Origin of the sequence: Rodentibacter myodis (assembly GCF_001999305.1) — a bacterium.
Classification (GTDB): domain Bacteria; phylum Pseudomonadota; class Gammaproteobacteria; order Enterobacterales; family Pasteurellaceae; genus Rodentibacter; species Rodentibacter myodis.
In genome coordinates this window covers 1-162,032 of the sequence record NZ_MLHQ01000008.1, presented here as the reverse complement: position 1 = coordinate 162,032, position 162,032 = coordinate 1, and the positions used below count along the sequence as shown (strand labels likewise).

Sequence of the window (162,032 nt, the reverse complement as noted above, 5' to 3'; positions counted from 1 at the left end):
CCGGGTTATTATTTTAATCTCCTTGAGCTAAGAGACAAGCTTGAGGGGATTTTTGTATCTGAAGTTTACAAGCAGTATTTTTTGCTAAAGTTCTAAAATATTTACTGTCAAACTCTAACAAAAGATAGCTTTTTAAATCATCTAAAACTATATTAAAAGAAGGGGTCATCTTTTTAATTATTTGTAGGAGTATATTCTTTCTCTATTGAGATTAAACCACAAATGGGAATTATGGTATATTTATTCCCTAAGATGACTTTTGGGTGTGTCTAAACCGTGAAAGTAAAGAGCTTATTAAAGGTATTTTTTTCTATGCTTTTGAATTAGATCCTGAAAAGGATTATGAATGTTAAAAATTTAGTATTTATATCCCAAGTAGATTAAAAAGTGCGCTCACTTTTGATCGCACTTTTTATTAATAAAAAATTAATTATTTCCCATTAAATTAGTGGTTTATTTAGCAAGTTCAAAAACTTCTATGATGGTTTTACGGCTGTAAATATCACTCATTTTCCAGTCGATAGCATTTTGAGTTGCTGTGTCAATGATTTTTTCGAGGGCATCCCCTTCAATATTTAATTGACCTAATTTAGTTGGTGTGCCTATTTTATTAAACCACGCTTTTAAAGCGGCGATGCCCTCTTTTCGGTGCTTAAACCAAAAATTTCTTTAGCAAAGCGTTTGAATTGGTTAAGATTACACTCCTTCCATCACGTCATCCACGCCGGCATTACTACCAATAGTCCTGCACCGTGTGGTACATCACATACAGCACTCATTGCATGTTCGATCATATGATTTGGGTAGCTATAATCTTTTGTTCCCACATAAGCTAAACCATTTAATGCCGTTGTTGCCCAAGTAAATCCACCACGCGCATCATAGTCATTTGGATTTTCCAAAAGAGTTTCTGTAGTGCAAATAACGGTTTTAATATTTGCTTCAATTTGCATATTAGTCAATGTTGGTTACGCGCTTGCCGTGAAATAGCCTTCAATGTAATGGGCAATGATGTCTGCAGCGGAATAAACCAAATAATCACGACTTACCGTTGCTTGTAATTTTGGGTTAATCACCGACTCTTTTGGAAAGAGTGGATAATTGTGAATTGAATATTTTTGTAAGGTTTATTTCTTCGTTACAACACCGCCAGAGTTCATTTCCGATCCTGTCGCTGCTAAGATAATAATGTCAAAAATGGCTAACGCAATCCCTTCGTTTACCTTTGCTAAGAATAGGGTTACTTTTCACCCTGCCCAACGTCGCAAATTCAATACCATTGGCGGTTAAACTCTTGACCACGGTATCAAATACCCCCCCCCCCCGATTGTTTAATACGTTCACTGCCATAAACAATCAGTATTTTTTGCACACCAAATTCAGCTATATATTCGCCAATTTTTTGTTCTTTATCTTCACCAAACTCAATACGGGTTGGATTTACAAAGCTAAATTGATACATAAGATTTACTCCTAATTTGTTAAGCATCGATGATTATTTTAGGGGAAATATTATCCTCTCTTCCCTAAAATGTACTAATCAAGAAAAAATACCCTAAGGTAATTTTGCTACGATAGCATACCCTTCCGTTAATCCTTCCACTTCGTAAGAAGCGCCTGCTGTGATAAATGCTGATTCCCCTTGATTAAGAGAAAGTGCGGTCGTTTCCGAACGTAAATTTAATTGCCCTTTCATCACCATTAAAATCGCCACACTATGGTTTTTTAATTGGTGATGTTCACCACATTCATATTGGATATTTTGCAAAGCAAAATCTTTTGCCGGCGTGGTATAGGTGAATACGCGCGCGTCATTAGGTGCCGGCGGGATAATTTTCGGTTCGATTTCCCGACAATCCACTACGTTGAGCAATTCGGGAATATCCACATATTTTGGCGTTAAGCCCCCACGAATCACATTGTCGGAACACGCCATCAATTCGATATTTTGTCCTCGTAAATAGGCGTGTGGAATACCGGCATCTTGATAAATGCCTTCACCTTTTTTCAAATGCACAATATTAAATAAATAGAAACACACCAGCCCTGGATCTAATTTATCCAAAGAAATCGCCATTGCTTCCAAAGCATATAATAGCCAATAATCAGGGTTATCTAGGGTTAGTTCATTATTCGCATAAACAGCTCGGTTTTGTTCAATAATGGGAACTAACCATTGATGTAGCTGAGACTGCTCCGCTTGCATAATATCGGCATAAAATGCGTGCAGATCTTGCGTGTGTAATTTTTCGGCTAAAGGTGCAAGTGATGGCTTGCTTTTCAATGTTGCCAAAATTTTTTCTTTTGTTTTAAAACCGTGTAATAACCCAAAATCGGATAAGGCGATCATCATTTCCGGTTTATGGTTATTGTCTTTATAAGTACGTTTTGGATCTTTTAAATCAATACCTTTAGCGTTTTCTTCCGCAAAACCAATTTCCGCCTGTTGTTTGGTCGGATGAAGCTGAATCGAAAGAGGTTTGGCGACATCAAGAATTTTCAGCAAATAAGGTAATTCATCACCAAAAGTTTCTCGGCTTTTTTCACCAAGTGCGGTCGGATTTTGTTGTAAAAATTCAGTAAGCGGTAAGATTTTTCCATTATTATCAACCATTGAGGGAGCGGAAGTATGCGCGCCAAGCCACCATTCGGCATAGTACTGATTTTCTTCGGCAGGAATATTTAATAATTGTGGAATATAGTGATGACCACCCCAAACATAATGTTGAAGTGCGCCCGTAAGTTTATAAATCATTCTTTTTCCTCTTTAAGTTGGATAATAAAAAATCCGCTCAGTTGGCGGATTTTTTAGCATCATTATAAAATTATTTTTTAAGAGTGAGTACCACAGATTCACCGGCAACCACTTCACCTGCTTTTTTATCAATGCTTGAAATTTCATCCATATTAGAAATCACAACCGGTGTTAAAACCGATTTGGCTTTTGATTCAAGCAATTCAAGATCAAGTTCAATAACGGTGTCACCACGTTTTACTGCCTGACCTTCTTGTGCCACACGGGTAAAACCTTCACCTTTTAATTCAACGGTATCAATACCAAAGTGAACGAATAATTCAACCCCTTCTTTTGATTCCATTGAAAATGCGTGGTTGGTTTCAAAAATTTTACCAATCACCCCATCAACCGGTGCAACAATTTTATGACCGGTAGGACGGATAGCGATACCATCGCCAACGATTTTTTCAGAAAATACCACATCAGGTACGTCTTCAATGTTTACAATTTCACCGGAAAGCGGTGCATAAACTTCGACTTCTACTGATTTTTTCTCTTTAGAACCGAATAGTTTGTCAAATAAACCCATTTTTAATCTCCTATTCATTAATAATGGTGACATTTTAGCCTAAAACATTGATGTTGTATCTAGTTTAGTGCCTTTTCTGCCAAAAATTCTTCAATTAACTGCTCAATTTCTTTGGCAGTCGGTTTCTGTAATGCGTTATCGGCAAGTGCTTTTGCATCTTGGAAATTCACATTGCGGATCAATTTTTTAATACGAGGGACAGAAATGGCACTCATACTAAATTCATCTAATCCCATTCCCAATAATAATAAGGTAGCACGTTCATCGCCGGCTAATTCACCGCACATTCCTGTCCATTTACCTTCTGCGTGAGAGGCATCAATAACTTGTTTGATTAACCCTAAAACAGAAGGTTGCATTGGATTGTAAAGGTGAGATATTAACTCATTACCACGGTCAACCGCCAAGGTATATTGGGTTAAGTCGTTTGTGCCGATACTAAAGAAGTCAACTTCTTTTGCTAAGAATTTCGCATTGACCGCAGCAGACGGCGTTTCCACCATTACACCGATTTGAATATTTTCATCAAATGCTTTACCTTCCGTACGCAATTCCGCTTTTAAGGTTTCAATAACGGATTTTAATTCGCGAATTTCTTCTACGGAAATAATCATTGGGAACATCACGGCAAGTTTACCAAAAGCCGAAGCACGCAATACGGCACGCAACTGTGCGTGAAGAATTTCGCGGCGATCAAGGGCAATACGAATTGCACGCCAGCCCAAGAACGGGTTCATTTCTTTTGGTAAATCAAGATATGGTAAATCTTTATCACCACCAATATCCATCGTACGAAGTACAACCAGATGACCGTCCATTGCTTCTACAACCTCTTTATAAGCAATAAACTGTTCTTCTTCTGTTGGAAGTTGGTCACGATCCATAAAGAGGAATTCTGTACGATACAATCCTACACCTTCCGCACCATTGCGGTTTGCCCCCTCACAGTCACGAATCGTCCCGATATTTGCTACCACATCAACTTTATGACCATCAAGCGTAATTGCCGGAAGATCTTTTAATTTCGCCAATTCCGCTTTTTCTTCCGCTAATTTAGCTTCTAAGGCTTTTAATTCATCAATTTGTGTTTGAGTCGGATTAACATAAACCTTGTTATTAACCGCATCGAGAATGAGGAAATCACCGGAATTCACCAATTCTGTTACATTGTTCGTCCCCACAATTGCCGGTAGCTCCAATGAGCGCGCCATAATTGAAGTGTGGGAAGTACGCCCGCCAATATCGGTAATAAAACCCAGCACTTTATCAAGATTTAATTGGGCGGTTTCGGACGGCGTTAAATCATATGCAACAAGAATGGATTCTTCATTAATATCGCCAAGATCGACAATATTCATTCCTAAAATATTTTTGATTAAGCGGTTACCAATATCGCGAATATCACCGGCACGCTCTTTCAAATATTCGTCATCAATTTCTGATAACATTGCGACCTGTTGGTCAATAATTTTACTTGCCGCCGCACCTGCATTCACTTTGTGCGAACGTAAATAATCAAGAATTTCTTCTTCTAATTCTTCATCTTCAAGGATCATTAAATGACCTTCAAAAATCGCCGCTTTTTCTTCACCTAATGAGGATAACGCACGATCTCTGATGGAATTAAGCTGTTCAACGGCTGCGTTACGTCCTTCATAAAAACGTGCCACTTCCGCTTCAATTTGTTCGTCTTCAATTTTGGTTGTATCGAGAACAATTTTTTCTTCTTTAAGAACTAATGCCTTACCAAAAACAATTCCCGGAGACGCTGCAATACCTGAAATCATATTCACCTTCCAAATTAATCAATAGGGGTTAAATAAAACAATAGCCATAAAATACCGCCGCATCTACCGAAGTAAATTTAAAACGGATTTTATGGCTATGATCAAAATTATTCTAAAGTTGGAATTAATGCGACTAAATGTTCAACCGCTTGTTGTTCGTCCTCACCTTCAGCTGAAATGGTGATAACCGTTCCTTGTGTTAAACCCAAAGTTTGTAATTTAAACAAACTTTTTGCACTTGCACTTTTACCTGCTGAAGTCACCGTAATATCGGAAGCAAAGGCTTTTGCTTCTTTCACAAATTGTGCTGCCGGGCGGGTATGCAAGCCGTTAGGCGCTGTAATTTCTACATCTTTTGAGAACATAATGTTACCTCTATTATAGTCATTGCTTAATTAAAAAAACGGTTAGATTAAAAATTTGGCATAGTATCCTTGCTAAAGGCAAAATAATCAAGGCGAAAGGTTAAAAAAGTTGAGCTAGGTCACAAAAAAACAAGAATTTTTCTTACTATTGATGAAATCTTCCCTGCTTGTTTTTACCTTTTTAAAAGGTTGAAAAATGGCGATGTGACTTGCCTTCCGACAAACCGGCAATGAGTTTATGATAGTTATCGAAACGTATTGCTGAGATTCGACCACTTTCTACCGCCTCACGCAAAGCACAACCGGGATCGGTTAAATGCTTGCAATCACGGAATTTGCACGTTCCCAACACATATTGAAATTCACGGTAACCTTGGGTAATTTGTTCTGCCTCTAAATGCCACAAGCCAAACTCCCGAATCCCCGGTGAATCAATAAGATTCCCCCCTTGGGGCAAATGATAAAGCTTTGAAGAAGTGGTGGTATGTTGCCCCAAGCCTGAATTTTCGCTAATTTCGCCCACTTGAGCATTTACGCTTGGTAAAATATGGTTAATTAAACTGGATTTGCCGACCCCGGATTGCCCCACAAAAATGGATGTTCCCGAACTTAAAAGTGCGGTCAATTTTTCCATATTTTTACCGTTTTGGGCGGAAATAATCAGCGTTTGATAACCAATATTTCGATAAATTTGCAACTGATCTTCCACTTCTTTTTCTTGTTCTTTTGAAAGTAGATCCCCTTTATTAACCACAATTATCGGCTCAATGCCTGCAATTTCACACACCACAAGATAACGATCAATAATATTCAACGAAAGCACCGGCAACACTGCCGAGACAATGATAATACGATCAATATTTGCCGCAATCGGCTTCAAACCGTCATAATAATCGGGGCGGGCAATTTCATTCATTCGTGGGTGAATCGCCTCAATCACGCCGCTTACACCTTGTAATTGTTCATTCCCCTTACGCCAAACCACTTTATCCCCCACTACTAAACTTGAAAGTGTGCGGCGTAAGTTACAACGATAAATTTCCCCATCTTCACTTTCAACATCGGCATGAACGGAATAACGCGTCACCACAATCCCCTCTTGCGATTCGCCCGACATTTCATCCGCCCACTCAATATCTTTTCTTTTGTGGCGGTGAAGCGTGCGGGTATTGTTCGATTCAATTCGGCGGGTTTGGTTTTGAGTAAGTTTACGTTTAGCCATAAAAGTGCGGTCGTTTTTATCGTAATTTTGATAGAATGGAAAAAATTTCACATAGGATACCTTATATTATGCCATTAGATAAACAAAATCTGATTTGGATCGATTTAGAAATGACGGGCTTAGATCCCGAAAAAGAACGGATTATTGAAATCGCCACCATCGTTACCGATAAAAATCTCAACATTCTTGCCGAAGGGCCGGTGCTTGCGGTACATCAAAGTGATGAATTATTAGGAAAAATGTCTGATTGGTGCGTCAAAACCCATACCGCAAATGGCTTGGTTGATCATGTCAAAGCCAGTAAATTAACGGAACGTGCGGCAGAATTACAAACCTTAGATTTTCTAAAACGCTGGGTGCCTAAAGGGGCTTCGCCGATTTGCGGCAACAGCATCGCTCAAGATAAGCGTTTTCTTTATAAATATATGCCCGAGCTGGCCGATTATTTCCACTATCGCCATCTGGATGTCAGCACCCTAAAAGAATTAGCCGCCCGCTGGAAACCCGAGATTTTGGAGGGCTTCAAAAAAGGCAATACGCATTTGGCACTGGATGATATTCGTGAGTCCATAAAAGAATTGGCTTATTACCGCGATCATTTTATCCAATTAGATTGATGAAAACTTCGGCAAGTAACCTTTTTCATTGAATTTGCCCTTGCAACCACTAAAAATATTCGTATAATACCGCCGCATTCACTGATGTGAACTGCGGGAATAGCTCAGTTGGTAGAGCACGACCTTGCCAAGGTCGGGGTCGCGAGTTCGAGCCTCGTTTCCCGCTCCATTCTTTCACATCTTCTGCGGGAATAGCTCAGTTGGTAGAGCACAACCTTGCCAAGGTTGGGGTCGCGAGTTCGAGCCTCGTTTCCCGCTCCAAATTTATCATCCGTTGCTGAAAAGCAGCGGATTTTTTATATCTTTCAAATAGGAAATAATTTCTGCCGAATACACTTGAACCGGCAAAATCCCCTTAATGAAAAGGAAAAAGTGCGGTAGAATTTCGCATTATTTTGACATCCATAAATCATAATGAATACAACCGAATTAACCCAATATATTCCTGATGAATCCACAATGCTTCGCTTTGGTAAAAAATTGGCGGAAACCATTGTGCAATGCCAAGCCGAACGAGCAGTGGTTTTATACTTCAATGGCGATTTAGGGGCGGGAAAAACAACCCTTACCCGCGGTATGGTGCAAGGATTAGGGCATAAAGGCAATGTGAAAAGCCCGACTTACACCTTGGTAGAGGAATACAATATTGCCGGAAAAATGATTTATCATTTTGATTTGTATCGTCTTGCCGATCCTGAAGAATTAGAATTTATGGGAATTCGCGATTACTTCGCCAAAGATTCGATTTGCCTCATTGAATGGGCGGAAAAAGGCGAAGGCATTTTGCCACCTGCCGATTTATTGGTGAATATTGACTATTATGATGATGCACGAAATATAACGTTAATCGCCCAAAATCCGCTGGGTGAACAAATTATTCAACAATTATTAGTTTAAATATGAAAGCAACATTTTCATTTCTTTTTGGAATATTATCTCTTTTTTCTTCAGCGGTTTTTGCCGCACCGTGGACAATTGCTATCGATCCCGGTCACGGTGGTAAAGACCCCGGCGCAATCGGACGCAATCTCGGCATTTACGAAAAAAATGTTACCCTATCGATTGCCCGCGAACTCAAAGCCTTACTTGATAAAGATCCTAATTTTCGTGGCGTTCTCACCCGCAATGGGGATTACTATATTTCTGTGCCGGAACGTTCGGAAATCGCACGCAAATTCAAGGCAAATTATTTGGTTTCTATCCACGCCGATTCTTCATTAAACCCAAATCAACGGGGAGCTTCCGTATGGGTATTATCCAATCGCCGAGCCAATGATGAAATGGGGCAATGGTTGGAAGACGATGAAAAACGCTCCGAATTATTAGGCGGTGCGGGCAAAGTGCTTTCTCACAATAACGATAAATATTTAGATCAAACCGTGTTGGATCTGCAATTTGGTCATAGCCAACGCACCGGTTATGAAATCGGCAGAAGTATCTTACGCCGTTTCGCCAAAGTCACCCCGCTCAGCCGTAGTACACCACAGCACGCCAGTCTTGGTGTGTTACGTTCACCGGATATTCCTTCCGTTTTAGTGGAAACCGGTTTTCTTTCCAATGCGGAAGAAGAACAAAAACTGAATTCTCCGGCTTATCGCCGCCGTATTGCTTATATGATTTACGAAGGATTGGTGGCATACCGTAATGGCAATTTAAAATCCATTGTTGCCTTTGACGGCGAAGAAAAAGAAAACACCAATAAAACCAACCGCACTTTGGCAAAGGAAAGCACGATTCTGCACAAAGTAAAAAATGGTGAAAGCCTTGGTAGCCTTGCCAATAAATATGATGTAAAAGTTGCCGATATTGTTGCTTTAAATAATCTCAAACGCAAAGCATTATGGGTGGGCGAAACCATTAAAATTCCGGATAACGGTAAAAATAAAAAGGTGGAAAATACGCCAAAAGAACCTCAAAAATCAACGGATAAAAACACCACAAAAAATGACCGCACTTTGGAAATTAAAGACAGCGGTATTCGACATAAAGTCAAAAATGGCGAAAGTCTTGGTCGCCTCGCCAACAAATATGATGTGAAAGTCGCTGACATTGTTGCTTTGAATAATCTCAAACGCAAAGAATTGTGGGTAGGAGAAACCATTAAAATTCCGGATAACGGTAAAAATCAGAAAGTGGTTGAACCAAAGAAAACGGAAAAAACCGTTTCTGAAAAAGCAAAATCAACGGATAACAAAAAAGGAAAAGACGGGGAAAAAACCGATAAAACCGAAAGCAAAAAAACCGACATTCCGCTTTATCATACGATCAAAAAAGATCAAACCCTTTATGCGGTTTCCCGAGAATATAACATTCCGGTAAATCAAATTTTAAAACTGAACCCGAAATTAAAAGACGGAAAAGTTGTAACAGGACAAAAAATTAAATTAAGAGAGAAATAATGGCGATTAAAATTCTTTCACCTCAACTTGCCAATCAAATTGCCGCCGGCGAGGTGGTGGAACGCCCCTCATCTGTGGTGAAAGAACTGGTGGAAAACAGCCTTGATGCCGGGGCAAACAAAATCCAAGTGGATATTGAAAACGGCGGTGCTTCCCTTATTCGTATTCGTGATAACGGCAGCGGTATTCCCAAAGAGGAACTCAGCCTTGCCCTTGCCCGCCACGCCACCAGCAAAATTGCCGATTTAGATGATCTTGAAGCCATTTTGAGCCTTGGCTTTCGTGGTGAAGCATTGGCGAGTATTAGCTCCGTTTCACGTTTGACGCTTACTTCACGCACGGCAGAACAAACAGAAGCGTGGCAAGTCTATGCACAAGGGCGGGATATGGAAACGACCATTAAACCTGCCTCTCATCCTGTCGGCACAACGGTGGAAGTGGCTAATTTATTTTTTAACACCCCCGCACGGCGTAAATTTTTACGCACAGACAAAACCGAATTTACACATATTGATGAAGTCATTCGCCGCATTGCCTTAGCAAAATTCAATATTGCTTTCACCCTCACGCACAATGGAAAAATCATCCGTCAATATCGCCCGGCGACTGATTTAGCCCAACAACTTAAACGGGTTGCGGCAATTTGTGGCGAGGATTTTGTAAAAAATGCCCTACGCATTGATTGGAAACATAATGATTTACACCTTTCCGGCTGGGTGGCAACACCGAATTTTAGCCGTTCACAAAATGATCTGAGTTATTGCTATATCAATGGGCGAATGGTTCGCGATAAAGTGATTACCCACGCTATCCGTCAGGCTTATGCGGAACATTTAACAAATGAAAGTTACCCTGCTTTTGTATTATTTATCGATCTCAATCCGCACGAAGTGGATGTAAACGTTCATCCAACAAAACACGAAGTACGCTTTCATCAACAACGCCTGATTCACGATTTTATTTACGAAGGTATCAGCCACGCTTTAAACAGCCAATTTTTGCTGCAAGAAAGTGCGGTCAACAATACGCACGAAAATGAAATTCGCGAACCTATGCCTACTTATCACGTTCCTTTGGCAAGTAAACCTAATCGGGCGGCAGCAGGGCAAAATACGTTTTCCTCAACCTATTCCGGCAAAAAACCTTCTCAAAATCAACCGCACTTTTCGACCGATTATGGCGTTTCTTCCCGTCCGTCCTATCAGGGCTATCGTGATTATCGGGAAACTTACCGTGCGGAACAACCGAGCAAAACCGAGCAAAAACTGTATGGCGAATTATTGCAAACGGCACAACATCACAACAGGATTGATTTAACGCAGACACAAAGGATCACGTCAACCGAAATTAATCAAAATCCCACATATTTGCGTGCCTTAGCATTAATTGAAAACCGTGCGTTGTTATTGCAACAAAACCAAGATTACTTTTTGCTTTCTTTGGAAAAATTGCAACATTTGCAATGGAAATTGGCATTACAACAAGCACAGATTGAACAGCAACCTTTGCTCATTCCGCTTGTTTTTCGTTTAACGGAAAAACAATTTCAGCAATGGGAAAAACTGGCGGAGGATTTTGCCAAAATCGGCTTTGAATTTGTCGCCAACCAAGCTCAATATCGCTTAACTTTAAATCGTGTACCCGCCCTGCTACGCACACAAAACCTGCAAAAATGCGTGCTAGCAATGTTGGATACAGAAGAAAATCCCCTCCCATTTTTGACCGCACTTTGCGCCCAATTAGAAACGAAAAAACTCAATGTATTTGCAGATGCCGTCAAACTATTAAGCGAGACGGAATTACTTTTTAACAACACAAACCGTGCCGAATTTGAGCAATTACTCAAACCGATTAACTGGCAACCTTTATTGGATGAACTATAGATGAAACCCACTGCAATTTTTTTAATGGGGCCAACGGCTTCCGGCAAAACCGATTTGGCAATTCAACTTCGCCAACAGTTGCCGGTGGAAGTTATTAGCGTAGATTCTGCATTGATTTATAAAGGAATGGATATTGGTACGGCGAAACCTTCAAAAGCGGAACTGGCTTTAGCCCCACACCGATTGATTGATATTTTAGATCCCGCTGAAAGCTATTCGGCAATGAATTTCCGTGATGATGCCTTGCGTGAAATGGCTGAGATTACCGCGCAAGGTAAAATTCCCTTATTGGTGGGGGGAACAATGCTCTACTATAAAGCTTTGATTGAAGGGCTTTCTCCCTTGCCTTCTGCCGATGAAACAATTCGTGCCGAGATTGAACAAAAAGCCGAACAACAAGGTTGGACGGCATTACATCAAGATCTTGCTAAAATTGATCCGACTTCGGCACAACGTATTAACCCGAATGATTCCCAGCGTATAAATCGTGCCTTAGAGGTATTTTACATTACAGGCAAAACTTTAACCGAACTGACAGAACAAAAAGGCGAGGCATTGCCCTATAAGGTGTTGCAATTTGCTATCGCACCGGAAGATCGCCAAGTATTACATCATCGCATTGAGCAACGCTTCCATAAAATGATTGAACAGGGCTTCCAACAAGAAGTGGAAAAACTTTACGCACGTGGCGATCTGAACATTAATTTACCTTCCATTCGCTGTGTGGGCTACCGCCAAATGTGGGAATATTTACAAGGACATTATGATCACGATGAAATGGTTTTTCGGGGAATTTGCGCCACACGCCAACTTGCCAAACGCCAAATAACTTGGCTACGCGGTTGGAAAACGCCCGTTCAATGGTTAGACAGTTTACAACCGGAACAAGCGAAGGAAACCGTATTACGTTTACTTGAGCAACAAAAAAGAGAGAAAAAATGACCGCACTTTCTGCCCTTATTGAACAAAAACTTAACGCTCTCGGCACAACTTTATGCCAATCCTTTCCTGAAATTGATTCCGCCCATCTTTCCCACAACATTCAACAATCTTACCCTGATCGAAACCATCCCATAGGGCAATTAGGCTATGCGGTGGCAATGTCTGATTTTGTGGAAAAAGTGTTGCAAAAACAACCGCACTTACTGGCACAATGGTGGGAAAAAAGCCCGACTTTTTCCGAGTGTGATCAATATTCCACACGCCTAGCCCATCAATTAAGCAAAATTTCTGATGAGGCAGAATTTTATAAAACCTTACGGATATTCCGTCATATTGAAATGGCAAAATTAAGTTTCTGCCAAAGCCTTAATCTCGCCACTGTGGAACAGATTTTTATTCGACTTTCTCAACTGGCGGAAAGCCTTATTATTGGCGCACGTGATTGGCTTTATCGGCAAGCCTGTCAGGAAATGGGTACACCCCGAGATGAGCAGGGAAAGCCCCAACAACTGTATATTCTTGGAATGGGAAAATTGGGCGGATTTGAGCTGAATTTTTCTTCCGATATTGATCTCATTTTTACTTACCCTGCACAAGGAGAAACCGATATTACGGGAACAAATGCCCGAAGATCGGTCGATAATGCAAAATTTTTTACCCGACTGGGACAACGGTTAATCAGTGCATTAGATGATTTTACCGGCGATGGTTTTGTATATCGTACCGATATGCGATTAAGACCTTTCGGCGAAAGTGGCGCATTGGTTCTCAGTTTTTCGGCAATGGAACAATATTATCAAGATCAGGGGCGGGACTGGGAACGTTATGCAATGATTAAGGGGCGTATTTTAGGCGTGCAAGATAAGGATCCGCACCGTCAATATTTACAAAAAATGCTCCGCCCTTTTGTGTATCGCCGTTATATTGATTTCAGCGTCATTCAATCATTACGTGAAATGAAAAGCAAAATTGAACGTGAAGTACGCCGCCGTGGGCTGCGGGATAATATCAAACTGGGCGCAGGTGGTATTCGTGAAGTTGAATTTATTGTTCAAGTTTTTCAACTGATCCGTGGTGGGCGGGAAATTGCTTTGCAACAATATTGTTTACTAAATGTATTACCGGAAATCACAAAACTGGGGTTAATAACCCAATCGCAATCCCAATCCTTACGCGAAAGCTATCTTTTTCTACGAAGAGTTGAAAACATATTACAGGCAATTAACGATCAACAAACCCAAACCTTACCGAGTGATGAAATTGACCGCTTCCGTTTAATTGAAGCCTGTCGCCATTTCACCTGTCAAAATGAACAAGGTGAAGTGATTCATATAACTTATCCAATCAAAAACTGGCAGGATTTTTACCGCACTTTGCAACAACATCAAGAAAATGTGCGTTCGGTGTTTAATCAATTGATTGGCGAAGAAAAAGATGAAAAGTTAGAAAAAGACAATCAGTGGCTGGATTTTCTTGAGGCGGATTTTGATGACATTGAGCGAATGTTGCAAGAAACAAAGGTTCAATCGGAACATATCGATGATCTCTTAAATCAATTAGAACAATTTAAAGAAAGTTTAAACCGCCGCATTATTGGCAATCGCGGGAGAGAAGTATTCGGACAACTTTTACCGATTGTGCTTACCTTAATTTTTAAACAAGAAAACTACCGCACGTTATTACCACGGATTTTGCATCTAATGGAAAAAATTTCCGGTCGAACCACTTATTTAGAATTATTACTGGAAAATCCACAAGCCTTACAACAGGTTATTGAACTCTGTGCAAAATCTCAATTGATTGCCGATCAACTGGCGCAACATCCGATTTTACTTGATGAATTACTCAATACGGAAAGTTTACGCCATCCCCTTTCTTTCACCCAATATTCCACCGAACTTCAGCAATACTTGTTACGTTTACCACAAGATGATGAAGAACAAATTATTGATGCCTTACGGCAATTTAAGCAGTCAACCTTATTACGCATTGCCGCCGCCGATATTTTAGGTGCATTACCGGTGATGAAAGTCAGTGATCACTTAACTTATTTGGCAGAAGCAATCATTGAAGCCGTTGTCAATCTTGCGTGGAAACAAATGGTAACCCGCTTTGGTACACCGCAACATCTACAACCTAATGAAAAAGGTTTTTTAGTGATTGCTTATGGGAAATTAGGGGGAATTGAATTAGGGTATAAATCTGATCTTGATTTGGTTTTTCTTTACGATGCTGTGGAAGGAGAAACTGCCGGGGGCAAGAAAACCATTGATAATAACCAATTCTATCTTCGACTTGCTCAAAAAATTGTGAGCATTTTTAATCTTAATACCAGTGCCGGTATCCTTTATGAAATCGATATGCGCTTACGCCCTTCAGGCGATGCCGGTTTGTTAGGCTGCTCCCTTTCTGCCTTTGAAAACTATCAACGTAATGAAGCTTGGACGTGGGAAAAACAAGCGCTTGTAAGAAGCCGCCCTGTTTTTGGAGAAGAAAAACTACGCCAAAAATTTGAACATATTCGTCAATCTGTCCTTTCATCACCACGAGATCTGGCTACGCTCAAAAAAGAAGTAGTGGAAATGCGGGAAAAAATGTTTGCCAACCTTTCACATTCTCAAGAAAACGAATTTAATCTAAAAACAGATTATGGCGGCATAACGGATATTGAATTTATTGCTCAATATCTTGTTCTTGCCAATGCATCACAAAACATTGCGCTCACTCAATGGTCGGATAACATCAGAATTTTTGATTCAATGGCAGAAGCCCATATTATCAGTATTGCTGATTGTGAAAATTTAAAGCAATGTTATGTTGAGTTAAGGAATAAAATACATCATTTAAATTTGCTGGGAAGACCCTCTATCGTTTCAAATGATGAATTTATAAAGGAGAGGGAATTTATCAAAATATTTTGGGAAAAATTATTTAGTTGATAAAAAGTGCGGTAGAATTAACCGCATTTTTTAATGTCAATCAAGGAGTATATTAATGAAATTATATGGTTTGCCGGGTGCTTGTTCTTTCGTTCCACATGTTGCATTGGAATGGTTAAAAACACGTGAGAACCAGGCTTATGAATTTGAAGCCGCAACCCGTGAGTTGATTAAATCACCCGAATTTTTAGCCTTAAACCCAAGAGGTGCAGTGCCGGTTTTAATTGATGGTGATTTAGTACTTTCACAAAATCAGGCAATTTTGCATTATTTGGATGAGCTTTATCCGAACGCCAAATTATTTGGTAGTAAAACCGTACGTGATAAAGCCAAAGCAGTGCGTTGGTTAGCATTTTTCAATGCCGATATACATAAATCTTTTGTGCCACTATTCCGTTTGCCTGACTATGCAAAAGATAATGACTCATTGGCACAAACTATTCGCCAACAAGCCGTTGAACAAATTTTGGCTCAATTAGCCGTAGCAAATGAACATTTAGAAAGCCATATTTATTTTGGTGAAAATATTTCCGTTGCTGATATTTACCTCTACATTATGCTAAATTGGTGTCGAGCAGTAGGACTTGATTTTAGCCACCTAACTCAGCTTTCACCTTTTATGCAACGTGTGGAAGCCGATCAGGCAGTGGAAAATGTAAGAAACATTGAAGGGTTAAAAAGATAAAAAATGGTCCTGTTGTTTTACAGGATCTTGTTTTGATTAACAATTTTGTCTACTTTACCAATATAAAAGTGCGGTCAATTTTAACCGCACTTTTTTAGTTTTATTAAGAATGAATTAGCTTTATAGCCAACCTAATCCCATCAATAATTCCCACCAAGCAATGCCGATGGTTAAGTGAATAAGTAAGCTGCCAAAGCCGATAATCGCACCGGCGATCCACCAAGATTTGATATCGTTATAACCTGCACCAAATGCGATTGGGCCCGGGCCACCACCATAGTGCGTTACAGAGCCACCGTATGCATTGGCAAATACGATACCAAGGGCTAATAATTCGGTTGGTGCGCCGGCAACGTGACCTACGGTCGCGAATACCGGTACCATCGCGGCAACGTAAGCACCACCGGAGGCGAATAGGTAACGTACAGCAACACTCAACGTGAGAATCACGACTAATGCCATAATGCCGTGGCCTTCAAATTGCAACATGTTACTCAATGTGGTGGCTAACCATTTGAAGAAACCGGCTTTTTCGAGTAAGCCTGACATACCGATGATACCACCGTACCAAACTAAGGTATTCCACGCCCCTTTACTTTTCAAAATATCGTCCCAAGAAACGATGTTTAAAATAATACAAAGAACCATCACGATTATCGCAACAATAGTCGCATTCACGTGAAGTGCATCGGCGAAGATCCAACCAAATAAAGCAATGACGAATAATAGGGTTAATGCTTTTTCACGGAAAGACATCGGGCCTAATTCTTCTAAGCCTTTGCGGGCGATTTCTTTGTTGTCAACGTGTTTCAATTCCGGTTTTGATACGAAGTAACATACTGCAGGAATGAGGAATAAGCAGATTAATCCCGGTACGGAAGCAGCTAAAAACCATTTGATCCACGTGGTTTCAAACCCAAGGATTGGCGCCATTAAGGAAAGGGCGAGTGCATTGGGTGCCATTGCAGTTAAGAAGATATAGGAGGTCGTTTTTACCACCATATAGAGATTCATCATCAAATAACGCCCTGCTTTTTTCGGGCTGTTTTCAGGATCAGAACCTAATGCTACGGCGACACTATTAATGATTGGGAAAATAATCCCTCCGGCACGTGCCGTGTTGGAAGGGGTTGCCGGAGAGAGCAAAAGATCCAAAAACATCGTGACGTAGCCTAAGCGCAAGGTTGTACTACCCATTGCACCAATCATATGGTAAGCGATACGTTTACCAAGCCCCGTAATCACGAAAGCAGAACTTAATGTGAATGCTGTGAAAATGAGCCAAGTTGTGCCGGATTTGTAACCGTCCAACATATTGCCGACTTTCACTAATTCTTTCGCCCCTTCGGTGTTACCAATGATCGCACCGGAAACCGCAATGGCTGCCAATAAAATGACAGGTTCACCGTAAGGTTTGATGACAAGCCCTACGATTGTTGCGATATATACACCGAGTAAACGCCAAGCAATGAGAGAAAGCCCCTCAGGTGCAGGCAAGATAAACGTGATCAACGGGATTGCCGCCAGAATCACTAACTTTGCATTTTTGGATAATGCCATTTTTAGTCACCTCTAAACAATAAAAAGAAAATCGACAGCGCCAAGAGATCGGCACTTCCGCCTGCACTTAAATTTTTCTCAATGCAGTCGGAATCAAACTTTAACAAGGCTTGTGTGAGTCCTGCTTTATCTAACACAAGTGATTGATTTTCAAGTAAATCAATCGCACTTTGCTGCACAAACTGCAAGCCTTCCAATCCGCCCCGATGAACCACATTGGTATCCGGATTTTTAGCCATTAAATGTAACAAAGCGATTAACAAACGGTGTTCCCACGCGAGCTGATGATACTCATCAAGCAGTGGTAACAAGGTTTGAATTTGGTGAAAACCACTTTCCGCTTCACCGCGTGCACCGGTTAAACCGTATTCTCGGAATAAACGCACGCCGGCGGTAATAGGAAGGTGGGTTGGATAATGCTCAAGCTCTTTTGTGAGTCCTGCTGCAAATTGTGCCACAAGACGACAAATTAACGTCACATCAAGATTTACTGCATAAGATTTGAATTGTGCCTGCGCGCTCAATCGTCCGATTGCGGCACAAACCAATCCAAAAGAAAAAATTGCCCCTTTGTGCGTGTTGATATTTTTCGTAGCCAGTAACATCGCTTTTTCCGCCAGAATACCAATGGGGCGAAGTTGTGCCAGTATTTGGTTTTCGGGTAGGTTTGCCGTTTCCATTCCTTTCAGCACAAAGTCTGTAAAAAATGGCTTCAAAACGACCGCACTTTGTTCAAAAGTTTGTAAATTCATATCAGTGTGCGCACCGTTGGTGAGGGCATCTACCAGTCCCGGTTTGGGCGATAAGCGTGCTTCTTGCAATAATGCCTGATAAACCAATCCGCCAATTTGTTCGGCGAAATAATGCCCCTGCGCACGGTGTTGCATTTCCGCCATAATTTCTTCTGTTTGGTGTTGACGATGGCGGGCGCAATATTTGGCATTATCACCACAGACTAGGCACGCCCTCGGTGAAAATCCAAATTCCGCACGGCTTAATAGATTGCCATTTTCATCAAACACATCCAAATCCCAAAGTCTGGCAAGCGGCGTGCTATCTTCTAATTCAATCATCGCCTGTTTTAATTCATCGGCGTTGATCGGGAGAACAAAAAAAGCCTCGTGTCCGGTATCGAGAGGGCGAACAATTTTTTCGGTGATAAGCCGGTTGCGTTGTGCAAAAAGTGCGGTCAATTTTTCTAATGCTTTTTCAAACACATAATCCAACAATGGGTTTTTCTTCACACTCCCCACGGCGGTTAATGTGACGGAAACTAAAGGCTGACGATATTTCGCCAAAAGCCGTTGCTGCAACAACGCCCGCGCTTCACGGGCATTTAGCAAGTCTTCAAGCGAAATTCCTTTACCTTGAGTCGAAAATGTCTGAAAAAAACGCTGCAAAATTTGACCGCTCTTTTAACGTATTAACTTTGTTAATCCCCTCTTAGCCTTCGGCAGCGTCCCCGTAAAAAAAGGGAACGAAGTGCAGGATTGGCAAGGGGCCCCATCTAATTTGCCTGAACGAATAAGGATTTTTAGAAAAATTTGTATTGTTTGAGCAACAAAGTTGCGAGTTTACAAATTTTTCGTTAAGAAAATCCGCAATGAGATCAGCGTTGCAAATTAGCTGGGGTGTGCTTTCTTTTGCCTACTTTGCTTTGCACAAGCAAAGAAAAGTAGGTCGCCCATAAGGCGAAACCTTTATTCTTTAATTTGATACACCGTATCAATCGCCGACCCATCACGATACCGCACCACCGCAACCGGTTTATCGGTAAACTCAATTTCTTTTGGTTTACCGGTGAGGCTGTAAGCCCGTTCGCAAAGCTGTTCAATGGTGAACAACGGAATGCCTGCTTGAGTGAGGGATTCGATTAAATCGGTACGTTTCGGGTTTACCGCTACGCCGTGATCGGTCACTAAAATATCGATATTTTCACCCGGTGTGACACAGGTGATCACATTTTCAACCACTGTTGGAATACGACCACGAACTAAAGGTGCAACGATAATCGCGACTTGAGCGGAAGCGGCAGTATCACAATGTCCGCCGGACGCACCACGGATCACACCGTCAGAACCGGTTAATACATTTACATTGAATTTGGTGTCAATTTCCAAGGCGGAAAGAATGACCACATCCAAACGTTCAACCGATGCGCCTTTAGAGCTGTAATTGGCGTATTGATTGGCGGAAACTTCAATATGGTTTGGATTGCGAGCAAGAGATTCTGCGGCAACGGCATCAAAACTTTGCACGTCTAATAATTTTTTAATGAGGCCGGCTTCGTGCAATGCCACCATACTTGCCGTAATGCCGCCAAGGGCGAAATCTGCGGTGATATTTTCACGGCGCATTTTTTCTTCCAAGAAACGGGTTACGGCTAATGCCGCACCGCCTGAACCGGTTTGGAGTGAGAATCCGTCCTTAAAATAACTTGAGGCGAAAATCACTTCGGCACATTTGCGGGCGATTAATAATTCGCGTGGGTTGGTGGTCATTCGGGTTGCACCGCCGCCGATTTTTTTCGGATCGCCTACGGCATCGACTTTTACAATGAAATCCACTTGATCTTGCCCAATACTAATTGGGTGATGAGGATAGTCGGCAAATTCTTCCGTTAATAACACCACTTTATTGGCATATTCCGCATCTACACGGGCATAGCCTAATGAACCGCATTTGCTTTTGCCGGTAAAACCATTGGCATTACCAAATTTATCGCAACAAGGTACGCCCAAGAAAGCGACATCAATTTTAAGTTCGCCCGATTTCACTAAATGCACACGCCCACCGTGAGAGTGAATATTCACCGGTTCGTCTAATAAACCGCGTGAAATTTGTTCTGCCAATTCACCCCGTAAACCGGAGGAATAGATTTTGCTGACCACGCCATTTTTAATGTGTTCAATAAGGGGAGAATGGCTGTCGATAAGTGAACTGGAGGCGAGTGTTAAGTTTTTAAAGCCCATCTCGGCGATTTTATCCATCACCATATTCACCACAAAATCACCGCCACGGAAAGCGTGGTGGAAAGAAACCGTCATACCGTCTTGTAGCCCCGAACGTTTAATGGCTTCTTCAAGATTTTCACACAATTTGCGATCTTTCGCTGTGCGGGCAAGGGATTCTGCTTTTGGGACGGCTTGATAAAGCGCACGACCGGCATTGAATTTTTCAACACGTTGTTCTCTGGTTGTCATTTTTTTCTCCCTTACTCTTCACGAATGCATGATTTGGCACGTTCTAATACCAATTTTGCCCGATCAATAATCGGTGCATCGATCATCTTACCGTTTAATGACACTACACCGCTGCCTTGACGTTGTGCTTCTTCTGCGGCTTCAATAATACGTTTTGCCTGTTCTACATCTTTTTGTGTCGGTGCAAATAAATTGTGTAGCAATTCAATTTGGCGGGGATTAATTAAGGATTTGCCGTCAAAACCAAGTTGCTTAATCAGTGCGGCTTCTTGCAAGAAACCTTCTTCGTTATTGGCATTGGAATAAACGGTATCAAAGGCTTGAATACCGGCTGCGCGTGCCGCTTGAAGAATAGAACAACGGGCGAATAATAATTCAATACCATCCGCCGAACGCTCGGTTTTTAAATTGCGAACGTAATCTTCCGCGCCTAATGCAATCCCGATTAAGCGTTGGGAAGCGGTCGCAATTTGATTGGCTTGAGTAATACCGAGTGGCGATTCAATCGCAGCCAACATTTTGGTTGAACCCACTTCACGCCCACAGGCTTTTTCAATTTCGGTGATGGCTCGATCCATATCGATCACATCTTGTGCCGTTTCGGTTTTTGGCATACGAACCACATCCACACCGGCACGCACCACCGCATTTAAATCCAATAAACCAAACTCAGAATCTAACGGATTCACACGCACCACGGTTTCAATTTCCTGATACAACGGATGTTGCAAGGCGTGTGCCACAAGAAGGCGTGCCGTATCTTTTTCTTTTAATGCCACCGCGTCTTCCAAATCAAACATAATGGAATCCGGTTTATAGATGAAACTGTTACTCAGCATTGCCGCATTAGATCCCGGCACAAACAGCATACTTCTTCTTAATTTCATAGCACTGCCTCCCAATTAATTGCTTCGTCCGTTGCACGCATTACCGCGGCTTTCACACGAGCCTGCAAGACGCAATCCAACGCACCTTTGTCTTCCACGGCAACAAAGGCTTTCGTTACGCCTAATTTTGCCAAAGTGGCGCGAATGGTTTGCTCAATCGCTTCACCAAATTGCTTGCCGACAGAACTGTTAATTTCAATCGTCAAGCAGTTTGCCGGTTCAATGCGAACCAAAGCATCACTGGATTCCAGTGTGCCGGCAAGGGCTGATTTAGTAATCTTCATCATTGTGGTTTCCTTCATCTATTCGCATAAAAAATCGTCGCTCATTCTACTGGCTTTCACGCCAACTCGCTAACATTAAAGAGGTATTTTTTGTGACATAGATCAACAAATTGGCGGGAAAGAAAAAAAGTGCGGTCAGTTTTTAAGGTGAATTTAAACACCCTCAAAACTGACCGCACTTTTGCGGAACATTCATTTTTTTTAAAGATTAAGCAACGATACCAAACTGGGCTTTCATCAATGCTTCAAAATCGGTGCAACCGCCGATTGGTTTCTCATCAATAAAAATTTGTGGCACGGTTTCAACCGGTTTGCCGACTGATTTTGATAAATCTTCTTTAGTAATGCCTTCGGCGTGGATATCTACATAGCGGTAATCAAAATTAGCCACTTCACCTTTTAATTTTTCTGCAAGATTTTTTGCACGTACACAATAAGGGCAACCTGGGCGACCAAAAATAACGACAAACATAAATTTTCCTCTTGTTAATGTAAAAAACGCGGCGATTCTACCGTTTTTTGGTTTATCCATAAACAGTTTTTCAGGATTATTGTGATTGGTATAATGTATTGCTATTTTTACCTTGGAATATCAAATGAAATTATTAATGCTTTGCCGTGAACCGCGCCTATATAGTTGCCGCCGTTTAAAACAAGCGTCAGAACAATGCGGTCACGAAATGGATATTCTTGATCCAAATCGTTGTATTTTAAAACTTACTCAAAATCCACCGCACTTTGCGATTTTCTATCAACCTTTGGAAGGCGAAGCTTACCTTTTACCGCATTATGATGCGGTTTTGCCACGCTTTGGCACGACAAGTACCCAAATGGGGTGTGCTGTGTTGCGTCACTTTCAGGCAAAAGGGACTTATTGTTTAAATAATGCGCGAGCCTTTCTTGCCGCCCGTGATAAATGGCAAGGTTTGCAAATTTTAATGGAGCAGGGCATTCCCACACCACCAAGTAGTCTTTCGGGGATTGAGGTTGAACCTAAATTATCAGTTCAACAAATGGCTTCACCGTTGATTATTAAAACATTAAACGGTTCGCAAGGTATTGGTGTAATGCTGGCAGAAAAGCCTCAAAGTGCGGTCAGTATTTTGGAAACTTTAAAGCAAGCGAATATACCGGTGTTACTGCAGGATTTTATTGAAGAAGCCGAGGGAGCGGACATTCGTTGTTTTGTGATTGGCGATAAGGTGGTGGCAAGTATGCAACGAATCGGGCAACAAGGGGAATTTCGTGCCAATTTTCATCGTGGCGGTACGGCACAAAAGATTAATCTAACGGCGGAAGAAAAGCTAATTGCCGTGAAAGCGACAAAAGCCTTGGGATTAGAGGTCGCCGGGGTTGATTTAATCCGTTCAAAAACGGGCTTGTTAGTGTTAGAAGTCAATGCAAGTCCGGGTTTGGAAATGATTGAGAAGACCGGTGGCATTGACATTGCACAGCAGATGATTTTGTATTTAGAAAAGAACATTTGATCGAAAAGGCGAACATTAATGTTCGCCTTATTTATTTGAAATGTTATCCGTTCAAATCTTTTTTCAGTTCATAGTTAGGCGGCAGTTCCGGCATTGAATTTTCTTCATCAAACGGTTCGCTTGTGGGTTGGTACTGAAATTTTTGGTCATTTTGACCGCTCTTTTCTTTGCCAAGCAGTTGTGGTTGTAATTTCACAAAGCTACTTTTCGGCGAAAGCCAAATATTCACAAATGCTTGGGTAAATTTGGCGTCAAATTCGTGATTTAGCACGGTGTCGTTGGCGATAAAGTAGCCTTTATTATCTAATGCCACAAAATTTAAAATATCGTTTGGTGAAAAATCGGGGAAGATTTCTTGCATTTTTTTCAACCAAGCGGTGGTGTCGTCTGCACTTAATTGTTGGGCATCCATTTCTTTGATTAGGGTAATGGCAAAACTTTTCCCTTCAATGGGTTTTTCATATTTGATGGAAAACATCAATGGACGTTGATTTTCTTGGTATGAACCGGTTTCGGATGAAAGTGCCACACTATAAACGAGGAAAGGGCCCCAAGTGTATTCTGCATTGCCAACCGGCAGCCAATGGGCGGAAAGTGCGGTTGAAAAAAAGGCGAAAATGACCGCCAAAAGAGAGTTAATTTTCATATTGTTATTTCACGGTTCAATATTGGGTCGCGTTGAATGAAATTGGGCGAATTATAGCAAAACCGCCTAAAAATCCACAAATAAAAAGGCGGGTTGCCCGCCTTTGACCGTTATTTTTAAAGGAAGTTTATTTTAAACTGCCCACCATATCTTCAGGGCGAACCCATTTGTCGAAATCTTCTGCCGACACTAAACCTAGATTAATGGCTTCTTCACGTAATGTTGTGCCGTTTTTATGTGCCGTTTTCGCAATTTTCGCCGCATTTTCATAGCCGATGTGGGTATTAAGTGCGGTTACCAACATCAATGAATTTTCAAGTTGTTGTTTAATGCGAGGATAATTCGGCTCAATACCTACGGCACAGTGTTCATCAAAAGAAACACAGGCATCGCCCAACAATTGTGCGGATTGTAAGAAGTTTGCAATCATTACCGGATTAAACACGTTTAATTGGAAGTGACCTTGTGAGCCGACAAATGCAATGGTGGTATCGTTGCCAAATACTTGTGCGCAGACCATTGTCATCGCTTCACATTGGGTTGGATTCACTTTGCCCGGCATAATGGATGAACCCGGTTCATTTTCAGGAATTAAAATTTCACCAATGCCGGAACGAGGGCCGGAAGCCAATAGTCGAATGTCATTGGCAATTTTAAAGAGGCTCATTGCTAATTGACGAAGTGCGCCGTGGGTTTCCACAATGGCATCGTGTGCCGCCAGTGCCTCAAATTTGTTATCGGCGGTGACAAATGGCAGTCCGGTGAATTTCGCAATATAATCCGCTACTTTTACATCATAGCCTTTCGGGGTGTTTAACCCTGTTCCTACTGCCGTGCCGCCTAATGCCAACTGGCTTAAATGCGGGAGGGTGTTTTTTAATGCACGCAAACCAAAATCTAATTGTGCCGCATAGGCAGAGAATTCTTGACCAAGCGTTAATGGGGTGGCATCCATTAAGTGAGTACGACCGATTTTCACCACATCTTTAAAGGCTTCGGATTTCGCTGCAAAGGTTTTTTGTAAACGTTCTACGCAAGGAATGGTGTGTTCTACCACTTTTTTATATGCCGCAATGTGCATTGCGGTTGGGAAAGTATCGTTTGAAGATTGGGATTTATTGACATCATCATTCGGGTGAATAATGGATTTTTCACCAAGTTTACCGCCATTTAAAACGTGCGCACGATTTGCCACCACTTCATTCACGTTCATATTGGATTGCGTACCGGAGCCGGTTTGCCAAATCACAAGCGGGAATTGATCATCTAATTTATTCGCCAAAATTTCATCACAGGCTTGGGCGATTAAATCGCGTTTTTCAGCCGGCAACACGCCTAAATCGTGATTCGCAAATGCGGCGGCTTTTTTCAAATAACCAAAGGCTTCAATAACCTCGTGCGGCATAGAGGCAGCCGGCCCGATTTTGAAGTTATTGCGTGAGCGTTCTGTTTGCGCCGCCCAATACTTATCCACAGGAACTTGAACTTCACCCATAGTGTCTTTTTCAATACGAAATGCCATTGTGATACTCCTAATTTGTAGAATAAAAAACGGCACGATTTTAACACTTCAGGGGGATGAATGGAACGTAACAAAAATACCAAAAATCAGTTTTGTGATGTAGATCATAAAAAGTGCGGTTGATTTTATGTTGATTTTTGCTTGTTCAATAAGCGATTAAACCGTTTATTTTCTTCCTATTTTTCGGTAAAATTCCACACCTTGTAGCTTGGCAAAATTGAGACAAAAATGGCAAAAAACGCGCAGTTTTATATTCTGACAGAACAAACCACGTTCACGGTTGAACAACTCGCGTGCAATTTAGCGGCTTCCGCGTGGCGTTTAGGAAAACGGATTTTAATTGCCTGTGAAACGGAGCAACAAGCCCTCGATATTGATGAAATGCTTTGGCAGCGAGATCCGAATGAATTTGTGCCACATAATTTATCGGGTGAGGCAACACAATATCCCGCGCCGATTGAAATTGCGTGGCGGGGAAAACGCAATGTCCAACGCCGGGATTTATTGATCAATTTGCAACAAGACACCCCTGAATTTAGCCACAGCTTCACCCAATTGATTGATTTTGTTCCCGCTGAAGAAACGCAAAAAGCACAAGCACGAGAACGCTATAAACAGTTACGTATGCAGGGGTGGCAACTTTCCACTGAAAATGCGTAACCCCTTTAATTAATGGAGTCTATTATGAAATCACCAATGAAATTTGCTTTATCTCTCTTGCTTGGCGCAAGCGTTTTCACTTTAACGGCGTGCGATAATCAAGAAACCAACACACAAGAAATAAAAACAACGGAAAAATCGACCGCACTTTCCGAAAATACACAGGGCGTGGCGGAAAACACGAAACTCACCGAATCGGAAAAGTCTGACGATGTATCTAAAGCGGAAAACGAAAGTGCCATCAGCGTGAAAAATGATGAAGCAATTTCTGCTGAAGCGAAAACCGAATCAGAAAAAGCTAAAATGGCGTCTGAGACAGATAAAGCCAACATCGTTAAAACCGAAAATGCGACCGTTACGGCTGAACCAAAGCAAAAACGAAAAAAAGCAACAAAAGCAAGCCACGAAAGCACTTATATAAAAGAACAAAAAGCTTTACTTAAAGAACTTGAATCACAATATGCTCAAGTGCGTTGCACTCCTGAGGCAGCAAAATTAGGCGAAAACAGCTTCTGCCGCCAAGAAGAACGCCGTTTGTTTTTAGAGATTGAGCGTGTGAAAGGCGAGATTCGGTTGAATCAGTAATAAAAACTCCCTGAAATTTAACTGCACTTTTAAAGGATAAATGCCAGTAAACGATATTACTTCCTACCAACGGTTTGAAGCCGATATTCTCGCAGGGCGTAAAACCATCACCATTCGGGATAAGTCTGAAAGTCATTTTAAAATGGGCGATGTTCCGTGTATTGGTCGATTCAAGGATAATTAGTATTTCTGTACCATCAAGGTAGTGTTTTGCCTATTAGGTTAGAGGAATTAATATAGGGTAACATGTTAAGCAAGAGAATATGACGTTGACGGAGTTGAAAGAAGTGATTCGGGGGATTTATCTGAATGAACAGATGTTTTATATAATAAAATTTAACAAAATAACAAAAGAGTTATCATGACTAAAATTAAATCAACTATAAAACAAGTCCTTAGTAATGGCGATCTTATTATTAATAAAGTAGATAAAAACCAGACAAGAGATTTTCTATGTAAGCAGACCTCTTACAAGGGAAGATTAAATGATAAAGACATAAAATTTTTAGTTGAAGGAGCATTAGTTAAATTTACATCTAATATTACAGAAAAAGGTACTTTTGCTAATGATGTGGAGCTTGCAGATCAACGCTTAGAGTCAAGCATAAAGAAAATACTCGACAATGGAGATCTTATTATCAATAAACTTGATAGTAATCAAAAAAAGGATTTCTTATGCAAAAAATCTTCTTATAAAGATTTATTGTCAAAAGATGAAATTGAAAGCTTAAAAGAAGAAGATATTGTTAGTTTTATTCCTAATTTTGTTGATGATAATAGATGCTTCGCTAATGAACTAAAATTAATAAGAAACTCTAAAATAGAACGTATTTCTTCGAAAATACAAATAGATACAAAAGAATTAACTGATATATTTTTAGATAAATTGAAATTAAACCTCGAAAAAATTCATAGAGGACATGAGTTTGAGGATTTTACTTTCTTTATTTTAAAGTCTCTTGGGATCCCTGAAATTTATGCTGTACCTAAAGATATGGCGTCTGGAAGAGCTGATGGTATTTTTAAGGTTTCTAGCGTATCTACAAATGGACATAGATTGGAAGTTATTTATGACTGTACTTTGAAGTCCACTTCTACATGGGAAAAAGAGAAAATAACCCAAATTAGTAATTATGAATCCCAAATAATAAAAAATTCTATAAATATCAATTATAGTTTCGGTTCTACATATAGTGGCAAAATAGTCAAACAGACCATTTCATTTAGTGAAAATGCAGATAAGCAAATTTGGATTATAACTAAAGGCGAAACTAGATTAATAGAAGATAAACAATCTCCAGATATCCTAATTAAAGAAATTAGTATTTATGATTTAATAGAAATTATGAAAGAACGATATTTAGATTCAGCTTTTGTTAAAGTAGACGAAATAGCGGATACACTAAAGAATTTAGGATCTAAATTAACTAAATAGAGAAAAAACAATGACCTCAAAATTCCAAATGGCAGACCGTTTCAACCCGTCTGCAGTAGAACAAGCCCTTTATCAACACTGGGAACAACAAGGCTATTTTAAGCCCACTGAAAATCCTGACGTAGCAAGTTACTGTATCGCCATTCCGCCACCGAATGTAACCGGTAGTTTGCATATGGGACACGCCTTCCAACAAACTTTAATGGATACCTTAATCCGTTTTCACCGTATGGAAGGGCATAATACCCTTTGGCAAGCAGGGACAGACCACGCAGGGATCGCCACCCAAATGGTGGTGGAGCGTAAAATCGCGGCAGAAGAAGGCAAAACTCGCCACGATTATGGGCGTGAAGCCTTTATTAATAAAATCTGGGATTGGAAAGCCTATTCAGGCGGGACGATCAGCCAACAAATGCGCCGTTTGGGCAACTCCATTGACTGGGAACGTGAGCGTTTCACAATGGACGAAGGTTTGTCCAATGCAGTAAAAGAAGTGTTTGTTCGCTTACACGAAGAAGGACTGATTTATCGTGGTAAACGTTTAGTAAACTGGGATCCAAAATTACTTACCGCAATTTCCGATCTGGAAGTGGAAAACCGTGATGAAAAAGGCTTTATGTATCACGTTCGCTATCCGTTTGTGGATAAATCCGAAACCTTTGGTGGCGGTGCAATGCATATTGCCACCACGCGTCCAGAAACCATTTTGGCAGACGGCTGTTTGGCAGTTCACCCTGATGACGAACGTTATAAGGATGTAATTGGTAAAATGGTACACGTGCCAATGACGGATCGGATTATCCCCGTGGTTGCTGACCCTTACCCTGATCCTGAATTTGGGACAGGCTGTGTGAAAATCACACCGGCACACGATTTTAATGACTACGAAGTAGGTAAACGGCACGATATTGAAATTATCAATTTAATGAATCCGGATGCAACCCTCAACGACAATGCTCCGGAACGTTATCGTGGCTTGGATCGTTTTGAAGCGCGTAAAAAAATCGTGGCGGATTTAGAAGCAGAAGGCTACTTAGAAAAAATTGAGCCGCACGAATTAAAACGCCCATACGGCGACCGCTCTGGTGTGGTGATTGAGCCGTATTTGACCGATCAATGGTATGTGAGCGTTAAACCGCTTGCGGAAGTGGCTACCAAAGCGGTAGAAGACGGCGAAATTCAATTTGTGCCGAAACAATATGAAAACCTCTATTTCTCTTGGATGCGTGATATTCAAGATTGGTGCATTTCTCGTCAGTTATGGTGGGGACACCGTATTCCGGCGTGGTATGACGAAGCAGGGAATATTTATGTGGCTCGCAACGAAGAAGAAGTGCGGTCAAAATACAATCTTTCTGCCGATTTACCGTTAAAACAAGATGAAGATGTGTTGGATACTTGGTTCTCATCGGGCTTGTGGACGTTCTCCACTTTAGGCTGGCCGGAGCAAACCAAAGAACTGAAAATGTTCCACCCAACCGATGTGTTGATCACGGGCTTTGACATTATCTTTTTCTGGGTTGCCCGAATGATTATGTTCACAATGCACTTTATCAAGGATGAAAACGGCAAACCGCAAGTGCCGTTTAAAACCGTTTATGTAACAGGGTTGATTCGTGATGAGCAAGGGCAAAAAATGTCCAAATCTAAAGGAAATGTACTCGATCCGATTGATATGATTGACGGTATTAGCCTTGAAGATTTATTGGAAAAACGCACCGGCAATATGATGCAACCGCAATTAGCGGAAAAAATCGCTAAAGCGACCCGCAAAGAATTTGCGAACGGTATTGCCGCACACGGTACGGATGCATTGCGTTTTACTCTTGCCGCCCTTGCCAGTAACGGACGGGACATTAATTGGGATATGAAGCGTCTTGAAGGTTATCGCAACTTCTGCAACAAATTGTGGAATGCCAGCCGTTTTGTTCTCACCAATGAAAAATTAGATTTAAGCGAAGGTGATGTTGAATTTTCAGTGGCTGATCGCTGGATTGAATCTGAGTTTAATCGCACGGTAGAAACGTTCCGTAATGCGCTAAATCAATACCGTTTTGACTTATGTGCAAATGCAATTTATGAATTTACTTGGAATCAGTTCTGCGATTGGTACTTAGAATTAACCAAACCGGTATTTGCTAACGGCAGCACGGCACAAATCCGTGCGGCAAGTCAAACACTGGTGCGTGTGTTGGAGCAACTATTGCGTTTAGCCCATCCGCTTATTCCGTTTATCACCGAAGAAATTTGGCAAAAAGTGAAAGGTTTTGTCGGTATTGAAGCGGATAGCATTATGTTGCAGCCATTCCCAAGAGTGAATGAAGCGGCATTTGATCCAGAGGCAGAACGTGAAATCAATTGGTTAAAAGAAGTGATTGTTGCCGTGCGTAATGTTCGTGCGGAATGTAATATTGCACCAAGTAAAGGGTTGGATTTATTGTTCCGTAACATCAGTTGCGATGAACAAAAAATTCTTGAAAAACAGACCGCACTTTTATGTGCAATGGCAAAACTCGATGGTGCAAAAGTGCTAAGTGAAGGTGAAAATGCGCCGCTTGCTGTAGCGAAATTAGTGGGAAACACTGAAATTCTTGTACCAATGGCAGGGTTCATTAATAAAGAAACCGAGCTTGCCCGTTTAACCAAAGAGATTGAAAAATATCAAAATGAAGTGAAACGCATTGAAGGCAAACTTAGCAACGAAGCCTTTGTGGCAAAAGCACCGAAAGCCGTGATTGCCAAAGAGCGTGAAAAAATGGCGGAGTACCAATCCGGATTGGAAAAAATCCGTGAGCAGTATAAGGCGATTGAGGCGCTTTAAATTTAAATCATCAAAAACGCCGACTCTTTTTAGGTCGGTGTTTTTTGTTTGTTCTAAATCGTTTATTTTTGCGTGTAATCTCTCGCTCCAAAAATCGCCGTGCCAATGCGAACCATTGTTGAGCCACATTTTATGGCACTTGGCATATCGTCTGTCATTCCCATAGAAAGGGTATCGATTTGTTGATTTGGCAAGGCTTGTTGGAGTTGGTTGAATAACGCTGCCATTTTTTTAAAGGCACATTCTTGCTCGTCAAGATTTTCTGTTGGAGCAGGGATTGCCATTAAACCACGCAGGCGTAAGTGCGGTAGATTTTCGAGATGTTTTGCTAAATCAAGCATTTCTTCAGGAGAAATACCGGATTTGCTTTCTTCTTCACTAATATTAATTTGAATTAATACATTTAATGGTGTTTTGTCGGGCGGGCGTTGTTCGTTTAGGCGGTCAGCAATTTTTGCACGATCAAGAGTTTGCATCCAGTCAAAATTTTCAGCCACCAAACGGCTTTTATTTGATTGCAAAGGGCCGATAAAATGCCACTCAAGTTTGATCCCTTGCGCTTCAAAATACTGAATTTTTTCTACGCCTTCCTGTACATAATTTTCGCCAAATGCAGTTTGACCGGCTTGATAGGCTGCCAAAATATCGCTGGTCGGTTTTGTTTTTGATACGGCAAGCAGTTTTACTGTGTTGGTTTTGCGTTGGACTTGTTCGCAGGCAGTATGAATCTGTTGATGAATTTGTTGTAAATTGTGCTGAATATCCACTGAATGCTCCTTGTTAAAAGTGCGGTTAGTTTACACGAAATTTAATGCCTTGAGAAAAATTCCATTAAATTCCGATTTTCCGTTTGACAAGCTAAGTAAATTTGGGTATTTCTTAGCGCATTCGTTTTGAAAGACAAAAACACAATGAAAAATCACCGCACTTTTGCCACGACCATTATTATGCTCACCATTACGATGCAAAATGGCGCGGGTTAGTGCATAAAATACAGGACACCGAAAACCCGCCATTCCAGCCGAATGCGGGTTTTTTTATAAATTTAAAAATACAACATCTAGGAGAATCAATATGCGCGTACTTAAATTTGGTGGCACTTCGCTTGCGAATCCGGAACGTTTTTCTCAAGCAGCCAAACTTATCGAACAGGCTCATTTAGAAGAACAGGCAGCAGGTGTGTTATCCGCCCCCGCCAAAATCACCAATCATCTTGTCGCCCTTTCTGAAAAAGCAGCATTAAATCAACCTACCGATACCCATTTCAACGAAGCACTTGAGATTTTTTACAATATTATTAATGGGTTACACGCCGAAAATCATCAATTTGACTTAAATGGCACAAAAGCCCTCATTGATTCGGAATTTTCTCAAATTAAAAGTTTGTTAGAGGAAATTCGGCAAGCCGGAAAAGTAGAAGATGCCGTCAAAGCGACTATTGATTGTCGTGGTGAAAAACTTTCTATCGCAATGATGAAGGCTTGGTTTGAGGCACGTGGTTATACGGTGCATATTGTGGATCCGGTTAAACAATTATTGGCAAAAGGCGGTTATTTAGAATCTTCCGTAGAGATTGCCGAATCAACCAAGCGTGTGGATGCGGCAAGCATTGCAAAAGACAATGTTGTGTTAATGGCAGGCTTTACTGCCGGAAATGAAAAAGGCGAATTAGTGCTTTTAGGCCGTAACGGTTCAGATTATTCCGCGGCTTGTTTGGCAGCTTGTTTAGGGGCGAGTGTGTGTGAAATCTGGACGGATGTGGATGGTGTTTATACTTGTGATCCCCGTTTAGTACCGGATGCCCGTTTATTGCCAACTCTTTCTTATCGTGAGGCAATGGAGCTTTCTTATTTTGGGGCGAAAGTGATTCATCCGCGTACCATTGGGCCATTGTTGCCAAAAAACATTCCTTGTGTAATTAAGAATACCGGTAATCCCTCCGCGCCGGGGTCGATCATTGATGGCAATGTAAAATCCGAAGGTTTACAGGTGAAGGGGATTACAAATTTAGATAATTTAGCGATGTTTAATGTGTCCGGCCCCGGTATGCAAGGTATGGTGGGAATGGCATCTCGTGTGTTCTCTGTGATGTCAAAAGCAGGTATTTCTGTGATTTTGATCACCCAATCTTCTTCCGAATATAGCATTAGTTTCTGCGTACCGGTGAAATCAGCGGAAGCGGCAAAAGCAGAACTTGAAGCCGAATTTGCAAATGAATTAAAGGCGCACCAGTTAGAACCAATTGATGTTATTAAAGATATGTCGATCATTTCTGTAGTGGGCGATGGTATGAAAGAAGCGAAAGGCATTGCGGCACGTTTCTTCTCTGCCTTGGCACAAGCCAATATCAGCATTGTGGCAATTGCTCAAGGGTCAAGTGAGCGTTCTATTTCTGCTGTTGTGCCGCAAAATAAAGCCATTGAAGCGGTGAAAGCAACGCACCAAGCACTCTTTAATAACAAAAAAGTCGTGGATATGTTCCTTGTGGGCGTAGGTGGCGTCGGTGGCGAGCTGATTGAACAGGTAAAGCAACAAAAGGCGTATTTGGCAAAGAAAGATATTGAGATTCGAGTGTGTGCTATTGCGAATTCTAACCGTATGTTGCTTGATCAAAACGGTTTAAATTTGGATGATTGGAAAACCGATCTTGAAAATGCGACCCAACCTTCCGATTTTGATGTGTTGCTTTCCTTCATCAAATTACATCACGTTGTCAATCCGGTATTTGTGGATTGTACTTCGGCAGAATCCGTTGCGGGGCTTTACGCACGAGCCTTGAAAGAAGGTTTCCACGTAGTTACTCCAAATAAAAAAGCGAATACACGTGAATTGGCGTACTATCACGAATTACGTAAAAATGCACAGGCAAGCCAACATAAGTTTTTATATGAAACCAATGTAGGAGCAGGCTTACCGGTGATTGAAAATTTACAAAATCTTCTTGCCGCCGGTGATGAATTAGAGCGTTTTGAAGGGATTTTATCAGGATCTCTTTCCTTTATTTTCGGCAAATTGGAAGAGGGATTTTCGCTTTCAGAAGTGACCGCACTTGCACGTGAAAAAGGCTTTACTGAGCCTGATCCGCGTGATGATTTATCCGGTCAAGATGTGGCACGTAAACTTTTGATTCTCGCCCGTGAAGCCGGTCTTGAATTGGAATTATCCGATGTTGAAGTAGAAGGTGTATTGCCAAAAGGATTTTCAGAAGGCAAATCTGCCGATGAATTTATGGCAATGCTGCCACAGTTAGATGCGGATTTCAAAGCCCGTGTTGAAGCGGCTAAAGCAGAAGATAAAGTATTGCGTTATGTCGGACAAATCAGCGAGGGAAAATGTAAGGTTTCTATTGTTGCGGTAGGGCAAAACAATCCGCTTTACAAAGTGAAAGACGGTGAAAATGCGTTGGCATTTTACACCCGTTATTATCAGCCAATTCCATTATTATTGCGTGGTTATGGTGCGGGTAACGCAGTAACGGCAGCGGGAATTTTTGCCGATATTTTAAGAACTTTACAACATTAAGAAGGATTTCCAATGTTACGAATTTATGCACCGGCCTCCAGTGCAAATATTAGTGTGGGTTTTGATACGTTAGGGGCGGCAATTTCTCCGATTGATGGCTCATTATTAGGCGATGTGGTTCAAATTGAAGCTATCGCAAGTGGTTTTGAATTGGAAAGTGCGGGTTATTTTGTCCGTAAATTGCCTAAAGAGCCTCAAAAAAATATCGTTTATCAAGCCTATGTGCTATTTAGTGAACGCTTAAAACTACGTGGTAGCAATGTAAAACCGTTGCGCTTAACCCTTGAAAAAAATATGCCGATTGGTTCGGGACTTGGTTCAAGTGCTTGCTCTATTGTGGCTGCACTGGTTGCGCTTAATCAATTCCACAATGAACCCTTTTCCAAAATGGAATTGTTAGAAATGATGGGAGAATTGGAAGGGCGTATTTCAGGCTCCATTCATTATGATAATGTTGCCCCTTGTTACCTTGGTGGTGTGCAATTTATGGTGCAATCATTGGGCAATATTTGCCAAAAACTGCCATTTTTTGATAACTGGTATTGGGTGTTGGCATACCCGGGTATCGAAGTTTCTACTGCAGAAGCCCGTGCCATTTTGCCAAAAAGTTATACCCGACAAGATGTGATTGCACACGGTCGTCATTTAGGCGGTTTTGTTCACGCTTGTCACACACAGCAAGAAAATTTGGCGGCGATTATGATGAAAGATGTGATTGCCGAGCCATACCGCGAATCTTTACTGCCAAATTTTGCAGAAGTAAAACAGGCAACACGGGATTTGGGGGCATTGGCAACCGGTATTTCAGGTTCAGGTCCAACAATTTTCTCTATTGCACCGGATTTACAAACTGCGACAAAACTTGCCACCTACTTAGAAAATCATTATTTGCAGAATAATGAAGGGTTTGTGCATATCTGCAAGGTGGATAATGCTGGGGCACGGGAAATTAAGTAGCCGTTATTCGTCAATAAACAATAATTTCAAATTGTACAATTTTAAACTAACCAAACTGGATTGATTATGAATTTATACAATATCAAATACCCGGAACAACAAGTTAATTTTGCCCAAGCGGTTCGCCAAGGGCTTGGCAAAGATCAAGGTTTATTTTTTCCTGAAACCATTCCACAGCTTTCCAATATCAATGAATTATTGGATCTTCCACTTGTTGAACGCAGTCAAAAAATTCTCTCTGCTATTATTGGTGATGAAATTCCAACAGAAACCTTAAATACGATGGTTAAAAATGCGTTCACCTTTCCAGCACCTTTAAAGAAAGTGGAAGACAACATTTATGCTCTTGAGCTTTTCCATGGTCCAACATTAGCTTTCAAGGATTTTGGTGGTCGCTTTATGGCGCAAGCACTGGCTGCAGTGCGTGGTGATGGCAAAATTACTATTTTAACTGCCACTTCCGGTGATACTGGGGCGGCGGTGGCACACGCATTTTATGGTTTAGAAAATATTAATGTGGTGATTTTATACCCGAAAGGAAAAATCAGCCCATTACAAGAAAAATTATTCTGCACCCTCGGTGGAAATATTCGCACCGTAGCCATTAACGGTGATTTTGATGCTTGCCAAGCATTGGTTAAACAAGCCTTTGATGATGCCGAATTGCGTGAGGCTATTGGATTAAATTCGGCAAATTCCATTAATATCAGCCGTTTATTCGCCCAAATTTGTTATTACTTTGAAGCAGTGGCACAGTTGCCAAAAGAAAAACGTGATAATGTGGTGGTTTCCGTACCAAGCGGTAACTTTGGCAACTTAACGGCAGGATTAATTGCGAAAACTTTAGGCTTACCTATTAAACGTTTTATTGCCTCAACAAACGCCAACGATACTGTACCTCGTTATTTACAATCCGGTAATTGGGCGCCGAAAGCGACTGTTGCAACCCTTTCTAATGCAATGGATGTGAGTCGTCCAAACAACTGGCCTCGGGTAGAAGAGTTATTCAAACGTAATGGCTGGCGTTTAGCGGAGTTAGGGGCGGGAATGCTGACCGATGCACAAACGGAAACAACGTTAAAAGCAATGCAAGCCAAAGGTTATATTTGTGAGCCACACGGTGCGATTGCATATCAAGTGTTGAAAGATCAACTTAAAGCAGATGAAACCGGTATCTTCCTTTGCACGGCACATCCGGCAAAATTTAAAGAATCTGTTGAACGTATTTTGGATCTTGAGTTGCCACTTCCGGAAGCGTTGGATAAACATAATAAACTGCCATTGCTTTCTGATGAAATGGATAATGATTTTGCCCAATTACGTGCTTATTTGTTGAAATAATCGGTGTTATGTAGCCAACGTACAAAAATAACCTGCTCCGCATAAATACAAATATTTTACCTCCGTATTAGTTTATTTCATTAAGCGTTATTTATTGTGCAATGGCGGTATAATGCTGGAAATGATAAAAAGTGCGGTTGATTTTGCCGCACTTTTCCTTTTCTAGAGATTATTGCTTTTCGATGTGTTTTTATGCCAACTTTTATTGCTTACGCCAACATTTGGCAACCTTTTGCGTTCAATGAGATTCCTTTGGAATTCGTTCCTGAAAACCTCTCTGCGGCACCTTCTGAAAATTTCCGCGTGAAACAACGTCATCAATGTCGCAGATTGGCTCACTTTTTGTTATGGGAATTGTTAAAAATGGCAAGAAAATCAACCGCACTTTTAGGGCAAATTCAGCATACAGAAAGTGGGCGACCTTATTTTCGCAACGAAACGATTGATTTTAACATCAGCCATTCCGGTGACTGGGTGGCAGTGTTGTTGAATGTTCAAGAGGATAACCAAAGTGCGGTCGGTATTGACATTGAATTGCCTAAAAAACGGAATTTTCTTGCATTAATGGAATATTTCGCACCTGATGATGAAGTGAATTGGTTTACACGACAACCTGCCGAAAATGCTTTTTATCGTTGTTGGTGTTTGCGTGAAGCTGTATTGAAATCGCAGGGGGTAGGCATTGTGAAATTGTCGGAAGTACGTCATCTACCCAATGAATACAAAATTTTTTCGGATTATTGTCCACAAGGGGAATTAATTTTTACCGATGAATTGCCTTTTTATTTTGCTGCATTTGTCAATTCGGTTCAAAATCGACCGCACTTTTTTCAATGGAATGGGGACAGGTTGGAACAAAAAACACTTAGGCATCTGATTCGTTATCAAGTGAATTAAACACAAAAATCCTTGAAATTGCGCAAGGATTTTTATTGCCTTGCATTTTAATGGACGAATCCCCATTATTTCGCTAAACTCGTCACAATTTTTTTACAAACGGAGAACGATATGTCACAGAATGGTTCAGGACAGGATCCTTGGGGTAAGCCGGGACAGAACAATGAACAAAAACCTGACGCATCAAATAACGGATGGGGTTCAAATCAACATCGCGGTAATCAAGAACAATCGCCACCGGATATTGAAGAAATCTTCAATAATTTGCTGAAAAAACTCGGTGGGAACGGTAAAAAGAAGGGTCAAAATCAGGGCAGTTCAAACAATACGCCGACAACACCAATTAATTTTGGCAAAGCCTTACCTATTGCGATTGCCTTAGGCGCAATTATTTGGGGAGCAAGCGGTTTTTACACCATAAAAGAAGCGGAACGTGGTGTGGTTTTGCGTTTTGGTGAATTACATTCCATTGTTCAACCGGGCTTAAACTGGAAGCCTACTTTTGTAGATAAAGTTTTACCGGTGAATGTGGAACGAGTGAAAGAGCTGAAAACCCAAGGGGCGATGTTAACCCAAGATGAAAATATGGTGAAGGTTGAAATGACCGTGCAATATCGTGTGCAAGATCCGGCGAAATATCGCTTTAGTGTTACAAATGCCGATGATAGTTTGAATCAAGCTACGGACAGTGCATTGCGCTATGTGATTGGTCATATGACAATGAATGATATTTTAACAACCGGTCGTGCGGTGGTGCGTGAAAATACGTGGAAAGCATTGAATGAAATTATCAAGCCTTATGATATGGGGATTGAAGTCATTGATGTGAATTTCCAATCTGCCCGTCCGCCGGAAGAAGTGAAAGACGCCTTTGACGATGCCATTAAAGCGCAAGAAGACGAGCAACGTTTTATTCGTGAGGCAGAAGCCTATGCCCGTGAGAAAGAGCCGATTGCACGGGGGGATGCACAACGCATTATTGAGGAAGCGACTGCTTATAAAGAACGAATTGTGTTGGATGCACAAGGGGAAGTAGAGCGTTTACAACGTCTATTGCCGGAATTTAAAGCCGCGCCGGATTTATTGCGTGAACGTTTATACATTCAAACGATGGAAAAAGTGATGGCAAATACACCAAAAGTTATGTTGGATGGCAATAATGGTAATAACTTAACGGTGTTACCGCTCGAGCAGATTATGGGGAAAAAAGCAGCAGCTAAAGCACAAAGTGCGGTCAATTCCGCCCCTGTTTTATCCCCACAGGAAGCACAATCCCACACTCAACCAACAACAGTAGAACCGGTTCGCCAAGGGAGATTTAACTAATGCGTAAATTTTTATTACCAATTATTTTTGTTCTCGTGGCAGTGATTTATTCCAGTGTCGTGGTCGTAACGGAAGGAACGCGTGGCATTATGTTGCGTTTTAACAAAGTGCAACGTGACGCCGATAACAAAGTGGTGGTTTATGAGCCGGGGTTGCATTTCAAAATGCCGATGATTGATACAATGAAAGTATTGGACGCGCGTATTCGTACTTTAGACGGCTCGGCTACACGCTTTGTTACCGTAGAGAAAAAAGACCTTCTGGTGGATTCTTATGTGAAATGGAAAATCAGTGATTTTGGTCGTTTTTATACTTCAACCGGCGGTGGCGATTATAACCAAGCTGCAAGCCTGCTCAGCCGTAAAGTGAATGACCGTTTGCGTTCCGAAATTGGTACACGCACGATCAAAGATATTGTGTCGGGAACGCGTGGTGAATTAATGGAAGGGGCGAAGAAAGCATTAAATTCAGGACAAGACAGCACGGCGGAATTAGGTATTGAAGTGATTGATGTTCGTGTGAAACAAATTAATTTACCCGATGAGGTTTCTTCTTCCATTTACCAACGTATGCGGGCAGAACGTGATGCAGTCGCACGTGAACACCGTTCGCAAGGTAAAGAAAAAGCTGCATTTATTCAGGCAGATGTTGATCGTAAAGTAACATTAATTCTTGCCAATGCGAATAAAACGGCACAAGAATTACGGGGTTCGGGCGATGCAACTGCGGCAAAACTTTATTCCGATGCGTTTTCTCAAAACCCTCAATTTTTTAGTTTTGTGCGCAGTTTAAAAGCCTATGAAGCGAGCTTTGCAAATTCGGACAATATGATGATTTTAAAACCGGATAGTGATTTCTTCCGTTTTATGCAAGCACCAAAATAATTTTAAATCATATAAAAGTGCGGTCAGTTTTGATCGCATTTTTTATTTTTGGGTTATTTTTAAGCAATCAAATAAATTTTTATGATTTTTGTTTGACAGCATTTTATAAATCAGTAGAATACGTCGCGTTGTTTCGCAACAGCAAGCGCGGGAATAGCTCAGTTGGTAGAGCACGACCTTGCCAAGGTCGGGGTCGCGAGTTCGAGCCTCGTTTCCCGCTCCAATTTGCCCGAGTGGTGGAATCGGTAGACACAAGGGATTTAAAATCCCTCGCCTTTCGAGGCGTGCCAGTTCAAGTCTGGCTTCGGGCACCATTTTACAAAGTCTCAATTTGTAAAAAAACTCCTTTAAAATCCTATACTTGGGTCGTTAGCTCAGTCGGTAGAGCAGCGGACTTTTAATCCGTTGGTCGAAGGTTCGAATCCTTCACGACCCACCATTTATTATCCTAAATTACCTATCCTAGACTTTTCATTAGTTTGCTCTTAACTAGAGAGTTTAACTATGGAAAATTTATCTCCAAATTCAGCGTTTATTGTCACTGTAATGTCCACTAAAGGTGGAGTAACTAAATCAACAAATGTCGCCAATATCGGGGCATTTTGTGCGGATTGTGGTTTGCGTACACTGATGATTGACACAGATGTTCAACCGACTTTATCTACTTACTATACCTTAGATTATATAGCTCCACAGGGACTCTTTGAGTTTCTTATTCAAAGTAATACAAACCCCGATCAAGTTATTTCAAAAACAGAGTATTCTAATCTCGATATTATCCAATCAAACGATCCAACCGATGCGATAACAACCCATTTACGTAATTCCCCAGATGGGATGTTGCGTTTTAACGACCTTGTCCGCTCCTTAGAAAATTATGATTTAATTTTGGTTGATACGAGAGGAACGAAGGGCATTACGGTTGATATGTCCGTATTAGCAAGTGACTTAGTGATTTCTCCGCTCAAACCTGAGTTACTTTCCGCTCGAGAATTTGTTCGTGGCACAATCGGTCTGTATCAGCAACTTCAAGTCTTCACCAAACATGGTTTCAAACTCCCCCAATTAAAAGCGGTTATTAACTGTTTAGATAAAACCAACGATGCCAAATCTGTTGTAGAAAGCCTACGTAAGCTCTTTGCTGAAAGTAATGATGCTTATATGGAATTACTTGAATTGGCGATTCCGGCGCGTGTCGCTTATCGTGAAGCGGCTAGTCTTGCCCTTCCCGTTCATCGTCATAACAAGGATGAAAAAGAGAATATTCGCCAACTCTGCATTTCTCTTTTTCCTCAATGGATTGATAAATTCCAAGCACTTTAATGGAGGGGAAAGATGAATAACCAACCTTCCATTATTTGTAATATTGAAGCAGAACAATCCGTTATAGGCGGATTGCTCTTGGATAACAACAAATGGGATGAATTAAGCTCTATTGTGACGGCAGATAATTTCTATCTTGGTCATCATCGCTTAATGTTTACAGTCATAGGTCAGTTGCTTATGAATAATGAACCGGCGGATATGGTGACGGTAGAGCATGCATTAAAACAACAAAATTGGCTTGAGGAGTGTGGCGGTCTTGCTTATTTGGCTGAAATCACACAAAAAACGCCGAGTGCAATTAATGTTGAAGCTTATGCCAAGATTGTACGAACAGACAGCCAAACCCGTCAGCTCTATGCATTAGGGGATTTACTCAAAAAAGAAGCCGGAAAAGTTAATTCACAAACATCACTTGATGAATTGATCTCAAATACGGAGAAGCGACTCACTGAATTAACACTCAACCGTTCAGATAAAGAGACGAATGTTGATTTATCTGAGGTATTAGCCCGCGTAGTAAACAGAATGGAAGAGAGTAAAAATAAACTCTCTCCTGTTACCGGTACCTCATTTGGTATTGATCGTCTTGATATTAATACTACCGGTTCCCAATCCGGTGATTTAATTTTACTTGCTGCACGTCCTTCTATGGGAAAGACCGCACTTTCTCTCACTTTTTTGAAAGCCGCACTTGAACAGAATGAAGAAAATACAGTTCAGTATTACAGTCTTGAAATGCCGGCAGAACAAATTATGCAACGTTTATTGGCAGCACTTGCCCGAGTCCCATTACAGCGAATACGTCAAGCAATTCAAATTGATGAAACGGAATGGACAAGGATTGGCAATGCATTTGGACTGATTGCACATCAATGGAAAAATCGTTTGTTATTAGACGATAACAGCTATCTCACTCCTCAGCTTCTGCGCACGAAAGTCCGTCGTAATGTACGGAAATATGGCGTACCGTCAGTGATCATTATTGATTATTTACAGCTGATGTCTGATCCGACCTATAAAGATGGGAAGAACCGGAACTTAGAAATCAGCAGTATTTCCACGCAGTTAAAACAGTTAGCAAAAGAAATTGGCTGCCCGATTATTGCCCTGTCCCAGTTAAATCGAAATTTAGAACAACGTGCAGATAAGCGTCCTATTTCATCAGACTTACGAGATTCAGGCTCTCTGGAGCAGGATGCCGATATGATTTTATTCATCTATCGGGATGAAGTGTACAACGATAATACGGAAAGACCGGGAATTGCAGAAATTATCATCGCGAAACAGCGTAATGGGCCGGTTGGTACCGTATTAAGCCAATTTAAGGGGGAGTTCTCACTTTTTGAGAATATCCCGGACGAAGAATATGAAAGATTAGCGAGATGATGAAATGAGTATGAAAAATCCCTTTGCGCCTTCTAAAAATAAAGAAGAGCGGGCCAAACAAATGATGGCAGCATTATCTACACCGGCGATAATGAACAATTCACCGGAATATGAAAAGATGGTGCAAAGCCAATCTTTAAATCCCTATCAATCTATTTCAACGGAGATGAACACACAGGGCGGTAATCGTTTAATTACGATAACATTGGATCAACTTCGACCTTATGAGGGTAATCCGCGTCGTACAAAAAATCCGGCTTACGAGGATATTAAAGCGTCCATAAAATCACGTGGACTTGATCACGCACCGAATGTCACACAACGTCCGGGCGATAATTTTTACACCATTTTAGATGGCGGAAACACCCGTTTACAAGCGTTGAACGAATTATTTAGAGAAACTAAAGAAAGTCGTTTTTGGTCGATTGAATGTATTTTCAAGCCTTGGCAGGGGGAAGCGGACGATATTAATTCACAACTGAATATCTTGATCGGTCATTTGGCTGAAAATGATGTTCGTGGTGATCTTTCTTTTATTGAGAAAGCTCTCGGTATTCGTGATGTGAAGAATTTATATGAGAAAAAATACGGTGAGTATTTTTCCCATCGTAAGCTTTCTGAAAAATTGGGCGAGAATGGCTATCCAATTTCATATTCCATAATAGCTAGAATGGAACAATGTTTGACGTATTTATATCCGCATATTCCCAATATTCTCCTAAATGGGATGGGAAAACCTCAGATTGAGAAACTGCTAACCATTCGTCGTAACGCACAGCTTTCCTGGGAAAAACATTCCGAAGACCATCCTACGAATAAAGACTTTGATGTGGTTTGGATGCATTCGCTTACCGGGTTTGATGAAGAACCGGATGAATTCGTGCTGAATGATTTTCAAGATCAACTGATCGGCAATATTACCGAAGCCTTTAATTATCAAGTCCCTTATGAAACTTTTAAATTTGAGATCGATCTTGCCGAGCAAAAACGCCAAAAACTGATAGAAAAACAACCGGAGATTTTACAGCGAACACAAGATAGTGAAAGTCGGGCTGAAGAAGCTCGAGGACAACAATCTAAATCGGAAGGACGAACTGTAACGACATCTGAACCTAAAAAATTGGCACAAAAATCACCACGTGACATTGTTGAGAATGATGATGAAGATACGCCACCTCCTTCAACATCATTTCAAATTAACACCGATGATGCTTCTTCTGTGCCGGCGGGTCAGCTTCCATCATTACCGGATTTGGGACTGGCTAATGATGACTTTTCTTCATCGGTTATGCAGCACTTTAGTGATTTAGGATTAACACCGGGAGTAAATCCAGAAAAACAACGTCAAGAAGAAGCAGCATTGAATGGATTGGAATTTGCAAACTGCGGTAAACAACCCATTACCAATATTTGGAAAGTTTACCCGAACCGCAAACATAAAATGGAAGCCTATTCACTTGCTTTAGATATTGCAGAGAGTGTAGGACTTGGCGCGTTTGTTGAACATGTTCAGCATGATCCGATTGATTACAGTTATCGTATGCTTCCCCTTGATGAACAAGAATATCCTGAATTTACTTTATTTATTTACCACTTATTAACTGCATTGGCAACGGAATCACAAGCCGTCCAACAGATTAATCTATTAAATTCGGATTATCTCATTGGGAGTGCGATGTCTGATTTAATGTTGGTTCGCTTATTCCGTTTAATTCGTTTACATCGCTATATCAATATGCAGCACACCGGAGGTCAAGATGCTTAATGCGAATTTAAATCAAGCCGTGATTTCAGAAATTATTGCCCATATTCGTCGCGGTGAGCTGAATTATTGCTATCAGTTAGGATTTGATGAATCTGAGCTTGCTTCCATTATGAACCTCACGACAGAAGAAATTTGTGAGCTTTGTGATAGCAGTAGCTCATTTGCTTCTATTCAGATTAACCATTCTGTCTTTTGGAATTTAATTGAGTCGGTACGCGTTAATTCACAAGAACGCAATACTATCGATCGGGCTTTAAATTTGGGGATTTCAGGCGAAATGCTACGCAATCGATTTGGTTGGAGTTCCTCTGAAGTGTCTGCCCGTCGAAAACTATTAGGTATCAAAGAACATATCGGTCGTAAGAGAAATGCGGATGAACAAGATGAATTAAAAGTGTGGCAGCTTTGGCAAGAAAATAGACACACGATTGAAGCCAATGAAATTGAACGTTCAACAGAAGGGCTTGATTTATTGATGCATATCGCAGAAGAAACCGAGCTTAGTTTAACGGAAGTTTGGCGTCTTGTTTCTGCTTGGGTGAAAGAGGGCAAGTAATTTTGAGAATAAAAAAGCGAGCCTGACAAACTCGCTTTTTGAATTAGTTGAATGAGTTGTATCTCAATATTGGAAGTATAAACAGACCAACAACAATGGTCTATTGGCTCACAGTCTGCAAGTTTAAGCGGTAAGCGACGCTAAACAATAGTCGTACAAAGTTGTGACGATGAAGACTATAAAGACTGTAGAGCCTGTAAAGCGATAGTAAGTATATAAAAATGCTCCAATATCGCAATAAAAAAGTCTCACAAAAAATGGAGTAAAAAAATGTCACCGGAAAATAAAGACTTTCAAGGATTGCTGTTTGTTGGCAACCGCCATGAAACCGTCCCGGTTCGATTATTAATGGATAAGTATTTAACCTCAAGAGCAAAGATGGCTTGGCAACTTATTAAGTTGCATTCAATGCAGTTTAAAGGGGCAATATTTCCTTCTTACGATACTTTGGCATTATGGCTTTCGGATCGAAGTTATCAACAAAAACCGATATCGCGTAAGGTTGTCAGCCAAACGATAATGCTCTTACGTTTAACGCGATGGTTAACATTATGTGAAACAGTCAGAAATAGTCACGGACAAATATTGGGTAATGTGTATGTTATGAATGATGAACCCTTTAGTATTGCCGATAGTTTAGTGATTAATGATGATTACCTTCGTTTTGTTGAAAAAATGACAAAGCATCGCGATCCGATATTGCGTGATGTTGCCTTTTCTATTGTTGATGAGGTCGTGCAAAGTCCGGATAGCTTATGGCATTTAGTCTCGCATATTGAAATTATCCGTGAACGTTATTTAGCCTTTAGTCAACAACAAAGTGCAACTCCAGTGGCTGCAACATTGCCGACGAATTTGGCTCAAGCTATCGAAAAAACACAACAAAAATTACTGAGTTCCACTCGGGAACTTAGTAAAACCGAAGCGGAACTTAGTCAAAAAACGAACAATTTACCAAGTTCCAAAATGGAACTCAGTAAAAATAACCCAAGTTCCAATAGGGAACTCAGTCCTGAAAATGATGATAAGTCATTGATTTTAGGCTCAGTTCCATTAAGGAACTCGGTAGGGACACAGTACAGTACTAGTACTATAAATACTCAGTACAGTACTAGTACTAAAACGAAACATACAGAATTTATTTATTCAGAATTGGCACAATTCAAATTAAGCGCATTGGAAAAACAGTCTATTGCGAATGAGATGATGAAGTTAGATCAAGACACATTACAAGCTGTCATTTTTGAAGCAAAACAACGTATTCAGGATGGCAAAGTGGCAAAACCTGCCGGTTATTTATTTAACTTAGTAAAACGCGCTAACAGTGGAGAATTTAAACCGTATTGGCTGAATAAGAATCGTCACACAGCAACCATTCAAGCCGGAGAAACCGGCAGTGCTAAACGGGTATTACCCGGTTTAATTGAACGCCCTCAGTTGAAGGATGGCGTTGATTTTGATGCTATTCGCAAACTTGCCGGACTGATGCGTGTGTAGACTGGGACAGGTTAAATATTGCCTAAGTGTCACCGATGATGACAGTTAGTATAAAAAATAGACAAAGTGTTTCCAGTGGAAACAGTTAGTACAAAAAATAGACAAAGTGTTGCCAGTGGAAACAGTTAGTACAAAAAATAGACAAAGTGTTGCCAGTGGCAACAGTTAGTACAAAAAATAGACAAAGTGCCACCAGTGGCGGCAGTTAGTACAAAAAATAGACAAAGTGCCACCAGTGGCGGCAGTTAGTTTAAAAAATAATCACAACGTGACATTTACATAAAGAAGAGGTAACACATGACTTCAGAAAATACAGCTTATGAACCACAATCTACGCCATCTCAAATAGGAGCACTTCGTAGTGAAATTACATTAACGTTGCATTCTCAATATGCGACAAGAATGTGGCAGGGGCGTCCGGTTGTTCGCGAGGGAAAAAAGATCGTTCGTCCCGGTATTTTAAGTATCCCCGGGTGTTTATCACTACTCTCTCAGCTACAAAAAGATGCGGCAAATGACGATCCTTATGCCGATTATTATCTCATTGAGTTTGAGAATATGGTACTCAATAATACTGAGCAAATGAAAAAACTCATTGCCAATTTAGTCGCGATACATGCCGAACAGCTTCCTGACGGCATTGATATTCAACGTTGTACTAATATTGAACCGGCTATTTATCAAATTTACGCAGATTCACCGTTAGCATACAAATTGATTTATTTACTCTGTGAGTTTGATACGTTGGCAAAAACTACGATGACCGCTGCTTATATTGCATTATTGACCAAATCTGAAGCTAGAGAATGGCTTGAAGCCGGCTCAATTTTATTGCGTCGTTGTTTTGGTGTGATTGACACATATCGGCATAGTGGAATTACCCGTCAAGATGTACGTAATAATTCTCCTCGTTATCAAGAAGCTCGACAACGCTTTAAACTTGAACTGCCGCAGGATATTTTAGAGGGAACACGTCGTGCACGTTTTGCACCAAATATTCACTCAAGTGCGGTTAATAACGATGAAATTTTAGATTAGGAGCAATGTATCATAATGAAAATTCATACATTAATTCCTGAAGCAATGTATCGTGATTTTGCCGCTAAGCATAATATTAATGGGCTTATGCGAAATTTTTTCGGTGAATTATCTTCTGCTGAAGAAATTAAGTTATTACTGGCACAAATTCGTACAGCTCGCGATGGAATGACAGCTAACTACCCTACGCTTGTTCGAAATATCACGGATACCCTGGTTGGGACGCTTCCACTTCTTCTTTATCGTGATGCGTCAGGAAGTAGTGCCGGGGCAGCTTATTTACGTTGGCGCAATTTAAGAAATAATAAAAGCGGACAGAGTGCGTGGGAAAATATTGTTGGAGATACGCATTATTCCTACGAGGTAAGGAAGTCTATGGTGCAGATAGAAAAGGAGCGTCTTGTTCTCAACATGCAAGTTGCCATACTGACTTCGATTATGCGCCAGTTGTCAGATTGTGCTGAAAAAATAGAAAAAATTGATGTGTTATTTCAAGGCGGAGAGTGAAAATCTTAATGCCTATGATTTTTCCGTTGCTTGTAGAGCCTTTTTATTATTGCTTGTAAACCTTTGAAATCCATTGCTTGTAAAGGTTTAAATAAAAGGCCCTTAAAGGTAAGGGAACGAGTCCCTTACCTTTGACGAGGAAAAGGCAATGATAATTTAAGTGAAGTGTGATATTTTCAAGTGCGAATACATAGCAGTGCATCACTTTTAAGGAGTAATTATGTCTGAGCCTGATAAAATGAATCTCACATTTCTGATTGTGTTTGATCTAATTGGTTTTGCGATAATCTGGGGATTTTATAAATATCACCAACAAGCCCGTATGACGGAGTTGAAGAAAATCATTAGGAATGCATTGCTAAGAGATTTTTTTAACGATGACTCATTGGATATTTATATTGCTAAAACTAAGCTTAAATATGATGAAGTTTGTACCACATTATTTGGGTTACTTGTTGAATTAGAGGGTGATAGTGATTTTAATGATGAAGCTAAGTTAGCTTATTTACGGAAAATTTCTCTACGTTATCAAAATATGGGATTTCTATCTGACTTACCTATCACTTTGCGAAATAAGATGAGAGCGCTTGTAAAAATGAATGAGTCTTCTTCAGAACTGGTATTTCAAATCGCCCAAGAAATTCAAACTTTAAATACTAAAAATCAGTTTAAGTTATGTTGTACAGTGATTATCGGCATCATTACAACATCAATCACTATATTTCAAAGCATTCCTGAATTACTTATTTTTATTAATAAAATAGGAAATATTTTTTAATTTTATAAAGTATTTGATTAATGGTTGTTTTTTATTTTTTTGATAAGTAACATCTCTATCAAGTTTATTTGTAGAGGTAATCATGAAATTGCCATATTATCAACGTTTACGTTACCTATATCTCCGCTGGAGATTAAAAAAATTTCTATTAAAAGAGCAAGAAAGCCAATTAGAAGCATTTTTGGAACGTACTTTTTCTAATCGATGCTATATAAACACTAACCCTTTGGAATCCTTCCGTTCTGAACATAAATTAACACTTGGTGAAATGGGTATCTTATTGAGAGAAATTCTTTGGAATCCCTATAAATTTTTTACTTTTGAATCTGATCTTGTATTAGATTGGCTATATCCTTCACTGGACTATTATTCAGATAATGAAATTTTAAAGGTAGTTTTTAGTCCTACTCTTCTCAGCCTAATTGACATTTTTCTAAAGAATAAAAAGCAGGATGAATTGGAGATCATCCAAGATTTTTATCGTAGTCTTGTGGAGTATATTATTAGAAAACGTTTGTATCTTTATTCAAATATTGAAAAGAGAGATATTGTTTATGAAGTAGGAACTGATCATGATAAACCGTAAATACTATCTATTACAGGTTTCATAAATAGGTTCTGCTAACCCGTTTAATTTCATAGCAATAAAATCTTCCTGTTTATATTCGCGTAGGATCTACGTGAATATAAACAGCTCATAATTCTCCCACCTATCAAGTGAATTTTCTCTTAATTATTTTTGATTATCTGTGCAAAATCACTTCCAGTTAATTCAAGTTATGAAGATTTAACCTGGATAGTAATTCATAAAATAACGCACTAGGAGCAATATTATGGGAAACGTGAACATTCATTTCAGTATTAGTATCGATGGAAAGCCTGTGGTTGACTCTTCAGTAGAGTACGAGAAAGTTAAATCGCCTTTCAACGAGAATGATGAAAAAAGATTAGCGATTGATGTGATTAACCAGTTAAATCAGTTGAAAACTAAAAATCACATCTATGCAGAAAATTGGGATGAATAATTTTTTTAATAAGGAGTTTTTATGGCTGGCGTAAACAAAGTAATTATTGTGGGATTTCTTGGTAACGATCCCGAAATTCGCACTATGCCAAACGGAGATGCCGTAGCAAATATTAGTGTCGCAACCAGTGAAAGTTGGACGGATAAAAATACCGGTGAACGTCGAGAAATCACAGAATGGCATCGTATTGTGTTCTACCGTCGTCAAGCGGAAATCTGTGGGGAATACTTGAAAAAAGGTTCTCAAGTGTATGTGGAAGGTCGTTTGCGTACCCGTAAATGGCAAGACCAGAATGGTCAAGATCGTTATACCACTGAAATTCAGGGAGATATGATGCAAATGTTAGGTTCTCGCCCACAAAACCAAACGGCTACAATGACACAATCGACAGCGGATGACTTTGATGATGACATTTTACTATAAAATAGAAACAACCGTTCTGAGTTACATAAAATTGAATTCTCATTGAATAACGGGGCATAATTTATGAAAAGAGTATTTTTAATTTCCTTGGCTGCATTAAGTTTAAGTGGATGTGCAGAGTTGACGGCAATTAATAATAAGATTGGTGAGTTTGCCGGTGAGTTAAATAAAACGCTTGGTGTGAGTGCTACTCAATCTATTGAAGATGAAGCTGTCTCTAAACGAGATATTGATACGCTTTATGTACGATTAAAACGTGAATTTAATTTTCCTACTAAAGATGAATATTTAGGGCGAGCGTACGGTGATGTACGTAAATGGAAAATACAGCAAATGGAACAAGATGGTATCGTCCATGAAACTAATCCGGGTGTTTATTATCGCATGGCTCGTGCATTCGGTAATAAAAGTCAGTATTACCTCGATATTAGTCTTGAAAAGGATGGTAAAAATAGTAAAGTATACTGGAAAGTTCGCGGTACACCGGATGTGGCTGCCGAAGTTAAGAAAGATATTTTAAAAGCAATAAAATAATAGATGGTAAATTCTCCTTATTTGCTCCAACAAATGTTGGAGCTTTTTTTTGAAAAATTATTTTTTTGTTTTTTCCCTTTTTGTTTGAATGACCGGTTTCTATAATGTGCAGTACTCTATAATAATAACTTTCCTTGAGATCCCGTCGGTCAATCCTTTGACCCTTCATCTCATTCTATGATTCTCGCCCCACGATGAAAGGGGCTTTTTTTATCCAAAGGAATTTGTTTTTAGTGTAATTTTCATTCCCTTTATTTCAGTAAAGCATTCATTTAGTTTTTCCATCTGAGTTTTGCTTAGCTTTAAGTACTGATGAAGTTGTTCCAGTAAACTTGTAATAAATCTATGCCCCGGTTTCTTTTCTAGAAATACCCTTAACCAAAAATCAGTAGCATAAAGTGATTGTAATGATTTATAAGTAAACTCCGGATGTTTATCACCATACATGACCATATTAAGGTATTTTTCATCGTCTGGTGATATTTTGTTATCAGCCACATATTTTTGATAAATGCCACTTAATTTTTCTGACCTAAAATCTGAAATTTTTTGAACGTGAGCAAGTTTTTCAAATCTTAACAACAAATAAGCTTTAGCCGCATTTTCGTCAAAATAGTTATCGTCATCTAATGACGTAGGCAAGTCCTCATCCTGCACAGGATTGATTGCTATTTGTGCTTTATTTTTAGTGGAGGTATGTTCTTCTACACACCCTTTCGTTACATCTATAATTTTTTCTTTAGGGTTATCCACTTTATTTGGATCTTTTGCACAGCTTGGTCCGGCATAACTTAGTATCCCATTATCGTGTTGGACAATCACAGCCTTACCTGATGTAATATGTCGAGGACAAAATTGACATTTTACTGTTGTGGCAAAATCAATTCTAATTTTCTTCCATCCCATAAATACTCTCCTTCTTGTAATTGAATTATCGATTGTTTAGGTTTCATTGATTCGATTTAATTATAGGAAATACAATTAAAAAAGGGTTTTTATGTCATCATCTATCTTTCCTCGAACGATTGAACAAGTTATGTCGGACTATCAAGAAGAATTAGAGAACTGGGTTATGTCTGCGCCAATAGATGATATTCGGGATTTTTTCATCACCATTCATGGTGGTGTATATCCTGACGATTGGGAAGACTTTGTTAGTCGCCATCAAAGTAATCCTAGCTTAGAATTAGAGAGCATTTCTTCTTGTGAGGCATGTCGACCGCTACTTCTTGCTATTCAAACAACAGATATTTATCGAAAAGAATTAAAATCGTTCTTCATAAAAAATGACAATAAAAAAATTCTCTAAACATTTATAACAATTAGCCATTACTTCTATACTAAAACTTATCTAAATTCAACTTAATTACTTAGAAATTTTGAATGGGATCTTCTGCAATATACCCTTCAGAAAAAAAGAAGATGAAATAGTATTGAGTTGAAGTAATAATGAAATTATTTTTGTGTGAAAAACCTTCTCAAGGCAATGATATTGCCAAGGTATTAGGGGCAACAAAACGTGGTGATGGGTGTTTATCGACTCCCGATGGGCAAATTTTTGTGACATGGTGTGTCGGACATTTGGTTGAGCAACTTAATCCGGAAGACTACGACCCGGCATTTAAGAAATGGGCATTTGAAACCTTGCCTATTATTCCGTCACAATGGAAACTTTTACCTAAAAAAGAGACGAAAAAACAGTACAATATTGTGATGAAATTCATCAAGCAAACGCAATTAGTAGTGATTGCGACAGATATTGATCGGGAAGGTGAGACGATTGCCCGAGAGCTGCTTGATTTAGCTAAATTTCGGGGGCAAATAAAACGCCTTTGGTTATCTGGTTTAGATGATGTCAGTATTCGCAAAGCATTAGGGGCATTAAAGAATAATGAAGACACCCTCCCCCTTTATTATGCGGGATTGGCTCGTAGTCGTGCCGACTGGCTGATTGGAATGAATTTCTCCCGCCTTTTTACTTTGCTTGCTCAGCAAAAAGGTTATCAGGGCAAACCATTAAGCGTAGGACGTGTACAAAGCCCTACATTGAGTTTAGTCGTGAATCGTGACCGCGAAATTAAAAATTTTGTCCCAAAGCAGCACTTCACCTTGCAGGTCGTCCTTTCTAATGGCACACAACCTTTCTCTACACAATACATCATTCCTGAACAATATTGTGATGCGAATGGACTTTGTTTATCAACGCAAGTCATACAGGCTGCCAATCAGCAGATACGCCAAATCGGTCAAGCAAATGTCGAGTCTGTTGAAACCAAACGAGAAAAACAAAGTGCGCCACTTTGTTTTGCGTTAAGTGACCTACAATCTGAGGCGAACCGCCTGTATGGATTAGGGGCGCAAAAAGTATTAGATATCGCACAATCCCTTTATGAAACCCATAAGGCCACGACCTATCCACGAACCGATTGCGGTTATTTGCCGGAATCACAACTTGCCGAAGCGCCTAAGGTTATTCAATACTTGATGCAGTCTGACAATCGATTGCAACCCTTAAGTGCCGCATTAAATCTTCATCAAAAATCCCGTATTTGGAATGATAAGAAAATTACGGCGCACCACGGTATTATTCCAACAATGGTAAAAGTGGATATCAGTAAAATGTCGGAGGATGAATTTAAGCTCTACGATTTGATTCGCCGTCGTTATCTCGCTCAGTTTTTACCGGTCTGTGAAATGGATAAAACCCAAATAGTGTTAAAGTGCGGTCAACATCTATTAGCTGCACGAGGCAATGTGTTAATTGCACCGGGTTGGAAAATCTTGTTTGGCAAAACGTTAGAGGAAGAAGATGAATCCAAACAACCTTTACCAACCTTAAAACAAGGACAAACTTGTCGGGTCATCGATACGGAAATGAAAACATTGCAAACCTCCCCGCCTAATCATTTTACGGAGGGAACGCTATTAACGGCAATGAAAAATGCGGCAAGGTTTGTGACGGATGAGAGATTAAAACAACGTTTGCGGGAAACGGAAGGACTTGGTACGGAGGCAACGCGAGCCGGTACGATTCAGGGGTTGATTGATAAAGGATTTTTGAAGAAAAAAGGAAAATCCTTGTTGGCAACAGAAGAAGCGGTAGCCTTAATTGATAATTTGCCTCAGATGTTAAAAGACCCGGGGTTAACCGCACTTTGGGAACAAGCGCTCAATCAGATTGCAGAAAGAAGTCTTTCACTTGATGTCTTTATGCAACGACAAGAGCAATTTGTTCGCCAATTGATGAAAGAATGTCTGACGAGAGGTATTTCACTAGGGAATATTGAAATAAAAAAATGCCCGAAATGTGGTTCTACGATGATCAAACGGGAAGGAAAGAATGGTGCATTTTGGGGATGTTCTCAGTATCCTAAGTGTGATGGATTAGAAAATATTGGTGGTAAGCGCAAAGCAAGAAAAAGAACAACAACGGAACGTACACGTATACTGGTTTGATGTTAGTGATGATATTTGCTAGAATTTTCTCATTAAATATCCGTGTTGTATTGTCGGTTATCAATACGCCTAAATGTGCCTCAGCGTTCTGAAAAGGTCTCTGTCGTTGGCAGGAATGCAGTCTAAACTATGACGATGCGTGTCATCATGACTTTACTGATTAAATTGTTGTGAGGACAAAAGTGTATTTGAGGTATGCTTTTGTCCTTGCAGCAATGCTCATTTATCCAAACCGGAGCTCACCGGTGAAACATTGAGTGCCCTTTGCATTGTAATAATGCGCGTTGTATCGGTAAAAGGCTACTTTGTTACCGAATAATAGAAGAATATTGTTGTATTATGTTTTGACGAGGATAATGCAATGATTGCTTGTGTTATATAGCCCACTTTATCAAGTTTGTTCTCATCCATATAGCCCCTAGGCATTTGTCTAGGGGTTATTTTATTATCTAAACACAATATTTAATTAAACATATTTATTTGGTTTTGGAATAGCTACATTAACACTATCTTCTAATCCTAAGCCGCTATCGTTGATAGCACTTAAATGTTGCCCTCCCTTGAAAGAGCAACTTCTCATCGTTGATGAGCCGGGAAATAAATGTCTCTTAGCGTTCTGAAAAGAGCTCCAATTGTTATATTGGGAACGCTTCATTTTACTTATCATTACTTCTTAACCCTTGGCGGGAAACATTTTTCCCGTGTTGGGTAAGGATGTTTCTCCGCTTTTTTTACTGATGGAGAAACATTATGTCTACTCAAACTGAATCTAAAACTTATTTTAACTTACACACGACCGGCGTTGGCTATTTAAGTGATATTCGCACAGTTAATCCTAAAAAAGGTTCTCCTTTTTTAGCGTGCCGTATCGCCGCTTTAGTGGGTGCCTCCGATGACTTGGCGTATCATTATTTTGATACCAATGTTACCGGAAAAGAAGCCGTTGGTTTAATTGAACGTTGTCAAAAAGCCGTGAATGAAAAGAAAAAAGTACTTATTTCATTCAACATCTCTGATATATGGACGGAGACCTTTACTTACTCAAAGGATACTCAATACCATAAAAAAGGTGATGTCGGTGTAACCTTAAAAGGGCGTTTAATTCGCATCGATATGGTTAAAATCGATGGTGAAGTTAAATATAAACGAGAAGCTAAATCTGCTGAGAAAGGTGAAAACCAATAATCAGTATTTAACGATAAAGACCGACAATTTTGTTGGTCTTTTCTTTACCCAAATAATGGATACTTTTCATTACCCGCAGGGGGAAATTTTCCCTTCATGGGTCATTTCTCCTTGTGTTATGATTAACCAATCCTTTAACTTTACGAGATATTTATGGATCGTACACTTATCGTTTTTGATATGGATACGCATTGTTTAGAACAACGCTATCATAATTCAAGTTGGCGCAATGCCTATGCTGATATTCAACGTGTTTTGAAACAATATGGATTTACCAATATTCAAGGCACGGTTTATCTTAGTGAAATCGGTATAAAGCAGGCTCATGGAACCTTAGCATTACAAGATGTGGCAGCTCGATTTGAGTGGTTTGCCTCTTGTGCATCTAATATTCAATTTTATGAATTGAAAGATGATTTTAATGCTCAATTTATTGTTGAAGGTGTTCAACGTGCCAGACAACGATTTAATCAAGCTATTGAGGATTTACGAATTGAACTATTAGATGCGGGTTTGCCTGAAACTAAAGTCGAAGAGATTATTAGTAAACGCAAATTTTCTTTGCAATATGCTCAGGAAAATAAAATGTTACCGGAGTAATTTTTTATTAAGCATCGTTCGTATTCTATGCCACACTAACAGAAAAGTGCGGTCAAATTTTACCGCACTTTGACCATTTACCTTTCATTTACCCATCGGGGAAATTTCCCTGGTGGAGTTTCCCCTTTCATTTTTCTGTTTGAATAGGAGAAACAAAATGATGACAACACATTTACCTTTACCTACTTTATCCCGTAAAACGACTTATGAAGACGTGATGGAGAGTATTTATCTATTATGTGTCTATGCAGATGATTTGATGGACTTGCGGGATTATCTTAATCAACGTATTCAATCTTCGCCGGGCTGGGTGGATATCTTATCTCGGTTAAATACCGATATCGCAGTGGCATTAAAAAAAGCCACGCAGGATATCGATTATCTGCATATGGTTGATGCATTCAATATAGTAAAAAAATACGATGTGTATGATTCACCCATACCTTGGTATTTTTTTGGTATACCTGCTATCTGTCGTAGTGTATTAAATCGGACACATCCACTGGTAAAACTTTACGATAAATATCAATATTTATTTGTTGATATTGAGAAAGTCGGAGGGTGTACCGGATATTCACGAAGAAAGCTGTTTTAAGCTTTAAACTTTAATTTAATTTCACAATCCCAAAGGGAAATACCTTCCCTTTGGGAGATGTATTTCCCTTCTTTTACATCGAGGAGAAATACAATGAATACCTATGCAAAATTTGCCCCAAACGTCTTTGTCGCAAAATGTCCGGAAGCCCATAATAAGGGCGATATTATCGTGCTGACCAGTCGATATGGTAAAGAAGTGGAAGTAGAAATCCATAATTTGGTTAAACAAAATGAGGAATACTATTTTTACTCTTTTGTGCGTTGTGACGGCATTGATAGCCAAAAACGTGCAGAGAAAAAAGCACAGCATTATCAAGATACCGCGCATAATGCGATGAAACGTAGCCATCAATTCTTTGAGGCAGCCCAGGAAGGACGTGAATTTTTGTGTTTGGGTGAACCGATTAAAGTCGGTCACCATAGTGAAAAGCGCCATCGTGCGTTGCTTGAACGTAATCATCGACGGATGGAAAAATCGGTTGAAGAAAGACAAAAAGCAGAAAGTTACGATGGAAAAATTGCTTATTGGGAAAGTCGGGCAGATAAAATTGATTTATCTATGCCGGAAAGCCTTGAATTCTTTCAATTTGAATTGGCAAAAGCCAAAGAGAAACACCAAGAATTGAAAGCCAATCCCGAAAAACGAGAACATTCCTTTTCACTGACTTATGCAAAAAAAGCGGTTAATGAACTTGAGAAGAAAGTGAAATTAGCGGAAATCCTTTGGGCGTAAATATTTACCTGGCAATAAAAGGGGCAATCTATGAAATATGAAATTATCTTAGAAGATAAAGGACAAGATTTACATCGAATCATAACTGAAGCGGATGGGAAAGTAATTGATGTCGGTGTATCTAATTATCCGATTGAAAATGCTTATATCCCTGTATCGCAACTCCGGATTGGAGAGTTATGCAAAATGCATAACCCTCCCTCTATTCATCACGGATATTTAAACTATAAAGTCGTGGAAGTAAACACGATTGGTTCAAAATAGTGACTTAAAAGTGCGGTCAATTTTGACTGCGTTTTAGCCGTCAGTGTTATTTTGATTAAAACGTTACCCATAGGGGAATATTTTCCCTATGGGAGATATTCTCCTAATAAATATGAGGAGAATATCAATGAACTTAAACGTGGTTGATTATTTAATTCGCCATAAAAATGAGCGATATATCATCAGTGCAGCGGTAAAAAAAGTGAGCCGTAACCGTCTGGTTCGTCATATTGCGTTCTACATCAATATTGATGAAAGATTGATTAACATCAGTAAAGATATTGCCAATGTGATAGACGAGAAAATCCAGAACAATGGCAGTAGTAATGTGATTGTGATTAAAGGTTGTGGCAGTGATATGGTATTTGAAATTCTTTATCGTTTTTTTAACCGATTAAGTGTGACAGTACCAAGTAACGGCATTTACACTTATCAACTTATCTGAGGTAATGTCTTCATATCACTCAACTCACTTGAGGAAGTCAACGCGTCATTACTTTAACAATATCACGCTCATTATGAAGAGCTAACGAAAACTTACCCTTGGGGGAAATCTTCCCTCAAGGTGGAAGCTTCCCTTTACTTTTAAACCAATTAAAATTTTAGGAGAAACTTCTATGTGTAAAGAAAATCGTTTTTTTGAAATTGGGCAGGTTTTACTTTCCCGTAAAGTCTGTGAAATGTTGAGCGATTCAACCATTGACTTGATGGTCAACTATCAAGAGCAGGGACAATCTTTCCCGGAACTAATGGGATTTAACGGCTACACCGTTGCCCCTCATCCGGATGCAGAAGCGATAGTTTCATTCTATCGGGTACCGGTTGGTGAAGTGACCGTATTTACCGACCGCACTTCTGAGAAAAATGTCACGACACTTTATTTTTCAGCGGAAGCCGAAGATGAAGGTCGTGGGTATTTTACCTGGAGACCGGAAAATGTGTTTAAACAACCGTTTCCATTAGGTAAGGTGGTTCAAACGATCGCTGTATCTGAGATACTGAGCGATAATGATATCCATCAGCTCATCCGTAAACAATCAAATTATGATTGGGGAAATGTTTGCCAATCAGACTGGCTGTTAAACGATCTTGGTGCGAATGGTCAGGGTCGGGTCGTGAGTTCTCATACGGTTAATGGTGAAACCGTGTTTGTGATCACAGAGGCTGATCGCAGTTCAACAACCATTATGTTTTCTTATGAATATTAATCATAAGAAACCATACTAACAATGAAAGGTATTAAAACAACTTTTCATTTATGATTTACACTTCAAAAAGCATACTGAGTCGAGAGATTGAGTATGCTTTTTTATTTTAAGTTCAAGTTGATTTCTTTGTTAAAAGTGCAGGCTAATTCGTAGATGATGTGATAACAGGCGTATTTTCATATCAGACGAAAATGAAAAAAGTATTATTTGGTAGCGAAGAATTAACACAATATTATAGAACGATGAGAGCGAAAATCTTTGAATATAAGCTCTATCGCGCTTATCAATTCGAAGAAGATAGCCGGTTCATTACATTAACCTTCTTTAATTTCTATCGGTATAAGAAAAATGTAAAAACCGGAAAAATTTCCGCTTATTATTTCAATTTCAAAGCAAATAAATGGTGTACCGCAAAAATAATAGACCAGCATCGTGGTATATGTAATGGTGCTATTCCTCAAAAACTTATCGATGTGGGGAAAAAGTTTTGTCAGCAGTTAAATTTGTTATCACGGTCTCATCATTAAATTATGCCTTACTTAACATCATCTCAAACTGAATGGTTGAAATGGCTCGCCCTGATTACAATGGTGCTTGATCATATTGGTGCCGCTTTCAGTGCGAACTATCCCGCTTTAGGGTTATTTCGGGTTATTGGGCGATTTTCCTATTTAACATTCGGCTTTATTATTGCGTTAAATTTATCACGAGATCATATTGATTTTTCGAAGTATTTCTGTTGGATGTTGATTACAGCATTACTCTCTGAAAGTGTTTTTAAGGCTTTTAATCCGGAATATGGGCGTTTGAATACCTTGTTTCAGTTCTTTTCCGTTATTGGGGTTGTCTGGGTATATCAAGTGCGCCATATTTTCCATTATGGACTTCAAGGAATATTTTATGCCATTTTCTTCTTTATTTCATATCACGCTGATTATTCATTATTTGGACTGCTTTACTGTCTAGCCTGTTATCTCTTTTTCCAAGTAAAAACTCGCCAAGATCGGCTTGTTGCAATGAGCTGTTGTATATTGCTAGGCAGTTTGATGAATTATCAATTTCTCAATAGCAGATTAGGATACCTTGTTGTTTTAAGCCTGATTGTGACTTTTTATTATCTTTTTTCTCCAAGCGGTATCCGTCGTAGCACACCTGGCGTAGAGCGAATGAAGAAAGTTGTTTTTTACGCGTTTTACCCAATTCACTTGTTGATGATTGTTACCATAAAATTTATTTTCATTGGGTGATTTTTCTATCTTCACTTGAAGAACAATAAATTATTCAAATTCTATTAAGAGTTATCCATAGTTAGGGTTGATATTTTAGGAAAAAAGTTTTGTCAGCAGTTAAATTTGTTATCACGGCCTCATCCTTGAAAATTGTTTAAATCTTTTTTCTGTTTTTTTATTAAAAAGAAAGTTTGTTTTTTGCATAGTAACACCGTCTTTTTATTTCTCTAAAACTTGAGGTGACTATGAAAAAAACGGTTCTTGTATTGACGATTGCCGGGCTGTTGATGGTATCCGGATGTGCAAAAAATAAAACGGTAGCCACAGATGAAAATATGCTTTCTCCCGGTGAACCTATGCCGACACCACCCAGTATCACGGTAACGCAACCAACCACTATTCCGAATACAACCATCCGTACAACGGTAAAAACTGTCTCTCCGGGGAAAGAGAATATTCAAGAAATGAGTCCTTATCGCAAAGTGAGAAATGATATTTATACAAATACCACCTATGAAGAATACCCGGAAGTTATTCGTTATGGTCGCTATACGCTTGTAACCAGTGCACCAATTGGCGGACAAAAATATCTTTTGGAGCAGTTGGTCGATGTGAATGTGCCGGTAAAGAAAAAACAATATACGGCAACCGTACGTCAAGGATTACAGACAACCTTAAATAATACTGGCTATAATTTATGTGCCTTTCCGGCAGATGATGATGCCCGCCAACTATTTGGGCGTCCTTTACCAAAAGTACATTATAAATTTGGGGCAATGCGATTACGTGATGCGCTACAAATGCTTGTTGGTGAGGCATTTGAATTGGTTGTTGATGATACACGTCGTCAAGTCTGTTTTGAAAAACGATCCTCGATTCCATTGCCGTCTCCGCCCAAAGAACGGGTAGATGCGGATGTTGGTATGAAGTAAATTATTTCTAATCACGATAGAATTTCTCGTTACGATTTTTTTCCCTTTTTGGCATAGTCGCACCAATGATTTTATTTATTGGAGCGACTATGAAACCCGTAAAATCCCTCCTTCTTTTTTCTTTTGTTTCGCTTTCGTTGAGTTCTCCGGTGTTAGCGGATTTAGCCCCTCAAAATACCCCTTTAACAAAGCAAATCACTTCTCAACCCCAAATATCAACTCAGCAACAAACACAAATGACGTCTTCAATGGAGGATAAATGGACAGAGTGGGGATTGACCGAGCAGGATTGGCGGCAATATGAAACGCTGATGAAGCAAGGCGCACGAGGTATTTGGACGCCTAATATCGATCCCTTAACCGCACTTGGTGTTGAGGCGAATACCGAGGAAGAACGTATGCACTATGCTCGATTACTTGCCAAAAAAGAATTTGAGCGGGCAGAAAAAGAGATCGCTTTCCAGATTGCTTACACAAAGATTTTTAACGAGTTATACCCGGACACTTTACCATTTAAAGTGGGCGATAGTCAGATCCAATCAGGTAATATTCGGCGAATTATTTATTTCACCCGTATTGATTGCAAAGCGTGTGTGATCGATATGATGAAATTACTGAATTATGCCGGCGATACACAAGTTGATATCTATGTTGTAGATAGCAAAAAAGATGATAGCAAGATTCGGGATTGGGCGTTAGCAAATCATATCAATGTTGAAAAAGTCAAAAAACGTCAAATTACGTTAAATCACGACACGAATTTGAGTTGGGCGAAATATGCGAAGGGAAAAATGCCGGCGGCGTTCGGCATTGATGGAGAAGGGCAATGGATAAGTCTCGCTTATTAATAACGTTTAGTGTTCTTCTTTTTTTACCGTTGGTTGCACAAGCCCGATTTGAAGGATTTGGACGTGAAATTGATGGTTACATCAAAGAATCGGCAAATCGCTATCAGGTGAGTGAAACGATGTTACGGGGACTGGTTAAAATTGAAAATGGTTGGACAGGAAATATCTCGCCTACCGGTGCCACCGGGGTTGGACAATTTACGGTAGGAACCTGGAATTTTCTCGCTAATACCGTTGAGGGATACCGTATTGGAATGCGTCCGATCACGGCTAAAAATCGAAATACCCGGTTCGATCCACGTCATAATCGCTATATCAATACCTTGGCAACCGCACTTTATGCTCGCTGGCATTTAGAAAAATTTGCAGAACGAGGTATTAAGCCCACAGATGAAAATCTCTATTTAGCGCATAACATTGGTTTAGACGGTTTACATCGTGCCATTTTAGGGCGTTCAACTGCTGAAGATATCCGAAATATGCGACGTAATGGGATGAAACGTGGAATGTCCGTGAAGCAATTTATTGCTTATCAAAAAGGACGGTATAACAGCCATAAATCGATTGCCAATTTTATACCGGTTACCCAAAAGGAAACTGAAATGGTATGGGTTAAGCCACGATATGAGCAAAAACCAAAAATAGGATCAATGTCATCATTACATCAAAGTACGGTCAATAACCCGTCTATTATTTGGATTGAACCATCAGATGCTCAAATGACTTGGGTTAATCCAACAAAAATGTAGTAGGAATGAAGATGTTTAAAATACCATTATTTTTTCATTTGAGAGATCATATTTTTCCGTTTATACGTCAAGTTGTCATCATGACAATAAATGCTTTTGTTGTCTCACTCGCCTTCTATGGCTTCTTTTGGTTATATCGTTTTTTACCGGTGAATTTTGAAACAACCTTATCAGAGCTCGCTGTAATAAAACCTAATACGGTTGAGTATCGCCGGTATTTTATGGATTTGTATCGCTTTTGTTTATCCGTTGGAGTGTTTTTTGTTCTCACTGAAAAGATTGTGCGTTTCGTTTGTTCTATTTTCTTTCAAAAAGAATATGAACAAGGTAGAAGCTATGGAGGAGGCGTCGTTATCCATAGAAAAATGACCCCTCAGGATATTCAATATGTTGGCGCACACGAAGCCGGTCATCTTTTGGTTTATGCCGCATTAGGTCAACTGCCGCGGTCTATGAAAGTAGAAGTGAAAGAACATACTGATAGCACAGCAAGTCTAGGGTATGTTTCCGCTTTTACTGCTAAACGTGTAACACAAAGTCGGTTATTTATTGAATGGGAAATGCTCACCTTACTTGCCGGTCGTGAGGGCGAAAGTATTTTATTGCAGGATAATTCGTTAGGCTCTATTTCTGATCATGGTGAATGGTTCAATCGCGCTAGCGTTTATTTAAAAAACTATTTTGAAGGCATCTTTTATATTGCGCCATCGTCCCGGTTTGAGTTTGAGGCAAACGAAGAAAAATTGAGTACCTTAAAAGCGAAACAAACGCAGCTATTACAAGCATATTTTCATTTAAATTTACCTGTCTATAAGCAACTCACATCGATGCTAATTGATAAAAAGATTTTATATGGCCACGAAATTATTCAATTTTTTCAGCAAGCGCATATTACCTTTCCGGAAGATTTTCCTTTTCCATTTGGTCGTTTTGAAAAATTTAGTGATGAATGGCATCAGAGCGAAGAGTATCGCGAAGTAAATGATAAAGTGGAGAGATGATGAGGACAAAAACAATGAAGAAATTAAATCATTTTTTATGGGGCGGATTACTCCTTTCTATGTCTTCATTTGCAGAATTAGCGGTGATTGCCGATTTAGGTGGGGAAAGTGCGGTCAGATTTTATGAGGCTATTCAGCCGGTACATACGCAAAATGCGCCGGTTCATCCTCATGCTATTCCGGGAGAAATTTCTGAAAATATGCTACTTCCGGTGGTATCGCATAAGTGGACGGTTGGTCAAGTTGAGTCAAAACAAGTTAATTTACCCGGTGCAATGCCTCTTTTCTTAATTGGTGCTGATGAGGTATCAAAACAGTGGTTAAAAACACATTATCAAGAGTTGGTTACACTTTCAGCGACCGGCTTGGTTATTAATGTCAATACGCCTGAGGAACTGGCTCAATTGCGTGATTTAGCACCAAAGTTACCTCTAATGCCGGTTTCAGCGGACTCGCTTGCCGATCGTATAGGTATTAATCATTATCCCTTATTAATGACGGATTCTCAGATAAGTCAGTAGGTCGAGGGCAAAATATGAGTAATAAATACCTGGTTGAAGCATTATTACGTCCGCCTGTTGAATTCTATACCACGGCCGTTTGTGCGATGTCTGCCGGACTTTGTGCTTATGCCCCTTGGGCGGTCGCACTACAACCTCACGTCGGTTATGGTTTGGCGACAGGATTTGGTTTAATTGGTGCTAAACGTGCACACGAAGGATGGCAAATTGTACGTTATCACCGAAATTTAAAACGTTTACCCCATTATGCATTATCCAGTAAACAAATACCGGTGTTAAAACGAGATCTCTTTCTCGGTAAGGGATTTCGTTGGCAACAAAAACATACGCAACGATTACATGATTGTTTTCAGCAATCGGCTGAAAAATATATGCTTCCTTCAAAGACGTTTACTTGTGTACGTGAATTCGAAAAAAAGCATCGTGATAGCTTGATTGCCAAACTGACTTCAAAAGACAGTCGATTTAATCCATTTAGACCGTTACCACCGGTTGAAGGGATTCCGGCAATTCACGGGATTGAATTAAATGAGACGGATGTAACGGTTCCTCTCAGTAGCCGTGTTGGTCATATGTTAGTATTGGGGACGACACGGGTTGGAAAAACACGACTTGCCGAAACATTTGTGATACAAGATATTCATCGCGGTAAGACTTTTGATGAGCGGGAAGTGGTGATATTTATTGATCCGAAAGGGGATGCGGATATTCTTAAACGGATGTACGCCGAAGCGAAACGTGCAGGACGTGAGAACGAATTTTATGTTTTTCATTTGGGATGGCCCGATATTTCTGCTCGCTATAATGCGGTAGGACGCTTTAATAAAATCACCGAAGTCGCCTCACGGATTTCCGGACAACTCAGCGGTTCAGGGAATTCAGCCGCCTTTAAAGAATTTGCTTGGCGATTTACAAATATCATTGCACGTGCCTTGGTTGAACTGGGTCGCCGTCCGAACTATGAACAAATTGCCCGCTATGTGAGAAGTATTGATTCACTTTTCCTTGATTACGCAAAATTTTATTTTGACCGACAAGATAAAAAAATTTGGTTAACTATTCTTGAAGCCGCCGCTAAAGTTGATCCGAATAAATCATCACTCCCGATGCGGGGACGTAGTCCGGAAGTTATTGCGGTCGATCAATATATTCGAGACCAACAAATTTTTGATCCCGTCCTTGATGGGCTATGTAGCGCGGTACGCTACGATAAAACCTATTTTGATAAGATTGTGGCAAGCCTATTACCGCTATTAGAAAAACTAACATCAGGTAAAGTTGCCGAGTTACTTTCCCCTGATTATTCGGATATTACCGATACGCGCCCGATCTTTGACTGGGAAGAAGTCATTCGTAAACGTGGTATTGTCTATATCGGGTTGGATGCATTATCGGATTTAACCGTGGCTTCTGCCGTCGGTAATTCGATGTTTGCTGATTTGGTTTCGATGGCCGGCCATATTTACAAATTTGGGGTGAATGACGGGTTGCCTCAGCAAGCCAATGCGAAACAAAGTAAAATTGCGATAAATGTGCATTGTGATGAATTTAATGAGTTAATCGGTGATGAGTTTATTCCCCTCATTAACAAAGGCGGTGGTGCGGGTATTCAAGTAACGGCTTATACGCAAACTATCTCTGATATCCAAGCCCGCACCCAAGATAGAGCCAAAGCAGGACAAATTATTGGTAACTTTAATACTCTTGTGATGTTGCGGGTTAAAGAACAAGCCACAGCGGAAGTTTTAACGAAAAATCTCCATGAAGTGAGCGTGCTGGAAGTGATGGCGCTTTCCGGCTCAAACGATAACACCAATCCGGGATCATATGAAGATTTTGGTTCAAATACGAGCGATCGGGTGACGGTGAAATCAAAGCCGATGCTTTCTACCGCGGATATTACTAATCTACCAAAAGGACAGGCTTTTGCCTTAATTGAAGGCTCACAGCTGTGGAAGATTAGGATGCCACTGCCGGTTGAAGATAAAGATGATATGATGCCTTCATCTTTACAGCAACTTGCCGATTATATGCGCAGTAATTATCAATCGACGGATTCTTGGTGGGAAGGTGTACATGATTATCAGCCGAATAAAGAAGCGATAGAAGCGTTTGAACAGCTTTCCAAAATGCAATTACATTAAGAGAAAAGTATGATGACAACAGAAAAAACAAAAATTGAAATGCGAATTACAGATATACCGGATTGTTATGTGAACTTAGATATTGATATGGGCGCGCCTCTCGGCGCATCTTCATCAGGTCAATTTGACAATGAGCGTCTTATCTTTTTTGCAGAAACGATTTTTCCGGCGTGGCAAACACATCAATGGTCTTTGCATCAACTTGATCGCTACCTCGCTCAATATGGTATTGAAATATGGAGCCATGATGAAAACATTCCGTCAGAGAACGAATTACCGGAGGGATATTTTAGTTTTTGGTTGCGTTTCACCCAAAAATATCCCGGTAATGTACTGGTTCAGTGTCAGCGACTTTCCCAACAAAGGGTAAATTAATGGCGGAAAAAGAACAAGAAAATCGCTCCCCAAAGAAAAAGGAATTTCTTCCCTGTAAAATAATTGGCACATTAATTTTTTCACTCATCTTGAGTATTCTCATTGAGTGGGTTGGTATTGCCTTTCAGTACTGGGAACCACCCGGTTATTTACACAGCAAATTGGTGATGCAAAATGAGTTTAAGTGGTTTTCAACCGATTTCCAACAAAGTTTGCTATATAGCTCGCCGGTTCAATTTGTCGAGTATATTATTGAACTTGTTCACTCTTGGTTATTTGTGAAAACCGGTATTCAAGGCTGGTTAAATAATCCGTCAAATTCGGACTGGGGAGCCTGGGCGTACCATTATCTACGTGACTATGTTGAGTCAGGACTTTATGTCATTATTACTTTCATTATTCGCTTAATGATTATTGGACTCACCAGTCCGTTATTTTTGCTTGCTGCTTTAGTGGGGGTTGTTGATGGATTGGTTCAGCGGGATTTACGGCGTTTTGGTGTCGGTCGGGAATCGGCATTTAAATATCATCATGCGAAAAGAGCGGTTTTCCCTGTGATGTTATTGGCCTGGATACTTTATCTTTCCATTCCCTTTTCAATTCATCCGAACTGGATTTTAATTCCCTCCGCTATTTTTTTTGGATTACTGATTTCTTTTACTGCCGCCAATTTCAAGAAATATTTGTAATCAACCAAAGCCCACTATATCGGGCTTTTTTAAGATAAACTCTCCAATTCCTCAATAGGATTTTTCATTACAATCCCTTCCTAAATTTTGCATTATTTCTTCGCAATAAAATTAACTTTTGGAGCAAGAAATTTATGCGTAATTATGCCTTCATTTTCCTTTTTTCATTAGCGTGTTCTACGGTGAGCTATGCCGATGAAACTGGGGAATTAGAACAAGCAATGAGACAATTGGAATCGGCTAAACAAGCCTTAGTACGTGCCCAAAAAAGTGCGAATGCCGGGCTAAAAAGTCGCCTCTATTTTGACTATCAAAAAGCGCATCAAGATATTAATACCGTTAAGCAAGGGATTAATCTCTATATTAACGGTGATCGCGCCCAACCACGCGATCCTCGCAAACTTAAAAGCCTTTCCGGTTATTACGATAAAGTCCGGAAAAACTAACTATGTCGGACAAGTCATCTGTAGTTCAAAATGCTTTTAAAGCCGGTTCAGGTGCGACACCTTACGAACTTCATACCCTAATCATAGGCGTGATTTTTGTTAGTATTTTCCTGGTCTTGGCGTATATCTGGGGAAATGCATTTAAAGATTTGCGGGAGGGGAACATGAAGATGAGTACCTTTGGCAGTTTGATTGGGCGTGGCATCTTATTTCTTTGCATTATGGGCTATTTTTTATTGCATTAGGTTTATTTTCAATATTAAGGAACATCCAATGAAAACATTCGTGAAATTGAAACAATATGGTAAACAAGCGGCACTTGCCGTTCCATTACTGGCGTTACAAACCGGAAATGCATTCGCTACTGGCGGTAAAGGTATTCCTAAAATGGACGCTCCTAGTCGTGGAGAGGGAGCCGGTATTATGGAAACCATCAAAAACTATGGTTATGATATTGCCACCTTATTAGGTTTACTTGCTTGTTGCTGGGCATTTTTTGTCGTCGCAGGTTCGGCGATTGAAACCTTTAGAGAAGTGCGCGCCGGTAAAAAAACATGGGGCGAATTCGGTATGATTTGCGGGGTAGGTGTAGGACTTCTTATTGTCATTATTTGGTTAATTACCAAAGCGACGGATATGTTATAAGGATATCCCATGCAAGAGCATTCTCATTCAACCATTACCTTTCTCCCTGAGCGTATCAATCGCTCACCTACCGTCTTTCGGGGAATGACCATGACTGAAATTTTTGTTGTTGCAGGAATAGGAGCCATTGTTGGTGCTGTAATCGGTTTATTGGTAGTGCTCTTATTTGGTCTTGGTCTGTACATCATTCCGGCAGTTGCTCTCCTTTTAGGTTGGGGGAGTATTCGTTTTGGCGGGGGATATATCGCCCGCTTAAAACGAGGAAAACCTGATGCTTGGTTTGAGCGATATATCCAATTTAAACGCGCTCCATCAAAATTCATTGCAGAAGAAACACACTGGTCAATTCATCGTTCCCACAAAAAAGGGCATTTCTAATGAGTATATTGAGTCGATTTAAAAACGCGTTAAGTAATGAGCGCGCCCATGTTAATTCCTTGCGTTTAGTGATTGTGGGACTTTTTATAACCTGTCTGGGATTAGGTTATGGTTGGCACAAATCACCGGATAACTTGACTATCCATGTGCCGCCTGATTTACGCTCGGGCTCCACAAAAGCTTGGTGGGAAATTCCGCCGGCTTCCGTTTATTCCTTTTCTTTCTACATCTTTCAACAATTGAATCGTTGGCCAACCGATGGACGAACCGATTACAAAAAAAATATTGAAGTACTCAGCGCCTATTTCACGCCACAGTGCAAAAATTTTTTATTGGAAGATTATGCTAAGCGAGATGCCTTGGGCGAACTTCGCGATCGAGTTCGTGGTGTCTATGAAATACCCGGACGAGGATTTTCAGAAAATCGCGTCACCGTTAATAGTGCCGATGACTGGGATGTCACCCTTGATTTAAGTACGGATGAATACTTTTTAGATAATCCGGTAAAACGCGTTTTAGTTCGTTATCCCTTGCATGTTGTGCGCTATGACGTAAATCCGGAAGCGAATCCTTGGGGACTTGCCATTGATTGCTACCGTAGTTCTCCAAAACTCATTGAATACCGCGAAAACAAAGAACAATAGTAGGTTTTGTATGAAAAAATCAGCACGTTTACTTAAAACACTCGCCGTTTCGACCGCACTTTTTTCTGCCTTTTCCATTCGGGCTGAAATTTTAATGCAGTGGGATAGAACGCCCCTCGCCATTGATCTTGTTACAAATAAGGAACGAATTATTTTTGTCGATAAAAATGTACAAGTTGGGATACCGCAGCACTTACAAGGAAAATTGCGAGTGCAAAGTATGGGCGGTGCCGTTTATTTTACCGCATTGGAGCCTTTTGATTTAAATCGAATTCAATTAAGGGATATGGGAAATGGGCAAAATATTTTGCTGGATATGAAAGCCATTGAATCATCACGTAAACCGGACAATATTCGTATCGTCTTTGATGAAGCCGTACAGTCTAATCATCCCGATGTTAATCAAACCGATGTATCTGACACAAGCGGTGATGAAATCAATCAAGTACGTAGTGCCTTGCCGGTTCCCGCAGCACTTGTCCGTTATGCAGCCCAGTCTCTTTACGCCCCGTTACGAACAGTGGAACCCCTACCCGGTGTTCGACGGGTTGCGATGAAGTTACCTAAATCATTGCCGACATTACTCCCCAATTTAAAAGTTCGCGCAACACCGCTTGAAAGCTGGGGATTAGATGGCATGGTCGTTACGGCTGTAAAAATACAACACTTAGCGCCATTTCGAGTGAATTTAGATCCTCGCTATCTTCAAGGAAACTTTTATGCAGCCGCTTTCCAACACGGATGGATAGGGGAATATGGTTCGCTTAACGATACAACAACGGTTTATTTGGTCACGGAGGGCGATGTGAGCAAAGCCATCATTCCAAGCAACCTCAAAACGAAATCAAGTACGAAAAAACTTGTGAAGAAAACCGTTACGGTGCCCGCGCAATAGGAGGTAAAAGATGGCCGAAGTCAAATCAAATAAATTACTTAAATATGGTGTACCTCTCGCAATATTTTTCTTTATTGCGGTAGCTGTCATTATTACTAAAAAAGCCAAGCAAGAAGAAATTTCTGCAACACCGGACAGTTCAGTCGTTTTTGACTTAACGGATGAAGAACGACGTGACTTAAATCTGAAAGATGGGGATACCCCTCATGACACGCTTAAAACGCTTTTGAGTGAAGTGAAAAAAGCAAAATCGGAAATGGAAAAAACACGCCGAGAAAATGCGGCTTTAAAAGGTAATTCCGCTGAGATAAATGCACGAATTAATGAAGCGGTGCAAATACGTCAAAATGAGATTGAAGCGTCATTCCAAGCTCAGCTCAATAATATGCAACAGAAACTTGAATCTATGATGTCCGGTTCAGAACAAACGACAAGCCCGGTGAATTTGGGGAATCAAAATAATAGCGACTTACCCATTGGTTTAGGGAATGAAGGAAAAAATATTGCACCGGTGATGAATAGTGGCGCAGTAGGCGCAGATGGGATGCTCTGGGTTGCTCCGGATGATATGCAGTATAAAGACCAAAGCGGTAAGACGGTCGATGCGGGTGCAACCGGTGCGATTCCCTCTTTCCCCAATCTTTTCAAAAAACTTGATGAATCTATTGTGGGAAAAGCAGCGGATGATTTAACGGGAAAAAGACGGGTTTATACCGATAAAGCTAAGGCGACACCTTATTATACGATTCCGGCTAATGCCACACTTGTCGATGCGGTAGCAATGACAGCACTGATTGGGCGTATACCTATTGGAGGAGCGCTTACTGATCCCTTCCCTTTTAAAGCTATCATTGGACGTGAAAATTTGATTGCCAATGGTATTGAATTACCGGATGTGCAAGAAGCGGTGATATCCGGCACGGTGAGTGGCGATTGGACTCTGTCTTGTGTACGAGGAACAGTCACTTCGATGACCTTTATTTTCCAAGATGGACGTATTGTCTCATTACCTCATTCTCAGCGTGAAAATGGCAAAGCAGGAAAAAATTCAGAGGATGGATTGGGTTGGTTATCAGATCCTCAAGGGGTGACTTGCATTCCCGGCGAACGTAAAACGAATGCACCGGAATATCTTAGTACACAATTTGTATTGTCCGGCGCAAGTGCGGCAGCACAGAGTTTAGCGCAAGGTCAAACAACCACAGTTGTTGATGGCGGTTCGGTTGTGGGGGCTGTGACAGGGCAACAGGGTAAATATATTTTGGGACAAGGGCTTGCCGGCGGATTAAATGAAACCGCGACCTGGGTCAGAGAACGGTTTGGTCAAATGTTTGATGCGATTTATGTTCCACCGGGTAAAACGATTGGTATCCATATTACTAAAGAACTTGCAATTGATTATGACGAGGCTGCAAGAAAAGTGAAATATAACAATGCCTCAACCCGTAAACATTTAGACTAAGGAGACAATATGAAAATGCGTTATTTAGCCCCATTTTTGACCGCACTTTTCATCACCGGTTGCTCAACTTCACAAAAGGAATTATTACCCACCGGTGATCGTACGATGGCTGAAATTTGGAAAAGTGGCGGTAGTCACGTACAAAGTGGTGTGGATGAAGCGCGTGAAGCACTTGATTCATCACGACCGCTTGAAATGAAAGAAGGAGAAAGTGTCGCGGAGGAAAATAGTCGTTACACCCGAACGGCTGAAAATGAGGTCACGAATTTATTTCCTCGTCTGCCTAATCCGGATATGACACTTTATGTTTTTCCGCATTTGACGGACTCTGCCGAACAATTACCGGTACCCGGTTATACCACGGTTTTCCCTTTTTATGGTCGTATTCAATACGCCCAACCGGGTGAAAGAACGCGTGATTATTAGGAGGGGAAGATGTTCGGTTTCTTAAAATCCAAATCCGATAAACGTCGGGTTAAACCTAAAAAAATGCAGGAAACGGTTGAAACTGAGGAATTGCCTGAAATGCCTCAAGATCAACTTGAAGCAACGGAAAGCGTCCCGCCTTTTATTAAACGGCGTGGCGATTATACGGTGGCAGACCATTTGAAACAATATCAACCGATACCTTCTTTCGTCGATAAGCTTCCTTATGTCGAATATTTAGATAAGCAAAAAATCCTATTACTTGAGGACGGTCGTTCTGTGGGGGCGGTTTTTGAATTAACCGCACTTGGAACGGAAGGGCGTTCTAAAGATTATCTTGATGAAGTGCGCACAAAAGTATGTCATGCGATTCAGGACAGTTTTGACGAACTTGATCATCATCCTTGGGTGGTGCAATTTTATTGTCAGGATGATGAAATTTCTATGGAATACCTTGATATTTTACGCCGCTATATTCGTCCTAATGCACAAGGTAGCCGTTTTTCAGAACATTGGCTCGATATTATGGCAAAACATCTCAAAGATGTGTCCAAGGAAGAAGGGTTGTTTGAAGATAAGGCGGTAACCGGCACCATGTGGCGGGGTAAGCAACGTCGTACCCGTATGGTGATTTATCGTTATGTCGAGAGTCACTATGATTTGGATATGGCAGTTGAGGATCTGGAATCCACTTGTGAAAATGCGACCAATGCGTTGTTAAGTGCGGGGATTTCTGCAAAGCAATTGGATGGGTATGAGGTACACCAATGGTTATTACGGTGGTTTAACCCAAGACCGGAGCTATTTGAAGACAAAGAGGAATTCTACCGCACTTGTCGTTACACTCAAAAACAGACGGCTGATCCACAGGATGTGTATTTGGCAAATGATTTTGCTGAAACCTTATTCGTGCAATCGCCACGTACGGAAGAACATTACTGGTATTTTGATGATCTCCCGCATGAAGTCGTGGTTGTGGATTCATTTCGCCGGGCACCGGAAGTGGGACATTTAACCGGAGAAATCCAACGTGGAGATAATATCAATGCCCTATTTGATTTATTGCCGGAAAATTCAGTAATGGCGATGACGGTGGTGATCTATCCGCAAGATTTGCTTGAAAATCATTTAGTCACCATTAGCAATAATGCGTTGGGTGATAATACCGAGTCCAAATACACAAAATTGGACTGCGAGGAAGTAAAACGTTATCTCAAAGATAAACACAAATTATACCTTTCATCTTTAGCATTTTATTTACGGGCGGAGGATAAAGTTGAGTTAAAACGTCGAAGCCGTAAATTACGCTCAATATTGCAAACTACCGGATTAGTGCCGGTTCGTGAAGGCAATGAAATCGCGCCATTAAGTAGTTACTTGCGTTGGCTCCCCATGTGTTTCAATCCGGAGGATGACGCTAAACGTCTTTATACGAAGTTTAATTTCGTGCAGCATCTTGCCAATTTAATGCCGGTATTAGGGCGTTCAATTGGCACACGTCACCCGGGAATTACTTATTTTAATCGTGGCGGTGCACCATTGGATTTTGATCCGTTAAATAAAGACGATCGTGCTAAAAGCGGACATTGTTTAATCCTCGGCCCAACCGGGGCAGGTAAATCAGCAACACTGAATGGCAAATTTGCACAATTAATGGCAGTTTACCGACCTCGATTATTTATCATTGAAGCCGGTAATTCTTTCGGGCTACTTTGTGAGTATTTTCAACGTTATGGTATCACCGTCAATAAAATCTCGCTCAAACCGGGCGGTGGCGTGTCCCTCCCTCTTTTTGCCGATTGTTACAAATTGGTTGCCGATCCGGATATTCAACAAAAACAACGGGAATTGTCCGAGCAAGTCTTGTCCCCTGAAGGGGATTTACCTGCGTTGAAAGAGGAGGAGCCTGAAGTTGATGATAACGATAATGAGGAAGGCGATGCACAGCGTGATATTTTAGGCGAAATGGAAATGATCGCCCGTATTATGATCACCGGCGGGAAAATTAAAGAAGACGAAAATATGACGCGTGCGGATGAAGCAATGATCCGTAAAGCCATTCTTTTAGCCGCAGAAACGACCGTAGCGGAAGGACGTACCACCTTAACACAGGATATTCGTGATGCGTTTTACACCTTGAGCAAAGATGAAACCTTACCGGAAAGACGTCGTGAGCACGCCTACGATATGGGGGAAGCTATTGGGTTATTCTGTCAACCGGGGAGTTTTGATGCTGAATTATTTAACCGGGAAGGGGAAATCTGGCCGGAAGTTGACGTGACATTAGTCGATTTAGCGACACTCGCTCGTGAAGGGTATGAAGCGCAACTTTCCATCGCTTATATCTCTTTAATCAACCACATTAATAACCTTGGTGAGAAGTATCAATTCTCCGGTCGCCCTATCGTCAATGCAACCGATGAAGCGCATATTATTACGGTCAATTCAATGCTTGCCCGCTATAAAGCCAAAGCCGGGAAAATGTGGCGTAAATTGGGGATTTGGCTCTGGCTTGCAACTCAAAATATGAAGGACTTCCCGAATGAAGCGGAGAAACTCCTCTCTATGATTGAATGGTGGGAATTGCTTTGCTTGGAGAAAGATGAAGTCGAGCAGGTCAGTCGCTTTAAAGATTTGACAGCGGAACAACAATTTTTACTGCTTTCAACGAAGAAAGAGAACCGTAAATATACCGAAGGTGTTGTGTTGGCGAAGAAAATGGAAGCCCTCTTTCGGGTTGTGCCACCGAGTTTATATTTAGCACTCGCGATGACAGAACCGGAAGAGAAAAAAGAGCGTGCCGACATTATGAAAGAATATGGTATTTCTGAATTGGATGCGGCGTTAAAAGTGGCTGAAAACATTGATAAAGCACGAGGTATCTATGCTCACTAAATCAAAAACAATTTTTCAATTATCTGCCTATCAAACTAATATTCAAGCCCTTAAAGCAACATTGGCAGAGCCTCACTTAAGTCAAATTAAGGCATTGGTTGCACATTGTCAGAGAAAACTAGGGCCGTTACAGGATGTCTTGCTACACCCTTATCGGGTAAGCCAAACCAATTATGTCAAACTCACCCTAATCGGCGAATTAGGAAAACTCATCTTTACATTTGAGATAGCCGGTTATACCGAGTATCCGGTTATTCAAGCGCAGAGCTTTCGTCTGCATTTGTACGTGGTTGATGCGGCAGATTGTTATTGGTTTATCGAATTGCTGAAATTTGAGCTATCCACAAAATCTGTGGATAACGCTGTGAGAAATAACCAAACTCCTGCAACAGAGAAGAACGATGATGCGTGATGAAAAAATAAGCAAATCATTTTCGTGGATAAAAAGTGCGGTCAAATGGGGGGTGATTTTATTTATCGTGATAGCACTCTTCATTGGATTTGCCGCACTTTTGATGACGCATAGTGATAGCGTACTGACGCTGCTTTCAAGTGTACGTCATCATCGCTTTATGTGGTTGGGGATTCGTGGCGTTATCTACGGCATTTGTGCGATTTATCTCTATCGAATTTACCATTTGGCCAAAAATGAAGAAGATAAACGTGCCTATCGTCGCCTCATTCGGGCCGTTGTGATTTTATTTAGTACGATTGAGCTGTTTCAGGCATTTCGAGGATAAGTAAGATGTCCATTTATTTAACGGTTGATAGTTATTATGAATATTTTTTAACGTTACTTGGTTGGATTATCAGTAACGGCATTTGGGATTTAATGGTTGATACCGGTGCCTGGGCGATCCCATTTCTTGTGCATATTATTCGCTTGTTTATCAAAGCCCGTGAACAAGGGGATGATGAAGGAAATAAAGGTAAACTTCTTGCGGCGTGGATTGAAAATGCGATTTATGGCAGCCTAATTGTGATGGTTTTCACCTGTATACCACTTTTTAACGTATCTTATAGCACTTTACAATTTGATACCGAGCGGATGAAAGAATGTGGTTATACCGTGCGTAAACCCGGTGATTTAGGAATGAAAGGTTTGTCGTCCGAATTAAGTGGGCAAACAGCCTCTCTCCCACTTTGGTGGGCGTTTATGTACACTATCGGCAAAGGATTTACACATGGTGCCATTGCAACTATTCCGTGTAAACCGGATTTACGGCAATTACGTTTTGATGTACAACATACTCGAATTAAAAGCCCGATTTTACGTCAAGAGATCCAACAATTTGCAGAAGATTGCTTTTTGCCCTCTAGAGCGAAAGTAAGACGTCAAAAAATTGAGTTGGATGAAGCACAATCTCGAGATCTAGATTGGATTGGTTCAAGTCTTTTAGTCAACACGCCGGGATTTTATGATCGATATCGTGCGAAAACACCCCAACCTTTTTGGCCGTATGAATTACCACGTGATGATGCGTTACCCAATACTGGAAACGGAGGCTATCCAAGTTGTAAGGTTTGGTGGTCAGATTCTGATGTAGGTTTACGCAAACGCATTATTGATACGGTGGATGATGATGTATTCTTGCAGTTGAGAAAAGCTGTTTCTGATGATTTGTATAGTAGTGGTGTTGAAACCATTATTCGTAGCGTGGTACGTTCGTCAAATTTATATGTATCAGGTGGTGAACCGATTTATCAAGGATATGGTAATAATATTGTTGGGGCCGGTGGTGAGTTTGCTCCGGTTCAATGGATGAAAAATGCCTTTGCCGGAACGGTTTCGGCAGCTGGTATTGCGGTAGCTGATGTGGCGGCATTACCCGGTTTTGATGCAATGCGAGAAGCATTACCTATGGTACAAGGACTTTTATCTCTTGCAGTCATTATTGCTATGCCTATTGTGATAATTATGGGGCTATATAGTGTAAAAGTGATGATGACATTAACTTTTGTTCAATTTGGTCTCTTTTTTCTATCGTTCTGGTGGGAGCTTGCACGATGGTTAGATACCTGGCTGATTGATACATTGTATAACAGTAATACATATTCAAGTTCCGAAACTTGGCGTGAAGCGGCATTGAACTGGAATTTTTCAGGAATACTTAATGAAAAAGACGGCTTGATAGTGAAATTGGTGATTGCAACGATGTTCTTTATTTTACCCGCACTCTGGTTTGGTATGATGTCTTGGGCGGGATTAAAAGTCGGTGGGGAGTTGGCCGGTGCAATATCTAAAAGCGGTAATAATACTGTAAATCAACAAACTCAGAAGGGAGTTGATAAAGGAATAAACGAAATTAAAAAATAAGAAAATAAGCCACCTGTTTTTAGGTGGCTTATTTTTATTTGGCGTTATTTTAGCTAATTATTTTTATTATAGTAGTAATAAACATTGAAGTAGTATGATTCAAAATTTCTATAACCAGCAAATTTGAGTATCAGAAATGTTAATCCCAAAATAAACGCAAATACAGCAATAATAAAAGAAAGATACAAAGCTATAAGAATAACGGTTGCAACTATCGCACCATAAACAACTTTTAGTGGTTTAGGATGTTGCCATTTTTTAAAACGGAATAAAATATATTTAATCGTATAGAAGGCGAGGAGATAGTATCTCCATAGTTGTCTTTTTTGAGGAAATTTCATAGTCCGTCCCTCCGTATCAATTAATAGCGTTTTTCCCTTTCTTCTTTATCAATGAGAAAAATGCTTTGTACTGTTTTAAAATGAGCGTTCTTTCTTCCTGTCAAATAATCACTCTTCCCAAATTTATATCCTTTAATAACAAACTTATTTTTTTCAAATTTTAAATAAGCCAACACTTGCTGTGGTTTTTGTTTTAAGAATATTTTTACAACAGATTTATTTTTTTTATAGGTTGAATTTATCGGATCTGAGAGTAATTCGTCAAGTTTTTGCTTGCTTTTTACACTTAAAACAGAGTGATATATGAACCTAATAAAATTGTTTTGAAAGTCAATATTAATCATATTCAATCATATTCAATCATATTCTTCATGCCAAGCAATTCACTTAGTTCACCACCGTTTATTACTTGTTGAGCGACATTCTCTAATTCTTCTATGCTCATAGCCTGCTTAGACTGTGGGTGACTATCCCAATATTTTTCTTCGTTACTAAAAAATAGCTGTTCCTCCGGTGTGAGAGAATGTATACCGATTAAATCCCCTTTATTTTCCGGTATAGTCTCTTGTTCAACTCCAAATTTGCTATTCAGAAATTCATCAAAAAAATCTTTAATTGAGATTCCCTTGAGTGACGTATAGGTTTTTATCTGTTTTTTACGTAATTCGGAGACTTCGAAGTTTAATCTCACTTTTTTCTTTGATGATACTGCTGTGATAGCGACCATAATTTATACTCCTTATATTTCGTTGCCATCATATCATGCAGACAGGGAATTATCAAATTATCATTTGATAATGATTTATTCTTCTAAAAGCTCGCTACTTAGCTGTAAAGCTTTTTGCATAGTAGTATTTGGATATGGAGAGGAAATTAATGCCTTTGCGAAAACGTTCTGATCATTGATTGTCAAATGAAGTGTATTATGTTTCCTGATGGTTTGTTTTGCTACCGATAATGCTGAGTTGACAATGAAATCGTCCAAGCTCAGACCTTCAAAGAATGCTGCTTGTTTTAGTAGTAAATGATCCGCTTGATTTATTTGAACCGTAAATTCTATTGTTGTTAATTCTCTTTTTATCATAACTTATTTCCCGAAAAATTAATTGTGTCTATTTTTCAAAAGATAACATACTTAATCGTATAAGAAATTTTTTCTAAAAAAATAAGCGACAACTGTCGCTTATTCTATCTGGAATACAATGTGCTTTAAAATTAAGGTGATGTTTTCATACTACCTTGTTCAAAGTGATGCACTAAGCCACTCGTTTTACATGAAACCGTATCCATCTTATCCCCTTTAAAGATATAAAGTGTTGGATCTTCTACTGCTTTTGAACCACGAGGCTGTACAAATTCAACCACATAACGCACGCCATTATTTTTTAATTCTAACGAATGGGTAATAAAGCCCGAACCGGTCGCAATGTAGGAATTTTCATTTGATAGCACTTGTTTCGCCGAATTTTTGAAAAGCGTTTGCCCGTAACTAAATTCGTAGTTACTGTCAACTTTAACAATTTTCAACGGTGTACCCTCATTTGTTGTACAGGAGAAAATGGTATTATTGGCAGCAAAGGCAGGAATAGCGCAGGTGCTGAGTGTAAGGATAGTTAATAATTTTTTCATAGATGCTCCTTCTGTTATATGTTGTTATAGACCTAAAATATAATCCGCTTCTTGGTTGCGGCGACGTGCATTTACGCCATTATTGTTACTTTGGCGATTTCTCACTGCATTTGCTAAATCATTCATATTGCCTGATTGTACCGAACGTTTAGCCGCCTCGGCAACATCTTGTGTAACATGACCATAATTATATGCGTAGGAAGTTAATGCTGCTTGTGCATTGGGTGTCAGTTTATCCCACACTTCAGCACTCACATTGCGTTTTGCGGTATTCGCAAATTCCTGTGTTCTACGGGCTAAATCTCGTTCTGCATCAGCTCTGTCAATGCGCATTCCCGGTGTGACTTTGACAACTGTACCATCGGCTTTTGTAATCGTATCCGAACCATAACCAACTCGATGTGCATTGACATCCCAGTAGGCTTTATCACGGTATCCTTCAAAATTTTTGAGGAGCCCTGTGGCTTGTTCTAAGGCACTACCGACAATAGCCGGCACTCGGTTATAACCCGATGAGGTATTTATGCCCGAACCGGAAGAATTTGATGAGCTTGCACCATTATAGCGGCCATTAATATTACCTAGTCCGCCTGAGGAACGATTGGGGATAGGGAGGATAATTTCTCTGTCTTTTGCACCGAAGTTGCGTCCATTGCGATTATCTATACTATTTGCACCTTTCTCTTTAGTAAGGTTTCTGAATTTGTTATCGGAATCGTCTGCACTGTTACTTTCAACCGCACTTTGCATATCATTAATTCGGTTGTTTAAGATGGCGATGGCAGTATTGTTGATAAGTGATTTTTGAATATCCATCTCAAGTTTAATTTGTTCGATTTCGCGATCAAGTGCGGTCAAATTTGCCGTTAATTCTTCTTGTGCAGCGGTGCTTGCACTGACATTGGGTTCCCGCATTCCGGCAAGGATCATTCGACGTGCAACAAGAGCTTTTTCAATCGTTCTGGATATGGCTACTTCTTGTGAGAGGCGGGTTGCCAGAATAGACGCATCAGGATCTTCACGCAGGGATTCGATAAGACTCCGCGTGATCGGCATTGTACTGGAACTAATATTGGCTAATTGTGCACCGGTGATATTGTCGCTATTTAACACATCTTGAAATTGTGTCATCACATTGATGGTTTCATTCTCAATTTTCGGTGCTAATCCCGTACCGGCTTTTGTTGAAGAAGGCGTGCCACAAGTTTCACAGGTGGAGAGCGATTTATCACCGAGTACATCGCGTACCCATTCGGCAGCTTCTTCCGGGGAACTCCATTCGGTGCAAAGCATACCATCACATTGTGTTTCCGGGACTTTACTGTTATCTAGAACATTTCGACCTTGTAAGATATTGAAACCTGATTTAACGACATCTTTCAGTGCTTCAATACGCTCTTGATTTTCACCACCTTTCTTTTCTCCGCCAATCCACGTTTGGCCCTTTTTACCGAGTTCCTGCTCTGATTTTTTCTTCGCTTTTTTAGCATCAGTTTCAGTTGAGACAATATTTTTGTAGTTCTCAAGTTTTGCCGCTTCCAGCCATTTGTTATCCATGACATGATCAGCGAGTTTAGAAGACATTTCTTCACAGCTTGTTTTTAACGAATCAAAGTCAATTTTCGCTTGGTACATGCCATTTGAGAGAATATCGTAGAGTTGTGGATTTGCCCTTTGTATGATCATGGCAGGCAGGCTTGCAACGGCACCGGTTGCGGATTCAATAACATTACTGTAAAGATCTTTAAATCCTTCGGTAATACCGTTTAACTGGTTTTTGACGGTGGTTTTGATATCAAAATTACCGCACATCAGATTACTTTTCCAACCTAAACCAATGGAGTATTCATTCATTCGTTTTTTAGAAGTCGGAGGCATAATTGCTGAGCCACCGCCTATTTGATAGAACACTTTGTCAGAAAGTACCGAGCCTTGTACATAGTTTGTTGCAAAAGTAGTATTTGAGCTAAGACATACACCGAGAAGCAAGCCATATGCTATTGGCGTTAATTTCATTTTCATTAATTTGTTTCCTTCATCATTTCTTTCAATTAATAACTCATCCAATCTACACTACCAAGAAAGGTTTGACCTCGGCGTTTACAGCAGGCATAAGGTCGCCACAACGCCCAACTATAACTTTCTTGATTTGAGAGCTTATCGCCATAAGTATCTGTTGCAGAACCATCCGGAAAAATAGCACAGGAATTTTGGGTTTTAGGGCTTAACATTTGCCATTTATGGGTCTTTTTATTCCCCTCTTTCACTTCTCCCGGTGGCCAATAACCGTCTCGTTGTTTTGCCGTTGCGGGCAGGTAAATATGCAATTGACCGTCACGGCTTACAATATCTGCGATACGCTGGGCAACAACTGCTGCCGCTTTATAATCATGCACTTGTGAAACATAGCCGCCACGTGGAAATAAGTTTCCCCATAAATCGCCATTACTACGAACTTCACGGATACCGGGAGTAACCGCTTCCGGATAGAACATTTCCGGCATGTTGTAACGCCAGGCAAAATAATCGAGTGCACTTAAAAAGTAGGGAACGTAAGGTGTGGTTTGACTTTCACAGGAATAGCCCATTGAACTTATCATATTCAAAAATAGTCCACCGGGATGGCCAATTGCCTCGGCATTTTTAAATGTTAACTGCGTATATTTACCTTGCGTGAGGGATTGATATCCACCGCCTAGTGCGCCTTGATTAAGCATTTTCATCTCAGTCCAAGGGCTTTGATTGTCGTGGTTATAGGCAGAGACAACCATTTCCGGGATAAAATGATGGACTTTTGTCGAAGTGCGTACTTTGCAGCCGAACTTTGTACAAAAGAGCCAATAACACATTCCAACAATTTTATAATCGGCACAACTGAGTGAGGCAGAAGAGGCCGCAATCGTTGCGGTGTTTATTGTTGAACCTTCAATCGCATAAGTAGTAGGTGATAGTGTTAAACTTGAAAACGCAAGACAACAGGTGAGCGCTGAAACGGTCAATATTGAATGTTGTTTTATCATTCTCTCCCTCTTCTAAAAGTTAATGGTTTGTCGATAACGTTGAATAGCGCGTGCTATATCGGTTTCGCCATAAATAACCGCTCTTTTTCCGGTATCCGTATTGGTAAAAAGCACAGCCGGCACCTTTGTAATGCCATTTTTCCATCCTTCCGTGACACCAATATAAGCTTGAGCGAGTGCCTGTTCCGTTTTTTTCCACTCGATCGTTTGCATTTTTTGGCGAATCTGATTTTCTGCAATTTGTGGATTAGCACTGAGTTGATGACTGAGCTGTTCTTCGAGAAGCTCAACATCATCTAAATAGTAAATGTGGGCTGCCAGTTGAGCATTTTTTATAGGGTAATAATGCGTAGTATAAGCATTGACTTCTACGGAAGAAGGCTGTGCATAAGCATTGATAGTTTGGGATACCATCAGTAATAAAAGTGAAATTTTTCGCATAATTTAGGCAAAATAAAAGAGCATTTTGGGTACGCTAAACTTAAGAAGTTTGGTGAAAAAAAGAAATGAAAAACTCTATTCAAAATGGGGAGAATTAAATTCTCCAAGAGAAAAATTTAATTAAGAATTGAAGCAGATTATAAAAAACCGATAATCGCGATGAACTTTCACTATCGTTGATAGTAAAGCAGACAACCGGAATCTAAAAGGTTGGGTACTCACTGCGGTGAGTATGATTCCAAAATGTACCTCAGCATTCTGAAAAGGTCTCTGCCGTTGGCAGGAATGCGTTTTATACTCATCTTAACCGTCCATTAGGGAGCGCGATTCCTAATGGGACGAGCTTTCTTTTGGACTTCTTTATACGTTATAAGGAGTTCATTATGAACAATTCACCATCTGTTGAAACATTCAACCCATTCACTGAACCAAAACCTCATACCGGTTTTTTTAGTCGGTTAATTGGTAAAGCGGTTGTTTCTGCTCGTCATAAAATTTCAGGCGTAAGCCGAAGTATTCACCAAAGTATTGAAGATGATGTTGAAAGACGTCTTCTTGAACAAGGTGAACATTTTGATGAAATTTATCGTTCACGAGAAATTGAACATGAGCAAGAATGTTCAAAACTCAAACGGAGTAAGTTAAAAACCGCCGTAATGATGTTATTCATTGGTATTGCCATTGGCGCATCAGTAATGGGATATTGGTTTTTCACTCACTGATTTAACCTTTCGTTTTTTCCTTGGAGGAAATAGATTTCCTCCGGAAGTGTATTTCCTCGTATTATTTTGGAGAAATACAAATGAACATTTCACTCCATCAATCTTGTCTGGATGTTTTTAAAAGTGCAGAGGGAGAGCCTCATCGTGATGCTTTATTTATGAAAGAATTTTCTGAGCAAGCACACCTTGCTTGGGAAACACGAGAAGACGGACAGAATATGACCCGTTTTCTCTTCGCACTTCCAAAAGAACACGGACAACATTTTCATTTTTTTACGGTTTCATTACATCGTCATCGTAAAGATTTGATTAATGTAAGAGGATAAATGGGACTTGGTGTCTCGTTAGCGTATATTGAAGCGATGGTAACATCGCTTCAATTATAAAAACACACCACTTGATATTGGTTGATACCATATTTACAATAAGTCTATATGGTATAGCACATCAGGGAGATTTTACTATGGCAATGACCATTCGTTTGCCCGAACAATTAGATTCACGCCTAACACATTTAACTCAGCAAACCGGACGTGCAAAATCTTTTTATCTGATTAAAGCACTTGAAAGCTATTTAGAAGATATGGAAGATTTATTACTGTCTAATGCAGTGCTTGAACGTGTACAAAGTGGAGTGGAAAAAACTTATACAAGTCAAGAGGTCAGAGATGCAATTAAATTGGCACGTGAAGTATGCTGACTCTGCATTAAAGCAACCCAAAAAACTTGATAAGAAAAATCCGCAACTTGTAGAGCAAATCTTAGATTATATGGACGAAATTGCTAAATTGACGGATCCTCGCTCTCGTGGCAAGGCATTAGTCGCTAATTTAGCAGGTCGCTGGCGTTACCGTGTAGAAAATTATCGGATTATTTGTGAAATTGAAGATAATCAACTATTAATTACGGCATTGTCGGTCGAACATCGTTCAAAAGTCTATCGTTAATCTTTCACATTGATTTCAGGTTACTGAAATTTACAACAACTTTGACCGCACTTTTTCGTGTTGGCAAATTTTATCCCTATGGGAACATGTTCCCGTAGGACGTGTTCCCTTTCATTAGGAGCACGTTATGTACACTATAAAAATTACACTTGAGAGTGGCGATTATATCATCACTCGAATAAATGGCACTGAAAGCGAGATCCGAGCTTATTATTCGATAGGCTCAACGATCGGATTTGATAACAAAGATAAGATCGCACATATTGAATTTATTCAATAGCACTTGTCCTTAACTTTCTACCCCTTGGGGAAATACGTTTCCCTTGAGGAGGTGTTTCCCCATTTTTTCTTTTGGAGAAATACCAATGAATTTACATCAATATTTTAATCATCCATCTGCATATAAAGTAATGCCTGATAATTGTGGAACATTTATGTTTTATACAGAAAATTATCTATTCTTATTTACCATTAAACCTGTAGATTTAGAAACTGTTCCTAATGAACAGTTACAAAAAATACTCAATGATAATCTAAGAGTAGCACGCTTATCAGTTAAAATTCTTGACCGTTATACTGAGCTTTGTTTAGGTGAAGAAAGTAATGAGTTTGTGAGTTATTTGCCTGAAGATAAATCTTGTGGCGGATATAAAAGAAAACTCTTCTCTTCAGCTATTTTTCAAGCAAGAAAACGCATTAATGAAATGCGTTTACAATTTGAAAAAATCAAAGCCGTTTGATTTTACCTCCCTCACCTTGTGTGAGCCTACCCATTTGGGGATCAGTTCCCCGGTGGGGCTGTTCCCCTTTTTACTTTGGAGAACAGCCATGAAAAAACAAACTCAACCTAAAGATTTATACCAACAAATTACTGACCAAATTGTGGAAGCCTTAGAGCAAGGAACAATGCCTTGGCAAAGACCTTGGGATAACGGTTGGCCACAAATGACAATTCCGTGTAACGGTGAAAGTGGTCGCCAATATTCCGGCATTAATGTGTTATTGCTTTGGATGAGTGCAATCCGGAAAGATTTTACTCAACGTAAGTGGGTAACGTTTCAAGGGGCGAACCATCTCGGCGGACAAGTGAAAGCCGGTGAGAAAAGTACCGTCATCATCTTCTACAAACAAAATATGTTTGAAGAAAAAGATGATGAAGGTCAGGTCGTCCTTGATGAAAATGGTGAACCGAAAATGAAATCATCGGTATTCATTCGCGGTCATCACGTATTCAATATTGAACAATGTGATGGGCTTGAAAAATACTATGAAGCGTTTCCGGAACCGACAATCTCATCGGAAATGATCCCACGTTCAGATTTAGATGTATTACCCGCTAAAATGGGGATGCAGTTATATAACAAAGCACAAGATCGTGCCTGTTATATTCCTAAGCGGGATTGTATCGTGATGCCGGATTTTGAAAAATTTCATTCTACCGATGATTACTACGCCACATTACTACACGAATGTGGTCACGCAACCGGACATAAAGACCGGTTGAATCGGGAAGGGATTGTTAATTTTGATAAATTTGGTTCTGAACGCTACGCTTTCGAGGAATTAATTGCCGAACTGACTTAGCGCATTTACTTGTGCGCATATGAATGTTTGCAACAACATTTCGCAAAATGCGGCGTATATCGATAATTGGATTCAAGCACTGAAATCGGATAAGAAAGCGATTTTCCGCGCCTCTTCACAGGCAAGGGAAGCCACGCAATATCTGATGGATGTGCTGAATCAAGAAACGCGACTTGCTGCGTAATCTATTTCTCTTTTTACTTTCAAAAGTGCGGTCAAACTTGACCGCACTTTTCATCCCATAGGGAGAATTTGACTTGAATGATTGAATATTCATAGAATGTACAGAATCAAGTGAATACCGGTAATACGGGAGGTAAACCATGTCGATTGCTTATGCATCGGATTTATACGGTTGGGCAAATGAACAGGCTCGCTATTTAAGCCTTGGTGCCTTTGACCAAATAGATATAAAACATTTAACAGAGGAATTGGAAACGATGGGAAATTCCGAATTGTCTGAGTTGGAAAGTCGGCTGGAATTGTTGATCATGCACTTATTAAAGTGGCAATATCAACCTAACCGTCAAGGACGTAGTTGGCTTCTCACCATCAAGGAGCAACGTACTCGGATTGAGAGACGCCTAAAACGTTCACCATCACTGAAGTCCAAACTTAATAGTGAGGAGTTCTTAAAAGACATTTGGGAATTAGCCGTTTTGTCGGCTGCAAGGGAAACCGGACTTGATGAAAGTAGTTTTCCTGAAACACCAAGCTGGACATTGACTGATATATTAAATCCACAATTCCTACCATAACCATCAAAGTGCGGTCAAATTTGACCGCACTTTTCATCCCATAGGGACAAGTTCCTTATGGGAATTTGCTCCCTATTCAATTCTTGATTAAGGAGCAATCCATGAATTTTGAGCAAAAATTTACCGCACTTTTTAACTCAATTGCGCCGCATTATCGACGCTCGGAAGTGTTTTACGACTTTATCACCATTTTGGGGCTAGAGTTTTATCTAATTTTGTATGGTGATTCAGCGGATGAAACGCTGAAACAGCGCTATCAAACAGCCATAGCGCACTATACAGAGGATGAAAAGCAAAAGTTAGTTCAACTTAGTGTGATTATTGTAGAAGCCCTTGAAAATAAAACCTATGATTTTTTAGGTTCGGTTTTTATGGGATTAGAGTTGGGTGATAGATATAAAGCCCAGCATTTCACACCTGGGCATGTTGCGCAAGCGATGGCAACCATCACATTATCAAATTGCCATGAGCTAATTCAACGACGTGGGTTTATCCGATTGCAGGAGCCAACGTGCGGCTCCGGTGTGATGATTATCGAAGCCTATAACTATTTACGCCAATCGGGTTTTAATCCTCAGCAACAAATGTGGATACAGGCAAGGGATTTGGATTTTACCGCTGCGATGATGTGTTATATCCAAATGACGCTTTTACATATACCGGGCGAAGTGATAATTGGGGATACCTTAACAAATGAGGTTCATCATCATTTATACACTCCGGCACATATATTAGGAAATTGGAACAAGAAATTAGAAGGGGCGGATTTAGATACTGAACCAGAAATTCAACAAATTGAATCTGAACCAGTAGAAGAATTGCCATTCGACATTGATTGGGAAAATGAACCGATGTTTTATTAAATTTAAGCCCTTATCCTTGAGATAGGGGCTTTGTTTAATATTTTATAGTGTTATAAACAATGGGAGGCAACACATTTTCTAGCTCTTTTATCATGAATGTTTGCTGGGAAATAAGTGTATGGAAGTAGTCATATAAGTTAAGTGCACTACTATGTTTAAAGATTTCTATAATCAAATGAGATGTTTTTTCAGAACGATAAAATGCAAATAATCTTAGTGAAGAGTAATCTTCATCATGACTAAAGTAAGTATCAATTGGCGCTGTAATAAAAGGAATTTTTGAATTCAATAATGTTTCAAATAACATTTGATATGCAATTACATCTCTATTGGAAATTATAAATATCTCATATTTAGAGAAAAGGCTATGGAATTGTTCTTCATCTAAATAAGTGAGTTCTAAATTAACAGTGAGTTTTACTTCTTTGCCTAATTCATTCGCAATATATCTTGCTGCTGCAAAATGATGGCTACCACCAGTATTATGCCAAGTGAATGTTTTCGACCATAACTCGCAAGACACAATTTCAGTCTCAACATGGAAAATTTTACTTTCATAGTGCCGCATATTTTTTGATAAATTTTCTAGAGTGATTTCAGAAATTAAATCTTGACTATCCTGCAAAACAAGATCATTTAGATTAGTAAATTCAGAAAGTAGGGATTTAGAGCTGCTTACATTTGTGATAGTCTGAATTTCACATAACCAATTTGGAATCATTTTAGAAGAAAGTAAACTTTTTAACATAGGTAAAAGTTCTTGGTTACAAGATGAAGCAACTCTTCCTTCATATTTTCGATAACGCCATTCTATACAATACTTATTAAAGAATTCCCAAAAATAACGTCTATTTCCTAGAATATTATTGAATTTTAATTTAGGTTTAAATTGTGTTTTGTTCTGTTTGAGAATATAGTTGAGATTATAACAAGTTATGATTGTAGGCGTTCTTGCCTTTAAAAACTTGGAACACAATTGAAGGAATGAAAAAAATTGATAAGTAATATTATTCATATTTTAAGATCATTATGTAATTTTAATTGATGAGTTAAGTAGCTATTTTATTAAACTCACCTTTCAGTCGTAAAATCACTCAAAAATCCCACCATTCTTTTACTCCTCCCCTTTCAACAAACGATCAAAATCGCTTTCAAAATGTTGATCTTGAATAACACGATATTTTTCAAACTCGCTCAAAACGTGAGCTCTAGCGATTTCGGCGGTAACTTTGCCAGCATCTTGCAGTACTGCTCGGTCAGTGGCGTCTAAAAAACGGTTAAGCCTTGTTTCCCAATCTTGCATTGTCATCGGGATTTGGCGTAATGCCATATCTTCCGCCATATCCAAATAGGCGGACACAAGCCGTTGCAGTTGAGCTAACTCATTGTCTGATAAATAATTTTTCGCCACTACCACATCAAAAGGATAAATTTTGCCCTTCGGTGAATCTTTCCAAGTAGTCAAGCCCATATTTGGCTTGCTGGCATTTGCCCGTTTTACAATCAATTCTGCGGCGGTATGACCATGAATTGCCCAATGCAATTTATTTTGCACCGTGCTAAAAAAGCGTTTAGTCGCCGTGGCTGTGCGGTCGTAATCAATGGAAGTTGCATAAATATCGGTGATTTTTTGGTAAAACTTGCGTTCTGATAAGCGAATTTCTCGGATACGGACAAGTTGTTCTTCAAAATACTTTTTGCCTAAACGTGTGCCGTCATTTTTCAAGCGTTCATCGTCCATTGCAAAGCCTTTGATGGTGTAGGTTTGAATAATCTCTGTCGCCCACTTACGAAATTGCACCGCTCGCTCAGAATTGACTTTATAACCCACGGCAATAATCGATGAAAGATTGTAGTGTTTTGTCTGATAATTTTTACCGTCATCAGCAGTTATTCGAAAATTTCTAATAACTGAATTCTCAGCTAACTCATTATCATCAAAGATTTTTTTTAGATGATAGTTAATCGTGGATACTTCAACATCATAAAGCTGTGCTATCATTTTCTGGCTCAACCAGACATTTTCGTCCGCATAAATGGCATTGACTTGGCTCTCTCCTGTGGCAGTCATAAAGGTGAGATATTCCGCAACCGAAGAAACAATTTCCGATTTGATCATACAAACTCCTTAACTGAAATTCTATTTAGTCTAATGCTAATTGCAATATAGGCAAAGGAGAAAAGAGCATTTTTTGATGCAAATCTCAAAATTTCGTAAAAATCCCATCGTTCTTTTAAACTTGTTGCATAAGCTAGATTTTCAACTGTTTCACTTTGTTTAACTCTGCATTTTCTTTAGGGAATACAAGGTAATACACCAACTGCGTTAAACAATTTATTTCGGTAAATAGATAAATTAAATATCCGCTTGTCAAATCATCTTTTACCATTACGCCAGGCTGGTACTTTGCTCATTGATGGCTACGCCTGTAGCACAAATGCTGAATTATTCAAACACAGTCTCTATTTTAGCATTATTATTTGTATAACTGTGTGAATAAACAGCTCTTAACTGCAATTATTGGCGGTGGTTTAACTGGGGTTTATACAGACTATCAATTAAGTCAGCAAGGCATTACCGATTATGTAATTTTAGAAGTAAACGACACTTTTGGCAGGCTCATAAGCCTTTTGAAGTGAAAGATGTTTATATTATAAATTAATTGCGCTTGTTTTTTATGATCATATTATTACTTTTATGTTATGGATAAGTGTTTTCTTTTCTGAGTGATTTGTGTAATTTTTTATCTCTCACATCATAGAGATTTAAATAAAAATAGCAGTGAAATATTATCTCAAGATTGTAGAGAGTTTTTCATTCAATTAAGAGGGAGAAGATGAGTAACATTAAATTGAAGCTTTTCTCACGGCTCTTGGATAGCTTCGCTTTTTCTTATTCGAGAGTTCATAATTTCCCAATTCATCTAAAAGCGATTGGTATGCCTTAGGTAAATTTCCCAGGCTTAATAATGATACGCTGGTGAAGTAAGTGATAACAGAAGCGCTACATCCGGAAAAATTGAGTCTATTCGGGCAATTCCTTTACGTTTTGCCACCTATGTCATTGCCTTTCGGATGATATTATCAACAAACGAGATTGTGGTTAAGGCTTTTGAATTGGAAGGTTATACGCTTGATAAACTGATTTCCACTCAATTGTTATTGCATTTGCTCACGCATTAAGACGATTACATAGTCAGGGGAGTATCAAAAAGCATTCTATTGCAGGGCGTAGTCAAAGCCAGAAGATTACATAGGAGTTAAAAGAGATTGGAACATAAGAAACTAGTAGTATTCTCTGTTATCAGACCGCTGCTCCCCCCTAAATATTACTCACATTGCTTTAAAGGTTTATCAGCGGTCTGAGCTGAATAGTGATATTCAGCTTTTTATTATGTATTAAAATATTAAGTGTGTTGTAATACAATTTGTTGCTGTACCTGAATTGGTTGGAGTGTTTGGTATCTCTGTCTTATCAGGTTATATAGCTCAGGCATTTCTTCTGCAGATAATGTTACAACCAAAACGTAAGGTAAATCTTCCAGTTCATCTATATTAACAGGCATACCACAATCTCTTCCATAATAAATTATGTCAAAACATGGGGCTGTTAGCTGGTTAGCCTTAAATTTGTGTTCACTTCTTATTGTGTTTTCCCACTTATGGGCATCTCGTTGTTCACTTTCATCCATGTAAATACGTTTCTGATTAAAAAATGGAAATGTAAGTCCTGGAGCATCGTCAGTACTTTTTCGCATAATAACTTCAAGTCCACTTCTTGTATAATTAAGAGAATGTTCTGGATCTACTGAAGTTGAGAAACAGAACGTTGCCCTTAATGTTACACTTCCTCGTATAGGTATGTTTGGAATTGGAATTAAGGCTCTCATATATTGTGATGGTTTGAGTATTCCTTGATAAATAACTTTTACTTCATCATCACTACAATAGATAATGTCATTAATATCATTAGGGAAACGTCCCCATCCAATTTCGTTACGCGGAAAGTCTTTAGGTTCTGCATGGTGTACGAGAAGAGCTTTAGCTGTTAACGGCGTGATGTTATGTTGTAAGGATGTACTTAAGGCTATTGCCTGGCGTAATACTAACGGGGCAGCAAAACTAGTACCGGCAGTGCTTACAATTCCATTAGTCATCGGACTATATGTTTGAAATGGTTCTTTAGCGTGTCCTCCAAAAGCAACACCATCTGGTTTTATATACCCTGGGCTTCTACCAGGACCAATGCAGCTATATGAACATCTTTCCCAATTATCTGATAGAGAGGTGGCCGCACCAACAGATAATCCATTAACTAAATCTGAAGGTGGTTGAATTCGGTTCAGTGATTTTGACAAATGTCCGTCATTGCCAACAGCGACGGTGCAAAGTGCTCCGCTTTTAGCAAAAATCTCTTCAAGGGTCGAAGTCCATACATGAACATCATCGTCGTCAATCGGGAGTCTTGGACCTAAACTTAGGTTTATATAATCATATTTTGTTTGTTCTAATACCGTTTTTATACGGATAAGAACATCAAATAAATCTATATCAGTATTATTAATATCTGAGTCTAACACTCTATAATGATCTATATTACAATAAGGTACGCTAAGCTTTTTAGTATCATTATTCACAACACCAAAAAGAACGGTGGATGTAACATCTTGCCCATGAGAAAGTAATTGCGCACTGGTATTACCATTACCCCATATATATTCTTTAACCCAAGGAGCAAAATTATTAATTCCTAGTCCTCCATCGAATATTGCGACTTTTAAATCAGGATTTATAGCTTTTTCTGAAGGAAGGCTAAGAGTGGAGCCATTGGTAGATGAACGTAATATCACAGGATCATTAACCCGTAATTGGGGTAATTCTCTTAAGGTTCGGAGAAAAGAGAATTCTGCGAGTTTCAATGCCATATTTTTACTGGCTTTGGCAGGAATGAATGTTAATCCTTTTACGCTTATGCTTCTTTTTTTATCTACGAAAACACCATTTTGTTTTGCAAATACCTCAAAAGCATCAACAATCCATGAAGAGGTATTGGGTGTATGTAAAGCTATTTCAACAGCTACAACCTCATCATTATTAAAACTTTTTATTTTATCTGAGATAGTTAATGTAGATATATTTTCTAACGTAATAAAATCATCTTTTAAGATTTGATTTAGGTTGTCTTCATTTAATGTATCAAGAAAGTCCTGAAAATTTTCTTTTTTACCGGACACATAAATACAGGCGGTTGTATATTCTTCTCTCTTCCCTCTCTTTTTGATATCTTTTCTAGGTTTAATACTAACGGCCTTACTGCCTATACTTTGAAGAGAAAATTTATTTAATAGCTTAATTGGAAAATAACTTTTAGCTAAAAAAGCTGGATGAAGAACGAATTTTACTACTGCTTTTCCCTCTGGCATTGCAAGCGGTAGTGTGTTGTTAATTTCAGAAATGACTTTACTTAGCTGCGCTATAATAACAGGTTTGTTTTCTTCATATGTATACGGCTTAGTTTTAGGTCCTCCGCCTGTATTTAATACTACTGGTCTAGTAAGCGTTTCTCCATAACCAAGAAGCATATTTTTATTATTCATTGTTGTAATCCTTGTCCTTTCACAAATTTTTGTATTTGAGATCTTGAAATTCCTAAGTCTTGTGCAATTTTTCGTTGAGAAATATTTTTTGATAACATTGTTTCAATAACATTTTCCAGTAAAACATTATCACCTAATAATTCATTAATTAATGTTGCACTGAAAGTTTTTTTTTCTATGATAGAATTTTTTTTAGCTTGATTAATGGATCTTTCTATTATGGCATAAGAAACATCATACAATTTAGTTGATATATAATCTGATAGATTATTACTAATATCTTTAGATATCAGATACTTTTTAATTAGCTCTTGATTTGGAAGCTCAAAATCAATAATACTATCAAACCGTCGCCAAACAGCAGGATCTAGAAGCTCTGAATGATTAGTTGCTGCTATCAGTACAGATTGCTTAGGCCATTCGTCAATAGTTTGGAGAATAACGGTTACTAATCTTTTTAATTCACCGACATCAGTTGTATCGTCTCTCTTTTTAGCTATTGAATCAAACTCATCGAGTAATAGTACACATGGAAAAGATGAAGCATAATTGAGTACGGCTTTAATATTATTTCCGGTTTTACCTAGATAACTACTCATTACACTGGCAAGATCTAAAGTTAGGAGAGGTATGTCAAGTTTATGAGCAATCCATTTGGCAGATAATGTTTTACCTACTCCTGGCGGACCACTTATGAGCAGAGACGTAGAAGGATATAGCCCGCCTTTATGTAAGGATTCTTTCATTTCCCATTCAGCTATAAATCGATTTAACTGGGTATTTACTTTTTCTGACCATATAGGAACTGTATCCATAATTACCGGATATACTTCAATTAGTAATTTTTGTCTGGTATCGGCATCAACAGGAGAAAATTGATGTGTTAATGATAGCCCTCTTGTGACAGAATTAGTGTTTGAAGTGGAAATTAAAGATTCCAATTCCTTTGCTAAGTCAGGTAGTTCTTTCTTTAGCTTTTTGGCTATTACTTTCAACCTCATCAAAAGACTATCTTTTTTCCCAGTAAGTGCATCATTTACTACATCAATAAACATTTCATTTATTACATTAGCCATAAATTTACAAAAATCCTCATAAAGAAACAAAACTTTCTAAATTATAGCCAAAAAAAAATAAAATTAAAGCCATTTTTATTGTTTTTTAGATTAAATTGAACCACTTTGCTGGAAATGTGAGCCGGTGTTGTTTTTGCGTTGAGATTAGTAAGTCTAGTAAAAAAGGAAGGTTAAATTGCTCCCGTAGAAGCATACTGGATGGTATATTACAACCAATACAGTAAGAGGAAATGATGTAAAGAAGCTGAATAGTGGTATTTACTCCAGACCGCTGACAAACCCACCTTTACTTGTACAAAAGTGGGTTGATGGTAAGGTTATTCTTAAATTTGATGAACTTGCACGCTTATCATCTTTGTTTGGTTGTAATGTTCGATGGCTTCAACACGGGGTTGGTTCTTTTTATTCTGTTCATTTTTAACATATACGAAAATAATCCCCTCTTTCTTTTGCTAAAGAATTTTTGAACACGACATTGGATGGTAATTACACATAATCCTAAATGAAAGCAATGGTCATGTGTATATTGCCCAAGAATTTAAGCGTAGCAATGTTTGTTATACCTACTTTTCATCTGATTTCTACTTAAAAGATTTTTATGGTTCAGATAGATTAAATAATACAGCTCGATTCATTTTAATGTTATTTGCATTTGAAAGACTAGATTCAGACGCAATAATTAAGGGATACATAATTAAGGATACATTAGCTACCTCATTTTTCATAGATTGTGAGAAATATCCTCTTCTATTTAGGCTTGAAGCTAGAGAATCCCCAAAGATATTATTGATGTTAATTATCCAATGAGCTATTGGGATGGATATAAACCTTTACAACAGAAATTACATAATTGTATCAATGAGGATTCTTTACTTTCCAAGTTTAAATCAGAAATAAAATCGTCGTTTATAGATGTAGATGGTTAAAAAATATTCTCAGCAAGGATATCTTCCCTAGTTAATCTCAAGTGAACTAGAGAAGTTCTCATCCTAGCTCTACATTTTTGAGAAATCATAAATTGATTCCAATTTTCATATTGCTCAAGATAACAAAAATCAATGGTTGTTAAAATCACTTTATTTTTTAATCTTATTAAATTAGATAAGACATAATTAAAATCTTCATCACCAATTGATTCAATGCATAAGATATCATCAACATCTAAATTTTTTAGATGATTCTTAAAATCAGAAATACTTTCAATAAACTTATAATGTTCACATTGGTCTTTTAGTTTTTCAACTAATGTTGATTTTCCTGTAGCTATCTTTCCAGAGATGATAATAAGATTTAGTTTAGTAAAAAGTTCTATTTTATCTTTTGCGTAATTCTCAAGCTTTTTATCAAACCTTAATTTTCATCAAACTTTTTATTAAATAAAAAATATCAAGCATATTAATTGCTTTCCTTTTAACCTTGCTATAGTTGAGAGAGATAAACCATATTTTTGTGTTGCTAAATTTATTACCCCCCCCCTTAGAAAGATCCTTATAAATATCCCGTCTAACCTTTTCCATTTTCCTCTAGATTGTCTAAGTTATACTTATATTACCTTTTGGTAGAAGCATCATCTAACTTGATGAGTTCTTTATCTATTAACTTCTCTAGTATTTTTTCTAAATTTTTTCTCTGCTTATTTGTTTGTAAGGCGTTGATAAAAACAAAAGATTGGATGGTTAAAGCAGACAATGCTATATAGGTATATACATTAATTCCTTTTTCGATGAAGTTTAGTATTAATGCAATAAAAAGCATTGTCATTGTGATTAAATTAAAAATTATTAATTTTTTCATTATTGCTCCCTTTGTTTTTCTCCGCCGAATTCCGCCAATAAATTTTCAGTCAATTGGCTAAGAATTCCCGTCATTAATACAAAATCCGCATCAAAACGCTGAGCGAAATCCTCTTTCAAAATATCATCATTTTTTTCGCGGATAACATCAGCAAATTTTAAGCGTCTAAGGGTACAATCTTCATGAATGACAAAGCTCAAATTGTCTTCCCAGTCTAGAGAGAGTTTTGTGATAATTTTTCCTTGCTGAAAATGAAAGAGCATTTCTTCATCTTCAAGCGGTTGCTTTTTACAGCGAATAACACTGTCTTCTTGACCGCCACGCAATTCCGCTTCATCTAATACCGTTAACCAGTCAGGTACGCTATTTTGAGTCACCCAATGGGTTAAAACTGTGCTTGGTTCGTTAGCAAAAGTAAGGGGAATAATCGGTAGAGAGCCTAAAGATTTACGGAGTAGAGCCAAGGCATCTTCTGCTCGTTTGTTTGATGTTGCATTGACATAAATTAAATTTTGCTCTGTATCAATCCACAATGCTGTATGTTGATTCTTGCTGAATGCTTGAGGTAATAAATTCATCACTACATCATCCTTTAACATTTGTTTTTCAGTTTTTTTCAGTTTGCGGTTTTCTTTTTTCTCCAGGCTTTTAATACGTTTCTCTAATTCTTGATTCACTACATTTGCAGGTAGCATTTTTTCTTCTTTGTTTGCTACCAAAAAAATCTGCTTTCCTACGGAAAAATACAGTAAATCTGAATCTCGTAATGGTGAAATCCAGCCAAATTTACTCATATCCAGCGCACTGCAAGGAATATAAGCACAATCGTTCAGTTGATTTTGTAATTGTGTTAAATCCCAATTAATAGATTTTGTTAAACGATAGATAATGGCATTTTTGAACCAAACATAATCAATCCTCTTATGTTGTTATTTTTTCACATCATAGAGATTTGAATAAAAATAGCAGTGAGAAATTATCTCAAGGTTGCAGAGAGTTTTTCATTCAATTAAAAGGGAGAAGATAGGTAACATTAAATTGAAGCAATTTTTTTGAATTGTAAAGATAATGAAACAGAGCCTACTCATTTTTACCTTTCTTTTAATATCGATAGCCATGCTGAAAATATTCGTGATCCACAAGAAGGGGGTGTTTGTCATGTTGAAGCAGAATATTTTATCCCGGCGTATGGGAAAAATACGGTGAGAATGAGTTGATTTGTAATTATTGGAAGTTTTTAAGTGAAATGGATAAGCAAGCCTTAGAATCCGAGTTAAATAATGACAATAATAATGATGATACAGAAGATAAGACAGTTGAAGTTAATAATAGCGATTATGACACTTTGGATGAAATGGATGGGAAATAAGTTTGGATAAAATGATGGGGAGTAAAAACTCCCCATTGTTTTCTAGCCGCTGCCTAGAACCCGCTACTTGCTCATTATAAGCTGGCCGATGAGCACTCTGCGGATCCCTGCTGTATTTAATGACCGAGGGGACATTATCCTGTCAAAAGAACATACTAAAAACCCACGTATTAATTAACGTGGGTTATCAGTAAGATAGTATGACATTTCCGCTCTAATTGCGTGGTGTGAGGGACTATCTAAAAATATTATCTTTTTACTCTTGGGGGATAGAATTGACGGCTATGAATCACAGTCAAGATTTTAATATGATCATCAAATTCTTGATATACAATACGGTAAGACCTAGCGAAAACTTCTCTTGTACCCATTTGATCTGCTCTAAGTTTCCCGCATTTAGGTAACATTCCAATCAAATTGAATTTTTCAACAAGCTCGTTATATAATCTAATACCTGTCTCTGTATGAGACGTATATTCAACAACATCATCTAGGATCTTAGCTATATTCTTCCTAGCCTTATCTGTAACAACCCAAGGTTTAGCCATACGCTACATTACCTTCTAAATATTGTAGCTCTTGTTCTTTACGGGTTAATAATGACTCCATCTCTTGTTTAAATTGCTCCGCAGTACAGTATCTACCATTGGCAGCATCATCAAGTCCATCTTGAATTTCTTGAGCCAAAAACTCATCGTATCCAGGTTCTTTGAAAATCATACATTTCCTCTATAAATAGGAATTATTGAGAGAATGATACACCAAAAAAGCCAAAAGGTTAAGGGAATCCCTAACGGGATTAAAGGTATTTGCCTTTCTTTTAATATTGATTAGCTATGCTGAAAATATTCGTGACCCACAAGAAGGGGGTATTTGTCATGTTGAAGCAGAATATTTTTATCCCGGCGTATGGGAAAAATACGGTGAAAATGAGCTGATTTGTAATTATTGGAAGTTCCTAAATGAAGTGGATAAAGAAGCATTGGAATCTGAACTTAACGATGATGACAACACTGAAGCAGAAAATGAGGTAGAGGTTGATAATAGCGATTATGACACTTGGGATGAAATGGATGGGAAAATAGAACCTAATTTACATTGGAATACTTGTAAAAAAGCCAGTAAATACTGGCGTTTGTTATCTTATGTTTCACTCCAATTACTCAGTCCTAATTTTCTTTTCATCTGAACAATAGGTTTTGGGGTTGAAGTTTCAATGTAAATTTGAGCCTTTTGGGAGAAAGTCTGCAATAAGTACGGTTTCTCCAACCACAATGAATTTTACAGAATGTCCATATTTGAGAGGGTAAATATGAAAATATCCATCAGCGTAAGCCGCTGCAACAAAACTTAATTTTTACGCAGAAGAACGCATAGTTTCTAAAAATCGTTCACTAATAATGTTATTTTGGCTATCGTTGTAGATGTAACCTGCTTTGTCCAATAATTTTGATTCTGCATGTTCAGACCAAAATACAAGATAATCTTGTTTCATTTGCCTTGTAACCCATTTTTCAAAACAAACTCAAGTTTTTCCATAACTTCATTGTGTGGAATTAGCTTAATTTTTCCTGTCATTATATCTTGCAAGAAACGTTGTTCTTCTGTTAAAGATTGTTCGAACATTGCTTGTATTTGATCTTCAATAATAGGGTGAGATTGCTGCTGAATATGTTGCATAGCATTTCCTTCTGATCTATAGGGAGGCTACCCATGTACGTTATAGGTGCTTTGTCTCAGTAACTCTAACTGATAGAGTGATATTGATGCAAATACAAAAGTTTTCTCGTGTAAACGGATTCCGATCGTTTCGGAACTCGTTCAAATAATTGTTTGTCGCACACATTCTTATATACAACTCAATATTTCGGAAGAATAATTATATACTTATGAGTATACTACTGAGCGTTTGAAATCATCTAATTCTTTAACTGTTTTTTCAACGGTCGCCTGCACGCGTACTTTTGCCTCTTCTAATAGAATACCTTTTCCAGCTTCTAATTCAGCGCGACCCTGCGCAATTTTGCGAGCCAAAAATTCATCATATCCAGGCTATTTGAATACCATATTTTCCTCCGGTTAATGGAAATAAACTTGTTTGACATCATACACCAAAAAAGCCAAAAGGTTATTAAGGGGGCTCTGACGAGCCAAGGGGAATGATTTAAGGGGAAATCCGTTTCCCGAGGGGAAACGGGCTTACCCGAAAAGGCGAAAGGGCTAAAAGGCTAAAGAGCCTTTTCCTCTACCTTATAGGACATCATCTCGTCATATAGTGACAAAATCTTAGGTATATCTCCATCATTTGATGGCGTATCTAACCCAAAACATTTTGCCGTAGAAACATACATGGTATCAAAATTATATTTATCTAAACGTTTTTCTGTTCCATCAGATTGCGATTGATAGCGTTCAGGATACTGTGTTTTCTCATACCTAAAAATATCAGTCGCTATATCTGTGATTGCTTTATCAATGTTAATAATTTCCAATTCAGATAAAAATTTTTCTGCTTTGTCATATTCCAATTTATTGGAATAATTATAAAAGCGCAAAACCTCGTGTCGAATTAATGGAGTTGTAAAAAAGAGAGCTTGACCTGATTTATACTGTTGTTTAAACCAGTTAAGAGCATTAGAATTACCTTTTAATATACTGATAATTTTATTTGTATCTAATAAAATTTTCTTCATACTTCAACCTAATTGGAAATTCCTAAAATATCGAATAATTTATTTTGTTGATTTTTAGAACGTTCATTTTGAATATTATTTAACTTGATATTATTTAAATTAACATTAAATGCGCTATAAAGTAGATCAACAAATGCCTCATTACTAGGATTAACAATCTCTTTATTTACAACAATACCGCCTTCATTGATCAGTTGGTATGCTTTACCATTATATAACTGAGATAACACTAATGATGAATGAGTGGCAACAATAAAGACAGTATTTGGAAAAATTTTATTTAATATAGGTAATATCTTTGTTTGCCAACTAACATGTAAATGGCTTTCAATTTCATCAATTAACACAACACCCATTTCATTTTCGATATTATTTGAATTTGTGAAAAATGAATAGCCTGATACAATTGATTGTACAATTTTAATTAATGAAGTAAATCCGGTACTGAGTTCTTGCAAATTTCTTTTTTGACCATCTATTGTGAATTCAACAGAATTTCCTCCGGGTATAGAAAAAGACTTCTTATCGTTACTAATACGATCATCAATTTTATTTAATATATTTAGTACAGAAAGCAATTCAATTTCTCTATTATCAACACCTGTTTGGTATTCATTAGTAGACATAGCTCGTTGAATAAACCATTCTGTAATAGAAGTATTATGAAATTCATTCAGATTTTTATATATATTTTCAAAATACTCACATTTTCTTTCTTGATACTTACCTAAGGGTCTTATACTTTCAATATTTTGATCTTTTATATATCCTCTTTCTTGTGCAGGAATATAAACAATAGGAAAGGAAACAATCTTATTAATATTTTTCAAGATATGACTAGAAACATCATTCCCATCCCAAAAGAAAATGTTATTAATTCTTGCATTATTAAATACTAAATTTGATTTAAAATTGCCAATAAGCAGAGCGTTTTTAACAAAATATTGTTCATTAGAAAATAATAAGGATTGATATAAACATTCTAGTGCTTTTGTTTTACCAACCCCATTATTCCCAATAAAAACATTTATTTTACTATTTGGGTCAAGATTAATAGATAGTCGTTCAATTCCTTTTACTCCCCAAAACTCATAGGTTGAAGGAATTTCATTCAATTTTGGGTTGCTCATATTAACCTCTATATTTATGCATAAAGCCAATTTGGAGTTTATAAAATATCGTATTGGTGAAATATTATCACTTGCAAGGTATTGAAGTAGTATCAAAATAAAGTTAAATCTTAGCAAGTGTTTCTAATAAGTGTTAAGGTTCTGACAATTTCTAAATTGGTTTTAGTATGTGTTCTGACAAGCAGATTTAAAATCCACAATGTAGACATTTTCAAGATCGATAAGAAATTTCACTTGATACTTACCGTTTAAAATGGGAATTTCTTTGCATTTATGAAATTTATAAATATCTGCCGTGTACGAAAGTTTATCTATTTCGCTCTTGATTGCGTCATAAAACCGCTCTGCGATGATGATATAAAATGTAATTAGCTTGGTTTAGTCACTTACTTTCAGCTAAATCATACTAAATAACGTTATAATCAAACTTCATTATTTGTCTTCCAAATGTAAGGATTTGCGTAGATTTTCCATCGCTTGATCGTGTGTTTTGGTTGGAACTAAATCATTTTCTAATTTATATAAAAGAGCAAGCTCATCATCTGTATAAAAACGATGTTTTTTGTCATTCTTTAATTGGAAATCTTGCGATAATGCAATGCTCACAGTCTTATTCTCCTTTCATATAGGTTAACCTGTGAAAATTTCAGGCTATTTATAACTTTACATCTAAAAAGCTAAGCCTTTAATGTTTATGAAATATTATTGCTTGTAACGCCTTAAAGACAGTATAAAAAAATCAAAATGAAATTGCATTAACTTTTTGCTTTACCTTGTCGGTGAGTTACTGTTGTAATACAGAAAACTTAACAAAACATTACCAGAATGTTAAAAAAATTCTTAACTTTATTCCGCGTGACGAATGCTCAAAAAAACAGCATTACGAAAGAAACACTCATAACTAAAGGGTGGTATGAACCATTATCTGCCTCAGAATTACTCAATACTCCACTAAGAGAGCAGTATTTGACAGATATTTGGCGAAACGTATCGATGACCCCGCAGATGTTTAATACACTCTATCGAGAACCAATAGAAAAATATGCTGAAATAGTTCAGCTCCTTCCTGCCTCCGAAAGTCATCACCACGCTCATGTCGGTGGTATGCTTGACCATGGTTTGGAGGTACTCTCTGTTGCTTTAAAACTGAGACAAAATTATGTATTACCACCAAATTCCCCACCGGAAGAACAGGCAAAACAAAGAGATGTTTGGACAGCGGTTGTTATTTATGCCGCTTTATTACACGACTTGGGGAAAAGTGCGGTTGATATTGAGGTTGTTTTAGAAGATCAGCGTCGTTGGTTCCCTTGGCAAGGTAAAATAGATATTCCATATCGTTTTCGTTACATCAAATCACGAGATTATTCACTTCATCCTGTAATAGGAGGCATATTTGCGCAGCAATTTATTCCTAAAGAGGCACTTAATTGGCTAGCAGAATTCCCGACTGCTTTTTCTGCATTGATGTACTTTATTAATGGTCATTCAGATAAAGCCGGTGTTTTGGCAGATATTATTCAAAAAGCAGATCAAATTAGCGTGACAATGGCACTTGGCGGGGATATTCAAAAAATTGGTGAAAAAACACAAATCTCATTTGCAAAACAGCTACATATTGCTTTAAAAGAAGTCATTAACGGTATGAAATTAAATGCCCCGAAAGGGGGCGGTGAAGGATGGTTAACAAGTGATGCACTTTGGGTGATGAGTAAAAGCACTGCAGATAAAATCAAAGCCTATTTGATGCACCAAGGGGTACCGGTTCCAAGTCAAAATAGTCGAATATTTGACGAGTTACAAGCTCATAAACTTATTGAGCCAACAACTGAAAATACAGCCATATGGTATGGTAAAGTCACCTCTCATAGTGGTTGGACACATAATGATCCCTTTTCATTGCTAAGAATTTCTCCAAATGTCATTTGGGAAAATATCGGTGATCGTCCTTCTTTATTTGAGGGGCTTGTTACCGTAGTGGGTAAAGATGGGAAAAATAAGGTAGTCACAGACGTTGAAGTTGGAACCAATGCGATATCTGAATCTTCAATTAAGAATAACGATACTATCGGCAGTGAATTTTTGTTTAATAATATTGAAACTTCACCAAATGTTACGCTAACTCCTGATACAAATGAACAAAATATAGTAACTGAGCCAGAATCCGATCCAATGAGTGCTTACTTAGACTTATTTCCTACATTGGATGAAAATAATTTCTCGACAGCATTACCTTCCGATGAACCTGATAATATAAGTACTGAAACAGCGAACAAAAAGTTATCTGAGACAGAGTATGAAACAACTTTATCAAAGGTGATACCCGTCACAACAGCGAACAAAAAGTTAAAAGAGAAAAAAAGCCCTCTTTCGGAAGTAAAAGCGAAGGATAAAATAGTAATTGATAGTGATGATTTATTAACAACTGAAAATTTTATCAAATGGGTAAAGGAGAGTATCATAGCGAAGTCCATACATATTAATAAACCTGATGCAAAATTACACTTTGTAGAAGATCATCTTTTTATGGTTACTCCGGCTATATTTCAGTTATATACGAAAGAAAAGTTAGGAAGTGATAAGCAAGAAGATTGGGAGTTTTTACAAAAGCAATTTCAAGATTTAGGGCTTCATAAACGCTTATATGCGGATGGAGACTCTTGGAATATCTGGTCATGTGATGTAGTTGGACAGAAAAAAACATCTTCATTAAGTGGATATCTGATTGAAGATGTGAAGCTTTTTGTGGGAAATAAACCGGTGTTCAATAACCACTGGTTAAAACTAAAAGGAAATATCAAATGACATTTGATGAACTATTAATTCAATTTTTTTATTTCGTGAATTAAGACCTGATACTAAGAAAGCATACCAAAAGGTCGTCAATCAATTATCCAAATTTTACCCCGGTAAGTTACCTCATACTTTAACCAAAGCAGATATTGTTCATTGGAGAACTGAAGTCTTGCTTAAGATAAAAGCGGTAACATGGAATAATTATTGCCGTCATTTAAAGAGCCTTTACAACTTTGCGATCGAACAAAATTTCATAAATATTAAAGATAATCCATTTAAAAAAATGATGGTTCGAGAAGATAAGGCACCAAGAAAAGTTTTAGATGATGTAATTTTTAAGAAAATAGATTTACTTTTTCAAAATGAAGAGAATTTACCGGCACGCTTACAACCTAAATGGTTTATTTTATGCTTAATTAATGTTTTGAAATATACGGGAATTCGTCGTGCTCAACTTGTAAAATTGAGGGTAAAAGATATTTCTTTATCAAGGAAAATGATTTGCATACCGTCACATATAAATAAGAGCCATAAATATCACGAAATACCAATTCCCCAAATACTTTTCAGCGATTTTCAGAGAATAGCCTATGAATTAAAGAAAAAGGGGGATAATGATGATGCACAGTTTTTTAATGTAAATCGTTTTTCAACAACGAATTACCGCCAAGGTAAAGAAATGAGTAATCATCAGCTATCTCATATTTTCAATGTGTTATCTAAAGTGGTTCATTGCAAAATATCACCTCACCGTTTTAGACATACTCTGGCGACAAAATTAATTAAGAATAAAACGAGTATTTATGATGTAAAACGAATATTAGGGCATTCTGATTTGAAAGTGACGATGAGTTATATTGAAGAAGACCCCGAGGATCTACGCTCAGCTTTAGATTCAGTGTACTAAAAATAAAGCCTTTACAAGCAATATAAAAAGCGTAGAATTGGATCCGTTAGTAGTACTGTTTTGCTACTAACGGATCTTTTTTTATTTCATCGTGCAAATTTGATGAGAAGTCATTGTACGGTAATTTTTTGAAAAAATAAGGTAAAGGATTTAAAATCCCTCGCCTTTCGAGGCGTGCCAGTTCAAGTCTGGCTTCGGGCACCATTTTATAGAATGTAAATTTTATAAAAAACTCCTTTAAAATCCTATACTTGGGTCGTTAGCTCAGTCGGTAGAGCAGCGGACTTTTAATCCGTTGGTCGAAGGTTCGAATCCTTCACGACCCACCAGTATCGAATTTCTAAGAGCTGTGCATTTTAAGTCAGTAGCTTGTGACCTTTTGTTATCTAAACTCCTATTCATTAATAATAGGTAGGCGATAACGTATTATCAAATTGATTAGAACTATTCTGCGCTGTTCGCGATATTTGGCAAATGATGATTCACCTCACTCTACAAATCACGGTTTATTAATTCAGTTGTTTATATTTCTCCCTCATTCATAAATATCTTCGTTATATTGGTGCGATAAATCGTTTCAGATTGCTGAGATGCGCCCAAAAGCACAAATATTGTGCATTTATTAAATAAAAAGGCAAATTGCAATCAAGCCTGATTTCTGATAAAAGGTGCGGTTGTTTTTCATCGTATTTTTCATTCGTAAAGGAACATTCTATGGCAGAAGAAACGATTTTCAGTAAAATTATTCGTAAAGAAATTCCCGCAAATATTGTTTATCAAGATGAGCTGGTCACCGCATTCCGTGATATTGCACCGCAAGCGAAAACCCATATTTTAATTATTCCAAACAAACTTATTCCAACGGCGAATGATGTCACAGAACAAGATGAGATTTCACTTGGGCGTTTATTTACCGTGGCGGCAAAACTCGCCAAGCAGGAAGGCATTGCCGAAGACGGTTATCGTTTAATCGTAAATTGTAATAAACACGGTGGACAGGAAGTTTTTCATCTTCATATGCACCTTGTTGGTGGCGAATCACTTGGTAAAATGTTGGATAAATAATGAAAAAATCACTGATCTTTTTAGCGGCTTTGGTGTTGGCGGCTTGTTCGGCTTCCAACCCTAATTTGGTTCATACCGATACCCCCATTTTGAATATCACTGCGGAACTTGCGCCACGTATTGAGGCAAAAGCAGGATCAAATTCAGCGTGGGTGAAGAATAAAAGTACGCAGCCATTGAACGTGAATTACCACCTTTTTTGGTACGATGCTCAAGGGGTAACCCAAGTCTGGGAACAGCAACGTGAAAGTGTATCAGGCAATTTCCGCTTACAGCCGCAAGAACAAAAAGCGATTGAATTAATCAAGCCAACCCCGGAAAGCACAAACTACCGTCTTTATTTGCAATAATTATGTCAACATTATTAATTGATCTTGAAAGTTACGAACTGACCCAAGAAGAAGTTGAATTGCTGGCACATCCTTTGGTTGCCGGTTTAATTTTATTTACACGTAATTTTTACGATCGTGAACAAATTCAAGCTCTTGTAAAATCCATACGCGAACGGGTGAAAAAGCCGTTGCTCATTACGGTAGATCAAGAAGGAGGGCGGGTGCAACGCTTTCGTGAAGGTTTTACCCAATTACCGGCAATGCAGGCTTTTGCTGCACTGTCGTCAGATGTTATCCAACAGCAAAATTGGGCGTATGAAGCCGGTTGGCAAATGGCGGCGGAAATGACCGCACTTGATATTGATTTGAGTTTTGCGCCTGTTTTGGATCTTGGTCATCAATGTCGTGCTATTGGTGATCGCAGTTTTGCCGATGAAGTGCAAAGTGCGGTCAATTTAGCCGGTTTTTTTATTGATGGTATGCACCAAGCAGGAATGGCGACAACAGGTAAGCATTTTCCGGGGCATGGACACGTACTGGCAGATTCCCATTTGGAAACCCCTTACGATGAACGTTCTCCGTCAGAAATCTTCAATAAAGATATTCAGCCTTTCCAACAATTAATCAAACAACAAAAATTAGATGCCATTATGCCGGCACACGTGATTTACACACAATGCGACAGCCAGCCGGCAAGCGGTTCGACATATTGGTTAAAACATATTCTGCGTGAACGGTTAAATTTTAACGGGGCAATTTTTTCTGATGATCTCGGAATGAAAGGGGCGGGATTTATGGGCGATTTTGTGGCTCGTAGCGAAAAAGCATTGAATGCAGGCTGCGATTTATTGCTGCTTTGTAATGAACGCAAGGGCGTGATTCAAGTTTTGGATCAATTAAAACTCAATGAATCCCAAACACAGTTTCAGCAACGCCAAGCCCGTCTGAATGGTTTATTCAAGAAAAAATCATTGAGCTGGTCGGAACTGACCAAAACATCACGTTGGTTGGAAAATCATAAAAAATTGACCGCACTTCAACAAGAATGGTTGGCAATCAAAGTATGATTTCTTGTCATCATTATCAATCGGGGAATTGCCGTTCCTGCCGGTGGCTTGAAATGCCTTATGAACGGCAACTTGATGAAAAAATTTCTCACCTTAAAACACAACTTTTAGGCTTAGACTGTGATGACTTAATTTGGCTGCCGCCTTTCCCCTCTCCTCAAATGCATTTTCGCAATAAAGCCAAAATGGTCGTAAGTGGTGCGGTGGAACGTCCTATTTTAGGCATTTTGAAGAATCCGAATGACCCACAAAGTGCCGTAGATTTATGCGATTGCCCTCTTTATCCGGCGCATTTTCAGGCTATTTTTCCCCTTCTCAAAGATTTTATCGGGCGGGCAGGACTTGTTCCTTACAACATCGCCAAACAAAAAGGTGAATTAAAATATATCTTGCTCACAGAAAGCGTGGCGACAGGCAAGTTAATGCTTCGTTTTGTGTTGAGATCGGAAAATAAATTACCGCTGATTCGCCGTGAATTGAACGGATTATTAGCAAGATTACCGCAACTGGCGGTGGTGAGCGTGAATTTACAGCCCCAACACGCTGCAATTTTAGAAGGGAAAACCGAAATTTTTTTGACCGAGCAACAATTTTTGCCGGAAAATTTTAATGGCGTGCCGTTATTTATTCGCCCACAAGGCTTTTTTCAAACCAACCCGAGAGTCGCCTCAAGATTATATGAAACTGCTCAACAATGGATAAAAGATCGCCCAATCACATCACTTTGGGATCTTTTCTGTGGCGTGGGTGGCTTTGGTTTGCACTGTGCGAAAGCATTGCAAGAAAAACAGCCTCAGCCCATTGAACTCACAGGCATTGAAATTTCCCCTTCTGCAATTTTAGCCGCCACCACCTCGGCACAAGAATTAGGATTGAAAAATGTGACATTTCAATCTTTAGATGCCGTCAATTTCGCTTTAAATCAAAATGAAAGCAAACCAGATCTCGTGATTGTTAATCCACCGCGCCGCGGTATCGGCAAGCCATTGAGTGAATTTCTCAATGAAATGCAACCGCACTTTATCCTGTATTCCAGTTGCAATGCGGTATCTATGGGCAAAGATTTACAGCTTTTGACCCACTATAAACCAACGAAAATTCAACTTTTCGATATGTTCCCTCACACTGCACATTATGAGGTGTTGGTGTTGTTGGAACTCATTTCTTATTAATTGATTACTTTCATTTATCCTCTTCCTCCTGGTTCTTCATTGAGAATTTACTTTTCATTTTGAAATAAATTTGTTTTAAAATGAAATGTTTTTCTATTTTTGAGATCTTGATCACAGTTTTAATTTTCAAAATAAAATAATATTCCTTTCAATGATTAGTTGTTAGATCAGAAACAAAACATAAAACTTTCATTTTGGGAGAAAACTTATGGAATTTATTACACATGGTGCAGAATGGTTTATTGGCTTGTTCCAGAAAGGTGGTGAGGTTTTTGTCGGCATGGTGACAGGAATTTTACCATTATTAATTTCATTATTAGTGGTGATGAATGCTCTTATTAAACTAATTGGGCAGGAACGCATCGAGAAATTAGCACAGCGAAGTGCCGGAAATCCAATTTCACGTTATCTGATTTTACCTGTATTCGGTACATTCGTATTTTGTAACCCAATGACGCTGAGTTTGGGAAAATTTTTACCTGAACGCTATAAACCGAGTTATTACGCTGCCGCTTCTTATAGTTGCCACTCAATGAATGGTTTATTCCCACATATTAACCCGGGCGAGTTGTTTGTGTATTTAGGTATTGCCAGCGGATTAACAACTTTAGGTTTACCTTTAGCGCCATTAGCGGTGAGCTATTTGTTAGTTGGTATGTTTACCAATTTCTTTCGTGGTTGGATTACGGATTTTACTACAGCTGTTTTTGAGAAACGGATGGGAATTAAATTAGAACGTGAAGTACACCTATAAGGAGTAACAATATATGACAAAAGCACTTTATATTGAAAAAGGCAACAGTGGCTGGGGTGGACCTTTGACTATTCCGGTTGTGGCAGATAAAAAAATTCTATATATGACCGCAGGAACAAGACCAAGCATTGTTGATCGTTTAATTGAGTTGACCGGTTGGGAGGCTGTTGACGGTTTTAAAGAGGGTGAGCCGGAAAGCAACGAAATTGGTATCGCCATTATTGATTGTGGTGGTGTACTACGCTGTGGATTGTACCCTAAACGGCGGATTCCTACGATTAATATTCATGCAACCGGAAAGTCAGGACCGCTTGCAGAATATATTCTGGAAGATATTTATGTATCCGCTGTAAAGGAAAATAATATTACTTTAATTGATGCCGAATTATCACAAGAAGCTTCAGAAGATATTGATAATAATCAAACCATTGCATTTAAAAATTATGACAGTACGAAGAAAATCACTGAACAAAGCGATGGTTTGCTCGCAAAAATAGGGATGGGGATGGGCGCTGTCGTAGCTATTTTCTTCCAAGCTGGACGCGATACGATTGATACGGTGTTGAAAACAATTCTACCGTTTATGGCATTTGTTTCTGCATTGATTGGGATCATTATTGCTTCGGGGTTGGGGGATTGGATTGCGCATGGTTTAACACCGTTAGCAAATAGTCCGATAGGTTTGGTGACATTGGCATTGATTTGTTCTTTTCCATTTTTATCACCATTCCTTGGGCCGGGAGCTGTTATCGCACAGGTTATCGGCACGTTAGTTGGTGTACAAATTGGATTAGGAAATATTCCGCCACATTTGGCATTACCGGCATTGTTTGCCATTAATGCGCAAGCTGCCTGTGATTTTATTCCGGTTGGTTTGTCTTTAGCGGAAGCTAAGCAGGATACGGTTCGGGTTGGTGTGCCATCAGTATTGGTTAGCCGCTTTTTGACAGGCGCTCCAACCGTATTAATTGCTTGGTTTGTATCGGCATATATTTATTAACGAATTAATAAAGAGCGGTATGTGCCGCTCTCTAAAAAAAGGATTTTAAATGACAATTATTTATCAAACTCAATTTACCAAGATTGGTAAATTTGCCCGTGAAGCACTTATGGAAAATATGTTAATTACCTTTAAACAAGGTGCGCCGGTCGATTTAGAGGACTATTGCTTTATTCATTCTCACGGTGAATTACAAACTAATATTGAATTAGGCGATATATTACAAATTGATGATAAAAACTTTCAAATTACAGCAATTGGTCAAGTCGCAAATATTAATTTGAAAGAACTTGGGCATGTTACTTGGCGTTTTGATGGGGCTGAAGTGGCGGAATACCCAGGAACAATTCATGTAAAAGGTAATATTCCAATGGATATTGCAGAAAATAGTATTTTAAGCATTATTAAAAATTAAGGAGTCATAATATGAATTCAAAAGTAGCCATTGTTGTTGGTGGTGGACAAACCTTAGGCGCTTTTTTATGTGCAGGATTAGCTGAAAATGGTTACCGGGTGGCGGTTGCGGATTTAAACGGAGAAAATGCACAAAAAACTGCAGAGGATATTAATCGAAAATTAGGGAAATCAGTCGCGCAAGGTTTTCAGGTTGATGCAACAAATGAAGCGAGTGTTATTGCGTTAGCAAATAACGTTGATCAGGCTTTTGGACGTAGCGATTTATTGGTTTATAGTGCAGGCGTTGCTAAGGCTGCACCAATTACTGAGTTTGGCTTACGAGATTTTGAATTTTCAGTGCAGGTTAATTTAACCGGCTATTTTCTATGCGCCAGAGAATTTGCCAAATTAATGGTTCGTGACGGTATTAAGGGAAGAATTATCCAAATTAATTCTAAATCCGGCAAGGTAGGCAGCAAGCATAATTCTGGATATAGTGCGGCAAAATTTGGTGGCGTTGGTTTAACGCAATCATTAGCATTAGATTTGGCAGATAAGGGGATTACCGTACATTCTTTAATGCTGGGTAATTTACTTAAATCACCAATGTTTCAATCGCTTATTCCTCAATATGCACAAAAATTAGGCATTTCCCCTGAAGAAGTGGAACAGGTTTATATTGATAAAGTACCATTAAAACGAGGTTGTGATTATCAAGATGTATTGAATGTTTTATTGTTTTATGCCAGTGAACAGGCTGCCTATTGTACGGGACAATCAATAAATATTACCGGAGGACAGGTGATGTTTTAGATTTTCTTTTCTTGATTGGATAAGAATATTCTAAAAATTGTTTAAATTATCAACCGGCTTGCTATTTTTTATATCAAGTCGGTAGTTCAGGTTATAAGGAATCCATTCATATATCTATTTTTAAAGTGCGGTCATTTTAGAGAGGGGTTATTGGTTTACATAAATTGCAGTATGATAAATTTTGCTATAAATGTTTTATTCCGCTCAAAATAAATTCTAAAATATGAGATAATCTTATGGAAAATGTAACTAATTCGCTTATTTTAATTGCTATTATTGCTTGGGTTTTGCAAATCTTACTCGGTTGGCGACAAATTTCCCAATTTAATAAAGCGTTTTCGTTACTATGTCAGCAAGGGAATGTGGGAGTAGGTCGTTCTAAGGGACGATTCAAGCCCAAAGTCGTCATTGCCGTCGCGTTTGATCAAAATTGTTGTGTCGTAAATTCGTTTATAATAAAAGGGTTAAGTGTTTTTTCTACGCCTCAAACGATTACTTCATTACAAGGATTATTGCATAGTGAAATTATTCCGGCGCAGATTTTTCCGCATAGTAAAGCATCACAAGACGCGCTAGAGGAAGCAATCCGTTTGCAATAGTCGTGACTATTACGGATGTTTTATGAAACCAAAAGAAAGACAACTTGCGATCTTAGATTATTTACAAACCAATGGTAAAACTACAGTAGATACCTTGGCACAGTTTTTTGCTACGACGGGTACGACTATTCGTAAAGATTTAACTATACTGGAGAACGAGCAAAAAGTTTTACGCACTTACGGTAGCGTCATACTGGTCGGTAATGAAAAAGAAGATGACGAATTACCGATGGCGAATAAAACTCATATCAATTTGGAACAAAAACGTAAGATTGCCAAAATGGCAGTCAGTTTGTTAAAAGATGGTGACTCGGTAATTATTGATTCGGGCAGTACCGTCTTACAAATGATTCCATTATTGGGAAAACTGGATAACTTAACCATTATGACCAACAGTCTGCACATCATTAATAGTTTGGTAAGTTTAGAAAATAATTATGAATTATTAATGTGTGGGGGAACTTATCGGGCAAGATCGGCTTCTTTTCACGGTGTTTTGGCTGAGTCCACTTTTGAAAAATTTAATTTTGATAAATTATTTATCGGTACTGATGGGTTTGATTTAGAACTGGGGTTGACTACATTTAATGAAGTACACGGAGTGAGTCAAGCAATGACGGGGGCTGCTCGGGAGATTATTGTTCTGGCAGACTCTTCAAAATTTGGACGACGTAGCCCGAATGTGGTGTGTCCGTTAGATAAAATTGATGTAGTAATAACGGATAATGGGCTGGATAAACAAATTCATCAGGCTTTATTAGAAAAGAATATTCAAGTACTTATTGCCGAGTAATTAAATAAATTCAGTCCGAGCCGGGTTCGGACTGATTAAAATTTTCTTGATTACGTAAATATCCTTCCTTTTATTTAGAAAGCTGCTCGATCAGATTACTCAATCCTTCTTCGTCATAACCTTCTTCGTATTGGGCTTCATCGGCGGTGAAATTGTGAAGGCGGTGTCCGGCGATACAGCCGTATTTTTCCAATTTTCCTTTGGTGAAATTGGTGCGGTATTGGGAAGAGCTGTTATTGAGGCTAATTACACCAATGGTTGAATTTCGGCAAGGATGTTTATTGATAAACACAAGGTTATAGCCCGATTCGCGGATATAACCGGTTTTATTAATTGCCGCATCAAATACTTCTTCACGCACCAGTTTGTTGGTGTTTTTCACAAAAACATTACGTGATCCGGCTTGAATGTAAGCGGCAGGCATATTGGAAAGCGTCTGGATTTGTGGTTTATTCATCGAATATTTCGCCAGTTTTACTAAATCCATTACGCTTGAAATATTGCTTTCCGATAGACCGGAACTATCGGTGAAACGTGTTGAACGCATACCTAATGCTCGAGCCTTTTCATTCATTTTTTGAATAAATTGCAAACGGCTCATTCCCGCCGAACGGGAAAGGGCGTGTGCCGCATAATTGTCGGAATTAACCAGCATTGCTTTCAATAATTCATTGCAGGAAATGGGCGTATATTTAGGTAATTTTGTATGTGTGCCTTTAATGTAATCATAATCATCATCGGTGATGGAGGCGGTGCAGCGAGGATTTTTGTTATTTTCCAAAAACACATTTGCGGTCATTAATTTGGTGACAGAGGCAATGGGTTGAACGTGGTGAGGGGCGTGACTTTCCAACACTTTATCACGGGTGAAATCGTAAACTACATAGGATTGTGCCATCGCTAAAGTCGGGATAAAAAATAAAATTGGAAAGCATTTTTTTAACATAACAAACACCGATAAATAAAATGGGCGCGTATTTTACCGCACTTTTGGGTTAAATAGATTGTATTTTTGTGATGAGATACGTAAAAAGTGCGGTCAAAAATGCGTTTGTTTTGGGAAATCTGCTAGCTTATCCACCGACAAATCTGTAAAATCGCCACTCATTTTTATTCAGGCTTTTTGTTGTGGTGCTTTTTGTTGTAGCCGTGCCGCAATTTCCATCGCCGTAATGTGTAGCAACGAGGCTTTATGTTAGAACAAACCGAACCGAAAAAAATCAATTTAATGGATTTAACCCGCCAACAGATGCGTGAATTTTTTCAAGAGCTGGGTGAAAAGCCCTTTCGAGCGGATCAATTAGTGAAATGGATTTATCATTTTGGCGAAGATAATTTCGACAATATGACCAACATCAATAAAAAATTGCGGGAAAAATTAAAAGCGGTAGCGGAAATTAAAGCCCCTGAAGTGGCGGTGGAACAACGTTCTGCCGATGGCACAATAAAATGGGCAATGCAAGTGGGCGAACAGCAGGTCGAAACCGTCTATATTCCGGAAGCTGATCGTGCAACCTTATGCGTTTCTTCCCAAGTGGGATGTGCTTTGGCTTGTACTTTTTGTTCCACTGCTCAACAAGGTTTTAACCGTAACTTGACGGTATCGGAAATTATAGGGCAGGTATGGCGGGCTTCAAAAATTATCGGTAATTTTGGCGTGACCGGTATCCGTCCAATTACCAATGTGGTGATGATGGGAATGGGTGAACCCTTATTAAATGTGGCTAACGTTGTGCCGGCGATGGAAATTATGTTGGATGATTTTGCCTATGGCTTATCCAAACGCCGCGTCACCCTTTCAACTTCCGGTGTCGTGCCGGCGTTGGATAATTTAAGCAAAATGATTGATGTGGCATTGGCGATTTCCTTGCACGCACCAAACGATGAATTGCGCGATGAAATTGTACCGATTAACAAAAAATACAATATTAAAAGTTTGATTGATTCGGTGAACCGTTATTTAAGCGTTTCCAACGCAAACCACGGAAAAGTGACGATTGAATATGTGATGCTTGATCACGTTAATGATGAGGTGGAACACGCCCATCAGCTTGCAGAAGTATTAAAAAATACCCCTTGTAAAATAAATTTGATTCCGTGGAATCCGTTCCCACAAGCACCTTATGCGAAAAGCTCCAATAGTCGTATTGATCGCTTCCAAAAAACATTGATGGAATATGGTTTTACCGTGATTGTACGTAAAACCCGTGGTGATGATATTGATGCCGCTTGCGGACAGCTCGCCGGCGATGTGATTGACCGCACCAAACGTACGGCAATGAAACGCCAATTCGGACAAAATATTGGCATTACACAAGTAAATTAGTGATTGGGAGGAAAAATGAAACCTTTCTTTATTCGATATTTAAGTGCGGTCATTTTTCCTCTTATTTTTTCAGCCTGCGTGTCGCAATCGCCACCCGCCGATTTTAATAAACGGCAGGCGGCAAAAGCGCGGGTGGAATTGGCACTGGGTTATTTGCAACAAAATAATCTGCCTCAAGCCAAACAAAATCTGGATAAAGCCTTAGAACACGATAAAAATTACTATTTTGTTCATTCCGCCTTTGCCTATTTTTATCAATTACAAGGTGAAGTGAATGGCGCACGGGAATCCTACCTTCAAGCCATAAAACTCGATGATAAACAAGGTGATACCTATAATAATTTCGGCACATTTTTATGCGGGCAAGGGCAGTTTGAACAAGCCTTTCAAGCTTTTGAACGGGCCTTGTCTTCACCGCATTATTATCGACAAGCAGATACCTATGAAAATATGGCGCTTTGCGCACAGGCTTCCAATCAAAAGGATGTTTATCAACAAGCGATCAATAAATTGCGGCAAATTGATCAAGCTCGCGCGGAAAAACTGAATCAAATCAAATAAAACGTTGCCAAAATGGGCTTGGGACTTTAAAATTCAGCCCTTAATTGTAGCCCATAACCGTAAGATCTTATGAATATGCAAGCCAAACAAATTGAAGAACAACCCGAAGCGGTGCTGACGCTTGGTGAAAAATTTCGTCAGGCACGTGAAGCACTTAATCTCTCCCTTGAAGATGTGTCTAAGCAAATTGCTTTACGCCCTATCATTTTAGCCCAAATCGAAAATAACGAATTTATCCAAAAAAATATTCCGGCAACCTTTATGAAAGGTTATGTGCGTAACTATGGCAAGTTTTTACGTTTACCCGAAAGTTTATGGGCTGATTTGGCTTTTGGCGAGGTAGAAAAAAACGATCTTGCCAAAACCGCTCGCACGACACGTTCTGTTAATCGATATGCTTCCCATAGTCGTTGGGTGGGGTATTTAACCGCTTTGGTGCTTTTGGTTGCCTTGAGTATGACAGGCTTGTGGTGGTGGCAAAACTATCAAAAATCCAATGAAGAACGTGATAGCTTGGTGCAAAACTATGTTTCCGGTTCGGAAAGTACGACCGCAACGGAAAATACTTCTTCTCAGTCTGTTGAAATTCCGGCGGTTCAATCGGTGTCAACCTCAACACCGGCAGTGGACATTGTGGCGACAACACCAACTTCAACAAATAATGAAAATGTGGCAGAGGTGAAAGAAACTGAAAATGTGCCACAAACTCAGCCTGAAATAGTCGAAAATCCATTACCAAAATCAGCAACATTTACCGAGCCTGAAAGCAAAACTACAGAAAGTGAACCGCCGCTTGCCGACACGCAAAGTGCGGTTGAAAATCCGAGTATTTCTCTTGCTCCGCCTGCCGTACAGGGTGATTTAATCGTCGAAGTGTTAAAAAATACCAGTTGGCTAAGCGTGAAAGATCAAAATCGTAAAGTGCTTGCACAAAAAGAATATAAACAGGGCGAAGTGCTTACTTTTAATGGAAATGAATTTTCCTTGATCGTGGGGGCGCCGGGTAACGTTCGCATTACTTATAAAGGGGAAAATTATCCGTTAAAAGTGGATGGACGCGTGGCAAAATTCAAACTTTCACAACCTTAATAGAGGACGATATGTCAGCTTTTCAACCGACAATTAAGCGTCGTGAATCGACCAAAATTTATGTAGGTAATGTGCCGATTGGTGGCGATGCGCCTATCGCCGTACAGTCTATGACCAATACCCGCACTACGGATGTTGAAGCAACCGTTGCACAAATTAAATCTTTAGAACGTGTTGGAGCGGATATTGTGCGTGTTTCCGTGCCGACAATGGAGGCGGCAGAAGCCTTTAAAGTGATTAAACAGCAAGTGAATGTTCCCCTTGTGGCGGATATTCATTTTGATTATCGCATAGCCCTTAAAGTGGCGGAATATGGTGTGGATTGTCTGCGAATTAATCCGGGCAATATTGGACGTGAAGATCGTATTCGTGCCGTAGTGGATTGTGCCAAAGACAAAAATATCCCTATTCGTATTGGCGTGAATGCGGGTTCTTTAGAAAAAGATCTGCAAGAAAAATATGGCGAACCCACCCCGCAAGCCTTGTTGGAATCGGCATTACGCCACGTAGAGATTTTAGATCGCCTTAATTTCGATCAGTTTAAGGTGAGTGTTAAAGCCTCCGATGTGTTTTTAGCCGTTGAATCTTACCGCTTACTTGCGAAAGCCATTAAACAGCCATTGCATTTAGGCATTACGGAAGCCGGTGGGGCGCGTGCAGGGGCGGTAAAATCGGCAATTGGTTTGGGAATGTTACTTGCCGAGGGGATTGGCGATACGTTGCGGGTTTCCCTTGCGGCAGATCCGGTGGAAGAAATCAAAGTCGGGTTTGATATTTTAAAATCGCTCCGTATCCGTTCCCGCGGTATCAATTTTATTGCCTGCCCAACCTGTTCCCGTCAGGAATTTGACGTTATCGGCACGGTAAATGCGTTAGAACAACGCCTTGAAGACATTATTACACCAATGGATGTTTCCATTATTGGTTGTGTCGTCAATGGGCCGGGGGAAGCCTTGATTTCCGATTTAGGGGTAACCGGTGGGAACAAAAAAAGCGGTTACTATGTTGATGGCGAACGCCAAAAAGAACGTTTTGACAACGAAGATATTATTAATCAATTAGAAGCGAAGATCCGTGCGAAAGTCGCACTGCAAGATCCGAAAAATCGCATTATTTAAGGAAAACGCGTGGCAAAAACAATTCAAGCAATTCGTGGTATGAACGATTGCTCACCAACAGAATCCCCATTATGGCAATGGGTTGAAGGGCAAGTGCGTGCCGTATTGGGTAGCTATGGCTATTCCGAAGTGCGTATGCCGATTGTGGAAAGTACCCCATTATTTGCGCGGGCAATAGGGGAGGTTACCGATGTGGTATCAAAAGAAATGTACACCTTTTGGGATAATGATGAGCAATTAACCCTTCGTCCGGAAGGCACGGCAGGTTGTGTGCGTGCAGCGATTGAGCACGGTTGGATTTACAATAATGAACAACGTTTATGGTATATGGGGCCGATGTTCCGTCACGAACGCCCACAAAAAGGGCGTTATCGCCAATTCCACCAAGCCGGCGTAGAAGTGTTCGGCATTGCCAATCCGGAAATTGATGCAGAATTAATTATTTTGACCGCCCGTCTTTGGAAAGCCTTAGGCATTGATAAAGATGTTTCTTTGCAACTCAATTCGATCGGCTCATTAGAAGCGCGGGCAAACTATCGTGCCGCCTTGGTAGCTTTCTTAGAAAATCATCAAGATTTAATGAGTGATGAAGAAAAAGAACGCTTAGTGAAAAATCCGTTACGGATTTTAGATAGCAAAAATCAAGCATTGCAAAAAGTGTTAGACGGTGCGCCTAAATTACTTGATTATTTAGATGATGAAAGTCGTGAGCATTTTACGCAATTATGTTCATTATTGGATGCGGTAGGTATTCAATATGAAATTAATCCAAAGCTCGTGCGTGGATTGGATTATTACAATAAAACCGTGTTTGAGTGGGTGACTTCTGCACTTGGTGCGCAAGGCACAGTGTGTGGTGGTGGACGTTATGATGGCTTGGTTGAACAGCTTGGCGGTCATCCTACTCCAAGTGTTGGGTTTGCGATGGGGCTGGAACGTTTGGTTCTTTTGGTGCAAGAAGTAAATGCAAATGTGCCGGTGAAAAGTGCGGTTGATATTTATGTTGTTTATCAAGGTGAAGGCACAACATTGGCGGCATTCCAACTGGCAGAAAAACTACGCTCGGAATTACCGCACTTACGCACAATGTTGCATTGTTCGGGCGGTAACTTTAAAAAACAATTTAAACGTGCGGATAAATCCGGTGCAGTCTTGGCGTTAGTGATTGGTGAAAGTGAAGTTCAAAATAACCAAATCGTTGTTAAACATTTAAATGGCGGTGTGGAACAGCAAACACTTGATAACACATTAGTGATTGATTATATTCGTGCGCAATTTTAGTCAGTAAAAGGAAAGTAAAATGGCATATTCCATTGAAGAAGAACAAGAGATTAATCAGTTAAAAGATTGGTGGAAGGAAAACGGCAAAACCATCATTGTTGCTTTTATTTTAGGTGTTGGCGGTATGTTTGGTTGGCGTTATTGGCAGGCGCACCAAGCCAATCAAATTGCAGAGGCTTCTGCCGGCTATGATGCGTTGATTTATGCTGCCGAGCAGGATCCCTCAGCACAAAAGGCAAAATTAACAGAGTTTGCGCAAGCTAACAGCAAAACTACTTATGCGGTATTTGCGTTGTTTGATGAAGCTAAAAATGCAGTCGCCAAACAAGATTTTGCTGCGGCGGAAGCTGCGTTACAGCAGGCATTGAATCAATCTCAAGATGAGGTTTTAACATCACTTGCCGCATTGCGTTTAGGGGCGGTACAGTTCCAACTAGGACAATTAGATGGTGCATTAACGACCCTTAACCAAGTCAAAACCGCAAGTTTTGCTGCGCGCAAAGCGTTATTAATTGGCGATATTCAATTGGCAAAAGGCGATAACACGGCGGCAAAAAATAGTTTTGAACAGGTACTTCAAACAGGTAGTCCGCTAGAACAACAAGCGGCTCAAATGAAACTGAATAATCTTTAATGAGAAACGCCCAAATGGGCGTTTATTTTTATGCGGTCATTATTTCCTCCCCCTATTCTGTGTTTTTGTATTGGCATAGGAATGTATTTTTTGCCATTAATGGTGTCTTACCCTCGTTATCCTTTTCTTATTTTGGCTTGTGTGTTGTGTGAGGGATTTCTTGCTATAACAAGTAGTTGGCAATTTTATCGGCATAAAACAACGATTGATCCACAACAATTAAACAAAACAACCGTTCTTGTTACTTCCGGTATTTTTCGGGTTACCCGTAACCCAATGTATTTGAGCTTATTGATTGGCTTGATAGCGTGGGCATTATGGTTAGGAAATTTAGCGGCTTGGATTGGCGTCGTGACTTTTATTTTTCTTATAAATCGTGTTCAAATTGCTCAGGAAGAAAGGTATTTGGAAGAAAAATTTGGTGAAGATTATCGCCGTTATAAAATCAACGTGAGGCGTTGGATATAAAAATGCGGCCAAAATTGACCGCACTTTTGCATATTTTCAATATTTTGTATCAAATACAAAATCAACATAACCTAAAGAATAAGAATGCGATACTTCGCGTCCTTATTCAAAATTTACGTGATTTCAATGATTATTTTGCACAGTTGCAATCAGTGTTTTTCTTTTCAAAACGTTCTGCAACGTAATCCCAGTTAACCACATTCCAGAACTCTTTAATGTAGTCCGGACGGCGGTTTTGGAATTTCAAGTAGTAAGCGTGTTCCCAAACGTCTAAACCTAATAGTGGGAAACCTTCACAACCAGCCACATCTTTACCCATTAATGGATTGTCTTGGTTGGCGGTGGAAACAACCGCTAATTTTCCTTCTTTGGTTAATACTAACCACGCCCAACCGGAACCAAAACGGGTTGCCGCCGCTTTTTCAAACTCGGCTTGGAATGCTTCAACAGAGCCGAAATCACGTACGATCGCGTCTTTTAATGCACCTTGTAAGGTTGTGCCTTTTTTCAGTGATTTCCAAAATAAGCTATGATTGGCGTGACCGCCGGCGTTGTTGCGTAATACACCGCGTTTATCAGCCGGTAGTTTGTCAAGATTTGCAACCAATTGACCCGGACACATTTCTAAAAATTCAGGTGCCAGACCTTCTAATGCCGCATTTGCGTTGTTTACATAAGCCTGATGATGTTTGCTATGGTGGATTTCCATCGTTTGTGCATCAAAGTGCGGTTCTAATGCGTCATAAGCGTAGCCTAATTCAGGGAGAGTGTAAGCCATAATTCGTTCCTTTTTATTAAGATGAGTTTTCGTTTGACTATTTTGACTAAATGGATTTTAAGCGAATAAAATCCCGTCAAAAAGTGTGTGGATGGTAGCAGAAAATTTGATTTAGATCATTAAATGTTTTTATTTTGTTAGCCTTCTGTCTTTTGGCAAAGATTGTTTTAAATCAATAAAACCTATAATCTACACCTAAAGAGTTATTTGTTTTACCTGTCAAAATCTCGTCAAATTTTTCCCTTGTGATAGAATACCGCCATTTTTCGTACGATAATTTTTCTATGTTTACTCCCCACACCCTATCCATTCAAAATCTAGCCTGCCGCCGTGGTGAACAGACACTTTTTCGTGGCTTATCGCACGATTTTAACTGCGGTGATTTTGTGCAAATCGAAGGGCATAACGGTATTGGCAAAACCAGTTTACTCCGCATTTTGGCAGGCTTGGCGCAACCTTTGGAAGGGCTTGTGCAGTGGGATGGGGAGGCGATTTCTAAACAGCGCGAAATTTACCAGCAAAATTTACTTTATTTGGGACATCTTGCCGGCGTAAAACCCGAACTCACCGCTTGGGAGAATTTGCAATTTTATCAACGTATTAGCCAAGCAAATCAAGGGGATGAAGTGCTTTGGGCGGTGCTGGAAAAAGTGGGATTGTTAGGGCGGGAAGATTTGCCTGCCGCACAGCTTTCAGCGGGACAGCAACGGCGGATTGGATTGGCACGTTTATGGCTTTCTCGTGCTGCATTGTGGATTTTGGATGAACCCTTTACAGCGATTGATAAAAAAGGAATCGAAATTTTGACCGCACTTTTCGAGCGTCAGATTAAAGAGGGAGGAATCGTCCTTTTAACCAGTCATCAAGATGTGCCGAGTAAAGCATTGCAAAAACTGAATTTGGCCCACTATAAAGCTAATGATCACGGGGAATAGATGATGATTTTCCTTGAAATTATTAAACGGGAATTGCAAATTGCAATGCGTAAACGGGCTGAAATTTTAAATCCGTTATGGTTTTTTTTGATTGTCATTACACTATTTCCTTTAGTAATAGGGCCTGATCCAATATTACTTTCACGCATTGCACCGGGAATTGCGTGGGTGGCGGCATTACTTTCTGCTTTGCTTTCTTTTGAACGCTTATTCCGTGATGATTTTATTGATGGCTCGCTTGAGCAGTTAATGCTCACCGCGCAACCGCTTGCCTTAACCGCATTGGCGAAAGTGGTGGCACATTGGTTTTTAACCGGCTTACCGCTGATTTTGCTTTCTCCCATTGCCGCACTTTTGCTTTCTCTCGAAGTTAAAATCTGGTGGGCATTAGTGCTAACGTTGTTATTAGGAACGCCCGTATTAAGTTGCATTGGTGCAATTGGCGTGGCTTTAACCGTGGGCTTGCGTAAGGGAGGCGTGTTGCTAAGTTTGCTTGTCGTGCCTTTGTTTATTCCTGTGCTGATTTTTGCCTCGTCCGTGTTAGAAGCGGCTAATTTAAATGTGCCTTATCACGGACAACTGGCTATTTTAGGGGCAATGATGGTGGGGGCGATCACGCTTTCCCCCTTTGCGGTAGCGGCAGCATTGCGAATTAGTTTGGATAATTGATCAGAATGAATTGCAAAAAGTGCGGTCATTTTTCTTTTAATTTTTAAGGATCTTTTTATGTGGAAGTGGTTACATCCCTATGCAAAAGCGGAAACCCAATACCGAATTTGCGGAAAGTTGAGTCCGTGGTTTGCATTTCTCAGTTTATTGTTGCTTGGCGTTGGCATTGTATGGGGCTTGGCGTTTGCACCGGCGGACTATCAGCAAGGCAATAGTTTCCGAATTATGTATGTACACGTACCGGCGGCAATTTGGTCGATGGGCGTGTATGGCTCAATGGCTGTGGCAGCCCTTGTGGCGTTAGTCTGGCAAATTAAGCAGGCACATTTGGCGATGATTGCAATGGCACCCATTGGCGCATTATTTACCTTTTTAGCCCTTGTCACCGGTGCAATTTGGGGTAAACCAATGTGGGGGACTTGGTGGGTATGGGATGCCCGATTAACCGCAGAATTAATTTTGTTTTTCTTATATCTTGGCATTCTTGCCCTGTATTCTGCTTTTTCAGATCGCTCAACAGGGGCGAAAGCCGCAGGTATTTTATGTCTTACCACCGTGGTGATTTTACCTATCATCCACTTCTCGGTGGAATGGTGGAACACCCTTCACCAAGGGACAAGTATTACCAAATTTGAAAAACCGTCTATCGCAACGCCAATGCTTATCCCACTGATTTTGTGTATTTTCGGATTTTTAACACTCTATATTTGGTTCACTTTGGTGCGTTATCGGGTGGAGCTGTTGAAAGAAGAAATAAAACGCCCTTGGGTAAAAGCCTTGGCGGAAGCAGTTAAGTAATGAGATAAAAAAGGAAATAATGATGTTTTTCCAAACGTGGAATGATTTTTTCAATATGGGGGGCTATGGCTTTTATGTGTGGCTCGCCTACAGCATTAGTTTTATCGCTATTATTGCACTTGCGGTGCAAAGTGTGAAACAACGTAAGACTGTATTACGAAATGTATTACGCGAGGCACAACGTGAAGCCCGTCTGCAACAAGCCCATCGGTCTAATAAGGAGACAACACTATGAATCCAAGACGTAAATCAAGACTTAAACTTATTGTTTTTGTGGTGCTTGGTATTGCCATTGCAAGTGGGCTAATGTTGTATGCGTTACGCCAAAATATTGATTTGTTCTACACGCCATCGGAAGTGATTATGGGGAAAGACAATAATCCGAATCAAAAACCGGAAGTCGGACAACGTATTCGTGTTGGTGGAATGGTGGTGGAAGGAACGGTAGAACGTGATCCGAAAAGCCTAAAAGTGCGGTTCGATTTGAATGATATTGGGCCGGCAATTACGGTGGAATATGAAGGTATTTTGCCGGATCTTTTCCGTGAAGGACAGGGCATTGTGGCACAAGGTGTGCTGACTGCCCCCACCGTATTGACGGCAACCGAAGTGTTGGCGAAACACGATGAAAATTATGTGCCGCCGGAATTAGGTGAAAAAATGCAAAAAGTGCATAAACCAATGGGATTGAATGCGGAAGATTTAACCGGTGAAAGCAACCGTGATCGCCAAGAAAAACAAGAAGGCGGGCAATGATTGCAGAATTAGGAAATTACGCCCTCGCCTTGAGTTTGGCTGTCTCATTAATGTTGGCTATTTTTCCCTTATGGGGGGCGGAAAAAGGAAACACACAGTTGATGGCATTGGCACGACCAATGACCTACGGCTTGTTCATCACACTCACCATTGCTTTTGTGGCACTATTTTATTTGTTCGCCATCAATGATTTTAGCGTGCAATATGTGGTGAACAATTCCAACAGTACGCTGCCAATTTATTATCGCCTCTCTGCCGTTTGGGGATCGCACGAAGGCTCATTATTACTTTGGATTTGGTTGCTTACTTTATGGTCGGCGGCGGTCGCTTTATTGAGTAAACACTTACCGCAAGAAGCGGTGGCTCGTGTGCTTGGTATAATGGGGATCATAAGCGTTGGATTTGTGCTGTTTGTTTTATTCACGTCCAACCCTTTCACCCGTACATTTCCCAATTTTCCTGTGGATGGGAAAGAGCTAAACCCAATGTTGCAAGATGTGGGATTAATCTTTCATCCTCCATTACTTTATATGGGCTATGTGGGATTTTCTGTCGCTTTTGCCTTTGCCATCGCCTCTTTAATGACTGGAAAACTGGATTCCGCTTGGGCGCGTTGGTCTCGTCCTTGGACACTTGCGGCTTGGGTATTTTTAACCCTTGGGATCGTGCTTGGTTCTTGGTGGGCGTATTATGAACTCGGCTGGGGCGGCTGGTGGTTTTGGGATCCGGTAGAAAATTCTTCCTTTATGCCTTGGCTGGCGGGAACGGCATTAATCCATTCTCTTTCCGTTACGGAAAAACGCGGTTCATTTAAGGCTTGGACGGTACTTCTTGCTATTTTGGCTTTCTCACTTTGTTTACTGGGGACATTTTTAGTGCGTTCGGGCATTTTGGTGTCGGTTCACGCTTTTGCTTCTGATCCAACCCGAGGATTATATATTCTCGCTTATTTGGTGGTAGTGATTGGCGGATCACTTGCACTTTATGCTTATAAAGGCAGCCAAATTCGTTCACGGGATAATGCGGAACGGTATTCCCGCGAAAGTATGTTGTTATTAAATAATATCTTATTAATGACCGCACTTTGTGCGGTGTTTTTAGGCACATTGTTACCGCTTGTTCATAAACAACTGGGATTGGGATCAATTTCCATTGGCGCACCATTCTTTGATCAAATGTTTTTGATCATAATGACGCCATTCGCTCTCTTGCTTGGTATCGGGCCATTGGTGAAATGGCGGCGGGATCAGTTTTCCGCCATTCGCACACCGGTGATCGTGAGCCTGATTGTAATGGCGATTGCCGGTTTTGCCTTGCCTTATTTCCTGCAGGATAAGATTACGGTGAGTGCCGTCTTGGGTTCAATGATGGCGATCATTATCGTTTTATTGGCTCTTTATGAATTGCAACAACGTGCCACTCATCGGGAAGCCTTTTTCGTTGGCATACGCAAACTTTCCCGTTCCCATTGGGGAATGTTGGCTGCCCATTTAGGGGTTGCAATGACGGTATGGGGGATTGCCTTTAGTCAAAATTTCAGCGTAGAACGTGATGTGAGAATGAAAGTTGGGGAGAGTGCCAATATTGGTCGGTATGATTTCAAATTTGTTGGGGTGAGTGATGCCAACGGCCCGAACTATATGGGGGGGAAGGCACAAATTGATATTACGAAAGAGGGCAAACCGGAAGCGGTGTTATTTGCCGAAAAGCGTTTTTATACCGTAAGTCGTATGTCAATGACAGAAGCCGCAATTAATGGTGGTTTAACCCGTGATCTTTATGTGGCGCTCGGTGAAAAACTGGATGATGATTCTTGGGCGTTGCGTTTGTACTATAAACCCTTTATCCGCTGGATTTGGATTGGCGGATTGTTTATGGCATTAGGCGGATTATTGTGTATGTTTGATCGCCGTTATCGGTTTAATGCTTTATTGAAAAAATAAATGCAAAGTGCGTGAAATTTGTTTCACGTATTCTTTGGGTTCTGTGGGGGGGATTTTTATTCTCATAGCCCACAACGGTTGTAAAGTGCGGTAAAAAATGAAAAAGAAATTACTCATTCCTCTTGTTCTCTTTTTGGCGGTTACGATTGCGTTTCTTGTGCAACTGAATCGTAATGCGCAAGGTGAAGATATCAAAGCCTTGGAATCGGCGTTGGTGGGAAAACCCATACCAATAAAAAATTTAGCGGATCTTTTTGAAAATAAACCCTACGGTAATGAATTATTTCAACAAGGTAAACCAATCCTGTTAAATGTTTGGGCGACTTGGTGTCCCACTTGTTATGCAGAACATCAATATCTCAACAAACTTGCACAGCAGGGTGTGATCATCATTGGTTTAAATTATAAAGATGATGGTGCAAAAGCCGTGAAATGGTTGAAGGATTTGGGCAATCCCTATCAAGTGGTGCTAAAAGATGAAAAAGGCACGTTAGGGCTGGATCTCGGCGTGTACGGCGCACCGGAAACTTTTATTGTGGATGGAAACGGTATCATTCATTATCGTTTGGCGGGGGATGTGAATGAAAAAGTGTGGACACAAACCTTGAAACCCATTTATGACAAATTGGCGGAGCAGGCAAAATGAAAAAATTAATCGTTTTTTTGACCGCACTTTTATTTGGTTCGGTGGCATTTTCCGCTATTGATGCGTTAAATTTTAGTTCGCCGCAACAAGAAAATGACTATCATCAACTCACGCAATCTTTGCGTTGTCCGCAATGTCAAAATAATAATATTGCGGATTCCAATGCCACTACTGCTGTCGATATGCGTAACAAGGTGTTTGAATTATTACAGGAAGGCAAATCAAAAAATGATGTGGTGGCGTATATGGTGGCGCGCTATGGCAATTTTGTTACCTATGATCCGCCGGTAACCGCTGCAACCGCTATTTTATGGCTCGCCCCATTTCTATTGGTGGTTGGTGGTGTGATTTTCTTACTAAAACGAAAAGCAAAAGGGCAAAGTGCGGTCAAATTTGATGAGGTTTTGACGAAAGAAGATCACGCACGTTTGACGGCATTATTAAATCAAAAGGATAAATAGATGAGTTTTGTATTAAGTTTAGCCGCAATCACTTTGCTCGTGGCACTAATTTGTTTTTATCCCTTATTACGCCAAGTGAAAGAAAAAGAAGGACAACAACGTGATGAATTAAACAAAGCCTTATATTTTTCCCGTTTGCAAGAAATTGAACAGGATGAGGCGCAAGGACTCGTGGAAAATGTTTCTCAGCTCAAACAAGAGTTACAAAAAACGCTTTTAGATGATGTACCTCAACAGAAACAACATACCTTTCAACCCGAAAGATCTTACGGCAAAATTTGGTTTGCTTCCGGTGTGCTTGCTTTAGGTATTATTGCCGGCACGGCTTATTTTATGGTGGGATCTTGGCAGGCAGAAGCAATGCTTGAGCAAACTTATGCTAAGTTGCCCTATTTTTATGAACGAATGAAAGAGGAAGACACAAAGCCACTCTCGGAAGCGGAAATGCAACAATTTTCTACCGCACTTCGTATTGATTTACAGAAAAATCCAACGGATGCGAAAAAATGGTGGTTATTAGGGCAACTTGGAATGAATTTAGGTGATGCCCGTTTAGCTTTCGAGAGTTATCAAAAAGCCAATAAATTTGAGCCTGAAAATTCACAATACAAACTTGGGTATGCACGGGTTTTAATGTTTTCGGAAGATACAACCGACAAGCTAAAAGGGAGTGATTTATTACGTGAAGTCATTCGTAAAGATCACACTAATATTGAAGCCTTGAGTTTATTGGCATTTCGTTATTTTGAAACGGAAGATTACAAAATGGCGGCAGTGACTTGGGCGATGATGTTACGCTTAATGCCGAAAGATGATGAGCGTATTCCATTGATAGAAAAAAGTATTCGTGCCGCACGTGATGCATTAGAAATTCAACAACAAGAGAAATCAAAAAGTATTACACCTGAGAAAAATTAGCACTTAATCTTATGGTATTGGTTGTAGGCACACAAAAACGTGAGGAATGTCACGCTTGGGTTCCTTAATATTAACGTATTAAAATTGTTTAATTATTTTGTAAACTTATTGGTGGATATTTATCCTTTAAAAGGGGATAGTTTTAAAACTAAGTGACTTATCCGGCAAATAATAATATGATTCTTAAACCTATTCGGATTTGATGATTTACCTCAAATAGGGTACATTCTTTTTTAAATGAGCGGTAGCGACTTAAAAAATCGATCAAATTGTTGATGATAAGAAGGATAATTATGCAATGAATCATCGTAAAAAAATAAATACTTATATCTTGTTTTTTTCAACGTCGTCTATTTTTTCTTTTTCAACTTTTGTCAATGCGACAAATCAACCTGTTAATGAAACGGGAAGTGATGTGAGTTTAACTCTTTATGTTGATGGTGCGACTCAACGATCTTCAGGGATGCATTCTTCAGAAAAAGACACGAAAAAACTGGCGCACAGTATTGAATTTGAAGTCTATACAATGAATGAAGAGTCGTCTTCCCATTCTGTTTATGTTTCACCGGCCGGGATATGTAAAGGTTTTGAAGGTGATTATGGCGTAGATTTCACGAATACCACCAATAACTATGTAAATCGTGGCGATAATAGTCAGTATTATGGTGGAATTACCGGCGCTTCTCTTTACCAAAAAGATGATGCCAAAAATGTGCAATATGTGCCTGTTTATGTCATTAGGGATGCTCAGTTGGAAAAAGAAATTCGTGAGCGTGAGGGCAAACAAACCAAACAGGTAGCGAGAAGTAACATTAGCACGGGTGAGGAATTTTTAGATAAAACAATTTGTAATACAGGTGGAAAATGAAAAAATTATTAATATGCCTTCCGGCTCTCTTTCTGGTGGCTTGTAGTTCACCACAAGTTCAACAGGACAGCGGTGTTTATGATATGAAAGCGGTGCAGGAATATCGGGCTAAAGTGCTAAGTGGAAATACGGTAAGTGCAGCACAAAAAGAAAGAACGGCAAAAGAAATTGATGAGCCAATGCAGATGAATGTAAGCGATAGCCGTCCTAAAACACACTATCAACGTACGCCAATAGCCATTGTGCCGAGCATAGGATTGGGTTATTACCACGGTTATCATCACCACCACCATCATTGGTAAAATACAAAATAGCGATCGCTTGATCGCTATTTTTTCGCCTTCAAATAATAAACCGCACATCAAAGTGCGGTTTGTTTTTATCCGGTTTTTATTTTTTCTTCGCGTATTTCAAGGAGTCGATAGCCACCGCAAGAATGATAATGCTACCTTTGATGATATATTGCCAGTAAGGATTTACACCAATGTAAGTTAAACCATAGTTAATCACGGTAAAAATGATGACACCTGTTACCACGCCAATTACCGTACCCACACCGCCGGCAAAAGAAACACCGCCAACAACGCAGGCTGCAATGGCATCAAGTTCGTACATAAAACCTAAGTTATTTGTTGCCGAACCGATACGACCGGCTTCTAACATACCGCCAAATGCGTAGAACATACCGGCAATCATATAAATCACAACAAGGTTACGTGCAACATTCACCCCTGAAACTTTAGCCGCTTCAGGATTGCCACCGATAGCGAAGATGTTTTTACCAAAACGGGTTTTATTCCACATAATCCAGACTAAGAAAGCGGCAATCGCAGCATAAATAGTGATGTAGGAGAGTTTAAATGAGCCGATTCGGAAAAAACCTTGGGCAAAAGCCGCAAAATTTTCACTAAAACCTGCGATGGGAGAACCGCCTACGGCATCGTAGTAAAGGGAGTTAAAACCATACACGATGATCATTGTTCCCATTGTGGCGATAAACGGCGTAACATTCAGATAAGCAATCACTAAGCCGTTTACTAAACCAATTAATGCACCCACAATACATACGGCAAGAATAACAACAGGAATAGGAATTTCACCAATATCGGGGAAAACACGGTTCATATTTTCCATAGACTGCAACATCGTTGCGGAAATCACCGCAGCCAAGCCTACTTGACGACCGGCGGATAAGTCCGTTCCTTGTGTTACCAACAAGCCGGCAACCCCAAGTGCGATAATTAAACGCACAGAAGATTGGGTCAAAATATTGCTGAAATTCATCAGACTTAAAAACGTAGGATCTTGTGCAATGATAACGCCAAGCAAAATCAACAGCACAAAATAAATGGCATTTTGTTTTAAAAAATCAAAGGATTTATTTTTTTCTAAAGCACTCATAATTGGTTCCTTTTTATAAATGTTTTGCCGCTAATTGCAAAATCTCTTCCTGTGAAGTGTTTGCCGTTTCCACAATACCGGCTAATTTTCCATTACTCATTACTAAAATTCGATCCGTAATACCTAATAATTCAGGCATTTCTGATGAAATGATAATGATCCCTTTATCTTTTTTGGCGAGTTCTTGAATCAACTGATAAATCTCGAATTTTGCCCCAATATCGATACCTCTTGTCGGTTCATCAAGCATTAAAATTTCAGGCTGAGTGAGCAGCCAACGACCAATAATGACTTTTTGTTGGTTACCGCCGGAAAGCGAACCAATCGAGGTTTTATGGGAAGGGGTTTTTACATTCATCGCATCAATCACCCATTGGGTATCGCTGCGCATTTTTTTATTGTTGAGCAAACCAAAAGGGTTGAGATAGGATTTCATATTAGAAATCAAGGAATTAAATTCAATGCTTAAATTTGAATAGATTCCGGTAGAACGCCGTTCTTCCGTGACGAGGGCAAAACCATTATTAATCGCCTCAAGTGCGGTCTGATTTTTTACCGTTTTTCCGTTCAGTTTGATGGTGCCGCTTTGGAGTTCTCGCACGCCAAAAATTGCTTCCACAATATCGGTGCGTTTTGCCCCTACAAGCCCTGCGATCCCCAGAATTTCCCCTTTTCGTAATTCAAAGGAAATATCTTGGATTGAAGGTTGGTTCGCCGCAGTAAGGTGTTCAACCTGTAAAACCACTTCTTTTGGCGTATTGTTTTTTTCCGGAAAACGTTGGGTCAATTCACGACCGACCATCATTGCAACAATTTGTTCCATATCGGTGCTTTTAATCGGTACGGTATTGATCCATTTTCCATCACGAAGAATGGTAATTTCATCACAAATTTTGAAAATTTCATCCATTTTGTGAGAAATATAAATAATGCCACAACCACGATCTTTTAATTTTTGAATGATTTTAAAGAGATGTTCTACCTCTTTTTCCGAAAGGGAAGAAGTGGGTTCATCCATAATCACGATTTTAGCGTTGTAAGAAAAGGCTTTTGCAATTTCAATCATCTGCATTTGTGATACGGAAAGTTTTGCTACCTTTTCTTTGGGATCAATATCAATATCGAGTTCATCAAAAATCGCTTTGGTATCACGGTACATTTTTGCGTGATCGACAAAAGGCCCTTTGAGGGGATAACGTCCTAACCATAAATTATCCATTACACTGGTTTGGCGCACTAAATTAAGCTCTTGATGCACCATTGAAATGCCGTTTTCCAACGCTTCTTTTGAGGTTTTAAAATTGACGGGTTTGCCAAGGAAAAGGATTTCACCTTCATCTTTGGCATAAATGCCAAATAAGCATTTCAATAAGGTGGATTTTCCCGCACCGTTTTCGCCCATTAAAGCGTGAACGGAGTGAGAGTGAACGGTTAAGTTTGCATTGTCTAAGGCTTTTACACCGGGAAAGGATTTGCAGACATTCTTCATGGTGAGCAGCACTTGGCTGTTTTGACTTGAGTTTTGAGCAGTCATATCCAATCTCATTTAAAATAGGGGAGGCGGTGAGGCTCTCCCCTAAAGGTTATATCCATTAATCTTATTTCAAGAATTCGGCTAAGTTATCTTTATCTACGCCCACATAAGGAATACGCACAACACGATCTTTTAATTCCCATTTTGTGCCTTCTGTTGCCGGTTTTCCTTGCGAAAGATTATTAGCGAGTTGAACGACAGCTTTACCTTGGTTTACACCATCATTTAATACCGTACCTGCAATATCGCCTTTCTTGATAAGCTGTAACACTTCAGGTAAGGCATCTACACCAAAGATTGGTAATTTTTTACCATGTGCTTTAGTGGCTTCAAGTGCGCCCATTGCCATACCGTCATTATTTGAGATGATGACTTCAATATCATTGGCTTTAGAGCTGGATAACCAAGCATCTACTTTGTCTTTTGCCATCGCCGCATCCCACATACCGGTATCAATGAAAAGTTGTTCGGTTGGAATACCTAATGTATTTAATTGTTCAACCACATATTTGGTACGGGCTTCCGCATCCGGATGACCCGGTTCACCCTTTAAGAGTACATATTGAATTTTTCCGTCTCTGTTTAAATCCAATTCAGGCATTGCTTTCCATTGTTTGGCAATCAAATCACCTTGAATTAATCCAGACTCTTTTGGATCTGTGCCTACATAGTAAGCTTGCTCATAAGAAGCAATGGCTTTATCACCCGGATCTTTATTGAAGAAAACAACGGGAATGTTGTCCGGTTTTGCTTTGCTGATAATGGTTGGGGAAGCTGCGGGGTCAACTAAGTTAATTGCAAGCGCTTTTACACCTTTTGAAAGCAATACGTCAACTTGGTCATTTTGAATAGATTGTGCGTTTTGAGAGTCATTCATTAATAATTCGATGCCTTTTAATGTTTTGGCTTCTTTATTAATTTCTTTACGCATTAACGACATAAAATTATCGTCATATTTGTAAATGGTTACACCGATACGGGTATCCGCTGCATAGACTGCTGTTACTGCGCCTAAACCTACTGCTAGTGCGACCGCACTTAGTACTGCTTTTTTCATAAAAACGCTCCTATAAAAAAGGTTAATGTTAACTAAAAAATGTTTATTTTTACTGCAAAGCGGGACAGATTATACTTAACGGGTTGGTTTAAATCTGTGATCGAATTCACATAAATGAAAACGATTACAAAAAATATAAAAATTTGTGATTTATATCACAGTTTAATTAATTGATTCCACCGAAAAACGGCGAACTAATGTTGGATTAAATTGAATAGCTAATGGTGTATCAATCGTTTCATCAACCAAACTTAACGCGAGATTAGCAGCATAAGTTGCCATTAAATCAATAGGATAGCGAACGGTTGTCAATTTAGGAATGAGGTAGCGTGCAATAGGCATATCATCAAAACCAATAATGGAAAATTGGTTCGGCACAATGATATTGTTTTCATTTAACACGGAAATCGCACCGGCAGCCATTGAATCGTTATAGGCAACCACGGCAGTTAAATCTTTGTTGTAACTCAGCAGATCAATCATCGCCTGTTCACCGCCTTCAAAATCGGGCGCATTATGGGTAATGGCGTGCTCAACGATAGGATAAGCGTAGGTTTTTAATGCCTCAAGATAGCCGGTTTTACGTTCGGTTTCATCGGAAATCGTATGGTTAGAACCAATATAAGCAATTCTTTTATGACCGCAACGAATAAGCATTTCTGTGGCAAGGTAAGTGCCTTTTTGATTATCCAAACTCACGCAACGATTTTCATACCCTTTAATTACCCGATTGATGATGACCATTCCTTTTACTTTATTTAAGTAACTAATTAGTTCCTCGTCAGAGAGTGCTTTGGAATGTACGACTAAGCAACTGCAACGTTTACGCAGTAAGGTATTAATGGCTTCACGCTCTTTCTCAGCCTGATGGTATCCAATGCCTATTAAAATGGTTTTACGGTGTTGTTCCGCCACTTTATCCACCGCTTTGACAAGAATGGCAAAAAAAGCATCGGTTACATCCGTTACTACCACGCCGATGGTATCGGTATTTTGAATCGCAAGGGCTTGTGCATTTGCATTGGGTTGATAACCTAATTGTTCAATCGCATTTTGCACTACAAGACGTGTTTTAGGGCTGACGGAAGGATGATTGTTCAAAACCCGTGATACGGTCGCAACAGAAACATTGGCAAGTTTTGCCACATTGTGGATGGTACTCATAAACATTTCTCACTAATAAGAGGTAGGCGTATCATAGTAACTTTACATAAAATTGAAAACGGTTACTTTTGAAATTTGTAATAAAGATCACAAAAAATTTGCTTATATTTCTATTCTGTGACTTAGATCACGGTTTATTTTTTCTAATTTGGTATCTTACGCCAAAAATTTTGTAACCGTTTACAGTGATAAAAGGAGATTTTTCAATGAATGACATTTTTGAACCGACAGATCATCCACATCGCCGTTACAATCCACTGATTGATCAATGGGTTCTGGTTTCTCCGCACCGTGCCAAACGCCCGTGGCAAGGGCAGCAGGAAAAAATAAGTGAAGAACAAAAGCCAAGTCACGATCCGCATTGTTATCTTTGCCCGCGTAATCAACGCATTACCGGAGAACAAAATCCCGATTATCACCAACCTTATGTGTTCAAAAATGATTTCTCTGCCTTACTTGAGGATACGCCAATACCGCCGAAATCCGATGATCCGCTTTTTCAAACCTCCCAAGCCCTAGGTGAAAGCCGTGTGATTTGTTTCTCGCCGGATCACAGTAAAACACTGCCATTATTGACCGCACTTGAAATTGAACAGGTCATTAACGTGTGGCAACAACAGCTTCTTGAGTTAGGAAAAACATACCAATGGGTACAGATTTTTGAAAATAAAGGGGCAGCAATGGGCTGTTCTAATCCGCATCCGCACGGTCAAATTTGGGCAAATAGTTTTTTACCGAACGAAGTGGCACGTGAAGATTTCACCCAACGTAATTACCTGCAAAAATACGGTTCGGTGATGTTGGTGGACTATGTAAAACGTGAATTGGCGTTGAAAGAGCGTATTGTACTGGAAACCGAACACTGGGTTGCCCTCGTGCCTTATTGGGCAGTATGGCCTTTTGAAACCCTATTACTTCCAAAAGCTCATATAAAACGTTTAACGGAATTGAGTGAACCGCAAGCAAAAGATTTAGCGGTAATATTGAAAAAACTGACAACGAAATACGATAATCTTTTTGAAACATCCTTTCCTTATTCAATGGGTTTTCACGCCGCACCTTTCAACGGCGAAGAAAACGAACACTGGCAACTTCACGCCCATTTCTACCCACCGTTATTGCGTTCCGCCACGGTACGAAAATTTATGGTGGGCTATGAAATGCTCGGCGAAAGCCAACGGGATTTAACCGCAGAACAGGCGGCGGAAAGATTGAAAGCACAGAGTGAAATTCACTACAAAGAAAAATGATTTGGTTGAAATTTTCAATATTTTTATAAAGATGTTCTCAGAATGAGTCGGACGACTTTTATAGATAAATGCTCGGATAAGTTTGAGCCCCATATAAATCGCCTTTGCGACTTTCAATTTTTAGGTAATTTTCGTCTGTTTGAGCGTAGCGAGTTCAGAAAATTACCGTAAAGAAAATTGAAACAAAGCAAAGAATAGCGATTTAACTGGGCTGTGTTTCTTTTGCCTAATTTTCTTTGCACAAGCAAAGAAAAGTAGGTATCTGTAAGCGAAACGTGATTTTAATAGAAAAAGAATATAAAAACTAAAAGGAAAATATATGCTCCCAATCCAACAAGCCCAACAAATTTTCAAGCAAAAATTCAACACGACTCCCACGTTAACGGTTTATGCGCCCGGGCGTGTCAATATTATCGGTGAACATACTGATTACAATGATGGCTTTGTGATGCCTTGTGCCATTAATTTTGGCACGGCGGTGGTTGGCACAAAACGTGATGATTCGATTTGGAATGTTTACGCAGCCGATCTTGATGATCGTGATGAATTTTCCCTTGATGAACCCATCGAAAAAAGTCCGCATAAATGGGCGAATTATGTGCGTGGCGTGGTGAAATTTATTCAAGAGCGTTGCCCTGATTTTAAACAGGGGGCGAATCTTGTGATTTCCGGTAATGTGCCGCTTTCGTCAGGATTGAGTTCCTCTGCCTCATTGGAAGTGTCAGTTGGGAAGTTTTGCCAACAGTTAGGTCATTTGCCCCTTTCACATACGGATATTGCCCTTAATGGTCAAAAAGCCGAAAACCAATTTGTAGGGGCAAATTGCGGTAATATGGATCAACTTATTTCCGCCCTTGGGCAAGAAAACCATATGTTAATGATTGATTGTCGAACTCTTGAAACCAAGCCAACACCCGTGCCGAATGATATTGAGGTAATTATTGTCAATTCTAATGTTCCTCACGATTTAGTGACCGGTGAGTACAATATTCGCCGTCAGCAATGTGAGCGTGCAGCGGCATTTTTCGGCGTGAAAGCCCTGCGTGATGTCTCAGTAGCACAGTTTAAAGAAAAAGAAGTGGAATTGACCGCACTTGATCCGTTTGTGGCAAAACGCGCCCGTCATATCATCACGGAAAATCAACGTGTATTGGATGCGGTGCAAGCCTTAAAACACAATGATCTTACCCGCTTAGGCGAGTTAATGGCACAATCGCACGATTCAATGCGTGATGATTTTGAGATCACCGTACCGCAAGTGGATTATTTGGTTGAACTTGCACAGCTTGCGATTGGCAAAAGTGGCGGCGCACGTATGACAGGGGGCGGTTTTGGTGGTTGTATTGTTGCCCTTGCGCCTCATTCCAAAGTGGAGGCGGTGCGAAAAATTATCGCCGACAATTATGAGAAAACCACCGGATTAAAAGAAACATTTTATGTATGCACAGCATCGCAAGGTGTGCGTGTGATTTAAGGATAAATGATGATCGAAAAAACAACCTTTAATGCACCGGATGGCGCACCCTATCAACTTATCACCTTGCAAAATGAAGCGGGAATGATCATAAAATTGATGGACTGGGGGGCAACTTGGCTTGCTTGCCAAGTGCCGGTAAATGGTGAATGGCGAGAAGTATTGCTCGGGTGCAAAGTCGAAGATTATCCCATTCAACAAGCCTATTTGGGGGCGAGTGTGGGACGTTATGCCAACCGTATTGCCAAGGCACAATTTGAATTGAATGGTGAGATGGTTTCCCTTACCCCAAATCAGGGCGAACACCAACTTCACGGCGGCGAAGGTTTTGACAAACGCCGTTGGCAGATTGAAAAGTGCGGTCAAAATTGCGTGCGTTTTTCACTTCGTTCCGAAGAGGGCGATCAAGGTTTTCCCGGTAAGGTAGAAGTGGCGGTAACGTACACGCTTACGGCAGAAAACAGCGTGAAGATTGAATATGAAGGCGTAAGCGACAAGGATACAGCATTAAATTTAACCAATCACGCTTACTTTAATTTGGAAAACGCCACACAAGGTACTGATGTGCGTGAACATTATTTACGCTTAAATGCCGATTTTTATCTACCGGTGGATGCTGACGGCATTCCCAACTCGCCGTTAAAACACGTGGTGGGAACAAGTTTTGATTTCCGTCTTACAAAACCGATTAAACAGGATTTTCTACAAGGCGATCAACTGGTGGCCAAAGGTTATGATCATTCTTTTATTGTGAACAAAGCGTGGCAAAAGCCTTGCGTGTTGCTGACTTCAGCAAACGGTGATTTAAGTTTAGAAGTACGCACTTCACAAGCCGCATTGCAGGTTTACACGGGGAATTATCTTGCCGGTACACCAAATCGACAGGGCGGAGAATATGCCGATTTTTCAGGGATTGCACTTGAAACCCAATGCCTGCCCGACACGCCAAACCATCCCGAATGGCAAAATTACGGCGGTATTCAAAAAGCCGGTGAGCGATATTATCAATGGACGGAATTTAAGTTTTTATAAGTAAAAGTGCGGTCAAAAACGAAGGTATTTTTGACCGCACTTTGTTTCTTTCTTTTCATCTTTGCGAAGTTGTTCAAAATGTGATACTTTTTGCGACCAATTTGGAGAGCCAAAACAGACAAATATGAACGAAGAACAGCAAAATTCAATTCAATCTGAAAATACTAAAAAACCTTTTTTCCAATCGTTATTCAGTCGCTTTTTTCAAGGTGAACTGAAAAATCGTGAAGAACTTGTGGAAGTGATTCGTGATTCCGAGCAAAACGATCTGATCGATCAAAATACCCGTGAGATGATTGAAGGGGTGATGGAAATCGCCGAACTTCGTGTGCGTGATATTATGATCCCACGTTCGCAAATCATTTTTATTGAAGATCAGCAAGATTTAAATGCTTGTCTAAACACCATTATTGAATCGGCACATTCCCGTTTTCCGGTGATTGCCGATGCGGATGATCGCGATAATATTGCAGGGATTTTACACGCCAAAGATTTGTTGAAATTCTTACGTGAAGATGCGGAAGAATTTGATTTATCGAAACTTTTACGCCCGGCGGTGATTGTGCCGGAAAGTAAAAGAGTGGATAGAATGTTGAAAGATTTCCGTTCCGAACGTTTTCATATGGCTATCGTGGTGGATGAATTTGGTGCGGTATCGGGATTGGTGACGATTGAAGACATTTTAGAACAAATTGTGGGTGATATTGAGGATGAATTCGATGAAGAAGAAATTGCCGATATTCGCCAACTTTCACGCCATACTTATGCCGTGCGCGCGCTGACGGATATTGATGATTTCAATGAACAATTTAATACTCATTTTGATGATGAAGAAGTGGATACTATTGGCGGTTTGGTAATGCAAGCCTTCGGCTATTTGCCAAAACGAGGCGAAGAAATTACGTTGGAAAATCTGCGATTTAAAGTGACTTCTGCCGACAGTCGCCGTTTAATTCAGCTTCGTATTACTGTGCCGGATGAGCATTTGTCGGATATGGAAGCCGTGGAAGAAAAAGCGGAATAGTACGGTATTTTTCATTCCTTTCCCGTTCCCCCTTTTTATGAACGATGAGTAAAGAGGGGGAATTTTTATGATTTTATGTAGCGTTTTTATAGAACAAAAATAACGCGATTGGTAGGGGCAGGCTACTTCGTGTCCATCTTAAAAATCAACATAATTTCAATGGGTTAAAATTACGTTTGTGACATAAAAACAGCTTTTATCATTTTGATTTCTATGAATAAATTTTTCATTTATCTTATCGCTTTTCTTTCCGGTATTGTTGGGGTATTTGCTTTTTCCCCTTTTGATTATTGGGGGTTGGCGTTCGTTTCCATTATCGGTTTGCTTTATGTGGCAAAAACATCGAAAAAATCAACCGCACTTTTAGGCACATTTTTCTGGTCGATGGGCTTTTTCTGCTTTGGGGTGAGCTGGCTGAATGTGAGCATTCATCAATTTGGTGGGGCTTCGTTAGGTGTGAGTTATCTTTTGGTTGGGCTACTTTCTGCTTATCTCACACTTTATCCAATGCTTTTCACTTATCTTGTGCAACGCTTTCAAGTGCAAAGTGCGGTCATTTTTGCGGTTATTTGGACATTCACCGAATTTCTTCGTGGCTGGGTTTTCACCGGTTTTCCTTGGTTACAATTTGGTTACACTCAAATTGATAGTCCATTTTCCGGCATTGCCCCAATTTTTGGGGTAACGGGGCTAACATTTTTTGTGGTGTGGGCAGGTGCGGCCATTTTTAATGGTATTTTTGCCTTGTTCAAGACGAAAAATAGTAAATTGGTGTTGGCAAATTTATTGATGTTGATCGTTGTGAGTGGCTTGGGAATAGCTTCATCACATCTTCATTTTGTCAAAAACAGAGAAGATAAAGCCATTTCGATCACGCTGTTGCAGGGCAATATTGAACAAAATTTGAAATGGGATCCTGATTATCTTTATTCAACATTAGATATTTACCAAAAATTAATCACCCAAAATCTGGGAAAAACCGATCTCATTATTCTGCCGGAATCGGCTTTACCCACCCTTGAAAATGTGATTACCCCCTTTTTTGAAAGTCTTGATAGGGTCGCAAAAGAGAACCACACTGAAATGATGGTGGGGACGGTGTATCAAGATACAAAATCCGGCAAATTGCTTAATTCTATTGTTACAGCAGGCAACCCTGATTTTCCTTATCAACTCAATACGGAAAACCGTTATTCAAAACATCATCTTGTGCCTTTTGGCGAATATGTTCCTTTGGAAAATTTACTGCGTCCATTAAATTCCGTCTTTAATTTGCCAATGTCGGCATTCCAAAGTGGTGATGCAATACAGCCTTCACTATTGGCGAAAAATCGGGCGTTTTCACCGGCAATTTGTTATGAAATTATTTTTGGAGAACAAGTGCGTGAAAATCTGAAAAAAGAGACGGATTATTTGCTGACCATTTCTAATGATGCGTGGTTTGGGGATTCCATCGGGCCTTGGCAGCATTTACAAATGGCAAGAATGCGTGCTTTGGAATTAGGTAAGCCTTTGGTGCGGGCAACGAATACAGGGATTACGGTGTTTATTGATGAAAAAGGGCAAATTTTAGCGCAAGCGCCACAATTTGTGGAAACCACCTTAATGTATAAAATTGCACCGACAGAAGGGCAAACGCCTTATTCTGTGCTAGGCAATATGCCGCTTTATGGATTGTCGTTATTGTTTTTATTTTTACACGGTATGATGGTGTTTGTTCAGCGCCGTATGAACCTTTCACAAAAACGATAGTCAAAACGACCGCACTTTACTGATGGCGGGGCTCATTAGCCTATTGAATGATTGGTGATTTTAGAAAATCACTTAACAAAACGAGATTTTAATGAATCAAAATCTAATTGAAGTTAAAAACCTGACCTTTAAACGGGGCGAGCGGGTGATTTACGATAACCTGAATTTGAAAGTCCAAAAGGGCAAGATTACGGCAATTATGGGGCCGTCAGGGATCGGGAAAACTACGTTACTAAAGTTAATTGGTGGGCAGTTGCATCCGGAACAGGGCGAAATTTGGTTTGATGATAAAGATATTTGTCGTCTTTCCAATAGCGAGCTTTACGAGGTGCGCAAACGTATGGGAATGTTATTCCAATCGGGAGCGCTTTTTACCGATATTTCCACTTTTGATAATGTGGCATTTCCGATTCGGGAGCATACCCGTTTACCGGAAAGTTTAATTCGCCAAATCGTATTAATGAAATTGGAAGCCGTTGGTTTACGTGGTGCAGCAGAATTAATGCCGTCAGAACTTTCCGGAGGGATGGCGCGTCGTGCTGCGCTAGCACGTGCTATTGCGCTCGATCCCGATTTAATAATGTTTGATGAACCTTTTACAGGGCAAGATCCTATTAGTATGGGCGTGATTGTCAGTTTGATCAAACGCCTGAATGAGGCGTTGAACCTCACTTCTATTGTGGTATCGCACGATGTACAGGAAGTATTAAGCATTGCCGATTATGCTTACATTATTGCGGACAAACACGTGATTGCGGAAGGTACTTCCGAGCAATTATTGGCAAGCCAAGATCCGCAGGTATTACAATTCTTAAAAGGCGAAGCGGATGGGCCGGTAAAATTTCATTATCCGGCAGGTGATTATACGGAGGAATTGTTTCAATGATCGTTGGTATGATTTCTTCCCTAGGGCGTAATGTGATCCAATTTTTCCGTGCATTAGGACGTGCCGGCTTTATGTTGTTTGGCGCGTTGGTGGGAAAACCGCAAATTCGCCAACATTTTCCGCTATTGGTGAAGCAACTGTATGTTTTGGGCGTGCAATCTTTGTTGATTGTGATGCTTTCCGGTTTATTTATCGGAATGGTGTTAGGGTTGCAAGGCTATGTGGTATTGGTGGATTTTTCAGCCGAAACCAGTCTTGGACAACTGGTGGCATTATCGCTTTTAAGAGAATTAGGGCCGGTTGTGACCGCACTTTTATTTGCAGGGCGTGCCGGCTCGGCATTGACGGCGGAAATTGGCTTAATGAAAGCCACCGAACAGCTTTCCAGTTTAGAAATGATGGCGGTTGATCCCCTTCGCCGCGTGATTGCGCCCCGCTTTTGGGCTGGTATTATTGCTATGCCGATTCTTTCCATTATTTTTATCGCTATCGGTATTTGGGGCGGTTCTCTTGTCGGCGTTGATTGGAAAGGTGTTGATTCGGGCAGTTTTTGGTCGGTAATGCAAAATGCGGTGAGTTGGAGCTATGACATTCTTAACGGATTTATTAAAAGCGTTTTCTTTGCTATTGCGGTAGTGTGGATTGCGTTATTCAACGGCTATGATTGTATTCCTACTTCGGAAGGAATTAGTCAAGCCACAACCAAAACCGTAGTCCACGCTTCATTAGTGGTACTTGGGTTAGATTTTATCTTAACTGCCATTATGTTTGGGGCAGGTTAAAAGGGTATTTTTATGCGACAAACCATTAAATATGAATTTTGGGTAGGCTTATTTTTGTTACTGGGCATTGGTGCGTTGGTCTTTCTCGGCTTGCGGGTGGCGAATGTGCAGGGTTTTGGTGAAAATAAATCTTATACCGTGACCGCAACTTTTGATAATATCGGCGGGCTAAAAGTGCGCGCGCCGCTTAAAGTAGGTGGCGTGGTTATCGGGCGGGTGAGCGGTATCTCATTAGACGAGAAAACCTATTTGCCAAAGGTGACCATTGCGATTAATGAAGAATATAATGAAATTCCGGAAAATAGTGCTTTATCGATCAAAACATCGGGATTATTAGGTGAGCAATATATCGCATTAAGTATGGGCTTTGATGATGGTGAAACCGCAATGTTAAAAGAGGGGAGCCAAATTCAAGATACAAAATCCGCTATGGTGTTAGAGGATCTGATTGGTCAATTCCTCTATGGCGATAAAAAATCTGAAGGTAATGCGGAAAGCACAGCACCTTCAGCAGAATAATAACAATCTATCTTTAGGAGATTTATGATGAAAATCACTCAATTCAAAAAATGGTTTGCCATTTTCGCTTTTGTAATGACCGCACTTTTTGTCACACGGAGTGCAATGGCGGAAACCGGTCCTTATGTTTTAATGCAGCAAGCATCAGATAAATTGTTTGCCGACATTAAAAATAATCAGGCAAAAATTAAACAGAATCCTAATTATTTACGTACTATCGTACGTAATGATCTTTTGCCTTATGTGCAAGTTAATTATGCCGGCTCATTGGTATTAGGATCTCATTTCAAATCAACCACACCGGAACAACGTGAGAAATTTTTCAAAGCCTTTGGTGATTTTATCGAACAGGCTTATGCACAAGTGTTAACGGCATATAGCAACCAAAATATTCAAATTGAACCGGCAAAAGATGTGGGCGGTAAAAATTTGGTGAGTATTCGTGTGAATATTGTGCAAAGCGGTGGTGCTGCGCCAATTAAATTAGATTTTAAATGGCGTAAAAACAGTAAAACCGGCGAATGGCTTGCTTATGATATGGTGGCTGAAGGCGTAAGTATGGTGGTGACCAAACAAAATGAATGGAGCGGTATTTTACGCCAACAAGGTATTGATGCATTGACTGCTCAAATTCAAAAATCGGCAGCCCAACCTGTCACCCTAAAATAATCTCGTGACTATGTTAAATTGGGATTTAATTCAAAATAATGATAAGATAGCCCTCCAATTTTTTGGGGAGCTATCCCGCAACACGTTGTTACCCTTGTGGCAACAACGTGCTTCTTTTTTGTCTGAGGCGAAATTAAATCAGCCGATTATCGAATGGGACTTGAGCGGTGTAACAAGAATTGATTCGGCAGGTTTTGCTTTGCTTTGCGATTTTTTACACGACAGCCAACAATTACCCAATAAAACGATACGTTTAGTGAATCCTCCCCAACAATTATTAACCCTTGCGGATTTAGTCAATTTGTCGGACTGGATCGCAACTTTTATTGACCATCATTGAAACGGAAATCCGAATGGAACTGCAAGAAATTGAACGAATCTTAAAAGAATCTTTAAACGTTGATGAAGTTTATGCACAAGGTGAAAACGCACATTTTGGTGTGATTGTGGTGAGTGATGAAATTGCCGCCCTCTCAAAGTTAAAACAGCAACAAACCGTTTATGCACCGCTTATGCCTTATTTCAGCACCGGTGAGATTCACGCATTAACCATTAAAACCTACACCACGGAAAAGTGGAAAAGGGATCGTCTTTTACATCAAGTCAGTTAATTTAGGATTTCTCTTATGGAAAAATTTCGTGTTTATGGCGGACAGTCTCGTTTAAGCGGAACTGTTACGATTTCGGGGGCTAAAAATGCCGCACTTCCTATCCTTTTCGCCGCAATTTTAGCAACCGAACCGGTAAAACTTACTAATGTTCCGGAGCTTAAAGATATTGAAACAACGCTCAAAATTTTACGTAAATTGGGTGTTGTGGCTGAACGTGATGAAAGCGGTGCGGTATTATTGGATGCTTCAAATATTGATCATTTTATTGCCCCTTATGATCTGGTGAAAACAATGCGTGCTTCAATTTGGGCATTAGCACCATTGGTTGCACGTTTTCATCAAGGTCAAGTATCTCTACCGGGTGGATGTTCCATTGGTGCGCGTCCTGTGGATTTACATATCAGTGGTCTTGAAAAAATGGGTGCCGATATTACCCTTGAAGAAGGCTACGTAAAAGCCCAAGTGACAGACCGTTTGGTTGGCACAAGAATTGTGATGGAAAAAGTGAGCGTGGGAGCGACTTTATCCATTATGATGGCGGCAACCTTGGCAAAAGGTACAACCGTCATTGAAAATGCCGCACGTGAACCGGAAATTGTGGATACCGCAGATTTCCTTAACAAAATGGGGGCAAAAATTAGCGGAGCCGGTTCAGATCGCATTAGTATTGAAGGGGTAACACGTTTAAGCGGTTGTGAGCATAGCATTGTGCCGGATCGTATTGAAACAGGGACTTTCTTAATTGCCGGTGCAATTTCAGGCGGACGGGTAGTATGTAAAAATACCAAAGCCGATACAATGGATGCGGTGATTGATAAATTACGTGAAGCCGGTGCGCAAGTGGATGTAACGGAAGACAGTATCACGTTGGATATGTTTGGTAATCGCCCGAAAGCGGTAAATATTCGTACCGCACCACACCCGGGGTTTCCAACGGATATGCAGGCACAGTTCACCTTACTAAATATGGTGGCACAAGGTACAAGCATTATTACGGAAACCATTTTTGAGAATCGTTTTATGCATATTCCTGAGCTTATTCGTATGGGCGGCAAGGCGGAAATTGAAGGTAACACTGCCGTTTGTCACGGCGTGGAACAACTTTCCGGTGCAGAAGTGATGGCTACGGATTTACGTGCGTCTATCAGTTTAGTGCTTGCAGGCTGTATCGCAAGTGGTGAAACCATTGTGGATCGTATTTATCACATCGATCGTGGTTATGAACATATTGAAGAAAAACTTCGTGGCTTAGGGGCAAGAATTGAACGTTTTTCAGAACAAAGTGAAGAAGCGTAATTGTTTAGATCTCTATTCTGTCTGGTGTGTATGTCAAAAGTGCGGTCATTTGACCGCACTTTGATTTATTCACATAAGATTTTATCGTGTGTTCCACCTCATAGATCCAATCCAACTCTTGTTCGGTAAAACCGGCTTGAAGACGGGCATCTGTATTAATTACCCCCTTAAAAATCACAATGCGATATTTGTGAAGTAGCTCGGTAAAGCATTTCATTGCGTTTAATCCACGTTTTGCCGAAAGGGCGTGATACCAATGATTGCCAATATAAACGTGACCAATTTCATCACGCAGAATCACATCTAAAATCTCCACAGCAGCAAAATCTTTGCGTTGGAGAATTTTTTCCTGTAGAACAGGTGTAGCATCCAAACCGCGAGCTTCCAACACTCGCGGCACTAATGCCATACGTTCCCAAATATCGTGTGCAGTTGCTTGCGCCATTTCCCATAGTCCTGCGTGGGCTTCAAAATCGCCATATTCATAACCAAGGGGTTTTAAATGACCATTGATTAAAAAGAAAAATGTGTGCTTTCCTCCCGTGCCACTTTCAACCAATCTTTCACAAATTCCATCCCCTCACCTAGCTCAAATTGTGCATCACGCCCGAACCGCCAAGCCGCATCCAAGCCCAAATTGATGGCATTAAACTCAATATGAGCAATTGCGTGCAGGGTGGCAGCATAACCTTCTTGGCTGGCAAAAGAACGTTTTGGCACATCTTTTGGGGCGACTAATTCAGGTTTAGGCGGAAAACCGGCGAGGTTTTGTTCAACACTCACCAGAGGAAAATCATCCAATTCCGTCAATTCAATAGTGGGTAGAAGTTCATCATACAGTGCGTTGACGAGATCGCATTTTTTCTGCGGATCGGTTTCTTGTAAGGTATCAGTGACCTTATTCCAAAATTCTGCTTTCATTAATGACTCCCAATGTGATTATTTTTGATAACGAATTAACCCTTCCTGTTGGGTGGTAGCGATTAATTTTCCTTCTTGTGAAAAAATTTGTCCACGCGCCAACCCACGTCCGCCAAATGCATTGTTGCTTTCAACGGCGTGCAAATGCCAATGGTTCAAATCAAATGGGCGGTGAAACCAAATACTGTGGTCAATGGTGGCGACTTTCATTCCTTGCTGTAAAAAGCCTTTTTCGTGTGGGTGAAGTGCGGTCAGAATACAGTGAAAATCCGAAAAATAGGCAAGTAAACATTGTTGAATTTTTAAATCTGCCGGCACGGTGCCGTTTGTTTTAAACCACGAATATTGCACCGGTGGCAATTTTAAGCCATTGAACGGATTATTTAAGTATTTGGTTCGCACCTCAAAAGGACGTTCTGCCATAAACGTTTCTTTCAACGGGCTAGGCAGGCTGAGTGCCAACTTCTTCATCATTGCATTTTCATCGGTAAAACTTTCCGGTGAACCGACATCGGGCATTGTATTTTGGTGAGCAAACCCTTCTTCAACGGTTTGGAAAGAGGCAGTGATATGACAAATGGGTTGGTTATGTTGAATTGCTTTCACCCGCAAGGCGGAAAAATTTCTGCCCTCCCGCAAGGTTTCCACATCATAAATGATCGGATATTGGCTTTCGCCCGGCGCAAGAAAATAAGCGTGGCACGAATGTAAAAAGCGATCTTCCGGCGCAACCTGCATTGCAGCCGATAACGCCTGCGCCACCACCTGCCCGCCAAAAACCTGCCGCAGCCCCAAATCTTGGCTTTCCCCACGAAAAATTAAATCATCGATTTTTTCTAATGTTAAAAGCTCAATTAATTGATTGACAGTATTTGACATCATTTTTTCCTTATTTCAACCAAAAGTGCGGTTTATTTTAATGGAGTTTTGTGGAATGCCAAATACCTATAAAAATAAACCGCACTTTTCTTATTTTTCTGAGTCTATTTTAACCTTGTATAATTGCCGCTTTTTTTAAATGAACTAAGGAAATAACGTGAAGCAATTAATCATAAAACAGGAAAATTTACCGCAATTTCTTCGTCAACAAACGGAGGAAGAAAACGCTTTCGGTTTATTGGAGGGATTGAGTTGTTTTTTGCGTAAGTCTGAAAAGGATCAAATCGTGCCGAGTTTGCGTTTAATGAAAAGAATTTTAAAGCAGGATCGTGAATTAGGGCGTAATGTTGCTGGATTATTGGTCGGTTGGCTGTGTAGTTTACGCCTCTATCCGCTTTTTATTAGTAGCGGTATTTTGCCGCGCGAAGGTTTTGCCCGTGAAATGAAAACACGTATTTATGAGCGTTTTAATCCTTCTTTTAAAGATGTTAATGATTTACGGGATATTTTCTATTTGTTGTTTAATGATAAAGATGATGCACATTGGATTGATGCCGTTCCGTTGAAAGAATGGTGGGGGCTGTTTGGATTACTGGCACGTTATACGGAAGAAAAAGATCGCGAACGCTTGCATAAGCATTTCCAAAATGAAGGTTTATTTGCCATTAAAATGCTTTCTATTTGGGTTGCGGCGGAAGATATGGAACCCGAATTAATGCGAATGGAACCTTCCTTATTAAATGCAGATTCGCCTTTTGTTGCTTTGCATCGAGAGGTTGCCGAATGGTTACAGGCGCGCAGTCAGGGCGGGGTGTTTGATGACAGCCATTTGCAGGTGATGTTTGATCAATGCCAACAATTAATTGAACGTTTACAAAAACGAGGGGCGCTGGTAGGTTCTTCGCTCCACGTTGCGTATTTGTTGGAACGTCTTTCACAAACGCTTGAACGATTAGAAAAACTGATGGCGATTTTTGCTTCAAATCGTTATTTACCACGCCGAATGTTGCTTTTAGTCGGTTGTTTTGCCCGTGCAGCCGCAGAGCAACACAGTATTTCCCGTTTGTGGAAACAAAGCTCAAAACTGATTGCTCGTAGTATTACGCAAAATGCAGGCGATCACGGTGAACACTATATTACACGCACTCAAAAAGAATATTGGGCAATGTTTTATTCAGCTGCCGGTGGTGGCGTGTTAATCGCATTGATGGCATTATTTAAAACCTATTTGGGCGGTATGATTGATGATAAAGTCTGGAAGGGTATTGCCGAGGGACTCAATTACGGATTAGGTTTTACCTTGATCTTTATGTTGCATTTTACCGTAGCGACCAAACAGCCTGCGATGACGGCAGCACGTTTTGCTGAGGCAGTGGAACGTAGTCCACAAGGTAAAAGTTTGAATATCAAATTGGCACAGTTGTTGGTGGATGTGTTCCGTTCCCAAAGTATTGCCGTATTAGGGAATGTGGCGGTAGCAATGAGTTTGGCTGCATTGATTGCTTTTCTTTATCAATATAAATTCGCCGAACCCTTAATGAATCAAGCACAAATTAATTATCAGCTACACAGTATTGATCCGTTAGCCGGAACATTATGGTTTGCCGCTATCGCCGGTGTATGGCTATTTTGTTCAGGGCTTATTTCAGGTTATTTTGATAACCGTAGCAATTATTTGAACACGCGTATGCGTTTACGTCAGCATCCTTTCCTTAACATCATAATGAGCGAACGCTGTCGTGCTAAATTTGCTGACTATATGCACGAGAACTACGGCTCAATTATGGGGAATCTGTGTTTTGGCTTATTGCTTGGGTTAACGGGCGTAGTTGGCTATTTAACCGGCTTACCGCTAGATATTCGCCACGTGGCATTTTCTTCTGCCAATGTGGGCTATATCGCCGTAAGCGGACATTTTGATTTTGCCTTTTTATTGCAATGTATTGCTTTTGTATTGTTGATTGGCTTAGTCAATTTAATTGTCAGCTTTTCCCTAACCCTTTGGCTGGCACTGCGTTCTCTTAATACGGGAATTGAAAGTTGGTGGGCAATTTGGTGTGAAGTAGGCAACATCATTAAACAACGCCCATTGAGTTTATTTTTACCGGTTCAGCTTGATAAATAAAAAGCAATATTATGCAGTCAACGCACAAAGAGGAAATAACCTGAATAGTAGGGATATTACGCCGGCATCTTTTATATTAACCTATTGAAATTGGTTGAATTTTAATAAGGATGCGAGGTGTCTCATCCTTACTTTTTTATTATGCAAGAGCTACATAACACCGTAAAAACTTTGCCATTATTCTCACTCCCATACTATTTATGCATTAAATTTTGTAAGAAAATTTTAATTTTCCATTAAGTGTTTATTATTTTGTTAAAAATAGGTTGTTTTGTTGTAAATGAAAAAGTATAGTCCTTAGTGATGAATATTTCATCATATATAGGAGAAAATCTATGCAACACAACTTAAACAAAACCTTATCATCGTTATTATTAGCAACAACAATATTAACAGCTCAAAATAGTTGGGCAAATACTGTATCAGCAACCTCAACAGCGGCGGCACGTTACGATAGTACAACCGATATTTTTCATCCGGTTTATGCGAAAAATGGAATGGTTGCCACTGAGCAGGCACTAGCAACTCAAGTGGGTGTCGATATTTTAAAACAAGGCGGAAACGCCGTTGATGCCGCGGTGGCAGTGGGATTTGCACTGGCGGTTGTTTTGCCTAATGCAGGCAATATTGGCGGGGGCGGTTTTATGGTGTTGCACGATGGTAAGGTGGGGCGTAATTTTTCCATTGATTTTCGGGAAACCGCTCCGCTCAATGCTTATCGTGATATGTATTTAGATCAAAATGGCAATGTGGTGGATGGTAAATCTCTATTTACCCATTTTGCAGTTGGCGTGCCGGGTACGGTATCAGGATTAGAGCTTGCGTGGAAAAAGTGGGGATCATTACCTTGGGAAACGTTAATTAAGCCGGCAATTAAATTGGCGGAAGAAGGGTTTATCGTGAGCGATACACTAGCTAATTTACTAAAAACCGAGCAGGAAATTTTAGGTAAATGGGAAAGTAGCCGTAAAATTTTCTTTAAAGATAACAGACCGTTAATGAGTGGTGAATTATTAGTACAGAAAGATTTAGCCGATTCATTAAAACTAATTGCAAAAGAGGGTTCAAAGGCTTTTTATGAAGGGAAAATTGCGGAAAAAATTGTTCAGGAGATGAAAAAGCACCAAGGATTAATTACCCTTGAGGATATGAAACAATATAAAGCCATTGAACGCCAACCCATTGAAGGGACTTATCGGGGTTATGAAATCGCTACAATGCCACCACCAAGCTCCGGTGGGATTCATTTGGTGCAAATTTTTAATATGTTGGAGAATTATCCAATTGCCGATTTTGGTGTAAATAGTGCAAAAACGATCCATTATTTGGCTGAAACGATGAAGTTGGCTTATGCCGACCGTGCCGAATATCTTGGAGATCCTGATTTTGTGAAGATTCCGGTTAGCGGATTGATTTCTAAAAAATACGCCAAAGAATTAATTCAAAACATTGATGAGCAGCAAGCCCGTCAAGCAGAGGCGATTAAACCGGGTAAACCACAGCCTTATGAAAGTGATCAAACCACCCATTATTCGGTGATGGATAAAAACGGTAATGCTGTAGCGGTAACCTATACATTAAATTTGAATTTTGGCAGCGGTATTGTAGCGGAAGGAACCGGGATTTTGCTTAATAATGAAATGGATGATTTTTCGGCAAAACCCGGTGTTGCGAATGCATTCGGATTGATTGGTGGTGATGCAAATGCGATAGCCGCTAAAAAACGTCCGCTTTCTTCAATGACCCCTACTTTGGTTTTAAAAGATAATAAACCGTGGTTGGTGACCGGTAGCCCGGGTGGGGCGCGCATTATTACAACGGTGCTACAAAGTATTTCCAATACGATAGATCACGGTATGAACCCGGCTGAAGCGATTGTCTCACCAAGGGTTCATCATCAATGGTTGCCTGATGAATTGCGTATTGAGGAAGGAATTAGTCCTGATACTTTGACGCTCTTAAAAGAGAAAGGACATAATATTAAACTTAAAGCTCCGATGGGAAGAGTACAAATTATTCAAGCGAGGGAGAGCGGATTCTACGGTTATTCCGATCCGCGTAATCCTGATGGTAAAACACAGGGCTTCTAGTGTGAAGAACTAAAATCCCCATTCTTCTATTGAATGGGGATTTTGCTATTTTAAGATCAAAACCGGTTTATTCCCATATTTGGCAACCCGTCTTGTGTTGTTGCTTAATCCTTTGGCGTTGGGTTTGCTGCTGGCGAGCATCACAATTAAATCAACGTTTTTTTCATCGGCGATACGGTTAATTTCTTCGTAAATTGTACCGTGGGCGATGATATGTTGAACTTTGGCATTCGGAGGGAAATGCTTTTGGGTAAATTCGTGTAATGCTTTATTGACTTCCTCAATCACGGATTTATCAAAATTCTTTGGTAGAAATGCGGATACGAAGCTGTCATCAACGGGTTCGACAATTGTCACCACACGAAATACGGCATTTGGCATTTGGGCAGTGAGGTTTAAGGCGTGTTCAACCACGTATTGTGAGCCTTTGGGGTTGTTGAGATCGATGACTAACAGTAATTTATTGTACATAAGTTTATCCTTTCTATTTGCGTGTCAGTCGGTATTCATCTTAAAAAAATAGAGGAAAAACCGACCGCACTTTTTGTGTTTTATTTATATTATTCTTCGGCGGCGTTGATTCCATCCCACCATTGCAAGAATAAATAAGCCCAGTATGAACATCCATTCTTTTGCCAAAGAAACCATTGGGATAGAAACATCAATAATGGTTTGATCCCAGTTTAAACCGGCTTTCGCCGCAGGAGAATCTACTTCAACCATATCAATAATGACTTTATCAATTTGTTTTCCGTCCACCTCAATTTTTTCTTGGGTGTTTAATAAGGTAAGCCCGAGGTTTTGTAAACGCTGTTGGCTATTTTCACCTTCCGGTACGCTTAATTGAGCATAAAACTCAATTTCCTTACCATACGGATTGGTGCCGGATATTTTGAGGAGAATATTCTGTCCAACAGGTGTTTTTTCCAGTTCTTGTTCCAAATGTATCGGTTCAATATGGTGTGAAGTCGGTGAAATATATTCCATAAAAAATCCCGGGCGGAAAATGATGAATGCCCCTAGTATGAGTAATACGGTTTCCCACCATTTATTTTTGACTAAGAAGTGATTCATCGTTGCGGCGGTAAATGCCAAGATGGCGATTGTTGAAACGATCGCAACCAACGTTCCTTTTGCCCACCCGACATCAATGAGCAATAAATCCGTATTAAAAATAAAGAGAAACGGCAAAATAGCGGTTCTGAGGCTATAAAAAAATGCCACCATTCCTGTTTTTATCGGATTTCCGCCGGAGACCGCCGCTGCTGCAAAAGAAGCAAGCCCGACAGGAGGCGTAACGTCTGCCATAATTCCGAAATAAAAGACAAATAAATGCACGGCAATCAGCGGAACGAGCAATCCATTTTGTTTACCCACTTCCACAATCACCAATGCCATTAATGAGGAAACCACAATATAGTTAGCGGTGGTCGGCAATCCCATTCCTAAAATCAAACTGAAGATAGCGACCAAAATCAGCATTAGGAGAATATTTCCCATTGATAATACTTCAATGATACCGGAAAGTTGTACGCCAAATCCCGTTAATGACACCACACCGACAATAATTCCGGCTGTTGCCGTGGCAATACCGATGCCAATCATATTTCTGGCACCGGTTTCCAAACCGTTCACTAATGCGTTAAATCCCTCAATAAATTGGGATTTTTTTATCGGTTGATGACGGAAATAGTGGAGTAATGGATTTTGCGTGACCAAAATAATCGCTAAAGCAACTGTTCCCCAAAAGGCAGATAAGCCCGGAGAAAGCATTTCCACCATTAAGCACCAAATCAAGATGACAACCGGAATTAAAAAATGTAAGCCGGCATTAACGGTTGGTTTGGCGGAAGGAAGTTGAACGATCGGTGCATTGGGATCATCAATTTCTAAATCCGGAAATGAGGCAACACGGTGGATTAACAAAAGATAAATGACACTAAGCAATAAACATACTATAAGGAAGGCATAATCCGGTGTGACGGTTTTTATCCACCCTAAGCCGTAATGTGTAACAAGACTTAAACCGATCACCACCAAAAGTGCGGTCATTATTTTTAATAAAGTGACTAAAATAGCGTTTGGCGGATCGGTGCGTGGTAAGCCTTTCAAGTTCATTTTTAAGGCTTCCAAATGCACGATATAAACCAAGGCGATATAGGAAATTAATGCCGGTAATGCCGCGTGGGTGATGAGTTGGCTATATGGCATATTGACATATTCAATCATCAAAAAGGCAGCCGCGCCCATTACCGGTGGCATAATTTGCCCATTGACTGATGACGCCACTTCAACTGCCCCTGCTTTTTCTGCAGAAAAGCCGACCCGTTTCATCATTGGTATGGTGAAAGTGCCGGTAGTGACCACATTGGCAATGGATGACCCTGAAATTAATCCTGTTAAACCGGAAGAAACCACTGCAGCTTTAGCCGGGCCGCCACGTAAATGTCCCAAGTAGGCAAAGGCGGTTTTTATAAAATAGTTACCCGCACCGGCTTTATCCAATAATGCACCGAACAAGACAAAAAGGAACACATATTTGGTCGAGACACCTAAAGCAACGCCAAATACGCCTTCGGTTGTCACCCATTGTTGGTTCACCATTTGTGAGAGTGAGCCGGAGCGGTGGCTGATAATCCAGTCGGCAGGGAGGAATTGTCCGAAATAGTTATAGAGTAGAAAGACAGAAGCGATGATAACAAGGGGTAAACCAAGACTTCTTCGACAGGCTTCCAATAATAAGAGAACGCCCAAACAACCGGCGATAATATCTTGTAGATTAGGCGCACCAAAGCGGGTGACTAAACCTTCATAGAAGAAAATGTAATAAGCCCCAAGGAATGCACCTAATAATGCAAATGCCCAATCGTGGTAAGGCACGCGTTGTTTAGGGGAATTGGCAAAAGCAGGAAAAGCTAAATATGCTAAAAAGAGGGCGAAAGCCAAATGAATGGAACGTGCTTTGGTGTCATCAATGACGACATTTAAGTCCCAACCCCAGCCACGGACGACTTCTTGTAGCCAAAATGGAAATGGGGAGGTGTAGTAAAGTTGAAAAACCGACCATAAAATAGCGGTGATAATAATTAATTTTTTGGTGAAACCTTTTGGGTTTCGACCGCCGGCATCATTTGATGCCACCATATCCTGTAGATCGTCATAATCTATTTTTTCAGATTTTAGCGACATAAAATCCTCCGAGTATAAATCTCTAACCAACAAACATAAAAGGCAGGGCGAGCCTGCCTAAATAGAATAAAACGGATTATTTTAACCAACCACGTTCTTTATAATAACGAATTGCCCCTTCGTGCAATGGTGCGGATAAGGCATTTTTGATCATTTCCTCTTCTTTTAAATGTGCGAAAGCAGGATGTAATCGTTTGAAACGATCGAAATTATCAAACACGGCTTTTACTACCGCATAAACGCTGTCTGCATCCACATCGGCAGAAGTGACTAAAGTGGCATAAACGCCAAAGGTATCCACCGGATTATCCGTGCCTTTATATAATCCGCCCGGAATTGTAGCTTTGGCATAATAAGGATTATCGGCAACCAACTTATCAATTTCTGCACCGGTAATTGGCACAAGATGAGCATTACAAGATGCCGCCGCTTCTTTTAATGCACCGTTTGGGTGACCTACGTTATAAGTAATGGCATCTAAATTGTTATCACACATAACCGATGCCATTTCCGCCGGTTTTAATTCAGAGGCGACTTTAAATTCTTTATCCGTCCAGCCTTTTGCCGCCAAAATAACATTCATTGTGGCACGCGTGCCGGAACCGGGATCGCCCACATTCACACGTTTACCTTTTAAATCATCAAATTGTTGAATGGCAGAATCATCACGAGCCATTAAGGTGAATGGTTCGGGGTGAATAGAAAAAATCGCACGAAGTTTATCGTTTTTCTTACCTTCAAAAGAACTTGTACCGTTATAGGCGTGATATTGCCAGTCGGATTGGGCAATTCCCATTTCCATTTGATTTGCGGCAATCGCATTTAAATTGGCAACCGATGCGCCGGTGGAGGGAGCATTACATTTAATTTGTGTTTTTGCCGTATCACGATTAACCAACTGACAAATGGATTGACCGACCACATAATAAACACCGGTTTGTCCGCCAGTGCCAATGGTGACAAATTTTTCCGCGGCTTGTGCTGAAATCGCGCCCATTGCCAATGTTGCAGCAAGAGAAAGAATGGAATATTTTTTGGAAGATAGTTTCATAGATAGGCCCTCTTATGATAGGAATTTTATGATGTTGTGTTGATTTAATTGCAACTTTGACAAAGTATATGGGTTTTTTATGGTACGCAATCGTTTTCTTTTGAAAATATGACGAGGTTCACATTTTTTTAACATTAGAAATACCTTGATCACGTATTAAAACCAAAAACGCAAGAAAATCTTGCCATATTTTCATTTATCAACATTTTCACCTTTTCCGTACTTTCATTTTTTTCCTTTTACGTTATGATACGGCTCATTTATTTTTCAAATATGATGAATTATTTTAATGAAGCCCACTTTTCTTGAAATTCGACATCTCAAAACACTGCTTGCCTTAAAAGAAACCGGCAGTGTTTCTGCGGCAGCGAAACGGGTTTATCTCACCCAATCGGCACTTTCTCATCAAATAAAACTCATTGAAGATCAATTCGGCTTACCGCTATTTGAGCGAAAAAGCAATCCCCTGTGCTTTACGGCAGCCGGAGAACGTTTAATTCGCCTTGCCAATGAAGTGATACCTAAAATTATTGATGCGGAACGGGATTTAGTGCGTGTTAAACACGGTGATGCGGGACAATTACGCATTGCCGTGGAATGTCATACTTGCTTTGATTGGTTAATGCCGGCAATGGATGAATTTCGTTTACACTGGCCTTTGGTGGAGTTGGATATCGTATCCGGCTTTCATACCGATCCGGTGGGCTTGTTGCTTTCTCATCGGGCGGATTGTGTCATTGTGTCTGAAATGGAAGCCAATGACGAGGTGATTTTTCGACCGCTCTTTTCTTATGAAATGGTGGGGATTTGCTCAAAAGATCATCCGCTGGCGGCAAAACCAATTTGGCAAGCGGAAGATTTTGTTGATGAAACTTGGGTTACTTATCCCGTGCCGGACGATATGTTGGATCTGTTACGCAAGGTATTGAAACCAAAAGGAATTAATCCCACACGCCGCACAACGGAACTGACGATAGCAATGATTCAGTTGGTGGCAAGCCGCCGAGGAATTGCAACCGTGCCTTATTGGGCGGCATTGCCTTATTTAGAAAAAGGTTACGTGGTGGCAAGAAAAATTACCGATGAAGGCTTATACAGCGATTTATATATTGCAATTCGTAAGGAAGATCAAAAACTAGCCTATCTGGATGATTTTTATCAAACCGTTCAATCACAAAGTTTTTCAACCCTACCGGGGTTATCTGTTTTAGCGTGAGAAGTATCGATGGCATTTTCTCAACAACATCCTATTCGTGCTGCGGCGAAAGCCGCCTTCCCTTACAGTGCGCCAATGATTGCCGGATTTCTTTTTCTTGGTGTGGCATACGGCATTTATATGAAGGCACTGGGTTTTGGCTTTTTATATCCAATGCTGATGGCGTTATTAATTTATGCCGGATCTGTCGAATTTATCGCAGCGGGCGCATTAATAGCCCCTTTTTCGCCATTAAGTGTTTTATTGATCACCTTAATGATAAGCGGTCGCCAAATTTTTTACGCTATTTCAATGCTCGAAAAATACGGTGTGCAACTTGGCAAAAAACGCTGGTATTTAATTAGTGCTTTGGTCGATGAATCTTTCTCGCTTAATTATATGGCGGACATTCCACCTCACTTAGACAAAGGCTGGTATATGTTCTTTGTGAGTTTATATTTGCATATCTATTGGGTGCTGGGCGCAACCGTAGGAAATTTATTTGGTGAAATTTTGCCTTTTGATTTAAAAGGTGTGGAGTTTGCGATGACGGCACTTTTCTTGGTGATCTTTGCGGAAAACTGGTTAAAAGAAAAATCCCACGAAAGTGCTTTGCTTGGTTTAGGCATTGCTTTTGCTTCATTACTGATTGTAGGAAAAGAACATTTTCTTATCCCAACCTTAATCGGCATTTGGCTTGTTTTAACATTACGCCGTCCTAAATTAGGGACAAAATTGGAGTCACTAAAATGACGTTGACCGAACAAATTATGACGATAGGTATTTGCGTATTTGCCGTGCAATTTACCCGTTTGCTGCCATTTTGGGTATTTCCTGCCAATCGTCCGATTCCGCCATATATTCGCTATCTTGGAAAAGTATTGCCGGCGGCGATGTTTGGAATGTTGGTAGTCTATTGCTACAAAAATATTGACGTATTAAATGGCTACCACGGCGTTCCCGATTTTCTTGCCGGAGCATTAGTGTTGGGATTGCATTTCTGGAAAAAGAATATGTTTCTTTCCATTGCGGTGGGGACAATTTTCTATATGATTTTGGTGCAAACCGTGTTTATTTGATCTTACTTTGCGGTGAAATAAAAATTCTTTATTGGGCAATCGGTTGCCTTTATTTCACCCCTTTTTTCCCTTTCTAAAATGGTCTATTATGCCCCACAATTATTTTTAATGAACGAGTAGTATTATGGAATTTAACACGATTGAATTATTAGGTTATATGGCGACTTTTTTTGTAGCCACCTCATTTTTATTCAAATCCATTATTCATTTACGCATTGTCAATAGTATCGGTGATGTACTTTTTGTGATTTATGGCATTATTATCGGTGCTTACCCCGTTGCCGTACTGAATGCTTTTCTTGTTTGCGTGAATCTTTACCAGCTTTACCGTTTGAAAAAAGAGAAGGCTTAAAATTTACCGTATTCTGTAACATTTACACCATAAAGCAAAAGTAGGCACGCGATGCCGATGTGGTGTCTCTACTATTACATTATTTGGGCTTGTGCGTTTGTTTCATTATGCAGAAAAACATTGCAAATTTTAACCGCACTTTTACCACATCTGATAAAGCGCAATTACCAATGGCATCGTAAAGACACAAAGAAAGGTAGTAATGCCATAAATGGCACTGGCTTTTTGAGCATTATTGCCAAAAATCAATGCCATTTGGGTTACAGTGGCGGCGGAAGGGCTGGTGGTGGCAAGAAAACTGATCATTGCGATAGTATTCCCCTGTTCAACCCAAGCGGAAAAACCACAGAGCTTGAAGATCACCATCAAGAAAATCGGAATAATCAATAGACGTAATGCGGTGATAAGATAGATACGCCGAGAGGAAAAAATACTTCGCAAAGGAATGGAGGCAATCAACATTCCGGCAATTAACATCGCATTCGGCCCGATAAAAATCCCCACGGCAGAAAGTGTACCGTTAATAAAATTCGGTAGTTTTATTTGAAAAGCAAAGAGAAGAATACCAATAAAAATTGACCATAAATTGATGTTTTTTAAGATCACTTTTAGGCTCAAATTTCCCTTTCCAACAATAATCATACGGCAATGTGTCCAGAATAAAAAAGTTTGCACTACAATAAAACAGCTGGCGTAAATCACCCATTCTTTACCAAATAACGACATCACAATTGGAATAATCAAATTGCCGGAATTGGAATAAATGGCTGCGGCGTGTTCAATAGCATCCAGTTTTAGCACCCGTTTTAACACCGTCCCCAGCACGATTAAAATAATATGTAAGAAAACCGCCATACTAAGCGAAAGTATTAAACCTTGTAGAATTTCCGGAGTGTAATTAATTTGAAAGGCTTCAATCATCACCGCCGGACTAATAATATAAAGCCCAATAATGGAAAGCGGTTTACTGTCTTCCGATTTCAACAATTTCGATTTTACCAATCCATAGCCCATCAAAACGATAAGCGTTAATTCAATAATTTTGTTACCGAGTAAAAATGCAATATCCATAATATTTGTGTCAGAATGTTGTTGTGATAAAAGAAAAAATCAGATTTCTGTCGCAATCATTATAAACCGCTTTAAGCTAATTCCCTTGATTCAAATTAAATAATGGGGAAAAGTGCGGTCAAAAAAGCACGTCTTTTTCAACCGCACTTTCCTTAGAGCAGAAACACATAAGGTAGGGCATTCATCACGCCGGTGGTGGTGAGGGCTAAAATCATTTTAGAGGTGCCGAACATTAAACCTTGGTTTTCCCCTTTATCCAGTCTAACCAAAATATTGGCAAGTGCCGTATTGGCGAACAGGCTGACGATAGCAAAAACACCCAAGTAAAGAAACGCAGTTACAATAGACAGATATTGCAGGCTATAAAACCAAGGCAAAAGCAATAAGATGATCAATATCGGGGCGATAAAGACCATCTTTGTAATGCCAAAATTGATACGGCGTGAGAAGTAAGGTTGGAGCAATACCGCAATCAGATTATTGATGAAAAAGGCAATGGAAACCAATTCTTGGCGATCGAGCAAATTAGTGAAAATATAAGGGAAAATCACATAAAATGCCGTCCCCAGACCAAGTGGAATGAAAAGCAATAAATGGGCAGAAATAAAGCGTTTGGTAAGCACGGCTTTTATATCACGAAAGTGAAAGCGTTTGCCCACAATCGCTGCACATTCTGTTTTGAACGATAGGGTTTTTGCCATCACCAGAACCATTGAAATTTCAATGGCACAGCTTAACCAAATTAACCATTCCGCCTTACGATAATAAACAAAGGGTAAGGAAACCAATGGGGCGACCATTGAAGCAAGGCTGGATATACGGAGGAATTTTCCTTGCGCCCGAGCCTTAGCGGTATAGTTATTTTGTGCATATTCGAGCAGAAAGGCGCGGGCGTTGGTGCTAAATAAGGTGCTGCCTAAACCAAAAAAGAGGGTGGCGACCAATAAAAGCGGATAGCTATGTGTGGTGAGCAATAAAATATAGGCGGTAGCATCTAAAATACAGCCAAGCATCATAATCCACGAACGACCAAAACGATCGCCCCAAGCACCGGCAAAAAGGGAAAAGGCTTGGCTGGCAAAGACTAAGACTGAAAAAGAAGTGGTGATTTGGTCGGCTTCAAAGCCTTTGTAATATTGCAAATAAACGAAAAATACGCTTTGCATTGCAGTATAGGCAAGTCCGGAGAAGAATTTCCGCCATAAAATCATATCTTGTGTATTCATAAAATCACTTTATAATTTGGCACAATTTGTGCTCATAATATAGCCTAAAATAAGTCAGGTAAAAATGAAAAAAATTGAATTTTGGCATTCGATTGTTGCAGTAATTTTGGGTTTAAGTGTGTCGGTTGCTGCCGGTTATCCGGCAATTAAGACGATTCAAGCCGAACGGGAACAAACCAAATCTTATATTATTAAATTAGATAAAATTTTACGTGATGCCCTGATAAAAAATGATCTTGAAAAAATAAGCCGTTTATTGTCGGATGATTTTGAACTTTATACGATTAAACGCGGTGTACTGAATAAGCAACAATGGCTTGAAGAAATTCGTTCCGGCAGAATGAATTACAAGGAATTTGCCAACGATCGCCGAATGTTATTTCAAGGAAAGCAAATTTCAGGCGTTGTTGAAATCAGTGGTGTTTTTTGGGGACATCAAGCGGAGAATTATCCTATTGAGATGAGTATTCGGGCGGTAGAACGTAACGATAAACAAAGAATTAAATGTATAACGTTAAAGAACATATTTTGATTTAGGAAGTTTCTTTTTCGCTAAGATATAAATCTTTGCTGAGTAATAAAGAGATTTTTAAATGTATTGTTAAATATAAAAAGTAACCCTAGATAAAGATACTTGAATTTTTCAAAAAAATTTATAAAATGGTAAAATTTTAATTTTATTAAATATTATAGTGAGTACATAATGTTGCAGACAGCAGACAGCAGACAGCAGACAGCAGACAGCAGACAGCAGACAGCAGACAGCAGACAGCAGACAGCATAGCATAGTAAACCTTTTAGGTTTTTCTTCCCCGCTACTTAAACCCAAGGTTAAACATT

The 162,032-nt window shown here is 39.7% G+C and carries 171 protein-coding genes, 6 tRNA genes and 3 pseudogenes; 129 read left to right on the top strand and 51 right to left on the bottom strand.

Annotation, left to right across the window (positions count from 1 at the left end):
* Positions 1-710: 710 nt before the first annotated feature.
* From BKL49_RS12865 to rsgA, 7 genes are all read right to left on the bottom strand, one after another.
* Positions 711-902 (bottom strand): hypothetical protein, encoded by a 192-nt coding sequence (locus BKL49_RS12865; protein ID WP_425271860.1) that lies wholly within the window; start codon positions 900-902, stop codon positions 711-713.
* Between the two features lie 404 nt (positions 903-1,306).
* On the bottom strand, positions 1,307-1,462 hold the full coding sequence (locus BKL49_RS12605; protein ID WP_244151940.1) for a hypothetical protein: 156 nt from the start codon (positions 1,460-1,462) through the stop codon (positions 1,307-1,309).
* 93 nt (positions 1,463-1,555) lie between these two features.
* Positions 1,556-2,755, bottom strand: a complete 1,200-nt coding sequence (manA, locus tag BKL49_RS03180) for a mannose-6-phosphate isomerase, class I (protein ID WP_077423174.1) — start codon at positions 2,753-2,755, stop codon at positions 1,556-1,558.
* 70 nt (positions 2,756-2,825) lie between these two features.
* Positions 2,826-3,326: a PTS glucose transporter subunit IIA gene (gene crr, locus BKL49_RS03175; RefSeq protein WP_077423173.1), complete on the bottom strand. Its 501-nt coding sequence runs from the start codon at positions 3,324-3,326 to the stop codon at positions 2,826-2,828.
* 59 nt (positions 3,327-3,385) lie between these two features.
* Positions 3,386-5,113, bottom strand: a complete 1,728-nt coding sequence (gene ptsI / locus BKL49_RS03170) for a phosphoenolpyruvate-protein phosphotransferase PtsI (RefSeq protein WP_077423172.1) — start codon at positions 5,111-5,113, stop codon at positions 3,386-3,388.
* A 107-nt stretch (positions 5,114-5,220) separates the two neighbouring features.
* Positions 5,221-5,478, bottom strand: a complete 258-nt coding sequence (gene ptsH / locus BKL49_RS03165) for a phosphocarrier protein Hpr (RefSeq protein ID WP_077414172.1) — start codon at positions 5,476-5,478, stop codon at positions 5,221-5,223.
* Between the two features lie 181 nt (positions 5,479-5,659).
* Positions 5,660-6,700, bottom strand: a complete 1,041-nt coding sequence (gene rsgA, locus BKL49_RS03160) for a small ribosomal subunit biogenesis GTPase RsgA (protein ID WP_077423183.1) — start codon at positions 6,698-6,700, stop codon at positions 5,660-5,662.
* Positions 6,701-6,768: 68 nt separating this feature from the next.
* On the opposite strand from rsgA, the gene orn reads away from it, so the two are divergent.
* The 9 genes from orn to BKL49_RS03115 all read left to right on the top strand — a co-directional run bounded on the left by orn (position 6,769) and on the right by BKL49_RS03115 (position 16,165).
* The gene (gene orn / locus BKL49_RS03155) at positions 6,769-7,317 is read left to right on the top strand and encodes an oligoribonuclease (RefSeq protein ID WP_077423171.1); all 549 of its coding nucleotides are present in this window, start codon (positions 6,769-6,771) and stop codon (positions 7,315-7,317) included.
* 93 nt (positions 7,318-7,410) lie between these two features.
* Positions 7,411-7,486: transfer RNA gene (locus BKL49_RS03150), tRNA-Gly, on the top strand.
* A 16-nt stretch (positions 7,487-7,502) separates the two neighbouring features.
* Positions 7,503-7,578 (top strand) — tRNA-Gly (locus BKL49_RS03145).
* Positions 7,579-7,731: 153 nt separating this feature from the next.
* Positions 7,732-8,214, top strand: coding sequence for a tRNA (adenosine(37)-N6)-threonylcarbamoyltransferase complex ATPase subunit type 1 TsaE (gene tsaE / locus BKL49_RS03140; RefSeq protein WP_077423170.1), 483 nt, complete (start codon positions 7,732-7,734; stop codon positions 8,212-8,214).
* A gap of 2 nt (positions 8,215-8,216) precedes the next feature.
* On the top strand, positions 8,217-9,716 hold the full coding sequence (locus BKL49_RS03135) for an N-acetylmuramoyl-L-alanine amidase (RefSeq protein ID WP_077423169.1): 1,500 nt from the start codon (positions 8,217-8,219) through the stop codon (positions 9,714-9,716).
* Positions 9,716-11,599, top strand: a complete 1,884-nt coding sequence (gene mutL, locus BKL49_RS03130; protein ID WP_077423168.1) for a DNA mismatch repair endonuclease MutL — start codon at positions 9,716-9,718, stop codon at positions 11,597-11,599. Before BKL49_RS03135 ends, mutL begins: the two co-directional genes overlap by 1 nt.
* Entirely contained in the window at positions 11,600-12,541 is a 942-nt protein-coding gene (gene miaA, locus BKL49_RS03125; protein WP_077423167.1) for a tRNA (adenosine(37)-N6)-dimethylallyltransferase MiaA, read from the top strand. It begins immediately after the preceding gene.
* The gene (gene glnE / locus BKL49_RS03120; protein ID WP_077423166.1) at positions 12,538-15,480 is read left to right on the top strand and encodes a bifunctional [glutamate--ammonia ligase]-adenylyl-L-tyrosine phosphorylase/[glutamate--ammonia-ligase] adenylyltransferase; all 2,943 of its coding nucleotides are present in this window, start codon (positions 12,538-12,540) and stop codon (positions 15,478-15,480) included. Before miaA ends, glnE begins: the two co-directional genes overlap by 4 nt.
* 55 nt (positions 15,481-15,535) lie before the next feature.
* A complete protein-coding gene (locus BKL49_RS03115; protein ID WP_077423165.1) occupies positions 15,536-16,165 on the top strand; it encodes a glutathione S-transferase family protein in 630 nt (209 codons plus the stop codon).
* A gap of 120 nt (positions 16,166-16,285) precedes the next feature.
* Here the strand turns inward: BKL49_RS03115 and BKL49_RS03110 are convergent, their stop codons facing one another.
* The 6 genes from BKL49_RS03110 to BKL49_RS03085 form a co-directional block, all read right to left on the bottom strand.
* On the bottom strand, positions 16,286-17,725 hold the full coding sequence (locus BKL49_RS03110) for an anion permease (protein ID WP_077423164.1): 1,440 nt from the start codon (positions 17,723-17,725) through the stop codon (positions 16,286-16,288).
* A 2-nt stretch (positions 17,726-17,727) separates the two neighbouring features.
* The gene (gene citG, locus BKL49_RS03105) at positions 17,728-19,125 is read right to left on the bottom strand and encodes a triphosphoribosyl-dephospho-CoA synthase CitG (protein ID WP_077423163.1); all 1,398 of its coding nucleotides are present in this window, start codon (positions 19,123-19,125) and stop codon (positions 17,728-17,730) included.
* 300 nt (positions 19,126-19,425) lie between these two features.
* A complete protein-coding gene (gene citF, locus BKL49_RS03100) occupies positions 19,426-20,928 on the bottom strand; it encodes a citrate lyase subunit alpha (protein WP_077423162.1) in 1,503 nt (500 codons plus the stop codon).
* 11 nt (positions 20,929-20,939) lie between these two features.
* The gene (citE, locus tag BKL49_RS03095) at positions 20,940-21,815 is read right to left on the bottom strand and encodes a citrate (pro-3S)-lyase subunit beta (protein WP_167367110.1); all 876 of its coding nucleotides are present in this window, start codon (positions 21,813-21,815) and stop codon (positions 20,940-20,942) included.
* Positions 21,812-22,099 (bottom strand): citrate lyase acyl carrier protein, encoded by a 288-nt coding sequence (gene citD, locus BKL49_RS03090; RefSeq protein ID WP_077423181.1) that lies wholly within the window; start codon positions 22,097-22,099, stop codon positions 21,812-21,814. The genes citE and citD overlap by 4 nt, the downstream gene beginning before the upstream one ends.
* A 208-nt stretch (positions 22,100-22,307) precedes the next feature.
* Positions 22,308-22,571, bottom strand: coding sequence for a GrxA family glutaredoxin (locus tag BKL49_RS03085; RefSeq protein ID WP_077423161.1), 264 nt, complete (start codon positions 22,569-22,571; stop codon positions 22,308-22,310).
* A gap of 124 nt (positions 22,572-22,695) precedes the next feature.
* On the opposite strand from BKL49_RS03085, the gene BKL49_RS03080 reads away from it, so the two are divergent.
* Positions 22,696-23,586, top strand: coding sequence for a RimK family alpha-L-glutamate ligase (locus BKL49_RS03080; protein ID WP_077423160.1), 891 nt, complete (start codon positions 22,696-22,698; stop codon positions 23,584-23,586).
* Positions 23,587-23,629: 43 nt separating this feature from the next.
* On the opposite strand, the gene BKL49_RS03075 is transcribed toward BKL49_RS03080, so the two are convergent.
* Together BKL49_RS03075 and fumC are read right to left on the bottom strand one after the other, a co-directional pair.
* Positions 23,630-24,232: a hypothetical protein gene (locus BKL49_RS03075; protein WP_077423159.1), complete on the bottom strand. Its 603-nt coding sequence runs from the start codon at positions 24,230-24,232 to the stop codon at positions 23,630-23,632.
* A gap of 127 nt (positions 24,233-24,359) precedes the next feature.
* On the bottom strand, positions 24,360-25,754 hold the full coding sequence (gene fumC / locus BKL49_RS03070) for a class II fumarate hydratase (protein WP_077423158.1): 1,395 nt from the start codon (positions 25,752-25,754) through the stop codon (positions 24,360-24,362).
* A 228-nt stretch (positions 25,755-25,982) separates the two neighbouring features.
* Between fumC and BKL49_RS03065 the strand changes: the two genes are divergently transcribed.
* The 5 genes and pseudogenes from BKL49_RS03065 to BKL49_RS03045 all read left to right on the top strand — a co-directional run bounded on the left by BKL49_RS03065 (position 25,983) and on the right by BKL49_RS03045 (position 31,255).
* Positions 25,983-26,414, top strand: a complete 432-nt coding sequence (locus BKL49_RS03065) for a DNA polymerase III subunit chi (protein WP_077423157.1) — start codon at positions 25,983-25,985, stop codon at positions 26,412-26,414.
* Between the two features lie 24 nt (positions 26,415-26,438).
* A complete protein-coding gene (locus tag BKL49_RS03060; protein WP_077423156.1) occupies positions 26,439-26,999 on the top strand; it encodes a hypothetical protein in 561 nt (186 codons plus the stop codon).
* Between the two features lie 40 nt (positions 27,000-27,039).
* Positions 27,040-27,364: pseudogene (gene yqfB, locus BKL49_RS03055) on the top strand (N(4)-acetylcytidine aminohydrolase).
* A complete protein-coding gene (locus tag BKL49_RS03050) occupies positions 27,361-28,434 on the top strand; it encodes a hypothetical protein (RefSeq protein WP_077423155.1) in 1,074 nt (357 codons plus the stop codon). Before yqfB ends, BKL49_RS03050 begins: the two are co-directional and overlap by 4 nt.
* Positions 28,435-28,444: 10 nt before the next feature.
* Positions 28,445-31,255, top strand: a complete 2,811-nt coding sequence (locus tag BKL49_RS03045; RefSeq protein ID WP_077423154.1) for a valine--tRNA ligase — start codon at positions 28,445-28,447, stop codon at positions 31,253-31,255.
* A 62-nt stretch (positions 31,256-31,317) separates the two neighbouring features.
* Here the strand turns inward: BKL49_RS03045 and BKL49_RS03040 are convergent, their stop codons facing one another.
* The gene (locus BKL49_RS03040) at positions 31,318-32,022 is read right to left on the bottom strand and encodes a YggS family pyridoxal phosphate-dependent enzyme (RefSeq protein WP_077423153.1); all 705 of its coding nucleotides are present in this window, start codon (positions 32,020-32,022) and stop codon (positions 31,318-31,320) included.
* A gap of 307 nt (positions 32,023-32,329) precedes the next feature.
* Between BKL49_RS03040 and thrA the strand changes: the two genes are divergently transcribed.
* From thrA to BKL49_RS02930, 21 genes and pseudogenes are all read left to right on the top strand, one after another.
* On the top strand, positions 32,330-34,777 hold the full coding sequence (thrA, locus tag BKL49_RS03030) for a bifunctional aspartate kinase/homoserine dehydrogenase I (RefSeq protein ID WP_077423151.1): 2,448 nt from the start codon (positions 32,330-32,332) through the stop codon (positions 34,775-34,777).
* A gap of 12 nt (positions 34,778-34,789) precedes the next feature.
* Positions 34,790-35,734: a homoserine kinase gene (gene thrB, locus BKL49_RS03025; protein ID WP_077423150.1), complete on the top strand. Its 945-nt coding sequence runs from the start codon at positions 34,790-34,792 to the stop codon at positions 35,732-35,734.
* Positions 35,735-35,800: 66 nt separating this feature from the next.
* Positions 35,801-37,075 (top strand): threonine synthase, encoded by a 1,275-nt coding sequence (gene thrC, locus BKL49_RS03020; RefSeq protein ID WP_077423149.1) that lies wholly within the window; start codon positions 35,801-35,803, stop codon positions 37,073-37,075.
* A gap of 192 nt (positions 37,076-37,267) precedes the next feature.
* Positions 37,268-37,972 carry a 4'-phosphopantetheinyl transferase family protein gene (locus BKL49_RS03015; protein ID WP_077423148.1) on the top strand — a complete coding sequence of 235 codons (705 nt, stop codon included), beginning with the start codon at positions 37,268-37,270 and terminating at the stop codon, positions 37,970-37,972.
* Positions 37,973-38,083: 111 nt separating this feature from the next.
* On the top strand, positions 38,084-39,298 hold the full coding sequence (gene hflK / locus BKL49_RS03010) for an FtsH protease activity modulator HflK (protein WP_077423147.1): 1,215 nt from the start codon (positions 38,084-38,086) through the stop codon (positions 39,296-39,298).
* On the top strand, positions 39,298-40,182 hold the full coding sequence (gene hflC / locus BKL49_RS03005; protein ID WP_077423146.1) for a protease modulator HflC: 885 nt from the start codon (positions 39,298-39,300) through the stop codon (positions 40,180-40,182). The genes hflK and hflC overlap by 1 nt, the downstream gene beginning before the upstream one ends.
* Before the next feature lie 147 nt (positions 40,183-40,329).
* Positions 40,330-40,405 (top strand) — tRNA-Gly (locus BKL49_RS03000).
* Between the two features lie 4 nt (positions 40,406-40,409).
* Positions 40,410-40,496: transfer RNA gene (locus BKL49_RS02995), tRNA-Leu, on the top strand.
* Positions 40,497-40,545: 49 nt separating this feature from the next.
* Positions 40,546-40,621: transfer RNA gene (locus tag BKL49_RS02990), tRNA-Lys, on the top strand.
* A 65-nt stretch (positions 40,622-40,686) separates the two neighbouring features.
* A complete protein-coding gene (locus tag BKL49_RS02985; protein WP_077423145.1) occupies positions 40,687-41,505 on the top strand; it encodes a ParA family protein in 819 nt (272 codons plus the stop codon).
* 12 nt (positions 41,506-41,517) lie between these two features.
* Entirely contained in the window at positions 41,518-42,894 is a 1,377-nt protein-coding gene (dnaB, locus tag BKL49_RS02980; protein WP_077423144.1) for a replicative DNA helicase, read from the top strand.
* Positions 42,895-42,904: 10 nt separating this feature from the next.
* Positions 42,905-44,659, top strand: a complete 1,755-nt coding sequence (locus BKL49_RS02975) for a ParB family protein (protein WP_158074780.1) — start codon at positions 42,905-42,907, stop codon at positions 44,657-44,659.
* Entirely contained in the window at positions 44,652-45,215 is a 564-nt protein-coding gene (locus BKL49_RS02970; RefSeq protein WP_077423142.1) for a DUF2857 domain-containing protein, read from the top strand. Before BKL49_RS02975 ends, BKL49_RS02970 begins: the two co-directional genes overlap by 8 nt.
* 270 nt (positions 45,216-45,485) lie before the next feature.
* Positions 45,486-46,712 (top strand): STY4528 family pathogenicity island replication protein, encoded by a 1,227-nt coding sequence (locus BKL49_RS12465; RefSeq protein ID WP_208607794.1) that lies wholly within the window; start codon positions 45,486-45,488, stop codon positions 46,710-46,712.
* Positions 46,713-47,009: 297 nt separating this feature from the next.
* Positions 47,010-47,750, top strand: coding sequence for a PFL_4669 family integrating conjugative element protein (locus tag BKL49_RS02960; protein ID WP_077423141.1), 741 nt, complete (start codon positions 47,010-47,012; stop codon positions 47,748-47,750).
* Between the two features lie 15 nt (positions 47,751-47,765).
* Entirely contained in the window at positions 47,766-48,257 is a 492-nt protein-coding gene (locus BKL49_RS02955; protein ID WP_077423140.1) for a DUF3158 family protein, read from the top strand.
* Positions 48,258-48,477: 220 nt separating this feature from the next.
* Positions 48,478-49,035 carry a hypothetical protein gene (locus BKL49_RS02950; protein ID WP_077423139.1) on the top strand — a complete coding sequence of 186 codons (558 nt, stop codon included), beginning with the start codon at positions 48,478-48,480 and terminating at the stop codon, positions 49,033-49,035.
* An 82-nt stretch (positions 49,036-49,117) separates the two neighbouring features.
* The gene (locus BKL49_RS02945; protein ID WP_077423138.1) at positions 49,118-49,621 is read left to right on the top strand and encodes a hypothetical protein; all 504 of its coding nucleotides are present in this window, start codon (positions 49,118-49,120) and stop codon (positions 49,619-49,621) included.
* A gap of 247 nt (positions 49,622-49,868) precedes the next feature.
* Entirely contained in the window at positions 49,869-50,060 is a 192-nt protein-coding gene (locus BKL49_RS02940) for a hypothetical protein (protein ID WP_077423137.1), read from the top strand.
* A gap of 21 nt (positions 50,061-50,081) precedes the next feature.
* Positions 50,082-50,435, top strand: a pseudogene (gene ssb / locus BKL49_RS02935) (single-stranded DNA-binding protein); the annotation flags it as partial.
* Between the two features lie 111 nt (positions 50,436-50,546).
* Positions 50,547-51,017, top strand: coding sequence for a hypothetical protein (locus BKL49_RS02930; RefSeq protein ID WP_077423135.1), 471 nt, complete (start codon positions 50,547-50,549; stop codon positions 51,015-51,017).
* Positions 51,018-51,227: 210 nt separating this feature from the next.
* On the opposite strand, the gene BKL49_RS02925 is transcribed toward BKL49_RS02930, so the two are convergent.
* Positions 51,228-51,923, bottom strand: coding sequence for a hypothetical protein (locus BKL49_RS02925; protein WP_077423134.1), 696 nt, complete (start codon positions 51,921-51,923; stop codon positions 51,228-51,230).
* Between the two features lie 91 nt (positions 51,924-52,014).
* Between BKL49_RS02925 and BKL49_RS02920 the strand changes: the two genes are divergently transcribed.
* The 31 genes from BKL49_RS02920 to BKL49_RS02770 all read left to right on the top strand — a co-directional run bounded on the left by BKL49_RS02920 (position 52,015) and on the right by BKL49_RS02770 (position 77,656).
* Positions 52,015-52,326 (top strand): hypothetical protein, encoded by a 312-nt coding sequence (locus BKL49_RS02920; protein WP_077423133.1) that lies wholly within the window; start codon positions 52,015-52,017, stop codon positions 52,324-52,326.
* Between the two features lie 140 nt (positions 52,327-52,466).
* Positions 52,467-54,473 (top strand): DNA topoisomerase III, encoded by a 2,007-nt coding sequence (locus tag BKL49_RS02915; RefSeq protein ID WP_077423132.1) that lies wholly within the window; start codon positions 52,467-52,469, stop codon positions 54,471-54,473.
* Positions 54,474-55,223: 750 nt separating this feature from the next.
* Positions 55,224-55,658: an STY4534 family ICE replication protein gene (locus BKL49_RS02910; protein WP_077423131.1), complete on the top strand. Its 435-nt coding sequence runs from the start codon at positions 55,224-55,226 to the stop codon at positions 55,656-55,658.
* A 153-nt stretch (positions 55,659-55,811) separates the two neighbouring features.
* Positions 55,812-56,258: a virulence factor gene (locus BKL49_RS02905; RefSeq protein ID WP_077423130.1), complete on the top strand. Its 447-nt coding sequence runs from the start codon at positions 55,812-55,814 to the stop codon at positions 56,256-56,258.
* A 157-nt stretch (positions 56,259-56,415) separates the two neighbouring features.
* On the top strand, positions 56,416-56,853 hold the full coding sequence (locus BKL49_RS02900; protein WP_077423129.1) for a hypothetical protein: 438 nt from the start codon (positions 56,416-56,418) through the stop codon (positions 56,851-56,853).
* A gap of 93 nt (positions 56,854-56,946) precedes the next feature.
* Positions 56,947-57,588 (top strand): DUF3560 domain-containing protein, encoded by a 642-nt coding sequence (locus tag BKL49_RS02895; protein WP_077423128.1) that lies wholly within the window; start codon positions 56,947-56,949, stop codon positions 57,586-57,588.
* A gap of 30 nt (positions 57,589-57,618) precedes the next feature.
* Positions 57,619-57,852: a hypothetical protein gene (locus tag BKL49_RS02890; protein ID WP_077423127.1), complete on the top strand. Its 234-nt coding sequence runs from the start codon at positions 57,619-57,621 to the stop codon at positions 57,850-57,852.
* Between the two features lie 127 nt (positions 57,853-57,979).
* Positions 57,980-58,297 carry a hypothetical protein gene (locus tag BKL49_RS02885; protein WP_077423126.1) on the top strand — a complete coding sequence of 106 codons (318 nt, stop codon included), beginning with the start codon at positions 57,980-57,982 and terminating at the stop codon, positions 58,295-58,297.
* A 172-nt stretch (positions 58,298-58,469) separates the two neighbouring features.
* A complete protein-coding gene (locus BKL49_RS02880) occupies positions 58,470-59,060 on the top strand; it encodes a hypothetical protein (protein WP_077423125.1) in 591 nt (196 codons plus the stop codon).
* A gap of 191 nt (positions 59,061-59,251) precedes the next feature.
* On the top strand, positions 59,252-59,587 hold the full coding sequence (locus BKL49_RS02875) for a hypothetical protein (protein ID WP_077423124.1): 336 nt from the start codon (positions 59,252-59,254) through the stop codon (positions 59,585-59,587).
* Between the two features lie 3 nt (positions 59,588-59,590).
* Positions 59,591-60,307, top strand: a complete 717-nt coding sequence (locus tag BKL49_RS02870) for a TraX family protein (protein ID WP_077423123.1) — start codon at positions 59,591-59,593, stop codon at positions 60,305-60,307.
* A 227-nt stretch (positions 60,308-60,534) separates the two neighbouring features.
* Positions 60,535-61,221: a PFGI-1 class ICE element type IV pilus protein PilL2 gene (gene pilL2 / locus BKL49_RS02865; protein WP_077423122.1), complete on the top strand. Its 687-nt coding sequence runs from the start codon at positions 60,535-60,537 to the stop codon at positions 61,219-61,221.
* A gap of 89 nt (positions 61,222-61,310) precedes the next feature.
* The gene (locus tag BKL49_RS02860) at positions 61,311-62,069 is read left to right on the top strand and encodes a TIGR03759 family integrating conjugative element protein (RefSeq protein ID WP_143530795.1); all 759 of its coding nucleotides are present in this window, start codon (positions 61,311-61,313) and stop codon (positions 62,067-62,069) included.
* Positions 62,048-62,818: a lysozyme family protein gene (locus BKL49_RS02855; protein WP_077423120.1), complete on the top strand. Its 771-nt coding sequence runs from the start codon at positions 62,048-62,050 to the stop codon at positions 62,816-62,818. Before BKL49_RS02860 ends, BKL49_RS02855 begins: the two co-directional genes overlap by 22 nt.
* An 11-nt stretch (positions 62,819-62,829) precedes the next feature.
* Entirely contained in the window at positions 62,830-63,819 is a 990-nt protein-coding gene (locus tag BKL49_RS02850; RefSeq protein ID WP_077423119.1) for a hypothetical protein, read from the top strand.
* Between the two features lie 14 nt (positions 63,820-63,833).
* Complete coding sequence (locus BKL49_RS02845) at positions 63,834-64,340, top strand: integrating conjugative element protein (protein ID WP_077423118.1); 507 nt, start codon at positions 63,834-63,836, stop codon at positions 64,338-64,340.
* Between the two features lie 14 nt (positions 64,341-64,354).
* Positions 64,355-66,484 (top strand): type IV conjugative transfer system coupling protein TraD, encoded by a 2,130-nt coding sequence (traD, locus tag BKL49_RS02840; protein WP_077423117.1) that lies wholly within the window; start codon positions 64,355-64,357, stop codon positions 66,482-66,484.
* A gap of 9 nt (positions 66,485-66,493) precedes the next feature.
* Positions 66,494-66,859, top strand: a complete 366-nt coding sequence (locus BKL49_RS02835) for a hypothetical protein (protein ID WP_077423116.1) — start codon at positions 66,494-66,496, stop codon at positions 66,857-66,859.
* Positions 66,859-67,548, top strand: a complete 690-nt coding sequence (locus tag BKL49_RS02830) for a TIGR03747 family integrating conjugative element membrane protein (protein WP_077423115.1) — start codon at positions 66,859-66,861, stop codon at positions 67,546-67,548. Before BKL49_RS02835 ends, BKL49_RS02830 begins: the two co-directional genes overlap by 1 nt.
* 134 nt (positions 67,549-67,682) lie before the next feature.
* Positions 67,683-67,994 (top strand): integrative conjugative element protein, RAQPRD family, encoded by a 312-nt coding sequence (locus BKL49_RS02825; protein WP_077423114.1) that lies wholly within the window; start codon positions 67,683-67,685, stop codon positions 67,992-67,994.
* Positions 67,995-67,996: 2 nt separating this feature from the next.
* Entirely contained in the window at positions 67,997-68,239 is a 243-nt protein-coding gene (locus BKL49_RS12860; protein WP_077423113.1) for a TIGR03758 family integrating conjugative element protein, read from the top strand.
* Between the two features lie 28 nt (positions 68,240-68,267).
* On the top strand, positions 68,268-68,639 hold the full coding sequence (locus tag BKL49_RS02815; protein ID WP_077423112.1) for a TIGR03745 family integrating conjugative element membrane protein: 372 nt from the start codon (positions 68,268-68,270) through the stop codon (positions 68,637-68,639).
* 9 nt (positions 68,640-68,648) lie between these two features.
* On the top strand, positions 68,649-69,017 hold the full coding sequence (locus BKL49_RS02810) for a TIGR03750 family conjugal transfer protein (RefSeq protein WP_077423111.1): 369 nt from the start codon (positions 68,649-68,651) through the stop codon (positions 69,015-69,017).
* Positions 69,017-69,661 carry a PFL_4703 family integrating conjugative element protein gene (locus BKL49_RS02805; RefSeq protein WP_425271859.1) on the top strand — a complete coding sequence of 215 codons (645 nt, stop codon included), beginning with the start codon at positions 69,017-69,019 and terminating at the stop codon, positions 69,659-69,661. The genes BKL49_RS02810 and BKL49_RS02805 overlap by 1 nt, the downstream gene beginning before the upstream one ends.
* 10 nt (positions 69,662-69,671) lie before the next feature.
* Entirely contained in the window at positions 69,672-70,556 is an 885-nt protein-coding gene (locus BKL49_RS02800; protein ID WP_077423110.1) for a TIGR03749 family integrating conjugative element protein, read from the top strand.
* Positions 70,557-70,566: 10 nt separating this feature from the next.
* Positions 70,567-72,018 (top strand): TIGR03752 family integrating conjugative element protein, encoded by a 1,452-nt coding sequence (locus BKL49_RS02795; RefSeq protein ID WP_077423109.1) that lies wholly within the window; start codon positions 70,567-70,569, stop codon positions 72,016-72,018.
* A gap of 9 nt (positions 72,019-72,027) precedes the next feature.
* Complete coding sequence (locus BKL49_RS02790) at positions 72,028-72,444, top strand: TIGR03751 family conjugal transfer lipoprotein (RefSeq protein WP_077423108.1); 417 nt, start codon at positions 72,028-72,030, stop codon at positions 72,442-72,444.
* A gap of 9 nt (positions 72,445-72,453) precedes the next feature.
* Positions 72,454-75,339 (top strand): conjugative transfer ATPase, encoded by a 2,886-nt coding sequence (locus BKL49_RS02785; RefSeq protein ID WP_143530794.1) that lies wholly within the window; start codon positions 72,454-72,456, stop codon positions 75,337-75,339.
* A complete protein-coding gene (locus tag BKL49_RS02780) occupies positions 75,329-75,751 on the top strand; it encodes a hypothetical protein (RefSeq protein ID WP_077423107.1) in 423 nt (140 codons plus the stop codon). Before BKL49_RS02785 ends, BKL49_RS02780 begins: the two co-directional genes overlap by 11 nt.
* A complete protein-coding gene (locus BKL49_RS02775) occupies positions 75,741-76,079 on the top strand; it encodes a hypothetical protein (RefSeq protein ID WP_143530793.1) in 339 nt (112 codons plus the stop codon). Before BKL49_RS02780 ends, BKL49_RS02775 begins: the two co-directional genes overlap by 11 nt.
* A gap of 5 nt (positions 76,080-76,084) precedes the next feature.
* Positions 76,085-77,656, top strand: a complete 1,572-nt coding sequence (locus BKL49_RS02770) for a conjugal transfer protein TraG N-terminal domain-containing protein (protein ID WP_077423105.1) — start codon at positions 76,085-76,087, stop codon at positions 77,654-77,656.
* A 53-nt stretch (positions 77,657-77,709) separates the two neighbouring features.
* Here the strand turns inward: BKL49_RS02770 and BKL49_RS02765 are convergent, their stop codons facing one another.
* From BKL49_RS02765 to BKL49_RS02730, 8 genes are all read right to left on the bottom strand, one after another.
* Positions 77,710-77,997 (bottom strand): hypothetical protein, encoded by a 288-nt coding sequence (locus tag BKL49_RS02765; protein ID WP_077423104.1) that lies wholly within the window; start codon positions 77,995-77,997, stop codon positions 77,710-77,712.
* A 20-nt stretch (positions 77,998-78,017) separates the two neighbouring features.
* Positions 78,018-78,341 (bottom strand): hypothetical protein, encoded by a 324-nt coding sequence (locus tag BKL49_RS02760; RefSeq protein ID WP_077423103.1) that lies wholly within the window; start codon positions 78,339-78,341, stop codon positions 78,018-78,020.
* Between the two features lie 2 nt (positions 78,342-78,343).
* Complete coding sequence (locus BKL49_RS02755; RefSeq protein WP_077423102.1) at positions 78,344-78,724, bottom strand: hypothetical protein; 381 nt, start codon at positions 78,722-78,724, stop codon at positions 78,344-78,346.
* 75 nt (positions 78,725-78,799) lie between these two features.
* Positions 78,800-79,081, bottom strand: coding sequence for a type II toxin-antitoxin system TacA family antitoxin (locus BKL49_RS02750; RefSeq protein ID WP_077423101.1), 282 nt, complete (start codon positions 79,079-79,081; stop codon positions 78,800-78,802).
* 131 nt (positions 79,082-79,212) lie between these two features.
* The gene (locus tag BKL49_RS02745; RefSeq protein WP_077423100.1) at positions 79,213-79,626 is read right to left on the bottom strand and encodes a hypothetical protein; all 414 of its coding nucleotides are present in this window, start codon (positions 79,624-79,626) and stop codon (positions 79,213-79,215) included.
* A gap of 24 nt (positions 79,627-79,650) precedes the next feature.
* Complete coding sequence (locus BKL49_RS02740; RefSeq protein ID WP_077423099.1) at positions 79,651-81,648, bottom strand: integrating conjugative element protein; 1,998 nt, start codon at positions 81,646-81,648, stop codon at positions 79,651-79,653.
* 29 nt (positions 81,649-81,677) lie between these two features.
* The gene (locus BKL49_RS02735) at positions 81,678-82,646 is read right to left on the bottom strand and encodes a TIGR03756 family integrating conjugative element protein (protein WP_077423098.1); all 969 of its coding nucleotides are present in this window, start codon (positions 82,644-82,646) and stop codon (positions 81,678-81,680) included.
* Positions 82,647-82,658: 12 nt separating this feature from the next.
* Positions 82,659-83,087 carry a TIGR03757 family integrating conjugative element protein gene (locus tag BKL49_RS02730; RefSeq protein WP_077423097.1) on the bottom strand — a complete coding sequence of 143 codons (429 nt, stop codon included), beginning with the start codon at positions 83,085-83,087 and terminating at the stop codon, positions 82,659-82,661.
* Between the two features lie 383 nt (positions 83,088-83,470).
* Here BKL49_RS02730 and BKL49_RS02725 point away from each other — a divergent pair, with 383 nt between their 5' ends.
* The 9 genes from BKL49_RS02725 to BKL49_RS02690 all read left to right on the top strand — a co-directional run bounded on the left by BKL49_RS02725 (position 83,471) and on the right by BKL49_RS02690 (position 87,961).
* Complete coding sequence (locus BKL49_RS02725; RefSeq protein ID WP_077423096.1) at positions 83,471-83,809, top strand: hypothetical protein; 339 nt, start codon at positions 83,471-83,473, stop codon at positions 83,807-83,809.
* A gap of 80 nt (positions 83,810-83,889) precedes the next feature.
* Positions 83,890-84,135 carry a hypothetical protein gene (locus tag BKL49_RS02720; protein WP_077423095.1) on the top strand — a complete coding sequence of 82 codons (246 nt, stop codon included), beginning with the start codon at positions 83,890-83,892 and terminating at the stop codon, positions 84,133-84,135.
* Between the two features lie 137 nt (positions 84,136-84,272).
* On the top strand, positions 84,273-84,509 hold the full coding sequence (gene relB / locus BKL49_RS02715) for a type II toxin-antitoxin system RelB family antitoxin (RefSeq protein ID WP_077423094.1): 237 nt from the start codon (positions 84,273-84,275) through the stop codon (positions 84,507-84,509).
* A complete protein-coding gene (locus BKL49_RS02710; protein WP_077423093.1) occupies positions 84,478-84,756 on the top strand; it encodes a type II toxin-antitoxin system RelE family toxin in 279 nt (92 codons plus the stop codon). The genes relB and BKL49_RS02710 overlap by 32 nt, the downstream gene beginning before the upstream one ends.
* Before the next feature lie 365 nt (positions 84,757-85,121).
* Complete coding sequence (locus BKL49_RS02705; protein WP_077423092.1) at positions 85,122-85,496, top strand: hypothetical protein; 375 nt, start codon at positions 85,122-85,124, stop codon at positions 85,494-85,496.
* Between the two features lie 88 nt (positions 85,497-85,584).
* Complete coding sequence (locus tag BKL49_RS02700) at positions 85,585-86,340, top strand: ArdC family protein (RefSeq protein WP_279625908.1); 756 nt, start codon at positions 85,585-85,587, stop codon at positions 86,338-86,340.
* 19 nt (positions 86,341-86,359) lie between these two features.
* A complete protein-coding gene (locus tag BKL49_RS12790; protein WP_279625907.1) occupies positions 86,360-86,524 on the top strand; it encodes a zincin-like metallopeptidase domain-containing protein in 165 nt (54 codons plus the stop codon).
* A gap of 139 nt (positions 86,525-86,663) precedes the next feature.
* Positions 86,664-87,098 carry a DUF29 domain-containing protein gene (locus BKL49_RS02695; protein ID WP_077423091.1) on the top strand — a complete coding sequence of 145 codons (435 nt, stop codon included), beginning with the start codon at positions 86,664-86,666 and terminating at the stop codon, positions 87,096-87,098.
* 101 nt (positions 87,099-87,199) lie between these two features.
* Positions 87,200-87,961, top strand: a complete 762-nt coding sequence (locus BKL49_RS02690) for an N-6 DNA methylase (RefSeq protein ID WP_077423090.1) — start codon at positions 87,200-87,202, stop codon at positions 87,959-87,961.
* A 34-nt stretch (positions 87,962-87,995) separates the two neighbouring features.
* On the opposite strand, the gene BKL49_RS02685 is transcribed toward BKL49_RS02690, so the two are convergent.
* From BKL49_RS02685 to rdgC, 6 genes are all read right to left on the bottom strand, one after another.
* Positions 87,996-88,976, bottom strand: coding sequence for a DUF6685 family protein (locus BKL49_RS02685; RefSeq protein ID WP_077423089.1), 981 nt, complete (start codon positions 88,974-88,976; stop codon positions 87,996-87,998).
* A 99-nt stretch (positions 88,977-89,075) separates the two neighbouring features.
* Entirely contained in the window at positions 89,076-90,080 is a 1,005-nt protein-coding gene (locus BKL49_RS02680) for a virulence RhuM family protein (RefSeq protein WP_077423088.1), read from the bottom strand.
* Positions 90,081-91,368: 1,288 nt separating this feature from the next.
* On the bottom strand, positions 91,369-93,558 hold the full coding sequence (locus BKL49_RS02675) for a S8 family peptidase (RefSeq protein ID WP_077423087.1): 2,190 nt from the start codon (positions 93,556-93,558) through the stop codon (positions 91,369-91,371).
* Positions 93,555-94,634, bottom strand: a complete 1,080-nt coding sequence (locus tag BKL49_RS02670) for an AAA family ATPase (protein ID WP_077423086.1) — start codon at positions 94,632-94,634, stop codon at positions 93,555-93,557. Before BKL49_RS02670 ends, BKL49_RS02675 begins: the two co-directional genes overlap by 4 nt.
* Before the next feature lie 1,548 nt (positions 94,635-96,182).
* Entirely contained in the window at positions 96,183-96,428 is a 246-nt protein-coding gene (locus tag BKL49_RS02655) for a hypothetical protein (RefSeq protein ID WP_077423084.1), read from the bottom strand.
* Entirely contained in the window at positions 96,428-97,345 is a 918-nt protein-coding gene (rdgC, locus tag BKL49_RS02650) for a recombination-associated protein RdgC (protein ID WP_077423083.1), read from the bottom strand. Before rdgC ends, BKL49_RS02655 begins: the two co-directional genes overlap by 1 nt.
* Before the next feature lie 135 nt (positions 97,346-97,480).
* Between rdgC and BKL49_RS12600 the strand changes: the two genes are divergently transcribed.
* Both BKL49_RS12600 and BKL49_RS12785 read left to right on the top strand, forming a co-directional pair.
* On the top strand, positions 97,481-97,645 hold the full coding sequence (locus BKL49_RS12600; protein ID WP_244151939.1) for a hypothetical protein: 165 nt from the start codon (positions 97,481-97,483) through the stop codon (positions 97,643-97,645).
* Between the two features lie 29 nt (positions 97,646-97,674).
* Positions 97,675-97,797, top strand: coding sequence for a hypothetical protein (locus BKL49_RS12785; protein WP_279625906.1), 123 nt, complete (start codon positions 97,675-97,677; stop codon positions 97,795-97,797).
* A 248-nt stretch (positions 97,798-98,045) separates the two neighbouring features.
* Here BKL49_RS12785 and BKL49_RS02640 read toward each other — a convergent pair whose 3' ends face one another.
* Both BKL49_RS02640 and BKL49_RS02635 read right to left on the bottom strand, forming a co-directional pair.
* Complete coding sequence (locus tag BKL49_RS02640) at positions 98,046-98,345, bottom strand: type II toxin-antitoxin system RelE/ParE family toxin (protein ID WP_077423082.1); 300 nt, start codon at positions 98,343-98,345, stop codon at positions 98,046-98,048.
* On the bottom strand, positions 98,338-98,517 hold the full coding sequence (locus BKL49_RS02635) for a hypothetical protein (protein ID WP_077423081.1): 180 nt from the start codon (positions 98,515-98,517) through the stop codon (positions 98,338-98,340). The genes BKL49_RS02640 and BKL49_RS02635 overlap by 8 nt, the downstream gene beginning before the upstream one ends.
* 106 nt (positions 98,518-98,623) lie before the next feature.
* Between BKL49_RS02635 and BKL49_RS12595 the strand changes: the two genes are divergently transcribed.
* The gene (locus tag BKL49_RS12595) at positions 98,624-98,986 is read left to right on the top strand and encodes a hypothetical protein (RefSeq protein ID WP_143530792.1); all 363 of its coding nucleotides are present in this window, start codon (positions 98,624-98,626) and stop codon (positions 98,984-98,986) included.
* Positions 98,987-99,288: 302 nt separating this feature from the next.
* Here the strand turns inward: BKL49_RS12595 and BKL49_RS02620 are convergent, their stop codons facing one another.
* From BKL49_RS02620 to BKL49_RS12410, 5 genes are all read right to left on the bottom strand, one after another.
* Positions 99,289-99,477 carry a hypothetical protein gene (locus tag BKL49_RS02620; RefSeq protein ID WP_077423080.1) on the bottom strand — a complete coding sequence of 63 codons (189 nt, stop codon included), beginning with the start codon at positions 99,475-99,477 and terminating at the stop codon, positions 99,289-99,291.
* Positions 99,478-99,684: 207 nt separating this feature from the next.
* Entirely contained in the window at positions 99,685-99,831 is a 147-nt protein-coding gene (locus BKL49_RS12415) for a hypothetical protein (protein WP_167367109.1), read from the bottom strand.
* 194 nt (positions 99,832-100,025) lie between these two features.
* Positions 100,026-100,490, bottom strand: coding sequence for a type II toxin-antitoxin system VapC family toxin (locus BKL49_RS02610; protein ID WP_077423079.1), 465 nt, complete (start codon positions 100,488-100,490; stop codon positions 100,026-100,028).
* Positions 100,491-100,498: 8 nt separating this feature from the next.
* Entirely contained in the window at positions 100,499-101,620 is a 1,122-nt protein-coding gene (locus BKL49_RS02605; protein WP_077423078.1) for an AAA family ATPase, read from the bottom strand.
* A 432-nt stretch (positions 101,621-102,052) separates the two neighbouring features.
* A complete protein-coding gene (locus tag BKL49_RS12410; RefSeq protein WP_167367108.1) occupies positions 102,053-102,226 on the bottom strand; it encodes a hypothetical protein in 174 nt (57 codons plus the stop codon).
* Positions 102,227-102,445: 219 nt separating this feature from the next.
* Here BKL49_RS12410 and mobH point away from each other — a divergent pair, with 219 nt between their 5' ends.
* The 13 genes from mobH to srlR all read left to right on the top strand — a co-directional run bounded on the left by mobH (position 102,446) and on the right by srlR (position 113,314).
* The gene (mobH, locus tag BKL49_RS02595) at positions 102,446-104,425 is read left to right on the top strand and encodes a MobH family relaxase (RefSeq protein ID WP_077423077.1); all 1,980 of its coding nucleotides are present in this window, start codon (positions 102,446-102,448) and stop codon (positions 104,423-104,425) included.
* Positions 104,426-104,585: 160 nt separating this feature from the next.
* Positions 104,586-105,323, top strand: coding sequence for a tyrosine-type recombinase/integrase (locus tag BKL49_RS02590; RefSeq protein WP_077423076.1), 738 nt, complete (start codon positions 104,586-104,588; stop codon positions 105,321-105,323).
* Between the two features lie 253 nt (positions 105,324-105,576).
* Positions 105,577-105,652: transfer RNA gene (locus BKL49_RS02585), tRNA-Lys, on the top strand.
* A gap of 385 nt (positions 105,653-106,037) precedes the next feature.
* A complete protein-coding gene (gene hinT, locus BKL49_RS02580) occupies positions 106,038-106,388 on the top strand; it encodes a purine nucleoside phosphoramidase (protein ID WP_077423075.1) in 351 nt (116 codons plus the stop codon).
* Entirely contained in the window at positions 106,388-106,738 is a 351-nt protein-coding gene (locus BKL49_RS02575) for a YcfL family putative periplasmic lipoprotein (RefSeq protein WP_077423074.1), read from the top strand. The genes hinT and BKL49_RS02575 overlap by 1 nt, the downstream gene beginning before the upstream one ends.
* A gap of 2 nt (positions 106,739-106,740) precedes the next feature.
* Positions 106,741-107,787, top strand: coding sequence for a beta-N-acetylhexosaminidase (nagZ, locus tag BKL49_RS02570; protein WP_077423073.1), 1,047 nt, complete (start codon positions 106,741-106,743; stop codon positions 107,785-107,787).
* A complete protein-coding gene (gene rlmC, locus BKL49_RS02565; RefSeq protein ID WP_077423177.1) occupies positions 107,784-108,959 on the top strand; it encodes a 23S rRNA (uracil(747)-C(5))-methyltransferase RlmC in 1,176 nt (391 codons plus the stop codon). Before nagZ ends, rlmC begins: the two co-directional genes overlap by 4 nt.
* A 208-nt stretch (positions 108,960-109,167) precedes the next feature.
* Positions 109,168-109,713, top strand: coding sequence for a PTS glucitol/sorbitol transporter subunit IIC (srlA, locus tag BKL49_RS02560; protein ID WP_077423072.1), 546 nt, complete (start codon positions 109,168-109,170; stop codon positions 109,711-109,713).
* 13 nt (positions 109,714-109,726) lie between these two features.
* Complete coding sequence (gene srlE / locus BKL49_RS02555) at positions 109,727-110,713, top strand: PTS glucitol/sorbitol transporter subunit IIB (protein ID WP_077423071.1); 987 nt, start codon at positions 109,727-109,729, stop codon at positions 110,711-110,713.
* A gap of 49 nt (positions 110,714-110,762) precedes the next feature.
* Positions 110,763-111,128: a PTS glucitol/sorbitol transporter subunit IIA gene (gene srlB / locus BKL49_RS02550; protein ID WP_077423070.1), complete on the top strand. Its 366-nt coding sequence runs from the start codon at positions 110,763-110,765 to the stop codon at positions 111,126-111,128.
* 11 nt (positions 111,129-111,139) lie between these two features.
* Positions 111,140-111,922, top strand: coding sequence for a sorbitol-6-phosphate dehydrogenase (gene srlD / locus BKL49_RS02545; RefSeq protein WP_077423069.1), 783 nt, complete (start codon positions 111,140-111,142; stop codon positions 111,920-111,922).
* Between the two features lie 236 nt (positions 111,923-112,158).
* Positions 112,159-112,521, top strand: coding sequence for a transcriptional regulator GutM (gutM, locus tag BKL49_RS02540; RefSeq protein WP_077423068.1), 363 nt, complete (start codon positions 112,159-112,161; stop codon positions 112,519-112,521).
* 22 nt (positions 112,522-112,543) lie between these two features.
* On the top strand, positions 112,544-113,314 hold the full coding sequence (gene srlR / locus BKL49_RS02535) for a glucitol operon DNA-binding transcriptional repressor SrlR (protein WP_077423067.1): 771 nt from the start codon (positions 112,544-112,546) through the stop codon (positions 113,312-113,314).
* A gap of 70 nt (positions 113,315-113,384) precedes the next feature.
* Here the strand turns inward: srlR and BKL49_RS02530 are convergent, their stop codons facing one another.
* Positions 113,385-114,260: a D-alanyl-D-alanine carboxypeptidase family protein gene (locus BKL49_RS02530; protein WP_077423066.1), complete on the bottom strand. Its 876-nt coding sequence runs from the start codon at positions 114,258-114,260 to the stop codon at positions 113,385-113,387.
* Positions 114,261-114,506: 246 nt separating this feature from the next.
* Between BKL49_RS02530 and rlmN the strand changes: the two genes are divergently transcribed.
* The 7 genes from rlmN to BKL49_RS02495 all read left to right on the top strand — a co-directional run bounded on the left by rlmN (position 114,507) and on the right by BKL49_RS02495 (position 120,791).
* Positions 114,507-115,640 (top strand): dual-specificity RNA methyltransferase RlmN, encoded by a 1,134-nt coding sequence (rlmN, locus tag BKL49_RS02525; RefSeq protein ID WP_077423065.1) that lies wholly within the window; start codon positions 114,507-114,509, stop codon positions 115,638-115,640.
* Between the two features lie 15 nt (positions 115,641-115,655).
* A complete protein-coding gene (pilW, locus tag BKL49_RS02520) occupies positions 115,656-116,201 on the top strand; it encodes a type IV pilus biogenesis/stability protein PilW (protein WP_077423064.1) in 546 nt (181 codons plus the stop codon).
* Positions 116,202-116,291: 90 nt separating this feature from the next.
* Positions 116,292-117,290 (top strand): RodZ domain-containing protein, encoded by a 999-nt coding sequence (locus BKL49_RS02515; protein ID WP_425271862.1) that lies wholly within the window; start codon positions 116,292-116,294, stop codon positions 117,288-117,290.
* 11 nt (positions 117,291-117,301) lie between these two features.
* Positions 117,302-118,408, top strand: coding sequence for a flavodoxin-dependent (E)-4-hydroxy-3-methylbut-2-enyl-diphosphate synthase (gene ispG, locus BKL49_RS02510; RefSeq protein WP_077423062.1), 1,107 nt, complete (start codon positions 117,302-117,304; stop codon positions 118,406-118,408).
* Positions 118,409-118,417: 9 nt separating this feature from the next.
* Positions 118,418-119,689 carry a histidine--tRNA ligase gene (hisS, locus tag BKL49_RS02505; protein ID WP_077423061.1) on the top strand — a complete coding sequence of 424 codons (1,272 nt, stop codon included), beginning with the start codon at positions 118,418-118,420 and terminating at the stop codon, positions 119,687-119,689.
* Between the two features lie 19 nt (positions 119,690-119,708).
* Entirely contained in the window at positions 119,709-120,323 is a 615-nt protein-coding gene (locus BKL49_RS02500) for a YfgM family protein (protein ID WP_077423060.1), read from the top strand.
* Positions 120,324-120,404: 81 nt separating this feature from the next.
* Positions 120,405-120,791 carry a methyltransferase family protein gene (locus BKL49_RS02495; protein ID WP_425271861.1) on the top strand — a complete coding sequence of 129 codons (387 nt, stop codon included), beginning with the start codon at positions 120,405-120,407 and terminating at the stop codon, positions 120,789-120,791.
* Positions 120,792-120,921: 130 nt separating this feature from the next.
* On the opposite strand, the gene sodA is transcribed toward BKL49_RS02495, so the two are convergent.
* Entirely contained in the window at positions 120,922-121,569 is a 648-nt protein-coding gene (gene sodA / locus BKL49_RS02490; RefSeq protein WP_077423058.1) for a superoxide dismutase [Mn], read from the bottom strand.
* A gap of 284 nt (positions 121,570-121,853) precedes the next feature.
* Here sodA and ccmA point away from each other — a divergent pair, with 284 nt between their 5' ends.
* The 11 genes from ccmA (at position 121,854) to BKL49_RS02435 (ending at position 129,865) form a co-directional block, all read left to right on the top strand.
* The gene (ccmA, locus tag BKL49_RS02485) at positions 121,854-122,504 is read left to right on the top strand and encodes a cytochrome c biogenesis heme-transporting ATPase CcmA (RefSeq protein WP_077423057.1); all 651 of its coding nucleotides are present in this window, start codon (positions 121,854-121,856) and stop codon (positions 122,502-122,504) included.
* A 3-nt stretch (positions 122,505-122,507) separates the two neighbouring features.
* Positions 122,508-123,173 (top strand): heme exporter protein CcmB, encoded by a 666-nt coding sequence (gene ccmB, locus BKL49_RS02480; protein ID WP_077423176.1) that lies wholly within the window; start codon positions 122,508-122,510, stop codon positions 123,171-123,173.
* A gap of 57 nt (positions 123,174-123,230) precedes the next feature.
* Positions 123,231-123,971 (top strand): heme ABC transporter permease, encoded by a 741-nt coding sequence (locus tag BKL49_RS02475; protein WP_077423056.1) that lies wholly within the window; start codon positions 123,231-123,233, stop codon positions 123,969-123,971.
* A gap of 22 nt (positions 123,972-123,993) precedes the next feature.
* On the top strand, positions 123,994-124,206 hold the full coding sequence (ccmD, locus tag BKL49_RS02470) for a heme exporter protein CcmD (protein ID WP_077423055.1): 213 nt from the start codon (positions 123,994-123,996) through the stop codon (positions 124,204-124,206).
* Positions 124,203-124,727 carry a cytochrome c maturation protein CcmE gene (gene ccmE, locus BKL49_RS02465; protein ID WP_077423054.1) on the top strand — a complete coding sequence of 175 codons (525 nt, stop codon included), beginning with the start codon at positions 124,203-124,205 and terminating at the stop codon, positions 124,725-124,727. Before ccmD ends, ccmE begins: the two co-directional genes overlap by 4 nt.
* Entirely contained in the window at positions 124,724-126,670 is a 1,947-nt protein-coding gene (locus BKL49_RS02460) for a heme lyase CcmF/NrfE family subunit (protein ID WP_077423053.1), read from the top strand. The genes ccmE and BKL49_RS02460 overlap by 4 nt, the downstream gene beginning before the upstream one ends.
* Positions 126,671-126,767: 97 nt before the next feature.
* A complete protein-coding gene (locus BKL49_RS02455) occupies positions 126,768-127,316 on the top strand; it encodes a DsbE family thiol:disulfide interchange protein (protein ID WP_077423052.1) in 549 nt (182 codons plus the stop codon).
* A complete protein-coding gene (locus BKL49_RS02450; RefSeq protein WP_077423051.1) occupies positions 127,313-127,777 on the top strand; it encodes a cytochrome c-type biogenesis protein in 465 nt (154 codons plus the stop codon). Before BKL49_RS02455 ends, BKL49_RS02450 begins: the two co-directional genes overlap by 4 nt.
* A complete protein-coding gene (ccmI, locus tag BKL49_RS02445; protein WP_077423050.1) occupies positions 127,778-128,695 on the top strand; it encodes a c-type cytochrome biogenesis protein CcmI in 918 nt (305 codons plus the stop codon).
* 298 nt (positions 128,696-128,993) lie between these two features.
* On the top strand, positions 128,994-129,563 hold the full coding sequence (locus BKL49_RS02440; protein ID WP_077423049.1) for a DUF8095 domain-containing protein: 570 nt from the start codon (positions 128,994-128,996) through the stop codon (positions 129,561-129,563).
* Entirely contained in the window at positions 129,560-129,865 is a 306-nt protein-coding gene (locus BKL49_RS02435; protein ID WP_077423048.1) for a hypothetical protein, read from the top strand. Before BKL49_RS02440 ends, BKL49_RS02435 begins: the two co-directional genes overlap by 4 nt.
* Positions 129,866-129,953: 88 nt before the next feature.
* On the opposite strand, the gene mglC is transcribed toward BKL49_RS02435, so the two are convergent.
* The 4 genes from mglC to BKL49_RS02415 all read right to left on the bottom strand — a co-directional run bounded on the left by mglC (position 129,954) and on the right by BKL49_RS02415 (position 134,719).
* Positions 129,954-130,964 (bottom strand): galactose/methyl galactoside ABC transporter permease MglC, encoded by a 1,011-nt coding sequence (mglC, locus tag BKL49_RS02430; protein ID WP_077423047.1) that lies wholly within the window; start codon positions 130,962-130,964, stop codon positions 129,954-129,956.
* Positions 130,965-130,977: 13 nt separating this feature from the next.
* Positions 130,978-132,498 (bottom strand): galactose/methyl galactoside ABC transporter ATP-binding protein MglA, encoded by a 1,521-nt coding sequence (mglA, locus tag BKL49_RS02425; RefSeq protein WP_077423046.1) that lies wholly within the window; start codon positions 132,496-132,498, stop codon positions 130,978-130,980.
* Between the two features lie 64 nt (positions 132,499-132,562).
* On the bottom strand, positions 132,563-133,555 hold the full coding sequence (gene mglB / locus BKL49_RS02420; protein ID WP_077423045.1) for a galactose/glucose ABC transporter substrate-binding protein MglB: 993 nt from the start codon (positions 133,553-133,555) through the stop codon (positions 132,563-132,565).
* Between the two features lie 162 nt (positions 133,556-133,717).
* The gene (locus BKL49_RS02415) at positions 133,718-134,719 is read right to left on the bottom strand and encodes a substrate-binding domain-containing protein (protein ID WP_077423044.1); all 1,002 of its coding nucleotides are present in this window, start codon (positions 134,717-134,719) and stop codon (positions 133,718-133,720) included.
* A 206-nt stretch (positions 134,720-134,925) separates the two neighbouring features.
* On the opposite strand from BKL49_RS02415, the gene galT reads away from it, so the two are divergent.
* From galT to murA, 12 genes are all read left to right on the top strand, one after another.
* Positions 134,926-135,969, top strand: coding sequence for a galactose-1-phosphate uridylyltransferase (gene galT, locus BKL49_RS02410; protein ID WP_077423043.1), 1,044 nt, complete (start codon positions 134,926-134,928; stop codon positions 135,967-135,969).
* A 319-nt stretch (positions 135,970-136,288) separates the two neighbouring features.
* Entirely contained in the window at positions 136,289-137,443 is a 1,155-nt protein-coding gene (gene galK, locus BKL49_RS02405; protein ID WP_077423042.1) for a galactokinase, read from the top strand.
* A gap of 9 nt (positions 137,444-137,452) precedes the next feature.
* Positions 137,453-138,475 (top strand): galactose-1-epimerase, encoded by a 1,023-nt coding sequence (gene galM / locus BKL49_RS02400; RefSeq protein ID WP_077423041.1) that lies wholly within the window; start codon positions 137,453-137,455, stop codon positions 138,473-138,475.
* Positions 138,476-138,599: 124 nt separating this feature from the next.
* A complete protein-coding gene (corC, locus tag BKL49_RS02395; RefSeq protein ID WP_077423040.1) occupies positions 138,600-139,499 on the top strand; it encodes a CNNM family magnesium/cobalt transport protein CorC in 900 nt (299 codons plus the stop codon).
* Between the two features lie 213 nt (positions 139,500-139,712).
* Positions 139,713-141,251 carry an apolipoprotein N-acyltransferase gene (lnt, locus tag BKL49_RS02390; RefSeq protein ID WP_077423039.1) on the top strand — a complete coding sequence of 513 codons (1,539 nt, stop codon included), beginning with the start codon at positions 139,713-139,715 and terminating at the stop codon, positions 141,249-141,251.
* Between the two features lie 91 nt (positions 141,252-141,342).
* The gene (gene mlaF, locus BKL49_RS02385) at positions 141,343-142,137 is read left to right on the top strand and encodes a phospholipid ABC transporter ATP-binding protein MlaF (protein ID WP_077423038.1); all 795 of its coding nucleotides are present in this window, start codon (positions 141,343-141,345) and stop codon (positions 142,135-142,137) included.
* Positions 142,134-142,919 (top strand): lipid asymmetry maintenance ABC transporter permease subunit MlaE, encoded by a 786-nt coding sequence (mlaE, locus tag BKL49_RS02380; RefSeq protein ID WP_077423037.1) that lies wholly within the window; start codon positions 142,134-142,136, stop codon positions 142,917-142,919. The genes mlaF and mlaE overlap by 4 nt, the downstream gene beginning before the upstream one ends.
* A 12-nt stretch (positions 142,920-142,931) precedes the next feature.
* On the top strand, positions 142,932-143,438 hold the full coding sequence (gene mlaD, locus BKL49_RS02375; RefSeq protein WP_077423036.1) for an outer membrane lipid asymmetry maintenance protein MlaD: 507 nt from the start codon (positions 142,932-142,934) through the stop codon (positions 143,436-143,438).
* Positions 143,439-143,465: 27 nt separating this feature from the next.
* A complete protein-coding gene (gene mlaC, locus BKL49_RS02370) occupies positions 143,466-144,107 on the top strand; it encodes a phospholipid-binding protein MlaC (RefSeq protein ID WP_208607795.1) in 642 nt (213 codons plus the stop codon).
* A 10-nt stretch (positions 144,108-144,117) separates the two neighbouring features.
* Positions 144,118-144,447, top strand: coding sequence for an STAS domain-containing protein (locus tag BKL49_RS02365; protein ID WP_167367107.1), 330 nt, complete (start codon positions 144,118-144,120; stop codon positions 144,445-144,447).
* A 13-nt stretch (positions 144,448-144,460) separates the two neighbouring features.
* Positions 144,461-144,718, top strand: coding sequence for a BolA family protein (locus BKL49_RS02360; protein ID WP_077423033.1), 258 nt, complete (start codon positions 144,461-144,463; stop codon positions 144,716-144,718).
* A gap of 15 nt (positions 144,719-144,733) precedes the next feature.
* Complete coding sequence (gene murA / locus BKL49_RS02355) at positions 144,734-146,014, top strand: UDP-N-acetylglucosamine 1-carboxyvinyltransferase (protein ID WP_077423032.1); 1,281 nt, start codon at positions 144,734-144,736, stop codon at positions 146,012-146,014.
* A 4-nt stretch (positions 146,015-146,018) separates the two neighbouring features.
* Here murA and BKL49_RS02350 read toward each other — a convergent pair.
* Positions 146,019-146,935 (bottom strand): annotated as a pseudogene (locus BKL49_RS02350) (ferritin-like domain-containing protein).
* Between the two features lie 18 nt (positions 146,936-146,953).
* Complete coding sequence (gene tesB, locus BKL49_RS02345) at positions 146,954-147,814, bottom strand: acyl-CoA thioesterase II (RefSeq protein WP_077423031.1); 861 nt, start codon at positions 147,812-147,814, stop codon at positions 146,954-146,956.
* Between the two features lie 169 nt (positions 147,815-147,983).
* Here tesB and BKL49_RS02340 point away from each other — a divergent pair, with 169 nt between their 5' ends.
* Together BKL49_RS02340 and ggt are read left to right on the top strand one after the other, a co-directional pair.
* On the top strand, positions 147,984-149,939 hold the full coding sequence (locus BKL49_RS02340) for a site-specific recombinase (RefSeq protein ID WP_077423175.1): 1,956 nt from the start codon (positions 147,984-147,986) through the stop codon (positions 149,937-149,939).
* Between the two features lie 335 nt (positions 149,940-150,274).
* Positions 150,275-152,029: a gamma-glutamyltransferase gene (gene ggt / locus BKL49_RS02335; RefSeq protein ID WP_077423030.1), complete on the top strand. Its 1,755-nt coding sequence runs from the start codon at positions 150,275-150,277 to the stop codon at positions 152,027-152,029.
* Positions 152,030-152,074: 45 nt separating this feature from the next.
* Here ggt and BKL49_RS02330 read toward each other — a convergent pair whose 3' ends face one another.
* The 3 genes from BKL49_RS02330 to BKL49_RS02320 form a co-directional block, all read right to left on the bottom strand.
* Complete coding sequence (locus BKL49_RS02330) at positions 152,075-152,500, bottom strand: universal stress protein (protein ID WP_077423029.1); 426 nt, start codon at positions 152,498-152,500, stop codon at positions 152,075-152,077.
* Positions 152,501-152,584: 84 nt separating this feature from the next.
* Positions 152,585-155,218: a TRAP transporter permease gene (locus BKL49_RS02325; protein ID WP_077423028.1), complete on the bottom strand. Its 2,634-nt coding sequence runs from the start codon at positions 155,216-155,218 to the stop codon at positions 152,585-152,587.
* 76 nt (positions 155,219-155,294) lie between these two features.
* Positions 155,295-156,269, bottom strand: coding sequence for a TAXI family TRAP transporter solute-binding subunit (locus BKL49_RS02320; protein ID WP_077423027.1), 975 nt, complete (start codon positions 156,267-156,269; stop codon positions 155,295-155,297).
* 289 nt (positions 156,270-156,558) lie between these two features.
* Here BKL49_RS02320 and BKL49_RS02315 point away from each other — a divergent pair, with 289 nt between their 5' ends.
* From BKL49_RS02315 to BKL49_RS02300, 4 genes are all read left to right on the top strand, one after another.
* Positions 156,559-157,485: a LysR family transcriptional regulator gene (locus tag BKL49_RS02315; protein WP_077423026.1), complete on the top strand. Its 927-nt coding sequence runs from the start codon at positions 156,559-156,561 to the stop codon at positions 157,483-157,485.
* A 9-nt stretch (positions 157,486-157,494) separates the two neighbouring features.
* Positions 157,495-158,217: an azaleucine resistance protein AzlC gene (gene azlC, locus BKL49_RS02310; protein WP_077423025.1), complete on the top strand. Its 723-nt coding sequence runs from the start codon at positions 157,495-157,497 to the stop codon at positions 158,215-158,217.
* Positions 158,214-158,543 (top strand): branched-chain amino acid transporter permease, encoded by a 330-nt coding sequence (locus tag BKL49_RS02305; RefSeq protein ID WP_077423024.1) that lies wholly within the window; start codon positions 158,214-158,216, stop codon positions 158,541-158,543. The genes azlC and BKL49_RS02305 overlap by 4 nt, the downstream gene beginning before the upstream one ends.
* 124 nt (positions 158,544-158,667) lie before the next feature.
* Positions 158,668-158,895 carry a YgjV family protein gene (locus BKL49_RS02300; RefSeq protein WP_077423023.1) on the top strand — a complete coding sequence of 76 codons (228 nt, stop codon included), beginning with the start codon at positions 158,668-158,670 and terminating at the stop codon, positions 158,893-158,895.
* A 141-nt stretch (positions 158,896-159,036) separates the two neighbouring features.
* Here the strand turns inward: BKL49_RS02300 and BKL49_RS02295 are convergent, their stop codons facing one another.
* Positions 159,037-159,966, bottom strand: a complete 930-nt coding sequence (locus BKL49_RS02295; protein ID WP_077423022.1) for an AEC family transporter — start codon at positions 159,964-159,966, stop codon at positions 159,037-159,039.
* 152 nt (positions 159,967-160,118) lie between these two features.
* Entirely contained in the window at positions 160,119-161,192 is a 1,074-nt protein-coding gene (locus BKL49_RS02290) for an MFS transporter (protein ID WP_077423021.1), read from the bottom strand.
* A gap of 64 nt (positions 161,193-161,256) precedes the next feature.
* Between BKL49_RS02290 and BKL49_RS02285 the strand changes: the two genes are divergently transcribed.
* Positions 161,257-161,724, top strand: coding sequence for a nuclear transport factor 2 family protein (locus tag BKL49_RS02285; protein ID WP_077423020.1), 468 nt, complete (start codon positions 161,257-161,259; stop codon positions 161,722-161,724).
* Positions 161,725-162,032 lie beyond the last annotated feature (308 nt).

Bases quoted from the DNA above. Each gene is read 5' to 3' on its own strand.
- BKL49_RS02675 (WP_077423087.1), bottom strand. From the start codon at position 93,558: ATGAATAATAAAAATATGCTTCTTGGTTATGGAGAAACGCTTACTAGA.
- ispG (WP_077423062.1), top strand. From the start codon at position 117,302: ATGTCAGCTTTTCAACCGACAATTAAGCGTCGTGAATCGACCAAAATT.
- BKL49_RS12860 (WP_077423113.1), top strand. From the start codon at position 67,997: ATGTCGGACAAGTCATCTGTAGTTCAAAATGCTTTTAAAGCCGGTTCA.
- rsgA (WP_077423183.1), bottom strand. From the start codon at position 6,700: ATGGCTAAACGTAAACTTACTCAAAACCAAACCCGCCGAATTGAATCG.
- BKL49_RS02315 (WP_077423026.1), top strand. From the start codon at position 156,559: ATGAAGCCCACTTTTCTTGAAATTCGACATCTCAAAACACTGCTTGCC.
- pilL2 (WP_077423122.1), top strand. From the start codon at position 60,535: ATGAAAAAAACGGTTCTTGTATTGACGATTGCCGGGCTGTTGATGGTA.
- BKL49_RS02455 (WP_077423052.1), top strand. From the start codon at position 126,768: ATGAAAAAGAAATTACTCATTCCTCTTGTTCTCTTTTTGGCGGTTACG.
- BKL49_RS02890 (WP_077423127.1), top strand. From the start codon at position 57,619: ATGAAATATGAAATTATCTTAGAAGATAAAGGACAAGATTTACATCGA.
- BKL49_RS02925 (WP_077423134.1), bottom strand. From the start codon at position 51,923: ATGGGATGGAAGAAAATTAGAATTGATTTTGCCACAACAGTAAAATGT.
- BKL49_RS03085 (WP_077423161.1), bottom strand. From the start codon at position 22,571: ATGTTTGTCGTTATTTTTGGTCGCCCAGGTTGCCCTTATTGTGTACGT.
- BKL49_RS02330 (WP_077423029.1), bottom strand. From the start codon at position 152,500: ATGTACAATAAATTACTGTTAGTCATCGATCTCAACAACCCCAAAGGC.
- BKL49_RS02915 (WP_077423132.1), top strand. From the start codon at position 52,467: ATGAAATTATTTTTGTGTGAAAAACCTTCTCAAGGCAATGATATTGCC.
- orn (WP_077423171.1), top strand. From the start codon at position 6,769: ATGCCATTAGATAAACAAAATCTGATTTGGATCGATTTAGAAATGACG.
- BKL49_RS02530 (WP_077423066.1), bottom strand. From the start codon at position 114,260: ATGTTAAAAAAATGCTTTCCAATTTTATTTTTTATCCCGACTTTAGCG.
- mglB (WP_077423045.1), bottom strand. From the start codon at position 133,555: ATGAAAAAAGCAGTACTAAGTGCGGTCGCACTAGCAGTAGGTTTAGGC.
- BKL49_RS03015 (WP_077423148.1), top strand. From the start codon at position 37,268: ATGCCAACTTTTATTGCTTACGCCAACATTTGGCAACCTTTTGCGTTC.
- mlaE (WP_077423037.1), top strand. From the start codon at position 142,134: ATGATCGTTGGTATGATTTCTTCCCTAGGGCGTAATGTGATCCAATTT.
- BKL49_RS02805 (WP_425271859.1), top strand. From the start codon at position 69,017: ATGAGTATATTGAGTCGATTTAAAAACGCGTTAAGTAATGAGCGCGCC.
- BKL49_RS03135 (WP_077423169.1), top strand. From the start codon at position 8,217: ATGAAAGCAACATTTTCATTTCTTTTTGGAATATTATCTCTTTTTTCT.
- BKL49_RS02815 (WP_077423112.1), top strand. From the start codon at position 68,268: ATGAAAACATTCGTGAAATTGAAACAATATGGTAAACAAGCGGCACTT.
- BKL49_RS02770 (WP_077423105.1), top strand. From the start codon at position 76,085: ATGTCCATTTATTTAACGGTTGATAGTTATTATGAATATTTTTTAACG.
- srlA (WP_077423072.1), top strand. From the start codon at position 109,168: ATGGAATTTATTACACATGGTGCAGAATGGTTTATTGGCTTGTTCCAG.
- rlmN (WP_077423065.1), top strand. From the start codon at position 114,507: ATGTTAGAACAAACCGAACCGAAAAAAATCAATTTAATGGATTTAACC.
- BKL49_RS02710 (WP_077423093.1), top strand. From the start codon at position 84,478: ATGCAATTAAATTGGCACGTGAAGTATGCTGACTCTGCATTAAAGCAA.
- BKL49_RS02365 (WP_167367107.1), top strand. From the start codon at position 144,118: ATGTTAAATTGGGATTTAATTCAAAATAATGATAAGATAGCCCTCCAA.
- BKL49_RS02760 (WP_077423103.1), bottom strand. From the start codon at position 78,341: ATGATTAATATTGACTTTCAAAACAATTTTATTAGGTTCATATATCAC.
- BKL49_RS02730 (WP_077423097.1), bottom strand. From the start codon at position 83,087: ATGCGAAAAATTTCACTTTTATTACTGATGGTATCCCAAACTATCAAT.
- BKL49_RS02795 (WP_077423109.1), top strand. From the start codon at position 70,567: ATGGCCGAAGTCAAATCAAATAAATTACTTAAATATGGTGTACCTCTC.
- BKL49_RS12785 (WP_279625906.1), top strand. From the start codon at position 97,675: ATGGATAAGCAAGCCTTAGAATCCGAGTTAAATAATGACAATAATAAT.
- srlB (WP_077423070.1), top strand. From the start codon at position 110,763: ATGACAATTATTTATCAAACTCAATTTACCAAGATTGGTAAATTTGCC.
- BKL49_RS12605 (WP_244151940.1), bottom strand. From the start codon at position 1,462: ATGTATCAATTTAGCTTTGTAAATCCAACCCGTATTGAGTTTGGTGAA.
- thrB (WP_077423150.1), top strand. From the start codon at position 34,790: ATGTTACGAATTTATGCACCGGCCTCCAGTGCAAATATTAGTGTGGGT.
- BKL49_RS02885 (WP_077423126.1), top strand. From the start codon at position 57,980: ATGAACTTAAACGTGGTTGATTATTTAATTCGCCATAAAAATGAGCGA.
- mglA (WP_077423046.1), bottom strand. From the start codon at position 132,498: ATGACTGCTCAAAACTCAAGTCAAAACAGCCAAGTGCTGCTCACCATG.
- lnt (WP_077423039.1), top strand. From the start codon at position 139,713: ATGAATAAATTTTTCATTTATCTTATCGCTTTTCTTTCCGGTATTGTT.
- BKL49_RS02640 (WP_077423082.1), bottom strand. From the start codon at position 98,345: ATGGCTAAACCTTGGGTTGTTACAGATAAGGCTAGGAAGAATATAGCT.
- BKL49_RS02985 (WP_077423145.1), top strand. From the start codon at position 40,687: ATGGAAAATTTATCTCCAAATTCAGCGTTTATTGTCACTGTAATGTCC.
- miaA (WP_077423167.1), top strand. From the start codon at position 11,600: ATGAAACCCACTGCAATTTTTTTAATGGGGCCAACGGCTTCCGGCAAA.
- traD (WP_077423117.1), top strand. From the start codon at position 64,355: ATGAGTAATAAATACCTGGTTGAAGCATTATTACGTCCGCCTGTTGAA.
- BKL49_RS02775 (WP_143530793.1), top strand. From the start codon at position 75,741: ATGATGCGTGATGAAAAAATAAGCAAATCATTTTCGTGGATAAAAAGT.
- BKL49_RS02785 (WP_143530794.1), top strand. From the start codon at position 72,454: ATGTTCGGTTTCTTAAAATCCAAATCCGATAAACGTCGGGTTAAACCT.
- BKL49_RS02695 (WP_077423091.1), top strand. From the start codon at position 86,664: ATGTCGATTGCTTATGCATCGGATTTATACGGTTGGGCAAATGAACAG.
- BKL49_RS02835 (WP_077423116.1), top strand. From the start codon at position 66,494: ATGATGACAACAGAAAAAACAAAAATTGAAATGCGAATTACAGATATA.
- BKL49_RS02970 (WP_077423142.1), top strand. From the start codon at position 44,652: ATGCTTAATGCGAATTTAAATCAAGCCGTGATTTCAGAAATTATTGCC.
- srlR (WP_077423067.1), top strand. From the start codon at position 112,544: ATGAAACCAAAAGAAAGACAACTTGCGATCTTAGATTATTTACAAACC.
- BKL49_RS02360 (WP_077423033.1), top strand. From the start codon at position 144,461: ATGGAACTGCAAGAAATTGAACGAATCTTAAAAGAATCTTTAAACGTT.
- BKL49_RS02690 (WP_077423090.1), top strand. From the start codon at position 87,200: ATGAATTTTGAGCAAAAATTTACCGCACTTTTTAACTCAATTGCGCCG.
- BKL49_RS02435 (WP_077423048.1), top strand. From the start codon at position 129,560: ATGAAAAAATTATTAATATGCCTTCCGGCTCTCTTTCTGGTGGCTTGT.
- srlD (WP_077423069.1), top strand. From the start codon at position 111,140: ATGAATTCAAAAGTAGCCATTGTTGTTGGTGGTGGACAAACCTTAGGC.
- crr (WP_077423173.1), bottom strand. From the start codon at position 3,326: ATGGGTTTATTTGACAAACTATTCGGTTCTAAAGAGAAAAAATCAGTA.
- BKL49_RS02575 (WP_077423074.1), top strand. From the start codon at position 106,388: ATGAAAAAATCACTGATCTTTTTAGCGGCTTTGGTGTTGGCGGCTTGT.
- mlaD (WP_077423036.1), top strand. From the start codon at position 142,932: ATGCGACAAACCATTAAATATGAATTTTGGGTAGGCTTATTTTTGTTA.
- BKL49_RS02850 (WP_077423119.1), top strand. From the start codon at position 62,830: ATGTTTAAAATACCATTATTTTTTCATTTGAGAGATCATATTTTTCCG.
- rlmC (WP_077423177.1), top strand. From the start codon at position 107,784: ATGATTTCTTGTCATCATTATCAATCGGGGAATTGCCGTTCCTGCCGG.
- ptsH (WP_077414172.1), bottom strand. From the start codon at position 5,478: ATGTTCTCAAAAGATGTAGAAATTACAGCGCCTAACGGCTTGCATACC.
- BKL49_RS02620 (WP_077423080.1), bottom strand. From the start codon at position 99,477: ATGCAACATATTCAGCAGCAATCTCACCCTATTATTGAAGATCAAATA.
- BKL49_RS02825 (WP_077423114.1), top strand. From the start codon at position 67,683: ATGCGTAATTATGCCTTCATTTTCCTTTTTTCATTAGCGTGTTCTACG.
- BKL49_RS12790 (WP_279625907.1), top strand. From the start codon at position 86,360: ATGAATGTTTGCAACAACATTTCGCAAAATGCGGCGTATATCGATAAT.
- BKL49_RS02460 (WP_077423053.1), top strand. From the start codon at position 124,724: ATGATTGCAGAATTAGGAAATTACGCCCTCGCCTTGAGTTTGGCTGTC.
- citF (WP_077423162.1), bottom strand. From the start codon at position 20,928: ATGACAACCAGAGAACAACGTGTTGAAAAATTCAATGCCGGTCGTGCG.
- BKL49_RS02750 (WP_077423101.1), bottom strand. From the start codon at position 79,081: ATGATAAAAAGAGAATTAACAACAATAGAATTTACGGTTCAAATAAAT.
- manA (WP_077423174.1), bottom strand. From the start codon at position 2,755: ATGATTTATAAACTTACGGGCGCACTTCAACATTATGTTTGGGGTGGT.
- BKL49_RS02780 (WP_077423107.1), top strand. From the start codon at position 75,329: ATGCTCACTAAATCAAAAACAATTTTTCAATTATCTGCCTATCAAACT.
- citD (WP_077423181.1), bottom strand. From the start codon at position 22,099: ATGAAGATTACTAAATCAGCCCTTGCCGGCACACTGGAATCCAGTGAT.
- hflC (WP_077423146.1), top strand. From the start codon at position 39,298: ATGCGTAAATTTTTATTACCAATTATTTTTGTTCTCGTGGCAGTGATT.
- BKL49_RS02720 (WP_077423095.1), top strand. From the start codon at position 83,890: ATGAACATTTCACTCCATCAATCTTGTCTGGATGTTTTTAAAAGTGCA.
- gutM (WP_077423068.1), top strand. From the start codon at position 112,159: ATGGAAAATGTAACTAATTCGCTTATTTTAATTGCTATTATTGCTTGG.
- relB (WP_077423094.1), top strand. From the start codon at position 84,273: ATGGCAATGACCATTCGTTTGCCCGAACAATTAGATTCACGCCTAACA.
- mobH (WP_077423077.1), top strand. From the start codon at position 102,446: ATGTTAAAAAAATTCTTAACTTTATTCCGCGTGACGAATGCTCAAAAA.
- BKL49_RS02325 (WP_077423028.1), bottom strand. From the start codon at position 155,218: ATGTCGCTAAAATCTGAAAAAATAGATTATGACGATCTACAGGATATG.
- azlC (WP_077423025.1), top strand. From the start codon at position 157,495: ATGGCATTTTCTCAACAACATCCTATTCGTGCTGCGGCGAAAGCCGCC.
- BKL49_RS02870 (WP_077423123.1), top strand. From the start codon at position 59,591: ATGCCTTACTTAACATCATCTCAAACTGAATGGTTGAAATGGCTCGCC.
- BKL49_RS02705 (WP_077423092.1), top strand. From the start codon at position 85,122: ATGAATTTACATCAATATTTTAATCATCCATCTGCATATAAAGTAATG.
- BKL49_RS02930 (WP_077423135.1), top strand. From the start codon at position 50,547: ATGAAAAGAGTATTTTTAATTTCCTTGGCTGCATTAAGTTTAAGTGGA.
- BKL49_RS02700 (WP_279625908.1), top strand. From the start codon at position 85,585: ATGAAAAAACAAACTCAACCTAAAGATTTATACCAACAAATTACTGAC.
- BKL49_RS02605 (WP_077423078.1), bottom strand. From the start codon at position 101,620: ATGAGCAACCCAAAATTGAATGAAATTCCTTCAACCTATGAGTTTTGG.
- mlaF (WP_077423038.1), top strand. From the start codon at position 141,343: ATGAATCAAAATCTAATTGAAGTTAAAAACCTGACCTTTAAACGGGGC.
- BKL49_RS02875 (WP_077423124.1), top strand. From the start codon at position 59,252: ATGAAAAAAGTATTATTTGGTAGCGAAGAATTAACACAATATTATAGA.
- BKL49_RS02845 (WP_077423118.1), top strand. From the start codon at position 63,834: ATGAAGAAATTAAATCATTTTTTATGGGGCGGATTACTCCTTTCTATG.
- BKL49_RS02295 (WP_077423022.1), bottom strand. From the start codon at position 159,966: ATGGATATTGCATTTTTACTCGGTAACAAAATTATTGAATTAACGCTT.
- BKL49_RS02945 (WP_077423138.1), top strand. From the start codon at position 49,118: ATGAAATTGCCATATTATCAACGTTTACGTTACCTATATCTCCGCTGG.
- srlE (WP_077423071.1), top strand. From the start codon at position 109,727: ATGACAAAAGCACTTTATATTGAAAAAGGCAACAGTGGCTGGGGTGGA.
- BKL49_RS02880 (WP_077423125.1), top strand. From the start codon at position 58,470: ATGTGTAAAGAAAATCGTTTTTTTGAAATTGGGCAGGTTTTACTTTCC.
- galK (WP_077423042.1), top strand. From the start codon at position 136,289: ATGCTCCCAATCCAACAAGCCCAACAAATTTTCAAGCAAAAATTCAAC.
- BKL49_RS02670 (WP_077423086.1), bottom strand. From the start codon at position 94,634: ATGGCTAATGTAATAAATGAAATGTTTATTGATGTAGTAAATGATGCA.
- BKL49_RS02920 (WP_077423133.1), top strand. From the start codon at position 52,015: ATGTCATCATCTATCTTTCCTCGAACGATTGAACAAGTTATGTCGGAC.
- mglC (WP_077423047.1), bottom strand. From the start codon at position 130,964: ATGAGTGCTTTAGAAAAAAATAAATCCTTTGATTTTTTAAAACAAAAT.
- BKL49_RS02725 (WP_077423096.1), top strand. From the start codon at position 83,471: ATGAACAATTCACCATCTGTTGAAACATTCAACCCATTCACTGAACCA.
- tesB (WP_077423031.1), bottom strand. From the start codon at position 147,814: ATGTCAAATACTGTCAATCAATTAATTGAGCTTTTAACATTAGAAAAA.
- BKL49_RS02740 (WP_077423099.1), bottom strand. From the start codon at position 81,648: ATGAAAATGAAATTAACGCCAATAGCATATGGCTTGCTTCTCGGTGTA.
- ccmD (WP_077423055.1), top strand. From the start codon at position 123,994: ATGTTTTTCCAAACGTGGAATGATTTTTTCAATATGGGGGGCTATGGC.
- tsaE (WP_077423170.1), top strand. From the start codon at position 7,732: ATGAATACAACCGAATTAACCCAATATATTCCTGATGAATCCACAATG.
- BKL49_RS02940 (WP_077423137.1), top strand. From the start codon at position 49,869: ATGGGAAACGTGAACATTCATTTCAGTATTAGTATCGATGGAAAGCCT.
- BKL49_RS02440 (WP_077423049.1), top strand. From the start codon at position 128,994: ATGAATCATCGTAAAAAAATAAATACTTATATCTTGTTTTTTTCAACG.
- BKL49_RS02860 (WP_143530795.1), top strand. From the start codon at position 61,311: ATGAAACCCGTAAAATCCCTCCTTCTTTTTTCTTTTGTTTCGCTTTCG.
- ggt (WP_077423030.1), top strand. From the start codon at position 150,275: ATGCAACACAACTTAAACAAAACCTTATCATCGTTATTATTAGCAACA.
- pilW (WP_077423064.1), top strand. From the start codon at position 115,656: ATGAAACCTTTCTTTATTCGATATTTAAGTGCGGTCATTTTTCCTCTT.
- BKL49_RS02960 (WP_077423141.1), top strand. From the start codon at position 47,010: ATGACTTCAGAAAATACAGCTTATGAACCACAATCTACGCCATCTCAA.
- citE (WP_167367110.1), bottom strand. From the start codon at position 21,815: ATGAAATTAAGAAGAAGTATGCTGTTTGTGCCGGGATCTAATGCGGCA.
- BKL49_RS02950 (WP_077423139.1), top strand. From the start codon at position 48,478: ATGTCTGAGCCTGATAAAATGAATCTCACATTTCTGATTGTGTTTGAT.
- BKL49_RS02475 (WP_077423056.1), top strand. From the start codon at position 123,231: ATGTGGAAGTGGTTACATCCCTATGCAAAAGCGGAAACCCAATACCGA.
- murA (WP_077423032.1), top strand. From the start codon at position 144,734: ATGGAAAAATTTCGTGTTTATGGCGGACAGTCTCGTTTAAGCGGAACT.
- hflK (WP_077423147.1), top strand. From the start codon at position 38,084: ATGTCACAGAATGGTTCAGGACAGGATCCTTGGGGTAAGCCGGGACAG.
- BKL49_RS02895 (WP_077423128.1), top strand. From the start codon at position 56,947: ATGAATACCTATGCAAAATTTGCCCCAAACGTCTTTGTCGCAAAATGT.
- ptsI (WP_077423172.1), bottom strand. From the start codon at position 5,113: ATGATTTCAGGTATTGCAGCGTCTCCGGGAATTGTTTTTGGTAAGGCA.
- BKL49_RS02680 (WP_077423088.1), bottom strand. From the start codon at position 90,080: ATGATCAAATCGGAAATTGTTTCTTCGGTTGCGGAATATCTCACCTTT.
- BKL49_RS03045 (WP_077423154.1), top strand. From the start codon at position 28,445: ATGACCTCAAAATTCCAAATGGCAGACCGTTTCAACCCGTCTGCAGTA.
- BKL49_RS02300 (WP_077423023.1), top strand. From the start codon at position 158,668: ATGGAATTTAACACGATTGAATTATTAGGTTATATGGCGACTTTTTTT.
- BKL49_RS03065 (WP_077423157.1), top strand. From the start codon at position 25,983: ATGGCAAAAAACGCGCAGTTTTATATTCTGACAGAACAAACCACGTTC.
- BKL49_RS03060 (WP_077423156.1), top strand. From the start codon at position 26,439: ATGAAATCACCAATGAAATTTGCTTTATCTCTCTTGCTTGGCGCAAGC.
- BKL49_RS02305 (WP_077423024.1), top strand. From the start codon at position 158,214: ATGACGTTGACCGAACAAATTATGACGATAGGTATTTGCGTATTTGCC.
- nagZ (WP_077423073.1), top strand. From the start codon at position 106,741: ATGTCAACATTATTAATTGATCTTGAAAGTTACGAACTGACCCAAGAA.
- BKL49_RS02745 (WP_077423100.1), bottom strand. From the start codon at position 79,626: ATGAAAAAATTATTAACTATCCTTACACTCAGCACCTGCGCTATTCCT.
- BKL49_RS02910 (WP_077423131.1), top strand. From the start codon at position 55,224: ATGTCTACTCAAACTGAATCTAAAACTTATTTTAACTTACACACGACC.
- thrC (WP_077423149.1), top strand. From the start codon at position 35,801: ATGAATTTATACAATATCAAATACCCGGAACAACAAGTTAATTTTGCC.
- BKL49_RS03050 (WP_077423155.1), top strand. From the start codon at position 27,361: ATGACTAAAATTAAATCAACTATAAAACAAGTCCTTAGTAATGGCGAT.
- ccmE (WP_077423054.1), top strand. From the start codon at position 124,203: ATGAATCCAAGACGTAAATCAAGACTTAAACTTATTGTTTTTGTGGTG.
- BKL49_RS02810 (WP_077423111.1), top strand. From the start codon at position 68,649: ATGCAAGAGCATTCTCATTCAACCATTACCTTTCTCCCTGAGCGTATC.
- BKL49_RS02975 (WP_158074780.1), top strand. From the start codon at position 42,905: ATGAAAAATCCCTTTGCGCCTTCTAAAAATAAAGAAGAGCGGGCCAAA.
- BKL49_RS03080 (WP_077423160.1), top strand. From the start codon at position 22,696: ATGAAATTATTAATGCTTTGCCGTGAACCGCGCCTATATAGTTGCCGC.
- BKL49_RS02830 (WP_077423115.1), top strand. From the start codon at position 66,859: ATGGCGGAAAAAGAACAAGAAAATCGCTCCCCAAAGAAAAAGGAATTT.
- galT (WP_077423043.1), top strand. From the start codon at position 134,926: ATGAATGACATTTTTGAACCGACAGATCATCCACATCGCCGTTACAAT.
- fumC (WP_077423158.1), bottom strand. From the start codon at position 25,754: ATGGCATTTCGTATTGAAAAAGACACTATGGGTGAAGTTCAAGTTCCT.
- BKL49_RS02735 (WP_077423098.1), bottom strand. From the start codon at position 82,646: ATGATAAAACAACATTCAATATTGACCGTTTCAGCGCTCACCTGTTGT.
- BKL49_RS02500 (WP_077423060.1), top strand. From the start codon at position 119,709: ATGGCATATTCCATTGAAGAAGAACAAGAGATTAATCAGTTAAAAGAT.
- BKL49_RS02855 (WP_077423120.1), top strand. From the start codon at position 62,048: ATGGATAAGTCTCGCTTATTAATAACGTTTAGTGTTCTTCTTTTTTTA.
- BKL49_RS03115 (WP_077423165.1), top strand. From the start codon at position 15,536: ATGAAATTATATGGTTTGCCGGGTGCTTGTTCTTTCGTTCCACATGTT.
- BKL49_RS02790 (WP_077423108.1), top strand. From the start codon at position 72,028: ATGAAAATGCGTTATTTAGCCCCATTTTTGACCGCACTTTTCATCACC.
- BKL49_RS02635 (WP_077423081.1), bottom strand. From the start codon at position 98,517: ATGATTTTCAAAGAACCTGGATACGATGAGTTTTTGGCTCAAGAAATT.
- BKL49_RS02495 (WP_425271861.1), top strand. From the start codon at position 120,405: ATGTATTTTTTGCCATTAATGGTGTCTTACCCTCGTTATCCTTTTCTT.
- dnaB (WP_077423144.1), top strand. From the start codon at position 41,518: ATGAATAACCAACCTTCCATTATTTGTAATATTGAAGCAGAACAATCC.
- sodA (WP_077423058.1), bottom strand. From the start codon at position 121,569: ATGGCTTACACTCTCCCTGAATTAGGCTACGCTTATGACGCATTAGAA.
- mlaC (WP_208607795.1), top strand. From the start codon at position 143,466: ATGAAAATCACTCAATTCAAAAAATGGTTTGCCATTTTCGCTTTTGTA.
- BKL49_RS12465 (WP_208607794.1), top strand. From the start codon at position 45,486: ATGTCACCGGAAAATAAAGACTTTCAAGGATTGCTGTTTGTTGGCAAC.
- BKL49_RS02900 (WP_077423129.1), top strand. From the start codon at position 56,416: ATGATGACAACACATTTACCTTTACCTACTTTATCCCGTAAAACGACT.
- mutL (WP_077423168.1), top strand. From the start codon at position 9,716: ATGGCGATTAAAATTCTTTCACCTCAACTTGCCAATCAAATTGCCGCC.
- BKL49_RS02290 (WP_077423021.1), bottom strand. From the start codon at position 161,192: ATGAATACACAAGATATGATTTTATGGCGGAAATTCTTCTCCGGACTT.
- BKL49_RS02655 (WP_077423084.1), bottom strand. From the start codon at position 96,428: ATGAAAAAATTAATAATTTTTAATTTAATCACAATGACAATGCTTTTT.
- BKL49_RS02800 (WP_077423110.1), top strand. From the start codon at position 69,672: ATGAAAAAATCAGCACGTTTACTTAAAACACTCGCCGTTTCGACCGCA.
- BKL49_RS02320 (WP_077423027.1), bottom strand. From the start codon at position 156,269: ATGAAACTATCTTCCAAAAAATATTCCATTCTTTCTCTTGCTGCAACA.
- thrA (WP_077423151.1), top strand. From the start codon at position 32,330: ATGCGCGTACTTAAATTTGGTGGCACTTCGCTTGCGAATCCGGAACGT.
- BKL49_RS02955 (WP_077423140.1), top strand. From the start codon at position 47,766: ATGAAAATTCATACATTAATTCCTGAAGCAATGTATCGTGATTTTGCC.
- BKL49_RS02285 (WP_077423020.1), top strand. From the start codon at position 161,257: ATGAAAAAAATTGAATTTTGGCATTCGATTGTTGCAGTAATTTTGGGT.
- BKL49_RS02450 (WP_077423051.1), top strand. From the start codon at position 127,313: ATGAAAAAATTAATCGTTTTTTTGACCGCACTTTTATTTGGTTCGGTG.
- glnE (WP_077423166.1), top strand. From the start codon at position 12,538: ATGACCGCACTTTCTGCCCTTATTGAACAAAAACTTAACGCTCTCGGC.
- BKL49_RS02415 (WP_077423044.1), bottom strand. From the start codon at position 134,719: ATGAGTACCATCCACAATGTGGCAAAACTTGCCAATGTTTCTGTTGCG.
- BKL49_RS03075 (WP_077423159.1), bottom strand. From the start codon at position 24,232: ATGAAAATTAACTCTCTTTTGGCGGTCATTTTCGCCTTTTTTTCAACC.
- BKL49_RS03110 (WP_077423164.1), bottom strand. From the start codon at position 17,725: ATGGCATTATCCAAAAATGCAAAGTTAGTGATTCTGGCGGCAATCCCG.
- BKL49_RS02610 (WP_077423079.1), bottom strand. From the start codon at position 100,490: ATGAAGAAAATTTTATTAGATACAAATAAAATTATCAGTATATTAAAA.
- ccmI (WP_077423050.1), top strand. From the start codon at position 127,778: ATGAGTTTTGTATTAAGTTTAGCCGCAATCACTTTGCTCGTGGCACTA.
- galM (WP_077423041.1), top strand. From the start codon at position 137,453: ATGATCGAAAAAACAACCTTTAATGCACCGGATGGCGCACCCTATCAA.
- ccmB (WP_077423176.1), top strand. From the start codon at position 122,508: ATGATTTTCCTTGAAATTATTAAACGGGAATTGCAAATTGCAATGCGT.
- hinT (WP_077423075.1), top strand. From the start codon at position 106,038: ATGGCAGAAGAAACGATTTTCAGTAAAATTATTCGTAAAGAAATTCCC.
- BKL49_RS02755 (WP_077423102.1), bottom strand. From the start codon at position 78,724: ATGGTCGCTATCACAGCAGTATCATCAAAGAAAAAAGTGAGATTAAAC.
- corC (WP_077423040.1), top strand. From the start codon at position 138,600: ATGAACGAAGAACAGCAAAATTCAATTCAATCTGAAAATACTAAAAAA.
- BKL49_RS02765 (WP_077423104.1), bottom strand. From the start codon at position 77,997: ATGAAATTTCCTCAAAAAAGACAACTATGGAGATACTATCTCCTCGCC.
- BKL49_RS02905 (WP_077423130.1), top strand. From the start codon at position 55,812: ATGGATCGTACACTTATCGTTTTTGATATGGATACGCATTGTTTAGAA.
- ccmA (WP_077423057.1), top strand. From the start codon at position 121,854: ATGTTTACTCCCCACACCCTATCCATTCAAAATCTAGCCTGCCGCCGT.
- BKL49_RS02685 (WP_077423089.1), bottom strand. From the start codon at position 88,976: ATGAATAATATTACTTATCAATTTTTTTCATTCCTTCAATTGTGTTCC.